This window comes from Herbaspirillum lusitanum (assembly GCF_046025995.1).
Lineage (GTDB): Bacteria > Pseudomonadota > Gammaproteobacteria > Burkholderiales > Burkholderiaceae_D > Herbaspirillum > Herbaspirillum lusitanum_A.
This window is the reverse complement of sequence record NZ_JAQQFM010000007.1, coordinates 230,686-461,371: the sequence shown is the minus strand read 5'-3', so window position 1 is coordinate 461,371 and position 230,686 is coordinate 230,686. Positions and strand designations below refer to the sequence as shown.

Genomic DNA, 230,686 nt, shown 5'->3' with positions numbered 1-230,686 from the left:
GGAGAATCGCCGCCGTTATAAAATCGCGCAATGCCGCAGCCGGACAATTCGTTCCGGCACGGCCCGTGGAGACCGCATGAAAATCCTGATCGTCGAAGATGAGCAAAAGATGTCCGACTACCTGTGCAAGGGCCTGACCGAACAAGGCTGCGCAGTCGATCTGGCGTCCAACGGCATCGACGGCCAGCATCTGGCGATCCAGCACGACTACGATGTGATCGTGCTGGACGTGATGCTGCCGGGTCTCGACGGTTTTTCGGTGCTGCGCTCGCTGCGCACCGTGAAGCAGACGCCGGTGATCATGCTGACCGCGCGCGACAGCGTGGAAGACCGCATCAAGGGCCTGCATGACGGCGCCGACGATTATCTGATCAAACCGTTTTCCTTCCTCGAACTGCTGGCGCGCCTGCAGGCACTGACGCGTCGCGGCCGTGCGCAGGAGCCGGCGCAACTGCGCATCGGCGATCTGCAGATCGATCTGATGAGCCGCAAGGCCTTCCGCAACGGCACCCGCATCGACCTCACCGCCAAGGAATTCGCGCTGCTGGCGGTGATGGCGCGGCGCCAGGGTGAAATCCTGTCCAAGACCGCCATCGCCGAACTGGTGTGGGACATGAATTTCGACAGCAACACCAATGTGGTCGAAGTCGCCATCAAGCGCCTGCGCGCCAAGATCGATGCGCCGTTCGGCCAGAAACTGCTGCACACCATACGCGGCATGGGCTATGTGCTGGAACCGCGTGCGGTCAGCGGCGAGCTGGACGACTGAGATGGACATGCATCCGCCTGCGGGCGCTTCCGGCAATGCCTCTGCGGCAGAAAATCCAAGCGATGCCGCTTCGCCTGCCTCGGCCGCATCGACCGGCAAACCAGGTCTGCTGCAGAGACTGACTGCGCGCCATTCCATCACCGCGCGGCTGGTGTGGATGTCGGCCGCCTCGGCGCTGTTCATCTTCGCGCTGACCGGCGCCGTGCTGTACACCGTGCTCAAGGGCGAATTGCTGCGGCATGAACGCGACGGCCTGCTGACCACCGTCAACGACATCAGCTACATGGTGTCGCGCGCCGGCACCACCGACCGCTGGGGCCGTGTGCAGCTCAAGCTGGATACCCTCTCGCAATCCGATCCGCGCGTCAGCTTCTGGGTCACCAGCGACGATCCACGCTTTCGTTACGGCGACATCAGCCGCCTCAAGGACCTGAGCTACGACGCCGTCAACGTCGGTCTGCAGCATGTGGAAGGCAAGGAGTATCCGCTGCACACCATGACCAAGGTGCTGATGCCGCTGGACGAGCGACCCGAAGTCAAGCTGACGGTCGGCATCGACACCGAACCCTATTTCGAAATGCGCCGCACTTTCCTGATCGCCACCACCAGCCTGTCGCTGCTGGGCATCATGCTGGCGATCCTGTTCAGCTACTGGATCGCGCGGGCCGGGCTGGCGCCGCTGCGCAGGATGTCGCAAGGGGCCAAGACCTTCAGCCCCAAGACGCTCTCCAAACGCATGGAGGTCGATGCGCTGCCGGGAGAGTTGTCGGATCTGGCACAGGCCTTCAACGGCGCGCTGGAGCGCATCGAATACGCCTACACCCAGCTCGAAGCCTTCAACGCCGACGTCGCCCACGAGCTGCGCACGCCGCTGGCCAATCTGATCGGCGAAACGCAGGTGGCCTTGTCGCGCGAACGCAGCGCCGAGGAATTCCAGTATGTGCTGCAATCGAATCTGGAAGAGCTGGATCGCATCCGCTCCATCATCAACGACATGCTGTTCCTGGCGCGTTCCGATCAGGGCGAAGCGGCGACCAGTCTGATCCGCAGCGTGGTGGCAAACGAAGTGCAAAAGACCATCGAGTTCTTCGAGTTCGTACTGGATGACATGCAGATGAGCGTCACCGTCAGCGGCGACACCGGCGCCAGCGTGATGATGGAAACCGCGCTGTTCCGTCGGGCGCTGACCAATCTGCTGCAGAACGCGATTCAGCATTCCGTCAGTGGCGCCAGCATCAACGTCAACATCGCGCTCAGCGAACAGGATGGCAGCGTGCAACTGACCGTGGCCAATCCCGGCGCCCCCATCGACAGCCGCCATCTGCCGCGCCTGTTTGACCGCTTCTATCGCATCGACAGCGCACGTCAGGACATCAACGGCAGCCACGGTCACGGCCTCGGTCTGGCGATTGTGAAGGCGGTGGCGCGCATGCACGGCGGCAAAGCCTTCGCCTACAGCACCGGCGGCATCACCAGCATAGGCTTCACGATTGCGCAGGCCTGAACTGATGCGATCTGCCGCAAAAAACATGGCGGCACCTTGCCGACTGCAACCCGAAAAACAGACCATCCACTACAAAATCAGGGCAAAAATCTACTCAAAACGGGCAGCTGCAGGGCCAAAAGTAAATAAGGTAAATCTTTGTTTTTTTTCGCAAAGATTTTTTTAAAAAGGCCTCTCTGATCCTCGTTTTGCTGCGTCGCGAGTAATGCAATCCTTCCGTCCATGGCATTCGTCACCATGGAGAACACAATGAAAACAAGCGAAGCATCACCAGCGCGGCAGAGCCTGCGCGAGCGCTCTCTCCATCACACGCGACGCAGCCGTTGAAGCGATCAGCGCACCTACCGTATTTACCGCAGTACTCTCTCCAGCGATATCCGACATGAAAAAATTCTCTTTGTATGCAGCCTGCTTTGCTGCGCATTGCGCCCTCATCTCGACCTCCGTCTTTGCCGCCAGTTTCGATTGCAGCCGCGGCGGGTCGGTCGCAGAAAAAATCATCTGCAAGGATGCCGAGCTCTCGGCGCTGGACGATCAACTGAGCAAGACTTACAAGCAGGCCAAAAAGAATTCCGCCGACAAACGTGCCTTTGCGACCGAGTCCGACAAGCTATGGAAATGGCGCGAACAGAATTGCCGCAACCGCGAATGCCTGGTGGATTGGTATCACCAGCGCCAGGCTGCGCTGGAAACCGACATCAGCAACGGCGGCAAGGTGATTGCACCGTCATTGCCTTCGCTGGCCAAGGCCGCCGCCTTGCCTGTCAGCGCGCCGCTGCCCTCGTCCGCCTTATCTTCAGCTGCCACGCCCGCGCCATCGCCAGTCGCCCCAACGATGGCTTTGTCCACACCTGCAGCTGTGACATCGAAACCGACAGCAAAAACTGCGACGTCGTTCGCGGTGTCATCGCTCGGCACTGCGGCAGTCGCAGCCATCAACACGGTGACGGCGAACAGCGACAAGCCGCCATCGATGCTGCAACTGAAACTGAGCTCGGCGCAGATCGCACACATTGCACCGGACGGCGCATCGCCGCGTCCGCATTATCTGAGCGTGGACAAGGGCGAATATTTTTACGCCGATCCTGAACTGGTTGAAAAAGGCGCGACCTCGCCGGTGGTCAGCGTGCGCTATCTGGGCATTGATCACGGCCAGCACATCATCGAAGCCAAGGCGCGCGGCGCGGTCATGCGTTACACCTGCAGCGCCGATTGCGTGCTGATCGGCAAACTGGTGCTGCCGGGCGACATGGAAAGAGATCTGGTGATCGTACCCAACGATCATCGCTCGCTGCCATCCCTGATCGTCAACGATGCGATGAACGGCTTGCTGGCGGAGTCGGTGGCGCGATAGAAAACAAGTGCCCGAAAAATAAAAAGGCGCAGCAAAAATATGCTGCGCCTTTTTACTTGCGGCGCCTCCAGAAATTCCAGAATGGCTGCCGGTAAAAACTTACATCAGCCCGAACAGGCCCACGCCCAGGAAGCCCAGCGCAATTACACCCAGTCCCAACGACATGTACACCAGAAAGCCCACGCTGGTGATGATCGCTGCCGAGGCCAGCACAATCGCCACCTGCAGCATGCCGGCCGCCATTTCCATTTTCTCGTACTTCTCCATGTAAGCCTTGGCTTCGTGCTCGGCCTCCTTGGCCTTGTGCGCCAGTTGTTTCTTGCCCTCGCCGCTCTTTTCATCGTCGTCGTAATGAGCGACGGCATCATCGAGCTTCGCGATGGCGGCGCGCACGCGCTCATCCTTGCTGTCTCCCAGCAAAGTCAGCTGCGTCTTGGCCAGCAGCGCGCTATTGCCGCGTATCGATTTGGCCTGAAAGAAGGCCCACAGATTGGCCGCTTCCTGATGCTTGAGGATGACTTCGGTCTGATACGACTTGCTCAGGGTTTCAGTGATCGCCAGGACTAAAGCGAGAATGGCGATGATCAAAGCAAGTTTTTTATTGCCGGAGGCGTGTGCATGCTCGGCATGTTCCAGGTTTTCTGTTGCTTCAGTCATGATGTGCGTCTTCGATTCCGGAAAGAAAGTTATGGTGATTGGCTGCTGCGCGCGTTAAACGCAGGCGTTTCACAAACGATCCAGAACTCTTTCGGTTGACTCGCATTCGCGCAGATCATGGCGCCGTCATCAATATCGCCGCCTCAAGCCGGACGCGGACCTCAGAAAAATTCCGCATGGCAATGCCCCAGCCAAAAAGCCTGCCGTGCAGGCTCCAAATCAGACTTCGATCTGTTCCCGCGCATACCGCATCGGCGGCAATCCGACATGGCGCGTGAAGGCCACGCTGAAGGTGCTGGCCGAGCTGTAGCCGACGCGCTCCGCGACCTCTGACACACCAGTCTCTTTGCTCCTGAGCATCTTTTTGGCCAGCGCCATGCGCCAGCCCAGCAGATATTCCATCGGCGCCACGCCCACTGCGCGCCGGAAACGTTCGAAGAAGGCTGAGCGCGACAAGGCCGCCTCCTTCGCCAGTTGCGCCACCGTCCACGGCGTGGTCGGACTTTCATGCATGCGGCGTATCGCCAGTGCCAGCCGGGCATCGGCCAGTCCGCGTAAAAGTCCGGGCGAGGCAGTAGTGCCCGCCGTCGAGCGCAAGGCTTCGATCAGCAGCACTTCCAGCAGACGCGCCAGGATCACTTCGCGCGCCGGCCGCCGCTCGCGGCATTCGTCGCCGACCAGTTGCACCAGCGTCGCCAGCCGGCTTTCGCCGCGCACCAGCACCACACGCGGCAACAGCGACACCAGCAAGGACGCGTCCGGCGAACCGAACGCGCAATGTCCGACCAGATACCTGACATCGTAAGGACCGTCCTGAATGCCGAGCCGGTATTCGCCATTCGGCAATCGGGTGGGCAGAAGATCGACATCATCAGCCGCGGTCGGCAACAGACTCGACATGGTGAAGCCCTGCGCCGAAGGCAGCAGCACGAAATCGCCGGGTTGCAAAGTAATGGTATCCAGACCGTCGGCGCTGAGGCGGGTGTTGCCTTCGATGATGGCGCAATAGAAAGGCTGGCCGAATTCGGCGCGGCGCACGTTCCAGCGTCCCGCCCCGCTCACCACCTTGGAGAATGGCGCGCCCGGCTGCAGCAGCCCGACGACTTCGGACAGCGGATCAACTAAATTCGTCATTACCGGACTCCTGCAAACAAATACTGGACTTTGAATTGTATCAAGTCCTGTCAGCACGATCTATCCTGCTTCTACCCCAACCAACCTTCAGGAGCTCTCATGAAAACCGTTCTGATCACCGGCTGCTCGTCCGGCTTTGGCCTCGACACCGCCCGCTACTTTCTGGAACGCGGCTGGAAAGTGATCGCCACCATGCGCACCCCGCGCGAAGATCTGCTGCCACGCTCCGACAATTTGCGCGTGCTGGCGCTGGACGTCACCAGCGCCGACAACATTCGCCAGGTCGTCGAAGCCGCCGGCCCCATCGACGTGCTGGTCAACAATGCCGGCATCGGCGTGCTCGGCGCGCTGGAAGGCATCAGCATGCAGACCGCACGCGAGGTCTTCGAGACGAACACCTTCGGCACCATGGCGCTGACGCAGGCGGTGCTGCCGCAGTTCAGGCAGCGACAGGCGGGCGTGATCATCAACGTCACCTCCAGCGTAACCCTGGTGTCGTTGCCGCTGCTGGCCGTGTATACCGCCAGCAAGGCCGCGGTCAATGCCTTCACCGAATCGCTGGCGCTGGAACTGGCGCAATTCAATATACGCGTCAGTCTGGTCTTGCCGGGTCGCTCGCCGACCACCCGTTTCGGCGAAAACGCGCAATCGCGCATGCAGAGCAGCATCCCGGAAGCGTATGCGCCGCTGGCGCAGAGCATCTTCAGCGAATGGGGCAAGCCGGCCGATGTCACGCTGGCAGAGGACGTGGCCGAGGCGGTGTGGCGCGCAGCCACCGATCCGGCCTCGCCAACACGCATTCCTGCCGGCGCTGATGCAGTGGCAGTGGCGGCGAATCTCTGAGCCTTCAAAAAAGCAAAGGCACGGCTTGCCAACTTATCGGCAAGCCGTGCCATTAGCGATTCCTGAAAGATCGCAGCCCGTACTTCAGCCGCGCGCTCGTTTGCTGCGCGCCGCTTCAAGCAGTTCGAACACCAGCATCCCCAGCAGCATCGCTGCCACAAAGCCCCAGGCCTTGGGTGCGCCGCTCAGCAGATTGACCAGCGCCGGGCCGGGGCAAAATCCCGACAGGCCCCAGCCTATGCCGAAGGCGATGCTGCCCAGCACCAGTCTGAGCGTGATGCCGCTGGCGGTCGGCAGTTGCAGCGGCAACCCCAGCCAGGACGCACGGCGACGGCGCGCGATGAAAAATGCCAACGCGGCGACGGCAATCGCGCCCAGCATGACAAAGACTAGCGACGGATCCCAAGTGCCGGCGAGGTCGAGAAAGGCCAGCACCTTGCCCGGGTTGGCCATGCCCGAGACGATCAGGCCGAGTCCGAATATCAAGCCCGCCAGCAAGGCGGAGAGCAGCAGCAACATGTCAGCCTCCGCCCAGATGACGCAACACAAACACGGTGACGAAACCGGCGGCCATGAAGCAGGCGGTCGCCACCATCGAGCGGCGAGCGCCGCGCGACAAACCACAGACCCCATGCCCGCTGGTGCAGCCGCCGGCATAACGCGTCCCCAGCCCGACCACGAAACCGGCGATCAGCACTGAGGGCCAGCCGGCATCGATGTCGGCATTGGCAGCGAAACCCAGCGCCGTCGCCAGCAAAGGCGCGCAGATCAATCCGCCCAGAAAGGCGATGCGCCAGCCGCCATCGGCACGCGCAGGCCGGTTCAGCCAGCCGGAGATCAGTCCGCCCAAGATGCCGCTGATGCCGGCGATGCGCCCGGCCAGCAAGAGCAGCAAGGCGGCAGACAAACCGATCAGAAGTCCGCCGGCCAGCGACAGCCCCGGCGTGAAATGATGCCAGTCGATCAACATGAAATTCCTTTCCGAGTGCCTGTTATGCTTGCAGGCGAATCTGGCAGGCGCGAAAATTTCGCGCCGCCGAAACCGGCATCATATTGCAAGCACGGGCTGCTGCAACAGCTTTGCCTGCATGCGACGGTATCGATGCGGCCGGACAGAGATCACTACAGATCGGCACCGGAACAAAACCGTCCGCGCCCATTCCAATGCCCATCCGCATCGGGCGCCCGTGCTTCATGCTGCATGATCGTCACCCTCACCATCGACCATAACAAACACAAACAAGATGTCCGCTCCCACTCAGCACGATTTGAATACGCCGCCTGTCGCCGCCCAGGCACACTCTTCTCCGCCGCAACAACAGCGGCCGCTGCGCCGGCTGGCCGCTTCCTTTCTGCGCGACCGCCTGTTGCATATCCTCCTGCTGCTGTGCGTGCTGCTAAGCCTCGGCCAACTGACGCGGCTGCCCGAATATCCGCGCTGGATAGAATGGAACACGATCTGCACGCTGGCCGGCCTGATGCTGCTGACCAAGGGCATAGAACTGAGCGGTTATCTCGACCACATCGGCCGTCAGTTGCTCGCCCGCATGCACAGCGAGCGCATGCTGGCCCTGTTTCTGGTGAGCGCATCGGCGCTGCTGTCGACGGTGCTGACCAACGACATCGCGCTGTTCATCGTGGTGCCGCTGACGCTGGGCCTGCGCAAGACTTCATCGCTGCCGGTCGGCAAGCTGATCATTTTCGAGGCGCTGGCGGTGAATGCCGGCTCGCTGCTGACACCGATCGGCAATCCGCAAAACATTCTGCTGTGGCAACAATCGCATCTGTCCTTTGCCGCCTTTACCTGGCAGATGGCGCCGCTGGCGGCGGCCGGTTTCGCGGTGCTGCTGATCGCGACTTGCTGCGCCTTCCCTGCGCAGCAGATCAAAGTATCCGGACAGGACGACAGCCATGCCTGGAATCTGCGCCAGTTGCTGGCCTGCGCCCTGCTCTATGCGGCGTTTGTGGCGGCGGTCGAAAGCGGTTTCTCGGCCTGGGGCTTGCTGGCGGTGGTGCTGTTCATGCTGCTGTGCTATCGCCATATCCTGCTGGATGTGGACTGGAGCCTGATCGCGGTCTTCATGCTGATGTTCATCGACATTCATCTGCTGACCGAGATCGGCCTGCTGCAGCAATGGCTGCAAGGCATCGTACATTTCTCGCAAGGTGCGGTGTTTCTGACCGGCGTATTGGGCTCGCAGATCATCAGCAATGTACCGGCCACCATCCTGCTGCTGGAATATCTGCCGGCCGGCAAGACCATCGCCTACGCAGTGAATGCCGGCGGCTTCGGTTTCGTGCTGGGCTCGCTGGCCAATCTGATCGCCCTGCGCATGGCCGATGAAAAAGGCATCTGGCTTCGATTCCATTTCTATTCTGTGCCCTTGCTGGCGATCAGCGCCGCGCTGGCCTGGCTGTTGCTGATGCTCTGAGCGCGCCATCGCAGACGCGGCATGCGGGCGCTGTACCGTGTGCAGCGGCAAGGATTTTCGCTTGCACTGATCTGCATCAGCGCAACAGCCGCCGGCCGTCGGTGTCGATAAAAAACTTGCGCGCAGATTTTTCCGACGGCGATGATGACGTTATAATCTGCCGCCATGCGCCGTACACTCCTCATCCTTCTGATCTTGCTCTTGCCCATGCAGCTGTCCTGGGCGGCGGTGGCATCGTATTGTCAGAATGAAAGCAGCCAGGCGTCTTATCACTTCGGGCATCACGAACATCAGGATGCCGCCAAGTCCGTATCAGCTGCGGCTACCCTCGATACCCTCGATAGCGCCGACAACAGCAAGGCGCCGGACAATGCCAAAGCGGATGTCGAATGCGGCCTCTGCCATGTGTCCTGCTACAAGTCCGTCTGTTCCTATCCGCAGCTGAAGGCCCCGGCAGAATTCCAGCCGGCGCTGCATCTGCCGCTTCCGTCCACCTTCTCCTCGCATATCGCCGACGGCCCTGAAAAGCCCAACTGGCAGCTCGCCGCTTAACTCGGCGACGTCCCTCCCTCCGTTTTTACCTGTCGGATACCTCGCCGAATTCTTCCCCCTATTTCTGGAGAATTTGATGCTCAGGTTTTACTTTCCTGTCGGATTGGCGATGCTGCTCGCCGGTCCGGCCCATGCGCAATCTATCGGCGTTCCCGGATCACGAACTCTTGATTCACGCGCGCTTGATTCACGCGTTCCTGATTCACGCACCCACGATCTCGCAGCGCAAAGCAGCGCCGCAGAACAAGCCCTGAGGCCGCTCAGCCTGCCCGATGCGATCAGACTGGCCTTTGAACGCAACAAGACGCTGTCCGCCGCCCGGCTCGAAATAGACGCCGTCGCCGCCACCATCATGCAAGCCGGAGCACGACCCAATCCCGAGCTGTCGGCCTTGATGGAAGACACCCGCAAGTCCACGCGCACCACCACCTACCAGCTCAATCAGCCGATCGAACTGGGCGGCAAGCGCAGCGCGCGCATCGAGGCCGCCCAGCGCGCCCACGATATCGCGGTGCTGGATTTCCTGAACCAGCGTGCGGAACTGCGCGCCGGTATCAGTGCGGCCTACTTCGATACCCTGATCGCGCAAGAGAAACTCAGGCTCACTCAGGATCTGCTCAAGCTGAGCGAACGTTCCAGCAACATCACGGCGCGCCGCGTCAGCGCCGGCAAGATTTCGCCGGTGGAAGAAAGCAAGGCCAGAGTCGCCGATGCCAATGCGAGGCTGGCGCTCCATCAGGCGCGCAGCGATCTCACACTGGCGCAGCGCAAGCTGGCAGCCTACTGGGGCGAGAGCCATCTCGATGCGCGTTTCACGCTGACGGCGGATGCCGCGCAAACGGTGCCGGATCTGCCCGAGCTGGCCGGTTTTACCCGCCGCGTCAGTGATGGCCCGGCCGTCAGACTGGCGCGTCTGGAAGTCGAACGCCGCCGTGCACTGGCTCGCATCGAAAGCAGCAAACGCGTGCCCGATCTGACGCTCAGCCTGGGCAACAAACGCGATGAAGAAGCCGGCCGCAACATGTGGGTGGTCGGGTTCTCGATCCCGATTCCGGTGTTCGACAGCAACCAGGGCAATGAGCTGGAAGCGCTGCGCCGTCTCGACAAGGCGCGTGATGAGCAGGCTGCGACCGAACTGCGCATCCAGGGTGAAGCGGCGCAAAGCTACGAGCGCATGCGCAATGCCGCACAAGAAGTGGATGCCTTGCGTCAGGACATCATCCCCGCCGCCGAAAGCGCCTTCAATGCCGCCAGCAAGGGCTTCGAGCTGGGCAAGTTCAGCTTCCTCGACGTGCTGGACGCGCAGCGCAGCTACTTCCAGGCCAAATCCCAATACTGGCAAGCCCTTTCCAACGTCCATCAGGCTGCGGCCGAACTGGATCGCCTGGCCGGCCCGGACCGCACAGAAAACGAATGAGAAAACATCATGAACAAGAAACTTAAATTGGGTCTTATTGCGGCAACTGTCGCGATTGCAGTGCTGGCAGTCGTATTTCTGCAGCAGGAAAAACACGGAGCTGATGGCGGCCACAATGAAGCCGGCCATAGCGAAGAAAGGGAGCATAAGGAACATAAGGATCACAAGGAAGGCGAAAGCCAGGGCGCCGGGGAAACCCAAGCACACGGCCACAATGAAAAAGAAGCGCACGGCGGGCACGCTGAAAACGCCGCCAAGGGTGCGCATGGCGGCGCGCTGCTGAGCGACGGCGACAATGCCATCGAAGTGCTGCTGGAAGAAGACAAGGACGGCGCCCGACTGAGCGTCTATCCCATGCATGACGGCAAGCCGCTTGCACCGCAAGCCGGCCGGCTGACGGCGACCCTCACGCGGCCATTGCAGGCGCCGCAGCAGGTCGCGTTTGAAGTCGGCAAGGATGCCTATCGCAGCAGCGGTTTTATCGATGAGCCGCATCTGTTCGACATCCGTTTCGAGTTGAGTGCCGATGGCAAGACCAGCACGTTCAGCTTCTCCAGGGAAGAAGGAAAAATCGAACTGAGCGCAGAACAGATCAAGGGCGCCGGCATCGCCATCAAGACCGCTGCTGCGGCCAGCCTCAACAGCAATCTGCAACTGCCGGGCGAAATCCGTCTGAATGAAGACCGCACCGCCCACATCGTGCCGCAGGTGGCCGGCGTGGTGGAGTCGGTGCAGGCCAATCTGGGGCAGATGGTCAAGAAAGGACAACTGCTGGCAGTGATCAACAGCGGCGCGGTTTCCGATCTGCGCAGCGAATATCAGAACGCCCGCAAGCGTCTGGCGCTGGCACAGTCCGGCTATGCACGCGAAAAGAAACTGTGGGAAGAAAAAATCTCGGCCGAACAGGATTATCTGCAGGCAAGTCAGGCCCGGCATGAAGCCGAAATTGCCGTCAGCAATGCGCAGCACAAACTGCGGGCGCTGGGCGCTGGCGGTGCGGGCGGCGCAGCAGACAACGCCGCCAGCCTGAGCCGCTATGAAGTACGGGCGCCGTTTGATGGCCTGGTGGTCGAGAAGCACATGAGCATCGGCGAGCCGGTCAAGGAAGGCGCCAATCTGTTCGTGGTGTCCGACCTCTCCAGCGTGTGGGCGGAAATCGTGGTCACGCCCAAAGACATGAACGCCGTCAAGGTGGGTGAACAGGCGGTGGTCAAAGCCACCGCCTTCGAGTCCGCCGCGCACGGCAAGATCAGCTATGTCGGCGCCTTGCTGGGCGAGCAGACGCGCAGCGCCAAGGCGCACGTGGTCTTGCCCAATCCCGGCAATGTGTGGCGCCCCGGGCTGTTCGTGAATGTGGAAGTGATCACGGATCAGCGCGAAGCGGCGGTCAGCGTCGCGGCGGAAGCGATCCAGACGGTTGATGGCAAGAGCATCGTGTTCGTGGAAATCCCCGGCGGCTTCATGGCGCAGGAGGTGGCGACCGGACGCAGCGACGGCAAGCTGATCGAGATCAGGGATGGCCTCAAGGCCGGCACACGCTACGCCGCCGCCGGCAGCTTTGCGATCAAGGCCGAGCTGGGCAAAGGCAGCGCGGAGCATTCACATTGATTGACAGGCCGCCAGCTCTCATGACTCCCGCCTCTCCGAATCTCATGCAGCGCCGGCAACGGCGCGCAACCACCGAGAAAGATCATCATCATGTTTGAACGCATCATCCGATTCGCCATCGAGCACCGATGGCTGGTCCTGCTCGCGGTGTTTGGCATGGCCGCCTATGGCGTCTACAGCTACCAGAAGCTGCCTATCGACGCCGTGCCCGACATCACCAACGTGCAGGTGCAGATCAACACCGCCGCGCCCGGCTATTCGCCGCTGGAGACCGAACAGCGCATCAGCTATCCGATAGAAACCGTGATGTCCGGCCTGCCCCATCTGGAGCAGACCCGTTCGCTGTCGCGTTACGGCCTGTCGCAGATCACCGTGATTTTCAAGGACGGCACGGACATCTACTTCGCGCGTCAGCTGGTCAATGAACGCCTGCAGGAAGCGCGCAGCAAACTGCCGGCCGGCATCGATCCCGGCATGGGGCCGATTTCAACCGGCCTGGGCGAAATCTATCTGTGGACGGTGGAAGCCGAAGACGGCGCCAGAAAAGCCGATGGCGCCGGATACACGCCGGCCGATCTGCGCGAAATTCAGGACTGGATCATCAAGCCGCAGTTGCGCAACGTGGCGGGCGTCACCGAAATCAATTCCATCGGCGGCTATGCCAAGGAATATCAGGTCGCGCCCTCCCCTGAAAAACTGGCCTCCTACGGCCTGAGTCTGCAAACTGTGGTGACGGCGCTGGAGAAGAACAACGGTAACGTCGGCGCCGGCTATATCGAGCGCAACGGCGAGCAATATCTGATCCGCGCGCCGGGCCAGGTCGGCTCCATCGACGATATCGGCAATGTGATCCTGGCGCAGGTGCAGGGTCAGTCTGTCCGCATCAAGGACGTAGCCGACATCGGCATCGGACGTGAACTGCGCACCGGCGCCGCCACCGAAAACGGCAAGGAAGTGGTGCTCGGCACGGTGTTCATGCTGATCGGCGAAAACAGCCGCACGGTGTCGCAGGCGGTCGATAAAAAGATGCTGGAGATCAACCGCTCGCTGCCGGCCGGGGTCAAGGCGGTCACGGTGTATGACCGCACGGTGCTGGTCGACAAGGCCATCAATACCGTCAAGAAGAATCTGATCGAAGGCGCGATCCTGGTGATCGCCGTGCTGTTCGTGTTCCTCGGCAATATCCGCGCGGCGCTGATCACCGCCACCGTGATCCCGCTGGCGATGCTGTTCACCTTCACCGGCATGGTCAGCAACCACGTCAGCGCCAATCTGCTGAGCCTGGGCGCGCTGGACTTCGGCATCATCATCGACGGCGCCGTGGTGATCGTGGAAAACTGCGTGCGGCGGCTGGCTCATGCGCAGCAGCATCACGGCCGCCCGCTGACGCGCAGCGAGCGCTTCCACGAAGTATTTGCGGCCTCGCGCGAGGCGCGTCGTCCCTTACTGTTCGGGCAACTGATCATCATGATCGTCTACCTGCCGATGTTTGCGCTGACCGGCGTCGAAGGCAAGATGTTCCAGCCGATGGCCTTTACCGTGGTCGCGGCCCTGCTGGGCGCCATGATCCTGTCGATCACCTTCATCCCCGCCGCCATCGCGCTGTTCATCGGCGAGCATGTGGCGGAGAAGGAAAACGCCCTGATGCGCGGCGCCCGGCGCGTGTATGAACCCTTGCTGGGCAAGGTCATGCGCAACCGGGCCATCGTGCTCGGCAGCGCCGGCGCCCTGATCGTACTGTGCACCGTGGCCGGCATGCGCATGGGCAGCGAATTCGTGCCCAGTCTGGATGAGGGCGATCTGGCGATCCAGGCCTTGCGCATTCCCGGCACCAGCCTGACGCAGTCGGTCGCCATGCAGCAGCAGATCGAGCGTCAGCTGAAGCAGACATTCCCGGAGATAGAACGGGTCTTCGCGCGCACCGGCACCGCCGAGGTAGCCTCCGATCCGATGCCGCCGAATATTTCGGACGGCTACATCATGCTCAAGCCCATGGATCAATGGCCGCAACCGCGCAAGACGCAAGCCGAACTGCGCAGCGCGATTCAGGCTGCAGTGTCGAAAATTCCCGGCAACAGCTATGAGTTTTCTCAGCCTATCCAGCTGCGTTTCAATGAGCTGATCTCCGGCGTGCGCAGCGATGTGGCGGTCAAGATCTTCGGCGACGACATGCAGGTGCTCAACGACAGCGCAGCGAATATTGCCGCCGTGCTGGAGAAGATCCCCGGCGCCACCGAGGTAAAAGTCGAGCAGACCACCGGCCTGCCGATGCTGACGGTGAACATCGACCGCGAGAAGGCCTCGCGCTATGGCCTGAACATCGCCGAGGTGCAGGAAACACTCGCCATCGCCATCGGCGGCAAGGAAGCCGGGGCGCTGTTCCAGGGCGACCGCCGCTTCGACATCATCGTGCGTCTGCCGGAACAGACGCGCAATGACATCGCCACCATGCAGCGTCTGCCGATTGCCTTGCCGGCCAATGCTTCGGGCCGCACCAGCTATATTCCGCTGGCGGAAATCGCCGAACTGAACATCGCGCCGGGCCCGAATCAGATCAGCCGCGAGAACGGCAAGCGCCGCATCGTGGTCAGCGCCAATGTGCGTGATCGCGATCTGGGATCGTTTGTGGCCGATGCAGCCCAGCAGATCGAGCAGCAGGTCAGGATTCCCCCCGGTTACTGGACCAGCTGGGGCGGCCAGTTCGAGAATCTGCAATCCGCCGCCAAGCGCCTGCAGATTGTGGTGCCGGTGGCGCTGCTGCTGGTGTTCGTGCTGCTGTTCGCCATGTTCAACAACGTCAAGGACGGCTTGCTGGTGTTTACCGGCATTCCGTTCGCGCTGACCGGCGGTATTCTGGCATTGACGCTGCGCGGCATTCCGATGTCGATCTCGGCGGCGGTCGGCTTCATCGCCTTGTCCGGCGTCGCGGTGCTCAATGGTCTGGTGATGCTGTCCTTCATCCGCAGCCTGCGCGAAGAAGGCCGCAGCCTGAGCGATGCCATTCACGAAGGCGCCATGACGCGCCTGCGGCCGGTGCTGATGACGGCGCTGGTGGCCTCGCTAGGCTTCGTGCCGATGGCGCTGGCGACCGGCACCGGCGCCGAAGTGCAAAGGCCGCTGGCGACGGTGGTGATCGGCGGCATTCTTTCGTCGACCATACTCACGCTGCTGGTCTTGCCGCTGCTGTACCAGATGGCGCATGCGGGCGATGAAGATGAAGCGGAACCAGGTCGAAAGCCGAAGCCGCCGTTCTGGAAATTCTGGGCCAAGCCGGCGACGCGCTGATGCGCAGTCCATCAGTCTGAAATAGCAAAGACAGCAAAGAGGCGCGCCGTGGTTCACGGCCGCGCCTCTTTTGCTTGCCGGCACACAAACAGCGGCAAGATCATTGCGCCACTTGATATGCATCAAAAGCACATGCGCCCGGGGCTGGATTCTGGGGCTTGCAGCTCGTAGCCTGAGGGCATGCAAGTCAACCTGTCTTTCCTCCCAAGGAGCATGCCATGAGCTACAAATCGATCCTGGTCCACGTCGACCAGTCGCGCCATTGCGCGGCCCGTATCCGCATTGCCGCCGAACTGGCCAGACAGCAGGAGGCGCATCTGATCGGCAGCGCCATGACCGGCATCTCGCGCTTCATTCAGAACGAAGGTGCGGCCTTCGTGGCCTCACATATTTCCACCTTCAGAGACCGCGCGCTGAATTCTCTGGAGCAATTCACGGGCATTGCCGAAAGCGTCGGCGTGCTGTCGCACGAGCAGCGTTTCGTCGATGATGAAACCGAAGCCGGCCTGGCGCTGCAGGCGCGCTACAGCGATCTGGTGGTGGTCAGCCAGACCGACCTGGAGGAGATCGACAACAGCTTCATCACCGATCTGCCGGAATACGTGATGCTCAATTCGGCGCGGCCGGTGCTGATCATTCCGGCCTGGGGCGAGTTCCCGCATGTCGGCCGCCGCGTACTGGTGGCCTGGGACGGCAGTCTGGAAGCCACGCGCGCTATCACCTCGGCGCTGCCCATGCTGAAGCACGCCGATAGCGTGACCGTAGCGCTGTTCAACAGCGACAAGCGTTTCGGCACGCACGGCGAACAGCCCGGCGCCGACATCGCCCTGTATCTGGCGCGGCATGGCGTGAAGGTGGAAGTGACGCAGGAAAACACCCGGAGCGACATCGGCAATGCCATCCTGTCGCTGGCGGCGGACAAGAGCAGCGATCTGCTGGTGATGGGCGGCTACGGCCATACGCGCTTCCGCGAAGTACTGCTGGGCGGAGTGACCATGACCATCCTCAAGACCATGACGGTGCCGGTGCTGATGGCGCATTGACGCGGAAGATCCGCGCGTCTGCCTAGCCGCTGCCACGCTCACGCCCGGCACTCGGCGGCATCGTAGTGTCGACAGCAAGACTATTGCTGCGGCCCTCATGCCTTATCGTATCGGCGAAGCAATACCAGAGTCCGACGCCCAGGCAGGCGGCCCCGCCCAATGCCATGAAAGCACTGCCATAGCCATAGCGATGCGCGATCACTCCGGCCATGGCCGGACTCAGTGCGGCGCCGATCCCCTGTATCGTCGAGACGGCGCCCAATCCGGTATTGATCAGACCACTGCCCCTCAGTATCAGGGCCACCAGCCCGGGCAAGGCCACGCCCAGCAAGCCGGCGCCGACACCGTCCAGGATCTGTACCGGTATCAATGCCCACACCGAATTCCAGTAGGCAGCCAGCAAACCTCGCACCGGCAACACCAGCAGTGCCAGCATGACCAGCATCCAGTAGCCGTAGCGCATGGCCCAGCGTCCGGCCACCAAAGCCACCGGGATCATGACCAGTTGCGCGACGATGATGGTCAGCGCAGTGAACAGGCTGGGGTCAGCCAGGCCCTGGGCAACGACGGACTGACCGAGCAAAGGCAGCATGGCGGCATTGCCGAGATGAAAAAGCAGCATCGTGAGCGCCAGCAACTGCAAGGGCCTGGATCCTGCCAACACGGCAAGCGCAGAAGTGTCTGTAGCGCGAACAGCTCCGGGCAATTCCTTGACCTTCCCCGGCTCCAGCCCTCGGGCAACATCATGGTCGATATCCGCCGGATGAATTCTGGCAATGCACACCAGCGATCCGAGCGCCATCAGGGACATCAGAATAAATACCGCAGGCAATCCCCAGTAGTAACCCAGTACGCCTGCCAGTGCCGCCGAGACCAGATTGCCGCCATGATTCCAGGCCTCATTGATCCCCAGCTGATAGGGCAAACGCTGTTGACCGACGATGCCCAGGGTGATGCCGGCAATGGCAGGCCCGATGATGGCGCCCACGATACCGGTGCCGATCTGGGACGCCGCGGTCACCGCAAACGACGACGAAATGAACAGCGCCAGCGTGCCGGCAATCACCAGCACCGAGCCCAAAGCCAGCAGCATCCGCTTGCATCGTGAGGCGTCAATCAATGCGCCCAGCGGGGTGGTCGCCAGCATGCCGGCAATACCGCCTATGGTCATGACATAGCCGATATCGTCGGCCTGCCAGCCTTGCCCCATCAGGAACACACCGAGAAACGGGCCTAAACCGTCCCGGACGTCAGCCAGAAAAAAATTGAGCGCGGGCAGCATCGCGGCCGAACGGCGCGGCGCTGCAGATGCGGCAGATACCTTGGTCTGTTTCATTGAGGGCCTTATCCGATGGGACCTTTGAAGATGAAAAATGCACCCAGACAGATGCACGCAAAACCGAGCAGATGATTGACAGTGAATTGTTCGCCCAGGTAGAAAACCGAGAACACGGAAAAAACCAGCAAGGTGATCACCTCTTGCATGGTCTTCAGCTCTGCAGCGCTGTACATGCTGTGACCAATCCGGTTGGCAGGCACCGCGAAGCAATACTCGGCCAGTGCGATCAGCCAGCTGACCAGAATGACCAGGTACAGAGGTTTGCTTTCAAACTTGAGATGTCCGTACCAGGCAAACGTCATGAAGACGTTCGATATCAGCAGGAAGACGATGGGAATGAGTTTGGGCGACATGATTTTTTGTTTTGATGGCAATGGCGCCGCTATCGACGCAAGCACTTGCTGAAGGACATGGCGAAGATAGCGGCGAGGTGACGACAGGCATGCCCGGCTGAGGGGCATGTTTTTTCAACGTACGGCGTCGTACAAAGGCTGCAATGCCGACAGACTGGTGCCCATGCTGATGGCCTCCAGCGAGGTGCCGTAAGTGTTGCGTGTACCCAGTCCGGACGCCGCAAACGGGGCGCCCTGCTGTACCGACAGGCGCAGACTTTCAGGCGGAAAACGAATGATGCTGCCATTGCTCAGAATCACACCGTTGGCCTCGCCGCGCGGCCCGGTCATGACCGCATCGACGCGCCCCTCCACACTTTGCGGCTGCAGATTCTGCGCCCGCAGATGAGGCGGCAGCGGACGCCCGTTCGCGAGCGAAGGCGGCTGCTCGATCAGCGTCTGAGAGGTCGCAAGATTGATGATGGCGTCGGCCTTGACGACACCGCGCGCTTCGGCCAATCCCAGAACCCGGACGGACTGCCCCGGCTTGACGGCGGCGCTCAGGGCTTCAGCCATATGCGGCGGAAATTTGATGATGGTGCCGTCGACCAGACGCAGACCATCGACTTCGCCATAGGGGTTGATGAGCATGCGCTTGACCTCGCCCTGCGCTACCGGGGTTTGAGCTACCGGGGTTGGCGCCAGCCCCGGTGAAGCCGGAGCGAGCATCGGCGGCGGAGCCGGCGGCAGCGCCGGATTGGGCGCCCCGGGCGCCTGTGCATAAACCTGGAAAGAGATCAGGCCGATGGCGACTGCCAGGGCTGGTGAAATGTGCGATGTAGACATGTTGGCTCCTTGTTGTGAAGGCTTGCCCCCTCATCAACGCAAAGCACGTACCAGGCCTTAAAGTCTTTCAAATCAATTACTTAGGAATTGAAGAGCAGGAAAGTGTCCGGTATGAATACACTCCCGTGTCGCAATAACGGACACCCGCCCGGCGCCGCCATTCGACGCGACGGAAGTGTTCAGGCAAGACCGAACTCATCCAGCTTGCGGTACAACTGCTGCCGCGACAAGCCAAGCCGTCGCGCCGCATCGGCCCGGTTGCCGTCGGCGGCCGCCAGGGCGCGCATGAGCATCTGGCGCTCGATCGAGGCCACAGCCGCAGCCATGCTGCCGTTCCAGTCGATCTCAGAGGACCCGGCTGACGGCGCGGCATTCAGTCCGATATGCTCGGTATCGATGAACTGGCCATGACTGAGAATCGCGGCGCGCTCCATGGCATTGCGCAGTTCGCGCACATTGCCCGGCCAGCGGTGGCTTTGCAGCAACTGCGCGGCAGCCGCCGTCAGACGCTTAGGATTATCGCCGCCGATCAGACGCAAAAAATGTTCGGCCAACTGCAAGACGTCGCTGAAGCGCTCGCGCAAGGGTGGCAGTGCGATGGGCACCACCTGCAGGCGATACCACAGGTCTTCTCTGAAACTGCCTGCCGCGACTGCTGCCGGCAGATCGCGGTGCGTTGCCGCGACAATGCGTACATCGATCTTGATGACTTGATTGCCGCCTACCGGCGTCAGCTCGCGCTCCTGCAGCACGCGCAATATCTTGGCCTGGGTCGGCAGGGCCATGTCGCCGATCTCATCGAGAAACAGGGTGCCGCCTTCCGCCTCGCGAAAGCGTCCGACCCGGTCTGCCAGTGCGCCGCTAAAGGCTCCTCTAACATGACCGAACAGTTCGCTCTCGATCAGATCAGCGGGAACGGCGGCACAGTTGACCGCCACAAACGGCCTGGCGGCGCGCCTGCTGTTGCGATGCAAGGCGCGCGCCACAAGCTCCTTGCCGGTGCCGGTTTCGCCCAGCACCAGCACCGTGGCGTCGCTGCCCGCGATCTGCCCGATGCGCTTGAACACCTGGCGCATCGCTTCGCTGCTGCTGACCAGCTCGTCGGCCGCTGGGCGCGACTGCCCGTCGCTATCCGCGGCGGCCTCTGCAGGCTCGTCTTCGGCGGCGAGGCTTTGCCGCAAGGCCCGCGCGAGCGTATCGACCAGCGCAGCGCGCCCGACCGGCTTGGTCAGATGATCGAACGCGCCCAGCCTCATCGCCTCGATCGTATTGCTGCCGCTGGCATAGGCCGTCAGCATGATGCAAGGCGCGGCTGAAATCGAAGAGGCCCGGCGCAGAAAAGCCAGGCCGTCCTCGCCGGGCAGGCGCAAGTCCACAATGGCGACATCGATCGCCTCGGTGCGCAAGCGATGCAGACCGGCCTCGGTGGTGCCGGCCTCCTGCACCCTGTGGCCCAGATCGCTCAGCATTTCCGCAAGACTGGTGCGAAACGAGACGTCGTCGTCGACGATCAGAATGCCGGCCATGGGAACTCCATTTCAAAACGTGCCCCACGGGGCGTAGTTGCAAGAGTAATTGTTCCTCCATGGGCCTGCACGATCTCTCTGGCCAGCGAAAGCCCGAGACCAGTGCCGCCGGCGCGCCCGGTGATGAAAGGCTCAAACACCGTTGCATGCAACTCGGCAGGGATACCGGAGCCATCGTCGGCCACCCACAGCAGCAGCCTGCCCGACGGCAAGCGCTGCGCCCCCAGTTCGATCCGGCCGCCGGCCTGAACATGAGCCAGCGCATTCAGGATCAGATTGTCAAATACCCGTGCCATCTGTGCCGGATCAAACAAGGGCAGTTGCCGGGTCTGTGCGGAGGTATCGCGATCAATGCTGAGGTCGATCCGGATGTCATTGCTTGCCGCCGCTTCCCGGTGGGTCCGAGCACGCTCCTGCATCCACTCAGTCAACAACAGCGGCTTGCGCTGCAAGCGAAACGGCTGGGTCAGCGCCAACAGGCTGGATACCAGTTCCTCCAGCCGCGAAGTTTGCGTCAACACGGCCTCCAGCGCGCCGGCCACCCGGGTTTCGCGCATTTCAGATGAGGCGGCCAAGGCATTTTCGGCCTTCATGCGCATGGTGCCGAGCGGGTTGCGTATCTCGTGAGCGAGCCCGGCCGACAGACGTCCCAAAGTCGCCAGACGCTCGCTTTGCGCCAGTTGTTGCGTCAACAGATCGGTCTGCCGCCGCCAGCGCGTGAGCATCCATCCCAGCCACGCGCCGGAAACCAGTACAAAGCCCAGCAACAGACTGAGAGCAACGATCAGTCGGCTCATGACGGCCTCGCTGAGGACCGGGACGCGCCGCAGATTCCATGCGATCAACGGCATTGGCGCAGCATCCACCGGGCAGGCCACAAACACGACTGCCTCGCGCAGCCCGGGGCGCACATCCACTATCTGGCTGGCAGCAGCCTGTGCGCGCTGTGCGGTCGATTCAATACGATCCAGCTCCGCGCTCGGCGGATCGCGCTTGACGCCCGTTCCGTCGTAAGTGGGGAATGCATATGCAACAATGCCCTTGCCCGATTGCCAGAATCCGCCCTCCATGCCCGGCTCGTCACGCAGCGCGAGGTCGATCACGGCAGACAGTGCGGAGCGTGGAATCGGCAGATCATCGCTGCCGGCCGGGCCGACGGCAGAACTTGCCCGCTGCGCGCCCGCGCGCAATGCTTCGCAACTGATGGAAGCACGGGCGCGTGCCTGGGCAATTTGCGAACCCGATCCCTGCAGACTCAGTTGCAACATCAGCCACATAAGAACCAGCGCAACGACGGCAATTGAGATCCAGAGAATAAGTAAATCGCGCTTGATAATTTTGGAAGCCGACAAATGCATCCTCGACAAAGGCTGATGAAAGGCGAGTCGATGCTATGTGAGTGGCGGAGCTCCGTCAAGGCGATCTCTGCCCCGACCGGCGACATGGCATGCCGCGCAACTCCTCGGCCAGCTCCGCCGCCATTTCCTGCAAGGCAAGGGATATGGGCGCGCCATTCATTCGGAATGGACTTTTCGGTTCAGGAACGCTTGCAGCCTGGCGAATGAAAAGCAAGCAACGGAGTGATCCCGGGCGGCCGATTGCTTAAAGTGATCGGCTCTCCCTCACGAGGAACCCTGCCATGTCCGCCTTTGATTCTGCTTCCCTGCCCTCGCCCATGCACATTGCCGCACAGCATGTCGCCGGCCATGTCTCATTCGACTTCAATGTACAGCGCGTGGCGCGCTTGCCGTGGACAGACATCGCACAGCAGCTCGATCAGCGCGGCCATGCGTTGTTGCCGGCCCTGCTGAACCGGGAAGAATGTGCTGCACTGGCCGCACTCTATCGTCGCGCAGAGCTGTTCCGTTCGCGCGTGCTGATGGCGCGTCATGGCTTCGGTCGCGGCGAGTACCAATACTTCAGCTATCCGCTGCCGGCGCCGGTGCAGGACTTGCGCGCAAGCTTTTATCCTCATCTGGCGCCGCTCGCCAACCGCTGGCATGCACTGATGAATCTGCCGGCACGCTTCCCGGATAGTCACCCGGAGTTCATCCGGCGCTGCCACGCCGCCGGGCAATTGCGGCCCACGCCCTTGCTGCTGGAATATCGCGCAGACGACTACAACTGCCTGCATCAGGATTTGTACGGCGAACAGGTGTTCCCGCTGCAAATAGCGATCCTGCTGTCGCAGCCGGGCGAGGATTTCGAAGGAGGAGAATTCGTGCTGAGCGAGCAACGACCGCGCATGCAATCGCGCGCCGAAGTGCTGCCGCTGCAGCGCGGCGATGCGGTGATCTTTGCAGTGAGCCAGCGCCCGGTGAACGGCAGTCGCGGTAGCTACCGCGTCAACTTGCGGCATGGGGTAAGCCGTGTACGTTCAGGCCTGCGCCACACACTGGGCGTGATTTTTCATGATGCCTTGTAAGTGCCTGCCGCGCGCCCGGCAGGCAATGCGGGGCATGCGGCAGGCAATTATTCAGGCAGCGTCTTCGGCGAATCAGGACAGGGCCTTTGAATCAAGGCGCATATCGTTCACGAGCTTCATGTCGTGCACCTCGCCCGTGCCGTTCAGTGCATGTTCCAGCTGCAACTGCTCCAGATTGTCGCCGAAGACATTGGCGACGATGCTTTCGATATCCACCACCTGTATCGTCTGCCCCGGATCGGCGGTGCGGATCATGTTGCAGATGTAGTTGGCGCGATTGCTGAAGATCTTCAGCGGCGGATCGATCTGCGCGCTGCCGAACTCCAGCACATCGTGCAGATCGTCGACCAGCAGGCCGAGGGTATGGCGGCCATGCCGCACCACGACGATTTCCTTGGCGGTCTCCGGCTTCGCTGCTTCAGGATGCAGCAGCAGACGCATGTCGATCACCGGCACGAAAGCCGAGGCGCCGCCGCTGCTGTCCTGATAATTCAGCGCGCCGGCAATCACCGGCTTGAGCGTCGAGGCGGTCAGCATCCGTTCGGTCTCCAGCGACTCCACCACGGTTCCGGCGGGCAACGCAAAGATATTGCCGTCAACCGTGACGGTTGCGAACTCTCTGGTCTCACCGGCATGCTGGGCGACCACCACCGGCATCGCCGGAGTCTGCATCGTCTCGCGCCCCTCGGTCTTTTCACCTATCGGCAGGAACACCATGGCGATGATGTCGTTGACGTAGCCATCGCCGTTTTTGTATTCACGATAGCCGAATGAAGTGGTGTGCCCCAGCACCATATATTGCTGATCCTGAATACTGATCGCCGCCGAACCGACGCCGTTGGCGGCGTCCAGCACCTGCGCGTCCGGACGCAATGTGCTGCCGGGCGGGTACGCCGGATGCGTGCTGGAAATGACCTTGCCCGCGCGGTCGGTATATGCAGCAAAGGCCTGGTCCTGCTCCGGCAGGGAGGCCGCCAGCATGTTTTTGAATTCGGGCTCGGCGTCGAACACGACGCCGATGCCGCCGACCACTTGCCCGACGCGTTCCGGATGAAAAATCGCGGCGCAATAGATGTAGGTGGCGCGGTCGCCGTAGAGCCGGCTGGCTTCAAACGGCGAGACGCAATAGTCCTGCGGGTCGCTCAGTTGCAAGGTCTTGCGCAGTAACTGTTCACCGATGCCGATGTCGGACAGGTCGAGGCCGTCGCCATGCGGGTCGGAAGCGGCAATGATGGCGCCGCTGGTATCGAATACCACCAGTCTGGCGTAGACCGTGTACAGCGCATTGATCGACGCCAGAATGTCGCTCATGCGCCGCCGCTCTGATTCGCTGCGGACATTGTTTGCGCAAATGCGGCGCAGATCCGGCGTCAGCGCCCACCAGCGGCAATCATTGGCGCGCTCGTAGAGATTGCGATCCATGATGTCGATCATCAGGCGCGAGATGAATTGCATGTCCTGCAGACTGGACGAGAGCACGGTGGCATACAGATCCTGAATCGACTCCCGGAAAATGCCGTTGGTCTCATCGCCGGTCTGGCTGATCTCGTGCAGGATGGATTTCAGGCGCAGCAAATCGCGGTCTTCGCCGGACGACATGATCTTGCCGTTCCACACCACGCGGCGCAGGGAATGATTGATCGCTTCGGCCATCAGCGTCACATCGTGCAGCGGCGGGCAAAACGACTTGGCATGCACCATCACCCCGGCCAGCATGGCCGCATCGTAGTGCGCCAGCAAATCCTGCCCCTGCTGGCGGAACGCGGTTTCACAGGGAATCATCACATGACCGTACCAGCCGGGACCGCCGTAGCCCTGATAGTCGCGCGCGGCGCTGGTGCGTGCCAGATACTCGCGCCCGGCATAGGCCACCACCTGATACTCGCCCTCCAGCGCCAGCGGCACCTTGCGCCCGGCGGGGATATGTTCCGGGTCGCTGCTGGCGATGACACTGCCGGCGTCGTCCAGCATCAGCATCACGGAACGGTCGCCCGGTTTCAGCAGGCCGCTGAACACATCCTTCATTTCCACCGCAATCGGGAAACACAGGCACAGCACGCCGATGGCGTTGCCGTTGGCGGGATCGACGATCTTGTGCGAATAGATCAGTGCCCGCTCCGGTCCTTCGCGCAAATCCGACAGCGCAAAGGTTTCGACATAGCGATCCGACTTGAGCGTCTGCGCCACCAGCGGATCGTAGGAATGCCGGATGTCGTTGTTCGGATCGAGGTTGGCCAGCACCCGGCCCTCGGTATCAAGGATCAGGATTTCGTCGTAGACCGTATATTTTTCGCGATAGGCGCGCAGGCGCGCGACGATGTCCTCGGTAGCGTCTGAGCTTGCGGTATCGGTGTCGATATTGCGCTGGCGCGCCAGAATGAAGGCGCGGATGGCATCGTCCATCGCCAGAAAACCGACGTCGGCGGTGCGCTCGAACAGATTGCGCACCACGATGTCGATGATGACCTTGGCCTTGAAATCGATTTCCTGCACCGACTTGGCGATGTTTTGCTGAACCAGATTCGCAATCAGGCGCTGCTCCAGATTATTGAAGCCTTCGCGCGTGACCTTCATGGTCGGCAGGATGCTTTTGGCTTCGCTCGGACAGACCATCTTGGCCGTCGATTCGATCAGACGCCAGGCGAAATTAAGTTCGCGGAGCGAGCGCTCGCACAAGGCGACTGCGGGCATGTAGCGCAGGAACTCTGCGGTTTGTAATGTCTTTTGCATAACACCTCACCAAAATTGAGTCATAGGGCATGTATCTGCCGTGTGTCGTTTTTGTGTACGACGATTCGCCTATGTCCCCTGCAAGCGCCATGCGATGCCTGCATTTTTATGAAGCTGCTTTTTTTATGGATGCCGCCGCATTGTAGATGAGAAATGTGAGCGCACTTGACCGTCCATCTCAATTTTTCGAAGAAATATTTGAAATGGAAACCAAGGCTGCCCGAGTGTTAACGAAGATTCAAGATACTGCCGTCCGGCCTCAGCGAATTTGCGAGTGCCTCCAGCAAGGCGCTGACCTTGGGCAGTCCCTGACGACTTTTCAGCCAGACCAGATTCATGGCCGAGCCGTCAGTGGCAAGCTGCGGCAATACCTCGACCAGACTGCCATCGGCCAGTTGCTGCTTGATCAGCCAGGTCGGCAATTGCGCGATGCCGTGCCCGGCTGCGACGGCAATGGCCTGCCCCTCGCCGTCGCCGACCGCGATGCGGCCGGACAAGACCCGCCGCTCCATCTCGCCCGATTGCGCGCCGGCAAAAAACCAGGGATTGACCAGACCGTCGCTGCGGCCATAGACCACGCAGCTGTGATGCGCCAGATCGGACTCGCTCAAAGGCGCGCCGTGCTGGCGCAGGTAGGCCGGCGACGCGCAAAAGATCAAGCGTTCGGCGCCCAGATAGCGATGCCCCAAAGCGGCCGGCCAGACATCCGAACCACCGATGCGCACCAGAATATCGACGCCCTTTTCGACCGGATCAATAAAACTGTCCGAGAACGAGATATGCGGCATCAACAGGCCGTGACCTTCCACAAAGCGAAGAATCACCGGCAGCGCATGCAAGCGCCCGTAAGAGGCCGGCAGATCGATGCGCACCCGGCCGCGCGGCTCGCTGCTTTCCGCGTTCAGCGACAGCTCCGCCTCTTCCAGCTCGGCCAGCACTCCGGTGCAAGTGCGATAGAAACTGAGGCCGGCATCGGTCAGCGACAGGCGGCGCGTAGTGCGCTGGAACAAGCGTGTCTGCAGCCGGCTCTCCAGCCGGGCGATGCCCTTGCTGATCGCGGAGCTGGTCAGATTCATGCGTTCGGCCGCAGCGGTAAAGCTGCCGAGATCGGCGACGCAGACGAATACGTCGATCCCCTTCAAACGCTCGGAGGTAAACATGGCGCTCCCCTACTCATGAATTAAATTCCTTGAATTTCGTAGAATATAGCGAAAATCGCCTTCAATTTCTCCAATAAGATCTCAGGCTGGAATTTTATTGGAGTCAACAAGCTATGCAAGCCTCAACGCTGAAGGCGGACCCGCCTGTACACGAAGCGCGTGCGCGCACCGGTTTGCAGATTTTGATCATGGCGGTTGCCGCCTTTGTCATCGTCACCACCGAATTTCTGATTCTGGGCCTGCTGCCCGCGCTGGCCAGAGACCTCAACATCTCCATCGACATCGCCGGCCAGGTGGTGACGCTGTTCGCCTTTACCGTGATGCTGTTCGGCCCTGTGCTGACGGCCAGACTGGCGCATATCGATCGCAAGAAATTGTTCACGATGATTCTGCTGGTGTTCGTGGCCTCCAATGCGCTGGCGGCGCTGTCGCCGAACATCTGGGTGCTGGCGCTGGCGCGCTTCATTCCGGCGCTGGCGCTGCCGGTGTTCTGGGGCACCGCCAGCGAAACCGCTGCGCAACTGGCCGGTCCGGGCAACGCCGGCAAGGCAGTATCCAAGGTCTACATGGGGATTTCGGCGGCGCTGGTATTCGGCATCCCCTTGGGCACGCTGGCGTCGGATGCCGTCGGCTGGCGCGGCAGTTTCTGGATTCTGGCGCTGCTGTCGCTGCTGATCGCGATCCTGATTCAGGTCTGCATGCCGCAGTTGCCGGCGTCGCCAAAGCGCGAAGCCGGCGCCAGCCAGACCCGCATACTCGGATCGCCGCGTTTCCTGGCGCATATCGTGCTGTCGGTGCTGGCCTTCACCGCGATGTTTACGGCTTACACCTATCTCGCCGAGATGCTGGAACGCCTGGCCGGCATCCCTTCGGCGCAGGTGGGCTGGTGGCTGATGGGTTTCGGTGCGGTCGGCATGCTCGGCAATCATCTCGGCGGCAGTCTGGTGGATCGCAATCCGCTGGGGGCAACCGTTCTGTTTCTGTTGATTCTGGGCGCCGGCATGCTGGCGGCAGTACCGCTGGCCGCGCAGCACGGCTGGCTGGTGCTTGCGCTCGCAGCATGGGGGATTGCCTACACCGCGCTGTTCCCGATTTGCCAGGTGCGCGTGATGCAAGCGGGCGGCAAAGCGCAGGCGCTGGCCGCCAGCATGAATATTTCAGCCGCCAATGCCGGTATCGGCCTGGGTGCCATTCTTGGCGGGCTCGGCATCCGGCACTTTGGTCTGGCTTCGCTGGGCCTGCTGGCGACAGCGATTGCTGCGGCGGCATTGGTGGTGGCTGTACTGATGACGCGCTGGAAAGGAAAGGCGGCTACGGCCGACTAGGCCGGCCAGACTGACGATTGCGCAGCTGAAAAGTCGAGCCGGGAAATCTCCCGGCTCAGTCAGCGCAACAGACTCAGCGAATCTTCAGTTCAACAAAGCGATTGCGCGGTTCGGGCACACCCTTTTTCTGCGGCACGCGCGGCTCGCGTGAGCCCTTGCCGACCACGTCGATGCTGAGCGCATCGACCTTGACCCGCAGCAATTCACGCTCGACCAGTCGGGCGCGCCGCACGGACAGCACTTCATTGTTGGCGTCGCTGCCGATGTTATCCGCATGGCCGACGATGATGAATTCGCCGGCGGGGAATTTCTTGAACTCTTCCAGCGCCTGCTCCAGCTGCTTGCGTGAATCCGGCGTCAGGCGATCCGAGCCCAGTTCGAAAAACAGTTCATAGCTGCGCGGGCGCAGCGGCAGATTATTCATCACCGGTGCGTAACGGGCGTTGACCTGCGCAGCAGTCAGTGTGGAAGCCTGCCCGGCTTTGCCGGCCTGCGTCTCTACCGCAGCGTAAGGCGTCGCCAGCACGGTGTCGCTGCCGGCGGCCTTGATGACGATGCTGCTGGCGGATCCATCGGGTTGCGGCAAGAGCACGAAACGTTCCTTGGGGCCGGCGCAACCGACCAGAGCCAGCAAGGCAAGCGATGCCATCCAGAGCTTATTCATCGGCCACCTCGACAATGAAATCGGTGCCGCGAATGCCGATCGTGGCGGTCGGCGTGTTCACCATCTGGCGATCAGGCGCCTGCTTGCCGATCAATCCCGAGACATAGCGCAGCGTGCCCTTGGCCAGCCTCACGGCCACGTTGCCGTCGCCCGAGCTTTCATTGAAGGCGAAGCCTTCCAGCACGAAACTGCTCTTGGGGCCGAGCGACATCAAGGTGTCGTCGCGCAGCGTGATGCCGGCGGCGGCATCCGCTGCCGTGACCACGCGATCACCCGCAAACAGACGATCGCCGACCTGTGCCGTCAGCTTCTGCTCCTTGCGCTGTACCTGCACGTCGCCGCGCACCACTTTGAGAATACCGGCATGCGAGCGATCGCTCTCGTCCGCCCTGACGGCGGCGGATGCCAATAAAAGACCAACCGCTGCTGCAATCGCAGTCAAACGGCAAATACCCCCTGAAACCAGCCCCCGCTGCATGGCATATCCCTTTGTTTTGAATGTTGGGAATCTTGTAACGACCAGATTGATGATTACGGTAAAAGCATCTGCGGCCCCCTCCGGCATTCTGACTATGCAATCAGTTCTGCCGGCCCGCCAGCAGATTTGCTGCTGCGCCGCAACGCCAATTATATTCAATATTTTTCGATGGACGTGCTTATCTGCTTGCGCATGCCTGATCGACCGCAACTGCGGCAGCTGCGGCAACGCTAAGGCATGAGTTCGCTCAACTGATCGAGCGCCTTCAGGCGCTGCTGGCTGAGCGCGGCAGATGCGGTACCGGGTTTTTGCGCCTCACGCTGGGCTTCCCAGCGCAACATCAATGTCAGCAGGCTTTCAAACTTGGGCAGCTTGAGCGAAGAACGCGATTTGGAATTGGATTTCTGCTGCGGGTCATGGCTACGCAGCATGGAAAGGGAATTGTTCAGGAATTCGGCATCCTGCGATGTCTGATCAGCCGTCGCGAGCGCTTGCACAGCGCTATCGGCCGCCGCCAGCACCATGGCTGTCGACGAAATGCTGACGCTGGATGAGGCAGTGATTTGACTGAGATCTGACGCTGAAAGCTGTGCCGAGGCAGAGGCTGGCGCCTCTTGCCGGATAGACGGCTCAGCAAGTGTTTGCACAGCGGTTGTCGCCTGTTGAATTGACAGCATTCCTGCTCCTCACAGAGTTGATCTCCAACACTGTCATCGGCAGTTATTCCCACAACTTGAGAAATGGCGCGGCAAGCCCGGGGAGTTAAGCGCCGGCAGCGCCGGTTTTGCGCTCAGGATAAGCACTCGCCGTCGCATTCGATGGCCAGCGCATGCCATAAAGAAGCACGGTCAGGCGGCGCAAAAGCCTGACTCCCTGGTCAGATCTTCCGAGCGCAGGCGGTCGATGACGGTTTCGCACCAGCCTATGCCGCGTGTGATGGCCGCTTGAGCGTCAACACATTGACCGGGCAGCGAGGATTTGGGAAATAACAGCCGTCCGTTCCAGAGCAAATGCACGCCATCCACTTCCCAGCCGCCGCCGACCTGCCGCGAATAGGAAAGCTGATACTCATAATCGCCATTGCTGGCCTGGTAGATTCCTTTGTACATCACACCTCCCGATTCCAGATTGCCGGCTGACCGCTCCAGTTGCTGCATAAGCCAGTTCATGGGCGCGACAGGCTGAATTCTTGATGGCGCCAGGCGCCTGCCAGGGCGTACACCAAAAATGCGCCGGAAGCCAGTGCGCCAAAGGCGAAGCCCTTGACTGCGGTGGGCAACCCCAAAGCCAGAATCTCAGAAATCTCCACGCTACACCTCCGGTAAAAGTCATTTGCCGCTCGAATGGACACAGCCTATCTCAGCCATCCTCGCGGCACTATCGGGGAATTTCTGATGTGATCTTTGCCATGAAGCTTGTTTAATGAAGGAAATGAGTGAAGGAAATGAGTGAAAGAAATCAGCAACCGGGGCGAACCGTAATTGACGGCATGCCTGGATGCATGGATGTCAGGATCAATACGGTGAATGCACATTGAAGATTTTGTTGTGTCCTGAAGCTACTTTGCGCTGCGCCGGCAACAGAAATCAGCCAAATAGGGAGATATGCCCTATGAATGGCAAGAGTTGGCAATAGTTATTTTTCTAGTAAAAATAACAACTAATTTGACAGTCGACGAGGACATCACGATATTATGCAAACGCCAACGTGGCAAATTCCAACACCCATCATTGCTGCAACGCCGTAAAATCCGGCAGGAATTGTCTTGCGTGGCAGAAAACAATGTCCTCACCTGACTTTGGACTTCCTTTGCACCTCATTTGCACATTAACCATTTACTGGCTGTAGTACTCCGCGCATGTACATCAGAAACCGAGCCCGCAACTGGTACAAATCAGTCGTATTCAACACCGGTCTGCTGGCGCGGCATCCAAGGCTGGTCGGCCGAACATGCGGTTATACGCTGGGCCTGATCGTCGCCGTGGCCTCCTATCTGACGGTGCTGGATTTTCGGATCGAACAGATCGCCGATGACCAGCAACTGGTCATCAAAAGCATGCAATCGCTGCAGAACGACACCAGCGAGCTGTTGACCGAGCTCAACAAAACGTATTCGTCGGAGTGCAGTCCGGACAACCTCAGCAAGATCCGCAGCCTCACCTTCAGCCATCAATACGCGCGCAATGTCGGCTTGCTGGACTCGCAACATCGCCTGTATTGCAGCACCAGCGTCGGCCTGCTGGCGACGCCCATCACTCTGCACAATGGCCTGGACGGTTCCATCGGCCGCTATTTCCTGCAGACGCCGGTTCAATTTTTCAACGGCACGGTGCACAACGTGTTGCGTGCCACGGTGGTGGAACGCGGACGCTTTCAGGTCATGCTGAGCGACACGCCGGTCAAGGACATGTTCGACCGTTACGCCGACTCGGTTTCAGTGGGCGGCGCGCATCAGCGCAGAGTCGTCTACAAAAGCAAGCACGGCAGCGATCAGGTCGTGCCCGCCGACACCGCGCCTGTCACGTTCAACTGGAGCACCGGCAACATTCTGGTCACCACCACCCTGCCCGGCATCAGTCCGATTTCAGTACAAACAATAGTAAGTGCGGCCAATGTCTGGGAGAACTCGCACTGGGTTTTGCTCGGCATGCTGTGCTTGTCGATGTTGACAGGCCAACTGGTCGCCAATGGCATCACGCGCAAATGCCGGCATGTGCAGTCGATGGATTTCCGGATTCAGCATCTGTGCCAGCCGGCCAATGTGGTGTGCCATTACCAGCCGATGCTGGAGCTGGCGACCGGCCGCGTGGTCGGCTGCGAAGTGCTGGGGCGCCTGCAGGATGGCGACAAGCTGATCTATCCCGATCAATTTATCCCCGCCCTCACCAAGCAAGGCCTGAGCTGCAAATTCGATACGGCGGTCAGCCGTCAGGCCTTGCTGGCCCTGAGTGACGCATCTCTGGGAAGCGCCCAGAACGGCTTCACCGTGGCGCTCAATTTCTTCCCCCAGAATCTCAAGCGCGATAAGCTGCACGCGCATTTGCAGTCTTCGTTGCAGCACGCAAAACACAGGGATCTGCATATAGAGCTGGAAGTCACCGAGTACGATTTCTCACCGGAGATCGTGCCCGAACTGAGCAAACTGAAGGCCGACGGCTACTTCATTTCCATCGATGATTTCGGCACCGGCTATTCGAATCTGGCGATGGTAAAACGCGTGGCGCCGGACTATCTCAAGATCGACAAGTCCTTCGTCTTCGAGATGGAAGACCTGACCATACGCTCCAGTCTGATCCCGGAAATCATTGCGATTGCCAGAGCGGTCGGCAGCAAGGTGATCGCGGAAGGCATCGAGACGGCGGCGCAGGCGGAACAGTTGCGCGCCCTCGGGGTGGAGTACGGCCAGGGCTATTACTTCGCCAGACCGATGCCGCTGGCGGACTTTCTGAGCTTTTTGCACAAGTCCAACGCCGGCTAGAAACCTGCCGGCTCAAATGCAAAGGCCGCCTGATCGTGGATCAAGGCGGCCGCTCACTGCGTCGTTTCTCACATCAGCCAGGCGCAACCGCCAGTTCAGTCGTCGGCCTTGGCCACCAGCGCGCCTTCAATCTTGTGCCGGCTCATGGACGCGGCGACAAAGCCCGAGGCTTTCATCTCTTCCACAAAGTCTGCAAGATAGCCGGCGGCCTGCTCGCCTCTGGATTTGGGCACGCCCATCGCCTGCCGGATCACCATGAAGCGCTGCCCCAGAATGCGCAAACCGCCGGCCGTGGCGGCGTCCTTTTCAAGCTGCTGTTTGACGCCGGCCGCCACGCTCAGGTTCTGATCCAGAAACCCTTGCACCACCGCCGGCGAAGTCGGGATGCGCACGATGGTGGCGCGCTGCAGTTCACGCGTGAGGAACAGATCGTAGGCGCTGCCCTTGCCCACCGCGACCGTGATACCGCTCTGGTCGACCTGCTCGTTGCTGCTGATCGGCGAGTCGGCGCGCACGGCATAGAAACCTTCAATCAGCACATAAGGTCTGGTGAAACTGATCTCTTGCCCGCGTTTGGGATCGACGGCGAAAAAGCCGATGTCGGCCTTGTCCTGCTCCAGATTTTCAACCGAGGCGCCGGCCGATTTGACCGCCACCAGTTGCAGGGGCACACCGAGGCGCTTCGCCAGTTCGGCGGCAAGATCAACCGAGATGCCGACCGGGGCGCCGGTCGCGGCATCCACGGAGGCCAGCACCGGATTGCCGAGATTGATCGAGGCGCGCAAGCTGCCGCCCGGCGCAAATATCGCAGCCATGCCTGTTTGATTGGATTGCGTCATGTGGACTCCGGAGCTTTGGGCCTGTGCGGCCGGGTTATGAGTGAGCAAGGCTAACAGACCTGCTATCAGCCCCATGCGAATTTTGATGACCGGAGATTGCTGCAGATATTGCTTCAAGTGCGAGCTCATTTTTTGTCCCTTTTATGCTGCCCATCGACGTTCCGAATTCAGATTTCCCGGCGTGCCGTCGACCTCACTGCATCGGCGATCTGATGCCGTCCGCCGCGCTCGCCCGCTGCCGGCTGCGGCTGCGCCCTGGCTTGCAGCAGACGCGCCTTGCGCTTGCGGATCCAGATCAGTACGCCGGTCACGCTCAGCATGGCGACCAGCGCACCAAGGATGGAAATCATGATGCGACCTGGCAAGCCGAGGATGCGCCCAGAATGCAGTGGAAACTGCGCCTGCAAGAACAGATCGCCGGCGCTGCCGGTGCCGGGAATGCGGCTGCCGGCCGGCTGGCCGCTGGCGGCGTCGAAATACAGCCAGGCATTGCCGAGTCCGGCGTCGCCATGGTCGTTGCCGGCTTCAAAGAAACCCACGCCGTAGACGCCGAACATCGACGAATAGAAGATACCGCCGGCCGGCGTGCTCCAGCCGAGTTTTTGCGCTTCCTGCAGTCCCAGTTTCACGGCCTGTTCGCGGCTGACGGCAGGCTCTGCCACCTTGTCGGCAGCAACCGGGGTGCGGGTGTCGAAAGCGCTGGGCGTCAGCGTCGAGACGCTTTGAATGATCGGCCGCATCACCTGGCGCTCCAGATTCATGGAAATCGAGGTCACCGCCAGAATCAGCAGCAAGGCCCAGACCCAGACGCCGCCCGAACGGTGCAGATCGAAATTGAGCTTATGGCCGCCGCTGCGCCAGCGAAACGCAAATGACTTGCGCCAGCTGCGCGGATTGGGAAAGGACAAATACAGCGCGATGAAGCAATCCAGCGCCCAGACGATGCCGACGATGCCCATCAGCCAGATACCGGTTTCGATGCCGCCGATGTCGGGCAGATGCATCGTGTAGTGTAGCTTGTATAGAAACGGCAGCAGATTTTCGCGGCTCAGCGAGATCGCGCCCCACATGCGCTTGCCCTGGATTTCACCCGTGACGGGATCGACGGCGATCTGGTTGAAATCCAGCGCATAAGGCTTGCCGCTGGCGGGATCGAGGCGCGGCTCCACCATCATGGCGCTGGTGTGGCCGGGTTCGCTCTCGGTCAGTACGTAAGTCACTCGCAACTTGGGCTGGCTGGTTTCGACCAGATTGGCCAGCGTCAGGCCGTCCATGGGCTTGGCCGTTTGCGGCTGATCTGCGCTGCGGGCCTGGAACAGCTGCGGGTTGAGCCAGGCATCCAGCTCATGATCCCAGGAGATGAAGGCGCCGGTCGTGCCCGAGATGAACAGGAAGACGGCGGCGAACAGGCCGAACCAGCGATGGATGAGGACGAAGATTGCGCGCATGTCAGGCTGGCTTTCCGTTCTTGATTTCTTGTCAGTCAAATGCAAGCGGCGGCACATCCGCACATGAATGCACCGCCTTTGCCTGTGAAGTTTTCCGGCGCAGCAGCTAGGCCGGAAAACCGCATTTTACGCCAGTGTCAGCCGAAGACTCGGATCAAATCGCAGATCAAAAATCGATCTTGGCGCTCAGGCTGAAAGTACGTGGATCACCCGGCTTGATGTAGTTCTCGTACTGATATTGCCAGTAGCGCTTGTCGAACACATTGTCCACCGCCGCCCGGAAGGTCGTATCGTAATTGCCGATGCGGGTGCTGTAGCTGGCGCCCAGATTGACCAGCGTGTAAGCCGGCAGCTTGATGTCATTGGCCGCACGCAGCATGGTGTTGCCGGTGTATTTGGCATCCGCCATCAGCTTGAGGCCATTGACCTGCGGCACCAGATAAGCCAGTTGCGCGGTCGCCATGAAGTTGGGCGCGCCGGCCACGCGATTGCCGTTGTTGGTGGTGCCCTTGCTGTATTTGCTGTCCAGCAGCATCAGGTTGGCGCCGGTCTGCCATTGATTGCCGAGCTTGAGCGTGCCGCCCAGTTCCAGCCCCTGATAAATGGATTCGCCATCCTGCACCAGCGCACCGCTGCCGTTGGTGTATTCGGCTGCGCGTTCAATACGGAACAGCGCGGCCGTCGTGCTCCACAGCGCTTGCTCGCTCTTGACGCCGAATTCGTATTGCTTGCTGGTCAGCGGGTTCAGCATCTGGCCGTAGTTGGAGTTGGTGGTGCCGGGCGTGCCGCCCTGCTCCAGCGACTCAACATAACTGGTATAGACGGTGGTGTTGGGCTCAGGCTTGTACATCAACGCCACGGTTGGCGTGACCACGCCATCCTTCTTGTACTGCGAGGTCTGGGCGCCGGTGGTGCTGAAGCCCTTCTGATCGAAGTTGGTGTAGCGCAGCCCGCCCAGCAGCGACCAGCGCTCGGAGAACTTCAGGGTGTCGCTGGCAAACAGCGCCTGCTGCGTGATGATGCCGTTGTGATACGGGATCAGATCGGTCGAGCTGGTGTAGCTGTTAGTGTTCTGGCTGTAAATGTTGCCGGTGCCGATCTGCTGATAGAAGCTGCTGATCGAATAGTCGTTGACCTGCTTCTGCCATGCGGCGCCGAAGGTCAGCTGATGTTCGATGAAGCCGGTGCGCGCCTTGCCTTCCAGCATCGCCTGCCATTGGTCGAACACATGGCCTTCGCGTGAGTCAGAACGGAAGTCGTTGTAGTCGCCGGCGCTGTTCTGCAGATACAGCGTCCCTTCATTGCGGTTGCGCTTGGAGGTGCTGTGGCTGTAGTTCACATTGGCCTTCCAGTCCTCGTTGAGGCGGTAAGTCAGCCCGGTCGAATACAACTGGAAATTGGTATTGATGTGCTGGCCGCGTCCGATCAGGGTCTGATTGCCGCCGCCGATCACCGAGGGCAACTGGCTGCCGGTCAGCGAAGCGGTATAGACCGAAGTCGGCTGATCGTCAGAATTGCTGTTTTGCCAGATCGACTGGAAATCCCAGGTCAGATCGCGCGTCAGGCGTGCATCCAGCGCCAGCGACACCGAGTCGCGCCTGATCTTGCCATCGTTGAAGGTCTCACCCTGGGCATGCGTGGCATTGAGCCGGTAACCGAACATCTGATCGTTGCCGAAACGGCCACCGAGATCGACGTGCTCGCTCCAGATGTTGTTGGAGGTATAACCCACCGTGACGCTGCGCACCGGCGTATCGGTCGGTTTCTTGGTGACGTAATTGACGAGGCCGCCGGGCGAGCCGAAGCCGTACATGAAGCCGGACGAACCCTTGAGCAGATCGATGCGTTCAAAGTGGTCGTAAGGCAGCGTGATGGCGTAGCTGAGGAAAGGCTTGCCGTCGATGCGGAAAGCATTCTGCCAGTCCAGCGGCAGACCGCGCACGGTCAGATAGGCGGCCCAGGCGCCGTAGCCGCCGCTGTTGTCGCTGACCGAAGCATCCAGCGCAAACACGTCGCCCAGCTTGTTGATCTGGCGCTCGGCCAGATCGTCGGCGCTCACCGAAGTAATGGAAAAAGGCGTATCGAGCAAGGAACGCGTACCGAGCGCACCACTGGCGGAACGGGTATTCAGATGCTGTTTATTGTCTTCAGCGCCGGTGACTGTGACGGTCGGCAGACTGGCAGCGCCGGTAGATTCTGCGCTAGATGCTTCATCCGCAGCGAATGCGATGTGGGGCGCCGCCAGAGAAAGCGCGGTGCCTGCCGTCATGCTTAGCGCCATCTGTAAAAATACCGTGCGCATGGCTTGCGCTATGGGGCGCCGTGGTAGTGCCGGACCGGATACAAACTTCAAAATTCATCCCTTCAATGCAAATATAAATAGTAATAATTCCTATTATTTTATTTTCATTGAGGGTTTGACGGAAGCCTATTTCCCGGTATTTACAATTGACTGCGATTTTCTTGCTGATCGCACAACAAAAAAAAGCGCCCGTGCAAATGGGCGCTTCAGATGAATAGTCCGACAATATTTTTAGCATGCAGCGGTTCAACCGCTCAGCCGGAAAACAGCCCGGCCTGGATTAGCGCGGCCGGATCTGGGGGCAAGCGTCACGCTCCACGCGCGGCAATCTTGGCCAGCAAATCCTGCAACTGATCGATGTCATACGGCTTGGGCAGCGAATGCGCGCTGAAACCGACGTTCTTGGTGATCACTGCGCCGTATCCCGAAGCGAAGATGACCTCCAGCGCCGGATAGCTTGCCAGCGCTTGCTTGGCCAGATCGACACCGGACATGCCGGGCAGATTGACATCGGTGAACAGCACGCCGAAACTTTGCTGCGCCAGTTGCAGCAAGGCATCTTCGGCACTGGAAACGCCACAGGCAAAATGCCCCAGCGTTTCCAGCAATTCGCACACCAGTTGCTGCGAGTCCAAATTGTCTTCCACCACCAGAATGCGCAAGCCCGGGGATGGCACATCGTTGCCTGCCTCAGGCGCTTCCTCATGCGCTTCGCCACCCGAAGAATGCGGCTCGCCGATTCTGTCTTGCGGCGGCGTGTGATTGCTCTGCGCCTCCTGCACCAATTGTTCTTCCTGCGGCGCATCCACCTCCAGCGCCTGCGATATCGATAAGCCTCCGGCTTGCAAGGTCTCCATCCGCTCCACCTTTTCTACGCTATCCATATTATCCAGCGGCACGATCCGCACCGGGTCCAGCTGCCCATTGGCAGCAATACGAACTTGCTCCAGTGTGCCGGTCTTTATTTGCGAAAGCTGTTTCGCGTGCTGCCGGTTGGCCAGCATGTGATGCACGCGGCGCGCAAGCTGATCGAGCCGGTAAGGCTTGCTCAGCAATTCCACGCCGGGGTCGAGACGCCCTTCATGCACGATGGCGTCACGCGGATAACCGGAAGTGAACAAGACTTCTGCTGAAGGCAAGAGCTGCCGTGTCATCCGCGCCAGTTCCGTGGCCGGCACGCTGCCCGGCATCACGACATCGGTAAACAGCATGTCGATATGCGCGCCGCTGCGCACGATCTCAAGCGCACGTTCGCCGTTGTCGGCCTTGAGCACCGTGTAACCGAGTGAAGTCAGCGAATCGATGACGGTCAGTTGCAGATTCGGATCGTCTTCCACCACCAGAATCGTTTCGTCGCCGCCGCGCACTTCCATGTCGCGATCGTCTTCCAGCTCGACTTCCTGCGTCAGCGAGCGCGGAAAATAAATACGTATCGTGGTGCCCTGCTGCGGCTCGCTGTGAATATGAATGTGGCCGCGGCTCTGCTTGACGAAACCGTAGGCCATGCTCAATCCCAGGCCGGTACCCTCGCCTTCGCCCTTGGTCGTGAAGAAAGGCTCGAAAGCGCGCTCACGCACATCGGCACTCATGCCGTGGCCGTTATCCGAAATCGCCAGTTGCACATAGTCGCCGGCCGGCAGATCGGCCTGCGACAAGAAGTGCGGATCGCTCAGTTCGGCGTTGTTGAGTTCCAGCGTGATGCGTCCGCCGTTCGGCATCGCATCGCGCGCATTGATCGCCATGTTGATGATCAGGTTCTCCACCTGATTCGGATCCAGCATGCTGTTCCACAGGCCGGGGCTCACCACGGTGGCGATTTCTATCGTCTCGCCCAGGGCGCGACGCAGCAGCTCATCCATGTTCTGCAGAATGCGCTGCAGATTGATGCTGCGCGGCTGCAAGGGCTGGCGCCGTGCAAACGCCAGCAACTGCGCCGACAGCTTGGCGCCGCGATCCACCGCATTCGCCGCAACCGCGACGCGCTGCCGGCTCTTGTCGGGAATCGCCGGATCGGATTGCACCAGTTGCAGATTGCCGCCGATGATCTGCAGCACGTTGTTGAAATCGTGCGCCACGCCGCCGGTCAATTGGCCGACCGCCTCCATCTTCTGCATCTGGCGCAAGGCGGCCTCGGCCCGGCTACGCTCCAGAATTTCTTCCACCACACGCTGCTCCAGCGTGTCGTTCAGATCGCGCAACGCTTCTTCCGCACGCCGCCGCTCCGAGATATCGGTGGAGACCGCGATCATGGCCTGCGGCCGCCCTTCTTCATCGACGATGCGGCTGATATTGCTGGAGACCCAGAGCGAGCTGCCGTCGGTGCGGATGTAACGTTTTTCCAGCGCGAATGATTTGCCGTCTTCGATGCAGCGATTGAACATCGACATATTGATCGCAACATCATCCGGATGCGTCACATCCATCAGACTCATCTGCAGCAGATGTTCCTGCGAGCGGCCCAGCATGCTGCATAGCGCATCATTGACGCGCAGGTAGCGGCCCTGCAGATCGAGCTCGGAAAAACACACCGAAGCCTGATTGAAAATGGCAGTCAGACGATTCTCGCTCCACAGCAGCGCCTGCATGCCGCGCTTGCGTTCGGTGAGATCGACGAAGGTGCACAGCGCGCCGTCGAGCTTGCCATCGGTCCAGACCGGGTGCACCTGATACGAGACCGGGAAGCTGCTGCCGTCGGCGCGGAAGAAGAACTCGCTGTCGACCTGCACGCTGCGACCTTCGCGCGCGGCGCGCAAGATCGGCGAATCGTCAATGTCGTACACGCTGCCGTCGGGATGTGAATGATGAATCACGTGATGCAAGGAACGCCCCAGCACCTGATCCTCGCCGCTGAAGCCCAGCAGGCGCAGGAAGGCCGCATTGCACAAGGTGGTGACGCCCTGCTGATCGATGGCGTAAAAGCCCTGATCGGTGGAGTCGAGCAACTGGCGCACAAAGGCATTGTTGGCGCGCACGCTGGCCTCCGACGTATGCAAGGCCTGCTCGATGGCCTTGCGTTCCGTCACGTCGAACACCACGCCCACATAGCGGCGCGGCGCGTGCGGATGATCCTGCACTACCTCTCCCTTGCGCGCGACCCAGCGGCGCTGACCGTCGCTGCGGCGATGAATCGCATATTCCACATATTCGAGCGGATTGCTTTTCGCTCCGATTCGCGCCGGGCCGACCAGTTGCTGATGCTCCTCCTCAATCAGCGACACCAGCAGCTTGTCGTCGACCAGCTCGTCTTCACGCAAGCCCCAGATTTCGCGGAAGCGATCCGAGATCACCATTTCACCGGTCGCGGGAAACCACTCGAAAATACCGATGCCGCCGGCGCTGTCCGCAATGCGCAGACGCTCCTCGGCGGCAAAGCGATTGGTGATGTCGACGCCTTCGATGAAGATGCCTTCAATCAGGCCTGCAGCCGAGCGGATCGGCTGCAGCACGAAATCCAGTACATATTCCTGATAGTGGTCGTGTTGCCCCTGGCCATTGCGCACGTAGAATTTCTTTTCGCGGCCGCTGTAGGTCTTCCCGCTGCGATACACCTCGTCCAGCAGTTCGAACACCTGCTGATCCAGCACCTGAGTCATGGCTTCACGCGCCGGGCGGCCAACGACAGCATGAGCGCCGAACAATTGCGTAAAAGAATGATTGACCAGTTCGAAGATATGATCCGGGCCCTTGAGCACCGCCATGAAACTCGGCGCCTGCGCCAGCAGATCGCGCAGGAAGTCGGTTTCCTTGGCAAGGCTGCGATGCGCATGCACCGCCTCATCGCGCTCGGCAATGAGATCGCGATTGAGACGTTTGAGTTGCTGCAGCGTATCCGGAATGCGGCGACCCGCGCGCGGCAGCATGGTCATATCGGTCATGGTGCACAGTACGCCTTGCACCACATCGTCGAGCCACAGCGGCGCATAGGAAAAGTCGAACCAGGCATGCCGCTGACCGCCGTTCTGTTGCAGCGGCACGTATTCGTCGCTACTGGATTGCGCTTCGCCGGCGAAGCAAGCCTGCAGCAGCGGCAACTGGCGTTCGCGCACTTCCGGCCACAGCGCCATGCTGTCCAGACGCGCGCCCAAGGCGGCAGGATGCTTGTTGCCGGCACAGGCGGCGTAGGCGTCGTTGTACAGCATCAGCCGATCGGGACCCCAGATGACCAGCATGGCGACCGGCGAATTGAGCGCGATACCCAATGCCGTACGCAAATTCTGCGGCCACGCGCTCAACTTCCCCAGACTCGTACTCGTCCAGTCAAACGCATTGATCAGCCTGCCGGTCTGACCGCCACCATGCAGCCACGATAATTCAGCCATGTTGTAAAAGTAAGTATTGGATAATGTCGCCCCCGCCTGATCAGATGATCATGTCATCTTCGATATTTTCTTTGCAGCCAATATGGAGGTCGCTCAGCCTCCGGCCGGACACGCCGTCTTGTTTTAGCACTCCCTGCACAACGAAACAGGCGCAGCAGGAAATACGGAACAAAACAGCACCGGCAAGGACTTGCTGATTATACGGGAAGGGTCTCTGCTCTAGGCGCAGCGTATTGAATCGAACACAGCAAAACCAAAATGAAATGCCGCTCGCAGCAAGGCTTTGAGCGGCATTCAGCTTTTCCTACAAGACATTCAGCAAGACTCCGACACTTCCCGCCGTCTGAGAAGGAGGTGATATTGCGAACTGCCGCGCACTTGATGCGCGCACAGTTGCTCAGGAAGAGCGTCAGGTGGAACGCTTGGCGGCAGCCCGTTCCTCGCGCAGCAAACGATTCAATTCCGCCAGTTCATTGACCGTGTCAGGCGTCAGAATCACAGGCTCGTTAGCGCGGTAGGCTCGGCCACCCAATCGGCCGTTCATGCCGATATACGCTTGGGCACAGCGGCGCCGGTATTCGAGCAGATCGTCGTCAACTGCGGGCAGATCGCCTTCAGGATGAATGTCTGTTTCCGATTTCGGCGCATTGCCGTCGCCAAGCGCCGACGTGCTCACTCTTGCAGAAACACCCGCAGCAAGTTCATGCGCGCCGTAGGGGTGAGGATGGCTGTCGGCAACGGCGGATGAAGAAGCAAGCGTTGCTGCCAGCCCGACATCGGCTTCGTGCTGCGCCTGAATGTGCGCACGGTAGGCTGACCAATCGCCTTGCTGAATGGCGATGGACGGTGAAACGGCAGGATCAGACTTGGCCATGACTATCCCCTGTCAAAGTTCGTAAGCAAACAAGCGGCGCTCATCACGCTTTCCTGCGCGCTTTTTCGACAGCATTGCAGCTTTTCTGTGCTCGCGCCGCCACTCTTCCGACATGCGCACCATAGCTTCCAGACTGCGATTGATTTTTTCTTTATGTTTGATCGACAGCATCTTTCACTCCTGATCTGATGAACGCCTTGTGACCGCCGATGACTTTGATTTTAGCCAAGCATGAAGAGAATGTTGAGTGCGTACGGGAGAATTTTTTGTAACAGGCTGAACGCCGACGCTCCAGTTCCTGAGCGCACTATGCCTGACTGCAACTCCTCTGATATTGCTCCGACAAAATCCGTCCGAGCCGTTTCCGTACGTCCGATGTTTTCTTCCTGCAAGCCTCCCTGTTCATCCCGGTCATGTGCTGATAAGGATATTAGGGGCGCGTGAAAAGCTCATGTATCAGACGCTGCCGGATTTATTTGTAGGACAAAAAGGAAGTTCCTGCCGATTTCAATTACATAAAAACAAGAAAGAAAAAAGAACGGAAGAAAATCTGACGGCGGCCGCACGGGCAACAATTTTTTGCCAGGCGAAAACGCCCAAAAGCGGCATGGATACTGATGTTTTTGCACCTGAAGCAACATTTTTGCGGATCGCTCAAATATAATGTCGTTTTACCAAAAACTGAGACGCAATGACAACCGGCCCGGCAGCGATGCGCGCATTCACTCGCGATACTCTCCATGTGTCTGAAGATGGCTTTGATACCGGACTCAACAGCGCCCGCGCAGATCTCGGTGCAGGCGACCGGGTACGGGATGCGTTCGTGCCAGTAGCACCATGCTTCCGCGAAAGGGGCGCAGTTTGAGTAATCCTTACCTGCCAAGCGACCGCAGAAAACGCAGCGTCGATCTCAGCAATTGCGATCAGGAACCGATACATATCCCCGGCTCGATTCAGCCGCACGGCGTGTTGCTGAGCTTCACTTACGACGGCAAACTGGTGGCCCGCAGCGCCAACGCCGAGTCGCTCCTCGGTCCGCTGCCCGCGCCTGGCGAGCCGCTGTCCGAGCAGCATCTGAATCAGGAAACCTGTAATGCCATCGCAGCCGCTCTGGCCGATCAGGATGGCTACGTCGAATCGCGGCTGGTGCAACTGGCCAACGGCGCTTTCGACGTCGTCACTCACAAATCGGAAGGCCTGCTGATTGCCGAGTTCGAGAAACGTCCGCCCGATGCGCTGGCGCTCGATCTGTTTGCGTTGACCGCACAGCAGGCCATCCAGCGTATTCAGCGCCAGCACGGCGTGGAAGACTTGCTGACCATTGCGGTAGATGAAATCGCCCGCCTCACCGGTTTCGACCGCGTGATGGCCTATCGTTTTTTGCATGATGACAGCGGCGAAGTGGTGGCCGAATGCAAACGCGCCGATCTCGAACCCTTCCTCGGACAGCGCTATCCTGCCAGCGATATTCCGGCGCAGGCGCGCCGCCTGTACATCATCAATCCTATCCGCCTGATCGCCGACGTCGGTTATAAGCCGGTGCCGCTGGAGCCGGACCGCAATCCCCTGACCGGCGGCCAGATCGATCTGAGCCACAGCGTATTGCGCAGCGTTTCGCCGGTCCACATCGAATACCTGAGCAACATGGGTATCGGCGCATCGATGAGCATTTCCATCGTGATCGGCGATCGTCTGTGGGGCCTGATCGCCTGCCACCACATGTCGCCGTTGCTGGTGCCGCATGCGGTGCGCATGTCCTGCCAGGTGCTGTCGCAATTCGTCAGCACGCTGGTGGAACGCAATCTCAACAGCGAACACGCGCGGGCGATGACGCATTCCGCGGCGATGCGGCGCGAGATCGCGGCACAGGTCACCGACCGTGAAGATATCGTGCTGGCGCTGGCTGCCGATCCGAACAGCTTCGCCAATCTGATGTTCTGCCACGGCGGCGCCGTGTCGCTCGACCGCAAGACCCAGGTATTCGGCAAAGCCCCCTCGCGCGAAGGCGTGAACGCCTTCATCAACTGGCTCAACGAACACGAAAAAAGCGACATCTTCTACACCAGCGAACTGGGCGCAGATGTGCCCGACATGAAGGCGCATCTGGGCGATGTGTGCGGCGTACTGGCGATTCGCTTCTACAAGGAACAGAACGGCTATGCCTTCTGGTTCCGCAGCGAACAGGTGGAAGACGTGCGCTGGGGCGGCAACCCCGAGAAAAAATATTCAATCGGCCCGCTCGGCCCGCGACTGACGCCGCGCGGCTCGTTCTCGGTGTGGAAAGAAGAAGTACGCGGTAAAAGCGTGCCATGGGAAAAGAGCGCGCTGGAGATCGCTGCTCAGGTACGCCTGGATCTGCAGGAAGTGGCGCTGAGCAATGAGAACATGGTCAAGCGTGCGCGCGAAACCCTGCTCGCCACCCTCGGCCACGATCTGCGCGACCCACTGCAAGCCATCATGATGGCGGCGCGCATGATCGAAGTACGCGATCAGTCTCCTTCCAGTTCCAATCTGAGCAAACGGATTTCATCCTCCAGCAGCCGCATGCATCGCCTGATATCTCAGGTGCTCGACATCAGTCGTCTGCAAAGCGGGCTCGGACTGGATATCCAGGTACGCAAAGCCGATGTGCGCAAGCTCATTACCGACATCGTCAATGAGGTCAAACTGGGTTATCCCGAATCGGAGATTCTGGTTGAGGTGGAAGAACTCGGCGAAATCGAGCTGGATCCGGATCGGCTCAGCCAGGTGATTTCCAATCTGCTGAGCAACACCCGCCATCATGGCGAAATCGGCCAGCCGGCCACCATCATCGCCTTCGTGCGCGATGGTCAGCTGTCTATTGCCGTGTCGAATCTCGGCCCGGAAATTCCAGAGGACATCCGCAGGAATCTGTTCAAGCCTTACAAGAAAGAGTCGCTGGGCAACCAGCGCAATAGCCGCGGTCTGGGCCTGGGTCTGTATATCGTCAACGAAATCGTCAGCGGCCATCGCGGCAGCATCGACGTGCATTGTGAAATGGGCATAGTCACGTTCACGGTCAAGCTGCCGATTTCACCGGCCTGATTCAGTTCACGCAATGTCATAAGCCGACTGCAGCACAAAAAAAACGGGGTGGACATCATGCATGTCCACCCCGTTTTTCATTTACGTCATCCTGCGGTCAAGCTTATGAAGCCAGGCGTGTGCCGGTCCTGCCCGACAGCGAAGCGATCAGAAACAGCAACTCCAGCGGATCGACCGGCTTGGCGATGTGAGCCTGAAAACCTGCCATCAAGGCACGACGCCGGTCTTCAGTACGCGCCAGCGCCGTCAGCGCAGCCGCCGGCGTCATCGGCAAACCGCTGGCCTGACGGCTTTCGAGTTCACGCAGACTGCGCATGAGCTCATAACCATCCTGCCCCGGCAAACCGATATCGCTGACGATCACGTGCGGACGAGTCTGCGCGAAGGCATCCAGCGCCTCATCGGCAGAGCCGACTGCATCGACAGTGGCGCCGCGCTCTTCCAGAATCCGTTGCACCAGATCGCGTGCATCGGGCTCATCTTCCACCAGCAGAATATGCAAGCCGGACAGCTCGGGCTGTTGATCGAGCGGGCTGGAAGTCTGGAATTGCGGGTCGCCGCCGGCGCCGTCATCGCGCTGCACCGCCGCCAGCGGCAGGTTCACGAAGAAGGTGGCGCCCATGCCCGGGCCCTCGCTGGCGGCACGGATGCGGCCGCCATGCAGTTCGACCAATTGGCGCGTAATCGCCAGCCCGAGACCCAGACCGTTCGCGACCCGGCTATTGCTGGAGTCTTCCTGGCGAAAACGTTCGAATACGCTGCCGAGAAAATCTGACTTGATACCTTGCCCGTTGTCGCGCACTTCGAGTTCGATTTCACTCTGCACCTTGCGCAGCGTGACGCGCACCTTGCCCTGCTTGGGCGTGAACTTGATGGCGTTCATCAACAGATTCCACACCACCTGCTGCAGGCGCGAGGAATCGCCCTGAATGATGCCGGCCGACCCGAGAATCGCAGTCAGCCGAATGTCCTTGGCGTCAGCTGCCGATTGCACCGAGGCGATCGCATTGTCGATCACTTCGGCCATGTCGGTGCGCTGCACGTCGAGGCGCAGCTTGCCCGACATGATGCGGCTCATGTCCAGCAGATCTTCCACCATCTGCGCTTGCAGCTTGGCGTTGCGCTCGACCACCTGCAGGCCCTTGAGCAATTTCTCCGGATCGCTGTGGTCGCGCAGCAGATACTGGGTCCAGCCGATGATGGCATTGAGCGGCGTGCGCAGCTCGTGCGACAGGGTCGCAACGAACTCATCCTTCATGCGTGTCATGCGCTCAGCTTCTGACCGGGCCACGCGCTCAGCCGCCAGCAAGGTCTCACGATCTTGCTCGGCGCGTTTGAGGTCGTCGATATCGGTGCAGGTGCCCAGCCATTTCTCAAGTTCGCCTTCGGCATTGAATACCGGTGAACCATTGCAGGTAAACCAGCGGAAGGCGCCGTCATGACGACGCATGCGGAAGTTGACCAGCAAGGGCTGCGGGCTGCGCGATACCGCCGACTGCACCGCCTGATAGGCGGCATCGCAATCATCCGGATGCAACGCCACTTCAATCCAGCGCTGGCCCAGTTGAGCGTCGAGCGGCAGACCGGTGTAATCCAGCCATTGCTTGCTGAGGAAATCGAATTGCCCGTTCGGCAGACAGGACCATACCAGATGCGGAATCGCCTCCGCCACGCTGCGGTAATACTGCTGCTGCTCGATCATGCGCGCCGCTTCGAGCGCCTGTTGCTGCAGCTTCACCTGATTGAGCAAACGCTCGACGGCTTCCGGCAGATAGTCCAGATAGTCGTTGGTCTTGGGCAGCACGTCGGACACGCCGGAGCGCAGCGCCTCGATGATGCGCGGCTCGTCGCTGACGCCGGACACCATGATCGCCGGCATCACGATGCCTTGCGCGCGCATGTCGCGGAAAAAATCCAGACCGGTATCAAGCGCCTGCAGGTTGTAGTCGACAATCAGCAGATCGGGCACATCCTCTTTCACCACGGCATGTGCGGCTTGCGCATTCAAGGCCGTGCTGACCCGGTGCCCGTGCTTTTTGAGAACGCGGCTGGCCAGCGCCAGCAAGCCTTCGTCGTCTTCCAGAATCAGAATGTGAGCACGCGCCCCTTCATCAGTCATATCAGTTGCTGCTCCGGGGGGATGTTGCAGGCAGCTTGACTACCTGGAGGAAGAACCCGAGGCGGCGTACCGCTTCGATGAAATCGTCATATTCGACCGGCTTGGTGATGTACACATTGCAGCCGAATTCGTAGCAACGCTCTATTTCGCGCGGATCATCGGTAGTGGTCAGCATGATCACCGGGATGGCGGCGGTCTTGTCTTCCTTCTTCAGTTGCTGCAGCACTTCGACGCCGCCGATGCGCGGCATGTTCACGTCCAGCAGCACCACCACGTTTTGCATGTCAGGCTTGTCACCGCCTTCGCCGAAAAAATAGTCGATCGCTTCCTGGCCGTCCTTGAGACGCAGAAAACCGTTGGTCAAGCCTGCACGGCGCAGATTTTTCTCCACCAGCACGGCGTGCCCATCGTCGTCTTCAACCAGAATGATGCTGACATCTTGTTGTGTTCCCGGCATTGCTATCCCCTTGCTTGGTATGTCATTGATGTGGTGGCGGTCAGGCCAGTGCTACGCCTTCACGCGCAGGCAACGCCACAAAAAAGGTGGTGCCGACTCCCTCAGTCGACTCTACCCAGATTTTACCCCCATGACGCTCGACCATGCGTTTTACCAGCGCAAGCCCGACGCCCTCGCCCTGCGCAACGCTGCCGTGCAGACGCTGAAATGCGGAAAACATCTTCGGCATGTGGGTGGCAGGAATGCCCAAGCCGTTATCCCTGACGTAGTACACGTTCAAGCCGTCACCCACATCCGGCCTGTCAGTCTCATAGCCCACCTCAATCTGGCCGGGCCTTTTCGGATCAAGATAGTTGACCGCGTTGCCGACCAGATTGCCGAAAATCTGCTCGATTGCGGTCGGGTCGCCATGCACCTCGGGCAGCGCACCGATGTTGATCGTCACGCCTTTTTCGCGAATGGTGCCGCTCATGGCATCCACCACACGCTGCAGAATCGGAGTCAGATCGTTGCGCTGCTGCTGATACTCGACCCGGCCGACACGGCTCAGGCGCAGCATGGCATCAATGATGCCGGCGGCGCGCGTCACTGCGCTCTGAATGAATTTGAGCGAGGTGCCGATATCTTCATTGACCAGCTCGCTGACCTTTTTCTTGTCGGCCGGCGGCAGATCGGTGCGTTCGATTTCAGCGGTCAGCTCGCGCGTGGCATGCGTGATTTCCTTGCTGAAGCCTTGCAGGTTCACCAGCGGCGAACGCAAGTCATGCGACACGCTGTAGATGAACATTTCGTTGTCCTGCGTCTGCTGGCGCAGATGATTGTTCAGTTCGGCCAGCTCCCTGGCGCGCGACTCCAGCTCTTCCCGATACGAGGCGGCAGCCAGATTGGCATCCATGATGCGTTCGCTGCTGCGATGCAAGACGTCGTCCAGCAGCGAAATCTCATCGCTGCCGCCGACACGCGCCGCCAGCGGTTCACCTTCAGCCAGGCGCTGGGCGTTGGCGCTCAGCACCGTCAGACGGCCCCCGATATTGCGACTGAAAATATATACGGCAATGCCGGCCGCCAGAATCGATCCCAGCACCGAAGCAATCAATACCGAATTGAGCCAGTCCTTGGCATCTTCAACATCTTCCGCGCGTTCCACCGCCAGACGTTGCTCGGTCTCCATGAACTTGGCCAGATTGCTGCGGAAATCGTTGAGCCTGTGCGGCCCCTCGGTGTCCTTCAGCTGCATCACCAATTGTTCGCGCTGGCCGTTGGTCAGCATGCGTTTGGCTTCGTCGGCCCAGGCGCGGTAACGCGCCACGGTGCCCTGAATGGCCTTGATGTTGACCAACTGTTCGGGATTGTCCTTGACCAGCATCTGCAGGTTCTGCAGCTTGGCGTTCATATCGTCCCACATGGCCGGCTGGCTGATTGCGGCCGGCTCATTGACGATGATGGAATTGCGGATGCGCGCCGACTCCAGCAGCATCGGTTCGCGCACCTCGCTGGCCTGGATGATGACGGTCTTGGAGTGCATGGCCCAGCGCTCAGCGTCTGCCGATTCGGCCTGGGTCTTGATCAATGCTCCCAGCAGGAGCAATTCAAACAGGCTAGGAATGGCGACGATCAACAGACCTTTGGTGAATAATTTCATGTGCCCCTGTGCATGAATGAAAACGCGTTTTTATCGCTGCCGCATGCCTTGCATACGACGCATTGCCATCGATGCGACCGCAGGCTTGCAAGCTTTGCAGTCATGGTCGTGCCTCGATCCGGCCGGTCGAGCTGAAAGAAACCTCCATGGAATCCTCCCCGTTTGTTGTTCTCGTTATCCTGCATCGTTGCACCGGTGTAGACCAAGCCTTAAATTTCTTTTGAATTACCGGATTGCAGGCACTCAAGCGGAGTTAAATCAAATATTAATTTTTTATTAACAGCCATCTGTCTGAGCGCTTGGTACACGCTTCGCCCGACGCTGACAAAGTGCCATTATAAGCACTTCAGCAAGAGAAGATTTTATCGCCGGTGCTTTTTAAGCTGCTTTTATCGAGCAAACCTGACGGCCGTCAATTTCATCTCGGTCGCATCAGCGATTTTTTGATCCTCACTTGCAAACATTATGGGTTGTGTGTCAATCAGGATTCGTCAATCCAGCGACCAATCATCGCCCTTCAAACGCAAAGCGTGCCGCCCCATCACTAAGGCGGCACGCTTATCGGAACAGCAGATTCTTCAGTCCGGCCCGAGAGCCCAGATTAAACCCGACTCAGGAGCCATTCAGGATGCTGCAGCCATCCCACCGCCGCTACCATCCTCAGAACGGCAACCGCGATAACGGCGGATCAGAGCATTGGTGGAACTGTCGTGACGCAGCGGCAAGCTACTGTCGGCCAGCTGGCTGGCCGTCTGCTTGGCCAGCGCCTTGCCCAGTTCCACGCCCCATTGATCGAAGGAATCCACGTTCCAGATCACGCCCTGCGTGAACACACTGTGCTCGTACAGCGCCACCAGCGCGCCCAGGCTATGCGGCGTCAGGCGGTCGATCAAAATCGTGTTGCTGGGACGATTGCCTTCAAACACCCGGTGCGGCACCAGTTCTTCCGGCGTATTTTCCAGACGCACTTCCGCTGCGCTCTTGCCGAAAGCGAGGGCCTCCGATTGCGCAAACAGATTGGCCATCAAGAGATCGTGCTGGTTGCCGATCTGCTCCAGCGGTTTGCAGAAACCGATGAAATCGCAAGGCACGATCTGCGTGCCCTGATGCAGCAACTGGTAAAAGGAATGCTGGCCGTTGATGCCGTTGTCGCCCCAGTACACCGGCGACGTCTGGTAAGCGACCGTATCGCCATCAACCGTGGTGTGCTTGCCGTTGCTCTCCATGGTCAGTTGCTGCAGATAGGACGGCATGCGTTTCAGATACTGGCTGTAAGGCAGCACCGCCTGCGTGCGGGCGCCGAAGAAATTGGTGTACCAGACGGTCAAGAGACCAAGCAGCGCCGGCAGATTGTTCTCCAGCGGTGTCTTGCGGAAATGCTCGTCCATGGCGTGAAAGCCGGACAGCATTTCTTCAAACTGCGCTGCGCCGATGGCAATCATGGTCGACAGGCCGATGGCGCTGGTCATCGAGTAACGGCCTCCGACCCAGTCCCAGAAGCCGAACATATTGGCCGGGTCGATACCGAATTTCTGCGCCTGTTCGATATTGGTGGTGACGGCTGCAAAATGGCGCGCCACCGCGCCTTCCTCGCCCAGCTGCGCGATTAGCCAATCGCGCGCGGTGCAGGCATTGGTGATGGTTTCCAGCGTGGTGAAAGTCTTGGAACAAACGATGAACAGGGTCTCGTCGGCCGGCAGTTCACGCACGGTTTCGGCGAAGGCGGCGCCGTCCACATCCGACAGAAAATGGAAATGAATCTCGCGCTGGCTGTAATGGCGCAGCGCTTCATAGGCCATCATCGGCCCCAGATCGGAGCCGCCGATGCCGATATTCACGACATGGCGAATCGGCTTGCCGGTGTGACCCAGCCAGGCGCCGGTACGCACCTGTTCGGCGAACTCGCCCATGTGGCGACGCACTTCCTGCACCTGCGGCATGAGGTCTTCACCGTCCACTTCGAGACGACTGTTGGGCGGCATGCGCAGGGCCGTATGCAATACCGAGCGATGCTCGGTGTTATTGATCTTTTCGCCGCTGAACATGGCTTCGATGCGCTGCGGCAAGGCGCATTCGCGCGCCAGTTGCACCAGCAGGATCATCGTTTCGGCATTCACCAGATTCTTGGAATAGTCCAGATACACGCCTGCACCTTCTGCGGTGAAAATCTCGCCGCGCTGGCCATGGCCGGCAAACAGCTGATGCAGATCGAAACGGCGGCCCTGATCGCGAAAGTGCCGTTCCAGTGCCTTCCAGGCTCCTTTGTGAGCCAATGGCAGCTCATGCACATGCGCACTTTTCGGCGATTCGAAGCGGTACAGTTTGAGGTCGCGGGCGGGCAAGGTGGTCATGGGGGATCTACTCCTTCATCCTTAAGATCTTTAGCGGTCCGCAGCACCGTCCATACAATCGGGCTGAATGGCTGAGCGTAGAGAACCGGCAGATAAATTGCGCCTTCCTGGACCTGGCCGCGCATCTTGCGAATGCGCCGTGTTCGTCCGGAAGGATCTGATGTTTTTAGCGGGTTGTCGGCGGCGTCTGCAGCTCGGGCACGCAAACGTGCAGGCTGAAGGCGCAACTCGACCGGCTCATGCTAGCGGGCACGCGCCGGAACGGGGATAGGACTGCTCCGCATTTTCTTGTAGGACATTTTGAATGCAGTGCAGCATAAACATGCATAAGTGACAACAGATACGATTTTTTCAGCAACCGCCGACAGGCGCGGCGATGCGCCTCAATGCAATTCCAGCAACTCCACCGGCAGGCTGCCGAGAATTTCGCCGATGCGGATATGGCAGTGCTGCTCTTCACCTGCGAGATCAAGTTGCCCGAGACTGCCGTTGCCGCTGGTCAGTACGCTGCGCCATTTCAAGTCATCGCCCTGGCCACGCAGAGTCCTGAGTTCGGGCGGCAGCACGATGCAGGTGTCGCCCCAGGTCTCAGAAGACACCAGCGGCAAACAATCGGTGCCCGAGGCATCCAGCGCCAGTAGTCGGCCCGAGAGCCGGGTGCAGATCACCAGGACCGCCTGCCCTTCATGCAACCGTGCAAAGGCGATCACATGGGCGGCGCGTTGCCCCTGGACTTGCAGCGGCAGGTACTCGCCGCGTGCAAACAGGTCTGCATGCCCGCGCCGGTAGGCCAGCACGGCGCGTATCAATTGCAGCTTGCTGGCGCCGGGTTGCCAGTCGCGCAGAGACACCGGACGTTGCGATGCATTGTCGAGACTGCGGGCGCGCAGCGCGAAATCGACCGCACGCCGGTTGTCAGGGTCGACCAGACTGAAATCCCACAGCTCGCCGCCCTGATACAGATCGGGCACGCCCGGCGTGCACATGCGCAGCATGCACTGCGTCAGGCTGTTGATGGCGCCCAGGGGCGCCAGCCGCTCCACGAATTTCTGCAGCTCCAGCAAAAAAGGATGATGATGCGCATCGACGCCGGGGTCGCACAGCAAGGCTTCGGTAAAGCGTTCGCAGGCCTGCTCGTAAGGCAATTGCGGCGCGACCCAGTCGCTGCGGCGCTTGGCCTCGCGCAAGGCCTTGCGCTGCCACTGCACCATGCGCTGCGCGAGTTGCTGCAGCGGCATCAGGTTTTCATTGTCGGCCTTCATGCCTTCCGGCCAGGCGCCGATCAGGCTTTGATACAGCATGCATTCATCAGCGCCGTCGATGGCGCCGTGCTCGCCGGCAGTCGCCTGCACCACCCCGGCATTGAGTTGCCGCCAATGTTGCAGCATGGTGCGCCATTCCTCGGGAATTTCACTCAGCGCCGCCAGCCGCATGCGCGCATCCTCGCCGCGCTTGTGATCGTGGGTGGCGGTGGTCAGCAGCGTGTGCGGAATCTCATGCAGGCGCTGCTGCGCCAGTTGATGAAACTGCTGCACGCTGATGCTCAGTTGAGCCGGATCGGATCCGACTTCATTGCGCGACAGCAGCCGGCCGTAGCGATAAAAGGCAGTATCTTCGACCGACTTGGCGGTCAGCGGCGGCGTCAATTGCTGGAAGCGCGTGATCGCTTGCAATTGCAGTCCGCGCCGCAGCTCATCGCTATGCCCGGACAACATGTCGGCGCCCAGCCAGCCCTCCAGCACATGCAAGCTGGCATGATCGGCCGCGTGCAAGGTGGCGCTGGCGGCGATGCCGGCACAAGCCAGTGTCTCGCGCTCGGCGGCCGGCATGCCCTCCGCCGTCCCGTAGGTGCGATACACCGGAAAATGCACCAGCAATTCGGCCAGCGCGCGGCGGATCGACATCAGCGACATGTCGCGCGTGGCCAGAGTGGCGCGCGCCAGCTGATGCAGCGTCATTACCAGAGTATTGAATTCGGCGGCGAAATTGCGCGCCAGCAAATCGCGCCGCGCGCTGCGCACGATCTGTTCGAAGTCCGACAGATCGCAGCCATCGGCAATGTAGACGCTGCTGCCCACCGCCGCTGGATCGGAAAAATGCGCTGCAGCCGGCTGAGCATTTGCCCTCTCGCCGCCGCGGTTCAATTCTTGAGACAGCGTTGCCGCCGCGCCGTGTCCGCACACGCTGCGCCAGGCTTCGTCCAGCACCGGCTTGCCCTCGGGGTCGTGCAGCAGCGCTGCGACCTGATCCATGAATTCATAGCCGGTGGTGCCGTCCAGTTGCCATTCGGCCGGCATGCTTTCGCCGCGCCCGAGAATCTTTTCAGCAATCAGATAGGGTTCGTGATCCGCGCGCAGGCCTTTGAGTCGCTGACGCAAGCGGCGCGCATAAGCGCCGGGGTCGGCCAGGCCGTCGATGTGATCGATGCGCAAGCCGTCGATCAGGCCATCCGCGTAAAGTCGGAATATCTCGGCATGCAGGGCTTCGAAGACCTCTTCGTTCTCGACCCGCATGCCGACCAGCTCGCTGACCTCGAAAAAACGCCGCCAGTTGATTTCATCCGCGGCATTGCGCCAGCAGCTGAGGCGATAGTGCTGCCGCTCCAGCAAGGCATGCAAGACTTCGGCGCCATGCGGCTGATTGGCCGAAAACGCGCCGAGCGCGGCATCGATATCGGCCATGCCTTCCTCATCCTGCGCCAGTTCGCGCAGCAATTGCCAGCCGCTTGCGGCCTGCTGCTCGGCATTGGCGCCGGCCAGGTCCGACGCCGAGAAGATGTCGATGGCCGGCTGCAGACGCTCGCTGCCGGCGGTGATCAGCAGCTCGGCGTAATCCTGCGGCCGCAGCGGGAAGCGATGCTCGTAATGCGCAAAATAGAACTGGCCATGCTGCTCGTCGAAACACAGATTGATGTCCCCGGCCTGCAAGGCTTGCGCATACGGCTGTCCCAGAAACGGCAGCAAGACCTTGCCTCTGAGCGCCGGATCGGCCGCTTCCCAGTTGATATCGAACCACTCGGCATAGCGGCTGCCCCGGCCCCAGCGCAGCACGTCCTGCCACCACAGATTATGGTGCCCGGTCGCCATGTGATTGGGCACGATATCCACGATCAGCCCCATGCCGCGTTCATGCAGCAAGGCGCATAGCTTGCGCAGCGGCTTCTCGCCGCCCAGCTCAGGATTGATGCCAGTGGCGTCGACCACATCGTAGCCATGCGTGGAGCCTGGCCGGGCCGTGAGAATCGGCGACAGATAGAGATGGCTGATGCCCAGCGTGGCATAGTAATCCACCAGTTCGCAGGCTTGCGTCAGCGTGAAATCGCGATGCAGCTGCAGGCGCGCGGTAGCGCGCGGCAGACTGTCGCGTTGCGGAGCGGAAGTGATGCTCATGAATGCTCCTTGAATTGGTATTCCTGCAGCGCATTGAGACCGCCTTCGGCGGCACCGGCGGTCAACGGTCTACGCCGCTGCCCGCGCAGAGACGCCAGGCGCGCCAGCCGTGGTGTGGCGCCGGGCTGATCGAACAAGTCGCCGACGTCGGCAGGCATGCGCCGGCGCCAGTTGGGATGCGGATCGGTGCGGCCCGGCAGATTGGGTTGTTGCGGCAGACCGAGTACGTCTTCCAGCGGCACCAGCGCCAGCGGCGCCGGCGTCTGCGCCACGAAGGCGATGGCGGCATCGATTGCCGCCTGCGTGTCTTGCGAGCTGTGTTCTTCTTCCTCCGCCTCCGACCAATGCGCGGTATTGTCCGTTACGCCCGCGCCCTCGCCGGTCGCACAGCCGGCTTCGCGCATCTGCGCCCACAGAGCAATGCGCTCCGTCTCGCGCAGCTCCATGGCCTGCTCTTCGCTCATGTCCTGATCCAGCAGATCGAGGCGCGCGCGCCAGGCCAGATCGACGCCGTTCCACCAGCCGGCCACGGTCGGCAAATCGTGCGTGGTGGTCGCGGCAATCGCGCTGTCCGGCCATGCGGCCGGCGCCAGGAAGCCCTGCTCGCCGCGCTGAAACCACAGCACGCGCATGCCCGGCAAGCCGGCATCGGCGAGCACACGGTCGAAACCTGGCGGCACCGTGCCCAGATCCTCGCCGATCACGATGGCGCGATGGCGCCACGATTCCAGCGCAATCAGACGCAGCAAGTCCTGCAGCGGATATTGCACATAGGCGCCCTCGTTGGCGTCTTCGCCTTCGGGAATCAGCCACAGCCGATTCAGCCCCAGCACATGATCGATGCGCAAGCCGCCGGCGTGGCGCAGGCAGGCGCGCAGCATTGCGATATAGGCGCTGAAGCCCTGCCGGCGCATGGCCAGCGGCGAGAAGGCGCCCAGCGCCCAGTTTTGTCCGCGCGCACTGAGGCGATCCGGCGGCGCGCCGACCGACAGACCGCTGACGATTTCTTCCTGATGGCTCCAGGCCTGGCTGCCGCCGTTATCGGCGCCGACCGCCAGATCGCCGATCAGCCCGATCGCCATGCCGGCGTCGCGCGCCTGCTTCTGCGCGGCGGCCAGCCCGCTCGCCGCCTGCCATTGCAGGAACAGATGGAATTCGATTTCACCGGCTTGCTGCCGCGCGAACTCCTGCATCTGCGGCGTATCCGGGCTATTGGCCCACTCGCCCCAGGTGCGCCAGTTGCAGCAATCGATGTCGGCGGCACGCGTGCGCTGATGCGCCAGCATATTGCTGTAGGCCTCGTACAGCGCATGACTGGCCAGCGCCTTGCCGCCTTCCAGTTTGAAGGCGGCATAGTCTGGATGGGACATGCCGTCCACCTTGAACATGGCGAACAGGCGCCGCAAGAGCTGCAAACGGTGCAGCCCGGCCTGACGCCATTCGATCAGAGGCTCCTGCTGCAATTGCAGATGGCGCGCAATCATCTCCGGCCCGCCTTCGCTCAGCACCTGATGCAGCGCCGCCTCGCCCAGCACTGCCGCCGGATCGATGTGCAAGACATTGAAGAACAGCCGGCTGGACGGCGAATACGGACTGCAACGCTGCGGCTCGGCACTGAACATGGCATGCGCCGGCGACATCGCCAGCGCCGCTGCCCCATGCTGCGCCGCCTGCTGCGCCAGCGCGCCGAGCGCGCCGAAATGGCCGATGCCGCCGTCGCCGCTGTCCGATGTGCTGCCGCTGCGCAGGCTGTACAACTGCGCCGCCAGCGCCCAGCCGCGCGCATCGGGATGCGGCTCGGGATGGCTGTCGTTGTACTGCAGCGAAGCACTGGCGTTACGCCCGCTGAGCGCATCGGCGATGCCGTAGCAGCGTGGCGGCGCTACCGCCAGCGTGACTTCGTGGCCGGCCACCAGCAACTGGTGGTAACCGGGTTGCAGGATGGCCGGCAGGGTCGGCGGTTTGGAGACGTCGCCCGAAATCACCAGCTCAAATATCGCACCGCCTTCCAGAATCAGACGACAGGATTGCCCGTGCAAGGCGGAATGCTGCGGCAATTGCAGCGGCCGTCCGGCCACCGCCGTCAACAGCGGCGGCAGATAGCCGGTCGCCTGTTCGCGCTGCAGCGCAGCCAGGCTGGCCTGGCAATCGTCTTCGCTGGCGCAGGGCAATTGCAGCGCGCTCAGAATGGCGCGCAAGGAAACATCGCTGACCACTTGCGGCTGATCGTAGGCATCCACCCAGCGCACGGCAATGCCGGCGGCCTGCGCCAGACAGTGAAGACTACGGCTATCGATGGCGTGCTTGTTCATCCCCGCGCTCCGGAACTGCTTGCGACTGTGCGTTCTTCCAGCAGCGCCAGCAGCGAATGCGGCGGCAGTTGGCCCTGCGCCAATGCTTCCAGCGTGCCGCCGGTATCGAACAGCAGATCGGCGCCGGCCGGTTGCGACAAGGCGCCCAGCGATTCGCTCAGGGTTTCTGCGCCCAGATTGACGGTGATGTTGAGCACCTTGCCATTGTTCAGACGCCAGCGCGCGTTCACCGCCTTGGGGCCGATGGCGCTGGCTTCCAGCGCCTGGGCGCCGCGCAGATGCGGCATGATGTGCAGGCTGCGGATGCGCAGCAGATGGGCCACGCGGCTGAGATAGGACGCCGACTCCGGCGCCGGCCCCGGTTCCGGAATCGAGGCAATGAAGGTGGCGAAACTGTTGGGATCGGGCAGATCCTTGAGCAGCGACTCGTCCGCGAACGCAGGAAACTTGGCAAACTCGCGGCGCCGTCCGTCGCGCACCGCCTGCGCCAGTTTTTCATCGCTGTGGCTGGTGAAGTAATAGAAAGGCTGCGCGGCGCCGAACTCTTCGCCCATGAACAGCATGGGAATCTGCGGCGACAGCAACAGCAAGGCCTGCGCCGCATGCAGCGCCGAAGGATGCGCCAGCGTGGTCAGGCGCTCGCCAAAGGCGCGATTGCCGATCTGATCGTGATTCTGCAAGAACAGCACGAAAGCGGTGGGCGGCAAACTGCCGCTGGGTTCGCCGCGCGGCTCGCCCTCGCGGTAAGGCGAAGGATCGCCCTGATAGATGAAACCGTCGCGCAGACAACGCGCCAGTTTCTCGGCCGGCTGATCGGCATAGTCGCTGTAGTAACCGCCGTCCTCGCCGGTCAGCAGCACATGCAAGACATGGTGGCCGTCGTCGTTCCATTGCGCATCGTACATAGGGGTATCGGCGCCCTCGCCCTCAGCAAGCTTGCCGCCGGCAAAGCCGAGCAGATGTGCAGCGTTGCCGTCATGCTCCAGCACCAGATGCACATGGCGCTGGCCGCCGATGTCCCGGCGCACGATCTGGCCCAGACGCTCCAGCCATTGCTGATCGCAGATGGCTTGCGCGGCATCCAGACGCAGGCCGTCGAAACGGTATTCCTGCAGCCAGTACAAGGCATTCTGGGTAAAGAAGTCGGCCACTTCGGGCCGGTGAAAATCGATGGTCTCGCCCCACAGATTGGCCGTGTCGTTGCGGAAAAACGGCGGCGCATAGCTGCCCAGATAATTGCCGTCGGGACCGAAGTGGTTGTAGACCACGTCGAGGAATACCATCATGCCGAGGCCGTGTGCGGTATCGATCAGCGCCTTCAGTTGTTCCGGCGTGCCGTAGCTGGCATCGGGCGCGAACGGCAGCACGCCGTCATAGCCCCAGTTGTGCGAACCGGGAAACTCCGACACCGGCATCAGTTCGACGGCGGTGATACCCAGCTCGGCCAGTTCCGGCAGACGTTGCTGGATCCCGGCGAATCCGCCCATGGCGCCGGGATGCAGTTCGTACAGCACGGTCTCATGCCAGGGACGACCGGCCCAGTGCGGGTATTGCCATTCGTAGGCGCGCGGATCGACCACGATGCTGGCGTCATGCACGTCGCCGGCCTGCGCGCGCGAAGCCGGATCGGGCACCGTGATTTCGCCATCGATCTGCGACATCAGCACATAACGATACTGGCTGCCGGCCGGGCATTGAATCTCCAGCGAGAACCAGCCTTCGTCCTCGGCTTCGGGCGCCATCGGCACGCGTCCGCGACCTTCGATCTCGACGTCGGCGATCTTGGCTCCGGGCGCCCAGAGCCGGAACAAGGTCTGATCAGGGGCGGTCATTTGTGCGCCAAACGGCAGCAGATAAGAAAAGTGTGCACTCATGCGCGATCTCCCCATTCGTTTCGGGTCATCCATTCATTGGCCGCGACCGGATAGATCGCAGACGGTAATTGCAAGGGACGGTTGGCAAACACCTGCACGCTGTGAGCCGCCACCGTCACCACCGCGCTAAGGGCAGCGGCATGCGGCGCGGCCCCCGAATCCGGCAGGCCGCGCTCGAGCGCACTGTCCAGCAGCAGGAAATAGTCTTCCGGCGCAGTCGCCTTCGACGATGCGGCGGTGTTGGCCGCAGCGGCCTCTGCCCCGGCTTCAGTCCCATCAGCGCCAGCCTCGCCGCCACGCGGAAAACGAAAATCGATCGCTTCATGCCCGGCATTCACGAACAGCAGCACGATGTCGGTCGGATCGTCTTCGCTGAGGCCGGAAGCGCCGGCCGCTTCAGCCATGCGCACCGCCAGCAGCTTGCTGCTTTCCTGCCGCTTGCAGGCCAGCTGCAAGGTAATCGCGCGCGCCACCGGATTACGCCAGTCGGCGTCGGACACCGGGCGCGCCGCCTCGTCGAACCAGCTGACGTCATTGAGGCCCGGCACAATCTCCTTCGCGCCATGCAGAAAGTAGTTGGCGTGCAAGACCTGAAAATCGCGCCGGATGGCATTCAGGCGCGACACGAATTCAGTCAGCGCCACGCCCTCCGGCCTGCGCGCAGCGTCCCAGTCGACCCATGAAATCTCGTTGTCCTGACAATAGGCATTGTTGTTGCCCTGCTGGCTACGGTGAAACTCATCGCCGGCCAGCAGCATCGGCGTGCCCTGCGCCAGCAGCAGCGAGGTCAGCATGGCGCGTTGCACGCGGGCGCGTACCTCAAGAATCGCGGGATCGTCGCTGTCGCCCTCTGCGCCCCAGTTGGCGCTGAAGTTTTCGTTATGACCGTCCTTGCCCTCTTCGCCGTTGGCTTCGTTGTGCTTGCAGGAATAACTGACCAGATCGCGCAGCGTGAAGCCGTCGTGCGAGGCGATGAAATTCACGCTGGCCCAGGGCTTGCGGCGGCGATGCTCGAACAGCTCGGCCGAACCCATCATGCGCTGCGCGAAGCCGCCGCGCAGGCCTTCTTCGCCGCTCCAGAAACGGCGCATGTCGTCGCGATAGCGGTCATTCCATTCGGCGAAGCGCGGCGGATGATTGCCCAGCTGATAGCCGCCGGGGCCGACGTCCCAGGGCTCGGAAATCAATTTGAGGCGCGACAGCACCGGGTCTTGCAGCAAGGCGTCGAAGAAGCCGGAATTGGGATCGAAACCGCCGGCTTCGCGCCCCAGCGTCGACCCGAGATCGAAACGGAAGCCGTCGATGTGAAACGACTGCGCCCAGTAGCGCAGCGAATCCATCACCATCTGCAGCACGCGCGGATGCGACATATTAAGCGTGTTGCCGCAGCCGGTGTCGTTGATATGGAAGCGCTCCTGCTCCGGCAAAAGCCGGTAGTAGCTGGCGTTGTCCAGCCCGCGAAAACTCAGGGTCGGCCCCAGCTCGCTGCCGCAACAAGTGTGGTTGTAGACCACGTCCAGAATCACTTCGATGCCGGCGCTGTGCAGCCGCCGCACTGCGATGCGCAGTTCGTTGAGATCGCCGTTGGACATGTAGGAAGGCTCGGGCGCGAAGAACGACAGCGTGCTGTAGCCCCAGTAGTTGCGCAGGCCGCGCTCGACCAGGAAGCTGTCTTGCAGAAAGGCGTGCACCGGCATCAGCTCCAGCGTGGTGACGCCGAGTTTGAGCAGATGTTCGATGAAGGTGGGATCGGCCAGCGCGGCGAAGGTGCCGCGTTCATTGGCGTTGAGGTCTTTGCGCAGCATGGAGATGCCGCGCACATGGGCTTCGTAGATCACGGTCTTGGACCACGGCACCTGCGGCGAGCGGTCATGCTCCCACACGAAAGCGTCTTCGTTGACCATCGCCTTGGGCATGGCGGCGGCGCTGTCGCGGCGGTCGAAACTGAGATCGGCGCGCGGCGAATGCAGGCGATAGCCGTACAAGGCATCGGTCCAGCGCACCTGTCCCACCAGCCGCCGCGCATAAGGATCGAGCAGCAGCTTGTGCGGATTGAAGCGATGCCCCTTGAGCGGCTCATACGGGCCGTAGGCGCGAAAACCATACACCAGACCCGGGGCCGCCCCCGGCAGATAGCCGTGCCATACCTCATCGGTGCATTCCGGCAAGAGCAGCCGTTTCAGCTCGCGCCTGCCGGAGGGATCGAACAGACACAGCTCAATTTTGCCGGCGTGCGCAGAAAACACCGCGAAGTTGACGCCCAGACCGTCGGACGAGGAGCCGAGCGGGTACGGCAGACCGGGCAGCAGGCGGTCCGGCAGATGCAGCGCCATGCCTAGGCCTCCTGCCGCAGGATCAGCGTGGACAGCGGCGGCAGCGTCAGCTCCAGCGAGGCGCGCTGACCGTGCCAGGCACGCGCCTGCGCCTGCACTGCACCGCGATTGCCCATGTTGCTGCCGCCATACACGGCGGCGTCGCTGTTGAGAATTTCCTTCCACACCCCGGGCGTGCCATCGGCTGCCGGCGGCACACCGATGCGATATCCGTGACGCGGCACCGGCGTCATGTTGACGATGGCCAGCAGCGGCGCCGCGCCCGGCTCGCCAAAACGGAAATAAGCAAACACGCTGTTGACGCTGTCATTGCCGACCGCCCAGGCAAAGCCGTCGGCGCTGCAATCCTTCTGATGCATCGCGCCTTCCCTGCGGTAGACGCGATTGAGGTCTCGCACCAGCGTCTGCAACTGGCGATGACGGCCTTGCCCCACCCCCACGGCATGTTCGTGCTCCAGCAGCTCCCATTGCGGCGACTGATCGTGATCGAATTCCTTGTATTGGCCGAATTCGCTGCCCATGAACAGCAGTTTCTTGCCGGGATGAGTCCACATGAAGCCGTAGTAAGCACGCAGATTGGCGAACTTGCGCCAGTCGTCACCGGGCATTTTTTCCAGCATGGTGCCCTTGCCATGTACCACTTCGTCGTGCGAGATCGGCAGGATGAATCTCTCGGAAAACGCGTAAATCAGGCCGAAGGTCAGATCGTGATGATGCGAGCGGCGGAACAAGGGATCGTATTCCATGTAGCGCAGGCTGTCGTTCATCCAGCCCATGTTCCACTTGTAGGTAAACCCCAGGCCATGATGCTGCTGCTGATCGCCCGCGCCGGCGGTGACGCCGGGCCAGGACGTCGACTCCTCGGCGATCATCAGCACGCCCGGGCAGCGCTCGGCGACGACCGAATTGAGCTCGCGCAGGAAGGCCACCGCCTCCAGATTCTCGCGTCCGCCGTGCACATTCGGTACCCATTCGCCGGATTTGCGGCTGTAGTCGCGATACAGCATGGAGGCCACCGCATCGACCCGCAGACCGTCGATGTGGAAACGCTCCAGCCACTCCAGCGCGCTGGCGATCAGAAAGCCGCGCACTTCATTGCGGCCGAGATTGAAGATCAGCGTATTCCAGTCCTGATGAAAGCCTTCGCGCGGATCGGCATGTTCGTACAGCGAGGTACCGTCGAACTGCGCCAGGCCATGGGCGTCGCTCGGAAAGTGCGCCGGCACCCAGTCCAGCAACACGCCCAGACCGGCCTGATGGCAGCGATCCACGAAGGCGGCAAAACCGGCCGGTTCGCCGAAACGCGCACTCGGCGCGAACAGTCCTATCGGCTGATACCCCCAGGAGCCGCCGAAGGGGTGCTCCATCACCGGCATCAGTTCCAGATGGGTGAAGCCCATTTCGCAGGCGTACGGAATCAGCGTATCGGCCAGCTCATGCCAGCTCAGATTGCGATTGCCCTGCTCGGGGATGCGACGCCATGACCCGGGATGGACTTCGTAGATGGAGATCGGCGCCCGGGTGTCCTGGCGCAAGGGGCGCTGCGCCATCCACTCGCCGTCGTGCCACTGGAAGTCGGCAGGATCGGCCACCACCGAGGCGGTAGCCGGCGGCAGTTCGGTGGCGCGCGCCACCGGGTCGGCCTTGAGCGGCAACAGCGTGCCGTCGGGCCCGACAATTTCGTATTTGTAGATGGCGCCGGCCGACAGCCGCGGAATGAACAGCTCCCACACGCCTGCAGCATGACGTAGCCGCATGATGTGGCGCCGCCCGTCCCACTGATTGAAGTGCCCTACCACCGAGACGCGGCGCGCATTCGGCGCCCACACCGCGAAGCTGGTGCCGGGTACGCCGTCCACCGTCATGGCGCGTGCGCCCAGACAACTGGCCAGTTCGCGATGCCGGCCTTCGGCCAACAGATGCAGATCCAGCTCACCCAGCAGCAGACCGAAGGCGTAAGGATCTTCGGTTTCCTGCACGCTGATGCTGCCGTCAGCCTGCGGCCACGAAATCAGCAAGCGATAAGGCACCTCAAAGCGGCTGCGGTCGCCCTTGCTAACGTCTTCCACGCGTCCGCAAAACAGGCCGCTGGCTTCGTGCGCAGCGGTCTGCAATTGCGTCAGCTGACCGAGCGAAGCGCCGCTGCTGCGACAGATGACTTCCACTGCGACGGCGCCGGGCTGGAAACTGCGGATGAAAATGGAGTGGGAGGCCGAACCCGGGCCGAAGCCCACCGCGGAAACGGCAATGCCCTGCTCGCCGCGTTCGTGGCTTTCATAACGCGGGCCGAGCAAGGCGAAAGCTTCAGTGAGCTGGCCCTGCAGCAAGGATTTGAAGAGTTGGGTGTGATGGGCATCGTCCGCGGCGATGGCTGCCGCAGCAGCATGGCCGGCGGATGTGCCGTGTGGTTGCGGTGTCGGGGGTTGCCGCGACTCCCGATACTCCAATACGGACATGCAAACTCCTTTGTATTGTTCTTATTGATGGGTTGAGGCGGCACTAGCTGCCAGCCGGATACTTGCGGCTGTCAATAAAGCTGAAATCTTCGCTCGCGACAAAATGCCCTGCAGTTCAATACCGGGAGACGGCCCTGAGGCCGCTCACCCTGTTCAACATCCAGTGTCTGGACTCAATGCGAAAGCGCAGCGCCATCCGGCACCGGCGCAAACAAATCGAGCTGACCGCGAGCTTCGCGCTGGCTCAGAGTCGCAACATCGGCTGAGCCCAGCAGCACGGACGGCGATACATCGCAGTCATCGTGGTCGGCGTCATCGTCAGAATCCTCGAAGTCGCCCTGATCGCCGAATTCGCACACGTGGCGTGAGCTGCTGCTGCGCAGCCATTCGCCGTATTCATTGGCGTTGTATTTTCTTGTCAACATGGCATGGATGCTTTCTCTGCTTACCGGACTGATGTTCCCTGATCGTGCAATGGCATCTCTTGGCAAAACTATCGTCTCCTTGATTACTTCAACAACCGGCCGGCGTGTGACTGACACGCGACACTACCGGACCGGTACTTTCGTCAGGCCGCCGCTGCGACGGCCACTTTCTGCTCAGACTCCGGTTGGCGTGCGGCAAACAGATGGCGCACTGTGTTTTCGGCGACCTGCATGTAAGCGTCCATATAAGAACGGGTCGGGCCGCTCCAATCGCAATCGATGTTCATGGCATTGCGCTGCATGGCCTGCCAGCAAGCGCTGCTGCCATAGATGGTGAAGGCGCGCGCCACGGCATCCTGCATGTCTTGCGCGCTTTCGCCGTCGAACAGCACGCCGGTGGCGGCGGTCGGAAGGCCTTGCGGCAGTTGATCGGCCGGGCCGGCGTCGTTGATGGTGTCGACCAGACCGCCGACACGCGAACCGATAGGAATCGTGCCGTAACGCATGGCGTAGATCGGGGTCAGCCCGAAGGGTTCGAAGCGTGTTCCGTGCAACAGCATGTCGGAACCGGCGTGCAGTGCATGTGCGCGGCGTTCGTCGTAACCGATATGAACGCCCATGCGACCGCTGTAGCGTTCGGCCAGTTGCAGGAAACCCTCTTCATACTGGCGATCGCCGCAACCCAGGACCACGACCTGCAGGCGCTGATGACGCTCAAGAATGGCCGGCAGTGCTTCGATGACAACATCGGCCATCTTCTGATGCGAGATGCGGCTGCCGATACCCAGCACCGGCGCGAACGGGTCAGCCGGCAACAGACCGAACAAAGTCTGCAGATCGCGCTTGCAGACATTCTTGCCCTTCATATTGTCGGAATCGAAATGTGCCGCGATCAATTGATCTGCACGCGGATTCCACAGCGCGTCGTCGATTGCATTCGGGATGGCGCGCAGATCCGCCTTGCGGAAATTGAGCACGCCTTCCATGCCGTAGCCGAAACGCGAAGTCAGGATTTCCTGTGCGTAATTCTTGCTGACGGTGGAAACGCAATCGGCGAAGCGGATGCCGGCCTTGAGGAAACTGATCTTGCCCCAGTATTCGACGCCGTCTTCGGTCAGCATGTGCGGCGGAATACCGATCTGCTCGGCCACGCTCATATCGTAATTACCCTGGAACGCCAGGTTGTGGATGGTCAGCATGCTGCCGACATGATCCAGGCCGCGCAGCTTGAGCAGCAAGGGAATCAGCGCCGCGTGCCAGTCATTGGCGTGCACTACGTGCGGCACTTCCAGCCCGGTCTGGCCGGCGCAGATGGCGACTGCGGCATGCGACAGGTCGGCAAAACACACCGCGTTGTCGTCAAACTCCACGCCGCTCTGGTCGACGTAAGGATTGGCGTCGCGGCGGCGGAAGCGTGCGGTGTCGAGCAGAATCGCCGGCACGTCGGTGCCGGGAATCGTGCCGCGCAGCAGGCGCCCGGGACCACCCGGCAGCACCGCGTCAAATTGAACAGGCTGCACTTCACCCAGATTCTTCATCGCTTCGGGATACCCCGGAATCAGCACGCTGGCATCGACGCCGGCGTTGCGCAGCGAAATGGCGAGCGCAGTGATGACGTCGGCCAGGCCCCCGGTTTTGACGAGCGGCACGGCCTCTGAACTGACTAACAGAACTCGAGCTTGCAAGATATTTCCCCTCAGATAGATACGGATCGGATTCGTAAAAGCACGACGGGCACCACAGGCACCACAGGATTTGTTGGCTTGCCGAACCGTTCGCCACCAATGTCGAGCTCAGTGGCAACTGCATTCGGATCACCCGGTTCCGCACCACGCTGTAGACAGTCTTGAACCTGTCTTGCCCGGAAACCTTGACGCCCGCTTTTTGAATTGCGATGAAGTATTATTTTTTGCGCCGATGTTTGACGTTATAAAACTCGGCGCGCCGCGCCACTATCAGCGAGATGCGCAACGTTGCGTAGGATGAATCCTACTGTTGCTGCAATGCGATTTTTGGCGCTCGCACAAGCTCATCTGTGGACGCGGATATTGAGAGACCGCAGCGATATTTTTTGTGCAAGAAATGCGGTAGCCCGGCCATAAATCATGTCGTGCTCGACTGTGAAGACCCTTACCGATACGGCACTTCCGGCCGATCATGATCTCGCGCCCTGATGCTCTTCAACTTATTTTTTACACATTGATTGAGTCGGCCTATGGGAAAGCAATGCAAATAATCAAAACGCATGAACATTGAAAATTATTTAGCATCGATCTTTCCAGCTGCATAAAAAACGCGCGACACAGTGGTCGCGCGTTGATCCGTCGAAACTCAGCAGCAGAAATATACGCACAATTTCCGCCTGGTCCTTGCCTCAAAAGCAGGTGCAGGCGGATCAGTCCTCGATGCGGAAACCGACCTTGAGCCCGACTTGGAAATGGCCGATCTTGCCGTCTTCCACATGGCCTCGACATTCGGTCACCTCGAACCAATCGACGTGCTTGACGGTTTTGGCGACGTCGGCAATCGCGTTGCGAATGGCGTCATCGCTGCCTGTCGGCGAACTGCCGACCACTTCGATGACCTTGTAGGTATTGGCATTGCTTTGCTTGTCCTTGCTCACGGGCAGCTCCTTTTCTTGTAGGGAATGATGAAACAGATGGCACATCAGATTCATGAACTTCATGAAAGATGGCGCTGCATGCCATTGCCCGCATGAACAAATCACCTGCCGGAATTCGCGATTTGCAATTTGCTTGCCGGGCGGCTGATGCATGCCGATAGCTCACATCATCCTAATGAATCCCGGCGGGCACTGGTATCGGCCTTGCTCCCATACGCCTGTAAGAATGCGCGCGGCTCGCATCTGCCGGGCGCGCTTATCACCTTATTTTCATATTGCAGCGCACGCGATGCTCGCAAATTGCTGCACAGCTCAGCCACGAAAGGCATCCTGTCTCGCCCCGTTTTACTTCATGGATTCCTACAAAGAGAAGCGGAGAACGCTTATACAGCGCACCAAGCTCAGGCAGTAGACTTTTGTCGAACGCCGCAGTCCGCCAGTCCGCATTGGACGCAATGATTTCTGCATCGCCCTTCCAGCACCTTCCGCAATCCAGACAGGAGTTCATCATGGCTAACAAATCAGCACCGGCAAGCAAGACCCAGTTGCAGTCTCCGAAAGCACAGGCGGTCGCCGCCAGCGTAGGCGTCTCGGAACCGGAAAACGAGCTGTTCAATGAAGATGCAGCGGCCGCCCGCCATTTGACGGCGATACGCATTCGCGGCCAGATCGCCGATTTCGACGGCGAACAGCCCGCGGCCTGAGTCCATAAGAAGACGCTTGCCACCCAGAATTTAAAGCAGGAGAAGTCGCAGGAGACAAACCGCGCGGGCTTGAATGCTTTACCCAAGTATCCATCACCGCCGCGGTTTCATATCAAGATGACAATGACCGACAGGTCTTTGTCGCCAACCGGTCAGAACAGGCTTCCTTGCCTGGGCTGGCCGGTTTTATTTTGGAGGTCTTTTTTCTTTGCTTTGCGCTTCGCCACGGGCGCATCCGGGATAGCGGGGTCAGCCTGCGCGCGTTCGTTTTCCAGTTGCAGCCAATGCACGATCACCTCCACCACATATGCTTGCTGCTGCGCGCTCAATAGCACGCCCGGCGTCAAGCCATGCCATTTGCCCAGGCATGTGCGGCAACAGGTAGCGGTCGCATGCTGCGCCACAAAGACCGGATGACCGCGCCACGGCGTCTGCTTGCCGTCATTGACCGGATGCGCCGGCGCCAGCCGCTGCGCGATGAATTCGCCGGCATGCTGCGCCATCTGCGGCAAACCTTGCTTGCGCAGATACTGCAGATCGGCGCCGACCAAATGGAATTGACTGCGGAAGGATGAACGCGAGAGCTGTTCGAACACGGCGGCGATGCGGACACTGTCGGCATCGGACCTGGCATTCATTTCTGCTTCGCCTTGCTTGCTCATCATTTCACCCTTGCCGACCGCGTCAGGCAGCATTGTCTCCGCACAAGTCCGACCACTTGGCGCCGCCGATCCGGATTGGCGCGATCGCCCCGACCTCCCCGATGCTGAGAGCTGGATTGGCAGACCGGCAAGCGCTTGGGAAAAGTGAAAAAACGGTGCAGAACTGAAATAATGCGCCGAGCCCCCAACTAAAAGTTAAACTCGAGCCAGGCCCCAGCTTTTCACCCTTTGTGCATGCAAGTCCACATTATTGACATGAATTGCATTGTGGCTGGACACAGCGGCTTAATCCGATTGCAATTTATTCAATGCTTCGGTGGCATCGGGATAGCCCAGCTGCTGCGCCTTTTTGTAGTAGCGCAGGGCTTCGGCTTTGTCGCCGTCTTCGCAGACCACACGCAGCTCACCGTATCGAAAGCTGAATTTCATCACGGCGAAAAACGCCCGGGCATCATGAATCGGCTTCTCAAGACACAGCACCGTAATACGCCAGGGATCTTGCCGCGACGGCAAATAAGTAAAAAAGATAAATCATGAAAGCTTCCAGAAGGGTATGCAGCCCGTTCATGCGATAGACTGCCGCCCACGGACGTTGCACAAAAAATCCCGCGCCAGAGCTCTTGCTCAAAAACAGATGGCCCGATCCCATCGGGCATAACAGAGACAATTCGGAGAGCACCCCGATATAACTCAGAGACAAATCATGACATCTCAAACCTCATCCCCCTCGAAGTTCGCCACGGTCTTGCGTGTCACCAGCGGCAACTTCATGGAAATGTTCGACTTTTTCCTGTTCGGCTTCTACGCCACGCATATTTCCAAGACCTTTTTCCCCAGCGGCAATGAATTTGCGTCGCTGATGCTGACCTTCATGACCTTCGGCGCCGGTTTCCTGATGCGCCCGCTGGGCGCGATCATCCTCGGCGCGTACGTCGACCGCGTCGGCCGTCGCCAGGGCCTGATCGTGACGCTGGCGCTGATGGCGCTGGGTACAGTGCTGATCGCCTTCGTTCCGGGCTACGCCACCATCGGTCTGCTGGCGCCCGCGCTGGTGCTGATCGGCCGTCTGTTGCAAGGCTTTTCGGCCGGCGTAGAGTTGGGCGGCGTGTCGGTCTACCTGTCTGAAATGGCCACGCCCGGCAACAAGGGCTTCTATGTGAGCTGGCAATCTGCCAGCCAGCAAGTGGCGATCATCGTCGCCGCTGCCATCGGCTACGCGCTGAACGTGACTTTGTCGCCGGCCGACGTGTCGGACTGGGGCTGGCGCATTCCTTTCTTCATCGGCTGCATGATCGTGCCGGTGCTGTTCGTGATCCGCCGTTCGCTGCAGGAAACCGAAGAATTCCTGCGCCGCAAGCATCGTCCGAGCACCGGCGAAATCTTCCGCTCCATGATCGAAAACTGGAAGCTGGTGATCGCCGGCATGATGCTGGTGTCGATGACTACCGTGTCGTTCTATCTGATCACGGTCTACACGCCGACCTTCGGCAAGAGCGTACTCAAGCTTTCCACCGAAGACAGCCTGATCGTGACTTTCTGCGTCGGTCTCTCCAACTTCATCTGGCTGCCTATCATGGGGGCGCTGTCGGACCGCGTCGGCCGCCGTCCGCTGCTGATCGTGTTCACCGTGCTGACCATTCTGAGCGCCTACCCGGCCATGAACTGGCTGGTGCATGACGCGACTTTCAGCAAGATGCTGATCGTCGAACTGTGGCTGTCCTTCCTCTACGCCAGCTACAACGGCGCGATGGTGGTGGCGCTGACCGAGGTGATGCCGGTCGATGTCCGCACTGCCGGCTTCTCACTGGCCTATAGCCTGGCTACCGCACTGTTCGGCGGCTTCACACCGGCCATCGCCACCGGCCTGATCGCCTACACCGGCGACAAGGCCGCGCCCGGCATCTGGATGAGCCTGGCGGCCATCTGCGGTCTGCTGGCCACGCTGGTGTTGTACCGCAACAAGGCTTCCAGCCGGACGGTGCCGGCCTGATCTGAAGCGCTTCGGAACTTGTCACTCGCTCAAGAAAGGCTGCCTCGCGCAGCCTTTTTTCACATTCTCTGCAGATTTTTTTCACTTTCCCGGCGGCATGAGCGCCAGCCGGCACACGCTTGCGGCTTTCAGCTGGCCGGATAATTTCCGGTATTTTTCTTTTAAAAACAGCTTCTTAGCCTTACAGCCGAAAAAAATTGACCGCAAGAAGACGGACTCGCTTTGGTCCGCTGTAAAAATTTTCTTCCAACTCTTATAGAAGACTTGAAGCATTTCGTCTCGCTTAGGAGTAAACTAAGCCCTGTTTTTTGCCACCGCATCAGAGGAAAAGACGAATAAAACGCTGCGTCAGGTCAAGCCTGCTTTCATAGAGACAACAAGTTTTTCCAAGGGACCGAGGGGTTCCGGCGCGCAGCAAAGGTAAAGGCATACCGAATGCATCAGCCACAAGCAGACGATGCATTCAGCAGCACCATCAACTCTCCAACTGCAAGGACATCATCGTGACTACTGGTAAATCGACCATCATCTATACGCTGACTGATGAGGCACCGCTTCTGGCGACTTATTCGTTGCTGCCTATCATCAGAACGTTCACTGCCCAGGCGGGTGTCGACGTCGTCGAGAGCGACATTTCGGTGGCGACGCGGATTCTGGCCGAATTTCCGGACAGCCTGACCGATGAGCAGAAAGTGCCGGACAATCTGGCCGCACTGGGCCAGCTGACTCAGGATCCAAGCGCCAACATCATCAAGCTGCCGAACATCAGCGCCTCCGTGCCGCAGCTGCAAGCCGCGATCCGCGAACTGCAATCGCGCGGCTACAAGATCCCCGACCTGCCGGAAGATCCGAAGACCGACGAAGAAAAAGCCATCCTGAAGAGCTACTCCAAAGTGCTCGGCAGCGCGGTCAACCCGGTGCTGCGCGAAGGCAACTCCGACCGCCGCGCGCCGGCCTCGATCAAGCGTTTCGCCCGCAAGCATCCGCACAGCATGGGCGAATGGAGCATGGCTTCGCGCTCCCACGTGGCGCACATGACGCACGGCGACTTCTACCATGGCGAAAAATCCATGACGCTGGAAGCTGCACGCGACGTCAAGATGGAACTGATCGGCAAGAGCGGCAAGACCACCGTGCTGAAGTCCAAGGTGTCCCTGAAGGCCGGCGAGATCATCGACAGCATGTTCATGAGCAAGAAGGCGCTGTGCGAGTTCTACGAAACCCAGTTTGAAGATGCGCGCAAGACCGGCGTCATGCTGTCGCTGCACGTCAAGGCGACCATGATGAAGGTGTCGCACCCTATCGTGTTCGGCCACGCCGTCAAGATTTTCTACAAGGAAGCCTTCGCCAAGCACGGCGCGCTGTTTGAAGAACTGGGCGTGAACGTCAACAACGGTCTGGTCAATCTGTACGAAAAGATCGACACCCTGCCTTCGACCAAGAAGGAAGAAATCATCCGTGACCTGCACGCCTGTCACGAACACCGTCCGGCGCTGGCCATGGTCGATTCGGCCAAGGGCATTTCCAACCTGCACGCACCGAACGACGTGATCGTCGATGCATCGATGCCGGCCATGATCCGTATCGGCGGCAAGATGTGGGACGCCAACGGCAAGCCGCAAGACACCAAGGCGGTGATCCCTGAAAGCACCTTCGCCCGCATCTATCAGGAAGTCATCAACTTCTGCAAGACCAACGGCAACTTCGATCCGACCACCATGGGTACCGTGCCCAACGTCGGCCTGATGGCGCAAAAGGCGGAAGAATACGGTTCGCACGACAAGACTTTCGAAATCACTGAAGACGGCGTTGCCAACATCGTCGATCTGGCCACCGGCGAAGTGCTGCTGACCCAGAACGTCGAGCAAGGCGACATCTGGCGCATGTGCCAGGTCAAGGACGCGCCGATCCGCGACTGGGTCAAGCTGGCCGTGACCCGCGCCCGCAACTCCGGCATGCCGGCCGTGTTCTGGCTGGATCCGTACCGCCCGCACGAAGCCGAACTGATCAAGAAGGTCGAGACTTACCTGAAGGATCACGACACCAAGGGTCTGGACATCCAGATCATGTCGCAAGTGCGCGCCATGCGTTACACGCTGGAACGCGTGATCCGTGGTCTGGACACCATCTCGGTGACCGGCAACATCCTGCGCGACTATCTGACCGACCTGTTCCCTATCATGGAACTGGGCACCAGCGCCAAGATGCTGTCCATCGTTCCGCTGATGGCGGGCGGCGGCATGTATGAAACGGGCGCCGGCGGCTCGGCTCCCAAGCACGTCAAGCAACTGGTGGAAGAAAACCACCTGCGCTGGGACTCGCTGGGTGAATTCCTGGCACTGGCCGTGTCGCTGGAAGACATGGGCATCAAGACCGGCAACAACAAGGCCAAGGTGCTGGCAAAGACTCTGGACGACGCCACCGGCAAGCTGCTGGACAACAACAAGTCGCCTTCGCCCAAGACCGGCGAGCTGGACAATCGCGGCAGCCATTTCTACCTGGCCATGTACTGGGCACAGGAACTGGCCGCGCAGAAGGACGACGCCGAACTGGCCGCCAAGTTTGCCCCCCTGGCAAAGCACCTGACCGAGAACGAGCAGAAGATCGCGGACGAACTCAAGTCGGTGCAGGGCAATGCAGTGGACATCGGCGGCTATTTCCTGGCCGATCCGGTCAAGGTCTCGGCAGTGATGCGCCCAAGCGCCACACTGAACAAGGCTTTGGAACTGGTAAAGGGCTGATTTGCGCCTGTGAAAGACAGGCCACAAGCAAGTACCTAAGCAAATAAGCAAGTACGCAAAAGGGTCGCTCCGGCGGCCCTTTTGCTTTGCTGCGGCGAAATGCAGTGGCAGCACAGCAAGACTCTTCATCCCTGATACTTATTAAGTATCAGAAATACCAAATTCAGATATTTTACATAGCGAAATCACACTTCTATAATCGCGCCACGCACCACAACAAAACCGTGGCGAAACCGGCAGGCAACGGCCTTTCGCATGCGACGGAGACGCTCGCGCTGCATCCGGCACGTTTTCTGCCGCATCCTGAATGTGTCGGCCTTGTTTCTCCATCGCCGTGCCGCGCATTTGCTGCGATTTGCTCCCACTCACCCACAAGGCGCCGGCAACGGCGGATTCAGGACATGGCTGTATCAGCACACCAGCGGCGCGAAACCAGCGCGCCCTCGCCTCAGGCCGAATCCGGCTTTTGCTATCTGCCGGCGCGTCCCGATACCCGGCGCCGCCAGCCTGTGCGCGGCAGGGATATTGCATCCTTCGTACCCGGCATTGCCGCCCTGATTTTCACTCTCATCGCCTTGATGCTGCCCATGCTCCATGCGCGCGCGGCTGACGCTGCTACGCCGGCCACCGTCGGCCAGCGCCAGGTCATCAGCATCGGCGCGGATGCGCCCTATTCCTTTATCACCTTCGCCATCGCCGATCTGCAGAAACCGCAGACCGGCATAACGCGCGCGGTGGTGATTCTGCATGGCGTCAAACGCAATGCCATCGATTACTTCGGCCTCGGCCAGCATCTGCTGCAACTGGCGCAGCTGCCGCCGTCCGCCACATTGCTGCTGGCCCCCAATTTTCTGACGCCGCAAGATGCCAATCTGGTTGCCGACATGCCTCTCTGGCGCCGCGATGACTGGATGCAGGGTCAGGCCTCCGATCAGGGCCGTGCCGGTATTACCTCCTTCCGGGCGCTGGACGATCTGGTGCATTACCTGGCCGATCGCCGGCGCTTTCCTGCACTCAAGGAAATCGTGCTGATCGGCCACTCGGCGGGCGCGCAGCTGATGCAACGCCACGCGGTGATGAACGATCTGGATGCCAGCCTGCAGCAAGCCGGCGTCACGCTGCGCTATATCATTTCCAGCCCCTCGTCTTACGTCTATTTCGAGGCCAGCCGGCCCAGCGGCGAGAGCTTCATCGCGCAGGCCAGCGCGACCTGTCCGGCCTATAACGACTATCGCTACGGCATAGCCAATCCGCCGGCTTATCTGGCCGATCAGCATCTGAGCGGCCAGCAGCTGTTTCAACGCTATGCGGCGCGCCACATCACTTACCTGGTCGGTGCGCGCGACGACAATCCAAGGCACCGTTTCCTCGACAGATCCTGCGGCGCAGCCATGCAAGGCGCGACACGGGTCGAGCGTCAACAGAACTTCATGCGCTACGAGCGCTTCCTGTCGGCCAAGTGGAATATCCCTGTGGATCATCCCGAGTTCGAAGTGCCGGGCGCCACCCACGACGCCAATCGCGTCTATGGTTCGGAAGCGATCGCGCGCAAACTGTTTCCGCAATAAGCAGCGCAGGCCGGCGCTGCCCGCGGCGCCGGCTTTTTCCTTGCAATTGCCATGCTGTTGACTGTCGGCACAGACCGACAGCATTCAATCATCTCAAATCCATCCATGGAGGAAGACAATGAAATCCACATCCACCAGTCCCTTGCAATCCACATTGCAGCCGTTCAGTTCAATCCGGCGTCTCAGCCGAATGGCATTGATACCGTTATGGATGCTGACCACCAGTAGCGCCACTGCGGCCGACAAGGCTTCGCCGGCAGATCACGACAACTTCTATTTCCTCGGCGAAATGAACAAGGCCTCTACCGTGATGACCATAGAAAACAGGATCGTGCCGCCGGAGCTGGGCAAGAAGATCGTTTCGGCGGTCGATCAGGTCATCAAGAACGGTGATCAGCCGGGCGCAAAACGTCCTGCCGACTATCTGCAATATGAGCCGCTGATCCTGGCCATCGCCGGGCCGGACGGTTCGCGCATGCACTCCGGCCGCAGCCGACAGGACATCCTGTCGACCACGCGCCGCCTGATGCAGCGCGAGCGCGTGTTGAATCTGATGGAGCAGATGAACAAGTCGAAGGCGGTCTTCCTCAATCTGGCGGCCGACAATCTGGACACCATCGTGCCGGCCTACACCAACGGCGTGCAGGCGCAGCCGACCACCTATGCCCACTATCTGCTGGCCTTCGCCGCCGTGTTCGGGCGCGACGCCACGCGCTTCAAGGAGGCCTATGCACGGCTGAATCTGAACCCGCTGGGTGCCGCGGCGCTCGGCACCTCCAGCTTCGATGTCGACCGCAATCGTCTGGCCGAGCTGCTGGGCTTCGACGGCCCGGTGGAAAACTCCTATGACGCCGCACAACTCGGCGCGCTGGATACCGGCGTCGAGCTGGTCGGTATCTGCAGCAATGCCGCGCTGACCATCGGCTTGCTGATGCAGGACATTCACACCCAATACCACACGCCCTATCCCTGGATCATGATCCGCGAAGGCAAGCTGACCGGCACCAGCAGCATCATGCCGCAGAAGCGCAATCCTTACGGCATCAACGTGCTGCGCCTGCAGGCCAGTGAAGTGGTGGGCAGCGCCATGACGTTTCAGGTGGAGGCGCACAATGTCTCGCCGGGCATGCCCGACTACAAGCGCGATCAGGTCGAGAAGACACTGGACCTGACGGCCAATTCCTTCACCAAGCTGGCCGATCTGATGAGCAATCTGGTGATCGACAAGAACCGCGCGCTGCAGGAGGTCGATGCCGACTATTCCACCACCACCGAGCTGGCCGACGTGCTGCAGCGCGACTCCGACGTGCCGTTCCGCGTGGGCCATCACTTCGCCTCGGATCTGGTGACCTATGGCCGCATCAACAAGATGAAGCCGGCCGACATTCCCTTCGAGGAAGTGCAAAAGATTTATGGCGAAGCGCTCAAGGCCTTTGACTTTGATCATGCCCAATTTCCGCTGTCGCAGGCGCAGTTCCGCAAGACGCTGACGGCGCAGAACATGATCGACTCCAGCAAGGGCCTGGGCGGCCCGCAGCGCGCCGAAGTCGAGCGCATGCTGACGGCAGAACGCGCGCGACTGGCGCAGGATGAGCAATGGCTGAAGGGACAGCGCCGAAAACTGGCGGATGCTTCCGCCAATCTGGACAAGACTTTTTACAAGCTGGGGCAATAAGCTTCAGCCGGGAGTCAAGCGCGATTCCTGCCCTGAAAGTCGCCGGCCCGATGCAATCGGACTGGCGAAGCAGGAACAATGGCGGCACAATGCCGCCATTGTCTTGTCTGCACTTTGCCGCTGAAACTCGGAGCGGCTGCAGATCCGGCGCAGATCCGGCCCCCTCAGTCCAGACCGCTCATGACCACAGAAATCTTCTCGCTGGAAAAATTCGAATACCTCTGCTACTCGCGCCAGCAAGAGCCCGCCGCGCGCCAGCTGGTGCAACTGCTGCTCCTGATCGATCGCAATTACGGCAAGCTGGACGGCCATTTCTCGCTGTCGGTGTCGCCGGCCGTGCCGCCCGCCGCGCTCGAACAGCATGTGCTGACGCGCGTGACCAGCGCGATTTCGGCGCTGTTTTCCGATCCCGGCTTTCACATCAGCCCGGACGGTTTCGGCCAGTTGATCAACTTCCAGCGCTGGCTGTCGTCACTGTTCGGCGCCAGCCATTTCATTCATTGTGATCACATCCTGCGCTCGCTCAATCTGCTGGGCCACGACGCCGGCGAATTTCAGCTCAAACCGCTGGATCTGGTCAAATTCTGCGTGTTGTATTCGCCGGAGTCCGAACTGCCGCTGGACGTGGAGTTGCTCTGGCAACAGAACAAGCAACTGGCGGCGGCGCTGTTCATGGCGCTGCTGTCGCCGCGCTTTCTCGGCACACCGGCGGCGCACTCCAAGCGCGAAGCCCTGCTCGGCTGGCTGCCCGAGCGGCTGGAAGAAATCGACAGCATCGACGCGCTGCCGGTAGCCATCGTGCACGACGTCTACATGCATTGCAGCTATGCCGATCTGCCGCAGCGCCACCGCATCAAGACCGCCATCTGCCGTCTGATCGAAAAGAAACTGACCGCGGCAGGAATCGACGGCTTGCCGGAGGTCGTATCAACGCCTCTCGCGTCTTCATCGGAGCAGGCAAGCAAGCCGGTGATGCTGGTGCTGCTGGAATGGTTTTCGGGTGGCCATTCGATTTACCGCACGCATTCCAAGAGCATGGAAGCGGCGCGTCGGCATTTCCGGCTGGTGGCGGTCGGTTACGCCCCCAACGTTGATGAACTGGGCCGCGCGGTGTTCGACGAATTCATCGAACTGGCTACGCCCGGCGACATGCTGGCCTGCCTGCGTCAGGTACAGGAGATCGCGGCGCAGCAGCGGCCGCAGGTGTTTTACATGCCCAGCGTCGGCATGTTCCCGATCACCATGTTTGCCGCCAACCTGCGCCTGGCGCCGCTTCAGGTCGCCGCGCTCGGCCATCCGGCCACCACCGGCTCGCGCCATATCGATTACATCAGCGTGGAAGAAGATTTTGTCGGCGACCCGGCCTGCTTCAGCGAAAAGCTGCTGACGCTGCCGGCCGACGGCCAGCCTTATCGCCCGTCGGCAATCCCGTTCAAGCTGCCGATACTGGTGCGCGCCGACCGGTCCTACGTCAACGTCGCCATCGCCGCCACCACCATGAAACTCAATCCGCGCTTCCTGATGGCCTGCCAGAAGATCGCCGAACTGGCGGCACAGGCCGGCGAAGGGGGCCGCCAGGCAAAGCAGATCCGTTTCCATTTCCTGATCGGTCAGGCGCAGGGCCTGCTGTTCCCGCAATTGCAGCGCCTGATCCTGCGCTACGTGCCGGGCGCCAGCGTCTATCCGCATCAGCCGTATCAGGAATATTTGTCGGTCTTCAATCAGTGCGACATGTTCCTCAGCCCGCTGCCCTTCGGCAACACTAACGGCATCATCGACGCCTTCACGGTCGGCCTGCCGGGCGTCTGCAAGACCGGGCCGGAAGTGTTCGAGCACATCGACGAAGGCCTGTTCCGCCGTGTCGGCCTGCCCGACTGGACCATCGCCGCGACGCTGGACGACTACATCCTCGCCGCCGTGCGCATGGCCACCGACTTCAGCGCGCGCGATGCCTTGTACCGCCACCTGCAACAGCCGGCGCATCTGCAAAAGCTGTTCAATGGCCGGCCGGAATCATTGGGGGATGCGTTGATGGGGCTGTTGAGCGAATTCGGAAATCAGGCACCTGCTGCGGCCGGATGATCAGCGGGCTTGCAAAGTAGAAGACGCAGAAAAAACCGAGGACGCGGAAGATGCGCTGCTTGCCACCTCCTTGATTGCGACGACGCACTCCGAGGCCAGTGGAATCATCTCGCGCAGCGTCAGGCCGTGTGGCGCCGATGGCGCGCTCACTGCACAGATCGACACGATGTAAGCGCCTGCCAGCGGGATCTGCCAGAACTGTAAAGCCGGCTTCGATGCCGCTGTTTCATCCGCGTCGAAATTACACTCCGCACTCCGGCTCATGGCCGGATCAACGATAAAGCCTATCGTCTGCGCATCCGGAAAATCGAAGGCACACAGACTCAGCGGCCGGGACAAACCGCAGCCGCACGCCTTCAGAAAAGCCTCTTTCAAGGTCCAACAGCAATAGAAGCGCCGTCGCCGTTCGGCCTCGGGCAAATTCGCCAAAGCAGTACGCTCCGAAGCGGCGAAGAAGGCGGCAGCGATGTCGTCGACGGCGAAATCATTCCGGGCCAATTCGATATCTACCCCAACTTGGCCGCCCTGCATCACGCCCATCAGGATCATGCCCTCGGTATGCGCGAGATTGAAGGACAGCGCGCGCGCCGCCGGATAGCGCTCAAACAGAGCGTCCGTAATCTGCGGCTTGCCACAGGCATTGAAACTGAAGCGCCACATGGCCGGCGCCAGCGGCAGGTAGCGCGACAGCACCGTACGCTGCAAGGCGCGCGTCAGCAAGTAGCGGCGTTGCAGCGCGGCACCGCGCAACTGCTGCATGCGTTCAAGTTCGCCCGGCGTGAGCAACTGCCGGTATTGCGCCAACAAACTGCCGTCAACTGCGGCTTCCGGGCAATACCAGAGGTCGATAGAAGGAGGGACGGACGGCGTCAGGCTTATGGCGAGGCGTTCAGATCGTGCGCGGCGGTGGCGCAATTTCAGCGCGCATCCAGCGTGGCACCGCCATCTACGCGCAGGTCGTGCATGGTGATGTGACGCGCACGATCCGAAGCCAGAAAGCAGATGCTCTGTGCGATGTCGTCAGCGCTGGCGATACGGCCAAGTGGAATTCCCAGCCTATATTGATCGAGCCGGCCGCGTATCACTGCGCCGGCATCGTCCGGCGCAGACCATAGCTGGCGCTGCATCTCCGTATCGGTCGAACCCGGCGACACGCTGTTGCAGCGGATACCGTAAGGCGCCAGTTCCAGTGCCAGACAACGTGTAAATTGCATGCTGGCGGCCTTGGAGGCGGCATAGGCCGCCATCCCCATGCGCGGCGTGGCGGCGGCATTGGAGCCAACCGTCACGATCACACCGCAGCGGCGCGGCAGCATGCGCTGAGCCACCGCCCTGGACAGGCGAAATACGCCGCCGGTATTGACCGCCATGCTCTGCTCCCAGTCCTCATCGCTGATTGTGGTCACCTCGCCCATACGCAGAATACCGGCCACATTGATCAGAATGTCGATCGCACCCAGCTCACGCTCGACGCGTCCGACTGCAGCATTTACCTCATTGCTAAGGCTGACATCTGCGGTCAGCGCGAGCGGCCGCACAGAGCCATCCGGTGCAGCGGCAGCAAACTCATCAAGCAATAGCTGCAATTTGTCCGACTGACGATCCAGCAAAGCCAGGCCGGCGCCGCCGAGGTACATGGCGCGCGCAACCGCCGCACCTATGCCTTGCGCCGCGCCGCTGATCAGTACGACTTTTCCCCTGAACTCCGCCTTATCTATCGTGGCCATCATTTCAGTCTTCTCCATTTTTTCTTCATGCATCCTCAGGATTGATTCAGCCCGTCTAGTGAGCCTCATGTGCCGTTCGGCGGTATGCCGGCTCAACCGGCACCGCTCTTCATTTCGTCCATGATGCGGTGACGCTCGGCGTGATAGCTCTCTTCGCTGTGCGCATCCTTCCAATAGGGAACCGCATACATCATGGCGCGCGACACGCGACGTTCGCGCAGCAGGAAATTGCGGATCGCGATGACCTGCGCATTTTCCCCCGCCAGGGTGATTGAAGCCCTGCCGCGCGGCCAGGCGATCTTGCACACGGAGTCAGTCAGCAAGGTGCTGGCGCCAGGGCGAACGTCGCCGCGCACCAGCCAATGCGCATCCATTTCGTCAGGCAGCGACAGGCTGCGAATCTCTTCCATATCCGGCACTTCGATCAGCACATGACCGCAAGCTGACGCCGGCAAAGCCCGCAGCACAGCACAAATCAAAGGCAGACTGCTCATATCGCCAGCCAACAGATACCAGTCGGCGTCCGGCTGGTACAAGGACGGGCCGCCAGGCCCGGCAACGCCGATGGCGGAACCGATGCCGGCGTGCAAGGCCCAGCGCGAAGCCGGTCCATCGTCGCCATGCAAGACAAAATCGACATCCAACTCCGCCGCACCGGCATCGTAGCGGCTCACGGTATAGGTACGTGAAATTGGCCGGAGTTCATCAGACGGCCAGATCGGGCCGCTCGGCCCCAGGATCGGCAACAGCGGGACGGTCTGCCCCTCGCGCGGCAGCAGCAATTTGATGTGAGCGCCGTCGCTATTCTCTGGAAAACCGGCCAGCGCGGCTCCGCCCAAGGTGATGCGACGCATGCCGGGGCTCAGATTTTCAATCCGTTGAACGAACAGCAGGCGCGGCGGACTACGGGTGGCGGTAGAAGCTGTGGAAGATGTGCTCATGAGGAAGATGCTTGCATGCGGTCATTACGATCCTGGTACTCAACACTTTCGAGGCCGAGGCCGTTCGCCAGTCCGCTAATGTGCGCAGCCAGCAGGCGTCCGATATGCGCCAGCGGCTGCGTCTGGCTCATGCCGGAGTGGCTGCTGTCGATGTCGATGCAACGGATCCGGCCGGCGGTGTATTTTTGCCACTCCTGCCAATCCGGCAAGTGGTCTTTTCTGCGGGCCGCACGGAAGAACAGCAGGTCTCCCTCAAACGAACCGTGCTCAAGTTCGCGATACAGCGCCATGGAATGCAGTGACATGGCAATCAATTGCCGGATCTTTTCTTCATCGAAGGCCGCCAATGCGCTGCCGGGATGGCGTAGCCGCGCCAGGATTTCGCCATCGGTCAGAGGCTGTCCATCGGGGCCTGCCTCGGTTTCGCCGATCACGTCGAGCAAGGCGACCAGTGCATCGCGCTCCTGAGCCGGCGGCTTGCCTGCCCAGATGTCGCTCGGGTAGGAGTCCATCATCGCCAGCAAGGCGACCTGCTCGCCGGCCTGCTGCAAACTTGTGGCGATGGCTTGGGCAATTCCTCCGCCTGACGACCATCCCAGCAAAAAGTAGGGCCCACACGGCTGGCGACTGCGTATCAGCGCGGTGTAATCGACCACCATTGCAGCTGCCGAATCAGGTTGCGATCCGCTCAGACCGCGCGCCTGCAGGCCGTACAGCGGCGTGTCCGGCAATTGCCGGCTCAGGCCCCAGTAGCACCACGACAATCCCTCTGCCGGGTGCACGCAGAACAACGGCAAGTTTTCTTCTGCGCCGGGCTGCAGGCACAACAAAGGCGCAAACGGATCGGCGACGGCAGGCGCCTGATGCCCGATGCTGCATTCCAGCGACTGCGCCAGCGCCGCAATGCTGGTGTGGCGGAACAGCGCCGACACCTGCACATCGCGCCGCAGCAACTGGCTCAGGCGTGTCGCCGCCTGGATCGCCTGCAGAGATTTGCCTCCCAGCAGGAAGAAGTCGCTTGCGGGCGATAGCTCGGCGATACCGAGCACTTCGCACCAGACCTTCATGATGGAGCCTTCCAGCGGCGTCACCGCAGTCAGTGTCGCCAATGATCTTTGCGCCGTGTCATCACCCATCGCTTCACGTAAAGCGGCACGATGAATTTTGCCGTTGGCGTTGCGCGGCAGTTGTCCGAGCACCGCAAATACACCGGGTACCGCCGGGGCGGGCAAACGCGCCATCAGCCAGCTGCGCAAGGCAGCAAATTCGGTTTCCCCAGTCCCGGCAGCAAACCGCTCATGGCAAGTATCCAGCGCGAGAAAGGCGTGCAGCCGCTTGTCGCCGTGCGCATTGGTGACACCAAGCACAGCGGCCTCGCGGATACCGGGATATGTCAACAATGCGGTTTCCACCTCGGCCGGCTCGATCCGATGCCCGCTGATTTTGAACTCGTCGTCCAGTCGTCCCAGATAGCGCAGCAAACCATCATCGCCCAGTAGCACTCGGTCGCCGGTGCGATAGGCCTTCACTTCGTCCGGAAAATCAGGCAGGAGCACGAATCGCGCCGCAGTGACTGCCGCGCGATTCAGATAGCCCTGCGCCAAGGTCGGCCCCATCAGGCATAACTCGCCCGGCTCGCCGTGGGCAAGCAGACGCAACTTGTCATCCACCACCGCGATGCTTAGCCCGGCCAGCGGCTGGCCTATCGGAACGGCCTGGCTTGCGGTGGCCATGTCTGCCGGACCGCTGCTCTCCTTACGAGCGCCTTCAGCGCTCGCTTCCTCGGTCTGCCGGTATTCGTCCGCAAAACGTCCTGCCAGGCGCGCTGTAGTACAAATCACAGTTGCCTCGGTCGGTCCATAGGTATTCAGCAAAACCGAAGTCGCCGGTGCCGCAGCACGCCAGCGCGCTATGCGCTCGGCCAGTGCGGCTTCGCCACCGATGATGGTCAACCGCACACTGCGTGGCAGGCGCGCCAGCCCATTGCCGATTGCATAGGCGAATTCATGCCAGAAAGCAGTTGGGAGATCGAGCACCGAAATCCTCTGCGCAGCACAAGCATCGGCGAAGATGCTCATCGATTCCAGCATCGCCGTAGTGCGTAGGACCAGCGTCGCGCCGTTGCACAGCGCCAGGAAAATCTCTTCCACGCTGGCATCGAAATGCAGGGGGGCGAATTGCAGGATACGGTCAGCAGCGACCACACGGTATCGCCGGCTCGCCGCAGCGACAAAGTGCGACAGCGCGGCATGCCCGACCATGACGCCGTTGGGTGCGCCGGTGGAGCCGGAAGTGTAGATCACGTAAGCCAGAGGATCGACTGCCCGGAACTCCGACCGATGCGCGTCTTGCAAGCCACGATCAGGGCAAGCTGCCCCAGTTGGCGCGGATGCCGTGGCCCTTGGTGCGCAGCTTGCTGAATCTCGCGCCGTCTTTTGCTCCGGTCCTGGCTGCACATCATCAGAATCGATGCAGAACACCGGTGCCAGTCCATCCAGCGGCGACGCAAGAGACGACAGACTGAGCACCAGCGCGGGTTGTGCATCGTGCAACAAGCCTTGCAGACGCAAGACCGGCCCTTCAGGATCGAGCGGCAGATAGGCGGCACCTGTACTCAACACTGCCAGTACGGCAAGCACTGCGCTACTCGAACGCGGCAGCAGGATGGCGACCAGGCTCCCCGGCCCGATATTGCGGGCTTGAAGTTGCAACGCCAGACGATCGACCGCGTCGATCATCTGAGCGTAACTGAGCGTCTGCTGCCCCTCTTGCTCCAGCGCAGTTTGCCTGGGATTGAGTAAAACCTGACGGCGAATTGCCGCCAGCACCGGCTCGGGCGGCTGTGCCAAAGTTTCGCCTTTGAGCAGCGCTGGCGCACGGTCGCGTGTTGCCGTCCTGGCGGCGAAAAAATGAGCCAGCGCAGCTGCCGGCCGTGCCGATACTGCGGCCAGTAAGGCCGCGAAGGAGTCGTGATACATCGTCAGCACCTGCGGGCCATATGCAGCTGGATTGGCTTCGATATCGAAACGCAGATTGCTGCCGGACTCCATGCTTGGCGCGAAGCTGAACGAAATGTCCTCCACCGGACCTGACGCTACAGCATGATTGCGCGCCTGCAGATTACCAAATTGCAGGGGCCGGTCGAAGGGCATGATGTTGACTACCGGGCCGAACAGGCGGCGCATGTTGCCGCTCACACCAAGATCTTGCTTCAAGTCTTCATAGCGGTAACGCTGATGCGGCCGCACGGCGCGCAATTCGTTCGCCACTACGCGCGCCAGATCGGCCACACTTTGCTGCCCCGATACGGCCAGCCGCAATGGCACGATGTTCATCGCCATGCAAGGCAAACCCATGGCCGGCAAACCCAGGCGATTCATGACCGGCAAACCCAGGCTGATGTCGTTTGCACCGGTTTCGCCATGCAGCCAGATCGCCACGGCGGCAATCAGAAAGGCGTTCCAGTCGACGCCTACCTCGCAGGCGGTCTGCTTGAGTTGCGCAAAGTCGGCGGCAGGCAGGCCACCTCTCAGTTTTTCCACCTGATGCGACGCCAACGCAGGCGGCGCCAGCATCGGCGGCAGTGCCATGCCCTGCAGGCGATCAAGCCAGAACCTGCGGGTTGCGGCGTATTCTGCTGAGTGCCGATATTGCAGATCGGCTGCGACCAGTTGCGCCAGGCTGACGTTCCAGCCAAGCGCAAGCGGATCGCGTTGACATTCGGCACCCAACGGCTGCATGGCCTCGTACAGCGCAGCCACACGCCGGCTTAACAGCGCATAGCCGAAACCGTCCAATGCGATGTGATGCACGCGCAAATACCAGGCGCTCCGGTTCGGCCCGAGATTTATCAGCGCGGTGCCGAACAAGGTTCCGGCCTCCAGATCCGCAGTCTGCGCCAGATCGAGCTGCATCCAGCTATGCAATGCTGCCCAAGGGTCGGGTCTGGTCGAGAAATCGAGATATTCGATCCGCACGCTGCCGGCACCGTCCGCCACGGAGCGCGTCTGAATCAACTGTCCGTCCTTCAGCCGGTAGCGCATGTGCAGGGTTTCGCATTGCATCAGTACCTGCTGCAAGGCAGCGGCAAATACCTCCGTCTTGAGTTCTCCGCTCAACTCCAGCAACTCCGCAGTCCAATACGCCGGACTGGTGCGATCCAACTGCTGGCCCAGCCAGATGCCGTATTGTGCGGCACTGAGCGGCAGTTCCAAGATTTCCGGACTGTTGTTCATGACAGTCCTCAATTGGTTCGCATGGACGACAGCAGACGCCACCAATGTTCCAGCGTCGGCTGCTCTGCCAGTTCGGCAAAACCCAAAGTGCGGCCGGCGCGATGCCATTGTTCGATCAGACTCATCAGGCGGATCGAATCGAGACCAGCGTCCAACAGATTCTCGTCGGCGTGCAGATCACTCGCAGGGATCTGCAGCAAAGCCGCGACCTGAGATCGCAGAGCCTGCAAGTCATGCGGAATACTGCTGCGGCTACTGCAAACCGCCGATAAAGTATTCGACATGCCCTTACTCAAGGAGGCGATCACTGCGGCGCTGTCGGCCACGATGCCGCAGCGTCCGGCGACATAATCTAGCGCTTGCTTGTGCTGCGCCTCGGAGAAATCGGCTATTGCATCGCCGACCATGAAAGGCTGAATGTCGTTCATGAAGGCATCGGCCACTGTCAGCATGCAGCCAATATGGGCGTAGACGCCGCAGACGATCAGTTGATCCCGGCCCAAGCTGCGCATACGCTGCAGCAGATCACTTTTCTGGAAAGCGCTGTAGCGCCATTTCTCGAGCACCACATGCCCGCTCTTCGGCTGCAACTCCTCGACCAACATCGCAGCTTGCGGGGCCGCAGTCACGCCCGGCCCCCACCATTGCTGTAACAAGCCGCGCTGCTCGGCGTTCTGTTGCGCCGGCTGCGCGGTGTAGAACACCGGTACGCCCAAGGCGTCGCAGGTTGCGCGCAACTGCCGGATATGGGCAATCAGACTAGTCACCGGCTCCGCTGCGGGATCGAAAAAATCGAGGAAATATTGCTGCATGTCGTGAATCAGCAGTACGGCGCGTTGCTTGTCCGCACGCCAGTCCACCCGGTTTTCTGGCATGGAACCCGCCTGCGGCATGGGATAGCTGGCGATTCTGGGAATAGTCATGAAAGCTCCTGTCGAAATGCTGGAAGGTTTTGAAGGCGAGCTGCAGGAATCGCCAAGTCGCGCAGTCGGAGAGTCGGGCCGGCGCGGTGGAATTTGCGATGCCGGCAATGAAAGATCTGCGGCGGCTGGCGCTCCGAAATCTGACGAAATCTGTGATCAAGGCAAAGAACCGGCCCTCCGCTTCTTCGCAAATAGCGGCGAAGCGGATGGCCTCACAGCGCCTTGATGAGTTTGCGCATCAGACGGCGCCAGCCAATATCTGAGCGATCCGTTGGCGCAAGGCACGCTTGTCGATCTTGCCTACGCCGGTTTTTGGCAGGCAGTCGACCATTTCTATGCGATCCGGAATTTTGTAGCCCGCAATACTGCGCTCGCGCAGAAAGCGCCGCAGATCGCTGGCGGCAGGCAACTGATGATGGCTGCCGGTCGATTCGCGCAAGATCACGAAGGCGCAGGCGCGCTCGCCCAGATAGGGATCGGGCATCGCCACCAACGCGGCATCCCGCACCTGCGGATGAGCCAGGAGATGTTCCTCGATCTCGGCGGCAGCGATCTTTTCGCCGCCACGATTGATCTGGTCCTTGCTGCGACCTTCGACAATCAGATAACCGCCTTCCTGCATCCGTACCAGGTCACCCGTGCGGTAGAAACCGTCCGGGGTGAAGGCGTATTGATTGTGTTGTGCGGCCTGATAGTAGCCGCGGATGGTGTACGGCCCGCGCGTCAGCAGATGGCCGACCTGACCTGGCGCCACCTCGCAATCGGCATCGTCGACGATGCGAATTTCATCGTCGGGCGAAATGGGTCGTCCCTGCGTCGCTTGCACGATATCCTCCGGATCATCCAGCCGCGTATAGCTGACCAGACCTTCCGCCATGCCGAACACCTGCTGCAAGCGGCAACCGAGCACCGGCGTGATGCGGCACGCTACCTCTGCGCTCAGTCTGGCGCCACCAACCTGCAGCAATTGCAGGCTGGACAAATCTTGCCTCCGACCGTCGGCGGCATCCAGCCAGATGCTTGCCAGCGGCGGGACCAGTGCGGTAATCGTCACCAGTTCGCGTGCGATCAGTGGAAATGCCACCTCCGGTGTCGGTCTGCCTGCCATGACCACACAACCGCCGGCCCAAAAAATACCCAGGCTACCTGGTGAACTGAGCGTGAAATTGTGCCCGACCGGCAGCACGCAAAGATAAACGCTGGACGCGCTCAAGCCGCAAATCCCGGCGCTGGCGCGCACGCTGTAAAGATAGTCGTCATGGGTGCGCGGGATCAGCTTGGGCAGGCCGGTACTGCCGCCGGACAATTGCAGAAACGCGACCTCATGGGCTTGCGGGCTGGCGAGGGACAGCGGTTCCGCCGATACCTCAGTTACACCCGACTGCTCGCCGCACAAGGCGTCCAGCGAAGTGAACTCCTGCGCCTCGCCCACCACGATCACTTGACGCAGTCCGGGCGACTCTGCGCAGACCTCGCGCGCCAGGGTGCGGTAATCGAAACCATTGTCCTGATCGCTGATGATATAAGCGCATGCCTGACTCATGCGGCAGAAATGCACGATCTCGGAGCGCCGGTGCGTCGCCAGTGCAAACACCGGCAAGGCGCCCAGGCGGAACAATGCGAAACAGACGACGAAAAATTCAGCGATGTTGGGCAGTTGCACGACCACCCGCTCACGCGGCTTGAGACCTCGCGCCATTAGGGCCGCTGCCAGCCGATCAACCTTGAAATCCAGATCTGCGTATGTCCAGCGGCGCTCGCCACAGATCAGACACAGTCGCTCCGGCGACTGCTGTGCGCGTTGCCTCAAAGACTCGCCCAAGGTCTGGCCGGTCCAGTAGCCGAGCGCACGATAGCGTTCAGCGAACTCTGGCGGCCAAGGCGTGCAGCCCGCAAGCAAACCGGTATTCATGTGGCCTCCGGCAGCGGTTCCAGGCCCATGGCATTCAACATGGTGCGCAGCTTTGCACTGGTTTCCGCCAGTTCGCTCTCAGGTGAGGAGCCGTGAACAATACCGGCGCCGGCGTACAAGGTAGCGCTGCCCACCGCCAGTTCGGCGCAGCGAATGGTGACGGCCCATTCCCCATCGCCGTTGGCGTCACACCAGCCGACCAGACCGGCAAAAAGATCGCGTTCAAAACCTTCGCAATCGTGGATGAAGTCATAGGCCACGTTTTGCGGAAAGCCGCAGACGGCGGGAGTCGGATGCAAGGCCTGCGCCAGCGTCAGCGAGCTGGTAGAGGCCTCCTTCAGTACACCCATGATTTCTGTCCCGAGGTGCCACATTGTCGGCGTGGCCAGCAGCGTCGGCTCGGCCGGCACATGCATCTGAGTGCAAAACGGGATCAGCGCGGTCGTCACCGCATTGACCACCAAGGAGTGCTCGTAGCGGTCTTTGGCCGACAGCAGCAAGGCGCGTGCACGGCGGCCGTCTTCTGCAGGGTCAGGGCTGCGCGCAATCGAGCCGGCCAGCGGATGCGATGCGATCTGCCTGCCGCGCTTGGACAACAGCAGTTCCGGACTGGCGCCGATCAGGTATCGGGCACCCGCCGGCGACTCGGCCAGACGGATTGAAAAGCTGTAAGCGGAGGGATTGCGGCCTGCCAGGCGACGCAGCAGATCGGCCGCTGCGATTTGCGTTTTGACTTTCAGGGAGCGTGCCAGCACGACCTTCTCCAGCCGGCCTTCGCGGATCGCATGCAAGGCGGCCGCGACATTGGCGCAATACACTTCCGGCGTCGGCTGCTCCCGATACGCATAGGGGTGAGCGGGCTCTTCGATGCTGCATGCGGTACGCGCGACGTCCGCGGGGGCGGCGGTGGCGGCCGTGTCCGGGCACTCGGCTTCGTTGATCCTGCTGATGGAGTCGGGCAATAGCACCTGCGCCGGACCATCCGAGGAAAACGGCAGCGCGGCCAGTACAGGCCATTCCTGCAATTCCCGATGTTCTTTGGCGACCATGCGCAACAAGGTGGACACCGGCATTTCACTGGTTTTTCCGGTGGCGAGCATAGTGCCCCGCGACGAGCAGAACAGACTCTGTCCCTCCTCATATCTACTCAGCAACTCCAAGCGTCGCAGTTGAGCAAGACCTGATGCTCGCGCATGATCGTTCATGGTCAAAATCCTTGTAAGTGGGATGGGGCAAAGCCTGCAACAACATGCGGCCGATGCCGTGAGTGAGGCATTGCGAATATTGCCTGTTGACAATGTTGTCGGATAGTAAACACAATGACAATGATTCGCAATTACATTTTTGAATTAGCTCCGACTACCACTCCTTTTTCTCCATGCCTTTCTCCCTTTCCGCTGCAAAGCCACGCCTGCTCATTCCGCTCATCGCGTCCGTTCAATTCACCTACATCCTGGACTTTCTTTTGTTGCTACCGCTCGGCCCGGATGTCTCCACAGCCTTACAATTCCCGCCGGCGCAGTTGGCCTGGCTGACCACCGCGTATACCGCCTCCTCCGTGCTTGCCGGACTGTTCTCGATCCGCTATCTGGATCGCATTAATCGCAAGACCGGGCTGCTGATCTGCTTTGCCGCACTTTCCCTGTTCACTTTTCTGGCAGGCATGGCGACCGGCTTGGGCAGTCTGTTACTGGCGCGCGCGCTCACCGGAATCTTCGGCGGACTGTCGGTTGCGCTGGCCATGGCGCTGGTGATCGATGCGACGCCGCCGGAGCGGCGCGGCGCCGCCATCGGCAAGGTCATGATCGGGATTTCGCTGGCATTGATTGCCGGCGTACCGGCCGCGCTGGAGCTTTCGCGCGCCGGCGGCTGGCAACTGCCGTTTTACTGCCTGGGGGCATTGGGCGTACTGATCTGCCTGCTGGCGGCATGGCTGCTGCCGCTAGAACATGAAGTGACAGCCAGGCAGACAAGCACGACCTCCTTGCCAATGCTGCTGAAACAGCCTGCCGTCCGAATCGCCTGCCTGATCCAGGCAGGTAATCAGTTTTCCAGCTTTCTGATCATCCCGATCTATTCTTCCTTCTTTGTGCTCAACCTCAGCTACCCGCGTGCCGAACTCGGCATGCTTTACCTCATCGGCGGACTGAGTGCGCTCATGACCATGCAGGTGCTGGGCCGTCTGTCAGACTACATCGGCCCGCTGAAGACGGCCGCACTGGCAACGGCGGTCGTCTGGCTGGGCTTGACGCCCTTGCTGGACTTTTCCCTGTTCGCGCCCATGCTGGCATTTGTGCTTTTCATGTCGGGGAGCGCCGGCCGCAATGTCAGCGTCGCCGCCGCATGCAGCAAGATTCCGGCGCCGGAGCAAAGGGCCGGCTTCATGGCCTTGCTCAATATCGTGCAGGATCTGGGAATCGTGCTGGCGTCGCTGATCTCGGCAGCCATGCTGAGCGTTGCCCTGGAACCGGTGTCGCCGCAAGCTCAAGCGCTGCCTCTGAGCGGAGTACCTGCTCTGGCACTGCTGGCGCTGTTGGCCGCGTGCGTGCCCCTGGCGGGTCTTGCCTGGCTGCAGCGCCATCAAAACCAGGATCTGAATCGGCACTGAGCTTGCAGCGGCTAGCTCCCAGGCACCGCCCCCTCACCCCATCGCATCAAGCGCATTAAAACGAAAAAAGCCGCCGGCATCGATCACACGATGCAGGCGGCTTTGTCTTTTGTTACGGCTACGAGGCAATCCAGCCGCGAAACACCGGCGGGATCGTCCCCCTGTCAACTTCCCTTGCGCGTCTTGAACTCCGGCACAAACAGGTCCGACCAGACCTTGGGTTTGGTCTTGATGGTGCCGGCCTTGTCCATGAACAGCACGTATTGCATCACGCCATCCGGCGTGGTCGAGAACTGGGTGTCGGGGTCAGCCAGCATCTTTTCCACTTCTTCCTGAGACAGTTTCATCTTGGAAACTCGCAGGAAAGTCTCGGCCGCGCCCTTCCGATTCTTGGCGATGTAGGCGTTGGCTTCTTCCTGCGCCGCCATGAAGGCCTGGGTCAGTTTGGGATTCTTGTCGGTGAACTGCTTGAGCGCAAACACCACATCCAGCGTGATGTTGCCCAGCACCTCGGAAGAATTCAGCACGCGCGTGATCTTCGGATCTTTCACTTCCTGATACGAAAACGGCGGCGAAGTGAAGTGGGCAGTGATCTCGGTTTTGCCGGATAACAGCGAACCGACCGCCTCCGGATGGCTGAGGCTGACCGTCATCGGATCCAGCTTGGCATAGTTCTCCACACCGAAGGTCTTGGCCACCGCCATCTGCAGCAGCACTGCCGACAGCGAGGTCTTGATGCCCGGAATGGCGATCTTGTCCTTGGAGCTGAAGTCCTTCAGCGACTTGATGTTGGGATTATTGGTGTTGAGCCACAGCGGCGAAGTGCTCAGCGCGCCGAGACCGATCACTTCCGAGCGCGGAATGCCGTGTGCCTTCGACCACAGCGTGATGAAGCCAGGCGCGCCGGTGCCGGCGATGTCCAGATTGCCGGCCAGCATGGCGTCATTGATCACGTTGCCCCCGTCCAGCAGCACCCAGTTGGTCTTGACCTCGCCCAGTCCCATGGCCTTGGCATGCTTTTCGATCAGGCCCTGATCGCGGATCACCATCAGCGGCAGATATAGCAGGCCGTAACCGTGCGACAGGCGCACCGCCGGCGCTTCGGCGCGCGCCAGGCCGGGCGCGCCGGCCAGCATGGACAGGCCCAGCATGGCCGTCAGCATGGCCTTAGGAATCAGTCGGGAAAATTGTCTGCGTTGCATCTTGTCTCCTTCAGTCACTTGTCATTTATATGGGCAAATCTTTTCTGGCCATGGCTTGCGGTCGCCTCAATGCTGCATGCCCCAGCGATGGATGGTGCGCTTTTCGATCTTGGCGAAGATCATGTTTTCCACGAACAGCCCGATCAGGATCACGAAGAACAGGCCTGAAAACACGTTCGCGGTTTCCAGCTGATTTCGGTTTTCAAAGATGTACCAGCCCAGACCGCCGGCGCCGGACGATACACCAAACACCAGCTCGGCTGCGATCAGCGTACGCCAGGCGAAGGCCCAGCCGACCTTGAGGCCGGTCAGAATGCTCGGGAACGCCGCCGGGATCAGAATCGACCGCACCAGCGAAAAGCGCTTCAGGCCATAGTTCTGGCCGACCATGCGCAGCGTATTGGACACCGCGCGGAAGCCGCCGTGGGTATTGAGCGCCACCGCCCACAGCACCGAATGCACCAGCACGAAAATGATGCTGCCGGTGCCCAGGCCGAACCAGATCAGCGCCAGCGGCAGCAAGGCAATCGCCGGCAGCGGGTTGAACATGGAGGTCAGGGTTTCCAGCAAGTCATTGCCGATGCGCGAGCTGATCGCCACCGTGGTCAGCAAGCCGGCCAGCAGGATGCCGATGCCATAGCCGATCAGCAAGGTTTCCAGCGATACCGCCGCGCGCTGCAGCAAGACGCCGCTGCCGATGCCGCTCATGAAAGCATGCAGAGTCTCGGTAAAGCTGGGAAACAGCAGCGCGTTGTTCAGCCAGCGGCCGTAGATTTCCCAGATGACGGCCAGCACCAACAGGATGGCGGTCTTGCGGATCCAGCTGATGCGGTAAATGGATTCGAAGGCCGACAGCGGCCGCTGCACTTCGGTGGCCGCCGTGCGGCTAGGCTCCAGCACGATTTCCGGACGGACGAAGGGCGTGATCTTGCTCATGATGTTATCTCCTTGATTATTTTTTCCTGGCCTGCGGCCCGGGAAGCTGCGCTCAGTGCGCGAACAGCATGTCGTTGATCCGGGTTTCGAGCTGCGCCTGGCTGGCGGTGCCCATCTCTTCCGGCGGAATGCTGTTGAGTTCGGCCCGCACCTGACCCGGATGCGGTGACAGCAGCAGAATGCGGGTGCCGATGCGGATCGCTTCCTCGATCGAGTGGGTCACGAACAGCACCGTAAAGTGCGTGTCGTCCCACAGCCGCAGCAGCTCATCCTGCATCTTGCGGCGGGTCAGCGCATCCAGCGCGGCGAAGGGCTCATCCATCAGCAGCACGTCCGGCTCCATGGCCATGCCGCGCGCAATTGACACGCGCTGCTTCATGCCGCCCGACAAGGTGTGCGGATAGCTGTCGATGAACGTGGCCAGGCCGACCTTTTCGATGTAATAGGCCGCGCGTTCTGCCGCTTGCTTGCCTTGCAGACGGCCGCTGGCGTGCAGCGCGAACTCGACGTTCTGGCGCACGGTTTTCCAGGGCAGCAGCTGATCGAACTCCTGAAACACCATCATGCGATCCGGCCCCGGCTGGGTGACTTCGCGGTTTTTCAGGCGAATCTTGCCGGCGGTCGGTTGCAGATAGCCGCCGATGGCCTTGAGCAGCGTCGACTTGCCGCAGCCGGAGGGGCCCAGCAAGACATAGCGATCCGAGGGGTAGACATTGAAGCTGACCTGCTGCGTGGCCGTGACCAGAAAATCGCTGGTCTTGTACTGCAGCGTGACGTTATCGATTTCGAGCAGAGGTTTGGTCGGGTCGACGCTGCCGTTCGTGTTTGCAACGGACGCGGCGGAAGACTGCAGCACAGCGGCTGGATCATTTTTCACGGCTATCTCCTGATTTACTTTTTGAAATTCTGTGTGGGATGCTAATCTCGCAAGCTGTAACCAAGCTGACTAAATGCTGAGAACTTCGGGTTCATAATCCGCCTGGACGGCTCCGCCCCGCCCCATCTGCACAACCTGAAATGAAGCCGGGGCGCCGTCAGGCAGCTGCGCCGGAGCCGTAAATACAAAACAGGCCAAAGCAGGCCGACCTGCCCAGGCTGCATCAAGACAGCCGGCACACAGAAATAAAAGACAGGAAGTGGAGACCGCGCATGCGCATCTTATTGGTTGAAGACACCGCCGACGTGGCCGAAGCCATCGTCGCCCACCTCACGCGCATCGGCCACACGGTGGAATGGCAGAGCAACGGCCACGAAGCCGCCAGAATGGTTGCCGATCCCTACGATCTGCTGATTCTGGACGTGATGCTGCCGCAGCAGGACGGCTTTTCGCTGCTGCGCCGGCTGCGTGAAAAAGGTCTGAATACCCCGGTGCTGATGCTGACCGCCTGCGCCGAAATCGAAGAACGGGTACGCGCGCTGGACCTCGGCGCCGATGACTATCTGATCAAGCCCTTCGATTTCCGTGAACTGGAGGCGCGCATCCGCGTGCTGCTGCGGCGCAGCGGCGGCGACTCCACCAATCTGCTGAGCTGCGCCAACCTGAGCATAGACCGCAAGAGCCGTACCGTGCTGCTGGACGGCATGCCGCTCGATCTGACGCGGCGCGAAGTGACGCTGCTGGAAATCATCGCCGCCCGCCCCGGCCGCATCTTCGGCAAGGATGAATTGATGGACAGGCTGTTCAGCGTCGACGACACGCCCAACGCCAATACCGTGGAACAGTACGTCGCCCGTCTGCGCAAGAAGCTGAGCGGCGCCGCGGTTGAAATTCGCACCCTGCGCGGTCTCGGCTATCAACTGGTGCTGCTGGCGCCGGCCCATGGCTGAACCGCAGATCGCCGTACAAATGAAATCCATGGAAAACCCCGCCGGCCCCGGCATCATCATCGCCGGCCGCTCGCTGTATACGCGGCTGGTCACCCGCATCGGCCTGGTGCTGACGCTGAGCGCCGCGGTGCTGCTGATCGCCATCTGGATCTCTACCCAGCTGGCGGCCAAGGAGGCTTATGACCGCATTCTGGCCGGCAGCGCATTGCAGATTGCGGAAAACACCTGGTATCAGAACGGCGCGGTGAACGTGGATGTGCCGCTGGCAGCGTTTTCGATGCTGACAGCGGGCGATCAGGTCATGTATGTGGTGCTCGATCCGGATGGCCGCACGGTGGCCGGCGATGCCGACTTCAAGCCCGAAATCCCCTGGGACAAGCTGGCCGAAGGCCCGCTGCTGCAGGATGGCGCCTATCTCGACCTGCCGGTGCGCATGGCGATCATCGGCCGCCGCATGCCGGTCGCCGGGCCGCATCCCTGGGCGGTGATTGTGCTGGCGCAGACCAACAACGGCCGCATGTCCTTCGCCAAAAGTCTGGGCACCAAGGCGCTGGCGGTGATTCTGGTGATGAGCGTGCTGACCATCATTGCCGCCATGTTCACGCTGTATCAGGCGCTCGCGCCGCTCAAGCGCATCGAGGCGGCGATCCGCGAGCGCGATCTGAACGATCTGTCGCCGCTGTCGGTCACGGTGCCGGCCGAGACTCACGCGCTGGTCAGCGCCATCAATGCCTTCATGCAAAGACTGGCGGTGCACCGCGCGCTGATGCGGCGCGTGATCGGCGACGCCGCCCATCAGTTGCGTACCCCGGTCACTGCGCTGGTGTCGCAGATGGAACTGCTGTCTGCCCAGCATGACGAGGACGGCCGCCAGCGCCATCTGGAGCGCCTGCGTGAACGCACGCGCAACCTGGGTGCGCTGGTCAATCAGCTGATCAATCACGCCATGGTGCAGCACCGCAGCGATTCGGTGATGCTGGAAAAGATCGATCTGGCGCACTTGCTGCGCAGCGAAATGCTCGATGTGCTGTCACATTTGTCCGATCAGACCCGCCAGCCCGAGTTTGAAGTCCAGGCGCCCGAACAGCCCTGTCTGATCATGGGCGACGCCATCAGCCTGCGCGAAGCGATCAAAAATGTACTCGGCAACGCGCTGCAATACGGCGCCAGCAGCTTTTTACTGGTGCGGCTGGAGCAAGAGCCGGCACAGGGCAAACTGACGCTGAGCTTCATCGATGACGGCCCCGGCATCCCGGAGGGCGAATGGACGCGCATCCGCAAGCCCTTCACGCCGCGCGGCGCCGGTCGCATGGGCGCCAGCCTCGGCTTGTCGATCGTCGAAGAAGTGATGCGCGCACATGGCGGCAGCCTCAGCTTCAGTTTCAACGCCGATGGGCATTTCGTGGTGACGCTGACCTTACCGATGCTGAAAGCCTGAAGGCCGCCGGCTTTGAATCGGCAAAAAGCCCGTCGCATCAGATGTAAAATGTATCGAAAAAACAAGTTCGATACTTTCATTCACTGATTCAGCCTTTTCCATGGAACTCCGTCACCTGCGCTATTTCCTCGCCGTCGCCGAGGAACAGCACTTCACCCGCGCCGCCGAGCGCCTGAACATGCAACAGCCACCACTGAGCCATCAGATCCGGCTGCTGGAAAAGGAACTGGGCTTCGAGCTCTTCAAGCGGCATCCCAAGGGCGCCGATCTGACCGCCGGCGGTCGCATCTTTCTGGAAGAAGCCAAGACCATTCTGCACAGCGTGGAGCTGGCATCGCAGCGGGCCGCGCGTGCCGCGCGCGGTTTCGAGGGCACCATTTCCATCGGCTTCACCAGCTCTGCCGCGGCGCATCCGCTGATCCCGGCCATCATCCGCGCCTACCGCGAGGCTTACCCCGACGTGCATCTGGCGCTCAACGAAGGCAACGCGGCCGAACTGACCGAGGATCTGCTGCACGGCAAGATTGATATCGGCTTCCTGCGTTTGCCGGTCAGCCAGCCGCAAGGCATCAGCTTTCATCAATTGCTGGAAGAGGAAATGCTGCTGGTGCTGCCGGTCGGGCATTGCTTGCTGACGCCGGCCGAATCGACAACAGAGGTGGGAAACACCGAAGTCATGCCGTGCATCTCGCTCAAATCACTGGCGGATGAAGAATTCATTCTGGTACGCCGGCATGGGGCGCCGGGCATGTACTCGAATCTGATCGCCGCTTGCGAAAATGCCGGCTTCACGCCGCGCATCGCGCTGGAGGTCGAACGCATGCTGACCAATATCAGCCTGGTGGCGGCTGGCGCGGGGATTTCGGTGGTGCCGGCCTCGATGAAGAACTTCCATCGCGACAGCGTGGCGTATTGCCGGATCGACGACGCACAGCCGGCCCTGGTGGCGCCGATCAATCTTGTTTGCCGCTCGGAGACAAGCGGGCCGACCGAGCAAAATTTCTTGAAACTGGCGCGAGAATTTACTTTAAGTATTCCATAAAAACACATTAAAAACAAAAGCTTGCAGCGACATTCTTATAATTTACTTCCACTCCAGGATTGCATTTTTACGATCCAGCCAATGCACCTTGACGCTGCCCGGCGCTACCTTGCGACCGGCGCAGGCGCTGGCCGCCACGGCGAACGGCGTGTCATAGAAACGACCGTTATTGGATGAGCGCAAGGCCGTCTGCGGCGCATTTTTGGCCAGCCAGTCGGCGGCATTGGTGCGCAAAAAGATCATGCAGGCACTGCCGCTGGTTTCCGCCACCTGGCAGGTGCAGGTATTGGCAGAGGTGGTCACCATGGGCCGATCCGGATCCTGCCGCTGCCCGATGCCGGGCGTCGGCACCGGCACCGGCACCGGCACAGGCACCGGATAGCCGCCCTGATGGCGCTCATAAGTCTGTGCCGAGGCATCGCCGGTGGACAGCGCCAGCAAAGCCATCAAACCCGGCAGCAGCATCTTCAGACCTGTACTGAATGGCAAACGGCCATGCGTCAAACCCGCCCGATGGCCTGGACGGATAGGCGCGCCTTGCGATGAGAACTGCTGCCTTGCTGGGCTCTGCATGATGACTCCGAACCTGAAGCGGCTTCTCAGCCAATGTCAAAAATACTCATAACTCACATCAATTAAACGATCCAAGCATTTGAATTATTTGGATATTTTCAATCGCCACAATGTTGTAGTTTCAGCGCTGCGGGCGGCGTGCAAAGGATCGTCCGGATCGGCCGCCTTGCCGTGACGCGGCTTGATATCGTGGCGCCCTGCTACCTGCAAACCGGCTTGGGCGATCGCTTCCTGCAGCATGCCGCGCGGGCGCAAGCCCAGATGCTCGGCAAAATCGGACATCACCAGCCAGCCTTCGCCTTGCGGTGTCAGATGCTCGGCCAGGCCGTTGAGGAAGCCCAATAGCATGCGGCTGTCGGGATCGTAAATCGCGTGTTCGATCGGCGAACTCGGGCGCACCGGCAGCCACGGCGGATTGCAGACGATCAACGGCGCCTTGCCCGGCGGGAACAGGTCGCCTTCCAGCAATTCGACCTTGTTCAGCAGCTTCATGCGCTGCAGATTGTCGCGCGCGCAAGCCAGCGCACGCGGGTCCTGATCGACGGCCACCACGCGCTTGACGCCGCGCTGCAACAGCAAGGCAGACAGCACGCCGGTGCCGACCCCGATATCGAAAGCCAGCTCGGTCGATGGCAACGGCGCCTGCGCCACCAGATCGATGTACTCGCCGCGTACCGGCGAATAGACGCCGTAATACGGATGGATGCGTTCGTTCAGGGCCGCGATTTCGACGCCCTTCTTGCGCCACTCATGCGCGCCGACCAGGCCCAGCAGCTCGCGCATGGAAATCGCGAAAGGCTGCGCGCCCATCTGTTCGCCATAGGCTTCGCTGCAAGCCGCTGCCACGTCGGGTGCGCGGCGCATCGTCATCTGGAAGCCGGCTTCCAGCGGCAGCATCAGCATGCCGAGGATGCGTGCGCGTTGCGCCTGCAGATGGCGATGCTTGTGAAACGCCAGCGCCGGGCCGGTTTCGGCAGGTGTCGCAGCCGCAGCGGCGCCGGCTGCAGCGGCAGTGGCTGCGCGCTTTTCATCCTTGGCGCGGTGCTTGGCTTTTTTGACATCATTGCGCTCGCGCGCCTGGTCGATGCGGCGGCCCATGGCCTGCAGCAATTGACGCGCATTCTGGTAATCGCCTTGCCACAGCAGGCCGGTGCCTTCGCAGGCCAGTTTGTAGGCGACATCGGCCGGAATCTGGTCGTCGACGGCCATCACGCGCTTGGGCGCAGCGTTGCCGGCTTCGGAATGCCAGCGCAAGGAATGCATCTGCCCGCCTGCCTCCCACTGAATGATGGAGTCGGAGGCTGCGCTTGGAGATTGGGTCATGAGGTAATTTGGCTTTGCATGTGAACATCCGGGCGTCGGACGACGCCGGAACAGCCCGCAGTGTAACAAACCACGCTCTTGCCTGGGCGCGGCATCGCTGCGGCGCCGCCCTGTTCCCCCTCTTTTTGCATGCAATCCGGGGTGGCGGCAAAGGCAAATCGTTGAATGCAGGAATTCCTGCCCCGGCTTGAGGTCACTCAATATGCATTCGAAAGAAATGCGGAATAATTTTGTTTTCCGCGTGAACCGCCAAGCCTCATTGCCATGCAGCAATACAACAATGAAACGACGGTTCGCCGACTCACCCCAGCAAGGAGGCACTATGTCAGACAACACCAGCGACACTCAACACTTCAATCATCAACGCCTGTTGCAGATCCTTGCATCCTTCGAGGAAGAGCTGAAGAAACTGCCGGCCGACGCCCCCGAAGCGCGCCAGCTGCATCAGGACATCGCGCGCCTGAAAGAACACCTGACAGCGGCGCAACCGCACCCCGGCAGCCTGCGCGACTCATTTCAGTCGCTGCGCAATGCCGCAGACACGGTCGAAGGTGCGATCCTGCGCGACAGCCCCTATCTGACCGAAATGGGCCGCATCGTCGGGCTGCTCTGAAGTTCGGGCCGCACCAAGCCGGCAGCGGCGACCTGCTGCAGCAGGCATAAAAGTAAAAAAGCCGGGATCACTCCCGGCTTTTTCATGCCCGCTGCGCTTAAGCGATATCGGCGCAATCAATGCTGGGGCAAGGGAATCCACTCGCTCTCGCCGGGGATATCCGGGAACACCGATTTATCCTGAGCATCCCAGGCCAGCTTGGCCGCCTCGATCTTTTCGCATGAAGTGGCGACAAAATTCCACCAGACGAAGCGCGGGCCGTCCAGCGGCTCACCGCCCAGCAGCATGAATACGCTGTCGCCCACAACCTCCACCGTCAAGGCCACGCCCGGCTCCAGTATCGCCAGCGTACCGGCTTCAATCTGCTGGCCGCCCAGCGTCAGCCCGCCTTTGACCACATACACGGCGCGCTCGCTGTAGTCGGCAGGCAAAGTCAGGCGGCTGCCGGCCGGCGCGGTCGCGGCCACGTACAGCGTCGGGCTGGAAGTCTGCACCGGCGAACTGACGCCGAAGGCCGAGCCGGTCAGCACATGCAGGCGGATGCCGTCGACCTGCACGGTCGGCATGGCTTCGGCGGGATAGTGATGGAACAGCGGCGCACTCTCTTCCTGCGCGGCCGGCAAACCAACCCACATCTGCAGACCATGCACCGGCACGCTCTGCTCGCGGATATCTTCAGGCACGCGTTCGGAATGCACGATGCCGCGTCCGGAAGCCATCCAGTTCACCGCGCCCGGCGTGATGCGCTGGACCACGCCCAGACTGTCGCGATGCATCATGGCGCCGGAAAACAGATAGGTCACGGTAGCCAGTCCGATGTGGGGATGCGGACGAACGTCGCCTTCGGTGGTGCCGGCGTCGAATTCCACCGGTCCCATGTGATCGAAAAACACAAAGGGGCCGACGGTGCGGGCATTGGCGGCCGGCAGCAGGCGGCGCACCGGGAAACCGACGTCGCGCGTCAGACCGGTAATCAAGTGGCGGATATTGCTCATGTCATTCTCCTGGCTGACCGGCTCGCGGCCGGCATGTATTTTGGGCAGATCCGCTTGCGTGCCGGATCTCCTTGCGATCTTGCCTATCCAGATAGCTGTGCGTACTCAAAAACGGCCGGCACGAAAATCGTCAATCGCCTGCTCGACCTGTTCGCGGCTATTCATCACGAACGGGCCCCACTGAGCGATCGGCTCATTGAGCGGCTTGCCGGCGATCAGCAGAAAGCGGCTGGCTTCCTGCGCCTGCAGATGCACCCCTGCTGCCTCCCTGGTGTTGCTCAGAATCGCCATACGCCCGGCCGCCGCCACGCGTTCGCTGCCCGCCGCCCCAATACCCAGCTTGCCTTCATACACATACAGCAAGGCATTGTGCGACGCCGGAATCGGCAGATCGAAGCTGACGCCCGCCTCCACATGCAAGTCCAGATACAGCGGCTCGGTCTTGTCGCGCTTGATGGCGCCGGTCACGCCAAAGGCTTCGCCCGCCAGTACCCGCGCCTTGAGACCCGGCTGCGGCTCGGTTTCCGGGATGCCGGCCGATGGAATATCGCTGTAGTTCGGCGCGATCATCTTGTCGTCGCCGGCCAGATTCACCCACAGCTGGAAGCCGCTCATCAGACCGTTTTCCTGTTCCGGCAATTCCGAGTGCACCAGACCGCGTCCGGCGGTCATCCATTGCATGCCGCCCGGCTCCAGCAAGCCTTCATTGCCGGCATTGTCGTGGTGACGCATGCGCCCGGCCAGCATATAGGTGACGGTTTCAAAGCCGCGATGCGGATGATCGGGAAACCCGGCCAGATAATCGCTGGGCTCATCAGAGTGGAAATGATCCAGCATCAGGAAAGGGTCGAGCCGGCGCTGCAGATCGTGGGTCAGCACGCGGGTCAGGCTGACGCCTGCGCCATCCTGAGTCGGGATGCCGTCGACCAGACGTTCGAGTTGGCGGGTGAATGTGGTGCTCATGGTGCGCTCCTTGCTGCGCCCGGCTTCTTCGTCGGGCTGGTGTATTCGCCTTGTGGGCGGATGACTGGGTTTGCTTGCTGTTTGCTTGTCATTGCCGCGATCCAGCTTGCGCCGACTCGCAGTTGCGGGTCGGCGCAAGGCAGGATAGTGCTTCAGTTCTGCTTAACGCTGCTCTGGCATCGCTTCCGGATCAATCGATGAAACCAGCAGCAGGCCGCCGATGATGGAAATGTTCTTCAGAAAATGCGTCAGCTGAGCCTGCGCCATAGCGCCTTCCATGTTCCAGAAATGGTGCGCCGACAAGGTCGCGCCAACGGTGAACAGCGCGATCAGCAGCGACACCGGACGCACGCCGCGGCCGAACATCAGCAGCAGACCGCCGCCGACTTCCACCAGTATGGTGACGATCGCCACCAGCGTCGGCACCGGCAAGCCTAGGCTGCCGAAATAGCCGACCGTGCCGGCAAAGCCGATGATCTTGAAGATGCCCGAAATGACGAACAAGGAAGCCAGCAGAATGCGGCCGATACGATATGCAAATGGCGAAATGATCATGATCTACCCCTGAGTGATTTGAATGTTGGTGAGCTGCCGGTCCTGCATCTGCCGCTGCTTGCTTTCCGCGGCTGTGTTGCGCCAGACAGTGAGGACAGAATAGAGCAGCGTGCGCCAGGAAAAAACTGTCTATCTTTTCATCATCACTATCTAATTATTAGATATAGTTGCTTTTTGCTTATTTTGCGGTTTGCGCGCCCTGCACCGCCCCCCCCCATTCTTCCCATGAACATAGAACGCCTTTCCCTCGATCAACTGCGGGTCTTCGTGCAAGTCGCCGACAGCGGCAGTTTTCTGGCGGCGGCGCGTAATCTGGCGCGCGCCCAGTCGGCCATCAGCTATGCGGTGGCCACGCTGGAAAGCCAGCTCGACGTGCAATTGTTTGACCGCAGCGGCTATCGGCCGCAGCTGACCGATGCCGGCATCGCGCTGCTGCAGGATGCGCGGCAGGTGCTCGATCAGGTCGATTCGCTGCAGAATCGCGCCAGCTCGTACTCCAAAGGTCAGGAACTGGAAGTGGCGCTGGCGGTGGACGTGTTTTTCCCTACCGATTGTCTGGTGGATCTGCTGCGGCGCTTTCGCGACGCCTTTCCGGCGGTGACCGTCAGGCTGGATATCGAAGCGCTGGGCGGCGTGGCGGAACGCGTGATCGACGGGCGCGCCATGCTGGGCATACTCGGCACGCTGCCGACCACGCCGCCCAATCTGCTGCGCGTGACGCTACCCAGCGTCAGGATGGTGGCGGTGGTGGCGCCGGGCCATGCGCTGGCCGGCATCCGCGGCCGCATTCCCGAGAAGTTGCTGCTGCAACAGACTCAGCTGGTGCTGAGCGACCGCAGCGAACTGACCACGCGCCAGGATTTTTCGGTGCACTCGCGCCTGACCTGGCGCATGAGCGATGTCGGTACCAAGCATGCGCTGCTGCGCGCCGGCATGGGATGGGGTTACATGCCGCAGCACGTGGTGCGCGACGATCTCGCCGCCGGCCGGCTGGTGCGCGTCAGCACACCGCAGCATCCGCCGCAGGGCATGGACCTGCCGATACAGTGCGTCTACAAACCGGACCACCGTGCCGGCCCGGCCTTGTCATGGTGGCTGGATGCGCTGGCGGGTTTGACTACGCTGGACCGCCTGTCGCAGCAGGACGCCGCAAACTGAAGGCATGCAGCATGCAGCTTGCCGCCAACCGGGCGCTTGCCCTCAATGCGCCGAAAAGCGCTCCCGATACTGCACCGGGCTGACACCCAGTTGCCGTAAAAAGACGCGGCGCAGATTCTGTTCCTCGCCATAACCGGCCTCGCTGGCAATACTCTTGAGCGGCAGCTCGGTTTCTTCCAGCGCGCGGCAAGCCGCTTCCAGCCGCATTGCCTCCACTGTTTTACCCGGCGTGCGCCCCAGCTCGGCGGCATAAACGCGGGCAAAGGTGCGCGGCGTCATGTTGACGCGCTGCGCCAGATTCTCGACCCGCAGGTCGGCGCGCAGATTGGCGGCAATCCAGGCATGCAGCTCGGCGAAGCGGGCATTTTCAGCCGACTGCGACACCAGCGGCACGCTGAATTGCGATTGCCCGCCCGGACGTTTGATGAACATCACCAGTTGCCGCGCCGTCGCAATCGCCAGCTTGTGGCCGTAATCCTGTTCAATCAGCGCCAGCGCCAGATCGATGCCGGCGGTGACGCCGGCCGAGGTCCAGATGCGCTGCTGCTGAATGAAGATCGGCTCGGGATCCACCTTGATCGCGGGATACTGGCGCTGCAGACGCAGCGCCCAGCTCCAGTGCGTGGTCACGCGCAAGCCGTCCAGCACGCCGGCCTCGGCCAGCAAGAAGGCGCCGGTGCAAACCGAGCAGACGCGGCGTGCCTGTGCGGCATTGCCGCGTATCCAGGCGACCAGTCCCGGTTCGGCATAAAAGCTCGGGCCGACCGAACCGCCGGCGGCAAGGATGGTGTCGCCGGCCTGCACGGTAACGCTGGCCAGGGCTTCAGTCAGCACGCTGAGTCCGGCATTGGTCGTGATCTGGCCGCCATTGACCGACAGCACGCGGATGTCATAGCGGCGCACGCCGGGGTCAGCGGCGCGGCCCTCCGCGCCATCGTCAGCGTCGCTCAGACGACCGGCAGTGGCAAAGGCCTGCAGCGGCCCGCTGAGGTCGATCAGGTTCATGCCCTCATAAGCCAGCAACAAGATACGCAGCGCAGAGTTGGAAGTGGATGGGTTCATTTCGGGCAAAGCTCGTCAAAAAGTATGGCGGTGCTCACGCGGCGCTGGTGGAAGCCTGCTGCGCGGCGCGCTCGGCGCGCATCCATTGCAGGCTCAGCAACACGCACATCAACAGCAGCGGCAACACCGCCAGATTCAGTGCGGCCCAGCCGAAGTGCTGCAGCAGCGGGCCGGCGCCCAGCGTGGCGACTGCGGTGGCAGCATAGCGCAGAAATTCGGAAAAACCCTGGGTCTTGGCCATTTCGGCCGGTGTGTACGATTGCGCCAGCAGGCTGGTGCCGCCGACGAACATGAAATTCCAGCCTACGCCCAGACACAGCAAGGCCAGATAAAACGCGATCAGCCCGCTGGAGAACGAGGCAATGGCGACGCAGGCCAGATTCAAGACTGCACCCAGCAACAGCACCCGGCCGAGACCGATGCGAGTGATCAGCGCGCCGGCAAAGAAGGATGGCGCATACATGCCGACCAGATGCCATTGAATGATGGCGGCGCCGTCGTCAATACTGTGATGATGGCCGACGGCGGCCAGCGGCGCCGCCGTCATGATCAGCATCATCGCCATCGAGCCGACCACATTGTTGGCCAATGCAGCGCGAAAAACAGGCTGACGCGCAATCACCGCGAGCGCCCTCTGCGGCGCATCGACATCCTGCTGAGCGCCTGCCGGACTGGCTGCCGGCGCTGCCGCGCCATCGCGATAGAACAGCAGCAAGACCGCCATCGATAGCAAGCCGAGCAATGCCACCATCAGATACGCGCCGGCAAACAGCACCTGCGGAAACAGGTTCTTGCTCCAGGCGGCCAGCGCCGGGCCGGCAATCGCAGCGATCACGCCGCCGGTCAGCACAGTGGAAATCGCCTTGCTCTTGAGCGCGGGAGCAACCGCATCGGCCGCCGCCAGCCGGTAATACTGGGCAAAGGCCTGAAACACGCCGACGCCGGCCGTGCCGATACAGAACACCCAGAAATCCGCATGAAACACCGCCCACACCGACACCGCGCCGCCCAGCGCGCACGACAAGGCGCCCAGCGCAAAACTGCGGCGACGGCCGAGCCGCTGGATCAGGAACGCCGCGAACCAGGTCACCAGCGCGCCGGCCACGGTGATCATCGCGAACGGCAAAGTCGCCAGCGATTTGTCCGGCGCCAGTTGATAGCCGGTGAGCGCAGTCAGCGTCAGATCGATGGAAATGGCGCAGGTGAAAAGCCCCTGGCAGATAGCCAGCACTCTGGCATTGCGCCGGCCGGAATGATCCTGTTGCATATCGGCCGCTTCAGGACCCGGGTAGAAATCCCTATTGGCATGCTGGCGGTGTATCGTCACAATGTCCTCGCAGTTGTGAAGGCGGCATGCTTGCGGATGCCGCCTGCGGATTGCATTCAAGGACGGAATTGTCGAATCCGTGCAAAATGACGTCAATGTCACAAAACAGTCAATTACTGCCACGAGGAAGTCTATGCAGATGCTTATGAATGCCAACGAAGCTGCACTGGTGATCGTCGACCCGCAAGCGAGACTGATGCCGGCGATCCACGACGGCGCGGAAATTCTGGCGCAGATGGGACGCATTGCGACCATTGCCGGCCTGCTCGGCGTGCCGGTGATCGGCACCGAACAGATGCCTGACAAGCTGGGCCCCAATCATCCCGACATCAAACGCCTGTGCGACAAGACCATCGCCAAGAGCCATTTCGACGCCTGCGCCGACGGCTTGCTGCCGGCGTTGCCGACGCCGGTGCGGCAAATCGTGATCGCCGGTTGTGAAACCCACATTTGTCTGCTGCAGACCGCCCTGTCGCTGTTGAGCCGCGGTTATCAGGTCTGGCCGCTGCTCGATGCCTGCGGCTCGCGCAAGACCATGGATCGCGACGCCGCCTTCACCCGCATGACCCAGGCCGGCGCCCGCCCGGTGACGGTGGAAATGGTGGCCTACGAATGGCTGCGCGACAGCCGCCATGCGCTGTTTCGCGAAGTCTTGAAGCTGATCAAGTAAGCTGCCGGTCGGTTCTGCGGCCGGAGGAGCCATTCCCGGCGCGACGGGAATCCGGCTCAATCGATATTCCGACACAAAAAACACAGCGCTATCAGGCAAGGACACAACACCAGATCCACCGGCAGCGATCCGATGGTGTAATGTTCAACGTAACTGAAATGCACAAAAATCACGTGAGTCAATTGAAAATTTCTCGCCATGATTTAAATGAATCAGTGGTGCATCAAGCAAAGCAAATGGATCATCTGTGGTAAAAGGGACAAGTCAGACATCACTTGCAGCCTGCGCCGGGAACGCTGTTCACGCTTCGCTTCGGCGCTAATTCGCGGAGCTTCAGCGGCCTGCTCGTGAATTTGATGCCAGCCCGACTGTCGTATTATTCAAGAGGTCTGTCCCAATACAGACCCTCATTTATTAGCAAAAAGGAAACGACGGTTTATGTCCATGCCCAACTTATCCGCTTTGCAAGTTGCACCCACTGCGCCTGGTGACGCCGTCAACCTGCAAGCGCTGCGCGCCAGTTGCTCCGCTTGCAGCATGCACCAGCTGTGCCTGCCCATGGGCCTGGACCAGGGCGATATGCAAAGGCTGGAACAAGTCATCAGCCGCCGTCGCCGCATCAAACGCGATGAGGTCCTGTATCGGCCCAACGACAAGTTCGACATGCTGTACGCGATCCGTCTCGGTCATTTCAAGACCTTCCAGCAGAACCCCAACGGCGGCCAGCAGATCACCGGCTTTCAGATGGCCGGCGAACTGCTCGGCATGGACGCCATCGGCGCCGGCGTGCATCTGTGCCAGGCGGTCGCGCTGGAAGACAGCGAAGTCTGCGAAATCCCGTTCGCCAGCCTGGAAGAACTGTTCCGCGATGTGCCGGTACTGCTGCGTCAGTTCCATCGCATGATGAGTCTGGAAATTTCGCGCGAACAGCGCGTCATGCTGACGCTGGGCAGCATGACTGCGCAACAGAAGATGGCGGCCTTTCTGGTCAACCTGTCGAGCCGCTACGTCAGCCGCGGCTATTCGTCCACGCGTTTTCAGCTGCGCATGACGCGCGAAGAAATCGGCAACTATCTGGGTCTCGCGGTGGAAAGCGTGAGCCGTCTGTTTTCTTCATTCAAGAAAAGCGGCGTGGTGGATGTCAATCATCGTGAACTTGAGTTGCTGGACCTGCCGGCGCTACGCGCCATCGCGCTGGGCACCGATCCTTGCGCCTGAGTCCGTCCTATTGATCTGAATCTGAATTTATCTGAATTTGCGAGGCTGATGCGTTTGAATGAGTTTGCATGAATCTGACTGAAAGACCGTCCCCTCTCCCGTTCCTGCGCGCACGCTTTGCGCGCGATCACTATCTCGGCCTGCCGCTGACCACCGGCGTGCTGGCCGTCATCGCCAGCCTTTCCTTGTTCTCACTGATCGCCTATGCCGTCATGTCGGCCGGCGATCTGATTGCGCTGGATCAGCGCATCGCCGACTGGTTTCATCTGCACGCCAGCGAATCCCGGACGCTGACGCTGGCGGTCAAGGCCTTCACCCACTGGCACGGCACCATCGGCATCCTCACCATGAGCGCCCTGCTGGCGCTGTACATGTGGCGCACCCGCGACTGGAACTGGCTGCTGGCGCTGTGGCTGACGGTGCCGGGCGGGATGCTGCTCAACTTCGGGCTGAAGCATGTTTTTCAGCGCCTGCGGCCCAGCTTCGAGCAGCCGATTCTGGTCTTGCACAGCTACAGTTTTCCCAGCGGACACAGTATCGGCGCGGCCTTGTTTTATGCGCTGCTGGCAGCCTGGCTGATCAATCAGCCGGCGCTGACAACGCGCCTGAGGCGGGCAATCAGCCGCTCGCCGGCGTCCGCCGCGCCCATGCCGGGCGCGCTGATCGTCACCCTGGCCGCAGCCATGACGCTGCTGGTCGGTCTCAGCCGCATGTATCTCGGCGCGCATTTTTTCAGCGATGTGCTGGCCGCCCTTTTGCTCGGGCTGGGCTGGTTCGCGCTGTGCGTGACCGCCGTTTTCACTACCCGGCGGCACTATTCCGAACGAGTACGCTCCAACTGATTTCCAGCCGGCAGCAAGCAGCTGAACAATAACTCCAGCGGCCATGACGACAAATCAAGAACACTCTCTCAACAGCACAGAACAAGACGCAGCACCGCAAGCCACGCCGGTGATCGGCGCCGCGCGCCGCACCCTGGTGGCAGTCATCAATGCCAGGGCCGGTGGCGGCCACGCGCAGGAACTGGCGCAGCACATCACGGCAGAATTCGACAAATACGGCGTCAGCGCGCAGGTGACCCTCGCGGCCAGCGGTGAGCAGATGATAGAAACTGCGCGCCAGGCGGTGCACGACAAGGTCAGCATCGTCGCGGTGGGCGGCGGCGACGGCAGCGTCAACGCGGTGGCCTCGGTCCTGGTCGCCGCCAAGGATTGCCGCAGCGCGCTGGGCGTGCTGCCGCTGGGCACGCTCAATCATTTCGCCAAGGATCTGAATATTCCCCTGGCGCTGGATGAGGCCATCCGCAACATCGCCGAAGGCCGTCGCATCAGCGTCGACACCGGCGAGGTCAACGGCGTGCCCTTCATCAACAATTCCAGCCTCGGCCTGTATCCGGACATCGTGCGCGACCGCGAACGACAACAAAGCCGGCTCGGACGCGGCAAGTGGCTGGCCTTTTGCTGGGCCGCCATGGGCGCGCTGCGGCGCTATCCGTTCTTGCTGGTGCGGCTGCGCATCGGCGGCAAGGATCACTGGCGGCGCACGCCTTTCGTCTTCATCGGCAACAATGAATATCTGATGCAGGGCCTGGACATCGGCAAGCGCAGCAGCATGACCCAGGGTTTGCTCAGCATCTACGTCTGCCATCGCACGGGCCGCCTCGGGCTGCTGCGGCTGGCGCTCAATGCGCTGTTCGGGCGTCTGCATCAGGCCCACGATTTCGATGCACTGACCGCCACCAATATCCTGATCGAAACGCGCAAGTCGCGTATGCGCGTGGCCACCGATGGCGAAGTCACGGTGATGCAGACGCCGCTGCAATATAAGATTCGTCCCGCCTCGCTGAAAGTGATCGTGCCGGAATCGACCGCTGCATCAGAGGAGATCTGAGCAATGCGTACACTGGTTCATTTATCCGATCTGCATTTCGGCCGCACCGATCCGGCCATCCTGGAACCCATCGTGGCGCAGGTGCACGCCATCGCGCCGGATCTGGTGGTGGTTTCCGGCGATCTCACGCAACGTGCGCGCGCCACGCAGTTCGTTGAGGCGCGCGCCTTTCTCGACGCGCTGCCGCAACCGCAGATCGTGGTGCCGGGCAATCACGACGTGCCGCTGTTCAACGTCGCTGCACGCCTGTTCCAGCCCTTGAAAAAATATCGCAGGCATATTCAGCAGGATCTGCAACCGGTCTACATCGACGATGAAATCGCCGTGATCGGCATCAACACAGCCCGCTCGCTGACCATCAAGGATGGCCGCGTCAATGACCAGCAGATCGAACGTGCGCGGCGTCAGATGGCCATGCTCGATGACCATATCGTCAAGGTCATCGTGACTCACCATCCCTTCGACCTGCCGGCCGGGCCTCAGCATCACGATCTGGTCGGCCATTCGATTCCCGCCATGCGCGCCTTCGCACTGTGCGGCGCCGACCTGCTGCTGGCCGGCCACGTGCACACCAGCTCGGCCGTGAGCAGCTCGGCGCATTACGACATTCCCGGTTACTCGGCGCTGGTGGTGCAAGCCGGGACCGCGACCTCGACCCGCAGCCGCGGCGAGACCAACTCCTTCAATGTGATTTATATCGAGGCCGAACGGATCGCGGTGGAACGCATGGGATGGCAGCCGGATCAGGGGAAATTCGTGCGCACCGGCCTGCAATGTTTCAGGCAGACCGGCAACGAATGGACGCTGGAAGAAGCGCCGCCGGCGCTGGCCGACGGCGACATGCAGAATCCGGCCTAGCACTGCGCCGGATTACCTGGCTGCGGCAACGATCACAGTCAGGCCTGCCGCCGGCACGCAAGCAGAACAACTCAGGCAAAGCGGCGGTGATAGAACCTGGTATCCACCACCATCACCGGAAACGCTGCCGGCAAAGTCTCACGAGCGATTTCAGTGAAAGAATTCTTTTCATAGAAACGATGCGCCGCCAGGAATTTGGCGGTGGTGCCGAGAAACACATCGCGCACGCCGCGCTGCGCGCACCATGCAAACAAGGTGTCCAGCAGCTTCGCCGCCACGCCGTGCGCACTGCCGCGATGGGTGGCGGCCACAAACATCTTGCGCAGCGCCACCTGCTCATTGCCGATATCCAGCAAGGCAATCGTGCCGACCACCTTGCCCTGATCCAGCGCCACCCAGAAATTGCCATTGTCCTTCTGATAGAAGCCTGAAATGTCCTTCAGATCGGGCTGGCCTTCGAGCGTGATGGGGATGTCAAATTCACCTTGCTGAATCGGCAAAATGACGGCGACCACGCCCTCGGCGTGCTGCGCGGAAAAAGGAAGAATTTCTATCATCTGTCTGTGCGGATTGGTTGAAGACGAAGGTCGGAAATGGGAAATGAAGATTTAAAAATGTTCTGCTCGGCGCATCCTACTTCAGCTCATCGCCCGGCATCAGTTCATGGCAACGCAGATTCGGCTTGAAACCGATTTTCGGATAGTAGTCGCCGGCAGAAGGCGCGGCCAGCAGCCGCAGGCGGCAGTAAGGCCCGAGCTTGCTGCGCGTGAGCCGGATCAATTCCTTGCCGATACCCATGCGCTGGCAGGCTTCGTCCACCGCCAGCTCCGACATGAAGCAGGCATAGGTGAAATCGGTCACCGACCGCGCTACGCCGACCAGCAGATCGCCGTCCCACGCGGTGACGATCAGATTGGCATGCGTGACCATCGCCTCCATGCAGGCAAGATCGTCCAGCGGACGGCGCGGCCCCAGCGCGGTGCGCTTGAGCACATCGATAAATTGCTGGGCGCTGATGGGCGCATTGATCTTGTATTCGATGCTCATGGCTGCGTTTTTACCGGTTGCGGAAAACTCAGAATCATAACTGAGAATGAAAAATCGGGGCACACAGACGGCGCGAAATCCGCTCGCCAATGTCATAGACAGCGAGCTGCAAACGAAGCCCGGTCAACGCAAAAAAAATGCCGCCCGGTTACTCACCGAACGGCATCGTTGACGAACACGGTCGTTTACTTGTTCTTCCACTCCGGCGTCCGCTTCTGCAAGAACGCTTGCACGCCCTCTTTCTGGTCTTCGGTATCGAACAAGTCCATGAACAGTTCGCGCTCAATCGGCAGCACCGAGGCCAGCGGATTGAGGCGTGCGCCCTGGATCAGCTTCTTGCTGGCGGCGACGCTGGACGGACTTTGCTTTTCCGCCTGCAAGGCCAGCTCCAGCGCACGCGCTTTGGCCTGCCCCTTGCCCACCACCTCTTCCACCAGACCGATGCGCAAGGCGGTCTCGGCATTGACGCGTTCGCCGCACAGGATCATGCGCTTGGCCCAGCCTTCGCCCACCAGCCAGGGCAGATTCTGCGTGCCGCCGGCGCAGGGCAGCAAGCCGACCGCCGCTTCCGGCAAGGCCATCTGCGCCTGTTCTTCGGCAATGCGGATGTCGCAGGCCAGCGCGCATTCCAGACCGCCGCCCATGGCGTAGCCGTTGATGGCGGCAATCGACACGCCGCGAAATCCGCTCAGGGTTTCGAAGGCTTCGCCGAAACGGCGCGCCATTTCCTGCGCCACCGCCTTGTCGCCATCGGCAAACAGTTTCAGATCGGCGCCGGCCGAAAAGAACTTCTCGCCTTCGCCGGTGATCACCAGCGTGTAAATGTTGCGGTCGGCATTGAGGTCCTGCACCAGCCGCGTCAGATCGGCCAGCGCATCGCGCGTCCAGGTATTGGCAGGCGGATTGGCCAGCGTCAGCACCGCCGTGTGATTGTTCTTTTCAAGCTTCAGATTGGTGTAGTTGCTCATCAGCGGATGTCCTCGTTGCTGTCGTTGCTCAGGAGATGGCGCGCAATGATCACGCGCATGATTTCGTTGGTGCCTTCCAGAATCTGATGCACGCGCACATCGCGGAAATAGCGTTCCAGCGGATATTCACGGATGTAGCCGTAGCCGCCGTGTATCTGCAGCGCTTCATTGCAGACGCGGAAGCCGAGATCGGTCGCCAGCCGTTTGGTCATGGCGCAATAAGTGGTGGCGTTGGGTGATTTGGCATCCAGTTTGAAAGCCGCCAGCCGCACCATCTGGCGCGCCGCGACCAGCTCGGTCTGCATGTCGGCCAGCTTGAATTGCAGCGCCTGAAAATCCGCCAGCGGCTTGTTGAACTGCTTGCGCTCCTTCATGTAGGCATGCGCCGCGTCCAGCGCCGCCTGCGCCGCTCCGACCGAACAGGTGGCGATATTGATGCGGCCGCCGTCCAGCCCTTTCATCGCGAACTTGAAACCCTCGCCCTCGTTGCCGAGCAGATGATCGGCCGGCACCCTGACGTTGTCGAAACTGATGGTGCGCGTCGGCTGGCTGTTCCAGCCCATCTTGCTTTCTTTCTTGCCGTAAGCGATGCCCGCCGCATTGCCCGGCACCACGAAGGCCGACACGCCCCTGGCGCCTTCGCCGCCGGTGCGCGCCATCACCACCAGCACGTCCGTGGCGCCGGCGCCGGAGATGAATGCCTTCGAGCCATTGAGCACATAGTGGCCGTCGACCAGTTTGGCGGAAGTCTTGAGCGACGCCGCATCCGACCCCGAACCCGGCTCGGTCAGGCAATACGATCCTATCTTCTGGCCGCTGGCCAGCTTGTTGCACCAGACGTCCTTGATGGACGGCGTGCCCCAGGAGGCGATCATCCAGCTCACCATGTTGTGAATGGTCAGATAAGCGGCGGTCGATGGACAGGCGCGCGCCAGTTCTTCAAACACGATGGTGGCGTCGAGCCGGCTCAGACCGAGGCCGCCGGCCTCTTCCGGCGTATAGAGTCCGCAAAAACCGAGTTCGCCGGCCTTGGCGATCACATCCAGCGGGAAATGCGCTTCCTCATCCCATTTGGCGGCGTGCGGCGCCATCTCGCCCTGCGCAAAGTCGCGTGCGCTTTGCTGAAAGGCCAGTTGATCTTCGTTCAGTTCAAAGTCCATGTCTTGTCTCCTGTGCGGTGTAGTTGTTATGAGCTTAGGGCAGGAAGCCGTGCAGCTTGCAGCTTGCGGGCTTGCGCCGTGGCGCCTAGATTAATGGAAATCATGAGAAAGGGTTGTCGCCGGCGCGACATTGCGGCGCCGGCGCACATCAGTCGTCTCAGGCCGCCACGTCATGCGCCGCCAGATTGACCTTCTGAACCAGGTTGCCCGGCTGCCGATAGCGCTCCAGCAAGGCGGCTTGCTTGATGCGCATCTGGGCCAGCGCCTTGTCCTTGACGTGGCCGTAGCCGCGCAACTGTTCCGGCAATTGCGCGATCTCGATGGCCAGCGCCAGTTTTTCTGCGCTGATGCCGGCCTCCAGATCATTCAGCAGCAGGCTCACGGTCTCGCGATATTCGGCAATCAGGCGGCGTTCGGTCTTGCGCTCTTCGGTGTAGCCGAAGACGTCGAATCTGCCGCCGCGCAGGCCTTTGAACTTTGCCAGCAGTCTGAACGCCGGCATCATCCAGGCGCCGTATTTCGTCTTGATGAGATGGCCTTGCGCATCCTTCTTCGCCAACATCGGCGGCGCCAGATTGAAGCTGAGCGCAAAGTCGCCTTCGAACTGTTGCTTCAGTTGCTCCATGAAGCGGCCATCGGTGTACAGCCGCGCCACTTCGTATTCGTCCTTGTAGGCCATCAGCTTGGACAGATTGCGCGCCACCGCCATGCTCAGCTTGTCGCCCTGATTCAATCCGGCCTCCTTGGCGCGCACCTGCTCCACGAAGCTCGTGAAGGATGCGGCGTAGGCCGCGTCCTGATAGTCGCTCAGGAAAGCCACGCGGCGCTTGATCAGCTTGTCCAGCGTTTCCGGCATACGGATCACCACCGGCTGCGCCGGCACCGCAATCTTTTCCACCTTGGCCAGATCGACTGCGGCGCGGCGGCCCCACAGAAAACTGGTCTTGTTGGATTCGACGGCGACGCCGTTCATTTCAATCGCGCGCAGCAAGGCCGCTTCGCTCAGCGGCAGTTCGCCGCGTTGCCAGGCATAGCCCAGCATGAACAGATTGGTGGCGATCGAATCACCCATCAGCGCAGTCGCCAGACGCGTGGCGTCGATGAAATCGGCCTGCTGATCGACCGACTCCTGAATCAGCGCCTTGACATCTTCAAACGGAAACTGCCAGTCGGGGTTCTTGGCAAACTGGCCCGGCGGCTGCTGATGCACGTTGACCACGGCGCGCGTACGGCCCGGACGCATCTTGGAAATGGCGTCATGCGAACCGGCGGTCAGCATGTCGCAACCGAGGATCAGATCGGCTTCGCCGGTGGCGATGCGTTGCGCGCGTATCGCTTGCGGCGTGCGCGCGATGCGCACATGCGAGGTGACCGAGCCGTTCTTCTGCGACATGCCGGTCATGTCCAGCACCGACGCGCCCTTGCCTTCCAGATGCGCGGCCATGCCCATCAAGGCGCCAATGGTGATGACGCCGGTACCGCCTATGCCGTTGATCAGGATGTTGAATGGCGTGTCGCAAGACGGAATCAGCGGCTGCGGCAGCACGCCGAAATCATCGACCGCATCCTTCTTCATCACGCCGGCTTTGGATTTCTTGAGCTTGCCGCCGGTGACGGTGACAAAGCTGGGGCAGAAGCCCTTGACGCAGGAATAATCCTTGTTGCACGAGGACTGATCGATGGCGCGCTTGCGGCCGAACTCGGTTTCCAGCGGCAGAATCGAGGTGCAGTTGGATTGCACCCCGCAATCGCCGCAGCCTTCACACACCGCCTCATTGATGAACAGGCGCTGATCGGGGTCGGGGAATTCGCCTTTTTTGCGACGACGGCGTTTCTCGGCGGCGCAGGTCTGGTCGTAAATGATGACCGAGACGCCGGCCAGTTCGCGCAACTCGCGCTGCACCGCGTCCATGTCCTTGCGGTCGTGCACGGTAACGCTGGCCGGCAGGTTCGAACGGTCGCTGTAGCGGCTGATGTCTTCGCTCACCAGCGCGATGCGCTGGACGCCTTCGGCCGCCATCTGCTGCGCGATCATCGGCACCGAGGTGGTGCCGTCGACCGGCTGACCGCCGGTCATGGCCACCGCGTCGTTGTACAGAATCTTGTAGGTGATGTTGACCTTGGCCGCCACCGTCGCACGGATCGCCAGATAACCGGAGTGAAAATAGGTGCCGTCGCCCAGATTGGCAAACACGTGCGGCACTTCCGAAAACGGCGCCTGGCCGATCCAGGGCGCGCCCTCGCCGCCCATGTGCGTGGTCAGCTTGTTGAACTCGGGATAGATGGCGGTGGCCATCACATGGCAACCGATGCCGGCCAGCGCAAAGCTGCCTTCCGGCACTTTGGTCGACGTATTGTGCGGACAGCCGGAGCAGTAGTACGCCGGACGCGGCGGTGTATTGACCGCCTTGTTGAGCACCGCGTCCTTGGCGTCGAGAAAAGCCAGCCGCGCCTTGATCAGGTCGCTGGTGTGAAAACGCGCAATGCGCGCCGCGATCACACGTGCGATCTGCGCCACCGAAAAATCGGCCTTGGACGTCAGCAGCCATTCGCCGCGCGGCGCGACCCACTCGCCTTTTTCGTCGAACTTGCCGATCACGCGCGGACGTACGTCGTCGCGCCAGTTGTAGAGCTGTTCCTTGAGCTGGTATTCGACCATCTGGCGTTTTTCTTCCACCACCAGAATCTCGTCGAGGCCCTGCGCGAATTCGCGCACGCCTTCCGGCTCCAGCGGCCACGGCATCGACACCTTGAAGAGGCGCAGGCCGATGTCGGCAGCGAAGGCTTCATCGATGCCCAGCTCGCTGAGCGCCTCCAGCACATCGAGGTAGGACTTGCCGGAGGCGATGATGCCCAGCCGCGCCTTCGGGCTGTCGATCATCACGCGATTGAGTTTGTTGGCGCGCGCGTAGGCCAGCGCGGCGTAGATCTTGTAATCCTGCATCAGCGCTTCTTGCTTGCGCGCCTGCAGCCCCAGCGTGTCGGTGGACAGACGGGCGTTCAGCCCGCCTTCGGGCATCACGAAATCGGCCGGATATTTGATATCGATGCGGAAAGGATCGGCATCCACCGAGGCACTCGACTCGACGGTATCGGCCAGCGCCTTGAAGCCGACGGTGCAGCCCGAGAAGCGCGACATGGCCCAGCCGTGCAGGCCGAGATCAAGGTATTCCTGCACATTGCAGGGATACAGCATGGGAATCATCGAGGCCGAAAAGATGTGGTCGGACTGATGCGGCAGCGTCGATGAATAGGCGCCGTGATCGTCGCCCGCCACCAGCAGCACGCCGCCTTTGGCCGAGGTGCCGGCGTGATTCATGTGCTTCAAGACGTCGCCGCAGCGATCCACGCCCGGCCCCTTGCCGTACCACATGGCGAACACGCCATCGTATTTGGCGGGGCCGATCAGATCGACCTGCTGCGTGCCCCACACGGCGGTGGCGGCCATGTCTTCGTTGGTGCCCGGCTGGAACTTGATGCGATGCGCATCGAGATGCTTCTGCGCCTTCCACAGGGCTTCGTCCAGACCGCCCAGCGGCGAGCCGCGGTAGCCGGAAATGAAACCTGCTGTGTCGAGTCCGGCAGCCTGATCGCGAATCTGCTGCAGCATGGGCAGACGCACCAGCGCCTGAATGCCGGACAGAAATATGGAACCGGATGTAGCGGTGTATTTATCATCCAGACTGACCGCAGCCAGTTGGATTGATTGAACTGTATCGGCGGTGTGCACGCCGCCGGATACGGAAGAAGATTCCGGGTTGACCGGATAGTGAGCGCTCACCTGGGTCGCAGTCTGCTGGGATGCCGGTGCATTGTCTACGGTATGCGCCGTCAATCCAGCAGCCTCAGCTGCCGAACGGGTTTCCATTGCTTGTCTCCAAAATTTTGATTTGAATAGCATCCGTCATTACTGCACCGGGTACGGCGCATCACTGCCAGACACTTCGACCGTGGTAGCGGTCAACACAACAATCTCGTTCATCGATAACTGCTGTGACTGAAGTCTAAGGGCGTATCGACCGGGGATGGAAATACCGATTGGGGATAGGGGTATAAGTTATAAATATACCCCTGCCGCATTACGCCCCCAAGCGTGAGTGCCGTGCGGCAATCAATGGTAGGATCGCTGCCGACATCCGCCTCAATGAAGCAGCGCCGCACCTCTCCCTGCGGCCACAAAAACCTGGAGCATCACTGAATGCAGTATGCGTCGCCCCTTGCCCTGGGCCTGATCTCTGCGGCCGTCTTTGCGGTTCATCTCGCCGGCATCGCCGCCGCCGCGCATGCCTTGATGCACACCCGCACATCTCAAGGCACCGTCGCCTGGGTATTCGGCCTGATTCTGCTGCCCTATTTCACATTGCTTCCCTATTTGTTTCTGGGCCGCAAACATTTCTACGGCTACGTCGAGCTGCGCCACGCCAGAGCCGGACACCGGCGCCAACATGCGCAAACGCCTGCCATCGAGGCGCAAAGATTTACGGCGCTCAGCAACATGCTGGGCAATGAGTTCCACGGCGGTCACCGGCTCAGTTTGCTGATCGATGGCGAAGCAGCCTTCGCCGCGATGCTGGCGGCCGTTGCTTCGGCCGAACACTATGTGCTGGTGCAGTTTTTCATCATCCATGACGATCACATCGGTGGTCGCCTGCAAGCCGCGCTGCTGGCTTGTGCCGCACGCGGCGTGCACGTTTGCGTGCTGTACGACGGCGTCGGCAGTCACGGTTTGCCGCAAAGCTATATCGACCGTCTGCGCGCAGGCGGCGTCCGGATTCATCCCTTCACCACGCGGCGCTGGCGTAACCGTTTGCAGGTCAACTTTCGCAATCACCGCAAAATCGTGGTGGTCGATGGCTGGCGCGGCTTTGTCGGCGGCCTGAATGTCGGCGATGAATATCTCGGCAGCAAACCGCCGCTGTCGCCCTGGCGCGACACGCACATGGAACTGCAAGGCCCGGCCGTCGGCGACCTGCAACTGGCCTTCGATGAAAACTGGCAATGGCTGCGCGGGGAAGAGCTGACGTTGCTGCCGCCGCGCGCGGTCGATGGCACAGCAACATGCCTGATCGCCGCCACCGGCCCGGCCGACGCCCAGGAGAGCTGCTCGCTGTTCTTCGTTACCCTGATTCATGCGGCGCGCCGGCGCCTGTGGCTCGCCACGCCTTATCTGGTGCCGGATTCGGCCGTCTTTGCCGCCTTGCAACTGGCAGTGTTTCGCGGTGTCGATGTCCGCATCTTGCTGCCATCGCGTCCGGACCATCGTACTGTCTTCATGGCGACCACGCTCTGGGCCCATGAAGCGGTGCGTGCCGGCCTGCGCGTATTTCGCTACCAGCCGGGCTTTACCCACCAAAAGGTCGCGCTAATCGATGACGACGTCAGCGTGGTCGGCAGCATGAATCTGGACAACCGCTCACTGCGGCTCAACTTCGAAGTCGCGGCGCTCAATATTGACCGGAACTTCGCTCAGGAAGTGCAGCAGATGCTGGAAAAGGATTTTGCCAAGGCGCTGGAAATCGATAAAAACGACTACCAGCAGTTGGCCTATCCGCACAAAGTCGCGCTCCATGTTGCCAGGCTGTTCGCACCGGTGCTATGAGCACTGTCTGCCAGGCCGGCTCGCTAGCGCATCCTACTTTCAGTCTGCCGGGCTATTCGCCCTTCTTTCTTAGTGAGCCATGCAGAAAATTCGAGTTATGCTTGCGCCAGCTTTCTCCTCATCAATTAAGACGCAATAAAAATTGCAACAGAGCAATTAAATAAATATCTCGATTCAATTTCCATCTCTGAGCCATGAACCATCCGATACAAAAGCAAATGGAGCCCGACAGCGCCGTCTATAAAACCTTGCTGGAATCGACCAAAGCGATTCCCTGGAGAATCGACTGGAGCACCATGAAGTTCACCTATGTCGGCCCGCAAATCGAGAAGCTGCTGGGCTGGACGCAGGAGAGCTGGGCCACGGTCGAGGACTGGGCTACCCGCATTCATGCCGACGACCGCGAAGCCGTGGTCAACTTCTGCGTTTCACAATCCAAATCGGGTATCGATCACGAAGCCGACTATCGCGCGTTGACGCGCGACGGCGAACATGTCTGGATTCGCGATGTGGTGCACGTAGTACGCAAGCCGGATGGCGAAGTCGATTCGCTGATCGGTTTCATGTTCGACATCACCGAACGCAAGAAGACCGAGGCGCGCGTGGCCGAACTGCAGAAGGAACTGGAAGCCTTGTCGTATCGCGACGGCCTGACCAATGTCGCCAACCGCCGCATGTTCGACTCGGCGCTGGAAGTCGAATGGGGCAATGCACTGAAGAACCGCACCGCCTTGTCGGTGATCATGCTCGACATCGACTATTTCAAGCAGTACAACGATCAGTACGGCCACATCCGCGGCGACGCCTGCCTCAAGAAAGTCGCCACTGTGCTCAGCAGCGCAGCGACCCGCACCCGCGATTTCTTTGCGCGCTACGGCGGAGAAGAATTTGTATTGATCCTGCCGGAGACCGATGCCGCTGCGGCGCTCAAGGTCGCGCAACGTTGCCGCAAGCTGGTGCTGGAAGCGCAGATTCCGCACGAAAAATCTCAGGTGGAAAAAGTGGTCACCATCAGCGTCGGCGTCAGCACCACCATTCCGTCGCAGAACGAAGACCCGATCAGCTTCATCGAGTCGGTGGATAAATGCCTGTACGTGGCCAAGCAACGCGGTCGCAACTGCATCGCCAGCGACGCCTGAGCTGACAGGCAATGGTCTGACCATTCAGAACATCTGTGCACGGGTTGAGCTGTGAATGCAACATTCCCTGCAGAAAAGGCAGAAAAACGGGCGCCTTGACAGGCTCTTGTAAGCCAGCGAATGGGGACTGATTTACACTGCCGTATCGGGCTGGCGATCTGAATTGATGGCGCAATTTCGAGCCGGCTTGTGGTCGATTTTTAATGCATTGCGCTTTGTTGCGATTTGGACAGCCGTCAGTTAGCATCGCCCGCATGGAAACCGGGCATTGTTGTAAATCGGTATGAAATGCGGCGGACACCGCATCCGATCACAAGGATGCTACGTAGAAGATGAACAGTCGTGCATGACAAAGCAACAACTAAGCAGATAAGTAGCAGATAAGCAATCGATACGCATCATGCAGCACGGGGCCATACGCTGCAAAAAGAACAAGGCAAGATCGCAGGACAGCGTTGCAGAGCCGAGAACAAGGGCATGCAGGCTGAGGGGAGCAGGCGTCAGCCGGCAAGAAACAAGCACAATAGCGACACGCATGCGTGCGCACAGGGAAGCAATCAGGGGGCGGTATCTTCAGTCATCTCATCAATCGGTTCTTTTCCGGCCCGTTTTTCAACTCGCGCCCGGGCTTGCCTGCTGTTGCGAGCACGCCGGCTATGTTGCGTCATCGCGGTCAGTGCCGCCTGAAACTGAAGCACAAGCTGACCATCAGCATGGCAACGGCGGCACTGGCGCTGTTGTCCGCCGCCGCACACGCTGCGCCCACCACGTCGAACGGTCCGGATTGCTCGCGCCCGTTCACGCTGGCCTTGCATGATCACGGCCTGCTCTACTCTGCCGAAACAGATACCGGCATCGACAAGGATTTTGCCAACGAACTGGCGCGCCGCAGCGGTTGCAAGATCGTCATCAGCCTGATGTCGCGCGCCCGTATCTGGCAGTTGATTGAATCCGGTTCGCTGGATTTCAGCCTGTCGGGAATCGCCAATGCCGAACGCCGCCGCTTTGCCTCTTTCGCCTGGTACATCAGCAACAAATATTATTTGCTGGTGCGCAAGGACAGCGGCATCCGCCAGCTTTCCGATTTTGAGAACACCGAAAAATTCCAGCTCGGCGTGATCCGCAGCTTCCGTTACAGCGACTCGGCCAACAAGCTGGTCGACAAGCTGACTGCCGCCAACCGCGTCAGCCAGGCAGGCAGCCTGGGGCCGCTGTATCAGGCGCTGATGCTCAATCGCATCCAGGGCATGATCATGGAGCCCTTCGACTATCCGGTCGTGGAAGAAAAGCACATCCGCGATGCCACCACCATCATCGAATTCAACGACCCGGCGGTGCCGCACGGTCTGATCATGTCGAAGAAAGCCGTGTCGCCGGCGGAACAGGAAAAATGGCGCGCGCTGGTCAATGACATGCGCGCCGACGGCACCGTGTTGCGTATCTTCGAAAAGTATTTCAACCCGACCCTCTCGGCAGCGATGGTCCACTTTCAGGCTGAGCCGTGAGCTGGGCGCGCCAGATTCTGCTGCCGCTGCTAATCCTGGTCGCCGGACTCGGCATCACCTGGACGACCTGGGACCACGAACGGCATGCCTCCAGCAAAGAGTTGCATGCGCAATTCGACTTTTCGCTGCGTGAAGCCGTCAGTCGCATGGAGCAGCGCGTGGCCAGCTATGAACAGATGCTGCATGGCGTGCAGGGACTTTTTTCCGCTACCGGCGAACTCGACCGTGCCGGATTCCGTGAATACATCCGGGCCTTGAATCTGGATGCCAACTTCGCCGGAATTCAGGCCATCGGCGCCGAAGAATGGCTGGTCGGCGACCGCGATCTTGAAAATCACGTCGCACGCCTGCGCCGCAGCGGCTTCCCCGATTATGAAATTCGCCCGGCCGGAGTACGCGACGGTTATGCCCCGATCACCCTGCGCGAACCCTATATCGGACGCAACAGCAGCATCCCCTTCGGCTACGACCACTGGTCGGAACCGGTGCGCCGCGCCGCCATGGAAAAGGCACGCGACTCCGGCATGGCCGCCATTTCCGGCAAGGTCAAGCTTGATTTCGACGATCTGACCGAGATCAAGCCCAGCTTCATCATGTATCTGGCGATCTATGCGCACGGCAAGCCGCAATCCACCATTGAAGAGCGGCGCGCCAATCTGGTCGGCTGGGTGCACGCCTCGTTCCGCATGAATGAAGTGATGGCCAGCCTGTACGGCGAACAGACCCCGGGCCTGGCGGTCAACATCTATGATGGCGTCGATCCTCGTCCCGAAGCGCTGATGTATCACTCCACGGCAACCGTCGTGACGCCGCATCCGGAGCGCCTGTTCGCCACCGAATATCTGGTGGTGGCCGGCCACAACTGGCTGCTGCAGTTGCATGCGCTGAAAGACTTCAATACCCGTTACGGCCGCAATGCAGAATGGCTGATCGCGATCACCGGTTTCGGCCTGAGCGTGATGCTGGCGCTGCTGACCTGGCTAATGATGTCGAGCCGGGTGCGCGCGGTGCGCACCGCCGCCAAGATGACGCGCGAACTGCGTGAAAGCGAGGCGCAGTTTCGCGCCATCGCCGACTGCACCGTGAACATGGAAATCTGGTGGGGCCTGGACAACAAGCCACGCTGGATCAACCACGCCGTCACCAACTACACCGGCTACACGGTGGATGAATGCCTGGCCATGCCTGACATGTACCAGACGCTGGTACATCCCGACGATCTTGCGCGCGTGCGCGCAACACTGCAGAGCGGCTTGCAGGGCGAACGCGGCGAAGATCTGGAATTCCGCTGCATGCGCAAGAACGGCACGCAGTTCTGGCTGTCGCTGTCGTGGGGCCCGATCACCGACGCCACCGGCGCCTTCAACGGCTATCGCACCAGCGCGGTGGATGTCAGCGAACGCAAGGAAGTCGAAGACGAAATGCGTATCGCCGCAGTCGCCTTCGAATCGCTGGAAGGCATGATCATCACCGATGCCGACAGCAACATGCTGCGCGTCAACAATGCCTTCACCTCGATCACCGGATATACCGGCGAAGAAGCGATCGGCAAAAATCCGAACCTGCTGAAATCCGGCCGCCACGGCCCTGAGTTCTATCAGGAAATCTGGGCCAGCGTCACGGCCACCGGCGGCTGGCAGGGCGAAATCTGGAACCGCCGCAAGAACGGCGAAATCTATCCGGAATGGCTGACCATTGCCACTGTAAAAAACACCGCCGGCTGCGTCACGCATTACGTCGGCACCCACCACGACATCACCGACCGCAAGATTGCGGAGGAACGCATCCGCGAGCTGGCCTTCTTCGATGCGCTGACCCAGTTGCCTAACCGCACCCTGCTGCTGGATAGGCTGAAGCAGGCGATTTCGGTCAGCGCGCGCAACAAGACCTCCAGCGCCCTGCTGTTCATCGATCTCGACCACTTCAAGACGCTCAACGATACGCTCGGCCACGACAAGGGCGATATGCTGCTCAAGCAAGTGTCGCAGCGGCTGGCGACCAGCGTGCGCGTCAACGACACGGTGGCGCGCGTGGGCGGCGACGAATTCGTGGTGGTATTGGAAAACCTCGACAGCAAGCCGGAAGAAGCCGCCACCCAGACCCGCGCCATCGGCCAGAAAATCCTGTCCTCGCTGGGCATGGTGTACCAGCTCGGCGATATCGAATACCGCACCACCGCCAGCATCGGCGCCACCATTTTCAAGGGGCGCCAGGCCTCGATCGACGATCTGCTGAAGCAGGCCGATCTGGCCATGTACAAGTCCAAGGAAACCGGCCGCAATGCGCTGCGCTTCTTCGACCCGGCGATGCAGACCGTGGTGCTGGAACGCGCCACCATGGAAGCCGGTTTGCGCAAGGCCATCGAATGCGGCCAGTTGCTGCTGCACTATCAGGCCCAGGTGGTCGAAGGCAAGCGCGTCACCGGCGCCGAAGTGCTGGTGCGCTGGATGCATCCGGAGCGCGGCATGGTGCCGCCAGGCGACTTCATCCCGCTGGCCGAAGAAACCGGCCTGATCCTGCCGCTGGGCAACTGGGTGCTGGAAACCGCCTGCGCCAAACTGGCTGAATGGTCGCGCAATCCGGAGACCGAGTATCTGACCATCGCCGTCAACGTCAGCGCCCAGCAATTCCGCGAGCTCGATTTCGTCGAAACCGTGCTGCGCATCATCGGCAAGACCGGCGCCAATCCGGCCCGCCTGAAACTGGAACTGACCGAAAGCCTGCTGGTCGACAACGTCGAAGACATCATCCAGAAGATGTATGCGCTCAAGGCCAGCGGCGTGGAATTCTCGCTGGACGATTTCGGCATCGGCTACTCCTCTTTGTCCTATCTCAAGCGGCTGCCGCTGAACCAGCTTAAAATCGACCAGTCTTTCGTGCGCGATGTGCTGGTCGATCCCAACGACGCCTCCATCGCCAAGACCATCGTGGCCCTGGCGCAAAGCCTCGGACTGGGAGTCATCGCCGAGGGCGTCGAAACCGACGCACAACGCAGTTTCCTGGCCGATGCCGGCTGTCATGCGTATCAGGGCTATTTCTTCTGCCGTCCCGTGACTGTGGACAGCTTTGAAAAATTTGTGCGGGAATTCGCTCCTGAAGCGATCCCGCTGGAGATATTGTCGTGACCGATCTTTCCTCTTTCGCCATCACCGGCAAATGGCCTGCGCGCCACCCCGACCGCATTCAGCTGTATTCGCTGCCCACGCCCAACGGTGTCAAGGTTTCGATCATGCTGGAAGAAACCGGCCTGCCCTACGAGCCGCATCTGGTCAGCTTTGAAACCAATGATCAGATGTCGCCCGAGTTCCTGTCGCTCAATCCGAACAACAAGATCCCGGCCATCCTCGACCCCGATGGTCCCGACGGCAAGCCGCTGCCGCTGTTCGAGTCGGGCGCGATTCTGCAGTACCTCGCCGACAAGACCGGCAAATTCATCTCCAGGGATGCCGGCGAACGCTATCAGACCATACAGTGGCTGATGTTCCAGATGGGCGGCGTCGGCCCGATGTTCGGCCAGCTCGGCTTCTTTCACAAATTCGCCGGCAAGGAATACGAAGACAAGCGCCCGCGCGATCGCTACGTCGCCGAATCGCGCCGCCTGCTGGGCGTGGTCGACCAGCGTCTGCAGGATCGCGAATGGCTGATGGGCGACTACAGCATCGCCGACATCGCGCTGTTCCCGTGGATCCGCAATCTGAACGGTTTCTACGAGGCCGGCGACCTGGTCGGCTTCAGCGATTTCCGCAATGTCGCCCGCACGCTGGCCGCCTTCGTGGCGCGACCCGCGGTGATCAAGGGACTGACGATTCCGCAACGCGGCTGAAGCCTGGTGAAGCGAGCAGATCAGATGTAAAAAAAGTCGGGCTGTTGCACCCGGCTTTTTTCATTGCATTCCAGACTTCTTCAGTCGGGCACAAACGCCCCTCCCATCGCCGCCGACAAGGCATTGAGCATATTGGGCCGTTCATTCTGCTGATGGCTGAGCAAGATGATTTCGCGCGCATAGGCCTCGCCTTTGACCGGCGTCATGCTGCAGTCCTGCGCCAGCCGCTCCAGCCCCGGCCAGTCCGGCACCAGACTGATGCCGACGCCGTCGCCCACCAGCATGGTGATGGCTTCCAGCGCATCCAGATCGAACAGCACCTGCGGCGTCACGCCCTGATCATCCAGATAGCGTTGCGCGTGGCGTCCGCCCCAGGAAGCCGGATCGTAACGGATGTAAGGCTGGCTCGCCAGCAAGGCCGGCAACTTCGCAGCGCTGATGCGCAGCTTCTTCTTGCTCAACAGCAGCAACCCTTCCCTGCGTAAAGTCACGGCGCGCATCAGCCGGGGCAATTCGAAAGGCGGCGCGACGAGGATGGCGGCGTCCAGTTCGCCGGCCTGTACCGCCTGGTACAAGGCGCGCGAGGTGCCAGGCACAATGGCGGGAAGAATCCCCGGCGCCTGCTGCGCCAATGTCCGCAACGCTGCGGGCAGCATGCCGGTCAACGCCGTGGAAATGGCGCCGATGCGCAAGCTGCCTTTGAGCCCGGCCGGATCGGCGTCGCTGGCCAGCAACTCCACCTCGCGCACGATGCGCCGCGCACGCGGCAGCAGGCCGAGGCAGGCATCGCTGGCGCGGGCGGCATGGCCGGCGCGCGACAGCAGCTCAAAGCCGAGCTGGCGCTCCAGCGCCTGGATACGCTGGCTGATGGCGGCCGCAGTCAGCCCTTCGGCACGCGCGGCGTCGGCAATCGAACCATGGTCGACCACCGCAATCAGACTTTGCAGATAGCGCACATCCATAAGCAATTCTTTCGAACAAAACAAGAATTACATGCTATCCCTTTTGTTTGAAAAGCGCTACGCTCTCAGCTGTGATGGGATATCCGCCATGTCCTTTTCCATATCGCACACGCCAGACTCATCCTCAATAAAAACGGCGGTCATCATTCTTAGCTCAGGAGCGCTCATGCAGTCGATTTTCCATCTCGCCTATCACGTCACCGATCTGGACCAGGCGCGCAAATTCTACGGTGATATTCTCGGCTGCAAGGAAGGCCGCAGCACGGATACCTGGGTCGACTTCGACTTCTTCGGCCATCAGATTTCGCTGCATCTGGGCCCGGTCTTCGCCGTCACCAACACCGGCAAGGTCGGCCATCACATGGTGCCGATGCCGCACCTCGGCGTGATCCTGCAAATGGCCGACTGGCAGGCGCTGGCCGATCGCCTGAGCGCACTCAACATCGAGTTCGTGCTCAAGCCCAACATCCGCTTCGCCGGCGAACCCGGCGAACAGGCCACCATGTTCTTCCTCGACCTGTGCGGCAACCCGATTGAAGTCAAGGGCTTCAACGACCTGGCGCAGGTCTACGCGACATGAACAATGTGAGCCCCCAGGCGCCCATCCCCTTCATCGCCAGATGCGACGCCGCCCAGTGCGAGCTTTGGCTGACTGCGCTGCGGCTGGCCATGCCCGATGAAAACATCGTCGCCTTCGCCACGCTGGACGCCGACGCCCGCGCCGCCTGCAAACTGGCCATCGTCGCCAATCCCGATCCGGCCGAAGTCGCGCAATTGCCGCAGCTGGAATGGGTGCACAGCGTCTGGGCCGGGGTCGAAAAGATGGTGGCCGAACTGGGCGACAGCGGTTTGCAGATCGTGCGTCTGGTCGATCCGCAACTGGCAGCCACCATGGCTGAAGCAGTGCTGGCCTGGAGTCTCTACCTGCATCGCGACATGCCGGCTTACGCCCGCTTGCAACAGACCGGCCAATGGCAGCAGCTCGATTACGTGCGCCCCCAGAACAGAACCGTCAGCCTGCTGGGGCTGGGTGCGCTGGGCGATGCCGCCGCCCGGCAATTGCTGAACGCGGGCTTCAAGGTCTGCGGCTGGAGCCGGCAATTGAAGAATATCCCCGGCGTCGCGACCTTTGCCGGCGACGAGGGCCTGCAGGCCATGCTGCAGCAGACCGATATTCTGGTCTGCCTGCTGCCGCTGACCGCACAGACCCGTCATCTGCTGAACGCCGAACGGCTGAGCTGGCTGTCGCAGGACGCCACGCTGATCAACTTCGCGCGCGGCCCCATCATTGACGACGAGGCCTTGCGCGCAGCGCTCGATCAGGGCCGGCTCAAGCACGCAGTGCTCGATGTATTCGCTACCGAGCCGCTGCCCTCCGACGCCTGGCAATGGCCGCACCCCGCGGTCACGGTCTTGCCGCATATTTCCGCGCCCACCGATCGTGAAACGGCGTCGGCGATTGTGGCGGGCAACATCCGCGCCTATCGGGCCGACGGCAGCATTCCGCCGACCGTGGATCTGAGCCGGGGCTATTGAAGCAAGCTTCCGCGACCGCAAGTGTTACGGTGGAGAAAGCAGGAAGTGTATATGTCTCTTTCAGGACGGCGAGATTAGGCTGTATGTTTTCGTCTTCCTGACATTGACGCTTATGATTACCATCCTCGGCAAGGCCGGCTCCATCAACGTGCGCAAAGTGCTATGGACTTGCGCAGAACTCGCACTGCCGTTTGAACGGGAAGACTGGGGCAGCGGCTTCCGCCCGACTGAGGATCCGGAATTCCTCGCACTCAATCCCAACGCCCTGGTGCCGGTGATTCGCGACGGCGATTTCGTGCTGTGGGAATCGAACACCATCATCCGCTATCTCGCCAATCGCTATGGCGACGCTGCGTTTTATCCCCTCGATCCGCAGGCCCGCGCCGGCGTCGATCAGTGGCTGGACTGGCAGGCCACCAACCTCAACAATTCCTGGAGCTATGCCTTCATGGCGCTGGCGCGCCACAGCCCTGCCCATACCGATGCGCAGCAGATTGCGGCATCGGTTGCCAACTGGGAGAAACACATGCGGATTCTGGAACAGCGCCTGCAACAGGCCGGGTCTTATGTCTGCGGCGCGCAATTCACGCTGGCCGATATCGCCATCGGGCTATCGGTGCAACGCTGGTTTGCGACGCCGCTGGCACATCCGGATCTGCCGGCGCTGAACGCTTATTACGCGCGCCTGAGCGAGCGTGAAGGCTTCATGCTTTTTGGGCGCAATGGAATGCCGTGAAGGGAAATGAAAAATGCCGTTCGGCGACCACGCGAACGGCATTTTCGATATACCTCGCTCCGGAGGTTGAGGCTGCAAATCCGATTTGCAAGCATGCTGCGCGCAGGCGCATTCTGGCTAGCCGGCTTTTGCTGCCGCCTTTTTTGCTGCCGCCTTGGATGTGGCAGTTTTGCCGACGCGCTTCGCCGTCGACGTCAACTTGACCGCAGGTTCAGCCGCACCGGCTTCAGGCATCTTGATCACGGCCTTCAGAAACAAGGACAGCACCGCTTCCGCCGTTTTATCATCGATCCGCACCGGATCACAGCGATGCGCGAAGCATACGCCTTCGCACAAGGCCATCAGGCCGACTGCAATTTCATGCGGCGGCGCGGCGGGCGCCGAGTTGGTGAGACTTGAAAACATCACGACGAATTCGGCGATCTGCTCGTGCCGCTCTTTCAGAAAGACACTCAACTGCGCGCGAAATTTCTCATCGCGCACGGCCACGATCTTGGCCTCCATCCACATCTGGCTGCACATGTCATCGCGATACAAGGTGCTGTAATAGGCCGCGATCTTGTTCTGCAAGGCGAGCGGATCAAGCACCGGTTCCTGCAGCATGCGGTGGAACTCCAGATCCATTTCTGCGCTTTCACGCCGCAGCAACTCAAAGAACAGCTCGGTCTTGTCGTCGAAATTGGAATAGAACGCACCGCGTGTGTAGCCGGCGGCAGCGGCGATATCTTCGACGCTGGCGAGCGTGAATCCCTTTTGAATAAAGACTTCATGCGAGGCCTCCAGCAGGCGCTCGCGGGTCTGTTCGCGGCTTTGCTCGCGACTGAGTCGTTGACGTGTCATGCCCGGATTCTAGCATCTGTGAATTCAAATACAAGCTTGCATCTGAATTCAATGACGTATTAGAATGCACAAAATTTACAATTCAGCGGCCAGCCATTCAGTCGCGTCAGCCCGTGATTTCAAAAAGGCGGGCCATGCGCGAAGGCGATCTGTCCGGACGTCACATTCCCAGAAAGGAACGTCGTGAAGTTTCCCTACCACCGCCGTATCAGCGCCCTGCTGCCCGCCACTCATCCCGACACGCCCACCGACAACATGACAATTTCACAAGACCGGCGCCGCCCGACAATACTGCCCCTGAGCTTGGCGCTGGCCGGCATCCTCGCATTGTCGGCCTGCAAGAAAGCCGAACCGGTGGCCGATGCGCCGCGCGAAGTGGTGGTCTTGCCGGCGCAAGCCGACAGCGGCGCGCAATTGCTGCGCTTGCCGGCCGAGATTCAGTCGCGCTTCGTGACGCCGATGTCCTTCCGCATTGCCGGCCAGGTGGCCGAGCGTCGCGTGCATCTGGGCGACAAGGTACGCAAGGGCGACGTGGTGGCGCGCCTCGATCCGGCCGACGCCAATCAGAATGCCGCCAGCGCCGAAGCCGAACTGGCCTCGGCGCGCCAGCATCTGGACGCGGCTGAAAAACAATTGAAACGCGACACACTGCAAGCCGCCGACAAGCTGATCAGCGCACTGCAACTGGAGCAGACGCAGGACGCCTACGCCGCGGCACAGGCGCAAGCCAAGGCAGCAGCGGCACGCGCAGCAGTTGCCGGCAATCAGCGCAATTACACGCGACTGGTGGCCGAGCACGACGGCGTGATCAGCGCCGAGCAGGCCAACACCGGCGAAGTGCTGGCAGCCGGCCAGCCGGTGTATTCGCTGGCATGGTCGGGCGCCACCGACATCACCACCGAAGTGTCGGAAAGCCAGGTCGCAAAAATTCGCGTCGGCGCCCCCGCCACCGTCAATCTGGCGGCGCTGCCGGGCCGCACGCTCAATGGCCGGGTGCGCGAAGTCAGCCCTGCGGCCGATCCGCAGAGCCGCACCTTCCGCGTCAAGGTCACGCTGGAATCCAGGGACGCGCAGGATCCGGCCTTGCGCCTGGGCATGAGCGGCGAGGTGTCGATCGACGTTGCCGCCATCGCGGCCACGCCTGCCAGCGCTGAGCAAAGCAAGCAGCAAAGCATCGTGATCCCGGCCACCGCCTTGTTCCATCAGGGCAATCGCCCTGCGGTATGGATCGTCAAGCCGGCCGACAGCCATCTTGAGTTGCGTCCGGTGAGCGTCGGCGCCTACGGCGAACGCAGCGTCACGCTGAGCGCCGGCGTCAATCCCGGCGAAAAGATCGTGGTGCAAGGCGTACACACGCTGACCGCCAATGAAAAGGTCAAGCCGATTGCGCCGCTGCATGCCGAGGACTTCGCACTATGAGCGCACCCGGCCGTTTCAATCTCTCTTCCTGGACGCTGCAGCATCAGGCGCTGGTGACTTTCATCCTGGCGCTGGTGACGCTGCTCGGCATCGGCTCCTATACCCGCCTGTCGCAATCTGAAGATCCACCCTTCACCTTCAAGGTCATGGTGATCCAGACCGACTGGCCGGGCGCCACCGCGCGTCAGGTGCAGGAGCAGATCACCGACCGCATCGCACGCAAGTTGCAGGAGACGCCGGACGTCGACTTCCTGCGCAGCTATTCGCGCCCGGGCCAGTCGCAATTATTCTTCACCATCAAGGACACCGCGCCCGCCAGCCAGGTGCCCAAGACCTGGTATCAGGTGCGCAAGAAGGTCGGCGACATTGCCGCCACCTTGCCGAGCGGGGTCAAAGGGCCCTACTTCAACGATGAATTCGGCGACGTCTACACCAACATCTATTCGCTGGAAGGCGACGGTTTCTCGCCGGCGCAACTGCGCGACTACGCCGACCAGTTGCGCGGCGAACTGCTGCGCGTACCGGGCGTAGGCAAGATCGATTACTTCGGCGACCGCAACCAGCACATTTACATCGACATCTCGAACGCGCAGATGACGCGGCTGGGCATCAACCCGCAGCAACTGGGCGACCTGATCGGTGCACAGAATGCGATTGCGCCGGGCGGCCTGATCACCACCTCGAACGACCGCATCTATGTGCGGCCGACCGGGCAGTTCGACGACCTCAAATCGATTTCGGACAAGATCATCCGCGTCAACAATCGCAACTTCCGTCTGGGCGACATCGCCACCGTCACGCGCGGCTACGACGAGCCGCAGGAACAGCAGATGCGCGCCAACGGCAAGCCGGTGCTGGGCATAGGCGTCACCATGCAGCCCGGCGGCGATGTTATCCGTCTGGGCAAGGCATTGGATGAACGCACTGCCGCGCTGAGCGCACGCCTGCCGGCCGGCCTCAAACTGACGGCGGTATCCAGCATGCCGCACGCGGTGGAAAAATCGGTGGACGACTTCCTCGAAGCCGTGGCCGAAGCGGTCGCCATCGTGCTGGTGGTGAGCCTGTTGTCGCTCGGCATCCGCACCGGCATGGTGGTGGTGATTTCCATCCCCATCGTGCTGGCCGTCACCGCGCTGTTCATGTACATGTTCGACATCGGCCTGCACAAGGTTTCGCTGGGCACGCTGGTGCTGGCGCTGGGGCTGCTGGTCGATGACGCCATCATTGCGGTCGAGATGATGGCCGTCAAACTGGAGCAAGGCTGGGACCGCCGCCGCGCCGCCGCCTTCGCCTATACCAGCACCGCGTTTCCGATGCTGACCGGCACGCTGGTCACAGTGTCCGGCTTCCTGCCGATTGCCTTGGCCAAGTCGGGCACCGGTGAATACACGCGCTCGATTTTCGAGGTCTCCGCCATTGCCCTGTTGCTGTCCTGGCTGGCGGCGGTAGTGCTGATTCCGCTGCTGGGCTATCACATGCTGAAGGAAAAACCGCAGCAGCAAGCGGGCGCACATGAAGGCGACGAGCTGGGTAAAGCCGCTCCTCAAGATGAGCACGACCACACCGAAGACCACGATCATGCCATCTATCAGACCAAAACCTACACGCGTCTGCGCAAGATGGTGGCCTGGTGCGTGCTGTATCGCGGGCGCGTGGTGATTGCGACCGCGCTGCTGTTCGTGGGTTCGCTGGCGGCCTTCGGACTGGTGCCGCAACAGTTCTTCCCGAGTTCGGACCGCCCGGAACTGCTGATCGATCTGCGCCTGCCGGAACGCGCTTCCTTTGAAGCCACGCAACGTGAGGCCTTGCGCATGGAAGCCGTGCTCAAGGACAGACCTGAGATCGACCACGTCATCAACTTCGTCGGCACCGGCGCGCCGCGTTTCTATCTGCCGCTGGATCAGCAACTGCCGAGCGCCAACTTCGCGCAGTTCGTGGTCACCGCCAAGTCGGTGGAAGACCGCGAGAAGCTGGCCAAGGCGCTCGAAGCGCCGCTGCGTGAACAGTTCAGCGGCCTGCGTACCCGCCTGACGCGACTGGAGAACGGCCCGCCGGTCGGCTTCCCGGTGCAGTTCCGGGTCAGCGGCGAGAAGATTCCTGAAGTGCGCGCCATCGCCGAAAAGGTCGCCGCCGAAATCCGCAAGGAATCACGCGCCACCAATGTGCAGTTCGACTGGGATGAGCCGGCACAACGTTCGGTGACCTTTGAAATCGACCAGAAACGCGCCGCCGAAATGGGTGTCAGCACCCAGCAGATCGCCAACTTCATGGCGATGAATCTGTCCGGCTACACCGTCACCCAATATCGTGAACGCGACAAGCTGATCAGCGTCGATCTGCGTGCGCCGCGCGCCGAACGCGTCGATCCTTCGCGCCTCGGCACGCTGGCCATGCCGACCGCCAATGGCGTGGTGCCGCTGAGCACGCTGGGCCACATCCGCAACGAACTGGAATACGGCGTCATCTGGGAGCGCGATCGTCAGCCGACCCTCACCGTGCTGGCCGACGTCCGCGCCGGCGTACAAGGTATCGACGTCAGCAATACGCTGGACGAGAAACTGGCCGCCTTGCGCAAGGAGCTGCCGGTCGGCTATCGCATCGACGTCGGCGGCCCGGTCGAGGAAAACGCCAAGGCGCAATCGTCCATCTCGGCGCAGATGCCGCTGATGGTGATCGCCGTGCTGGTGCTGCTGATGGTGCAATTGCAGAGCTTCGGCCGCGTCATGATGGTGGTGATGACTGCGCCGCTGGGCATGATAGGCGTGGTCGGCGCCCTGCTGCTGTTCCACCAGCCCTTCGGCTTCGTCGCCATGCTGGGCACGATTGCGATGCTCGGCATCATCATGCGCAACTCGGTGATTCTGGTGGATCAGATCGAACAGGACATCGCTGCCGGACGCGGCCGTTTCGACGCCATCGTCGGCGCCACGGTACGCCGTTTCCGTCCGATCACGCTGACCGCCGCCGCTGCCGTGCTGGCCCTGATCCCGCTGTTGCGCAGCAACTTCTTCGGCCCCATGGCCACTGCGCTGATGGGCGGCATCACCATCGCCACCGTGCTGACCCTGTTCTATCTGCCGGCGTTGTACGCGCTGTGCTACAAGGTCAAGCCGGACGAGACCGGCCAGCCTCAGCCCCATCCTGAAATTGCATCCGAAGGGAGCCGCTAATGCGCGCCGCTGATTTCTCCACCCCGCGCCGCGCCATCGTTCTGGCGGCGATGGTCTTATCCGGCTGCACGCTGGGCCCGACCGGCGCCGCCCCCGACATGCCGCAACCGGCGCACTACGGCGTCGAAGCCACCCCGACGACTAGCGGCCCGGCCGATGCCCGCCAGACATTCGCGCTGGGCGAACGCGCCGTGCCGACATGGTGGGAAGCCTACCGCTCCCCCGAATTGTCGGCCTGGGTCGAAGAAGCGCTGCAAAAGAATTATTCGCTGTCGCAAGCGCTGCACAGCCTGGACAGCGCGCGTGAACAACTGCGCGCACAGGTCGGCGCCTCGATGTTCCCCAGCATCGACGCGGTCGGCCAGTCCACCCGCCAGCGCGCGCTGGGCTTGCCGACCATGGGGCCGCAGACCAATCTCTATAACGTGTTCGTCGGCGAGATCAGCGCCAGCTATACCTTCGATCTGTTCGGGGTGGAACGCTACGCCAACTCGGCGCTGGCAGCCCAGGTCGATGCCCAGTCCTATCAGCTCGATGCAGCACGTCGCGCGCTGGCCGCCAATCTGGTGATTACCGCGGTCAATGGCGCCGCTCTGCGCGCCCAGGTGCAAGCCACTGAACGCCTGATCGCCCTGGCCGATGCCGACACTGCGGAAATCCAGCGGCGCAGCGAACTCGGCTCGGCCGCACGCGGCGATCTACTCAATGCACAGACCAGCGCCGAGTCGCTGCGCGCCAGCCTGCCCGGCCTGCGCACGCAATGGCAGGCCGCACGCCATGCGCTGGCAGTGCTGATGGGCCGCACCCCGGATGCCGCACCGCCCGATCTCGATCTGGCGCAGTTGAGCCTGCCGGAGCGGGTGCCGGTGGCGATTCCGTCCGAACTGCTGAAACAGCGCCCCGACGTGCTGGCGGCCGATGCCGCGCTCAAGGTCGCAGCGGCCGAAGAAGCGCTGGCCACCGCCGAGATGTTCCCCAGCCTGTCGATCACCGGCTCCTTCGGCCAGGCCGGCTTCACCTGGCCCAAGGCCACCGGCGCCGCCGGCGCGATCTGGAGCCTGGGCGCCTCGGTCAGCCAGCCGCTGTTCCGTGGCGGCGCCCTGCAAGCCAAACGCCGCGCGGCGCAGGATGCCTATCTGGCCTCGCAGGACAATTACCGCCAGACCGTGCTGAATGCCTTTCAGAACGTGGCCGACAGTCTGAGTGCGCTGACGCATGATGCGGATACGCTGACGGCGGCAGCCGAAGCGCGTCGCCATAGCGAACAATTCTGGCGCGATGCCGAGCGGCGTGCGCAACTGGGGGCGATTCCGCCCAACGCCACACGCGCCGGCGAGAAACAGTTTCAGAATGCGCGGCTGACCGAAATTCGCGCTATCGCTGCCCGGCTGGCAGATACCGCGACCTTGTTCCAGGCCATGGGGATTGCGCCGGATCAGGTCACGGCAGCAAATAAGCAAGAGGAGTTGAACAAGAAGAATTGATCAATTGATCGCGAGAAGAATGCTGATCCGCCATGCCCGGCGGAGTCATGCCGGCGACCCCAAAATTGGGGCCTGAAACGAACAATGCCGTTCAGTATTATCTGAACGGCATTTTTTTATGTGCGCTTGCTTTTGCATGCTGACTACCTGGGCGCTGCAATCAGGCTCATTTTGCAAAAGTCATCGGGGCGGATGTCCGCGCCCGCGTCAGGCTCAGTAAGTCAGTGTGACAGTCACGGTGTCGGTGTAAGTACCTGCCAGCGGAGTCTGGGCCGAAGCGATACGACCGTAGACCGTCAGATTCTGCAGCAGGCCGCTGCCGGTACCGGCCTGGGTATCGGTGCCGATGGTCGAACCCCAGTTATTGGTGCGGCCCGAATCGCGATACAGCGCGTAGTTCAGTGTGCCGCCGCCGCTGCCAGTCATCTTGCGTGCTGCGGTGGTAGCGCCGGTGCCTGCACCTGCATCCAGGCCGACGTTGTAAGTGGTGCCGTTGGTGCACAGTACGGCGATGTTGCCGGTCTGATCGACTTGCGTCGAGCTGTAGGCGCCGAAGGCGATGGTGGAGCCCACCACGGTGCAGGAGGCCAGCACCGAGGCGCTGATGATCAAGGAGCCGGTTGCAGTCGCGGCGAAAGTCGGAGCACTGGTGGCCAGCAGCAGAGCAGCGGCGGAAGCACAAACGAAGCGATTTTTCTTGGCAAAAAACATTTTATTCTCCCGATTTTCCCGACTCCCCGATCTCGCCCCTTGCGAGAACTTGTTTGCAGCGGGTATGGACACACTTTAATTTTTGACAGCACTTTGGTGAATCAGGGCCTTCCCTAGTCCACTGCTGAACTTCATCAGGAAAAACCTGAGATGTTGTGTTGCCACACTTTGCTGCAATGCCGGTCAGTTAAGCGAGTGCTTGAACAGATACGCCCGAGCCGTTAGCGCTGAGTAGGAGCGCAAGTCCGTATCGAGGCCGGCCGACGACTTTCACCGCTCTTGTCTGCCCTTCGATCCGCTGCCTTGCTGTTACTCAGGGCGAACGCTATTTAACGTTCACAAAAAAATGCCGTTCAGTTCTTGACTGAACGGCATCCCTCCTTGGCTGTTCTTTTTTCTTCGGGCCAGACGTGAATTGCGCCTGTTCGATACGATTTCCATACTGATTGTTTTGCTGCCGGCCTCAGCAAGAACGCGCGTGGGAAGTATCGTGCCGACTTTCAGGGCGCTTACCCGTCTCTTTGAGTCCACACCGGGCGAGCCGATGCGAAGCTCAGCAATGCCGCCATCAACCCGGCGCTGTTGCAAAAAATGCCACGACAGTTGAATTTCAGGAATTCCCCGATATTGCCAAGCCGACCACTCCATTAATCTTCAGTCATGGTCGCAGTTCAACGCAAAGTCTTCGGGAGTTCAACATGATCCACTCGCAAACATTCGCAGTCGCAGTCGCATCGGCATCCAGCGGCAAGGTCGAATTGCACGCCAACCACGCATTGCGCCTGGCTGCCGAGGATGGCTCGCTGATCGCCGAAGAATGGACAACCCTGCGGGCCAGCCCGAAGAAGATCATCGAATGGCTGGAGAGCTCGCGCTTTTGCCAGGCCGGCTGCAAGCTTGAAGCGACGGCCTTCCATCCTGATGCCGGCCGCCTGGCCAGCCTGGATCGCTGTAAAAACGAATCACGGCCGCCGCTTTCCATCCCGAAATTCTGGGAAATCGGCCCGGCCGTCTTTTCCTTCGAAGGCGGCACCCAGATCCCTTATTGGCTGGCAATGAACGACGCCTCCTACGTGCCTCTGATGGTGCCGATGGCGCAACTGGCGCAGTTTGCGGAACGTCTGGCCTGAACGCTGAGGCTGGCGGACTTATTGAAGATGATGAAGACATGCAAATTCAGATTTGCATGAGGCCTGCGAAGGAAACGTGCATCCGATCTCTCGGTTCACACGTATAAAACGCAGATGGTGGGGTGTGCGATGCGGATCGCACTTTGCTTGATGGTGGGGGTTACTGTGAAATTACTGGACATATTGATGAACTACGGCGCTGACATGATCATCTGGTATGCCTGCTATGTGCTGGCTGCAAGCAGTATATTTGGCGCGTTTCTGTGGAAAACGGTGTATCGCAAGCCGCAGAAAGAAAGCTCATTTCGCGCCAATACCTGAACCTGAGGCGCGCTGAAGCAGCGGCAGCCATCCGTGTCCGTGCCTTGCGCTTTGGCACGGGGCGACCCGGCTGCCGCCGGATCTAGGCTCAGGATCAGCCCAAAGCTGGTTTCGGCCCCAGATCCGTCAGCGGCGGCAAGGCCGCCCGATCGGCATCGGCCCATTGCGGCACCTGCTCAGGCGGCACGGCCTTGGAAAATACATAGCCTTGCACCCGGCGAAAGCCGAGGCGGCGCACCATGGCCAGCTCTTCTTTGGTCTCTACGCCCTCTATCGTCAGCGACAGCGAAAGCTCTTGCGTGATCTGCCGCATGTGCCGTAGCAAGGTCTGGCGACTCCAGTCCGTCAGCAGGTCGCGCATGAACAGGCGGTCGCACTTGATGCCGCGTACCGGCAGATCGCCCAGCACCGCCAGCGATGAATATCCCGAACCGAAATCATCCATCACCACCACAATCCCGGCCCCGCTGAGTCGCGCCAGCGCCGTCAGCATGCCCGTGCCGTTGGAGATGACGGCGTGCTCGGTCAACTCTAGCTGCAGCGACGCCGACTTCAATTGCCGCGATGCCAGCTGCGCCGTCAGCCATGCAGAAAAATCGTCCTCCATAATGGTGCTGGGCGCCACGTTGACCGATATCCGGATATCCTGCGTACCGCCCTGCGCCCAGTTTTTCAGGGCGTTCATCGCATTCTCCAGAATCAGCCGATCAACTTCGCAGGTACGGTTCTGCAACTCGCACACCAGCATGAAATTTTCGGGATTGAGTGCGCCCAGCAAGGGATGGCGGATGCGCAGCAAGGCCTCGAAGTGACATTGCCTTTGCTTGTCGAGATTGACGATGGGCTGAAAATGCAGAACCAGTTGTTCCGGCTTCATCAGTTCCGAAAGATGATCGGCAATCAGCGCCAGCGACGCATCCGGAGTTGACAGCGAGGTACCGGACGCCACGCGTATCATCGACAGCCCCCGCCGCAGTTGCATTTGCCGGCTTTGATCGACCCTGATTTTCTGCATATATTCGTAAGACACCATCAGCGCAAAAATCACCACCACGCTGGTGCGCACGACGAGGTTGTCGGGCTGCCGCAAGCGGTCGGGCAAGGGCAATTCCAGCACATTGGAGAGCAGCCAGTGGGCCATCAGAATGGCCGCGCCGCACAACAGCTTTTCTATCCATGGTTGCGCCACATAGCTTGCGCGCAAGGCGCGCAGCTTGGAACTTCGGTGGCGCCAGCCCATGAAGCCGGCAATGCAGGTCATGCTGACAATGGCGCCCAGCGCCGCCAGCGGATTGATGGCCGGCCAGTGTTCGCCGTCGATATAACTCATCGAGATGATCAGATGCGCCACCAGAATGCCCAGCGCCAGCGCCATCGAATAAAAGACAATACGGCCACGATTCAGGCCGATGCAGATGGCGGGCACGGTCATGCGCGCGCTGGCGATCACCACCATCAAGGCCAGAATGCCGTGATGTAGTTTGAGATCGAAATCGGCGCGTTGCGACGACATGGAAAAATCGACCACCAGCAGCGCCCAGATCATGCAGCCGACCGAGATCGCGGCCATCGATGCGCTGACGCGGCGGCTGTGGGGATCAAAGGAAAAGGAAGTATGTTCAGCAACGCGATCGAAAACATGCACGATGGGGATCGCAAAGCACATGTACAGCAAGCCGGACATCAGCCCGGGAAACGATGCGCTCCAGGCCGAAGTAAGTCCGAAGGTTTCAAAGACCATGTCATCCGCTAAATAGAAACCGGCACTGAGCCGGCAATGAGCCATCCATGAAACATCGGTGAATGTGCCAAATGGTCGCCGTTCATGCGAAGCGCCGCCTTGTCTCCTTCAATATCCGACGTGAAAGAAGCCGCTGTTTTCGGCTGCTGCGGGTGCTGATGGTGATCTGTTGATCTGTATTTTTTATAGGACATCCGCGGATGCGGAAAGCGACGGCAGGCAGTCGCCATCTTTCGTTGCCAATTCGTCAAGCACGGCGATCTTGCTCTGGTCGGCGCACAAAATCCGAAGGCTCGTACGTTACCTGATTCATCCCAGGATCGCAAAAATAAATTGCCCGATAGCAAAATTTCAACACAATTTGACGAGGCTGTTTTTGCCCGCGAGGCGCCGATGAAGAGATGGATCTGAGGACGGCCACAGTGTCCGGGTTTGAGTGAAAACGCGGCGATGGCCATCTGCATGAGAGGCAGCGCAGCCCTCGCGCAGGCGGGCCGCCCGGCGAAGGCTATCGAACAGGATCAAGCCGGTTTCAGCTCATCCTTGAACATGCTTTTGATGCCGCGTATCGCCTGACGGATGCGCGATTCATTTTCGATCAGCGCGAAGCGCACGTACTCGTCGCCGTAGTCGCCGAAGCCTATGCCGGGCGAAACACAGACCCTGGCTTTTTCCAGCAGCAAGCGCGCAAATTCGAGCGAGCCGAGATGCCGGTAGCTCTCGGGAATGCGGGCCCAGATATACATCGAGGCCTTGGGTATGTCGACCATCCAGCCGGCTTCGTGCAAGCCTTTGACGAGCACATTGCGGCGCTTTTCATAGTTGGCGCAGATCTCGCTCACACAGGACTGATCGCCTTCCAGCGCCGCAATCGCCGCCACCTGCACCGGCGTGAAACTGCCGTAATCGTGATAGCTCTTGATGCGCGCCAGCGCCGCCACCAGTTTGGCGTTGCCGACCATGAAGCCGATCCGCCAGCCGGCCATGTTGTAGCTCTTGGAGAGCGTGAAAAACTCGACCGCGACGTCGCGCGCGCCGGGCACCTGCATGATCGAAGGCGCTTTCCAGCCGTCGTAGACGATGTCCGCATAGGCCAGATCGTGCACCACCAGAATGCCGTGCTCTTTCGCCAGCGCCACTACCCTTTCGAAAAATTCCAGCTCCACGCATTGCGCGGTCGGATTGGAGGGAAAACCCAGCACCATCATCTTCGGCTTGGGATAGCTTTCGCGGATCGCACGTTCCAGCTCGGCGAAGAAATCGACGCCGGGACTCATGCGCACCGAGCGGATGTCGGCGCCGGCGATCACGGCGCCGTAGATATGAATCGGATAGCTGGGATTGGGCACCAGCACGGTGTCGCCCTTGTCCAGCGTGGCCAGCATCAGATGCGCCAGCCCTTCCTTGGAACCGATGGTGACGATGGCTTCGCTGTCGGGATCGAAATCGACTTCATAGCGACTCTTGTACCAGTGCGCGATCGCGCGCCGCAGGCGCGGAATGCCCTTGGAAGAAGAATAGCCGTGGGTATCGGGCCGCTGCACCACTTCCACCAGTTTCTGCACGATATGCGGCGGGGTCGGTCCATCCGGGTTACCCATGGACATGTCGATGATGTCTTCGCCGCGTCGGCGTGCCGCCATCTTCAGTTCGGCCGTGATGTTGAATACATAAGGCGGCAGACGGTCGATGCGGGAAAAATGAAAAGGAATCTTGCTGATGCCGGCGGCCTTGGTCTTGCCGCTGCCGGAAGCGATGGCTGCTGTCGTATCGGATAACTCTGAACTGACAGGCGTGCGCGACTGCTCGCGCGAATCTGCGGATTGCGTCATGTTGGACTTTCACGTAAGCGCCCGGAACCGTCCGAGCGACGTTGGAACCGATGTTCCGCGGACGATTCTATTGGCTATCTGCGGCGGCGGCAAGTGACTTTCTGCGGCGAAAGAAAATGCACGAAGATTTTTTGCGGATCACGATGGCACGCCAATCACGCCGATTGCTGCGCGATTGAAATGTGAACAGGCGCCGCGCCGGCATCATATTGGACGTGCTTGTTTGAGTTTGTTTTCGCATGCCTGTTGCACACCGCGCACGGCTTTACATCATGCAGGTCCGCGATCGCTGCGCATGCGCAGCCAGCCGGTGCATAATGGCGTGGCCCTGATATCGGGGCACCAAACTTTTTCCGATCGACCGCTTCATTCAGTCATACCATGCGATCTTTTTCAGCTCTGCACGCTTCACGTTCCGCCGCCATGTTCTCTTTGCTGTGCCTGAGCGCCCTCGTCTCGCTGGCGCCCACTGTTGCACAGGCACGCACCCAGATCCCGAATGCCACACCGGCGCTGAGCTCGCCTCAGAACAAGGTGCAGACGCCTGCTTCGGAAGCGATTTCGGCGCCTATCGCCGGCCCGCTGACGGGACCGGCGCCGATCCAAGCCAGACCGCTCATCACCGACCTCACGCTGAAGACATTGCGCGTCGGCAATCTCAGCCGCAGTTATTTTTCGGAACGCAGCAACCACGAGCAGCCGCTGCCGCTGATCATCGCCTTTCACGGTCTGGGTTCGACCGGCTCGGTGATGTCCAAATACACACGCCTGACCGAAATCGCTGAGAGTGCCGGCTTCATGGTGGTCTATCCCATCGGCACCGGACTGAACATCGATGCACGCAGCTGGAACTCCGGCGCCTGTTGCGGCTATGCGCGCATTCACAACATCGACGATGTCGGCTTCATTCGCGCGCTGGTGAAAAAACTGGTGGATGACGGCCAGGCCGACGCCAGCCGCATTTATGCGGTGGGATTCGGCAACGGCGGCATGATGGCGTATCGCATGACCGTCGAAGCGCCGGAGCTGATCAAGGCGGTTGCCGTCGTCTCGGCGACGCTGGATGTGGATCCCAAACTGGTGACGCAAGCGCGGCCGGTGCTGCACATTCACGGCACCGAAGATCCCTATCTGCCCTTCCTTGGCGGCGTACCGGACAAGCCCATGGGCAGCTCGTCCAGCAAGCCGCTGCTATCGGTGCCGAGCCAGATGCAATTGTGGGTCAAGGCCAACGGCGCCAATCCGCAAGCAAACGTCCTGAATATTCCGGACAATGCCAATGACGGCACCTCGGTCGTGCAATTCAGCTATCGCACCGCCACCGATCCGGAGGCGGTGGTGCTGTATCAGGTCAAGGGCGGCGGCATGGCCTGGCCGGGCGGCGCGCCCAGCGCCGATATCGGCGGCAAGGTCACGGCCAATCTCGATGCCAGCCACGTCATCGTCGATTTTCTCGGCAAGCACTGAAGGGGCATCGCAAAGCGCTTCTCTTCTCTGAAGACGCCGGCAGACTTCACTCGTACTTGCGGGCGTCCTCAATCACCTTGCCGTCATTGGGCAGACTGCCGGGCGCCACGAACAACACTTCGCCGCGCAGCTTGGTGACATCGCGCAGGCTCTCGACGATGACGCTCGCCTGCAATTGCGGATTGTCCGGGTCGGCAATTTCGCAATGCAGGGTCATGACGTCGCTCGCCATTTCACCGCTCACCACCAGCCGCGCGCGCAACACGTCGCCATGTCGTCGCAGCACGTCAGCCACCTGCGAAGGATGCACGAACATGCCGCGTACCTTGGTGGTCTGATCGGCGCGTCCCATCCAGCCTTTAATACGCGTGTTGGTGCGGCCGCAGGGCGAGATGCCGGGGATCACCGCCGACAGATCGCCGGTACCGAAACGAATCAGCGGATAGTCCGGATTGAAAGAGGTCACCACCACCTCGCCGACCTCGCCTTCCGCCACCGGATCGCCGGTGCCGGGCCGCACGATTTCCAGTATCAGTTCCTCATCCAGAATCATGCCGGGAGTTACCTGGCCCTCATGCAGCGTTTCGTAGGCGATATTGCCGATGTCGGCGGAGGCATACAACTGCAAGACCTGCGGCACGCCATGTGCGTGGAACCAGCTGCGCAAGGACGGCGGCAGCGCTTCTGCGCTGACCAGTGCGCGTTGCAGGCTGCTGATGTCGGCTTTCATCTCGCCCGCTTTTTCAATGATCAGCTTGAGGAAAGATGGCGTGCCGACATAGGCATCCGGCCTGAGCGCGGTGATGGCGTTGACCTGCAATTCGGTCTGGCCGATACCGGCCGGAATCACCGCGCAGCCCAGTTTTTCCGCGGCGCCTTCGACCATGAAAGCGGCCGGCGTGAAGTGATACGCAAAACAATTCTGCACGATGTGACCGGCCTGCAGACCGAGCGCCGCCATCGGGCTGGCGAAGCGCCACCAATCCTGGCGATGCCCTTCGGGATCGAAGATCGGTCCCGGCGAAACGAACAGCCGGCGCAGTTGCCGCACCGGCGTAGTGTTCAAGCCGCCAAAAGGCGCTTCGCGCATCTGCAATTCCTTGAGGTCCGATTTGCGTGTGACCGGCAAAGCCCGCAAGGCGTCCAGATTATCGATGGCTTGCGCATCGACGCCCTGCAGAATGCGCGCCCAGCCAGAGGCAGTCTGTGCACGCGCGACCAGCTGCGGCAGCTGCGCCAGCAATTGCCGGCGGCGCTGCTGCGGATCGCGCCGTTCCAGAGAGGCCAGAGTATCGATGATGTCGGACATGGTGAACCTGTACTTGAAATCGGATTGAGCAGATTGCCCGTAAGACGGCAGGTGGATTTTCAGGCGAGCCAGCGCTTGCGACGGCGGTAGAACTTCATGTCGCGGAAGTTCTTGCGGCCGCCCGAAGACACGCCCAGATAGAATTCCTTGACGTCTTCGTTGTCGGCCAGATCCTTTGCCGCCCCCTCCATCACCACCCTGCCGTTTTCAAGGATGTAGCCGAAATCAGCATAGCGCAGCGCCACCATGGTGTTTTGTTCGGCCAGCAGGAAGGAGACCTTTTCCTTGCCGTTGAGGTCTTTGACGATCTCGAAAATCTCTTCCACGATCTGCGGTGCCAGGCCCATTGATGGCTCGTCGAGCAAAATCATCGACGGCTTGGCCATCATGGCGCGGCCGATCGCGGTCATCTGCTGCTCACCGCCCGAGGTGTAGCCGGACTGCGATTTGCGCCTGACTTTCAGACGCGGGAAATAGTCGTAGATCTTTTCCAGCTCCTGCTTGACCTCGCCGTTGCTGATGTTGCGCGTATACGCGCCGGTCAGCAGATTCTCTTCCACCGTCAGATGGCCGAAACAGTGCCGCCCTTCCATCACCTGAATCACGCCGCGCCTGACCAGATCGTTGGGTGTCATGCAATCGACCCGCTCGCCGCGAAACTCGATGCTGCCCTTGGTGACATCGCCGCGTTCGGCCTTCAGCAGATTCGAAATCGCTTTCAGCGTGGTGCTCTTGCCGGCGCCGTTGGCGCCGAGCAGCGCCACGATGCTGCCGTCCGGCACATCCAGCGACACGCCCTTGAGGACCAGAATCACATGGTCGTAGATCACTTCGATATTGTTGATGCTCAGTGCTGTACTCATCTTTGCTCCGAACCTTGTGGAAGCTAAAAAAGCGCCGGCAGCCGCAGGGAGACGGACTTGGCCGCCGGCGCAAGTGCCTACTTCATGCAGGCAGGAGTAATGCCTTTTTCCTTTGCATATTTCGCAGCAGAGGCCTTGAACAGCGGGTGAATCAGATTCTTGTTGCCTTCGATCCAGTCCGACACCAGCACCCATTTCATGCCGTCCCATTGCTGGATCCTGACCTTGCCCGAACCTTCATGGTTGTCGCAGGAGGTCTTGATCTCGGGCAGGAGGCCGGTTGCACCCAGTTGCTGCAGACGGGCATTGCTGATGTTCAGATTCTCCAGCCCCCAGCGTACTTCTTCGCCGCTCATCACCTTCTTGCCGTACTTGCCTTGCGCGGTGCGCACCGCCTCCACGGTAGCAATCGCCGCCGAGACGCCGCGGTTATAGAGGATGGAACCTACCTTGTTCTTGTCCTGCATGTTGCCCTTGCCGGCGCCGTAGACCACCTTCTCGATATCGGCAATCAGCGGCACGTTCTTGCCGGCCACGTTCCAGGTCGCGCTCATGTAGCCCTTGGCCGCATCACCGGCCGGAATGGTGTCTTCTTCCGAACCGGCCCACCATGAACCGATGATCTTGTCGCGCGCATAGCCGACCTTTTGCGCCGCCTTCAACGCGGTCTGATTCATCACGCCCCAGCCCCAGAAGATCACGTAATCGGGATTCTCCTGACGAATGCGCAGCCATTGCGCACCCTGCTCGTTACCCGGGTGCGCCACCGGAATTTCCACCAGCTTGAACTTGCCGATGCTGGACTCCGCCTGCAGCGCCACGATCGGCTCCTTGCCGTAAGCCGAGTCGTGATACAGGAACACGATCTTCTTGCCGGCCAGCGAACCGCCGTTCTTGTTGGCCAGGAATTTGACGATGGCCGAGACCTGCATCTGGTAAGTCGTCACCAGCGGGAAGGCATAAGGAAACACCGAACCGTCCACCGCGTCGGTGCGGCCGTAGCCCATCATCAGCAGCGGCACTTTGTCTTCCGCGCTCTTGTCGATCAGCGCGTAGGAAATGCCGGTCGCCATGGAGTTGATCGCAGTGCCCTTGGTCACCGGGTTCTTGTTTTTCATGCGCTCATAGCACTCCACGCCTTTGGCGTTGTTGTACTCGGTCTCGCATTCTTCCCAGGAAATCTTGACGCCGTTGATGCCGCCGTCCTTCAGATTCACGTAGTTCAGATAATCGACATAGCCGCCGTAGTAAGACTGCCCGTTGGTGCCGTAAGGACCGACGCGGTAACTGGGAATGGCGATGAACTGGTCGCTTGCCTGCGCCGAGGCCGACATCGGTATTGCCGTCGCCAGCAAAGCTGCGGCGGTCGCCGTTGCCAGCATCCATTGCTTCATGCTTTTCATGATCTTGTCTCCTGTAAGTTTTTTTGTGCGCAGCTTGAGCATGCGCATCCTTTTGCAACACCGGCAGACCTGCAAACTTCGTCCCATTCTCAGCAGATTTTTCCATCCGATACGTCAATGCGGGAACGGCCACAGACGCAATTTCTCCTTGGCGATCTGCCAGAGGCGCGCCAGCCCGTGCGGCTCCACGATCAGGAAGAAAATGATCAGCGCGCCAAACAGCATCAGCTGAATATGCGACACCGTGGCATTGGTGAACGGCAGATGCAGCAAGGCAGCCAGCGGCGGCAAGACATTGTCCAGAAAGATCGGCAACAGCAGAATGAAGGCTGAACCGAGGAAAGAGCCGAGGATGCTGCCGACGCCGCCGATGATGATCATGAACAGAATGCGAAAGGACAAATCCAGCGAAAAGCCGTCCGGCTCGACCGATCCGAGATAACAGAAAGCGTACAAGGCGCCGGCTACGCCGCAATAAAAGGAACTCACCGCAAACGCCGCCAGCTTGGTGCGCATGAGCGGAATGCCGATCACTTCGGCGGCCACGTCCATGTCTCGCACCGCCATCCAGGCGCGACCGGTGCTTGATCGCACCAGGTTCTTGGCGATCAGCGCCAGCACACAGACGATGCCCAGCACGAACAGATATTTCCTGACCGGCGTATTGATGGCGATGCCGAAGAAATCGAACTTCGGCGTGCTGATCACGCCCGAAGAACTGTTATTGGAAAACCAGGAAAACTTGGTCAGCGCCCACACCACAAAGAACTGCGCCGCCAGCGTCGCCACCGCCAGATAAAAACCTTTGATGCGCAAGGAAGGCAGGCCGAACAGCACGCCCACCAGGGCGGCACAGCCGCCGGCCAGAATCAGCGTCAGCAGAATCGGAATGCCTTCAACGCGTAACTGGAAGTTATAGGCGGCATAAGCGCCGACCGCCATGAAGGCCGCCGAGCCGAGCGACAACTGGCCGGCGTAACCGGTCAGCACATTCAGCCCGAGCGCCGCCAGTGCCAGCACCAGAAACGGAATCAGGATGGCCGAGAACCAGTATTCGCTGCCGATCAGAGGCACGCCGATGAAGGCCAGCGCCAGCAGCAGCGACACGGCGATGCGGTCCTGCCGGATCGGGAAGATCTGGCTGTCGGCGATGTAGCTTGTTTTGAATTGTCCTGCTTCACGGTACAACATGGGGTTCTCCTGGACTGGTTACCAACATCTCACTGCCAAGCGGTTCGGGCTGAATAGCCGCCAAAGCGGCGTGTCGAAGTCAGCGCATATGCTTTTTTTCGCTCGTCGAAATTGCCCTTCGATACGGCCGCTGGCCTGCTCAGGGCGAACGGCATCATCTCGCGTTCGTCAATGCCGTCACACCCTGTCGATATGCCGTTCACCGAACAAGCCCTCCGGCCGCACCAGCAGAAACAGCAGCGCGAACACATACGGGAACCAGCCTTCGATGCCGCCGAAGTTGCCGCCGAAGGCATCTTGCAACACCGGTGGAATATAAATTTCGGCCAGCTTTTCCGATGCGCCTATGATCAGACCGCCGACAATCGCGCCGGGAATCGAGGTGAAACCGCCCAGAATCAAGACCGGCAAAGCCTTGAGCGCAGTCATGGTCAGCGCGAACTGCACGCCATTGCGCGAACCCCACAGCAAGCCCGCGATCAGGGCGACGAAGCCGGCCACGCCCCACACCACGGCCCAGATGTGCTGCAGCGGAATCCCCAGCGACAAGGCGGCCTGATGATCGTCGGCCACGGCGCGCAGGGCGCGTCCGACCTTGGTTTTCTGGAAGAACAAGGCCAGCACCGCCACCAGCGCCACCACCATGCCGGAGGCGAACAGATCGAATTTGGAGATGCCGATGCCGATGGCATCCATCACCGGCATGATGGGTTCGTCGACGATGCCGAGATTGATGGCGCGCACTTCACTGCCGAACAGCAAGGGACCCAGCCCTTCGAGGAAGAATGTCAGGCCGATGGTGGCCATGAACAAGGTGATCGGCGGCTGATTGACCAGCTTGCGCAAGACGAAGCGCTCGGTGCCCAGACCCACCAGAATCATGACCAGGAAGGCGCCGATCACTGCAGCCCACATCGGCAAGCCTTTATCCATCAGGCCGACCACCGACAGTGCAGCGAAATACACCATCGCTCCCTGGGCGAAATTGAATACGCCGGAGGCCTTGTAGATCAGCACGAAGCCCAGCGCCACCAGCGAATACATGAGGCCGGACAGCAGCCCGCTCAGCGTGACTTCAAAGAAGAATTGCATGTGTCGTCTCCAGTGTTCCGCGCAAGGATTCTGCGCGGACTGCTTGCATTGTCTTTTTATATTGTTGGTTTCGTCTTGCGGCGCGACCGGCGGCCAAACTCAATGCGAGGTGCCGAGATAGGCCTTGATCACTTCCGGATTGTTCATCACTTCATCCGGCGTGCCGTCGCCTATCTTCTTGCCGTAATCCAGCACGACCACGCGATCCGAGATATCCATCACCACCCCCATGTCATGTTCGATGAGCACGATGGTGGTACCGAACTCGTCGTTGACGTCGAGAATGAAGCGGCACATGTCCTGTTTTTCTTCCACGTTCATGCCGGCCATGGGTTCATCCAGCAGCAGCATGCTGGGCTCCGCGGCCAGGGCGCGCGCCAGCTCGACGCGCTTCTGCAAGCCGTAGGGCAAGCGGCCGACCGGGGTCTTGCGGATGTGCTGGATTTCAAGGAAGTCGATCACCTCCTCCACCTTGCGCCGGTGTTCGACTTCTTCATTGCGCGCGCGGCCCCACCACAAGGCATTAGCCAGCAGTCCGGATTTCATCTTGGTGTTGCGCCCGGTCATGATGTTGTCGAGCACGGTCATGCCTTTGAACAAGGCGATGTTCTGAAAGGTGCGCGCAATACCCTGGCGCGCAATTTGCGCCGGATGCATGGCGGCACGCTGTTTCCCTCGAAAGACGATACTGCCTTTTTGCGGATGGTAGACGCCGTTGATGACGTTGATCATCGAACTCTTGCCGGCGCCGTTGGGGCCGATGATGGCGCGTATCTCATGCTCGCGTACATTGAAGGAGATATCGGTGAGCGCCTTGACGCCGCCGAAGGACAAAGAAATATTCTGCAGGTCCAGAATCACGCCGCCGATGTTGCGCCCGTTCTGGATGCCGGCGTCAGCGCCCGCTTGCGTTGCTGCCGGCGCTGCGCCGCCGTTTTGTCCCGCGAACAGAGGCGTCACGCCGGCGGGCAGAATTTCAGCAGTCATGTGTCTTCTCATGGTGGTATTCATGCGGCCCGGTCGAGGTTGGCAAACACTTTGGCTTGGTCGATTTTGAGATCGGCGGAGATCATGCCCTGCCGTCCGTCTTCAAACTTGACCTGCGTTTCGATGTACTGATTGTGCTTGTCGCTGTAGAGCGCATCGATCAGCACGGCGTATTTTTCGGCGATGAAGCCGCGCCTGACTTTGCGGGTGCGCGTCAGTTCATCGTCGTCGGGATCGAGCTCCTTGTGCAGGATCAGGAAACGATGGATCTGCGAATCCGCCAGCAGCGGGTCTTGCGCCAGATCGGCATTGACCTTTTCCACGCAATCGCGCACCAGTTCGTACACGGCCGGATGCGCCGCCAGATCGGTGTAGCCGCTGTAAGGCAGATGCCGGCGCTCGGCCCAGTTGCCGACCGCATCCATCTCGATATTGATGAAGGCGGTACATTGCTCGCGCTGATTGCCGAAGGTGACGGCCTCCTTGATGAAGGGGAAGAACTTCAGCTTGTTTTCGATGTACTTGGGCGCGAACATGGCGCCGCCGGCCATCTTGCCGACATCCTTGGCGCGGTCGATGATTTTCAGATGGCCGTCGCTGTCGAAGAAGCCGGCGTCGCCGGTATGGAAGTAGCCTTGCTCGTCAATCGCCTCGGCGGTGGCGTCGGGCCGGCGAAAGTATTCTTTCATCAGCCCCGGCGAACGCACCAGCACTTCGCCGCTGTCGGCGATGTGCACTTCAACGCCCTTCATGGGACGGCCGACAGTGTCGAGTTTGACGTCGCCCGAAGGCTGCATGCAGACGGTCACGCAGGTTTCGGTCATGCCGTACAACTGCTTGAGATTGATGCCGAGCGAACGATAGAAGTCGAACAGATCCGGACCGATCGCTTCGCCGCCGGTATAAGCCACGCGCAAGCGCGACATGCCCAGCACATTTTTCAGAGGGCCGTACACCAGCAGATGACCGATTGCATATTGCAGGCGGTCCAGCAGCGAGACATCGGGCTTGCCGTCAAGGATGCGCATGCCGACGCGACGCGCCACCTTCATGCAGCCATGAAACAGTTGGCGTTTGATCCAGCCGGCATCTTCGATGCGGATCATCACTTGCGTCAGGATGTTTTCGTAGATGCGCGGCGGCGCGAAATAATAGCTGGGCCCGATCTCGCGCAGATCGCTCATCACGGTGTTGGGCGACTCAGGACAATTCAGGCAAAAGCCGGCCACATGGGTCTGCGCGAACGAATATAAAAAGTCGCCGACCCAGGCCAGCGGCAAATAGCACAGTACATCGTCGCGTTCGTCCAGTTGGTCGAATTCGACCAGCGTGCGCGCGGTCGTAATCATGGCCGCGTGCGAATGGCATACGCCTTTCGGTTTGCCGGTAGTGCCGGAGGTGTAGAGAATGATCGCGGTATCCTGCGCCTGCCCGGCCCGCACTTCATTCATGAAAAAATCCGGATGCGCCTGATCGTAGCCGCGCCCGAGTTCCTGCACGCGGGCGAAGGACAGCAGTTCGGACTGATGGTAGTTGCGCATGCCGCGCTCGTCGTCAAAGATGACGTGAGCGATGGCCGGCAGGCTTTCCTTGATCTCCAGGACTTTATCGACCTGCTCCTGGTCTTCGACCACGACGAAATCGATGCTGGCGTCGTCCAGCACGTAGGCCATGTCGGCCGCCGGCGCGTCCTGATACAAGGGCACCGGACGTCCGCCCAGACATTGCGCGGCCGACATCGCCCAATACAGACGCGGGCAATTGTTACCGATGATCGCCAGATTCATGCCGCGCCTGAAGCCCAGCGCAGCCAGTCCGCAAGCGAAGGCGCGCACTTCCACCGCCACCTGCGACCATGTCGTGGTTTGCCAGATGCCGAGATCCTTCTCGCGGAAGGCCGGACGCTCCGGACGCGTTTGTGCATGCTGCAGCAACAGAGCAGGAAAAGTAAATGCGGCAGATGCAGTATCTGCGGTATCCGCGCTCTCTGTTACTGGACGTTGTGTTGTCTCCACCATCGTCCCACCTTTATTGTTAAGGCCTTTCGGTGTCGGGTCAGTCTGAGCCGGGATACTTACGTCTGTCTTACTTGGTATCCACTTAACCCGCAGTCAAATCCAGAAGTGAAATTTGCGATCAAACTGCGCTGCCTCTGCTGCCCGTACGAACTTTCTTTTGTGCGATGATAGTAGTGCGAGTTGATTCAGGGGGTTGTCATCTCGCAGACAATTGCCAAACTTTCGATATTGCGACGCATCATAATGACCACGGAGATTTCGATTGCCGACATGCTCGGCAAAACCATCTGGGCGCAGGCGCTGACGACTGAACAGTTGGCCCGCGTCGAAGCAGAAGTATTCATCCGCAAGATTTCCGCCGGCGCTTTCGTGTGCCGCAAAGGCGATGCCGTCACACACTGGATCGGTGTGCACGAAGGTCTGCTGAAGATGAGCAGCGTGTCGCCCGAAGGCAAGACCGTCTCCTTCGCCGGCATGGCCAGCGGCGGCTGGCTCGGAGAAGGTTCGCTGCTGAAAGATGAACCGCGCAAGTACGATGTGATTGCGCTGCGCGACAGCGAATTGCTGTACATGCCCAAGCCCACTTATCTGTGGCTGCTCGACACCAGCATTCCCTTCAACCGCTTTCTGGTGACGCAACTCAACGAGCGTCTGGCGCTGTTTATTTCGCTGGTGGAATATGACCGCATGCTGGAACCCGATGCACGGGTAGCACGTTGCCTGGCGGCCTTGTTCAATCCGTATCTGAATCCGGGAATCGGTCTGAATCTGCAGATTTCGCAGGAGGAAATCGGCAACCTGTCCGGCACCTCGCGTCAGCGTGCCAATCAGGCTTTGCAGGTGCTGGAAAAAGCCGGTTTGCTGAAGGTGGATTACGGCAGCATCAAGATCCTCGATCTGGATGGGCTGAGATCATTTCACGGCTGATTTTTGCTGCTGGAATTGGAACCCGTGACTACCGGTTCCCGAGCGCTGCAGATGCCTGCGAGAGAGACTAAATCGAACAATGAGACCCGGGGCTGCACGCACGCATCCGACCGATAAAAAAACAAGCCGCCGAAGCAGCCTGTTTTTTTATGGGATCGAAACGTTTTCACTGGTTCCCCGCGCCGGCTTGTTGCGGTTGAGCCAGTAGGCGCCGGTATCTGCCACGGTGCCGATGAACTCCTTGGGATCTGAAGATTTCACCAGATAACCGTTGGCGCCGAGGTGATAGCTCTGATCAATGTCTTTCGGGTCTTCTGACGACGAGAACATCACCACCGGAATGTGCGAGGTCGCCGCATTCGACTTGATGATCTTCAGAAAGTCGTGACCGCTCATCATCGGCAAGTTGAGATCCAGCAGAATCAGGTAAGGATGCAGTTCCTTGCGTTCGGCAAAGCCGCTCGACGAGAAAATGAAATCCGATGCCAGTTCGGCGTCGCTGAACCAGGTCATGCTGCGGCCTGGTTGCTTGCTGCCCAAGGCCAGCTTGGTCAGTTCTGCGACTTCCGGGCTGTCATCCACCAGGATGATGTCGTATTGCTCGATATTCATATGAAGATCGCTTTCTTCGGGAATTATTACTTTTGAACGATCGATCTTTTAACCAGAACTCAAACTTCACTGCTGTTTTGCAATTCAGTGCGTAGGATCACAACCGCACTTAAATCAACTGCACATCCGTTCAAGAATCAGCGATTGTCAGCGACAACGTTCATCTCCGGCGAATCTCTTGCAACCCAGTACTGACGCCGCTTCCGTTACTGTGATTTGATTATTGCACACGCAAAATTAAAAAAAATCAGATTATTCCTTAGACTACAAAATATCCTGCCAACTGCTGCCGCACAGAAATAAACGGCGACTTTTTTGTTGTTCTTTCACCAATATAGCGTGAAGCACTCATTTGTCCGGCGTTGTCAGGCCGGTGCGGATGGCGTAACGCACCAATCCGGGTACGTCACGTATGCTTAATCGCTCCATCAATTGCGCTCTGTGCGTCTCGATCGTCTTGGCGCTGACATTGAGCTGATAGGCGATTTCCTTGGTGTTGTTGCCCTCTGCAATCAGTTGCAGAATCTCGCGCTGCCGCGGCGTCAACACCTCCACCGGCGTGCCGTCCTGCGCCACGCGTTTCATGTAAGTGTCCAGCGCCTCGCGCGAGATGTGCGAATCCAGATACTGGCGGCCGTGCGTGACTTCGTACAGCGCCTTTTCCAGCTCGGTGGCGGCCGAATCCTTGAACAGATATCCGTTGGCGCCGGCATTCAACGCCTGCATCACATATTCTTCGCTGCCGTACATCGACAACATCAGGAATTTGGTGGTCGGATAATCCGCGCGCAGGCGACGCAGCGCCTCCAGCCCGTTCATGCTTTTCATGGCGATGTCCAGCAGCACCAGGTCCGGTTTGTGTTCGGCAATCAGCGTGATCACTTCGTGCCCATCCGAGGCCTCTCCCACCACTTGCACCCCGGGCATGGACATCAGCAAGGCCTTGATGCCGCTGCGCACCAGCGCATGGTCATCGGCAAGCAATATTTTCGTCAGCATTATCTGGCTCTCCTCACGATCGGCGTGACCGGCAATCTGAGCACGATTTCCGTGCCCTCGCCCAGCGCCGATGAAATGTCCATGGTGCCACCCACCAGCACCGCCCGTTCTTCCATGTTCAACAACCCGAAACTGGTGCCCGAAATGGCATTGCTGCGCGCCGCTTCAAGATCGAAGCCCTTGCCGTCGTCTCGAATGCTGAGATGCAATTCTTCGCCGCGCTTTTCGACCTTGACCCAGATGTTGGCGCAATGCGCATGACGCAGAATATTGGTGACTGCTTCCTGCACGATCCGAAAACAAGTGTTCTCTACATCCGGATGCTGCTGACCGTCGAAGCCGCCCGACTCGAACCAGCCATTTACCCCGGCCAGGGTTGACTTCTGCTCCACATAGGAGCGGATCGCCGCCACCAGCCCCAGATTGTCGAGCTGCGGCGGACGCAGATCGAGCGACAGGCTGCGCACCTGCGCCAGCACCGCGGTCACGATGTCGATCCCGTTCTGCAGCGAGGGGCCTTCCAGCGACCCGGTTTTCTTGATGGTTTCCAGATTGATTTTGAGCGCAGTCAGCGATTGGCCGACATCGTCGTGCAGACCGCGCGCCAGATGCTGGCGTTCGCGTTCCTGCACCTCGATCACACGGCTGGACAAAATCTGCTGACGCTGAATCGCCAGCTCCAGATCCTGTTGTGTGCGTACCCGCTCGCTGACGTCGATGCCCAGGCCGGCCACCAGTTCGCCCTTGCCTTCGCCGCGGATGGGAAAGCGCACCACGTCCAGAACCTTGGCAGTGTGCTCAGCATCGAACAAGGTTTCCTGCGTGTGAATTTCGCGATTGCTCTGCAGCACCTTGCGATCCATCTCCTGAGAGTTTTGCGCCGCGCCGCTGGACATCAGATCGAAATCGGTAAGCCCATCCATGTCGCCGGGCGTCATGCCGTAGAAGGCCGATTGCGCCGGATTGACGTAGACGTAGCGCAGCTCGGCATCCTTGATCCAGGTCGGCATCGGCGCGGCATTCATGAAGGCATAGAAACGCGCTTGCAACTCGCGTAGCGCCACCGAACTGGCACGCTGCTTGCGGCGCGACAAGGCATCGCGTAATTCGCGGTCGACCGCAATCGGCAAGCGCGCGATGGCGCTCTTGAGAAAATAATCCTGTGCGCCGGCCTTCATGACCTCGACCGCAGTCTGCTCGCCGATGATGCCGGAGACGATGATGAATGGCGTCTGATCCGAATTCTGCTTGACCATTTTCAAGGCATCGACACCGCTGAACTGCGGCATTGAATAATCGGAGATGACGATGTCCCAGCGCGCCTCGGCCAGCGCGGCAGCTAGCTCCGGTTCGCCGTCGACGCGTTTCCAGGTCGGCTCGAAGCCCCCGCGCTTGAGCTCTCTGACCATCAGCACGACATCTTCTTCCATGTCTTCAACAAACAATACGCGAAGTGGAATACTCATAAGCCCTTGGTCTCACAGAAAGAATGCCATTGAATTCCGCATGTTTGCGGCAGAGTCAGCGCAACACCGCGCTGGGAGCAACCCCTTTCTTTGGCAATGAAAAATAAAAACTTGCTCCTTCATTCGGTTTGCTGTCGGCCCATACCCGGCCGGCATGCCGGATCACGATACGTTGTACCAGCGCCAGCCCGACGCCGGTGCCGGCGTAGTCTTCCTGGCGATGCAGACGCTGGAAAGTGCCGAACAGCTTGTGTGCATAACGCATGTCGAATCCGACGCCGTTGTCGTGCACGCAATAGACGATTTCCTCTGCATTGGCGCTGGCCCAGATGCGCACCTGAGGATGCTCGTTCTTGCCGCTGAACTTGACGGCATTGCTGATCAGGTTTTCCCAGACTTGCGCCAGCAAACCGCGATTGGCGGGGGCGTCGTCCAGGCCGTTGATCACGAATTCGACCTTGGGATTTTCTGCCTGCAAACCGGAAATGACCTGCCGCACCAGATCCATCATCGGGAAGCGCTCCAGCATCAGTTCGCCGGTATTCGACTTGGCCAGCTTGAGCAGATCGTTGATCAGTTCATCCATCTTGCGCACGTTCTTGCGGATCACCTGCAACTGCTCGCGGCCTTTATCGTCCAGCTTTTCGGCGTAATCCTCTTCCAAAATCATGGCGTAGCCCGAAATCGCACGCAGCGGCGCGCGCAGATCGTGCGAGACCGAATAGGAGAAGCTTTCAAGCTCCTTGTTGACGCTGTGCAAATGCTGCGCCTGACGCTTCAGGTCGGCGTTGAGGATTTCAATTTCACGCTCCGCCATCTTGCGTGCGGAAATGTCGTACATCACGGTGCGGCTGGTCAGGCGCTGGGTCTCCGGATTAAGGATGGCGGTAGCATTGACCAGCGCAGAAAACTCGGAACCGTCGGCGCGCTTGTAATCAAGATCGATGCCGTTGATGGTGCGATTACGCAGGAACTGCGGCAACAACTCCTTCTGATAGCGGCGCGCGCACTGCGAGGTCATCAGGTCCGCGTGCGTCATCTTGCCGACCACTTGCTCCCGCGTATAGCCGAACCAGTTCAGTTCGGTATCGTTGATTCTGACAATCTTGCGATCCGACTCATCCACCGAGTGGTAGCCGCAAGGCGCATTGTTGTAGAGGTCTTCGATTTCCGCCGCGTAGGCTTGCGCCTTTTGCTGAACCGCCATGTGATTGCGCATTTCACGCTTGAGGCGCATGTAGACCGCGATCAGAATCAGAATACTCAGCAGGTTGCCAAACACCACGGTAAAAATGGTCAATGATGCGCTGTTGGCCGTCTCGGTGGAGCGCATCGCCAGCAAGGCATTTTCGCTGCCCTTCATGTCTGCGAACTGAGCGCGGATGGCATCGCTCAATTGCTTGCCGGCCTGCAAGGCGCTGGGCAGATTGGCTTCCTGCGGCGAGGTCAGCGTATGCCGCGCCAGAAGTACGCGCTGCTTCAGAAGTTCTTCCAGTTCGGCCAGATCGGACAACTGTGCCGGATTGTCCTTCAGCAATTGGCGCAGGTCTCTCACCAGTGACGTCAGTTGGCGGTTGCCGGATTCAAAACTGCCGCGATAGTCATCGCTGCCCGTCAAAGCGTAGCCACGCGCGCTGCTGACCACATCTCGCAGCGTCGAATGCGTTTCTTCCAGTACGTTCAATACTGTATGGGTGTGCTGAACCCAGATCGCGCGCTCCTGGAATACGCGAACACTCTGATAGGAAAAACCAGCCACGCAAATGGACAGCAAAATTGCCAGAAAAAAGAAAATCCCTGAGCTCGCCGTCGATAGTTTTGTTCTAGTTAGTATTGGCATCGTGTTTCCATGTCGCAGCGGCTTCTTACATCAAAAGATGCGGCAGAAAAGCCCTGCGACAGCTTGTCAATTAACAGCTTGTCAACCCGTAACCCTGGCCTATTGGGAGCGATCTTCAGCAGCCCCTCGCTACGCAAGTCGTCAGAAATGCATTCAATACAAGTAGTACCCTCACGTCGTTACAGGACGACCTCAGACGCTTACTCGCCCATTCAACATCCAGACCGACATCTGTCACGCGCTTGCTCGCGATGGCTCATACATCAGCCATCGCGGCCGGCTGCTATCGAACCCGGCCTCTTTTGCGGGTGAAACTCGCAGGCACGGGATCGGCCTTGAAACCTGTTCTTTTACCAATGTGCTATTTGATCAATGTGCCCTGATTTGCGTCGCCGGTGATTCAGCAATTCAAATATTTCTGTATTTTTTTATTTATCGGCGCATCCGGTTCGATAGTCGTTCCGTATAAGTACTTAGCAAATGTGTTTTTGTTCAATCTTTTGCAATCGGGGATTTCCGGCTGCCACTAAATGTTTTCATTTGCTTATCAAATGAGAGCTTCGTGACAACTTCGTCGCATATTTCCCCACATCAACCACTTTTTTTAGGACGAACTATCAAGCCGCCCTGCGTTTTATTCTATAATAGACACACCCATAGAACCATTTCTAGGCGGCATTCTAATAACATGAAAACACTAGCGAAACTCATGCTATTCCCGGCTTTGGCCGTAGCGTTTCAAAGCTCGCCAGCTATCGCCGCCTCTTCGACCGGAAATCTTGCCATTTCGGCCATAGTCACTGCTCAGTGCGTCATCCAGAGTGCAGCCTTGCCGTTCGGGACTTATAACTCTGCAGCTGTTCAGCAGTCAGCCCAAATCGGTGTGACCTGTTCCAACGGCACCAGTTATACGGTAAGCCTGGATGCAGGCGCCGGTACCGGCGCCAATACCACCACCCGCAAACTGGCAACATCCGACAACAGCTCAACACTGAACTACGCGCTGTATCAGGATCCTGCCCGCAGCAAGAGCTGGGGCAACTCTTCCGGCTCCGACACCTTGACCAGCACCGGCAACGGCACTCTGCAAAGCCTGCCAGTCTATGGCTACATTCCAGCCGGACAGACATCCAAGCCCGGCGCTTATGCTGATGTCGTCTCCATCACGCTGGCATATTAAGCATAACGCCTAGAATAATTTCTGTGGCGCAGCCTGCATATGCAGCTGCGCCATTTTTACGTCTGGCGCAGCTGCTTTTTCCAACATCTTTTCAGCTAAAGAGAGCGTCAGAATGCGCCTTCGCGCGTTCGTCAACGTTCCGTATTTCGGAATTTGAGCGTAACTTTTTATTAAATAAAAAAATTAACTAAGAATTAAATTGTGGCTTAAGCGCAACTAATTTCATGACTGAAATGCATTTTTAGCTTTAATCTTCGATTTCGACGAGCTTGCAATGGTGTCAAATAGAATCATTCCGCTGCGACAGGAGAAATCATCATCAACTGCTTTTTTGCTTATTGACCGCGCTTTCCATCGCTGCTGCATTTTCCGGCGCAGCGCAGGCATCCAATTTCGAGATCTCGCCGGTGGTGCTCGAACTGTCTTCCGCGCGCACGGCCGGCGTTGTGAAGCTCATCAACAACGATACGCACGAGGTTTCGCTGCAGATTCGCGCTTACGACTGGACCCAGGTCGACAGTCAGGACAAGCTCGACCCGACCCAGAATCTGATCATCAGCCCGCCGGTATTCACGCTTGCGCCCGGTGCTTCGCAAACCATCCGGGTGGTCTCCAAACAAGCTGCCGGCTCTCAGGAAATTGCATATCGCCTGCTGATTGATGAAATTCCTTCAGCTGCGGCCGGCGCCGCCATCAACTTCAAGTTCCGGATTTCAATGCCTGTATTCATCGCCCCGACCGGCCAGTCGAGCACCAAACTGGACTGGAAGCTGAATGCAGGCAAACCGCCGAAGCTGGTGATCGAGAACAGCGGCAACCGTCGCGGTCGCTTGCTGAATCTTTCACTCACGCTGCCCAGCGGCAAAAAAGTCACGCTTCCTACCGGTGGCAATCCTTACACCCTGGCCGGGCTCACACGACAATACATCATAGAAACCGACTCGCCCCTGGGAGCAGGCAGCAAGGTGCGCATGACTGGGACCAGCGATTCCGGACCGATTGACACTGAGCTCACCGTGGCGCCTTGAACCGCCTGCCCCACTGGATCAGCCTCCTGCTGCTGGCGCTGTTTTGCGTCTATGCCCGCGCCGCCGAACCCGGCGACGAAACGCTGTTACTGGAAGTGTCGCTGAACGGCCGCCCGACCGAGTTGGTCGGCCAGTTCACACGCCGCCAGAAGGCCCTGTATTCGACAGCGGCCGAGTTGCGCAGCCTGGGTCTGAAAGTCCCCGGCGCCGATACCGAGCTGTTGCCTATTGCAGACATCGCCAGTGCGATCAAGCTGGACGAAGCCTCTGCCAAAATCAATCTGGATATTCCGATGCGTTTTTTGAACACCACCGAAATCCAAAACGCAGGCAGATCGGCCAGCGATGTGCCGCTGGCGCCGGGTGGGCGCGGCGTGGTGCTCAACTATGACTTGCTGGCCAATTCCAGCCGCGGCATCAATTCCATGGGCGGCCTGTTCGATACCAGAGCCTTCTTCGGCAGCAATGTCATCAGCTCGACCGGGGTCAGCTATTTCGGCAACGGCGGCGGCACCTCGGCGCGCCTGGAGACGACTTACACTTATTCCGACCCCGATAAACTGACGCGTTATCGTCTGGGTGACGTGATCAACGGCAGTCTGTCGTGGACCCGCTCGGTCAGAATGGGGGGCTTCCAATACGCCTCAGACTTCAATCTCAGGCCAGACCTGGTGCGCTTTCCGACGCCGGCCTTTGGCGGCGATGCCGTGGTGCCGTCAACCGTGGACCTGTTCGTCAATGGCGTGCGCCAGCTGTCGCAACCGGTGCCGCCGGGCCCCTTCGAAATCCGCCAGGCGCCGATTGCCACCGGCGCCGGCCAGATTGCGGTGGCCGTGACGGATGAACTGGGCCGCCAGACTTTCCGCACGATCTCTTTCTATGCCACCGACCGCTTGCTGAAGGAAGGTCTTTCGTCCTATTCGGCAGAAGGCGGATGGGTGCGCCGCAACTACGGCCTGCGTAGCAACAACTACGGTGAGTTTGCCTTGTCCGGCACCGCACGCCACGGCTTCTCCCCGCAACTGACGCTGGAAACGCATGCCGAAGCCATGAAGAGCCTCAAGCTGCTCGGCACCGGCGCGGTCTACAACCTCGGCAACCGCGCCGTAGTCTCGGCCGCCGCCTCGGCCAGCAGTTCCGATGCCGGTTCCGGCCAGCAGATCGCAGTGGCAGCCGAACGCAATGCCAATCCGATCAGCATGTCGCTCACGCGCACGCAATCCACCCCCAATTATCAGGACATAGGTGCGGTCTCCGGCTCCCCGGTTTCACGCTCGTCGACCATTGCCACGCTGGGCGCAAGTCTGGGCAGCTTCGGCTCGCTCAGCCTGGCCTATGCCATGAGCAAGAGCCCGATCTTGCTGTCCGACGTCGGCAACGTCGGCCTGGCGGACAGCGAGACGGTGACCGTGTCGTATTTCAAATCGGTAGGTACACGCTCCAACCTGTTCATCACCGGCTACCGCGATTTCCGCAATCAGAGTTACGGCGCCACGATCGGCATCATCATGCCGCTGGGTACCCGCGACGCGGTCGGCGCGAGCGTCAGCAACAATAACGGCACCAAGACGGTGTCGCTGCAAGCAAGCCGTCCTGCCATTTCGATTGGCGACGTCGGCTGGCAAGTACAGAGCAACGAAGGCACCTATCATCAGCGCATCGGCCAGGTCGATTACAAGAGCCGCTACGGACGCGTGAACGCCGGCGCTTCACAGGTTGACGGCGTCACCAGCGAACGGGTGGGTGCACGCGGCGCGGTGACCTTCATGGAGGGAGACTGGTTCGCTTCCGACTGGATCGATGACAGCTTTGCGGTGGTCAATGCCAGTGGCGTCAAGAACGTCGGCATCTATACAGAAAATCGCTATGCCGGCAGAACCGACGACAATGGCAAGCTGCTGCTGACCGATCTGCGCGCCTATGACATCAACAAGATCTCGGTAGACGTACTCGATCTGCCGCTGACGCTGCAACTGGATCAGAATGAGCAATACGTGAAGCCGCGGGACCGCTCCGGGCTGGTGGTGAAATTCAATGCCAAGCTGGCTTCCGATGTGTCCATCGTGCTCAAGGATGCCGACGGCAACTTCATTCCGCTGGGCTCCTCGGTGCGTGTCCGCGAGAGTGGCTTGCAGGCGCCGGTAGGCTATGATGGCGCCAGCTATCTGCAGGAACTGGGGCCGGTCAATACGCTGGATGTCTTGCTGCCATCCGGCGCCCAATGCCACGCTACGCTGACGCCGGTGCCCAACACTGATCGCGGCATGGTGACTGAAACTGTGATATGCCGATGAATGGGGCCACTATGAAAATCGTCTTCAGATCATGCTTGCTGATGTGGCTCGCGCTGTTCACCCTGAACGCCGGGGCTCAGAGCATTTGCAGCGTGTCCAGCACGGGCGTCAACTTCGGTACTTACGATCCGAAATCAAGCGCCAATGTCGATGTCACCGGGACAGTCACCGTTACCTGCCAGGCCACCGTCTCTTTGGGCATTCTCTACACCGTCAAACTGAGTGCAGGTTCAAGCGGCGCATTTTCTCAACGAAAGATGCTCAACGGTGCAGCCACTCTTAATTATCAGGTCTATACGAACAGCGCGCGCACGACTGTATGGGGCGACGGCAGCTCAAGCACAACTTACCCGACTGATGGCTATCTGCTGCAAGTGCTCACCCCGGTCACCAATACCTACACTGCCTATGGCCGCCTGACGGGCAGCCAGAATGTCATTGCAGGCAGCTACATAGATACCCTCACGGTGCTGGTCACGTATTGAATTCTGACCGAGCCTGCGGCTGAATTGAAGCGTGCAGCTGCAGACTCAGACTCACTGGCGGGACGGCCCCAATACTCAGCGCAAGTCGAAGGCGGGCCAGCCTCCGTCGTTTTATCCTTTCGCTTCAGGTAATTTCGCCACATCAGGATTTTCCTGATGAAATTGCAGCAAGCCTAGGGAAGCCCCTGATTCAACAAAGTGCTGACAAAAATTAAAGTGTCTCCATACCCGCCGCAAACAAGTTCTCGCACAGGGCGAGATCCGGGAGTCGGTGGTGAGTCTGAAATCTCAGGGAGAATAAAATGTTTTTTGCCAAGAAAAATCGCTTCGTTTGTGCTTCCGCCGCCGCTCTGCTGCTGGCAACCAGCGCTCCGACTTTCGCCGCGACTGCAACCGGCTCCCTGGTTATTACTGCGTCGGTTCTGGCCTCCTGCACCGTGGTGGGCTCCACCATCGCCTTCGGCGCCTACAGCTCGACGCAAGTCGATCAGACCGGCAACATCGCCGTACTGTGCACCAACGGCACTACTTACAACGTCGGCCTGGACGCAGGTGCAGGCACCGGCGCCAGCACTACCGTGCGCAAGATGACAGGCAGCGGCGGCGGCACACTGAACTATGCGCTGTATCGCGATTCGGGCCGCACCAATAACTGGGGTTCAACCATCGGCACCGATACCCAGGCCGGCACCGGCAGCGGCCTGCTGCAGAATCTGACGGTCTACGGCCGTATCGCTTCGGCCCAGACTCCACTGGCAGGTACTTACACCGATACCGTGACGGTCACACTGACTTACTGATCATTGAATAAACGCCGGCACGGCCGGCACACCGCTTATATCGGGGCTATACCCGGAGGGGGAAAACGGCGTACTTCTTTGTTGAAGTGCGCCGTTTGTTTTTTTGAGCGGCCACACGCCGCGCAGACGGCTTGCTGGCTTGCGCTACTCCACGTTTGATCTGCTTTTAATGTGATTTTGCTGTGCAAATTTAATCACAGACGAAAAAAAGCCCACCTGGTTTTCGCTAAGTAGGCATTTTTAATTTGGCGGAGTGGACGAGGCGCTCCTACACAGGCGCAGGCCGCCGAAACCCTTGCAAGCGTTGCGCTTCGAGACCCGCCGCAAGCCGCGCTGGCGGCATGCTCCGCCCCACCTCTGAAATGTTTTGCTGCGCAAAATTCAAATGTAAACGTAAAAACGCCTGCTTAGCTTTCACTAAACAGGCGTTTTTAACTTGGCGGAGCGGACGGGGCTCGAACCCGCGACCCCCGGCGTGACAGGCCGGTATTCTAACCAACTGAACTACCACTCCTAAAACTGTGCCGCATGTTTGAGTTTATTGGTGGGTGCTGAGAGGCTCGAACTCCCGACCCGCGCCTTGTAAGGGCGCTGCTCTACCAACTGAGCTAAGCACCCGCACTTAACCCAAACAGATCGCCATCAAAGTTACCCCTGCGACGAAAGACGGCTATTCTATAACAACTTTATTCGTCTTGCCAAGACTAAATTTCAATTCACCACACTTACGTTCGTCAGCTTGATGCAAGCCTATGCTTGGCAGCAAGTACACGCTGATGTTAAACACAATGACAGAGGCTGAGCGCGCGGACTTGACGACCTTTCAAGCTGTTCTGCCATGAGCTTAGACATAATAAAAAAGCGCCCTTGTTCAGGGCGCTTTTCACTACTGCATTTTGCGGCAATATCGCCGCCAAGCTTGCAACATCAATGCTTGACGACAGGATCGACGACTTCCTCTTTTGCAGCAACAGTACTGTTGACGATGGCCTCATCTTCGGCCAAGGCAACCGGCCGGGTTTCCAGTGCGATTTCCAAGACCTTGTCGATCCAGCGCACTGGCACGATTTCCAGCTTGTTCTTGACGTTGTCAGGAATCTCAGCGAGATCCTTGACGTTCTGCTCCGGAATCAGCACGGTCTTGATGCCGCCGCGATGCGCCGCCAGCAGTTTCTCCTTCAGACCGCCGATCGGCAACACCTCACCACGCAAGGTGATTTCACCAGTCATCGCCACGTCGGCACGCACTGGAATGCCAGTGAAGACCGATACCAGCGCGGTGGTCATCGCGATACCAGCCGATGGGCCATCCTTGGGCGTCGCACCTTCCGGTACGTGAATGTGAATGTCGCTCTTCTCGAACACTTCGTTCTTGATGCCCAGCTTGCGGGCACGGCTGCGAACCACGGTGCGCGCCGCTTCGATCGACTCCTTCATCACGTCGCCCAGTGTACCGGTGCGAATCACGCCGCCCTTGCCTGGCATCGTGACGGCTTCGATGGTCAGCAGATCGCCGCCCACCTCAGTCCACGCCAGACCAACCACCTGGCCGATCTGATTTTCTTTTTCAGCGATGCCGAAGTCGAAGCGACGCACGCCCAGGAATTTATCCAGGTTGCGTGAAGTAATTGCGACCTTCTTTTCCTGCTTCTTGAGCAGCAGCATCTTCACTACCTTGCGGCAGATCTTCGACACTTCGCGTTCCAGCGAACGAACGCCGGCTTCTCGGGTGTAGTAGCGAATGATGTCGCGCAGAGCCGATTCAGCCACGCTGATTTCGCCATCCTTCAGACCATTGTTCTTGATCTGTTTCGGCAGCAGGTAACGCTGGGCGATGCTGGTCTTTTCGTCTTCGGTGTAACCCGACAGACGAATCACTTCCATACGATCGAGCAGCGCCGGAGGGATGTTGAACGAGTTCGACGTTGCCACGAACATCACATCCGACAAATCGAAATCGACTTCGATATAGTGATCGGAGAAGGTGTGATTCTGTTCAGGATCCAGCACTTCCAGCAGCGCCGACGAAGGGTCGCCACGGAAATCCATGCCCAGCTTGTCGATTTCATCCAGCAGGAACAGCGGATTACGTACGCCGACCTTGCTCAAGCTTTGCAGGATCTTGCCCGGCATTGAGCCGATGTAAGTACGACGGTGACCACGAATCTCAGCCTCATCGCGCACGCCGCCCAGCGCCATGCGCACGAACTTGCGGTTCGTTGCACGAGCGATCGACTGGCCCAGCGAAGTCTTACCGACGCCCGGAGGACCAACGAAGCACAGAATCGGCGCCTTCAGCTTGTCGACGCGTTGTTGCACGGCGAGGTATTCCAGGATGCGTTCCTTGACCTTGTCCAGGCCATAGTGATCGCCCTCGAGCACTTTTTCCGCGTTCGGCAGATCGTTGTTGACCTTGGATTTTTTCTTCCATGGCAAACCGACCAGCGTATCAATGTAATTGCGCACCACGGTCGCTTCGGCAGACATTGGCGACATCAGCTTGAGTTTCTTCAACTCGCTCTGTGCCTTTTCCAAAGCTTCCTTCGGCATCTTGGCAGCCAGAATCTTCTTTTCGAGCTCTTCAAGATCGGCACCATCTTCACCTTCGCCGAGTTCCTTCTGGATCGCCTTGACCTGTTCGTTCAGGTAATACTCGCGCTGTGACTTTTCCATCTGGCGCTTGACGCGGCCACGGATGCGCTTTTCAACCTGCAGAATGTCCAGTTCGCCTTCCAGCTGACCGAGCAGATGCTCGTAACGCTTGGGCACATTGAAGATTTCCAGGATGACCTGCTTCTGCTCAAGCTTCAGTGGCAGATGCGCGGCAATGGTATCGGCCAGACGACCCGCGTCATCGATGCCGGCCAGCGAGGTCAGGATTTCAGGTGGGATCTTCTTGTTCAGTTTTACATACTGGTCGAACTGCTGAACAATGGTACGGCGCATGGCTTCGACTTCAGCCTCATCGCCGTTTTCAGATTCAACCGGTGTCAGATCGGCAACAAAATGGGTATCCAGTTCGCTGATGTGATGAATGCGTGCACGCTGCGCGCCTTCGACCAGCACCTTGACGGTGCCATCGGGCAATTTCAGCATTTGCAGAATGTTGGCGACGCATCCGATTTCGTAGATGTCGTCCGCCGAAGGCTCATCTTTGGCTGCAGCCTTCTGGGCGGCAAGCATGATGCTCTTGCCCTGCTCCATCGCAGCTTCAAGGGCCTTGATCGATTTAGGACGGCCAACGAAGAGCGGGATCACCATATGCGGGAAGACCACAACATCCCGTAACGGCAGCAATGGCAATTGCGTTTGTTCTGTGAGTATAGAAGTCGTCATGGCGAGCCTTATCAAAAAATACTGTTAATGATGTTGGCGCGAGCTGCCAAATCACAAGGTCCGCGCTGCACAAAAAACCGGAACTTGCTAGGACAGCAACAAAACAAAAAAGCCACACACGAAGTCGCCCTCGGGTGGCTTTTCGATGGAAGCCAGAGTGATTTCCGTCGGCTCATTCTACCGCCTTTGGCGATGCCGAACTTTGATGCGGCTCTTTACTACTCTTTTACTGCCGACCGATGCTTAAACCTCAAGCACCGGATACTTTCGGCTGATCGTGATAGATCATCAAGGGCTTGGCGCCATTGGTGATCGTGTTTTCGTCGACCACAACCTTGGCCACATTCTGCTGGCTCGGCAGTTCATACATCACATCCAGCAGGGCATGTTCCAAGATAGAACGCAAACCACGCGCACCGGTCTTGCGGGCCAAAGCTTTCTTGGCAATCGCTTGCAATGCGGCAGGACGAATCTCCAGCTCTACGCCTTCCATCTGCAGGAGTTTGGCGTATTGCTTGATCAGCGCATTCTTCGGTTCGACCAGAATTTCGATCAGCGCCGTTTCATCCAATTCGTTCAGTGTGGCGATCACGGGCAGACGGCCGACCAGTTCAGGAATCAGACCGAACTTGACCAGATCTTCCGGCTCTGCGCTCAACAACACCTGACTTGCAGTCTTCTCGGACTGGCTCTTGACGCTGGCGGAGAAACCGATGCCGCTCTTTTCAGAACGCTCGGAAATGATCTTGGCCAGACCGTCAAATGCACCACCGCAGATAAACATGATGTTGGTCGTGTCGATCTGCACGAAATCCTGATTCGGATGTTTGCGACCGCCCTGTGGCGGCACCGATGCCATGGTGCCCTCAACCAGTTTCAGCAACGCTTGCTGCACGCCTTCGCCGGACACGTCGCGTGTAATCGACGGGTTATCCGACTTGCGGGAAATCTTGTCTATCTCGTCGATGTAGACGATGCCCTTCTGGGCTTTTTCGACTTCGTAATTGCAATTCTGCAGCAGCTTCTGAATGATGTTTTCGACATCCTCACCCACATAACCGGCTTCGGTCAGCGTGGTGGCATCGGCAATCACGAACGGCACATTGAGCATGCGCGCCAGAGTCTGAGCCAGCAAGGTCTTGCCCGAGCCGGTAGGACCGACCAGCAAGATGTTGCTCTTGGCCAGCTCGATATCGTCCTTCTTGCCGAGATGCTTCAGGCGCTTGTAGTGGTTGTACACCGCCACCGACAAGATGCGTTTGGCTGTGGATTGGCCGATCACGTACTGGTCCAGCAACTCGCAGATTTCCTGCGGCGTCGGCAGACTCGATTTACTACCTGGAACGGCTTCCACGCTCGCGGCCTCATCCCGGATGATGTCATTGCAGAGGTCGATGCACTCGTCGCAGACGAACACCGAAGGGCCTGCTATCAGCTTCTTGACTTCATGCTGGCTTTTGCCGCAGAAAGAGCAATAAAGCAACTTTTCGCCACTGGAGGATTTTTTGTCGGACATAGAGCTACAGATGAAAAAAGTACAGCTTGATCATACCTGCGAATTCGAGATTCGTCACGGCTTAGACATATGGCCGAGGCAATCCGAATTCAACCGCTTTTCGATATGACATTTATAGGCTATCTGGCGCGCCGCATATCCGCCAAACAGACGTGAAAAAATCCGCTTCACCAAAAGAAAATGCCCGAACGCAATGACGCTCGGGCATTCGCTCATGGTTTCAAACCAGGAATCACGCGCGCTGAGTCAGAACCTTATCAATCAGACCATATTCAGCAGCAGCATCCGCGGACATGAAATTGTCGCGATCGGTATCCTTGCTGATCTGTTCGATCGAGCGGCCGGTTTTCTCGGCCAGAATACCGTTCAGACGTTCACGCAGATACAGAATTTCACGCGCCTGGATTTCGATGTCCGAAGCCTGCCCTTGGGCACCGCCCAGAGGCTGGTGAATCATGATGCGCGAGTTCGGCAACGAAAAACGCTTGCCCTTGGCGCCGGCTGCCAGCAGGAATGCGCCCATCGATGCAGCCAGACCTGTGCACAGTGTTGACACATCAGGCTTGATGAACTGCATGGTATCGAAAATCGCCATACCGGCCGACACCGAACCACCCGGCGAATTGATGTACAGCGAAATTTCCTTGTCAGGATTTTCGCTCTCCAGGAACAGCAGCTGGGCAACGATCACATTGGCCGTTGCGTCATTGACCGGGCCTACGAGAAAAATCACGCGTTCTTTCAACAGACGCGAATAGATATCGTAGGCGCGTTCGCCGCGGCCGCTCTGTTCGATCACCATCGGCACCATGCCGAGCATTTGCGTATCCAGTGCGGACTCCTTAATCAGACCTGTCATGTGCCTTCCTTTTGCGTAAAAGTGTTTTGATACTACGCGAGAAAAGCAGATTACGCTTGTGGCTGATTGCCCATCAGTGCGTCAAACTCAACCGGCTTTTCCGATACTTTGGCCTTACCCAGTACGTAGTTGACGACGTTTTCTTCCAAAACAAGAGCTTCGACTTCAGCCAGACGGCGACGGTCGCTGAAGTAATACTTCAGAACCTGTTGCGGATCTTCGTAGCTTTGCGCGAAGTCTTCGATCTGCGCCTTGACTTGTTCTTCAGTCGCTTCCAGCTTGTTGGTCTTGACCACTTCAGCCAGTATCAGACCCAGGCGCACGCGGCGCTCGGCTTGCGCTGTGAACAGCTCCTTCGGCAGTTGCATAGTCTTTGGATCCATGCCGCGCTGTGCCATGTCCTGCACTGCCATTTCCGACAGACGTTCCACGTCTTGCTCAACCAGCGCCTTAGGCACGTCCAGTTCGCTGACCTTGATCAGGGCATCCATCACGCTGTCCTTGGTCTTGGCCTTGGTGCGTGCACTGACTTCGCGTTCCAGATTGCGCTTGATGTCTTCGCGCATTTTGGTCAGATCGCCGTCGTCGATACCCAGCGACTTTGCAAATTCAGCGTCGACTTCAGGCATGTGCGCCCATTCCAGCTTTTGCAGAGTGATAGTGAATTCTGCCGTCTTGCCGGCCACATCCTTACCGTGATAGTCGGCAGGGAAAGCCAACGGGAAAGTCTTGGACTCGCCGACCTTCAGACCCAGAGTAGCTGTTTCGAATTCCGGCAGCATGCGGCCTTCGCCCAGCACGAACGGGAAGGCATCAGCCTTGCCGCCCTGGAACTCAACGCCGTCGATCTTGCCGACGAAATCGACAGTGGCGCGGTCGCCGTTTTGTGCAACTGGCTCACCGCCGTCGCCGTGCGCGCCTTGCTCGCCCTTGACGTGATAGTGCACGCGCTGCTTGCGCAGGATGTCGATGGTCTTGTCGATTTCGACGTCGGACACCGCCGACGATGTCTTTTCGACTTCAGCACCGGACAGATCGCCGACAGCAACCTCTGGGTAGACTTCAAAAGTGGCGTCGAATGCCAACGCGCCTTCGGTCGACTCTTCGCTGGTCTTTGGTTCGATCTTCGGGAAACCGGCGACGCGCAGGTTGTTTTCGACAGCAGCGTCGTTGAATGCGCGACCGACCTTGTCGTTCAGCACTTCTGTTTCGACCTGATAACCGTATTGTGCGGCAACCATCTTCATCGGCACTTTACCCGGACGGAAGCCAGGCGCCTTTGCAGTACGGGCGCGCACTTTCAGGCGCTTTTCCACTTCAGCCTGAACATCGGCCAGCGGGAAAGTCAGGGTCATACGACGTTCAAGTTTGCTCAAGGTTTCGACTGCAGTTGCCATTTAAATCGTCCAAATAATTAAAAATCTGTTTTTCAGCCAGGCTCTTCAAAAGAACGCAAATCTGCCGCCCGGCTGCGCGAAAGTCCGTTATTTTATACGGAAAACTGTCTGATGTTCCAAAATGCGCGGTCCGATGCGCCATTTAGGGGCTCAAGGCCGGCTTTATCAGCTAGCTCAAGGCCATTTTCATTACTATTTTGCTTGTGAGCATCGATAGCGCTACCCTGCCGCCGCCACCACAGCTGCGTGGCATACGACAAATCCGGGCGCACTTGCCTCCCGCCGCCACGCACACATTCACCTTGCATTTATTTCATCGGAATAGGCGTCGACGCCGCAATCGGCACGGCGGTTACGGCATTCATGGGACTGCCATCAATCAGCTTGTCGGAATACGTCAGATAGACCAGCGTATTGCGCTTCACATCCACCACCCGCACCACGTGGAGACGCTTGAACAGAATCGACATGCGCTCGGTAAATACGTCTTCCTGCTCCGGCAATTTGCCGTTGAATTGCACTGTCGCCGCAACCTGGCGGCAGGCAATCGAGGCCTCGGCCTTGTCCTCCGCCAGCCCCACGGTACCCTTCACGCCGCCGGTGCGGGCACGTGATACGTAGCAAGTCACGCCGGAGACTTTCGGGTCGTCATAAGCATCGATCACGACCCGATCGTTCCTGCCCATCCAGCGGAAGGCGGTGCTGACCTCGGCCAATTGGTCGGCAGAGGCAGGAAAACTCAGCGCGGCGCTTGTCAACAAGGCGGCGCCCAAAATCATAGGTTTGAGTTGCATGAGCATTCCAAAGTGAATGAAGCAATTGAAAATCCGGATGAATTCTGCGGTTCGACGAACAGCCGAATCATCGCCAGTTTGCGAGACAGGCTTCGACACAAGGAGCAATCCAATTTCAGCAGACCCGACATGAGGGCGCGCGCTCAAAGCACAAGCACAAGACCTGATCAAGCCAAGATATTGAATCACTCGTCAACAGGCGCGAAACGTGGCACCTGTTTGCCATCCACCTCGACCATCTCGTGAAATACGTCTTTCGCACGCACCCACAATGTGCCGTTGGCAGCGCGATACACCACCATCGGCGACAGATCCGATTCCAGCGTCGCCTCGCCGACGAATTCGTAAATACCGCCTTTATAGTGTCTGTAGCGCATGGGCTGCTCCGCCTTGAACTGGAAATGGATTCCGAATGAGAACGGCAAACGCAAACACCCCGCTTGGCGCAAAGCGCTGCAGGGTGAGAACGTGACCGAGGGAAATGATCCGGGGAAATCCGGACCAACCGACTGGTGCGAGGAGGGAGAAACGTCTTATCAATTAAATCAGATACTTAAGAACGTTGCGGGGAATTTTAGGGGGCGTATGTCTGATGGATCCACGCCAAGACTTGTTCACCAGCGCCGGACAAAACATAGTCGCCATCATTATCACGAAGTAATTTTAAATTTACTAACTTGGCAATCGCGGTTTTGATTTGCAATTCATCTTCTGGAAGACTGCTCATCAAAGCGCCATTTCCGAGGCGCAAATTCTTAGCAATAATTTCAAGGACACGCAGCTCTACATGATATATGCCACGCTTTCTAATTGTTTCCAAAGAGAAAGAATCTATTGCACCTAGTATTTCCACCTCACTCAGATCAATCCAATTCTTGAGCCGCTCGCGCTGCTCAGGAATTTTGACCAGCTCCCTCTTCCCCGCTTCCAGTGCAAGGTATTGAGTTTGAAGTTCAGAATATTTTGCTCGCTCGCTTTCCAATAAGTCCACATATTCCTGCTCTCGCTCAGTTGCTGTAGTTTTTAGTTCGGCAATTCGGGTTAACAATGACACTCTTTCTGCAACCAAACGCTCTGCGCGTGCCTGATCGATCGGAGTAATTTTGTCAGCCAACATGAGCTGATGTCGCGTTAGGTGCTGCTGACGGCGGTAGTAAGTTAGTACTCGCCTAAAAATCGGCGGGCCACATAGCACGTACAAAGCCGCAAGAACCATAGGTTCAATTAAGCAAAACAACACCGAATTCCATAAATCAGGATAGAGCCGAGTATCTATCCACTCAATTTTCTTTCGGTAAGACTCATCAGATACCAGAGCCAAAATCAAGCGCCAATTGACGGTCACCCAACTAAATATAAAAGCAGCAAAAAAAGGATTAATTGCTCTATTTTTGAACCAGTCCACGACAGACGACATTACTTCTTTAATCGAATCCATTGACTTCCCCATAGTCGTTTTTACATTTTTTAATTGGGAAAGATTGTACTTTATCGGATCATCTAACTTTGATGAGCATTTAAACTAGCGCTTCATTTACGTGCATAGCCTTTTGCTATTAGTCTCGCAGTTCGACACCCTTTAGCACCATCTGAGCACCTTTGACACCCTCTTTTTGCACGTCAAACAATTCGAGCACCACGTCGCCATTTGTACGCTGCAAACGCGCAGCTTTGATTTGGCGCGGCCTATCGGCTTCATCCACATAACCGGTGCTGAGATCACCGATGTTCTGAGGCTCGTCACCAAACAGCTCCCGCATCACTTCGACGCCGCTCTTCCGCATCTGATAGACGATCACTTCCATGGTCACTTCGCGCGCGGCAGCGCGGCCCAATCGCTGGTGTAGTGCGGCGTGACGCTTTCAAATTTGGCGGCCCAGCGTTGCGGCCCGGCCGCCGATCCAAGGCGCAAGGTGTCGCGGCCGTATTTCTTATTGATGGCATCCAGTGCTGTCATCAATGGAGCCGAGCTCATGCGCGAGACCCCACTATCGAACAGCGTGGCCTGGCTGGCCTTGCCTTCATTCAAATCCATCAACATGACGCCGGCCTTTTTGTATTTGAATTCCGGCCGGTAGATCTTCTTCAGGCCCCACAGCGCCGCGATGGTCAGCACACGTAAATCATCGGACGGCTCGGGCGGCGGCACGATGCGCCCGTTGTTGTACTGCTCTTCATCGACCTTGAAGCGGTCGGTTCCCGTATTGATTGAGCCGCACGCCCTTGGGTACGACCAACGCTCTACGCACCGGAGTTCTCACGCCGCCTGCAATCTGAAAGCCCAGATACTTAAGCTGATCCTGCTTCACAAAGACTTTCGCGTACAGTTTCTGCTTTGTCGCTGGCTCAATCCCGAATGCCTTCATTGTGAAAGGCGTTGGTCTATCCAGTTGATTTGGCAATGCCGATGTCAGTTTTCCCTGAGCATCCTTAGCCGTTGCAGTCAATCCTTTTGCTGCGGCGAAAGGGATTTGCTTTGCAGATGCTTTCAAGCTCTTAGCCTGCTCCCCTATGTTGTGACTGACCGATGCGAATAGCATTTAAGACTCCAACTTTGTTCCGTCGCATTAGCAACGTAAGGTCTAGCCATAGCGCAGCGAACTAGGTTCAAGAAAGCGGCATTCTTGATGCCACTGCTACAATATTTTTTTAAACCAAAAACACTGCCAAGGGGAATAGCACAATGACTCGACCTGCTACAGACGAAGCCAAGACAGATAACGATCCAGCTCGTACTGATAACGTAATGACAGGTGCATGGATCGCATTAGCATTTGTCGCGGTGTGCTCCGTGATTATCCTAATATTTTTTGTCTATCAGAAGGCAAGAATGGGCCCGTATCAAATGGATCATCTTGGCCAGACAGGAGATTTTATTGGTGGACTGCTGAATCCCGTAATTGGAGGCGCTACTGTATTCCTTGTTTTTCTAACTCTTCGCCTGCAGAAAGCCGAACTGAATGCAGCAAAATTAGAACTAGCAGCATCACGGGCAACTATGGATGCTCAAAACAAAGCTATCGAAATGCAGCGATTCGAACAAACGTTCTTCTCTTGGTTAAATACCTATTCGCAGATCTTCAGCGATCTCGCCTTCAAAAATCCTCACGGCTTTAGTGTCGTAGGGCGTGAAGCATTAGATAAGCATATGTCCTACTCTTTAGGCGACTTCGAAACGCAGAAAGAATACTCCAACCTATCTAACGATTTTGAATTAAAAAGGGTTAAGAAAATTTCCCAAAAAAACATCGTATTGATGGATACGTATCTAACAAATTCTTGGGATGAATTCAGACTTCAACTTAGCTCGTTTGTTGAGCCACTGACCAAAACATTCTTAAGCCTGTTGGCATGGATTGACGCGCAAAAATTTCTAAATGATGCGGACAAAGTTCAATATGCGGAAATCATAAAAAGCCAACTCTCTCAGAGCGAAATTAAGCTGCTTATAAACTTCACCATTTGGAATCAAAGTGACGCCTTCACAAGGCTTACACTCAAATACAAGATGTTTGAGGCTTTCTATATTAATTCGGACGAGTTCAGATCTCGCTACATCATTGAAGTCGGATACGCTTACCGCTGCCAGAAAGCCCTTCCGCATATCTAATAGAAAAGCCCCGATGAATTTCTTCATCGGGGCTTTGAACGTGACTGCGTCGAGTGTGGGCAAAATATACGGTAGCTGTAACACTACCGTCAAGCGACTCGACCACGGCAACGTCACGATGGCGCAAATGCCTTGGCGCATGCGCAGCACCTTCGGTCCGGTCGAGGACCTGCTAGTCGCACTGGAGACCACCGGCGACATCAATGCGGACAAAGACGGCCCCGTGTATCGCGCACCCAGCAGTCACGCGTGGTTCGACATGGCTGGCGCAATCGTTGGCTTCGCGGAGTTTTACGACGCGCACGCTCGCATCAGCGGCCGAGAGATGCCAACCTTTTGATACTTTCTGTATTGATGCCATTTACGTCTTTGTGCTGGATATAGAACTGACGGGGCCACGGAGCTCTTCCCACGCATTAGTAAATTTTGTCCAACCGCCCGCTCTGGCAAACTCATCCGAAAATTGTTGAAAATCGAACAGATCTTCGGGGAAGCGCTGCTTGAAAAGACGCTCAGTTTTTCCTGCTACATTCTCAAGAAGTTTGGCAGTCCTCTCAAAGCCTTCAGGCATTTTGCCAGGATCGACTTGAGTGAACGGCACTTCATTTAGGTGCGTGAGTTTTATCATGATGTGATACAGACGCTCTCGCAGCGGTGGGTGGGTGCCCCCTTCGCTTAAACCTGGCAGCTGACCAAAGTGTCTAATTCCCCAAAACAGACTCGCAAAAACAATTTGTCTAATTATTGAATCAGGATAGAGCCAAGCCAGGTGACCTTGAGTCAAACGATACAAAAGCCCTACAGCAAACAGATCAGAATCAATTTCAACAGCTTGCTGATGCTCCTGAGAACCTGAAAACTGCCTAAGTACCTCACCATGGGCTCGGATACCGTGAAAGTATTCATGGCCCACAGTCCAGGCGAATACTGCGCAATGCTGATAATCAGGCATGAGGGGATCGCCCGCCTGGCATTCAATTACCTCAGAAAAAGGCACTGGTGGTATAGCCAAGCAAAAATCAATGAATCCTTGCGAGATCTCGATTTGATTAAAAATCGCCTCAGCAAAGAAACTATTTACAAGCTTGATTTTCACTATCGGGGCCTCGACAGGAAACCCAATATGCGCTTGAATCAAATTGGTCAATTGCTCAGCGTAGTGAAAGAGCGCACCAATCCGATCCTTCCTCTCCCCCGCCTCCAACAAATCGAAATATTCTTGCGCATGAAGCGCTGGCGGCATCGGGTCAAATAAATTCACGGATTTCCTCCGAGCACAAAATTGGGCACCTGAATATTCCATTCCCCGCGCGGGGGGAGACGGGGAAAATTCGGGGAGAGGCTTGAATTATAATGCGGTTTTGCGGGGTAATATGCGGAGGGAGAAAAACTGGAAAACCACCCGAAAAGGCGCTACCCGAGTGGGTTAGCGGTCTTTTGCGGTCTAATGCGAAAATACGCAAAAGAGTATCGTGGTGCGAGGAGGGGGACTCGAACCCCCACACCATTGCTGGCGTCAGGACCTAAACCTGGTGCGTCTACCAATTTCGCCATCCTCGCCGAACGGTGCAGGCATCGTGACTTCGAAGCGCCCGAGATCCATGGGATTCAGGCCGGCCGCCGATGCAGGTAGCATTTAAAGCGCGCTATTGTACTGCAAGCCGCAAAGCATGTCTGCGTTTTTCATACCGAGGTAAATGCGGATGAAAATTGCGATAAAAGGCATGGATCGAAGGCGTCGGGCCAAATTCCTTTTAGTTCGGCATGCCACTGCAAAAATCGCCTGCGCAGATTTTTCATTTACTATTCGGGCATCAAAAAAGTCGGCTGCGCGAATGAAATGACACGGCAACGCGTCTGAACGCGCCGATCTGTTTTACTCCCTCACCCGCCTCAATTACCCGTCCATGGCCGTAGATCATTACGAAAATTTCCCCGTTGCTTCGCTGCTGATGCCGGCGCCTTTGCGCCCTGCCGTCAAGGCAATCTACGCTTTTGCGCGCAGTGCCGACGACATCGCGGATGAAGGCGACGCCTTGCCTGAAGAACGCCTCAATGCGTTGGCAGCTTATGAACAGCAACTGGATTTACTGGAACAAGGACTGCCAACGGCGAACGCCATGTTCCGGCGCCTGGGGGAAGTGATCAGGAAATACCAGTTGCCGCTGCAACCGTTTCGCGATTTGCTGTCGGCGTTTGCGCAGGATGTCGTCACCACGCGCTACGGCGATTATGCAGGCCTGCTGGATTACTGCCGACGCTCGGCCAATCCGGTCGGCACGCTCATGCTGCACCTGTATCAGGCTGCCGACGAAGTCAATCTGCGCGACTCGGACGCCATCTGCAGCGCGCTGCAATTGATCAACTTCTGGCAAGACGTCGCCATCGACTGGCAAAAGTCACGCATCTATATTCCTCTTGAAGATTTGCAGCGTTTCGGCGTCGGCGAGCAGGATATCGCCGACGGCAATACTGACACGCGCTGGCATCAGCTGATGCAATTCGAGATCGAACGCGCTCGTGCGCTGATCTTGTCCGGCGCGCCGCTGGCTTTGCGTCTGCCGGGACGAATCGGCTGGGAGTTGAGATTGGTGGTGCAAGGCGGCCTGCAGATTTTGAAGCGACTGGAGCAGGTAAACGGCGATGTCTTCCAGCGGCGTCCGAAACTGCGCGGGCCGGATTGGCTGGCGGTCGGCTATGAAGCGCTGATCATGAAGAAGTCACTCCGCCGATAATCGAAAACAAAGCTTCAGGCATCAAAGCAAACGACCTCTTCACCCATCAGGCAAAGAGGCCGCCAGAGTCCTGCGCGCCAACTGAAATCAGACCAGCAGCGCCGAGGTCAGTGAACGAATCTGCTCTTGAGAATCTTCCAGCAGACTGAGCAGCGACTGGTCGCCGATGTATTCGTCGACGATGGTTTCGCCACCCGGCCCCACCTCCAGCGGACTGCGCTGGAACGGCGACGGCACCGGCGACAATTCCTTGGCCAGCAACAGCACGTCGCCCAGCGTTTCAGGCGGCAGCACGCGCACGCCATGCCACAGCGATTCAATCGCCTGCACCACCGGGCCCGGCACGCCGAGTTTCTTCAACACGGCGCGGCCGATGATCTTTTCACCGTATTCCGCCCAGTCTTCCGATCCGCCGCCGCTCAGCAAGCCGGGGAACTCATCGGTGCGCGACAGCAGATAGAAGCCGCCGACTTCATGCACGATGCCGGCGAACATGGCCGTTTCCGGATCGCCGTTGGTCAGCTTGGCGGTCAACACCTGCGCCAGCGCCGCGACGTGGGCCGAGTGTTCCCACAGCTGCGCGGCCTTGATGCGCATTTCGGGATTGGAAATGGTGCGCCCCAGCTGGCGCACGATGACCGAAGTGGTAATCGTATTGAGCGTGCGGAAACCCAGACGCATCACGGCCGTGCGGACGTTGTCGATTTCGCCGCCGGAGCGATTGTAAGCAGCGGAATTGGCGATGGCGACGGTGCGCGCCGACACCAGCGGCTCGGCCATCACCAGCTTGGCTGCTGCTTCCAGATGGCAATCAGGATCGGTCAGCGCCTGTTGCAGCTTGATCGATGCATTGATATTGGCAGGAAAAACCAGCTCCCCGCGGCCGGCTTGTGCTGCGATATTGCGAAACGTTTCCAGTCTGTCCATTGCCATCTCCAGTCTCCGTGCTTTCTCAAATCCTGCATTCCTGACTTGCAACCCGGATTGCGCTGCAAGTACTCTTTTCTTTTGTCTTGCTGCCTCGCCGGCTGTTTGCCGCCATGATCGCCTGATGGCCCGCTTTCTTGCTGCGGAGCATCGGGCCTGCGACCCACCAGAATATTGCCCCAAGCAAACACTATCCACTTCACTGCGATACTGTCTGGCAGACACTCTTCTTTATCGGCAAGTTTTCGTGCGACTTTTGCATTTTTCTTTCTTATTTTGATGCCGCAACCAAAGGCGCCCAAGATCCGCCAGCCGATTCATGCAGCTTAAAGGACAACGTCAGCCCGAGCAACCGGATTGCATACTGCGCCATGCAGATTGCCCAGAACCCGGCAGTCGGCTAGCATAGCGCCTTTGCAGGTTTTGCCCTTGGTCGCCGGAATGCTTCCGGCGTGGCGGAACGGCCAACCCGGCGCGACGCACCTCGCTTTCCCGCCCTTTTCCGCCCTTATTGCATCACTTCATGTCTCCAGACGAATACTGCCAGCAGAAAGCGGCCCAGAGCGGCTCCAGCTTTTATTACAGTTTCCTGTTCCTGCCGCCGGAGCGTCGCCGCGCCATTACCGCGCTATATGCCTTTTGCCGCGAAGTGGATGACACCGTCGACGAAATCGAGGACGCCGGCATCGCCCGCACCAAGCTGATGTGGTGGCGCAAGGAAATCGCCGCCATGCTGGCCGGCAAGCCGAGCCACCCTGTCACGCTGGCGCTGCAGCCGCATGTCGCCACCTACAATCTGCGCGGCGAACACCTGCAGGCCATCATCGACGGCATGGAAATGGATCTGGATCAGAGCCGCTATCTCGACTTTCCCGGCCTGCAGCGCTATTGCTGGCATGTGGCGGGCGTGGTCGGCATTCTGTCGGCCAGCATCTTCGGCCACACGCAGGGCGGCACCCTGCTCTACGCCGAAAAACTGGGGCTGGCGTTTCAGCTCACCAACATCATTCGCGACGTCGGCGAAGACGGCCGCAAGGGTCGCATCTATCTGCCGGTCAATGAATTGCAGCAATTCAACGTCACCGCCGCCGACATCCTCAACGCGCGTCACAGCGAGCGCTTCGAGCAGTTGATGAAGTTTCAGGTGGAGCGCGCACAAAAACTGTACGACGAAGCCTTCGCACTGCTGCCCAGGGAAGACCGACGCGCACAGCGTCCGGGCCTGATGATGGCGGCGATTTATCGCACCCTGCTCACTGAAATCGAGCGCGACGGCTATCACGTGCTGAACCAGCGCATCGCGCTCACGCCCATCCGCAAATTGTGGCTGGCGTGGAAGACCTATATCCGCGGCTGAGCGCCGCCGGATTTCGCCCGCCCCCGCCCCAACACACATGGATGCCACTCCTCATTACGCCGTCATCGGCGGCGGCTGGGCCGGTTGCGCCGCAGCCGTTACCCTGGCCGCAGCCGGCCGGCGCGTCAGCCTGTTTGAAGCTGGCCGCACGCTGGGCGGTCGCGCGCGGCGGATCGAAGTCGATGGACGGTCACTGGATAATGGCCAGCACATCCTGCTGGGCGCCTATCGCGCTACGCTCAAGCTGCTGAAACAAATCGGCGTCAACGCCGACGAGGCCATGCTGCGGCTACCGCTGCAGATGCGTTATCCGGAAATCGAGACGCAAGACGGCATGGATTTTCTGGCGCCGCGTTTGCCGGCGCCCTTGCATCTGCTGCTGGCGCTGCTGCGCGCCAAGGGTCTGACGCGCGAAGACAAGCTGGCCTTGGCGCGTTTTTCCAGCGCCGCGCGCTGGATGGGCTGGACGCTGAACGACGATTGCAGCGTGCTCGAATTGCTGGAGCGCTTCGATCAGACCGAGCGCCTGACGCGCCTGATGTGGGCGCCGCTCTGCGTGGCCGCGCTCAACACGCCGCCAGAACGCGCCTCGGCGCAAGTCTTTCTGAATGTATTGCGCGATAGCCTGGGCGCGCGCCGCGCCGCCTCCGACATGCTGCTGCCGCGCACCGACCTGACGCGTTTGCTGCCTCAACCTGCGGCTGATTTCGTCGGTGCGCGCGGCGGCAAGCTTTATCTGGGCCAGAGCGTGGCGGCGATTTCCCCCGGCAGCACCAGGCAAGGCGATGCCGCTGCGCGCTGGCGACTGGCCTTGAAAAATCCGGCACATGAACTTGATACCGATCTGGAATTCGACGCTGTCATCCTTGCAACCGGCCCTGAAACAGCAGCCGATCTGCTAGGTGAGATTGCTTTCGACGATGCAAACCACGAGGCCGCAATCGGCCGCCAAATCGACGCCATCCGCGCGCTGCAATACGAACCCATCACCACCTGCTATCTGCAATACGACGCGGACACACGCATGGCCGCCCCCTTCTACGCCTTGCTGGACGATCCGGCGCAGGCGGCCTGGGGTCAGTTCGTGTTTGATCGCGGCCAATTGAGCGGCAATCCGGCCGATGCCGGCCTGCTCGCAGTGGTGGTCAGCGCCGCCGGCAACGCAATTGCCGACGGCCATGCGGCGCTGGCGCAAGGCATCGCCGCGCAACTCGCACGCAGTCTGCAGCAGCCCGCCTTGAATTCGCCGCAATGGAGTCGCGTGATATCCGAAAAGCGCGCCACCTTTTCTTGCACGCCAGGTCTGCAACGCCCTGACAATGAAGATCTGCCGCCCGGCTTGCGGCTGGCCGGCGACTATCTGGCCGGCGATTATCCGGCCACGCTGGAAGGCGCAGTGCTGAGCGGAATTGCCAGTGCACAGTCGCTGCTGAAGCAAATCACCTAGACCGGCATCTGCGACGCCCAATAGACGCCAGTTGCCCTGCCGCCTAAAATTTTCATGGTTCGGCAAAAATGGATTCATCCCACGGCGGCCTGCTTTGGTCTAGCATACGCTCCGAACCAATTGTGCCGGTAGCTGCTACCGCATTTCATTTTTCGGAGAAACCAATATGCCCGTCATGACCTGTGTGGAAGATTTTCGCCTTCTGGCAAAGAAACGGGTGCCCAAAGCGTTTTATGACTACGCCGACAGCGGCTCTTACACCGAGAGCACCTACCGCGCCAACACCGACGATCTGGCTGCGCTGAAGCTGCGCCAGCGCGTCGCCATCAATGTCGATGAGCGCAGCACCCGCACCACCATGATCGGCCACGACGTCAGCATGCCGGTGGCGATTGCGCCGACCGGGCTGACCGGCATGCAATGGGCCAACGGCGAAATGCTGGGCGCCATCGCCGCTGAAAAATTCGGCATCCCCTTCACGCTGTCGACCATGAGCATCTGCTCCATCGAAGACGTCGCCAGCGTGACCACCAAGCCATTCTGGTTCCAGCTCTATGTGATGCGCGACCGCGGCTTCGTCAAATCGATGATCGATCGCGCCAAGGCCGCCAAATGCTCGGCACTGGTGCTGACGCTGGACCTGCAGATTCTCGGCCAGCGCCACAAGGATCTGAAGAACGGCATGTCGGTGCCGCCCAAGCTGACGCTGGACACCGTCCTGGATCTGGCCAGCAAGCCTGGCTGGGCCCTGCGCGCGCTGACCGGACGCAAGACTTTCGGCAATCTGGCCGGCCACATCACTGGCGGCGGCAGCGGCATCCAGACTCTGAGCCAATGGACTGCCAGCCAGTTCGACCCGACCCTGAACTGGGACGACGTGGCCTGGATCAAGGAACAATGGGGCGGCAAGCTGATCCTGAAGGGCATTCTGGACGTGGAAGACGCCAAACTGGCAGCCCAGACCGGCGCCGATGCGCTGGTAGTCAGCAACCATGGCGGCCGTCAGCTGGATGGCGCGATGTCGTCGATTGAAGCCTTGCCGGCGATTGCCGAAGCGGTCGGCGATCAGATCGAAGTCTGGTTCGACGGCGGCATCCGCAGCGGCCAGGACATCCTCAAGGCCACCGCGCTGGGCGCCAAGGGCACCATGATAGGCCGTGCATTCCTTTACAGCCTGGGCGCCATGGGCGAAGCTGGCGTCACGAAAATGCTGCAGATCCTGCAAAAGGAACTGGACGTCAGCATGGCGCTGACCGGCACCAAAGACATCAAGCAGGTCGGGCGCCAGATTCTGGTGCCGCAAGCAGGCAAATAAGCAGCGTTCGCCTGAGCTACCGGCTCAAGCCATAAAAAAATCCCGGCTGCTCAGGCAGACCGGGATTTTTTATGTGTGCAGGCATCAGCGGCACTGCAAATCTGCGGATCAAGGATCAGGATTTGGGTGCAGCCTTCAACACCTCGATCACCTCATCCTGCCCGTAACGCCCGGCAAGATCGAGCGCGGTCAGGCCGTCGGCATTCTTCAGCGACAGATCGGCGCCGCCGTCGCGCAGCGCTTCAACCGCCGCCACGCGCCCGCGCATCGCAGCCAGCATGACCGGCGTCATCTTTTCATCCGGCGATTCGGCGTCGACATAGGCCGAGGCCTCCAACAGCATTTTCACGATCTGCGCATTGCCGTTGATGGCGGCGTAATGCAGCGGCGCCCAGCCGGGGCGGTTGACCTCAACCTCACGCGCCAGCAGCAGCTTGACCACCGGCGTGTTGCCATAGAACGCCGCCAGCATCAGCGGCGTGTCGCCATTGGTGGCCTGCGCCTCCAGATTGACGTCCGGCGCGTTGACCAGCAGATCGAAGGCCTGCATCGAGTCTTCACGAATCGACAGCATCAGACCGGTGTAACCGCGCTTGGGCTCGATCAGATTCGGCCCCATGCCACGCTGCATCAATTGCTTGAGGAAATAGACGTTATCCATGCGGATCGCCTGAAAATATTCTTCATAGGCACCGGCGCGCGCCGCACCGGGCAACAGCAGCGAGGTGTACAGCAAGGCGCGGCCGATATGACGCCAGCGCGAGCGTAATTTCTTGAACAAGGAACTCATTGAGGGATTCCGAACAGCTTGAAAAAGTTGGCACTGGTCTGCTGCGCCACCTCGGCGACCGGGATGCCGCGCAGGTCGGCGATGAATTCCGCCACATGGCGCACATAGCCCGGCTCATTGGTTCTGCCGCGAAACGGCACCGGCGCCAGATAAGGCGAATCGGTTTCGATCAGCATGCGCTCCAGCGGAATGGTGCGCGCTACCTGCTGCAAATCTTTGGCTGACTTGAAGGTGACGATGCCGGACAGCGAAATGTAGAAGCCCAGCGCAATCGCTGCATCCGCCACGTCCTGCGACTCGGTAAAACAATGCATCACGCCGGCGGCACCGCCTGCTTCCGGGCTGGCGCCCTCTTCCTTGAGGATGCGGATAGTGTCTTCCGAGGCCGAACGGGTATGAATGATCAGCGGCTTGCCGGTCGCGCGGGAGGCCCGGATATGCACGCGAAAACGTTCGCGCTGCCACTCCAGATCGCCTTCCAGGCGGTAATAGTCGAGCCCGGTCTCGCCGATGGCGACAATGCGCGGATGCGCCGCCAGGCTGACCAGTTGCTCGACGTCCGGCTCCGGCGTGTCTTCGTAGTCGGGATGCACGCCGACCGAGGCGTAGATGTTGGGATACTGTTCCGCCAGCGCCAGCACCTGCGGAAAATCCGGCAGATTGACGGAGACGCACAGCGCGTGGCTGACCTTGTTTTCCTCCATCTTGCCGAAGATTTCGGGCAAGCGGGCTGCGAGGTCGGGGAAATTGATATGGCAATGGGAATCGATGTACATGGGGCGTTATTGTAAGGCCATGTCCGGCTTGTGGACACTGCGAAGGCTGGTTTGCTCTATCAGGACAAAAACTGGCGCTGCTGGGATTCGCTGTGGCGCTCACGGTTCCCGGGTGGAGGAAGATCAGGCGCAGTCGAAAGACCAATAGCTGGCGCAGGAATTTGCGCAGATCGAATCAAAATCCGACACGAAAAATCAATTCACATAGAATTCAATAATATAAATAAGTAATTGATATTCATCATTAAATTAAATATTATCTATTCAAATACTATTCATTTTTAATTCAAATCAAGAGCCATTCACAAGCTCGACAGGAATCACCATGGATCTGCGCCTGCAACAACGCCTGCTGGCCGGCCCTGCTACTGCGCAGGAACTGGGCCAATTGCTGGGTATCAGCCAGCCCAGCGTGTCGCGCTTGCTGCGCCAATATCGTGCTGAGCTGGCGGTTATCGGCGCTGCGCGCTCCACACGCTACGCACTGCGCAAGCCCCTCCGCGATCTGCCGGCCGACATGCCGGTGCAACGCATCGACCGCAGCGGTCGCGCCAGCCTGATCGGCGTGCTCAACAGCGTGCACGGCGGTCTGCTATATGAAGATGTGGAGCAACGCAGCACCGAACTGTATGACGGCCTGCCCTGGTTTCTGGCCGACATGCGCCCCCAGGGGTTTCTGGGGCGCGGTTTTTCCCGGCGCTACCCGGAGCTCGGTCTGCCCACGCGCATTACCGACTGGACCGATGAACACGTGCTGTATGCGCTGGCGCGTCGCAGCGAAGACGAAGTCGGCAATCTGCTGGTCGGCGAAGAGTCCTTTGCACGCTGGCATGCGGCGCCGCCCTTGTCGACAGTCATCGCCGATCAGCGCGCGCAGACTTATCCGCAGTTGGCGGAGCGAGCACTGGTGCAGGAACTGGCCGGCTCGTCAGCCGGCGGCGAACATCCCAAGTTCGCCGCGCTGATCGTACCCGCCGGCAGCGATACCGCCCCGTCTCCTGACGACGGCATGCATGTGCTGGTGAAGTTTTCAGAACCGCTGGACACCGGCAGCGGCGAGCGTTGGGGCGACCTGCTGCGCGCCGAGCATCTGGCGCTGGATTGCTTGCGCGAGGCCGGTCTGCCGGCGGCACACTCACGCCTGATCGCGGCCGGCAACCGGGTCTTTCTGGAGGTGGAGCGCTTCGACCGCATCGGCGCACGCGGCCGCGCCGGGCTGATGTCGCTGGGCACGGTGGACGATCAGTTCGTCGGTCGCCGGCGCCGCTGGCATGACACGGCGCTGGAATTGCAACGGCAAGCACTGCTCTCCGACCAGGATGTAGATCGCATAGGCTGGCTGGAGGCATTCGGCGCCTGCATCGCCAATAGCGACATGCACTTCGGTAATCTGTCCTTGCTGTATGAGGGGCGGATGCCGCTGCGTCTGGCGCCGGCTTACGACATGCTGCCGATGGCGTATGCACCGCAACGCGGCGAAGTCAGAACGCCTGACTTCCGCCCCGCCAGTCCTCCGCTGCGCGCCTTGGAGGAAGCACGTGCAGCGCTGCAGGCGGCACGCATTTTCTGGCAGAGACTGGAACAGGACGAGAACATCAGCGCCGCGTTTCGCAGCATCGCTGCCGTCAATGAGAAGCAGCTGGGGCTGCAGCGCTGGTGAAGCGTCTTGCAGGGCGGGGGAATTACTTCGCTACCGGCCGCTTCAGCAACTTGCGCTGCAAGGTACGGCGGTGCATGTTCAAGGCGCGCGCGGTGGAAGAAATATTGCCCTGATGCTCGGCCAGCACGCGCTGGATGTGCTCCCATTCCAGGCGCTCCACCGACAGCGGCACTGCGGCGGCAACATCTTGCGGCTCGCTGGCCTTGGTCGCTGCGCCATGCTCCAGCGCCGACAGGATCGAATCGATGTTGGCCGGCTTGGCCAGATAATTATCGGCGCCGGCCTTGATTGCCTGCACCGTGGTGGCGATGCTGGCGTAACCGGTCAATACCAGCAAACGTGCGCGCGGCAAGGCCTGGCGCAGCGGCGTTATCCATTGCAAGCCCGAATCGTGCTCCAATTGCAGATCGATGGTCGCATAGTCGAAATGATCGCGACGCGCAGCCGCCATGGCCTCTTCGCCGTTGCGTGCGACGGTGGCACGGAAACCGCGCCGCGTCAGCGAACGTGCCAGCGTGTCGGCAAAGACCTCGTTATCGTCCAGAATCAAAAAGCTTGCATTCATCTCGGGCTCACTTTGCTTTTGTGCATCCATCTCGACCATTGCTTGTCCTTGCGTTTATTGCTGTTGCAGTCAAGTCTGAGTCGTTTCCAATGTCGGCTCATTCAGATGGCCGGCCTTTGCACCTGCGCCGGTCAGCGCCGCCAACGGGATCAAGACCTGCGCACGGGTGCCGCGCTGTGGGCTTGAATCCAGCAGTAATTTTCCGCCGAATTGCGCCACGCTGGAAAACGCCAGCATCAGGCCTATGCCCTTGCCGCCCGACTTGCCTTGCACCGGCCCCTGTCCCAACTGCGCCAAGAGATCGGCGGCGACACCATCACCTTCATCGCTCACCTGCATCCTTAGAATGGCGCCGTCCACCTTCAGCCGCCTGTGCGTCTCGCTGCGTTTATCGATATCAATATCCAGGCTTAGCCTGAGTGCGCCACTGCCGCGCCGCTGCAGCGCCTGTGCGGCATTGTCAAGCAAGGTCACCAGTATCTGCGCCAGCTCCTGATCATGCTCAAGAACCAGATCCGCGCCCGGGCCGCGGCTGAGCACCACACCCAGGTCGACATCGATCTGCACGGAGGGATGACGCAAACGCCAGCCATCGGCAAATTGCCGGAACCAGATCCGCGCCGTCAGACCGCTGCTATCGGACTTGTTCGCGCCCATGCCATCCAGAGCGCGTTTGCAGATGGCGATCTGCTCTTCGATCAGGCGCAGATCTTCCGCGTAAGCCGCCAGCGCCGGATTGTTGCGCGCATCGCGCCTTAATTCGCCGGCAATGACGGCCACCGTCGCCAGCGGTGTGTTCAATTCATGCGCGGCACTGGCAGCCTGGGTGCCGAGCGCGACGATGCGCTGGTTCTGCAGATGCTGTTCACGTGCCTGCGCCAGTCGCTGATCGCGATCGCGCAGCGTGGCGGCGATGCGTGTCACAAACCAGGTGATCAGCAAGGCCGAAACGGCGAAATTGACCCACATGCCGACCAGGTGATAAGCCATGGCTTGCATTTCGTCGTGGATATGCAAAGGCTCGTACACGTAGACCAGCGCCGAATATGCCAGCAAGGCGCAGACTGTGAGCGCCGAGGCGTAGCGCCATGAAAGACTGGCTGCGGCCACCGCCAACGCCGGCAGATAAAACGAAACGAAGGGATTGGTGGCGCCCCCGGAAAAATACAGCAAGGCCGACAGCAGGCCGAGGTCGATCAGCAACTGCGCAAAGAGCTCGGGCTCGCGTACCGGCATGCTCAACTGCGCGCGCCACCAGGTCGCGCCGTTGACCAGCACTTGCAACAGCACGATGCCGGCCAGGGTTGGCAGCGGCAAATCGATATGCATCCAGATGCGCGCGCCGGAGATCACCAGCAATTGCCCCAGCACGGCGGCGCAGCGCATCCAGAACAAGCGCAGCAATAAATGATGTTGCGACGAGGGACGCAATGACTTGGAGACGGCTTGAGGAGGCGACGATGACATCGCGCGATTATAGCCTTCAGGCATGCAGGCCGACGCCGAGGATGATCAGCGCACGCGCACAGACATCAGCCGTTCAAGACGCGCCGGCCTTGCGGGAAGCCGCTCCCGCGCGCGGCCGGAACACATGCCGGACGATGACTGCAATCGGCGCGGCGATTGCCGGCCACGCCAGCCACTGCCAGATGCCGGTTCCCAGCAAGGCAGCCAGCAAGCCAAAGGCGGTCAGCATGCCCAGCAGGACAGGCATGCCCCATAGCCGGCTCAATTCCTTGTCAGTGCTCATCTTTCTTCCTCTGTTTATTTCGACCCATGCTCATCGCATGGTCTCGCCGCTGAAAACTCAGCGGCACGCTGTCGGACATCTTCAAAAATCGCGCAAGACCGCGACAAATAGGCAAAGTAAATCCTATTGGCAAGTCGTTAATGGCGGGCAATTTCATCTGATTATTTGCGTTTTTACGACAGATACAAAGCCTTAACGAGATGATATTGCGAAACAAGTAAATAGGAACGCTAACAATAATTATTCTCAAATATAATTTGCGATCCCGGCAGTCCCGCACGTCACGCGCAGGCAGTGTCACTTGTATTTACCCATTAGAAATCATCTAGCGTAACGCCCGCAACATCGTAAATCAGAAAGCCATTCATGCAACTTCGCCTTACTCCAATCGCAGCAGCCCTGACCGTCGCCTTCCTCGCACTCCCCGCAGCAGCACAGACCACCAGCACATCCGCCGACACCGAAAAGAAAGAACAAGCCCTGCCGACCGTGACCGTCAATGCATCGGCCGATGCGTCGGCTGACGGCTTGCCGGCGCCGTACTCGGGTGGACAGGTGGCGCGTGGCGGGCGAGTAGGTTTCATGGGCAACAAGGATTATCTCGACACACCGTTCAACACCACCAGCTATACGCAAGAACTGATCAAGGATCAGCAAGCGCGCAGCGTGGCTGACGTCTTGCAGAACGATCCTTCGGTGCGTATTTCGCGTGGCTTCGGCAATTTTCAGGAGCTGTACGTCATCCGCGGATTTGCGCTGAATTCGGACGATCTGGCCTACAACGGCCTGTACGGTCTGCTGCCGCGCCAATACGTTGCGACCGAACTGCTTGAGCGGGTCGAAGTCCTGCGCGGCGCCAGTGCTTTTCTGAATGGCATGACGCCGGGGAGCACCGGGATTGGCGGCACAATTAATCTGCTGCCCAAGCGCGCGACCAGCGAACCTATTTCACAAGCGACTGTAGGTTGGGAAACCGGCGGTCAAGGCTACTACGCCGCAGATATCGGTCGCCGTTTCGGCCCCGATGAGCGCTTCGGCATCCGGGTAAATGCTGCCCGTCGCGAAGGTGGGACAGCCGTTGATAACGAGAATCGCGACCTCGGCCTGATGTCGGTTGGACTCGACTATCGTGGCAACAACTTCAGACTGTCAGCCGACGTAGGCTATCAGGAGCAAAAACTGAATCAGGCACGGCCCAGTTTCACCGTCGGCACATTGATTCCTGCAGTGCCTGACAACTCCACCAATACGGCTCAGCCCTGGTCCTACTCCAATGAGCGCGATTTCTTTGGCACGGCCCGCGCTGAAGTAGATCTTTCCCAAGACGTAACCGCCTGGCTGGCCTATGGCAGCCGCATGGGCATAGAAAACAACAGCCTGTCGCCAACTACCGTGCTGGCTGCCGATGGCACCGCAAGCAGCTACCGCGCCGACAACACTCGTGTTGACTTCATCAGGACCGGCGAAGCTGGCATCCGAGGGAAATTTTCAATAGCAGGCATCAAGCACGAGCTAAGCGCGACCGCATCCATCTTCACTTTGGATAAGAAAAACTCCTTTGCATGGAGCACCGTTGGCGCATTGCGCACCAATATTTACAACCCGATCACACTCGTACAGCCCGCTACCGTCACGGCAATAACCAGTGGTGGCGACATGGCAAATCCACGTACAACTGAATACGAGGAATTGACCAGCTTTGCTGTGGCCGACACCATGTCTTTCATGGACGACAAACTACAAGTGACATTAGGTGCACGCCATCAAAACGTGAAGGACGTTACCTATGCCTATTACACTTCAAGGCAAAACGCTTATTACAACGAAAGTGCAGTCACCCCTATGGCGGGCTTGCTCTACAAACTGAGCAAGAGCCTTTCGGTTTATGGGAACTATGTAGAAGGTCTGCAAAAAGGCCCATCAGCACCCGCCACCGCCTCCAATGCCGGCCAGATCTTTGCTCCTTACAAGTCCAAGCAAAAAGAAGTTGGCATGAAGTATGACGGGGGCAAGATCGGCGGCAGCCTGGCCCTCTTCTCGATCAATCAGCCCAACTCCGTCACGGTTAATAACGTGTTCAGTCTGGACGGCGAGCAACGCAATCGTGGCGCAGAACTGTCGGTCTTCGGCACTCCGGCTCGTGGCATCAAGCTACTAGGCGGAATCACTTTGCTCGAAGCAAAGCAAATAACGGGCGGCGCCAACAACGGAAAATACGCCATCGGTGTACCAAAGACTCAAGCCAACCTCGGTGCTGAGTGGGATGTGCCGGGTGTGCAAGGTTTAAGCCTCAATGCGCGTGCGGTATACACTGCACCTCAATATGCAAATGCGACCAACACTCTTGAGGTTTCTTCGTGGACCCGCTATGACGCAGGCGTACGCTACATGACGAGTATCGGTTCGCAACTGGTTACTATCCGCGGTCGCGTAGACAACCTGTTCAACAAGAACTATTGGGCATCTGCTACCAGCAGCTACTTGGTGATGGGCAATCCCCGCACCTTCACCATTTCCGCAGCAGTCGACTTCTAAAGTCGTCACACCACAAAAAAAGGGAAGCCAGGCGGCTTCCCTTTTTCACATTCTGCAGCGGCTACTCAAGCCACGCGCTTCCCTAGAATTACCAGATCACGCTCCACGCCATCCAGCGTTGCGACACGCGGCATGTCGGCCCAGCGTTCGAAGGCGAAGGCTTCAAACAGTTTCAGGCTGGGTTCGTTATGGCCGAAAACGAAGCCCAGCAAGGTGTGCACCTTGATGGCCGGCGCGTGCGCGATGGCTTGCTCCAGGAAGTAACGTCCCAGGCCTTTGCCGCGTGCGTTTTCGTGCAGATAGATCGACAGTTCTGCGGTGCCGGCATAGGCCGGGCGGCCGTAGAAATTGGAGAAGGATAGCCAGCCGAGGATTTCAGCGTCGCGCTCGGCGACCCACAATGGACGTCGATCCGGCTGATGTTCGTCGAACCAGGCCTGACGCGATTCGACCGGAACCGCCTCGGTATCCGCCGTGACCTGGCGCGATGGAATGGTGCTGTTGTAGATGTCGACGATAGCGGCCAGGTCTTCCTGACGGGCCGCACGGTGCGTGTAGATTTGCTGTTGGCTCATGAAAAATAATCGATAGTTTCAAACAATCCGGCACCCTGTATCTGAACAGACGCGCCGGCGTCATGCCTTGCGCTTGCCGCCACACTCTGGACCGGGCCGCGCATTCTAGCTGCCCGCCGTCTCAGGCAAACAGGCTGCTGTAATCCAGAAGCATTTCCTCGATAAACAAACGAGCGGAAAGTGGATGATCTGCGATGGCGCGACGGTCGTTCATGGTCTTCATGGCCGCCGAAATCCTGAGCACATCGACGCGCGCAGCCAGATTGCCTAACTCTTTCTTGTAGCGCGGGTAATAGCGAATCTGCCCCGCCGATTTCAGCGCGAACAAGTCGTAGAGCCAGCGCTGCATCCAGCCGACCAGATCGGCCACCGGAATCTTCTGCAGACGCTCCGCCGTCTTGAGCGCGCCATCGATGCCCGGCTGCGCCAGATGGCGCAGCAGTTCATCCAGCACTTCGCGGCTGTCGCCCTGTGCCGCTTCCAGTGCGGCCAGCGGTGCGCCGCCCTGCTCGGCCAGCCAGGCGTCGGCGTCCTTCACGCCCTGCTGCTGCAGCCAGGCCAGTCCGGCTTCATGCGAGGGCATGGGCAAGGCGAACTTGCGACAGCGCGAAAGAATGGTCGGCAGCAGCCGATCCAAACGATTCGACAGCAGCAGGAACATGGTGCCCGGCGGCGGTTCCTCCAGGGTCTTGAGCAAGGCATTGGCCGAGGCCGTGTTGAGCGCTTCGGCCGGATACAGCATCACCACGCGCAAGCCTGAACGGTGGGTCGAGACATTCATGAAATCGGCCAGGGCGCGAATCTGGTCGATCTTGATTTCCTTGGAGGGCGCGCGCGTGCTCTTGGCGCCCTTCTTTTCTTCGCCGGACTCGTCCTCGACGGCATCATCGCCGTCCAGAATCTCGGGGCGCACGCGACGATAGTCGGGATGGTTGTATTGCGAAAACCAGTTGCACGAGGGGCAGGCGCCGCAGGCATGCTGTTCGGCAGTCGGCTGCTCGCACAGCAGCGACTGCGCGAAGGCTTCGACGAAGGCGGTCTTGCCGGTGCCTTCGGCGCCATAAAACAGCAAGGCATGCGGCAAACGCTCGCGCAACTGCTGCAGTTGCTGCCAGCTGTCGTTCTGCCAGGGGAAAAGTGTTGAACTCATGAATCCGTTCGGAAAGTGTTCTGGAAATATATTCAGTGGGCGGCGATTCGGTCTGGCGCTGCGGCAAACCAGCCAGCAACGCGCACGGCATCAAGGCTACAAAGCTACAAAACCGCCAGCAAATCCTTCAGTTCCAACTGAATCTCGGCAATGCTGCGCGTCGAGTCGATCACGCGAAAACGCTCCGGAAATTCAGCCGCACGGCGCAGATACTCGGCCCGTGTGTCGGCAAAGAAATCGGCCTTCTCGCGCTCGAACTTGTCCGGCGTGCGCTCAGCGTCCAGACGCGCGCGCGCGACTTCCAGCGGTACGTCGAACAGCAGCGTCAGATCCGGTTGCATATGCGGGTGCACCCATTGCTCCAGCCGATTCAGTTTGTCCAGAGACAGATGCCGGCCGCCGCCCTGATAGGCGAAGCTGGCATCGGTAAAGCGATCGGAGATCACCCAGTCGCCGCGCGCCAAAGCCGGCTCGATCACTTGTGCCAGATGTTCGCGCCGCGAGGCGAACATCAGCATGGCTTCGGTTTCCAGATGCATTTTCTGGTGCAGCAACAGATTGCGCAGCGCCTCGCCCAACTCGGTGCCGCCCGGCTCACGCGTGGTGACAATGCTGCGACCGGCCGCCCGCAACTGCTCGGCGACAAAGGGGATGTGGGTCGACTTGCCGGCGCCGTCTATGCCTTCGAATGTGATGAATTTGCCTGATGCCATGAATGAAGTCGCCGAATTCTGTGATCGTGTGAAGATGCGATGTTGTTGTCGATTTGCTGATGACGCTCAGCGCTGATAGCGATTCACGGCCTGATTGTGCTCGGACAGATTACTGGAAAAATGGCTAGTGCCATCGCCACGCGCCACGAAGTATAAGGCCTCGGTCTTGTCCGGGTTCATGGCCGCCGCCAGCGAGGCAGCCCCGGGCAGCGAAATCGGCGTCGGCGGCATGCCCTTGCGGGTGTAGGTGTTGTAGGGCGTGTCGGTCAGCAGATCGCTCTTGCGGATATTGCCCTGATAGCGCTCGCCCATGCCGTAAATCACGGTGGGGTCGGTCTGCAGCAACATGCCGACCTTCAAGCGATTGGTGAACACGCCTGCCACCATGCCGCGCTCGGATTTTCTGCCGGTTTCCTTCTCCACGATCGAGGCCATGGTCAATGCATCGTAAGGCGTATGGTAAGGCAGCGACAGATTGCGTTGACTCCAGGCCTCGTTGAGGCGTTTGTTCATCAGCGCGAAAGCCTGTTTGTAGATCTGCAGATCGCTCGATCCCTTCGCGAACAGATAGGTGTCGGGAAAGAACAGGCCTTCCGGCTGCTTGTATTGATCGGTGACCCTGGCCAGCAATTGTTCGTCGCTCCAGGTGATGGTGTCGTGCTTCAGGCCGGGATGCTCGGCAATCGCCTTGCGCATCTGTTTGAAGGTCCAGCCTTCGATCACGGTCAGCGACTCCTGCGCGAATTCGCCGCGCACCAGTTGCTCCAGCAAACGCATGGGCGTGGCGCCCGGCTTGAGCTCATAACTACCCGCCTTGATCTTGGCGCCCTTGCCGCTCAGTCTTGCCAACAAGGCAAATAAATCGGGATTGATCGGCACGCCGGCATCGGCGATCTGCTGGGCCGAGCCATTCACCCCGCTGCCCGGGTTGATGGTGAAATCCACCGCTTTGGCATCTGCGGGAAGAATGGGCTGGCGCGCCCAGTAAGCGGAGCCGACCGCCACCAGGGCGGCCAGCAGAATAAACAGCGTAAATAACTTCTTCATACCAAATACGAAATCCCTGTGCGTCAGACGCGTTTTGTGCGACATCACTATAATCGAGGCATCAATGATAATCGCTGATGCCGAGCTTGGCCTAATTTATGCCGCCGGCTTGAGATTTTCAGCCTGAAAACGGGCCTGAACCAAGTCTTCACGACTTTTGACAGTACAAGGATTTATGACTGAACCCACCGTATCGACATCCGCCTGGATCGAGTTTCTGAAACAGCAAGGTGCGCAATTCGCCGCCGCCGACCCGCTGGAGCTGCAAGATTTTGGCGCGCTTGCTCCCAAGGCCGAAGAACAGGAAAGCTTCTTCGCGCCGCTGACCGACCTCGGTCTGATCGGCGCGGCCGGCGATGACGCCGCCAGCTTCCTGCACAGCCAGTTGACCAATGACGTCACGCATCTGAACACTGAAGAAGCGCGTCTGGCCGGTTATTGCTCGCCCAAAGGCCGTCTGCTGGCGACTTTTCTGATGTGGCGCGATGCCCAACAGGTCTTCCTGCAATTACCGCGCGCGCTGCAGCCGGCCATTCAAAAGCGCCTGCAAATGTTTGTGATGCGCGCCAAGGCCAAACTCAGTGACCAGAGTGACAATTACGCTGTCATCGGTCTGGCCGGCCCGGCTGCGCTGAATGCGCTGGCCGAGTGGTTTCCGGTATTGCCGGCAAGTCCATACAGCCGTATCGAAAACACCAACGGCACGCTGATCCGCGTCGCCGATGCACAGAACGGCGCGCGTTTTCAATGGATCGCCACGCCGGAAACCCTGATCGGCGCCTGGCCCAAACTGGCGCAGCATCTGGCCGCTGTCAGCCCGCAAGCATGGCGCCTGAGCGAAATTCGTGCAGGCGTGCCGCAAATCACGACAGCCACGCAAGAGCAGTTCGTGCCACAAATGATCAACTACGAGCTGATCGGCGGCGTCAACTTCAAGAAGGGTTGCTACCCCGGCCAGGAAATCGTCGCGCGCAGCCAGTATCTGGGCAAACTCAAGCGTCGCACCATGCTGGCCTCGCTCGATAATAGCGAGGTCGACGTGCGCGCCGGCGGCGAAATTTTTTCCAGTGCCGATCCCGATCAGCCTTGCGGCATGGTGGTCAATGCCGGCGCCTCCGGCGGCGGCCGTGCGCTGGCGCTGGTCGAAATCAAGGTGGCTGCACCGGAAAGCGGCAGCATTCACTTTGGCTCGGCCGGCGGCCCGCAGTTGCAGTTCCATGATCTGCCTTATGTGCTGGCCGATCCGCAATAAATGACGCTAATTACACAGCCGGCAAAAGCCGGCGCGCAGGAGACCATGGATTTGTATATCTACTACAAGGTAGCAGGCACGCGAATTGCTGCGTTGCAGGACAAGGTGGAAAACATGCAGGCCGTGCTGCGCGCGCGCCATGGCATACAAACCGCCCTCAAGCGCCGTCCTGAAGAAGTGGATGGCATGCAGACCTGGATGGAAGTGTATATGGCGGCACCGCAAGGGTTCGAAGCTGAATTGGTCGAAGCGAGTCAGGCTGCCGGCCTGCCCGCATTGATTGATGGACAACGCCATGTCGAACGTTTTATGGATGTAGCTTCATGTGCCTGATTATCTTCGCGTGGAAAGTGATTCCCGGCATGCCGCTGATCGTGGCCGCCAATCGCGACGAGTTCTATGCTCGCCCGGCAGCCAATGCAGGCTGGTGGAACGACTATCCGAAGATCTTTGCCGGACGTGACTTGCAAGGTGGCGGCACCTGGCTGGGCGTGACCCGCGACGGCCGTTTCGCCGCCCTCACCAATGTGCGCTCGCCTTCGGACCGGCGCATGGACGCGCCGACGCGCGGCAGCCTGGTCGCCGATTATCTGGCGGGCGACATGAGCCCGGCCGATTACATCGCCGCCATCGCGCCGCACAGCGACCGTTTCAACGGCTTCAACCTGCTGGTCGGCAATCGCGAAACCCTGCTGTGGTACTCCAACCGTGGCGGCGATGATGCCCGCAACGGCAAACCGCTGGACTACGGTGTCTACGGCCTCTCCAATGCGCTGCTGGACACACCGTGGCCCAAGGTCACGCGCGCCAAGGCGCAGTTTGCCAGCCTGCTGTGCCAGGGCGCACCTGAAGAAACATTTTTCGAGATGCTGAACGACACCACGCGCGCCAACGATTGCCGCCTGCCGGAGACCGGCGTCGGCCTCGAAAAGGAACGCATGCTGTCACCGATTTTCATCAGCTCGCCCGATTACGGCACGCGCTGCTCCACCGTGTTGCGCATACCCATCAGCGGCGAACCGGTCTTGAGCGAGCATGTGGTCGATCCGACAGCGGTGCAGTACGATGCGGCACCCATGACCGACGCCAAGTGCAAATTGCCCTGCAAGCCCAAGGTGCAAGGCTGAATCAGATTTAATCTGAGCAATTAATCACGAAAATGCGAACCGAGAGAAGAAGAAATACGAATTGGTGATATCTGATATTTGAAAGATAAATTGGCGGCATTTGATGCAGAGCAGTAAAGTTGCACCTGTCTCCTCCAATTTCCTCTAAAAGAATTGGATTCAAGCCCGCGCCGCAAGGCTGCGGGCTTTTTTTTGCCCAAAATTTGGCGAGCCTGAATCGGCTTATCTTTGGCCGTCGCCGGCCATGCTCTCTGTGCTCCAGATCCGCTTCAGCACAGCAGCAAGAGGCTTCGGTGCCGCTGGACAGTTCGCTCCTGCCCTGTTGCACCAAGATGCCCCCTCTGGCAAAAGCGTGGGCCAATGCCGGATGTCCTGAAACCACTGCAGCCTGTTCAGTTCAATGCTGTATCGCAATATCCTAATGCCTGCTCAGACGCCGGCACTCGCACCGCCAGGAAAATAAGCACAATCCACAATGCGAGGTCGCCGGATCAGCAAACGCATGCAAGCCTTAATTGCTTCTGCACGCAAACAAGTCCGGATATCGCGGCACAAAAAAAGCGGCCCTGAGGGCCGCTTTCCATTTACATGCCGGCCTGCCAACATCAGCGTCGGCAGGCAAGGGCATCAGCGATGTATCTTGCTTTCGGTACGGTCGAGCACTTGCTCCGGCTGATCCGCTTCTTCTATCGTTTCATTATTGAGTTTTGCGTGCAGACGCTTCTCGTCCAGCTCATTGCTCCATTTGGCAACCACGATGGTGGCCACGCCGTTGCCGATGGTGTTGGTCAGCGCGCGCGCTTCGGACATGAAACGGTCGATGCCCAGAATCAGCGCCAGACCGGCGACCGGCACGTGCCCCACCGCCGACAGCGTGGCCGCCAGCACGATGAAGCCGCTGCCGGTGATGCCCGCAGCGCCCTTGGAGGTCAGCAGCAGCACCGCCAGCAAGGTCAGCTCCTGCGTCAGACTCATGGGGGTGTTGGTGGCCTGGGCGATGAACACCGCAGCCATGGTCAGGTAGATCGCCGTGCCATCCAGGTTGAAGGAATAACCGGTAGGGATGACCAGGCCGACCACGGTCTTCTTGGCGCCCAGGTTTTCCATTTTGGCCAGCATGCGCGGCAACACCGATTCCGACGAGGACGTACCCAGCACGATCAGCAGCTCTTCCTTGATGTACTTGATGAACTTCCAGATGCTGAAGCCGTGGAAGCGAGCGATCAAGCCCAGCACCACGAAGATGAACAACAGGCAGGTCAGGTAGAACGTGCCCATCAGCTTGCCCAGCGACAGCAGCGAGCCGACGCCGTATTTACCGATAGTGAACGCCATCGCGCCGAATGCACCGATAGGCGCCACCTTCATGATGGTGCCCACGACCGAGAACAGCACGTGCGAGATCTTTTCGATGAAGTCGAACACCAGCGTGCCGCGGCCGCCGAACTTGTGCAGCGCGAAGCCGAACAGCACCGAGATCAACAGCACCTGCAAGACGTCGCCCTTGGCGAACGCATCGAACATGCTGGTCGGGATCACATTCATCAGGAACTCTGTCGTGCTGCCCAGTTTGCCCGGTGTGGTGTAGGAGGCGATGCTCTTGGTGTCCAGCGTCGAAGCATCGATGTTCATGCCCACGCCCGGCTGCAGGACGTTGACCAGCACCAGGCCGACCACCAGCGCCAGCGTACTGACCACTTCAAAGTACAGCAGCGCCAGACCGCCGGTCTTGCCGACTTTCTTCATGTCTTCCATGCCGGCGATACCGGTCACCACGGTGCAAAAGATCACCGGCGCGATGATCATCTTGATCAGTTTCACGAAACCATCGCCCAGCGGCTTCATGGCCTCCCCGGTCGACGGATAGAAATGGCCCAGCGATACGCCGATGACGATAGCCACCAGCACCTGAAAATAAAGCGATTTGTACAAAGGCTGCTTTGCCATTTGTTTCTCCATAGACATCAATTTTTTTGCTTGCCTTGGCGGTCATGCGCTGTCAGGCGCCTACCGGCAAACTCCTTGCCGCCGTCGGCTGTGTGTCCGTATCGGTCGGTCTGCCGGAAATACTCCCCCTCCCGGCGCGGGCGCAAGTATGAATCAGAGTGCAGCGCCTTGGTATTGTGGGAAACCACAGCTGCCTGCCACAGCCTCGAACTGTGCACTGCAGCAAAAAACTGCAATTTCCTGCCCTGCCGGCACGCCGCAATTGCAGTAGTTTCGCTATAGTTACGTAAAGCAATAACTTAATGATTCAGGGAAGGATCGAATAGTGCATAACAAATTGCCGGTCACGGTCAGACTGGGCATTCTGGTCGCTGTATTGTGCGCGCTGGTTGCCATGGTGGCCATCCTCGGCATGCGCGGCATGGCCTCCAGCAACGATCGCCTGAAAAGTGTCTATGAGGATCGCACGGTCAGCCTGATCCTCATTTCCAAGGTGCGCGATGCGGTCTATCGCAATCGCGACATCATGGGGCGGGTACTGATGCAAGCCAATCTGCCGACGGAGCAACAACCGGACGATCCGCCAAATCAGGCGCGCCGGCAAAATCCCCTGCTCGGCCAGCTTACCGACATCGATTCCACCCTGCGTCACAACTGGCTGGCCTTTCTGGCGAGCCCGCTGACAGATGAAGAAAAAGCGCTGGCGCATGATTTCTCCGCCAGTCTGGCCGAGTATGAAACGCGCCGCGCAGCGGTGATCAGTGCGCTGAAAGAAGAACACGTGGCCGAAGCCAATGCCCTGTGGCCGCAAACCACGCCCTTGCTGGTGACGCTGTCCAGCCAGTTGGCCGGCCTCGGGCTGTCGCAGGAGCGCGGCACCAAGGCCAGTTATGACGACGCCGTGGCGCAATATCAGCAGGCCTATCATCGCAATCTGCAACTCACCATCGCCGGTCTGGGGCTGGGCATCGCCCTGGCGGTCTGGATCATCGCCGGCCTGCGGCGCGAACTTGGCGGCGAACCGCGCTACGCCGCGCACATCGTGCGGCAGATCGCCGACGGCAATCTGGATGTCGACGTCAAGCTGCGCCGCAACGACCAGTCCAGCCTGCTGTTCGCCATGCACGGCATGCGCCGCCGGCTGGCCGACATCACGCAGCAGTTGTCGATCAGCGCACACTACATGAGCGGCGCCTCGCTGCAGCTGAGCTCTACCGCGCAAGCGTTGGCGCAAGCTTCCAGCGAACAGGCCGCCGCCGTGGAAGAAGCCAATGTCGCCATCGTCAGCATGAGCCACACGATTCAGCAGACCAATGAACATGCACGTCGCACCGACGCGATTGCGCTGGACGCGGCCGACGATGCCGGCCAGAGCGGCTCGGCGATGGAATCCACGGTCGCCGCAATGCGCGGCATCGCGCGCCAGATCACGGTGATCGACGACATCGCCTACCAGACCAATCTGCTGGCGCTGAATGCGGCGATCGAGGCTGCGCGCGCCGGCGATCAGGGACGCGGCTTTGCCGTCGTGGCCGCAGAAGTCAGAAAGCTGGCGGAACGGGCGCAGAGCAGCGCCCATGAAATCAGCATCATCGCCGACGAGAGCGTGACGCTGGCGGAAGAAACCAATACGCTGCTGATGAGCCGCACCGTGCACAAGATCCGCGAAGCCTCGCTGCAGATCAATCAGATCACGCAGGCCTCCACCATGCAGGCCGAGGGTGTACAGGAAATCGGTGCGGCCATGACGCAACTGAATCTGACCACCCAGCGCAATGCCGCTGCATCGGAAGAACTGGCGACGACCGCCGATCTGGTCGCGTCTCAGGCCGAAGAACTGAAAGCGCAACTGAGGTTCTTCCGGATCGGCCCTGAGGATGCGCTGGGCATGAACGGTGAAAGGAAATTCGTGCTGCGCGCCTGAACCAGGCCCGGCCGCAGGCCGCAGCAAGGCTGAGCTTAATCGCCGCAGCAAAAGAAAAAGGCAGAAGATCACTTCTGCCTTTTTTCTGTTTACCTGCCTGTACCCAGTCCAGCCGGTTTCAACCCAGTCGCGCTCGCATCGTCACATGCGCAATGCCCGCTTCCATGAACTCCTCGCCTTCGCGCGCAAAGCCATGCGCCAGATAGAACTTCTCGGCATGGCTCTGTGCATTGAGCACCACTTCGCGGTCGCCGCGCGCGCGCGCCGCCTGCATCAGGGCTTGCAACACCGCACCGCCGACGCCCTTGCCGCGTCCCGGTTTGCGCACCGCCATGCGGCCGATATGGCCGTCCGGCAGCAGACGCCCGGTGGCCAGCGGCGCACCGTCTTCGGCATAGGCCACGGCGTGAACGCAGACGGCATCCATCTCATCCAGCTCAATCTCGGCCGGTACCTTTTGCTCATCCACAAAGACTTCGAAACGAATCGGTTGCGCATGAGCACGCAGCACTTCCCATTGATCGACGACAATTTTCATAGTCCGCTTTTTACCTTTCTTTTATCTCGCTTTTGAGCTGGGACTGCACGCTCATGCCAGCGCATATCCGTACCGGCAAGTCACTCATGATTGAGTTTCTTGGCCAGATCGATGCGCTTGATCAGTTTGAACGTGCCGGTCGCCTTGGCCACCAGCTTGTCCTTGTTCCACAGCTCGGCTTCGCAGAAGCACAAGGTGGTGGAGCGATGGTAGGTACGGCCCTTGGCGACGATGGTTTCGCCCGCCTTGCCGGCCGGCTGCAAAAAGCTGGTGCTCATGTCCACGGTGGCCGAGGATTTGGCGTCCGGCACCCCGGCGCGTGCCGACAGGCCCATCGCCACATCCAGCAGCGTCATGGAAATGCCGCCCTGCGCCACTTGCCAGCTGTTCATGAATTCAGGCTTCAGCAACAGCGACATGACGGCCTGGCTGTCGCCGTAGCTCACGACGTCTACGCCCAGTTCATGCAGATAGGGATTGCCTTCGGCGAATACTTCGGTCAGTGGAATGCTCATCGTTGAGTGGTCTGGAAACCTGCGGGTGAATCTGCGGTGGAAACATGCTGCCCGCCGCCCGGCGCAGTAAAGAAACCGGGGAAACCCGGAAACCGGATGGCGGGCGCGGACGGCTGGCGAATCGGGTAGTAGAAATCAGAGCGCCGGGCGGATTTGACGTGCGCTCGGCGCGCACAGATGAATCTGCTCAGATTTCGTAATCCATGCACTGGCGGCCTTCGCGCACGGCGCCGATGAAAGGCTTGATCGCCACGTGGGTGGGATGCTCCTGATAGGCGTCGAGCGCGGCGCGGTTTTCAAACTCGGAATACAGCACCACGTCGTAAGTCGCTTCCAGGCCGGGCTGCGCCAGCACCGCTTCGAACTTGAGGATGCCCGGCACCACATTGGCACAGCTGTCCAGCAACTCTTTCATCTTGCGGGCGTTGCTAGCCTTGTCGCCGCCTTCGGCCTGTTCTTTCAACTTCCACATCACGATATGCTTCAGCACGGTCTGCTCCGGTTTGAATGGAAAGCCGTAATGATAAGCGAAAGGCGCTGAAAAGTTTGCAGGCAAACCGGTGCCGGCCCGCTCACAGTTCCTTCAGCACCTGCGGAAACGGCGCCCCGCTCTCGCGCAGATTGACTTCGTAAAAGCTCAGGAATTCACCGACAGGCATGGCCTTGGCATACAGCCAGCCTTGCCCGAAGTGCACGCCCTTGTCCTTCAGATACTGCGCCTGCGCCTCGCTCTCTATGCCCTCGGCCACGATCAGCAGATTCAGCGAGCGCGCCATGTCGATGATGTGCGGCGTCACGCTGCTGGTGGCGGAATCGGTGCCGATGGTGTCGACGAAAGACTTGTCGATCTTCAAGGCGTCCAGCGGCAACTGCTGCAGATAGGACAGGCTGGAATAACCGGTGCCGAAATCGTCGATGGCGATGGCATGCCCCATTTCACGGGCGGTGCCGATGGTGGCGCGCGCCGTGTCGACGTCCATGAAGCCGCGCTCGGTGGCCTCCAGCCAGATCTGGCCGGGCTCAATGCCGGTGCCGGCCAGCATGCGGTGCAAGGCCTTCAATGCGCGGCCGTTCTGCATGTCCTGCGCACTGAGATTGACCGCGATATGTAGATCGCGATCGGCCACCAGCATGTCGCGCAGCTCGCGGATCACGATGCGGAATACCTGCTCGGTAATCTGCGAAATCATCTTGTGTTCTTCGGCAATCGCGATGAACAGATCGGGTCTGACCATGCGCCCGTCCGGCCGGCGCCAGCGTATCAGCGCTTCGGCGCCGATGCAGCGCCCGGTTTGCAGCTCCAGAATCGGCTGGTAATGCACCGAGAATTCCTTGCGTTCAATGGCGATGCCCAGCTCGCCCACCATCGACAAGCGGCGCCGCGAAAACCACACCACCAGACCGACGATGATCAGCGCCAGCAACAAGCCCATCGGCAGCAGCAGCATTTGCTCGCGCCGCAATTTTTCCACGATCTTGCTGCGCGGCTCGGTCACCACCACGCTGAAATCCTGACCGCGCGCCATCACCGACAACACTTCGCGATCCATCGCCGGCTGCACTCCGCTCAGCACTTTTTGCACTACCTCAGGCGAGGGCCCATGACGGCTGCTGATCAGTTTTCCGTTGGCGGTCAGCACCGCAATCTGCATCGAAGAATCGAGTTCGATATCGACAAAGCGCACCGGGTCGCTCAGCACATTGTGGCTGCGATAAAAGATGTCGATCATCCGCGTATTCGGACTGGCCATCGGAAAGGTATTAAGCCTCAGCTCCACGCCGTTGCCGAGCACCATATCGGGTGCAGGCAACTCGATGCGCTCCTGAATACGGCCCCAGGATGAGCACTTCAGCGCCAGGTTCCGGAAGTAGCCGATTTCGTCCACCTCGCGCGTGCTGATGGTGGCCGCGCGCATCTGCTGAATGTGTTCCTGGGAACAGGGCTTGACCGCGAGCGTCTGAAAATAACGCAAGGTGTCTTCGATCTGCGCCAGCACCTCCTGCGCATGCTGCAAGCCGGAATGCGCCGTGGCTTCGAGATCGCGCTGCTCCTGCGCCACGGTGCGCGTCCACGCGATATAAAAGGCCAGGCCCAGCGGCAAGATGGCGCCTATCAGGGCCAGCAGTATCGCCGTGCAAATCACTTGCCTGCGGTTCATATCAGCTCCAGAACATTTCCAAAAGGAAATTATTTCATTCGGCCAGGTCTGTGCATAGCCAGAACAAGAATGGAATCAGACAGTTCATTGCCTTAAACACAATATCGCGCGCCGCAAGCAAAACGTTCAGACGCAGAATATAGCCCGCCTGCACTGCAGCGACCAGGCGCAAAATGCAGACAGCGGCCAGTTGAAGAAATCAAGAGCCGAAAGGCGGGCAGGCTTTCAACGCCTGATACAGCGGCGCGCAGGCATCGGCCAGACGTTCCAGGCTGTGTTCCCGCAATTGCATCAGATCGACGCTCTGCGCCTGATCCAGCCCGGCCCAGCGCAGCAGAGCCTGCACCGCCTGCGGCGTATCGAACATGCCGTGCAGATAAGAACCCAGCACCTGACCATCGGCCGAAATCAGGCCGTCGCTATGCAATCCCGGCCCGGCATCGGACGCCTCCAGCAAAAATGCCGCCGAGCCCGAACCTGCCGCCACCGCATCGAAAGCCGGCCCGCTCGATACGCCCATGTGGATTTCATAGCCGCTGACCGGCACCGCCTGGCCTTGGTCGTCCAATGCAAAACGGCCGCACACCTGGCGCAGCGCCTTGTCACGCGTGAGTTCGGTGTGCATGTCCAGCAAGCCCAGTCCGGCGGTTTCGCCCGCCGCACCTTCCACCCCATGCGGATCGGCGATGGTCTGGCCCAGCATCTGAAAGCCGCCGCAAATGCCGATCAGCTTGCCGCCGTAGCGCAGATGGCGGCGAATCGCTGCCGGCCAGCCCTGCGCCTGCATCCACGCCAGATCGCCGCGCGTATTCTTGCTGCCGGGCAGAATGATCAGGTCGGCGGCGGGAATCGGCTGCCCCGGCCCGATGAATCTGAGATCGACCTGCGGATGCGCTCGCAGCGCATCGAAGTCGGTATGGTTGCTGATGCGCGGCGGCGTCGGCACCACGATGCGGAAGCTGCCGCTATCGCTCTGGCCGGACTGGATTGCATCTTCCGCATCCAGATGCATTCCGTGCAGATAGGGCAGCACCGCCAGCACCGGTTTGCCGGTACGCTGTTCCAGCCAGTCCAGCCCCGGTTGCAGCAGGCTGAGGTCGCCGCGAAAACGATTGATGACGAAGCCGATCACGCGCCTGCGCTCGCTCTCGGACAGGCAATCCAGCGTGCCGGTCAGATGCGCGAAGACGCCGCCGCGATCGATGTCGGCCACCAGAATCACCGGGCAATCAACGGCCTCGGCGAAGCCCATGTTGGCGATGTCGCGTGCGCGCAGATTGATCTCCGCCGGACTGCCGGCACCCTCCACCATCACGCAGCGATACTGCGCGCGCAGACGCTGGTAAGACTCCAGCACCGCCTGCATGGCCTGCGTCTTGTAGCGATGGTAGTCGCGCGCATTCATGTCGGCGCGCACCTTGCCGTGCACGATGACTTGCGCACCGGTGTCGCTGGACGGTTTCAGCAGCACCGGATTCATGTCGGTATGCGGCGCGATACCGGCCGCCAGAGCCTGCAGCGCCTGCGCGCGGCCGATCTCGCCGCCGTCGCTGGTCACCGCGCTGTTGAGCGCCATGTTCTGCGGCTTGAACGGCGCCACGCTGATGCCGTCGCGCTTGAGCAAGCGACACAAGGCAGCCACCAGCGTGCTCTTGCCGGCATCCGAGGTGGTGCCCTGCACCATCAGCGTATGAAATGGAAATTCCGGAGAAAACTCGTCCGGCAAATCGTCCGGGGAAGGGATTGCGCTCATGCCGGGCACCTTGCGAAGGCCTGCGCCAGCGCCTGCTCCAGCTTATGCCAGCCGGCTTCATCCGCGGGTAGCCCCAGCCGGATGCCGCCGGCGCCGCGCGTGAACAGGCGCACCCACACGCCCTGCTCTGCCATCGCCGCATGAAACTGCGCCGCCTGCGGCTGCAGCCACCATTGATACAGCGCGCTGCCGCTGCTATGCGCGCCGTGTTGACTCAGCATGGCTTGCAGACGTTCGCCGTCCTCCAGCAAACGGGCCCGCGTGCGCTGCTGCCAGTCCAGGTCGCGCAAGGCGCTCAACCCGATCTGCTGCGCCGGCCCGCTGACCGACCACGGCCCCAGCCATTCGGCCAGCTTGTCGAGGAGCTCTTCGTGCGCAGCGATAAAGCCCAGACGCACGCCGGCCAGACCGAAAAACTTGCCGACCGAGCGCAGCACGATCAGGCCGGCTTGCGCAGTATGCGCAGCCACGCTTTGCTGCGGCGTGGTGTCGCCGAAGGCTTCGTCCACCACCAGCCAGCCGCGGCTGCCATCGGCGGCCGTACGCGCCTGCAAGCGCTGCGCCCATTGCAGCAATTGCTGCGGCGCTACGCGGGCACCGGTCGGGTTGTTGGGATTGCAGACCACCAACACATCGCAGTCGTCCAGTTGTGCATCCAGCTCGGCATAGGCCACTTCACGCATGTCGTGCCCGGCCTGCGCCCAGCGATGCGCGTGCTCGGCATACGCCGGCGCCGCCACGATCACGCGCGAGGATCGACCGCCATTGGCCTGCAGACGCAATTGCGGCAAGGCCTGGATCGCAGCCTGCGTACCGGCCACGGCCAGCATGCGCGGTGCGCCGTAATAGGCGCAGGCCGCGGCCTCAAGTTCGGCGCTGTGCTCCGGCAAGCGATGCCAGGCATCGCCGGCCAGCAGCGGCGCCGGATACGGCTGCGGATTGATGCCGGTGGAAAGGTCCAGCCATTGTGCGCGCGGCCGGCCATACGCTGCGACCGCGTCATTCAGATTGCCGCCGTGTTCAAGCATGTAACAACTCCAGAATCGTAGCGATGAGCACCACCGCGGTCAGCCACAAGGCCGCGGTTTTGGCGACCAGCTTCCAGGCGCGCACGATGTCGCGCGCGGTAGCTTCGGCGCCGCTGCCCAAGGGCGGCCGATGCTCCACTTCGCCGTCGTATATCGCCGCGCCGCCCAGTTGCAGCTCCAGCGCGCCGGCCCCGGCCGACATCACCGGGCCGGCATTCGGGCTGCTCCAGGCCGGCGCCTGCGTACGCCAGCACTGGCGCGCCAGACGCCAGTTGCCGAGCAAGGCATAAGAAAACGCCGTCAGCCGCGCCGGCACCCAGTTCAGGACATCGTCGATGCGTGCGGCGGGACGACCGAACAGCAAAAAGCGCGGCGTGCGATAACCCCACATCGCATCCAGCGTGTTGGACAGGCGAAACAGCAAGGCGCCCGGGCCGCCCGCCATCAGAAACCAGAACAGTGTGCCGAACACCGCATCGTTACCGTTCTCCAGCATCGATTCGACCCCGGCCTTGGCCAGATCGGATGGCTCGGCGTTTTCGGTATCGCGGCTGACGATGTAGGAAGTCAGCGTGCGCGCCCGCGCCAGATCGCCGGCCAGCAAGGCGCGCGCAATCGGCAGGCAATGGTCGCGCAGACTGCGCAGACCGATACAGAAATACAGCAGCAGCGCATGCAACAGCAACGCCAGCGTCCACGGCAATTGCGCCAGCAGCCAGGCCGTCGCCAATGTCAGCGGCAATACCGCCAGCGCCCATGCCAGCAGGCCGCGCAACAGATCCTTGGCCCCCGCTTGCGCAGACTCCGGGTGCAGGTTGAGGCGTGCCTCCAGCCAGTTCGCCAGACGCCCGAAGCCGACCAGCGGATGCCAGCGTCGCGTTTCACCTAGCATCAGATCGAGCACCAGCCCCAGCGCCATCAGCGCAGCCAGCAGCGGCAGGCTCAGCTGACTCAGCACGGTGCGCCTTTCAGCGTCAGCGGCAGGCCGGCGGCCACCCATTGCACGCGCTCGGACCTCGCGGCCACCGCCTGATTCAGACGCCCGGCCTCATCCACGAACCAGCGCGAAATCGCGCCCTGCGGCACGATGCCCATGCCGACTTCATTCGACACCATGATCACCTCGCCGCGCGCCTGCGCCAGCGCGTCGAGAAAATCCGCACGTTGCTCGGCAAATGCGGCCGGCGGATCGACGCGGCCGATCTCCGGATACTCGCGCTCAATACCGTCGGCGAACAGCAGATTGGACAGCCACACGGTGAGGCAATCGATCAGCACCACCTTGTCTGCGCGGGTATGTTCACGCAACGCCGCGCCCAGATTCATCTTCTCTTCCAGCGTGCTCCAGTGCGCGCCATGCTGCGCACGCTGTTCGCGATGCAGGCGAATCCGCGCCGCCATTTCGGCGTCGCCTGCAGCGGCCGTGGCGATGTAGATCACCGGCTTGCCGGCGGCCTGCGCCAGCGCCTCGGCATGCGCGCTCTTGCCCGAGCGCGCGCCGCCGAAAACCAGCGTGCGCTGCGGCCGATCAGGATTGGCAATGTTCTGCGTCATGTTTCACCCAACTGATTCTTGTCCGCAGCCGGCTCGAAGGCTGCGCCCCAGCGATCCTGATACAGCAGATCAGACAAGGCCTGGCGCCGGGCCCAGGCCTGCTGTTCCAGCATCGGTTTTTCATAGAAGGCGGCCACATGGCCGAGGCAGATCACCGCCACCGGCTGCGCGCCGTCGGGCATATCGAGCAAAGTCGCCAGCGCACACGGGTCAAACAACGAAACCCAACCCATGCCCAGACCTTCGGCGCGCGCCGCCAGCCACATGTTCTGCAGCGCACAGGCCAGCGAAGCCAGATCCATCTGCGGCAGGGTGCGACGGCCGAACACATGTTCTTCGCGTCTATCCATCAGCGCCGCCACCAGCAGCTCGCCGCACTCGCGCACGCCTTCCACTTTCAAGCGCATGAATTCGTCTTCGCGCTGCTGCAAGGCCTGCGCCGTCAGCACGCGCTCCTGCTCGACCAGCGCGTGGATGCGCGTGCGCAATCCAGGATCGGCAATGCGGATGAAACGCCAGGGCTGCATGAAGCCGACGCTGGGCGCCAGATGCGCGGCCGCCAGCAGACGCTGCAACAACTCCGGCGCCACCGCGTCGGGCAGGAAATGGCGCATGTCGCGGCGCTCGGCGATGCTGCGATAGACGGCGTCGATTTCGGGCTGGCTGTAGCGATGCACGGCTTGCTTCATGATGGGAGGACGCCTCCGAACAGTTGCGCAGCGGTCCGTGGGGCCGATGCAAAATAGGCGTGCAGATAGCTTGCGCAGAGGCCGCGCAGGCGATACACCGCCTCGCCGGCCGAGGTATCGAACAGGCGCTGACCGGTGGCTGCCGGCGTCAGCGCGATGCTGCTGCGCGAGTAATGAAAAGTGTGACAGCGCAGTGCTTCTTGCCCGGCTTCGGGCAGACTGAAAGATTGATAACCGAGGCCTTGCAAACGCGTCTGCATCTCGGCCGTGCCGGGCAGCAGGCCGCACATTTCAGCCGTCTGGCCGTGCTTGTCGGTCAGCGAATTCAGCAAATAAAGCATGCCGCCGCATTCGGCGTAAATATGTTTTCCCGCTTCGAAATGCGCGCGCAGCGCAGCCTGCATCGCGCGATTGTCCTGCAGCGCCTGCAAATGCAATTCGGGATAGCCGCCCGGCAGATACACGGCATCGGCGTCCGGCACGGCGGCATCGCTCAGCGGCGAGAAAAAACGCAAGTGCGCGCCTTGTGCCTGCAACCAGTCCAGATTGGCCTGATAAATGAAGGAGAATGCGGCGTCGCGCGCGATGGCGATACTGCGGCCGGCCAGCAATCGGCCGGCGTCGGCTGGTGGGGGCATCGCATCAAAAGACAGAACTTCGGGCAATTGCGCCAGCGGTGTTTCCTGCAGTTGCGCGGCCAGCGCCGACAGGCGCAGATCCAGATCCGCCACTTCGGCGGCCGGCACCAGACCCAGATGCCGCTCAGGCAAGCTGAATTGCGCCTGACGCGGAATGCAGGCCAGCAAGGGCATGTGCGCGCTATCCATGCCCTGTTGCAGCATCTGCGCGTGACGCTCACTCCCTACGCCATTGGCCAGCACACCGGCAAAACTTAAACCGGGACGCGCACGATAACTCGCCAGGCCGTGCGCCAATGCCCCCATGCTTTGCGCCACGCCCGCCGCATTGATCACCAGCAGCACCGGCATCCCCAGCAAGGCCGCCAGATCGGCGCTGCAAGGCGCGCCGTCGTACAGGCCCATGACGCCCTCGATCAGGATCAGATCGGCCTCTTGCGCCGCCTGTTGCACCAGCGCGCGGCAATGTGCGGCGCCAGCCAGCCACAGATCGAGCTGATACACGGGATGGCCGCTGGCACGCTCCAGCACAGTCGGATCGAGAAAATCGGGGCCGGTCTTGAATACCCGCACGCGGCGTCCCTGCTCGCGATGCAGACGCGCAATGGCGGCAGTCACCGTGGTCTTGCCATGCCCGGAACCCGGCGCGCTGATGAACAGCGCCGGGCAGCGCCGGGCGCCGGACGGTTCTGCAGAAGATGCTGCAAGCGATGGCAAGGCCGGCGAGGACATCAGAACTCCACGCCCTTCTGCGCCTTCACGCCCTGCTCCTTGTAAGGATGCTTGAGCGGACGCATCTCGCTGACCAGATCGGCCTGCTCGATCAGCGCCTCCGGCGCATGTCGGCCGGTGATGACGATGTGCAGCATCTCGCGGCGGCCGGCGAAGGTTTTCAGTACCTCGTCCAGATCCAGATACTGGTATTTGAGAACGATGTTGAGCTCATCCAGTATCACCATGTCGTAGGACGGATCGGCGATCATGCGCCTGGCTTCTTCCCAGCCGCGCGCGGCGGTGCGCATGTCGGCGTCGCGATCCTGGGTATCCCAGGTGTAGCCTGCACCGACCACGTGAAAATCGCAGTTGGCATGGCCGCCGAGAATGTCGCGCTCGGCGCTGTGCAGCGCGCCCTTGATGAACTGCACCACGCCCAGCTTCATGCCATGCCCGAGGATGCGCAGGCCCATGCCGAAAGCGGCGCTGGATTTGCCCTTGCCGGTGCCGGTGTTGACGATCAGCAGGCCCTTCTCTTTTTGCGCGGCGGCCTTCTTCTTTTCAAAGCCTTCCTTGTGACGCTGGGTCATGCGCTTGTGCGATTCCGGATCGGTCTTCATCTGCATTCCTTGTGATGTTTCTGCCTGGGTATGTCGTTCATTGCTGCTCATTGCGCCTTACTGCCACTCCGTGCCGGTCATCTCGCTCAGCAAAGCCGCCACCTTGTTGCGGCTGGGGTGGTAGCCGATGAACACCAGCTCGGAAGCCGTGCCGCTCTGAGCGTCCTGATGCTCTTCCACGCTGTCCAGATTCACGCGCGCGCGCACGCCCTGCACCAGCAGCCGCCGCGCGCCTGCGCAGCGTACGAAACCCTTGGTGCGCAAGATGGGTTCGGCGCGCGCCGCTTCGGTCAATGCCAGCCGCAGGCGATCTTCGGTTTGTGGTGCGCGGCTGCGCAGCGTGAACGACAACCAGCCCGGATCCTGCTCATGAAAATGCTTGTGCGTACTCAGGCCATGGCTGTGCGCAGCCAGGCCGGAATGGCTGTGTCCGTTGAACAGGCGCTGATCGGCCAGGACGGAAGCTTGCGGCCCCGGCATGCGCGGCAACGGCGTGTAGCTGTGCTGATGCGTACCCTGCGAGGCCTGATGCAGACGCAGGCCCAGCGCCAGCCGGATATCCAGCTGCGCCTCGTAAGCCAGCTCCAGAAAGCGCACATTCGGGGCGCACTCGCGTACCCGCGTTTCGGCTTGCAGCAACTGATCTTCTTGCAGTGCATCGATCTTGTTCAGCACCACCACGTCGGCAAATTCCAGCTGCTGCGCAAACATGGCGGCCACGGCCTGACCGGCGGTGGGCGGCGCATCGGCCCCCAATACGTCGACATCACCGAAGTCGCCGGCCAGCATCAGCGGCGTATCGACCACCGCCAGCGTGGCGTCGAGAATGAAATGAGGCGCCAGCACATCGCTTTGCAAGGCTTCCATCACCGCCGTCGGCAAGGCCAGCCCCGAGGTCTCGATCAGCACGTGATCGATCTGCGCGCGGCGCGCGGCAATCGCCAGCATGGCCGGCACGAAATGCTCGTCGTCGCCGTAAGCGATCAGCCCGTAAGGGAAATCCTGAATCTGCACCACCGTCTTTGCCCGGGCGCCATCCGGCGTCGCCCGCAACAGGTCGCCGTCGATCGCCACCTCGCCGAACTCATTGATCAGCAAGGCCAGCCGGCGCGCCTGCCGCTTCTGCACCAGACCGCGCAACAAGGTGGTCTTGCCGGCGCCGAGAAAGCCGGTCACCACCGTCACCGGGATCGGCGGCCGCGCGTACAGCTTGTCATCGGGGGTGTTGATACTCATCGCCCTGTCCTCAGCGTGCCAGCCATGCTTCGATGCAGTGCTGGGCCTGCCCGAAGTCCTGCGCCAGATGCGGATAGTCCAGCGGCGGGCGCTGCACCGTCAGCAGCGCAATACCCAGCGCGCGCGCGGCATCGGCCTTGGCGCGATAGCCGCCGGCGGCGCCGGAATCCTTGGTGACCACGCAATCGATCTGCCAGTCCTGCCACAAGGCCTGATTGAAGGCTTGCGAAAACGGCCCCTGCATGGCGCAGATGCGATCACGGGGCACGCCCAGATCGAGCGCGCGCTGGATGAACTCAGGCTCGGCCGTGACGCGCACGAACCATTCGCAGTGTTCCGCGCCCGGCGCACGCAGGAAGCCGGCCAGATCCTTGGAGCCGGTCGCCAGAAAGATGCGGCGGCCGCGCGCCATGGCCTGGGTGGCGGCATCCTCCATCGAGGCGCACAGCACTTGCCCGGGATCGGCGACAGCAGAGGATGGCAATTCGCTGGCGCGTTCATAGCGCAGATAGGGAATGCCCAGTTCCTGCGACAGCGCCATCAGTTGCTGCGACATCTGGGTCGCAAACGGATGGGTCGCATCCAGCAGCACGCGCGCCCCGCTGCGCGCCAGCGCCTGCCGCCGCGCTTCCACGCCCTGACGCCCGGCCCAGACGGTAACGCCCGGACAATCCTGCTGCGCCAGCTCACCGCCGTATTCGGTGGCAGCGGACACCACCACCGGAATGGCCGGCAATTGCGCGGCAAGCTGGGCCGCCAGTGCATTACCGTCGCTGGTGCCGGAAAACACCCAGACCGCGCCGGCCGGCAAATCATCGACGGACCCGGCCAGTCTGGCGTCGTTGCCGGCCTTGCCGGCATTGACCGTAAGCTGCGACGCAGCCTCCGGCGAGCGCCAGTCGTTATAACCGCGCGGCGTGAAAATGAAGCCGCGCTTTCTTTGCGTGAAGCGATTGCCGATGACGATGCTGGTCAGCATGTCGAACTGCAGGCCCGGCAATTCGTCGAGCCGGTGTATCGAGACATTCTGGCCCGGCCGATAGGCATTGCGCACCACGCCGCACAGCGTATGCGGGGCCTTGTGCTCCAGCATCAAACTGAGGATGCGGTACACGCCCTCTTGCCGGCCGGCGCTTTGCACGTTGTACAGCACCGCCGCCAGATCGGCCTGCGCGATGTGGCTGGCGCGCTGTTCTATCCACTCCCAGGGGCACAGCAGATTGGACAGGCTGAGCGTGGCGAAATCATGCGACAGCGGCGAACCCAGCAGCGAGGCGCAGGCATTGGCCGAGGTCACTCCGGGGATGACATTGACCTGGTAGGTATCGTCTTCCGCCATCTCGTCGAAGGCCAGGGCCGCCATCGCATAGATGCCGATGTCGCCGCTGGAGATCAGCGCCACACGCTTGCCGGCGCGCGCCTGCGCAATCGCCAGCAAGGCGCGTTCGCGTTCCTGCGTCAGCGGCGGCGTGTGAATTTCCTTGCCTTCGATATGCGGCGCGATCCAGCGCAGATACAACTCGTAGGCCACGATCACTTCACTGTCGCGCAGCGCCTCGACCGCGCGCGGCACGATCAGATCGTCGAAGCCGGGGCCGACCGAGACCAGATTCAACACGCCGGTCCTTATATGCGTGGTGGTTTGTGGTGCGCCATGCTGGCTGATTTCATTCATGCTTCATCATTTCTTGGTCAATACTGCTTTTGTCATTCGTCGTCGCTTGCTCACGATGAGCCGGGCGCTGCCGATCAGTCCTCAGATGCATCCCACTCCGCGCGGTCTTCGACGATTGCCACGGTCACGCCATCCAGCGCGGTCTTCTGCAGCAGCAGACGGCCACGCGGACTGGCGATCAGCGCGCAGGGCTCGCACACGCCATCGACACCGACGTTCTTGCGCACCCACTCCGAGGGCTGCGTGACCCAGCCGCGCGCGGCCACGTTGGCGCTGGCAATCACCCGCAAGGGCAAATCATGCGCACTGCAAAATGCCAGCAGACCGGCTTCGTCGGCCTTGAGATCGATGGTCGCGACCTCGCGCACCTGCTGCAGTCCCTGCATGCCGCCCAGCTGCAGCGCATGGTGCACGGCCTCGCTCACCTGCTGCGCACTGACGCCGCGCCGGCAGCCAATGCCCAGCGTCAGCGGCTTCAGCGCTTCCGTCGCAGTGGTCACCACCGGCTGCGCGCCGGTGATGTTGGCGATGCGATAGGCCAGCAGATTGGCGCCGCCTTCGTGCCCGGCCAGCAGCGAGATGGCGAAGCGTCCTGCCTCGTCCAGCACCACCAGCGCCGGATCGCTGCGCTTGTCCTGCGGCAGGCCGTCCAGAAAACGCACCGCGATGCCGCTGGCGGCGATCATGATCCATTGCCGGTGGCGGCGATACACGAGGGCAAACTGCTCGCGCTGCGACGGCACTGCTTGCGCCGTGTCGGCTTGCGCTTGCTGATCGCCCGTCTGCAGCCATGGCCGGTAGATGACGCCGCCCAGTGCCGTCTGCAAGCGCAGGCCCAGCGCTTCGCTGTCGGCGCGCACCAGCCAGATGCCGGGAGCGTCGCCTGCGGGCGATGGCAGGATCACGCTCATGACTGTGCAGCGCCCTTGTCGGCACCATCTGCTTCAGCCAACTCAACCTCTTCAGCCAACTCAGCGCCGCCCTTGTTCTTCTTCACCACGCGGAACAGGTGGGTGAAGTCCTTGGAGTACAGGCTGGATTCGGCCAATTGCTCCTTGTCCAGCGCCGCACCGACCAGCATCATGGTGGTCAGATTCCATTCTCCGCGCTTGTTCTCGTCCAGCACCTTGTCCAGCGTGCCCTGATAGATGCGCTGCTCCGGCCAGCTGGCGCGATACACCAGCGTCACCGGTGTCTGCGGCGGGTAATGCAGCAGCAGATCGTTGACGATCTTTTTCAGATGCGGGCCCGACAAAAAGATGCACATGGTGGAGCGATGCTGCGCCAGCTCGGCGATGGCTTCCGACTCCGGCACCGCCGAAGCGCGGCCCGAGACGCGCGTCAGAATCACCGTCTGCGACACTTCCGGCTTGGTCAGCTCGGCCGCCACCGCCGCCGCCGCCGCCGTGAACGAAGACACGCCGGGCACCACTTCATAGGCGATGCCCAGCGCATCCAGGCGACGCATCTGCTCGGCGGTGGCGCCGTAAATCGCCGGATCGCCCGAGTGCAGTCGCACCACGTCGATACCGGCCGCCTGCGCGCGCTGATAGCAGGCTTGCTGCTGCTCCAGATCAAGCTGGGCGGTGTCGATCAGCTCGGCGCCGGGCTTGCAATGTTCCAGCATGGCGGTCGGCACCAGCGAGCCGGCATACAGCACCATGTCGACCTGGCCCAGCAGGCGCGCACCGCGCAAGGTGATCAGATCAGGAGCGCCGGGACCGGCGCCGACAAAATAAACCTTCATGGCTGATGCCTCTTTTCAATTGCGTTCTTGCGGATCAGCAGCGTCGCCAGATAGCCGCTGGCCTGCTCCGCATCCAGTTGTGCCAGTCCCGACTGCAGCACCTCGCCGGGCAAGCCGATGCGGCGTGCAAAAGCACAGTGGGCGGCGATGCCCATCTCGTTCAGCAAGGCCAGCACCCAGGACAGACGCTCGCCGACCTTCATCAGCACCACGATGTCATGCGTCTCGATCTCGCGCCGCAGTTCCGTCGCTTCATCCGGGCACGGCAGAATCAGGGTGCGCTCCTTGCCGACGCCCAGCGGCCAGTGCAAGGCCGCCGCTGCTGCCGCGTAGCTGGTGATGCCGGGGAAGGTCTTGCACACGCAGGCCGGCAACAGATCGCGCACTGCCGCCAGCACATAGCCGTAGGTCGAGTAGGTCAGCGTGTCGCCGATGGTGAGATAGGCCAGCGCTTTGCCGGCCTGCAACTCTGCCGCCAGTTCCTGCGCCAGTCCGGCGTAGTGGCTGCGCAGCACGTCGCGATCCGGATCCATGTTGAACTCGATTTCGCGCAGACGGCTGCAGTCGAAGTCTATGCCTTCCAGACATTGCAAGGCCACCGACTGCGCGGCGCCCCGCGCACGCGGCAGGTAAATCACATCGGCCGCGCGCAAGGCGGCCAGCGCCGCCAACGGCAGATAGGCCGCCGGCCCGGGGCCGACGCCGATGCCGGTGAGCGTGCCCAGGCCCGGCTTGGCAGTGGTTTCAATTACGGTCATTCAACATCCTCTTCATTCGTCCCGGCAGCATCTTCAGCTGCTGCCGCTGCATTCAGTTTCATTGCCGCCGCGCTCTCGGCGCCCAGCAAAGCGCCATCCAGATCGAACAGCCTCACTTCGACCCTGTCCACATTCGGCAGGCGTTGCTGCGCCAGCGCGGCGATGCGCTGCTCGATCTCCAGCCACAGCGCGCGCGAGCGTTCGGCGCTCTCGGCGCGCACCTGATCGATGATCGCTTCGACCGTGTTGGCGGCACGCATGGCATCCAGCGTCGCCGCATCGAACAGCGCCTGACCTGCCGCATCGCGCAGCGCTGCCGCCACCTCGGCGACGCCGCCCATGGCCATATTGCTCTTGCCGGAATGCGTGTCCCAGCTGCCGTCCAGCACCTTGGCCAGCTTGCCGGGATGCCCCGCCAGCCACAGCACCGGCAGCCGACGCGCCTGCTCCTGCAGCGCCTGCTGCGTGAAGTCCAGCGCATCGCCCAGAAAATTGGCGATCTGCACGCTGCGCTTGTCCGGCAGGCCAAGCACCGAGGACACGAAAGTACGTCCGATCTTGCCCGGCAGATAAGCCACACCCTCCTGCACCTCCCTGCAATCGGCCAGCGCCACGCGGATATACACTTCTATCGACGCAATCCAGGATGCCATCGACATCGGTTCGACGATGCCCGAGGTGCCGAGTATCGAAATGCCGCCGACGATGCCCAGACGCGGATTGAACGTCTTCTTCGCGATGATTTCGCCGTCGCGGCAACCCACTGCGATATCGAAGCCCTGCTCCAGCCACGCCATCTGAGCAGCCCCATCGGCGTCTTTTTGCAAGGGCAGCAGTTCCAGCAAGACTTCGCTCACCGCCTGCCGCATCATCTTGCGCGGCACCGGGTTGATCGCCGGTTCGCCCACGGCCACCCGCAAGCCCGGTAAGGTCGCGATGCCGACGCCTTGCGCTGCGATAAAGCGCAATTGTCCGCTGTCATTGCGCCGCAGCTCTGCGAAGATGGTGGCGCCGTGCGTGTTGTCCGGATCGTCGCCGCCGTCCTTCAATACCTCGGCGCGCACCATACCATCGCCGACTGCTTCGACACCCTGAATCGGCACCAGCAAAAAATGCAGCCCGTCAGGCAGGCTGACCTCGGTCTGTTCCACCCACATGCCGCCCAACAGCAAATACAAGGCCGCGCGCACCGCCGCCGTGGCGCAACTGCCAGTACTACGGCCACGTCGCAGACCGTTGGGCGCCAGCACGTTCAGGTCGTACTCGGCGCGCTGCAAGTCGCTGCCGGCGGCGCTGTTCACTGAGCAACTCCGGACGGCAAACCACCCATGTTTTGTTCGGCGGCCGACTCGATCTCATCGGCGATGCCGTTGACGGCGTCGATCATCAAGGCATTCACCACGCTGGCGGCCCAGGGCGAACCGCCGCGCGTGCCGGCATTGGTGATGCGCGGCACCTGCAGGCAACGTTTCAGATCATCCTTGCTTTCGCGCGTGCCGACGAAACCGACCGGCAGGCCGATCACCAGTTGCGGCCGCCAGCCGTGTTCGCGTATCAGTCGCGTGGCTTCGGTGATCGCAGTCGGCGCATCACCGATGGCCAGCACCATGTCGTTGCCGAACTTCTGCCAGGCGCGCCGGATGCCCGCGGCCGAACGCGTGATCTGCTGGGTCTGCGACATCAGATGCGATTCTGGATCGTGCACGCCGCACCAGGTTTCGATGCCGAGCTGCTCCAGCAGCGCGCGCTTGAGCCCGGTCTGCACCATGGTGACGTCGGTCACCACCCGCTTGCAGCGCAGCAGCGCACGCATGCCGGACGCCACCGCGCCGCCGGAAAAATAGATTTCATCGGCCACGGCAAAATCGCCGCTGGTATGCACCAGGCGCTGCAGGATAGTCAGATGCGCCGGCGGAAACGGCGCCCAGTCGCGACCGGCAGCGATGATCTCGAAGCTTTCCTTCTCGATAGGATGCGGCACGTAGCGGCCGCTGTCAGGAGTGGGTGCTGCAACCGCCTGAACTGCTGCCGCACCAGCGTTCTCCTTGGCCAGCAGATTGCGCACCTGCAAATGATGTGCGCGCTGCGGCTCGCCTACTTGCTGCTCGAAGCCGACGATCTGCACCCGGTATTTGCACAGGCTGCAATTCATCGCGGCGCGCCCTTCAAAGGCTTCGCGCGCGCGCTCCAGCATGACGTCGGCGACATGCGCGTGCACGCCGAGATAGCCGGCCGATAAAACTTCCACGCCCTGATGTTCTTCGCGCAGACGCTGTTGCAATTCCTCGGCCGCGGCATAGATGCGCTTGACCAGCACGCCGTCGAACAGGAAGAACGGCAGCACGATCAGCCGCGCATAACCTTGCTGCGCGGCCGCGCGCAAGCCGTCGGACACCAGCGGCCGGGCGGTGCCGGAATAGCAGACCTGCACGCCGCCGAAACCCATGCCTTCTTCCAGCATGCGCGCCAGTTTGGAAATTTCGCTGTTGGCGTCGGGGTCGGTGGTGCCGCGCCCCACCAGCACCAGACAGGTTTCGTCGCGGCGCACCAGCACCGCCGATTGCGCCTCGGCTTCCACCACGCGCTGCTGCGCCAGTTGCAGCAACAGCGGATGCAGATCCATGGGCGCGCCGAAATGGAAATCGACAGCGGGATAAGTCTTCGCCAGCGCCAGCAATTCGGCCGGCATGTCGTTCTTGGCATGACGCGCGCCCAGCAGGACGCCGGGCACCACCACGATGCGCCGTGCGCCTTGCGCCACTTCGGCGGCTGCGGCCTCAGCGATGGTCGGTGCCGCAAATTCCAGGTAACCGTGACTCACCGGGCGAGCGCCGGCACGTGCACGCACCAGTTGCACCAGCGCCTCGAATTCGCGCAAGGCATCCGGATCACGGCTGCCGTGGCCGGCAATCACGATGCTGTAGCTGTCCGGCTGGCTGGCGATGCCGCTCAGGCTGACCGCCGTAGCGCCTGCGGCTGGCGAATTTAACCCGGCTGCCATGCGCCCTCCTTGTGCGTTGGCTCGATCTGGCTGGCCATCGGTGCGCGGGTACGGATCAGCATGATGCTCATGTCGCTGAACTCCTGGTCGGCGCAATCTGCCAGCGTGCCATGCCATTCAGCTTCGCTGCGGGTCAGGTTTTCCCACACTTCGGTCGGATGATCGGGCGCGACGCCTTGCTGCAGCAGATACGCGGCGATGTGGCGCGGCATGAAAGAACGCGCGGCATCCCAGGGACAAGGAATCACGATGGCGTTGCGGCCGTCGTTGAGCACGTGTACCAGATGGCGCTTGAACGGTTCCAGATCGCCGCGACGATGGAAGGTGATGAAGGTGGTTTCGTCGAAACAGACCTTGGCGCGCGAGGCCAGAATCTGCGCCGAGGAAATGCCCGGCAAGGTTTCCACCGCATGGCCGCAGGCGCGCTCGACGCGCTCCAGATACTGGAAGCCGCTGAAGTGAATATCGCCCATGAACACCACTACACAGCGCTTGCCGGCATGGTGTGCGGCGGCCACGATATCGAGTTTTTCGACCTGATCGCGATAGCCCATCAGCACGACCTCGGCGCTTTCCGGGATCAGGCTCTGCACCACGTCCACCACGGCATTGAAGCCGGCCACGACGTCGGCGTTGCGGATCAGTTCGGCCCCGCGCATGGTCAGGTAAGCGACATCGCCTGGTCCGGCGCCGATGCATATGATCATTTTATTTCCTTGAATTCTGTTGATGGTTTGAACGGCAGGAGCGCTGCGCTTATTTGCCCAGCTGGCTGCGCACCGTCAGCGCCAGCGACTCTGCGCTCAGTTGTTCCAGTGTCAGGTATTGCGCGCCCATGGCCTCCGCCAGTTGCGCCGCGCGCCCCAGCCGCAGATAACCGGCTTCGGTATCCAGCACCAGCGCCGGCACGCCCTGCGCACCGATGCGTTGCGCCAGCGCCTGCGTCTGCCGCCAGGGATCGGCATCGCTGCCGCCCAGTTCGCCACAGGCGACGTTGGCCTTGCCGTCGCTCAGCAATACCAGCAAAGGCGGCGCGTCGTTGGCGGCGGCCTGCTGCAAGGTCTCCAGCGCCAGCGCCAAAGCATGCGGCAAGGGCGTGCGACCGCCGGTCGGCAGCTCGCGCAGGCCCTGCTCGGCCAGATCGACGCTGCGCGTAGGCGCCAGCAGCAACTCGGCGCGTTCGCCCCGGAAGGCAATCACGGCCACCTGATCGCGCCTCTGATAAACGTCGGTCAGCAAGGCCAGCACCGCGCCCTTGACCGCCTCCATACGACGCTGCGCCGCCATCGAGCCGGAGGCGTCGACCACGAACAGGATCAGATTGGCGCTCTTGCCGGCCCGCACCTGACGATGCAGATCAGTGCGCGCCACTTCGATATGGCCGCTCTCATTGAGGTCGCCGTTGAGCGCGCTGCGCACCACGGCGCTGCGCAGCGTGGCGCCCACGGCCAGCCGATCCGGATTGCTGTCCGGCACGGCGCGCACCATGCTGCCGCGCGCGACGTCGTGCACGCTGCTGCGACGACCGGCATGCGCCGTCTGTGCGGCGATGCTCTGCTGCGCGCTGTCGACGCTGATCTTGCGCACCGTGCCTGGCGCGACGGCGGCGAACACCTGAGTTCCTGCTGCGGCGTCGGAGTCATCCTGTTGCACTGCGGGCTGCTGCTCTCCTGAGCCTTCGCCGGTGTCCTGTTCCTGCTGATTTTGCTGATTTTGTGTGGGCGGTTGCGGCGGCGGCGCTTCGCCTTGCTCTTGCTGATTCTGCTGAGTCTGCTGCTCCTGCATCAGCTCATCCAGCTTGTCCTGATCCAGCCCCGGTTGCTCGAAGGGCTTGCGGCGGCGGCGATGCGGCAGCACCAGTTGGGCGGCATCGCGGATGTCGTCCGGCGTCACCTGATCGCGGCCGGCCAGCGCCGCGAAGGCGCGCGCGGTCTTGTGCATCACGATGTCGGCACGCAGACTGGCGACTTCGAATTCGCAGCACAGATGGCTGATCAGATCCAGCATGGCGTCGCTCAGCACCACCTGCGGCAGACGCTGCTGGGCGTCGGCAATACGCTGCTGCAGGGCTTGCTGTTCAAGCTGCCAGTACTGCGCATACGCCGGCGGATCGGCCTCGAAGGCGATGCGGCGGCGCACGACTTCAGCCCGCACTTTCTTGTCCTGCGGCGCGGTGACTTCCACCATCAGGCCGAAACGGTCCAGCAGTTGCGGACGCAGATCGCCCTCTTCCAGATTCATGGTGCCGATCAGCGTGAAGCGCGCCGGATGGGTCACCGACAGGCCTTCGCGCTGCACCGAGTTGACGCCCATGGCGGCCACGTCCAGCAGCACATCGACCAGATGATCGGCCAGCAGATTGACTTCATCGATATACAGAATGCCGCGATGCGCAGACGCCAGCAGCCCAGGCTGAAATGCGCGCTGCGCGCCCTGCAAGGCGCGTTGCAGATCGAGCGTGCCGAGTACGCGGTCTTCGGTGGCACCCAGCGGCAGCGTGACGAAAGGCACGGCAGCCGGATGCGCTGCCGGCTGTTGCGGATGGCAGATTTCGCAGGCGGCAGCCGGCTTGCCCGGCAGGCAGTTGAAGGCGCAGCCCGGCACCCGTGCAATGGCCGGCAATACCTGCGCCAGCCCGCGTGCGGCGGTGCTTTTGGCGGTGCCCTTGTCGCCCCGTATCAGCACGCCGCCGATGCCGGGATCGACCGCACACAGCAGCAGCGCCGACTTCAGCAGCGGCTGGCCGACGATGGCCGAAAACGGAAACACCGGCGTGGCGTCGGCCGCAGCAAGAGACGCCGCAACAGACGCCGCAAGAGACGCCGCAAGAGAGTCAGCCTGAGCTTGGGCTAAGGGATTCAGTGAATTCATCATGCGCCGCGCGGGGTTTCGCCGCGCGCCTCCAGCAGGGTTTCGCTGTGCAGATACAGTTCGCGCAGGCGCTCCAGCGTCTGCGCATCGGGTTGCGCCCACATGCCGCGATGCGCGGCTTCCAGCAAGCGCTCGGCGATCGCATTCTGGGCCCAGGGGTTGGCCTGCTCCAGAAACTCGCGCATGCCGGCATCGAAGGCGTACACCTCGGCCAGTTGCTGATACATCCAGTCGTCCATCACCTGTGCGGTGGCGTCGTAGCCGAACAGATAATCGACGGTGGCGGTCAGCTCCAGACCGCCCTTGTAGCCGTGGCGCTGAATCCCGGCCAGCCATTTCGGATTGACCACGCGCGAGCGGAACACGCGCAGCGTCTCCTGCTTCAGATCGCGCACCTGGGCGCGGGAAGGGTCGTGGCTGTCGCCGAAATAATGGCGCGGCTGCTGCCCGCTCAAGGCGCGGATGGTGGCGATCATGCCGCCGTGATATTGCAGATAGTCGTCGCTGTCGAAGATGTCGTGTTCGCGATTGTCCTGATTGTGCAAGGCCACCTGCACGCCCGCCAGGCGCGTGCGGAATGCCTCGCGCTGGTCGCTGCCCTGCGCCTTGCGGCCATAGGCATAGCCGCCCCAGTTGACGTAGGCCTCGGCAAAATCGGTCTGATCCTGCCAGTTCTTTTCCTGAATCAGCGGCAGGATGCCGGCGCCGTAGCTGCCCGGCTTGGCGCCGAACACACGATAACCGGCGCGCTCTTCGGCCTCGCCTTGCGCAGTCCCTGCCGCCAGCCATTGCGCCAGATCGGCCTGATAGTGCTTGCGCACGAAATTGTCTTGCGGCGCTTCATCGAGCGCGATCACGGCTTGCACGGCGTCGTCGATGAGCTCGATCAGCTGCGGGAAGGCGTCGCGGAAAAATCCGCTGATGCGCGTGGTGACGTCGATGCGCGGTCTTTGCAGTTCGCTCATCGGCACCACCTCGATACCTGCCACTTGCCGGCTGCCTTCGCGCCACACCGGACGCACGCCCAGCAGCGACAGAATCTGCGCAACGTCGTCGCCGTGGGTGCGCATGGCGCTGGTGCCCCAGATGCTGATGGCGACACTTTCCGGGTAAGCGCCGGTTTCGCGCAAATGGCGTTGCAGCACCTCGCGCGCCAGTTGCTGACCGACGCGCCAGGCCGATTGCGAAGGCACCGCGCGCGGATCGACCGAATAGAAATTGCGGCCGGTCGGCAGAATGTGCGCCATGCCCCGCGTCGGCGAGCCGCTCGGGCCGGCCGGCACATAGCCCCCGCTCAGGCCATGCAGCAGATTGCCGATCTCGTCGCTGGCGCGGCGCAGATTCGGCTCCAGCTGCACGCAGACGAATTCGAGGATGCGCAGCAGCGGTTTGAAATCGGGCGTCTTCGCCACGACGGGTGCCGCCGGCGCGGTGGATGGTGCAGAGACAGCCGAGATTGCCGGCGCTGCCGAACGGCGTGCCAGACCTGCAACTGCGGCAGTCGCCGCCGGCTTGCCGCCGAACAGCGAGGCCGGTGCGCGGCGCACGGTCGGTTGCAGACGGGCGCTTTGTTCCGCCGGCGCCTGCTGCAAGCCGGTGAAGGCATGCGCCACGATTTCTTCCAGCGTCGCCACCGAGAAACCATGCTCCTGCACCGCGCGCATCAGCGTCAGACCGAGTTCATCGATGGCTTCCAGCGCATCGGAACGGGTGACGATGGTTTTGCCGCTCACGCGCTGCAAGGCATCGTCGATGTTCAGACGCCGGCCCTTGTCGTCCAGCAGCATGGCGATGCGCAGGCCGAACAGGCGCGCGATCTCTTCCTGCAGACCGGGCAGATCCTGATTCGGCAAGCGCGTCAGCGCCGCCAGCATGTCGGGCATCTGGGTTTCATCCGGCGTGCGGCCGAGGATGTGCAGGCCGTCGCGAATCTGCGCCGCGCCGAGTTCGCACAGATAGCCGTCGAGGTCTTCAATCAGGTGCGCCACCGCCGAGCCGTCCATCTCGCTCAGGCCATGCGGCAGTTCGCCTTCGTGCGCATGATCGTGGTCGTGATGATCGTGGCCGTGGTCGTGACCATGCCCATGATCATGGTGAGCGTGGCCGTGATGGTCATGAGCGTGATGCGCGTGTCCATGCTCATGTTCATGGCCGTGCTCGTGACCATGTTCGTGATCGTGCGTGTGACTCACCAGGCTCAGTTGCAAATCGCTATCCAGATTGGTCTGGCGCACCAGTTCCCAGATCTGTTGCTGCAGCAGCGGCAGCTTGGACGGATCGAGAATCTCGACCTGGTAATACTCATCCACCAGTTGCGTCAGCTGGGCCAAGGCACCATAAGTATCGGCAGTCGTCATCGGCGGGGTCAGGTGATCGACCACCACCGCGTGACCACGCCGCTTGGCCTGCGCGCCCTCGCCCGGATCATTGATGATGAAGGGATAGAACAGCGGCATGTCGGCCAGCAGCGCATCCGGGAAACAATCCTGCGACAGACCGACGCCCTTGCCCGGCAGCCATTCCAGCGTGCCGTGTTTGCCGACGTGGACGATGGCGTCGGCGCCCCAGTCGTCGGCCAGCCAGCGGTACAGCGCATAGTAATGATGGGTGGGAGGCAGATCGGGCTGATGATAGATGGCGTCGGGGTCCATGCCGTAGCCGCGCGGCGGTTGCAGCGCGACGAAGGCATTGCCCAGATTCAGCCCGGCCAGCACCAGATGCTGGTCGTGCACATAGGCCTCGCCCGGGGCCTCCCCCCATTGACGGCGCATCTTGTCCTGCAGCGTGGGCGGCAGATCGGCGAACCATTCTGCATAGCGCGCGGCCGGCACGCGAGCAGCGGCGTTGTTCAGTTGCTCGCTGCTGAGGTAGATGTCGTCATAGGAGCAACGGTCGATCAGTTCATGAATCAGTGCGCTGCCGCTGTCGGGCGTCTCGCCGATCACGTAGCCGGCGCGCTGCAGCGCCTGCAATAACAGCAGCAGCGAAGCCGGTGCATCGAGGCCGACTGCATTGCCGATCTGCGAGGCCTTGCTGTTGGAATTGGTGAAGATGAAGGCGATGCGTTTTTTCTCGTTCGGCACCTGGCGCAGTCGCGCCTGCCGCCAGGCCAGGCCGGCAATGCGCCGCACCCGGTCGGGCAAGCTGCGGTATTCGACCGCGCCGCCGGCCGACGGCAGTTTGAACGACAGCGGCACGCCGATGATGCGGCCGTCGAATTCCGGCAGCACCACGTTCATCGCGGCATCGAGCGGGTTCATGCCGCGCGAGGATTCGCGCCATTGCGCTTCGGTCATGCCGCTGGTCATGGCCTGCAACACCGGCACGTCCAGCTGCTCCAGCACCGACACCGACCAGCCGGCCGGCGTGATGCCGCCGGCGGTGATTTCGCCCATGGCAAACGAGGTGGTGTTGATCAGCACATCGACGTGCGGTCTGAATTGCCCGGCGGCGTCCGCCGCGCCGAAGTATTGCAGGGCCGGCGGCAAGGCCTTTTTGGCCTGACTGCCGGTGCCGGACTCCTCGCCGCTTCCCTTGCGCAGGGAAGAAGTGAACACCGGCAGCACGTCCATGCCGCGTTGCTCCAGCGCAGAGATCAGGGCGTCGATGAAATGCGTATTGCCGCTCATCCAGTGCGCGCGATAGAACACGATGCCGGCCGCCGGTCGCCCGGGGCGGCGCAGTTGCAGCCACTCGGCGACGCCGTCGCCCTGCTCCAGATCGGGATGGTAGACGCCATGCTCGGGCAAGGCTTGCGGCGCATCGAAAGTAAAACCGCTGAACAGCAGATGGTCCGACAGATAACGCATCAGCTGCGCCAGATTGACGCTGCCGCCGGCATGAAAATAGGCCAGCGCCTGCTGCTGAATTTCCGGACGCACGGTGGACACCGCCGCCAGTTCGGCATCGGGTTCGCCGGCGCCGCTCAGCACGATCAGATGCCGCCCTTCATGGCGCGCCACGCGCAGCAGCTCGGCGAAACCGGGTACGCTGCCGAGTCGCCCCAGCACCCGCACCACGATGACGTCCGCCGCCTGCAGACTGCCGCGCAGCAGCGCTTGCAGGCCACCTGGCGCCGCCGCATCGGCTTCATCCTGCTGTTCCTTTTCGGCTGCAGCCTGCTGCAGACTTTGCAGATCGAAACCGGCAATGCGCGGAAAGTCTTCAGGCAGCAGATTGACCGCGTGCTGCAGCATCGCCAGATCGGACGGCGCGTGACTCAGCAAGGCCATGCGCGGCAAAGCACGCGCAGACGCGACGCCCGCGCCGGATTCGGCGACCGGCAATTGATCAGACATCAGGAGCATCCTCGGTAAGCACGTCGCCGGAACCAAGGCGGTGAAAAATCAGGTCGGTGACTTCGCGTCCGTGTTCGAGATGCTCGACCACGACGCGTTCGATGGCAGCGGCGTCTTCACAGCGATACCAGACGCCTTCGGGATAGACCACCACCACCGGCGCCTGCGCCTTGCAGGCCACCATGCAGTGCGTGCGGGTGCGCTTGACGCGCAATTCGGGACGCGCATCGATCTGTTCGCCCAGCACGGCAAACATGGCCTCGGCCAGCACGCCGTCCTCGGTGCAGCGCGGGCCGGTGCACATCAGCACATGCCGATTGTGTGTTCTCATCGATGGTCCTTCAGCGCGCCGGCGCCGGCTGAACACAGACCGGCAAACAGCGCGCGCCTGAGATGTTCAGGCAAATTTTTTGTAAAAGAAACCGGTCAGGCCGCCCAGCACCAGCCAGAAAAACGCATTGGCGATGGCGGTGGCGTGGATGAAGGCCTGCGCCAGTTCGGCCGGTGCCGCGCCGCCGTGCATCTCGGGCTGCGGCGCGCCGATCAGGTGCGGCACCACCAGCAACACGGCGCCGGCCAGCTTCCACCACCAGGCGCGGGCATACACGATCAGGCCGAGGCCGCCGGCGGTCAGACCGGCGGTCATCACCCACCACAGCTGGCGCGCATGCAAAGGCGCCGCCATGGTGCCGGGCACTTCGGGCGGCAAGCCCAGCGAAGGCGCAACGAAGAACACCAGATAACCGGCCACGCCCCACAGCAAACCGCTGCGCCAGCCGACCTGACGGCCGCTGACGGCAATCGCCGCCACCAGCATCAGGGCAAAACCGACTGCCATGCTGACGTTGGCCAGCACGGTGTAACCGGTGCGCTCGACGCCGTTGGCCGGCTCCCATTCGTCGCCGCCGTGCTCATGCTCATGTTCGGCCACTGCAGCGCTAGTGGATGCAGCGGGCATTTCCGCCGAGGGCGCAGTGGTTGCAGCTGTTGCCGACTCAGGCGCCGCAGCATGCTCGTGGCTGTGCTCATGCTGCTCGGCCGCCTGCTCGTAGACTTCAGCTTGCAAAATGATCTTGCTGACTTGCAATTGCTGTACGCCGGTCAGGGCCACGCCCGAAAGCACGCCGGCAATGACTACCGCCGACGCCATGCGCCGGAATACTGTCCAGTTCATTGAAAAATCCCCGCGTCAGTGGCAGGGAAAGCCGGCCGAATGGCGGCCATCGTGCGCAGCATTGTGCAGCTCGACCTTGGAGGCGAAACCGGCGCCATAGATCAGCGCGGCGCCCAGGGCGAATGCCAGCAGCGAAGGCGCAATGCGGTCGCGCCAGACGCTGGCGGCCGGGATAGTCGTGGAAGAAGCAATCTTGTCGCTTACGCCGGAGCCGGATACGGACGCCATCGTGTGTTCCTTTGGAAAGAAGTCTGAAACAGATGCATGCAACGCGGCGGCCAGGCAGCTGATTGGCTGAACCTGAGCTGCGCGCAGCCGTAGAAGATCAGGACGCGCGCGAGGAAATCAATTCGGGATTGCTGAAGCAGTCCATCCGATCGCCCTCCGCGATGCAAACTTAAGAGTCGCCTTGAGGCCGGTCTCCGGGCTGGCAAGTTGACAGACTTTCAATGAAGCCAGTCCGGATTCGCGCCTTCCCATGTCTGCACACAGTGGCGTACTGCAAATCCTGCACTTGCTTACCGTTGCGGGGGCAGCGCCGGCATTGAGTCGCAGACCAATCGTACGGCTTTCGCTCATCGACTTATCGCGCTCGCACCGGTTTCCCGTTTAAATCCGACGCCCGATCGCGCGCCGGATACCTGAGGCAATGCTATGCCGCGCAGTATAGGGGCGCGAGCCGAAACTTGCAAGGAAGCACAGCCGGAACGAAAAAGAAGATTATCAGTACAGATGCGGCTTTGCGGCCGATTTCAGGAAAACTGCAAAGAAAGGATGGGCCTAGATTTGCGCGTTGACGAGGCGGAATACGCTCACCTCTGAAGAGTGGTGCCGAAGAGCGGTGCGTTGAACGACGAAGAGCGTGCGCGATGAAAAACCCACTTGCATGCGAGCAATAAAAATGAAAGTTCCGGCATTCAGTCGCCCTGGGTATGATCCACCGGGTCGCTGGCCGGAAAGGTCTGCGCCAGCGCATCGTCCATCTTTTTATCAGCGACGCGCTCCTGCCGCTGCTCTTCCTGATGCGCCCTATCCACTTTTTCTTCCTGAGCCCGCTCGACCGAGGCGCGCTGCACCGCCAGCTCCTTGGCGTCGGCATCCACGATCTCCTTGCCGATTTCGTTGTCGGAAGACACTTGCTTCACATAAGGCGCGCGTGCGCTCTTGCTGCGGGCAGCACGCTTGCCCGGCGCGTTATCGGAGGTAGCGTCAGCCTCGGGTGGAGACTCGGAAGAATCCGCCTCTGAACCACCGAGCTGCTCAGCGGACATTGCCGGGCCGGCCTCGCCCGACAAGAGGTCGGGATCGTTCTGCACAGGCAATTGATCGCCTTCGATCGCATCAGCGCCAGCTGATTCCGACAGGCCAATGACTGCGGAATTTGCTTCAGGGTCCGAATAAATATAAGGCATGACTACCTCCTGTTGCACCGAGCATTGCCCGCATTGCCCGTAGAGGCGAAAGCGCGGCGCAGTTGTGGAACATCTGCCATCTGCCATCTTGCCCTGCCGCCAGCACTCTCGCAAATCAGTGGGCATGCATGCGTATGGGCTTGTCTGAAGGACGCGGATTGAGAGGCGGATCCTCGATCGGAATCGGATCGTCGTCCGGCAACTCAGGTGGCGGCATATGCGGGTCGGGCGCAGGCGGCGTTTCTTGCGGGGTGTGCAAGGAATAGATCAAAGTGTGCCCTCCATGAAAAGTGAAATCCAGTGCTTGCCTGATGCGGCAAACTCAGCGCCTGAGTCAGTTCAGCCGGCTCACTTCCGGATGCTGATGCGGAATGGGTTCTTGCGGCGGAGTCGGATCAAGCGGCGGCACTTCCAGTGGCGGCACGTCCTGCGGTTTATGCATCTGGTACATGTGAACTCTCCTGGTATGACGCCCAGCGGCGCCGAATTCTGCGGCATGTCTTATCTCAATGTTCACTGCAGTCGCCAAAACCAACCTCAGCGCTCAGGCTCTTTACGCTCGCCGCGCTCTTGTTCTGCATCGGACGAAGGCAGCAAGCCGTCATCGATGCTGGACCAGGGATCTTCGCTGCCATCCGGCTCGACCACCAGAAATTCGCCGGTCTCGATGACCGGCAGCTTCTTTTTTTCTGCGGCTTGGATTTCTCGCTGAACTTGCATTTCCAATTCTTCTCCCGTGATGTGCCTGATATCGGTTCTGTCATCGGCGTCATGCAACTCGCCTGCTGCGTCGCGGTGCTGCGGCGGTCGCAACAAAGCCGCCACCGGCGCCGAATTCGATGGTGCCTGCGATGAGGTCTGATTGCTCATGTGAATTCTCCGTGGTTGCGGCAACCCAACCCCGGTTGGGCCGGCGCTGCCTGTGCCTGATTGTCCGCATGTATCTCGCGCCTTGATGCCTGCTTCATCG

192 protein-coding genes, 3 tRNA genes and 1 riboswitch (2 of these 196 running past the window's edge) are annotated in these 230,686 nt (G+C 60.5%); of the genes, 67 read left to right on the top strand and 128 right to left on the bottom strand.

Annotated elements, in window-relative coordinates:
• The 4 genes from PQR62_RS17900 to PQR62_RS17885 form a co-directional block, all read left to right on the top strand.
• Positions 1–21: the final stretch of an efflux RND transporter permease subunit gene (locus PQR62_RS17900; RefSeq protein ID WP_408159346.1), read on the top strand. It extends 3,171 nt beyond the left edge of the window; the window shows 21 of its 3,192 coding nt (coding positions 3,172–3,192); its start codon lies off the left edge, out of view; the stop codon is at positions 19–21.
• Between the two features lie 55 nt (positions 22–76).
• Positions 77–769, top strand: coding sequence for a heavy metal response regulator transcription factor (locus tag PQR62_RS17895; protein WP_408159345.1), 693 nt, complete (start codon positions 77–79; stop codon positions 767–769).
• A gap of 7 nt (positions 770–776) precedes the next feature.
• On the top strand, positions 777–2,273 hold the full coding sequence (locus PQR62_RS17890) for a heavy metal sensor histidine kinase (RefSeq protein ID WP_408159344.1): 1,497 nt from the start codon (positions 777–779) through the stop codon (positions 2,271–2,273).
• Positions 2,274–2,655: 382 nt separating this feature from the next.
• A complete protein-coding gene (locus PQR62_RS17885) occupies positions 2,656–3,627 on the top strand; it encodes a lysozyme inhibitor LprI family protein (protein WP_408159342.1) in 972 nt (323 codons plus the stop codon).
• 99 nt (positions 3,628–3,726) lie between these two features.
• Here the strand turns inward: PQR62_RS17885 and PQR62_RS17880 are convergent, their stop codons facing one another.
• Positions 3,727–4,284, bottom strand: a complete 558-nt coding sequence (locus PQR62_RS17880; protein WP_408159341.1) for a DUF4337 domain-containing protein — start codon at positions 4,282–4,284, stop codon at positions 3,727–3,729.
• Positions 4,285–4,503: 219 nt separating this feature from the next.
• Entirely contained in the window at positions 4,504–5,418 is a 915-nt protein-coding gene (locus tag PQR62_RS17875) for an AraC family transcriptional regulator (RefSeq protein WP_408159339.1), read from the bottom strand.
• A gap of 99 nt (positions 5,419–5,517) precedes the next feature.
• On the opposite strand from PQR62_RS17875, the gene PQR62_RS17870 reads away from it, so the two are divergent.
• Entirely contained in the window at positions 5,518–6,261 is a 744-nt protein-coding gene (locus PQR62_RS17870; RefSeq protein ID WP_408159338.1) for an SDR family oxidoreductase, read from the top strand.
• A gap of 84 nt (positions 6,262–6,345) precedes the next feature.
• On the opposite strand, the gene PQR62_RS17865 is transcribed toward PQR62_RS17870, so the two are convergent.
• Together PQR62_RS17865 and PQR62_RS17860 are read right to left on the bottom strand one after the other, a co-directional pair.
• The gene (locus PQR62_RS17865; RefSeq protein WP_408159383.1) at positions 6,346–6,777 is read right to left on the bottom strand and encodes a DUF6691 family protein; all 432 of its coding nucleotides are present in this window, start codon (positions 6,775–6,777) and stop codon (positions 6,346–6,348) included.
• A 4-nt stretch (positions 6,778–6,781) separates the two neighbouring features.
• Complete coding sequence (locus PQR62_RS17860; RefSeq protein WP_408159337.1) at positions 6,782–7,231, bottom strand: YeeE/YedE family protein; 450 nt, start codon at positions 7,229–7,231, stop codon at positions 6,782–6,784.
• 274 nt (positions 7,232–7,505) lie between these two features.
• Between PQR62_RS17860 and PQR62_RS17855 the strand changes: the two genes are divergently transcribed.
• From PQR62_RS17855 to PQR62_RS17830, 6 genes are all read left to right on the top strand, one after another.
• On the top strand, positions 7,506–8,693 hold the full coding sequence (locus tag PQR62_RS17855; RefSeq protein ID WP_408159336.1) for an SLC13 family permease: 1,188 nt from the start codon (positions 7,506–7,508) through the stop codon (positions 8,691–8,693).
• A 207-nt stretch (positions 8,694–8,900) separates the two neighbouring features.
• Positions 8,901–9,245 carry a cobalt transporter gene (locus PQR62_RS17850; protein WP_408159335.1) on the top strand — a complete coding sequence of 115 codons (345 nt, stop codon included), beginning with the start codon at positions 8,901–8,903 and terminating at the stop codon, positions 9,243–9,245.
• A gap of 76 nt (positions 9,246–9,321) precedes the next feature.
• Positions 9,322–10,662, top strand: coding sequence for a TolC family protein (locus tag PQR62_RS17845; RefSeq protein WP_408159334.1), 1,341 nt, complete (start codon positions 9,322–9,324; stop codon positions 10,660–10,662).
• Between the two features lie 9 nt (positions 10,663–10,671).
• Positions 10,672–12,270, top strand: a complete 1,599-nt coding sequence (locus PQR62_RS17840) for an efflux RND transporter periplasmic adaptor subunit (protein WP_408159333.1) — start codon at positions 10,672–10,674, stop codon at positions 12,268–12,270.
• A gap of 90 nt (positions 12,271–12,360) precedes the next feature.
• Entirely contained in the window at positions 12,361–15,555 is a 3,195-nt protein-coding gene (locus PQR62_RS17835) for a CusA/CzcA family heavy metal efflux RND transporter (RefSeq protein WP_408159332.1), read from the top strand.
• 218 nt (positions 15,556–15,773) lie between these two features.
• Positions 15,774–16,598, top strand: a complete 825-nt coding sequence (locus PQR62_RS17830; RefSeq protein WP_408159331.1) for a universal stress protein — start codon at positions 15,774–15,776, stop codon at positions 16,596–16,598.
• Positions 16,599–16,620: 22 nt separating this feature from the next.
• Here the strand turns inward: PQR62_RS17830 and PQR62_RS17825 are convergent, their stop codons facing one another.
• The 5 genes from PQR62_RS17825 to PQR62_RS17805 form a co-directional block, all read right to left on the bottom strand.
• On the bottom strand, positions 16,621–17,934 hold the full coding sequence (locus PQR62_RS17825; RefSeq protein WP_408159330.1) for an MFS transporter: 1,314 nt from the start codon (positions 17,932–17,934) through the stop codon (positions 16,621–16,623).
• An 8-nt stretch (positions 17,935–17,942) separates the two neighbouring features.
• Positions 17,943–18,290 (bottom strand): DMT family protein, encoded by a 348-nt coding sequence (locus PQR62_RS17820; RefSeq protein WP_408159382.1) that lies wholly within the window; start codon positions 18,288–18,290, stop codon positions 17,943–17,945.
• A 114-nt stretch (positions 18,291–18,404) separates the two neighbouring features.
• The gene (locus PQR62_RS17815; protein ID WP_408159329.1) at positions 18,405–19,115 is read right to left on the bottom strand and encodes a hypothetical protein; all 711 of its coding nucleotides are present in this window, start codon (positions 19,113–19,115) and stop codon (positions 18,405–18,407) included.
• A gap of 179 nt (positions 19,116–19,294) precedes the next feature.
• On the bottom strand, positions 19,295–20,641 hold the full coding sequence (locus PQR62_RS17810) for a sigma-54-dependent transcriptional regulator (RefSeq protein WP_408159328.1): 1,347 nt from the start codon (positions 20,639–20,641) through the stop codon (positions 19,295–19,297).
• Positions 20,626–21,999, bottom strand: a complete 1,374-nt coding sequence (locus PQR62_RS17805; RefSeq protein WP_408159327.1) for a sensor histidine kinase — start codon at positions 21,997–21,999, stop codon at positions 20,626–20,628. Before PQR62_RS17805 ends, PQR62_RS17810 begins: the two co-directional genes overlap by 16 nt.
• Before the next feature lie 317 nt (positions 22,000–22,316).
• Here PQR62_RS17805 and PQR62_RS17800 point away from each other — a divergent pair, with 317 nt between their 5' ends.
• Positions 22,317–23,066 (top strand): 2OG-Fe(II) oxygenase, encoded by a 750-nt coding sequence (locus PQR62_RS17800; protein ID WP_408159381.1) that lies wholly within the window; start codon positions 22,317–22,319, stop codon positions 23,064–23,066.
• Positions 23,067–23,138: 72 nt separating this feature from the next.
• On the opposite strand, the gene PQR62_RS17795 is transcribed toward PQR62_RS17800, so the two are convergent.
• Positions 23,139–25,796 (bottom strand): chemotaxis protein CheW, encoded by a 2,658-nt coding sequence (locus PQR62_RS17795; protein ID WP_408159326.1) that lies wholly within the window; start codon positions 25,794–25,796, stop codon positions 23,139–23,141.
• A 227-nt stretch (positions 25,797–26,023) separates the two neighbouring features.
• Positions 26,024–26,956: a LysR family transcriptional regulator gene (locus tag PQR62_RS17790; protein ID WP_408159325.1), complete on the bottom strand. Its 933-nt coding sequence runs from the start codon at positions 26,954–26,956 to the stop codon at positions 26,024–26,026.
• A 113-nt stretch (positions 26,957–27,069) separates the two neighbouring features.
• On the opposite strand from PQR62_RS17790, the gene PQR62_RS17785 reads away from it, so the two are divergent.
• The gene (locus PQR62_RS17785) at positions 27,070–28,281 is read left to right on the top strand and encodes an MFS transporter (RefSeq protein WP_408159324.1); all 1,212 of its coding nucleotides are present in this window, start codon (positions 27,070–27,072) and stop codon (positions 28,279–28,281) included.
• Between the two features lie 73 nt (positions 28,282–28,354).
• Here the strand turns inward: PQR62_RS17785 and PQR62_RS17780 are convergent, their stop codons facing one another.
• From PQR62_RS17780 to PQR62_RS17760, 5 genes are all read right to left on the bottom strand, one after another.
• On the bottom strand, positions 28,355–28,945 hold the full coding sequence (locus PQR62_RS17780; protein WP_408159323.1) for an OmpA family protein: 591 nt from the start codon (positions 28,943–28,945) through the stop codon (positions 28,355–28,357).
• Positions 28,938–29,354: a FecR family protein gene (locus PQR62_RS17775; RefSeq protein ID WP_408159322.1), complete on the bottom strand. Its 417-nt coding sequence runs from the start codon at positions 29,352–29,354 to the stop codon at positions 28,938–28,940. Before PQR62_RS17775 ends, PQR62_RS17780 begins: the two co-directional genes overlap by 8 nt.
• 299 nt (positions 29,355–29,653) lie before the next feature.
• The gene (locus PQR62_RS17770; RefSeq protein ID WP_408159321.1) at positions 29,654–29,854 is read right to left on the bottom strand and encodes a hypothetical protein; all 201 of its coding nucleotides are present in this window, start codon (positions 29,852–29,854) and stop codon (positions 29,654–29,656) included.
• 417 nt (positions 29,855–30,271) lie between these two features.
• The gene (locus tag PQR62_RS17765) at positions 30,272–30,592 is read right to left on the bottom strand and encodes a hypothetical protein (protein ID WP_408159320.1); all 321 of its coding nucleotides are present in this window, start codon (positions 30,590–30,592) and stop codon (positions 30,272–30,274) included.
• Positions 30,589–30,732 (bottom strand): hypothetical protein, encoded by a 144-nt coding sequence (locus tag PQR62_RS17760; protein ID WP_408159319.1) that lies wholly within the window; start codon positions 30,730–30,732, stop codon positions 30,589–30,591. The genes PQR62_RS17765 and PQR62_RS17760 overlap by 4 nt, the downstream gene beginning before the upstream one ends.
• Positions 30,733–31,281: 549 nt before the next feature.
• On the opposite strand from PQR62_RS17760, the gene PQR62_RS17755 reads away from it, so the two are divergent.
• Positions 31,282–32,901, top strand: coding sequence for an EAL domain-containing protein (locus tag PQR62_RS17755; protein ID WP_408159318.1), 1,620 nt, complete (start codon positions 31,282–31,284; stop codon positions 32,899–32,901).
• Between the two features lie 95 nt (positions 32,902–32,996).
• Here the strand turns inward: PQR62_RS17755 and PQR62_RS17750 are convergent, their stop codons facing one another.
• From PQR62_RS17750 to PQR62_RS17740, 3 genes are all read right to left on the bottom strand, one after another.
• Positions 32,997–33,740: an ABC transporter substrate-binding protein gene (locus tag PQR62_RS17750; RefSeq protein WP_408159317.1), complete on the bottom strand. Its 744-nt coding sequence runs from the start codon at positions 33,738–33,740 to the stop codon at positions 32,997–32,999.
• Between the two features lie 167 nt (positions 33,741–33,907).
• Positions 33,908–35,188: a PepSY-associated TM helix domain-containing protein gene (locus PQR62_RS17745; protein ID WP_408159316.1), complete on the bottom strand. Its 1,281-nt coding sequence runs from the start codon at positions 35,186–35,188 to the stop codon at positions 33,908–33,910.
• Between the two features lie 166 nt (positions 35,189–35,354).
• A complete protein-coding gene (locus tag PQR62_RS17740; protein WP_408159315.1) occupies positions 35,355–37,457 on the bottom strand; it encodes a TonB-dependent siderophore receptor in 2,103 nt (700 codons plus the stop codon).
• Between PQR62_RS17740 and PQR62_RS17735 the strand changes: the two genes are divergently transcribed.
• Positions 37,456–37,704, top strand: a complete 249-nt coding sequence (locus tag PQR62_RS17735; protein WP_408159314.1) for a hypothetical protein — start codon at positions 37,456–37,458, stop codon at positions 37,702–37,704. The two genes, PQR62_RS17740 and PQR62_RS17735, sit on opposite strands and share 2 nt — an antisense overlap.
• A 94-nt stretch (positions 37,705–37,798) precedes the next feature.
• Here PQR62_RS17735 and PQR62_RS17730 read toward each other — a convergent pair whose 3' ends face one another.
• The 3 genes from PQR62_RS17730 to PQR62_RS17720 form a co-directional block, all read right to left on the bottom strand.
• Positions 37,799–41,701, bottom strand: coding sequence for a hybrid sensor histidine kinase/response regulator (locus tag PQR62_RS17730; protein ID WP_459251861.1), 3,903 nt, complete (start codon positions 41,699–41,701; stop codon positions 37,799–37,801).
• A 517-nt stretch (positions 41,702–42,218) separates the two neighbouring features.
• Complete coding sequence (locus PQR62_RS17725; RefSeq protein ID WP_408159312.1) at positions 42,219–42,683, bottom strand: hypothetical protein; 465 nt, start codon at positions 42,681–42,683, stop codon at positions 42,219–42,221.
• Between the two features lie 12 nt (positions 42,684–42,695).
• Entirely contained in the window at positions 42,696–42,854 is a 159-nt protein-coding gene (locus tag PQR62_RS17720; protein WP_408159311.1) for a hypothetical protein, read from the bottom strand.
• A gap of 280 nt (positions 42,855–43,134) precedes the next feature.
• On the opposite strand from PQR62_RS17720, the gene PQR62_RS17715 reads away from it, so the two are divergent.
• Entirely contained in the window at positions 43,135–43,347 is a 213-nt protein-coding gene (locus PQR62_RS17715; protein WP_408159310.1) for a hypothetical protein, read from the top strand.
• A gap of 197 nt (positions 43,348–43,544) precedes the next feature.
• A complete protein-coding gene (locus PQR62_RS17710) occupies positions 43,545–45,749 on the top strand; it encodes an ATP-binding protein (RefSeq protein WP_408159308.1) in 2,205 nt (734 codons plus the stop codon).
• A gap of 103 nt (positions 45,750–45,852) precedes the next feature.
• Here PQR62_RS17710 and PQR62_RS17705 read toward each other — a convergent pair whose 3' ends face one another.
• The 12 genes from PQR62_RS17705 to PQR62_RS17650 all read right to left on the bottom strand — a co-directional run bounded on the left by PQR62_RS17705 (position 45,853) and on the right by PQR62_RS17650 (position 67,730).
• Positions 45,853–47,868 (bottom strand): hybrid sensor histidine kinase/response regulator, encoded by a 2,016-nt coding sequence (locus tag PQR62_RS17705; RefSeq protein WP_408159307.1) that lies wholly within the window; start codon positions 47,866–47,868, stop codon positions 45,853–45,855.
• Between the two features lies 1 nt (position 47,869).
• The gene (locus PQR62_RS17700; protein WP_408159306.1) at positions 47,870–48,325 is read right to left on the bottom strand and encodes a response regulator; all 456 of its coding nucleotides are present in this window, start codon (positions 48,323–48,325) and stop codon (positions 47,870–47,872) included.
• Positions 48,326–48,365: 40 nt separating this feature from the next.
• The gene (locus PQR62_RS17695) at positions 48,366–49,967 is read right to left on the bottom strand and encodes a sensor histidine kinase (RefSeq protein WP_408159305.1); all 1,602 of its coding nucleotides are present in this window, start codon (positions 49,965–49,967) and stop codon (positions 48,366–48,368) included.
• Between the two features lie 623 nt (positions 49,968–50,590).
• Complete coding sequence (gene pgi / locus PQR62_RS17690; RefSeq protein ID WP_408159304.1) at positions 50,591–52,318, bottom strand: glucose-6-phosphate isomerase; 1,728 nt, start codon at positions 52,316–52,318, stop codon at positions 50,591–50,593.
• 383 nt (positions 52,319–52,701) lie between these two features.
• Complete coding sequence (locus PQR62_RS17685) at positions 52,702–55,707, bottom strand: malto-oligosyltrehalose synthase (protein ID WP_408159303.1); 3,006 nt, start codon at positions 55,705–55,707, stop codon at positions 52,702–52,704.
• The gene (malQ, locus tag PQR62_RS17680; protein WP_408159302.1) at positions 55,704–58,019 is read right to left on the bottom strand and encodes a 4-alpha-glucanotransferase; all 2,316 of its coding nucleotides are present in this window, start codon (positions 58,017–58,019) and stop codon (positions 55,704–55,706) included. Before malQ ends, PQR62_RS17685 begins: the two co-directional genes overlap by 4 nt.
• A complete protein-coding gene (gene treZ, locus PQR62_RS17675) occupies positions 58,016–59,893 on the bottom strand; it encodes a malto-oligosyltrehalose trehalohydrolase (RefSeq protein ID WP_408159301.1) in 1,878 nt (625 codons plus the stop codon). The genes malQ and treZ overlap by 4 nt, the downstream gene beginning before the upstream one ends.
• Entirely contained in the window at positions 59,890–62,226 is a 2,337-nt protein-coding gene (gene glgX, locus PQR62_RS17670; protein WP_408159300.1) for a glycogen debranching protein GlgX, read from the bottom strand. Before glgX ends, treZ begins: the two co-directional genes overlap by 4 nt.
• A gap of 2 nt (positions 62,227–62,228) precedes the next feature.
• Entirely contained in the window at positions 62,229–64,682 is a 2,454-nt protein-coding gene (gene glgB / locus PQR62_RS17665) for a 1,4-alpha-glucan branching protein GlgB (protein ID WP_408159299.1), read from the bottom strand.
• A gap of 173 nt (positions 64,683–64,855) precedes the next feature.
• A complete protein-coding gene (locus PQR62_RS17660; protein ID WP_408159298.1) occupies positions 64,856–65,107 on the bottom strand; it encodes a hypothetical protein in 252 nt (83 codons plus the stop codon).
• A 143-nt stretch (positions 65,108–65,250) separates the two neighbouring features.
• Positions 65,251–66,792 (bottom strand): glycogen synthase GlgA, encoded by a 1,542-nt coding sequence (gene glgA, locus PQR62_RS17655; RefSeq protein WP_408159297.1) that lies wholly within the window; start codon positions 66,790–66,792, stop codon positions 65,251–65,253.
• A 710-nt stretch (positions 66,793–67,502) separates the two neighbouring features.
• Positions 67,503–67,730, bottom strand: a complete 228-nt coding sequence (locus PQR62_RS17650) for a dodecin (protein WP_408159296.1) — start codon at positions 67,728–67,730, stop codon at positions 67,503–67,505.
• Positions 67,731–68,239: 509 nt separating this feature from the next.
• Between PQR62_RS17650 and PQR62_RS17645 the strand changes: the two genes are divergently transcribed.
• Complete coding sequence (locus PQR62_RS17645) at positions 68,240–68,434, top strand: hypothetical protein (RefSeq protein WP_408159295.1); 195 nt, start codon at positions 68,240–68,242, stop codon at positions 68,432–68,434.
• 152 nt (positions 68,435–68,586) lie between these two features.
• Here PQR62_RS17645 and PQR62_RS17640 read toward each other — a convergent pair whose 3' ends face one another.
• Positions 68,587–69,129 carry a DUF4186 domain-containing protein gene (locus PQR62_RS17640; protein WP_408159294.1) on the bottom strand — a complete coding sequence of 181 codons (543 nt, stop codon included), beginning with the start codon at positions 69,127–69,129 and terminating at the stop codon, positions 68,587–68,589.
• A gap of 252 nt (positions 69,130–69,381) precedes the next feature.
• Complete coding sequence (locus PQR62_RS17635; protein ID WP_408159293.1) at positions 69,382–69,525, bottom strand: hypothetical protein; 144 nt, start codon at positions 69,523–69,525, stop codon at positions 69,382–69,384.
• Positions 69,526–69,799: 274 nt separating this feature from the next.
• Between PQR62_RS17635 and PQR62_RS17630 the strand changes: the two genes are divergently transcribed.
• Positions 69,800–71,086 carry an MFS transporter gene (locus tag PQR62_RS17630; protein WP_408159292.1) on the top strand — a complete coding sequence of 429 codons (1,287 nt, stop codon included), beginning with the start codon at positions 69,800–69,802 and terminating at the stop codon, positions 71,084–71,086.
• A gap of 81 nt (positions 71,087–71,167) precedes the next feature.
• Here the strand turns inward: PQR62_RS17630 and PQR62_RS17625 are convergent, their stop codons facing one another.
• The gene (locus tag PQR62_RS17625; protein ID WP_408159291.1) at positions 71,168–71,359 is read right to left on the bottom strand and encodes a hypothetical protein; all 192 of its coding nucleotides are present in this window, start codon (positions 71,357–71,359) and stop codon (positions 71,168–71,170) included.
• A 230-nt stretch (positions 71,360–71,589) separates the two neighbouring features.
• Between PQR62_RS17625 and PQR62_RS17620 the strand changes: the two genes are divergently transcribed.
• From PQR62_RS17620 to PQR62_RS17605, 4 genes are all read left to right on the top strand, one after another.
• Complete coding sequence (locus PQR62_RS17620; RefSeq protein ID WP_408159290.1) at positions 71,590–73,827, top strand: NADP-dependent isocitrate dehydrogenase; 2,238 nt, start codon at positions 71,590–71,592, stop codon at positions 73,825–73,827.
• A gap of 401 nt (positions 73,828–74,228) precedes the next feature.
• On the top strand, positions 74,229–75,395 hold the full coding sequence (locus PQR62_RS17615; protein WP_408159289.1) for a hypothetical protein: 1,167 nt from the start codon (positions 74,229–74,231) through the stop codon (positions 75,393–75,395).
• A 118-nt stretch (positions 75,396–75,513) separates the two neighbouring features.
• The gene (locus PQR62_RS17610) at positions 75,514–77,070 is read left to right on the top strand and encodes an argininosuccinate lyase (RefSeq protein ID WP_408159288.1); all 1,557 of its coding nucleotides are present in this window, start codon (positions 75,514–75,516) and stop codon (positions 77,068–77,070) included.
• A gap of 180 nt (positions 77,071–77,250) precedes the next feature.
• Complete coding sequence (locus PQR62_RS17605) at positions 77,251–79,152, top strand: peptide transporter (RefSeq protein WP_408159287.1); 1,902 nt, start codon at positions 77,251–77,253, stop codon at positions 79,150–79,152.
• Here PQR62_RS17605 and PQR62_RS17600 read toward each other — a convergent pair whose 3' ends face one another.
• From PQR62_RS17600 to PQR62_RS17580, 5 genes are all read right to left on the bottom strand, one after another.
• On the bottom strand, positions 79,153–80,067 hold the full coding sequence (locus PQR62_RS17600) for a 4'-phosphopantetheinyl transferase superfamily protein (protein ID WP_408159286.1): 915 nt from the start codon (positions 80,065–80,067) through the stop codon (positions 79,153–79,155).
• Positions 80,068–80,069: 2 nt separating this feature from the next.
• Entirely contained in the window at positions 80,070–80,897 is an 828-nt protein-coding gene (locus PQR62_RS17595; protein WP_408159285.1) for a 2,3-dihydro-2,3-dihydroxybenzoate dehydrogenase, read from the bottom strand.
• A gap of 74 nt (positions 80,898–80,971) precedes the next feature.
• Positions 80,972–81,820 (bottom strand): siderophore-interacting protein, encoded by an 849-nt coding sequence (locus PQR62_RS17590; RefSeq protein WP_408159284.1) that lies wholly within the window; start codon positions 81,818–81,820, stop codon positions 80,972–80,974.
• Entirely contained in the window at positions 81,817–86,055 is a 4,239-nt protein-coding gene (locus PQR62_RS17585; protein ID WP_408159283.1) for a non-ribosomal peptide synthetase, read from the bottom strand. Before PQR62_RS17585 ends, PQR62_RS17590 begins: the two co-directional genes overlap by 4 nt.
• 8 nt (positions 86,056–86,063) lie before the next feature.
• Entirely contained in the window at positions 86,064–86,978 is a 915-nt protein-coding gene (locus PQR62_RS17580; protein ID WP_408159282.1) for an isochorismatase, read from the bottom strand.
• On the opposite strand from PQR62_RS17580, the gene PQR62_RS17575 reads away from it, so the two are divergent.
• The gene (locus PQR62_RS17575; RefSeq protein ID WP_408159281.1) at positions 86,977–87,204 is read left to right on the top strand and encodes a hypothetical protein; all 228 of its coding nucleotides are present in this window, start codon (positions 86,977–86,979) and stop codon (positions 87,202–87,204) included. The genes PQR62_RS17580 and PQR62_RS17575 overlap by 2 nt on opposite strands.
• 12 nt (positions 87,205–87,216) lie before the next feature.
• On the opposite strand, the gene PQR62_RS17570 is transcribed toward PQR62_RS17575, so the two are convergent.
• Positions 87,217–88,890: a (2,3-dihydroxybenzoyl)adenylate synthase gene (locus PQR62_RS17570; protein WP_408159280.1), complete on the bottom strand. Its 1,674-nt coding sequence runs from the start codon at positions 88,888–88,890 to the stop codon at positions 87,217–87,219.
• Positions 88,887–89,990, bottom strand: a complete 1,104-nt coding sequence (locus tag PQR62_RS17565; RefSeq protein ID WP_408159279.1) for an isochorismate synthase — start codon at positions 89,988–89,990, stop codon at positions 88,887–88,889. The genes PQR62_RS17570 and PQR62_RS17565 overlap by 4 nt, the downstream gene beginning before the upstream one ends.
• A 278-nt stretch (positions 89,991–90,268) precedes the next feature.
• Between PQR62_RS17565 and PQR62_RS17560 the strand changes: the two genes are divergently transcribed.
• On the top strand, positions 90,269–91,498 hold the full coding sequence (locus PQR62_RS17560) for an MFS transporter (RefSeq protein WP_408159278.1): 1,230 nt from the start codon (positions 90,269–90,271) through the stop codon (positions 91,496–91,498).
• Between the two features lie 164 nt (positions 91,499–91,662).
• On the opposite strand, the gene PQR62_RS17555 is transcribed toward PQR62_RS17560, so the two are convergent.
• The 3 genes from PQR62_RS17555 to PQR62_RS17545 form a co-directional block, all read right to left on the bottom strand.
• A complete protein-coding gene (locus tag PQR62_RS17555) occupies positions 91,663–92,700 on the bottom strand; it encodes an ABC transporter substrate-binding protein (RefSeq protein ID WP_408159277.1) in 1,038 nt (345 codons plus the stop codon).
• 66 nt (positions 92,701–92,766) lie between these two features.
• A complete protein-coding gene (locus PQR62_RS17550) occupies positions 92,767–93,636 on the bottom strand; it encodes an ABC transporter permease (RefSeq protein ID WP_408159276.1) in 870 nt (289 codons plus the stop codon).
• A gap of 52 nt (positions 93,637–93,688) precedes the next feature.
• Positions 93,689–94,489: an ABC transporter ATP-binding protein gene (locus PQR62_RS17545; RefSeq protein WP_408159380.1), complete on the bottom strand. Its 801-nt coding sequence runs from the start codon at positions 94,487–94,489 to the stop codon at positions 93,689–93,691.
• A gap of 296 nt (positions 94,490–94,785) precedes the next feature.
• Here PQR62_RS17545 and PQR62_RS17540 point away from each other — a divergent pair, with 296 nt between their 5' ends.
• The 3 genes from PQR62_RS17540 (at position 94,786) to PQR62_RS17530 (ending at position 97,943) form a co-directional block, all read left to right on the top strand.
• On the top strand, positions 94,786–95,463 hold the full coding sequence (locus PQR62_RS17540; RefSeq protein WP_408159275.1) for a response regulator transcription factor: 678 nt from the start codon (positions 94,786–94,788) through the stop codon (positions 95,461–95,463).
• 28 nt (positions 95,464–95,491) lie between these two features.
• Positions 95,492–96,901 (top strand): sensor histidine kinase, encoded by a 1,410-nt coding sequence (locus PQR62_RS17535; protein ID WP_408159274.1) that lies wholly within the window; start codon positions 95,492–95,494, stop codon positions 96,899–96,901.
• 100 nt (positions 96,902–97,001) lie between these two features.
• Complete coding sequence (locus PQR62_RS17530; RefSeq protein ID WP_408159273.1) at positions 97,002–97,943, top strand: LysR substrate-binding domain-containing protein; 942 nt, start codon at positions 97,002–97,004, stop codon at positions 97,941–97,943.
• Positions 97,944–97,985: 42 nt separating this feature from the next.
• On the opposite strand, the gene PQR62_RS17525 is transcribed toward PQR62_RS17530, so the two are convergent.
• Both PQR62_RS17525 and PQR62_RS17520 read right to left on the bottom strand, forming a co-directional pair.
• A complete protein-coding gene (locus PQR62_RS17525) occupies positions 97,986–98,516 on the bottom strand; it encodes a hypothetical protein (RefSeq protein ID WP_408159272.1) in 531 nt (176 codons plus the stop codon).
• A gap of 84 nt (positions 98,517–98,600) precedes the next feature.
• Positions 98,601–99,839, bottom strand: a complete 1,239-nt coding sequence (locus PQR62_RS17520; RefSeq protein ID WP_408159271.1) for a methyltransferase — start codon at positions 99,837–99,839, stop codon at positions 98,601–98,603.
• A 322-nt stretch (positions 99,840–100,161) separates the two neighbouring features.
• Between PQR62_RS17520 and PQR62_RS17515 the strand changes: the two genes are divergently transcribed.
• On the top strand, positions 100,162–100,452 hold the full coding sequence (locus PQR62_RS17515; RefSeq protein ID WP_408159270.1) for a hypothetical protein: 291 nt from the start codon (positions 100,162–100,164) through the stop codon (positions 100,450–100,452).
• A gap of 116 nt (positions 100,453–100,568) precedes the next feature.
• On the opposite strand, the gene PQR62_RS17510 is transcribed toward PQR62_RS17515, so the two are convergent.
• The 3 genes from PQR62_RS17510 to PQR62_RS17500 form a co-directional block, all read right to left on the bottom strand.
• Complete coding sequence (locus tag PQR62_RS17510) at positions 100,569–101,447, bottom strand: pirin family protein (RefSeq protein ID WP_408159269.1); 879 nt, start codon at positions 101,445–101,447, stop codon at positions 100,569–100,571.
• Between the two features lie 105 nt (positions 101,448–101,552).
• The gene (locus PQR62_RS17505; RefSeq protein WP_408159268.1) at positions 101,553–102,410 is read right to left on the bottom strand and encodes a pirin family protein; all 858 of its coding nucleotides are present in this window, start codon (positions 102,408–102,410) and stop codon (positions 101,553–101,555) included.
• Positions 102,411–102,572: 162 nt separating this feature from the next.
• Positions 102,573–102,965 (bottom strand): DoxX family protein, encoded by a 393-nt coding sequence (locus PQR62_RS17500; RefSeq protein ID WP_408159267.1) that lies wholly within the window; start codon positions 102,963–102,965, stop codon positions 102,573–102,575.
• Between the two features lie 225 nt (positions 102,966–103,190).
• Here PQR62_RS17500 and PQR62_RS17495 point away from each other — a divergent pair, with 225 nt between their 5' ends.
• A complete protein-coding gene (locus PQR62_RS17495; protein ID WP_408159265.1) occupies positions 103,191–104,123 on the top strand; it encodes a LysR family transcriptional regulator in 933 nt (310 codons plus the stop codon).
• 42 nt (positions 104,124–104,165) lie between these two features.
• On the opposite strand, the gene PQR62_RS17490 is transcribed toward PQR62_RS17495, so the two are convergent.
• Both PQR62_RS17490 and PQR62_RS17485 read right to left on the bottom strand, forming a co-directional pair.
• A complete protein-coding gene (locus PQR62_RS17490; protein ID WP_408159379.1) occupies positions 104,166–105,158 on the bottom strand; it encodes a GlxA family transcriptional regulator in 993 nt (330 codons plus the stop codon).
• A 61-nt stretch (positions 105,159–105,219) separates the two neighbouring features.
• Positions 105,220–106,452: an MFS transporter gene (locus PQR62_RS17485; protein ID WP_408159264.1), complete on the bottom strand. Its 1,233-nt coding sequence runs from the start codon at positions 106,450–106,452 to the stop codon at positions 105,220–105,222.
• Positions 106,453–106,651: 199 nt separating this feature from the next.
• On the opposite strand from PQR62_RS17485, the gene PQR62_RS17480 reads away from it, so the two are divergent.
• The 5 genes from PQR62_RS17480 to PQR62_RS17460 all read left to right on the top strand — a co-directional run bounded on the left by PQR62_RS17480 (position 106,652) and on the right by PQR62_RS17460 (position 111,148).
• On the top strand, positions 106,652–107,182 hold the full coding sequence (locus tag PQR62_RS17480; protein ID WP_408159378.1) for an isochorismatase family protein: 531 nt from the start codon (positions 106,652–106,654) through the stop codon (positions 107,180–107,182).
• 444 nt (positions 107,183–107,626) lie between these two features.
• Positions 107,627–108,400 (top strand): fumarate/nitrate reduction transcriptional regulator Fnr, encoded by a 774-nt coding sequence (gene fnr / locus PQR62_RS17475; protein WP_408159377.1) that lies wholly within the window; start codon positions 107,627–107,629, stop codon positions 108,398–108,400.
• A 68-nt stretch (positions 108,401–108,468) separates the two neighbouring features.
• Positions 108,469–109,242, top strand: a complete 774-nt coding sequence (locus PQR62_RS17470; RefSeq protein WP_408159262.1) for a phosphatase PAP2 family protein — start codon at positions 108,469–108,471, stop codon at positions 109,240–109,242.
• A 43-nt stretch (positions 109,243–109,285) separates the two neighbouring features.
• Positions 109,286–110,290: a diacylglycerol/lipid kinase family protein gene (locus PQR62_RS17465; RefSeq protein WP_408159261.1), complete on the top strand. Its 1,005-nt coding sequence runs from the start codon at positions 109,286–109,288 to the stop codon at positions 110,288–110,290.
• Between the two features lie 3 nt (positions 110,291–110,293).
• Positions 110,294–111,148 (top strand): metallophosphoesterase family protein, encoded by an 855-nt coding sequence (locus PQR62_RS17460; protein ID WP_408159260.1) that lies wholly within the window; start codon positions 110,294–110,296, stop codon positions 111,146–111,148.
• A 71-nt stretch (positions 111,149–111,219) separates the two neighbouring features.
• Here PQR62_RS17460 and PQR62_RS17455 read toward each other — a convergent pair whose 3' ends face one another.
• The 5 genes from PQR62_RS17455 to PQR62_RS17435 form a co-directional block, all read right to left on the bottom strand.
• Positions 111,220–111,705, bottom strand: a complete 486-nt coding sequence (locus PQR62_RS17455) for a GNAT family N-acetyltransferase (RefSeq protein WP_408159259.1) — start codon at positions 111,703–111,705, stop codon at positions 111,220–111,222.
• A 76-nt stretch (positions 111,706–111,781) separates the two neighbouring features.
• Positions 111,782–112,195 carry a GNAT family N-acetyltransferase gene (locus PQR62_RS17450; protein ID WP_408159258.1) on the bottom strand — a complete coding sequence of 138 codons (414 nt, stop codon included), beginning with the start codon at positions 112,193–112,195 and terminating at the stop codon, positions 111,782–111,784.
• Positions 112,196–112,380: 185 nt separating this feature from the next.
• Positions 112,381–113,163 (bottom strand): enoyl-CoA hydratase, encoded by a 783-nt coding sequence (locus tag PQR62_RS17445; RefSeq protein WP_408159257.1) that lies wholly within the window; start codon positions 113,161–113,163, stop codon positions 112,381–112,383.
• Entirely contained in the window at positions 113,163–114,323 is a 1,161-nt protein-coding gene (locus tag PQR62_RS17440) for an acyl-CoA dehydrogenase family protein (RefSeq protein ID WP_408159256.1), read from the bottom strand. The genes PQR62_RS17445 and PQR62_RS17440 overlap by 1 nt, the downstream gene beginning before the upstream one ends.
• A gap of 157 nt (positions 114,324–114,480) precedes the next feature.
• Positions 114,481–118,191, bottom strand: coding sequence for an indolepyruvate ferredoxin oxidoreductase family protein (locus PQR62_RS17435; RefSeq protein ID WP_408159255.1), 3,711 nt, complete (start codon positions 118,189–118,191; stop codon positions 114,481–114,483).
• A gap of 330 nt (positions 118,192–118,521) precedes the next feature.
• Between PQR62_RS17435 and cls the strand changes: the two genes are divergently transcribed.
• The 5 genes from cls (at position 118,522) to PQR62_RS17410 (ending at position 126,389) form a co-directional block, all read left to right on the top strand.
• Entirely contained in the window at positions 118,522–119,922 is a 1,401-nt protein-coding gene (gene cls / locus PQR62_RS17430; protein ID WP_408159254.1) for a cardiolipin synthase, read from the top strand.
• A 194-nt stretch (positions 119,923–120,116) separates the two neighbouring features.
• Positions 120,117–121,061 carry a sensor domain-containing diguanylate cyclase gene (locus PQR62_RS17425; RefSeq protein ID WP_408159253.1) on the top strand — a complete coding sequence of 315 codons (945 nt, stop codon included), beginning with the start codon at positions 120,117–120,119 and terminating at the stop codon, positions 121,059–121,061.
• Between the two features lie 713 nt (positions 121,062–121,774).
• Positions 121,775–122,566 (top strand): substrate-binding periplasmic protein, encoded by a 792-nt coding sequence (locus PQR62_RS17420; protein ID WP_408159376.1) that lies wholly within the window; start codon positions 121,775–121,777, stop codon positions 122,564–122,566.
• On the top strand, positions 122,563–125,691 hold the full coding sequence (locus PQR62_RS17415) for a bifunctional diguanylate cyclase/phosphodiesterase (protein WP_408159252.1): 3,129 nt from the start codon (positions 122,563–122,565) through the stop codon (positions 125,689–125,691). The genes PQR62_RS17420 and PQR62_RS17415 overlap by 4 nt, the downstream gene beginning before the upstream one ends.
• A complete protein-coding gene (locus tag PQR62_RS17410; RefSeq protein WP_408159251.1) occupies positions 125,688–126,389 on the top strand; it encodes a glutathione S-transferase N-terminal domain-containing protein in 702 nt (233 codons plus the stop codon). Before PQR62_RS17415 ends, PQR62_RS17410 begins: the two co-directional genes overlap by 4 nt.
• An 80-nt stretch (positions 126,390–126,469) precedes the next feature.
• Here PQR62_RS17410 and PQR62_RS17405 read toward each other — a convergent pair whose 3' ends face one another.
• Positions 126,470–127,351 carry a LysR substrate-binding domain-containing protein gene (locus PQR62_RS17405; RefSeq protein WP_408159250.1) on the bottom strand — a complete coding sequence of 294 codons (882 nt, stop codon included), beginning with the start codon at positions 127,349–127,351 and terminating at the stop codon, positions 126,470–126,472.
• Positions 127,352–127,517: 166 nt separating this feature from the next.
• On the opposite strand from PQR62_RS17405, the gene PQR62_RS17400 reads away from it, so the two are divergent.
• The 3 genes from PQR62_RS17400 to PQR62_RS17390 all read left to right on the top strand — a co-directional run bounded on the left by PQR62_RS17400 (position 127,518) and on the right by PQR62_RS17390 (position 129,623).
• The gene (locus tag PQR62_RS17400) at positions 127,518–127,931 is read left to right on the top strand and encodes a VOC family protein (protein WP_408159249.1); all 414 of its coding nucleotides are present in this window, start codon (positions 127,518–127,520) and stop codon (positions 127,929–127,931) included.
• Positions 127,928–128,887, top strand: a complete 960-nt coding sequence (locus PQR62_RS17395) for a 2-hydroxyacid dehydrogenase (protein ID WP_408159248.1) — start codon at positions 127,928–127,930, stop codon at positions 128,885–128,887. Before PQR62_RS17400 ends, PQR62_RS17395 begins: the two co-directional genes overlap by 4 nt.
• 112 nt (positions 128,888–128,999) lie before the next feature.
• A complete protein-coding gene (locus PQR62_RS17390; RefSeq protein ID WP_408159247.1) occupies positions 129,000–129,623 on the top strand; it encodes a glutathione S-transferase family protein in 624 nt (207 codons plus the stop codon).
• 117 nt (positions 129,624–129,740) lie between these two features.
• On the opposite strand, the gene PQR62_RS17385 is transcribed toward PQR62_RS17390, so the two are convergent.
• Positions 129,741–130,463, bottom strand: coding sequence for a TetR/AcrR family transcriptional regulator (locus tag PQR62_RS17385; protein WP_408159246.1), 723 nt, complete (start codon positions 130,461–130,463; stop codon positions 129,741–129,743).
• 255 nt (positions 130,464–130,718) lie between these two features.
• On the opposite strand from PQR62_RS17385, the gene PQR62_RS17380 reads away from it, so the two are divergent.
• Genes PQR62_RS17380 through PQR62_RS17370 form a run of 3 tightly spaced genes read left to right on the top strand, consistent with a single transcriptional unit; the run spans position 130,719 to position 136,536 of the window.
• Positions 130,719–131,882 carry an efflux RND transporter periplasmic adaptor subunit gene (locus PQR62_RS17380; protein ID WP_408159375.1) on the top strand — a complete coding sequence of 388 codons (1,164 nt, stop codon included), beginning with the start codon at positions 130,719–130,721 and terminating at the stop codon, positions 131,880–131,882.
• Positions 131,879–135,052 carry an efflux RND transporter permease subunit gene (locus PQR62_RS17375; RefSeq protein WP_408159245.1) on the top strand — a complete coding sequence of 1,058 codons (3,174 nt, stop codon included), beginning with the start codon at positions 131,879–131,881 and terminating at the stop codon, positions 135,050–135,052. The genes PQR62_RS17380 and PQR62_RS17375 overlap by 4 nt, the downstream gene beginning before the upstream one ends.
• Positions 135,052–136,536, top strand: coding sequence for an efflux transporter outer membrane subunit (locus PQR62_RS17370; RefSeq protein WP_408159244.1), 1,485 nt, complete (start codon positions 135,052–135,054; stop codon positions 136,534–136,536). Before PQR62_RS17375 ends, PQR62_RS17370 begins: the two co-directional genes overlap by 1 nt.
• A 213-nt stretch (positions 136,537–136,749) precedes the next feature.
• On the opposite strand, the gene PQR62_RS17365 is transcribed toward PQR62_RS17370, so the two are convergent.
• Entirely contained in the window at positions 136,750–137,247 is a 498-nt protein-coding gene (locus PQR62_RS17365; RefSeq protein ID WP_408158379.1) for a Csu type fimbrial protein, read from the bottom strand.
• Positions 137,248–137,583: 336 nt separating this feature from the next.
• A complete protein-coding gene (locus PQR62_RS17360) occupies positions 137,584–137,895 on the bottom strand; it encodes a hypothetical protein (RefSeq protein ID WP_408159243.1) in 312 nt (103 codons plus the stop codon).
• A gap of 50 nt (positions 137,896–137,945) precedes the next feature.
• On the opposite strand from PQR62_RS17360, the gene PQR62_RS17355 reads away from it, so the two are divergent.
• Positions 137,946–138,377, top strand: coding sequence for a hypothetical protein (locus PQR62_RS17355; RefSeq protein WP_408159242.1), 432 nt, complete (start codon positions 137,946–137,948; stop codon positions 138,375–138,377).
• Between the two features lie 186 nt (positions 138,378–138,563).
• Complete coding sequence (locus tag PQR62_RS17350) at positions 138,564–138,698, top strand: hypothetical protein (protein ID WP_408159241.1); 135 nt, start codon at positions 138,564–138,566, stop codon at positions 138,696–138,698.
• Positions 138,699–138,792: 94 nt separating this feature from the next.
• On the opposite strand, the gene PQR62_RS17345 is transcribed toward PQR62_RS17350, so the two are convergent.
• Genes PQR62_RS17345 through alaC form a run of 3 tightly spaced genes read right to left on the bottom strand, consistent with a single transcriptional unit; the run spans position 138,793 to position 142,271 of the window.
• A complete protein-coding gene (locus PQR62_RS17345; protein WP_408159240.1) occupies positions 138,793–140,439 on the bottom strand; it encodes an EAL domain-containing protein in 1,647 nt (548 codons plus the stop codon).
• Between the two features lie 8 nt (positions 140,440–140,447).
• Positions 140,448–140,903: a hypothetical protein gene (locus PQR62_RS17340; protein ID WP_408159239.1), complete on the bottom strand. Its 456-nt coding sequence runs from the start codon at positions 140,901–140,903 to the stop codon at positions 140,448–140,450.
• A 57-nt stretch (positions 140,904–140,960) separates the two neighbouring features.
• A complete protein-coding gene (gene alaC / locus PQR62_RS17335; protein WP_408159238.1) occupies positions 140,961–142,271 on the bottom strand; it encodes an alanine transaminase in 1,311 nt (436 codons plus the stop codon).
• Between the two features lie 381 nt (positions 142,272–142,652).
• Here alaC and PQR62_RS17330 point away from each other — a divergent pair, with 381 nt between their 5' ends.
• Positions 142,653–143,738 carry a CE1 family esterase gene (locus PQR62_RS17330; protein ID WP_408159237.1) on the top strand — a complete coding sequence of 362 codons (1,086 nt, stop codon included), beginning with the start codon at positions 142,653–142,655 and terminating at the stop codon, positions 143,736–143,738.
• 46 nt (positions 143,739–143,784) lie between these two features.
• Here the strand turns inward: PQR62_RS17330 and PQR62_RS17325 are convergent, their stop codons facing one another.
• The 7 genes from PQR62_RS17325 to PQR62_RS17295 all read right to left on the bottom strand — a co-directional run bounded on the left by PQR62_RS17325 (position 143,785) and on the right by PQR62_RS17295 (position 152,601).
• Positions 143,785–145,047 (bottom strand): phenylacetate--CoA ligase family protein, encoded by a 1,263-nt coding sequence (locus tag PQR62_RS17325; RefSeq protein ID WP_408159236.1) that lies wholly within the window; start codon positions 145,045–145,047, stop codon positions 143,785–143,787.
• Positions 145,048–145,106: 59 nt separating this feature from the next.
• Positions 145,107–145,910 (bottom strand): ABC transporter ATP-binding protein, encoded by an 804-nt coding sequence (locus PQR62_RS17320; RefSeq protein ID WP_408159235.1) that lies wholly within the window; start codon positions 145,908–145,910, stop codon positions 145,107–145,109.
• A 77-nt stretch (positions 145,911–145,987) separates the two neighbouring features.
• On the bottom strand, positions 145,988–147,313 hold the full coding sequence (locus PQR62_RS17315; RefSeq protein WP_408159234.1) for an ABC transporter substrate-binding protein: 1,326 nt from the start codon (positions 147,311–147,313) through the stop codon (positions 145,988–145,990).
• 114 nt (positions 147,314–147,427) lie between these two features.
• Positions 147,428–148,504, bottom strand: coding sequence for a branched-chain amino acid ABC transporter permease (locus PQR62_RS17310; RefSeq protein ID WP_408159233.1), 1,077 nt, complete (start codon positions 148,502–148,504; stop codon positions 147,428–147,430).
• Positions 148,505–148,681: 177 nt separating this feature from the next.
• Complete coding sequence (locus PQR62_RS17305) at positions 148,682–149,596, bottom strand: branched-chain amino acid ABC transporter permease (RefSeq protein ID WP_408159232.1); 915 nt, start codon at positions 149,594–149,596, stop codon at positions 148,682–148,684.
• A 99-nt stretch (positions 149,597–149,695) separates the two neighbouring features.
• Positions 149,696–150,583: an ABC transporter ATP-binding protein gene (locus tag PQR62_RS17300; RefSeq protein ID WP_408159231.1), complete on the bottom strand. Its 888-nt coding sequence runs from the start codon at positions 150,581–150,583 to the stop codon at positions 149,696–149,698.
• Positions 150,584–150,603: 20 nt separating this feature from the next.
• Positions 150,604–152,601: an AMP-dependent synthetase/ligase gene (locus PQR62_RS17295; RefSeq protein ID WP_408159230.1), complete on the bottom strand. Its 1,998-nt coding sequence runs from the start codon at positions 152,599–152,601 to the stop codon at positions 150,604–150,606.
• A gap of 270 nt (positions 152,602–152,871) precedes the next feature.
• On the opposite strand from PQR62_RS17295, the gene PQR62_RS17290 reads away from it, so the two are divergent.
• Positions 152,872–153,528, top strand: coding sequence for a Crp/Fnr family transcriptional regulator (locus PQR62_RS17290; protein WP_408159374.1), 657 nt, complete (start codon positions 152,872–152,874; stop codon positions 153,526–153,528).
• A gap of 147 nt (positions 153,529–153,675) precedes the next feature.
• Here PQR62_RS17290 and PQR62_RS17285 read toward each other — a convergent pair whose 3' ends face one another.
• From PQR62_RS17285 to PQR62_RS17270, 4 genes are all read right to left on the bottom strand, one after another.
• Positions 153,676–154,140 (bottom strand): response regulator, encoded by a 465-nt coding sequence (locus PQR62_RS17285; protein ID WP_408159229.1) that lies wholly within the window; start codon positions 154,138–154,140, stop codon positions 153,676–153,678.
• A 348-nt stretch (positions 154,141–154,488) separates the two neighbouring features.
• Positions 154,489–155,139 (bottom strand): response regulator, encoded by a 651-nt coding sequence (locus tag PQR62_RS17280; protein ID WP_408159228.1) that lies wholly within the window; start codon positions 155,137–155,139, stop codon positions 154,489–154,491.
• The gene (locus PQR62_RS17275) at positions 155,139–156,605 is read right to left on the bottom strand and encodes a hybrid sensor histidine kinase/response regulator (RefSeq protein WP_408159227.1); all 1,467 of its coding nucleotides are present in this window, start codon (positions 156,603–156,605) and stop codon (positions 155,139–155,141) included. The genes PQR62_RS17280 and PQR62_RS17275 overlap by 1 nt, the downstream gene beginning before the upstream one ends.
• A 55-nt stretch (positions 156,606–156,660) precedes the next feature.
• Positions 156,661–158,364 (bottom strand): sensor histidine kinase, encoded by a 1,704-nt coding sequence (locus PQR62_RS17270; protein WP_408159226.1) that lies wholly within the window; start codon positions 158,362–158,364, stop codon positions 156,661–156,663.
• 769 nt (positions 158,365–159,133) lie between these two features.
• On the opposite strand from PQR62_RS17270, the gene PQR62_RS17265 reads away from it, so the two are divergent.
• The 5 genes from PQR62_RS17265 to PQR62_RS17245 all read left to right on the top strand — a co-directional run bounded on the left by PQR62_RS17265 (position 159,134) and on the right by PQR62_RS17245 (position 164,232).
• Positions 159,134–159,625: a Csu type fimbrial protein gene (locus PQR62_RS17265; RefSeq protein ID WP_408159225.1), complete on the top strand. Its 492-nt coding sequence runs from the start codon at positions 159,134–159,136 to the stop codon at positions 159,623–159,625.
• Positions 159,626–159,963: 338 nt separating this feature from the next.
• On the top strand, positions 159,964–160,653 hold the full coding sequence (locus PQR62_RS17260; protein ID WP_408159224.1) for a fimbrial biogenesis chaperone: 690 nt from the start codon (positions 159,964–159,966) through the stop codon (positions 160,651–160,653).
• On the top strand, positions 160,650–162,947 hold the full coding sequence (locus tag PQR62_RS17255) for a fimbria/pilus outer membrane usher protein (protein ID WP_408159223.1): 2,298 nt from the start codon (positions 160,650–160,652) through the stop codon (positions 162,945–162,947). The genes PQR62_RS17260 and PQR62_RS17255 overlap by 4 nt, the downstream gene beginning before the upstream one ends.
• Before the next feature lie 41 nt (positions 162,948–162,988).
• Positions 162,989–163,432: a Csu type fimbrial protein gene (locus PQR62_RS17250; RefSeq protein WP_459251864.1), complete on the top strand. Its 444-nt coding sequence runs from the start codon at positions 162,989–162,991 to the stop codon at positions 163,430–163,432.
• Between the two features lie 302 nt (positions 163,433–163,734).
• Positions 163,735–164,232: a Csu type fimbrial protein gene (locus PQR62_RS17245; RefSeq protein ID WP_408159221.1), complete on the top strand. Its 498-nt coding sequence runs from the start codon at positions 163,735–163,737 to the stop codon at positions 164,230–164,232.
• Positions 164,233–164,669: 437 nt separating this feature from the next.
• Here PQR62_RS17245 and PQR62_RS17240 read toward each other — a convergent pair.
• The 12 genes from PQR62_RS17240 to PQR62_RS17185 form a co-directional block, all read right to left on the bottom strand.
• Positions 164,670–164,746, bottom strand: a tRNA-Asp gene (locus tag PQR62_RS17240).
• A 28-nt stretch (positions 164,747–164,774) separates the two neighbouring features.
• Positions 164,775–164,850, bottom strand: a tRNA-Val gene (locus PQR62_RS17235).
• Positions 164,851–165,159: 309 nt separating this feature from the next.
• A complete protein-coding gene (gene lon, locus PQR62_RS17230; protein ID WP_408159220.1) occupies positions 165,160–167,568 on the bottom strand; it encodes an endopeptidase La in 2,409 nt (802 codons plus the stop codon).
• Positions 167,569–167,818: 250 nt separating this feature from the next.
• On the bottom strand, positions 167,819–169,084 hold the full coding sequence (clpX, locus tag PQR62_RS17225) for an ATP-dependent Clp protease ATP-binding subunit ClpX (RefSeq protein WP_408159219.1): 1,266 nt from the start codon (positions 169,082–169,084) through the stop codon (positions 167,819–167,821).
• A 232-nt stretch (positions 169,085–169,316) separates the two neighbouring features.
• Positions 169,317–169,943: an ATP-dependent Clp endopeptidase proteolytic subunit ClpP gene (gene clpP / locus PQR62_RS17220; RefSeq protein ID WP_408159218.1), complete on the bottom strand. Its 627-nt coding sequence runs from the start codon at positions 169,941–169,943 to the stop codon at positions 169,317–169,319.
• A gap of 50 nt (positions 169,944–169,993) precedes the next feature.
• The gene (tig, locus tag PQR62_RS17215; protein ID WP_408159217.1) at positions 169,994–171,340 is read right to left on the bottom strand and encodes a trigger factor; all 1,347 of its coding nucleotides are present in this window, start codon (positions 171,338–171,340) and stop codon (positions 169,994–169,996) included.
• Positions 171,341–171,648: 308 nt separating this feature from the next.
• Complete coding sequence (locus PQR62_RS17210) at positions 171,649–172,134, bottom strand: CreA family protein (RefSeq protein ID WP_408159216.1); 486 nt, start codon at positions 172,132–172,134, stop codon at positions 171,649–171,651.
• 185 nt (positions 172,135–172,319) lie between these two features.
• Positions 172,320–172,511 (bottom strand): DUF1653 domain-containing protein, encoded by a 192-nt coding sequence (locus tag PQR62_RS17205; protein WP_408159215.1) that lies wholly within the window; start codon positions 172,509–172,511, stop codon positions 172,320–172,322.
• Positions 172,512–172,708: 197 nt separating this feature from the next.
• Positions 172,709–173,572, bottom strand: coding sequence for a hypothetical protein (locus PQR62_RS17200; RefSeq protein WP_408159214.1), 864 nt, complete (start codon positions 173,570–173,572; stop codon positions 172,709–172,711).
• A gap of 118 nt (positions 173,573–173,690) precedes the next feature.
• Complete coding sequence (locus PQR62_RS17195) at positions 173,691–173,939, bottom strand: hypothetical protein (RefSeq protein WP_408159213.1); 249 nt, start codon at positions 173,937–173,939, stop codon at positions 173,691–173,693.
• A gap of 2 nt (positions 173,940–173,941) precedes the next feature.
• On the bottom strand, positions 173,942–174,283 hold the full coding sequence (locus PQR62_RS17190) for a DUF4113 domain-containing protein (protein ID WP_408159212.1): 342 nt from the start codon (positions 174,281–174,283) through the stop codon (positions 173,942–173,944).
• Positions 174,284–174,308: 25 nt separating this feature from the next.
• Complete coding sequence (locus PQR62_RS17185) at positions 174,309–174,674, bottom strand: hypothetical protein (protein ID WP_408159211.1); 366 nt, start codon at positions 174,672–174,674, stop codon at positions 174,309–174,311.
• Positions 174,675–174,817: 143 nt separating this feature from the next.
• On the opposite strand from PQR62_RS17185, the gene PQR62_RS17180 reads away from it, so the two are divergent.
• The gene (locus tag PQR62_RS17180; protein ID WP_408159210.1) at positions 174,818–175,744 is read left to right on the top strand and encodes a putative phage abortive infection protein; all 927 of its coding nucleotides are present in this window, start codon (positions 174,818–174,820) and stop codon (positions 175,742–175,744) included.
• Between the two features lie 13 nt (positions 175,745–175,757).
• A complete protein-coding gene (locus PQR62_RS17175; protein WP_408159209.1) occupies positions 175,758–176,084 on the top strand; it encodes a hypothetical protein in 327 nt (108 codons plus the stop codon).
• Between the two features lie 21 nt (positions 176,085–176,105).
• Here the strand turns inward: PQR62_RS17175 and PQR62_RS17170 are convergent, their stop codons facing one another.
• A complete protein-coding gene (locus PQR62_RS17170) occupies positions 176,106–177,005 on the bottom strand; it encodes a hypothetical protein (protein ID WP_408159208.1) in 900 nt (299 codons plus the stop codon).
• A gap of 212 nt (positions 177,006–177,217) precedes the next feature.
• Positions 177,218–177,304: transfer RNA gene (locus PQR62_RS17165), tRNA-Leu, on the bottom strand.
• A 347-nt stretch (positions 177,305–177,651) separates the two neighbouring features.
• On the opposite strand from PQR62_RS17165, the gene hpnC reads away from it, so the two are divergent.
• The gene (gene hpnC, locus PQR62_RS17160) at positions 177,652–178,479 is read left to right on the top strand and encodes a squalene synthase HpnC (protein ID WP_408159207.1); all 828 of its coding nucleotides are present in this window, start codon (positions 177,652–177,654) and stop codon (positions 178,477–178,479) included.
• Positions 178,480–178,566: 87 nt separating this feature from the next.
• Here the strand turns inward: hpnC and PQR62_RS17155 are convergent, their stop codons facing one another.
• Positions 178,567–179,406: an HDOD domain-containing protein gene (locus PQR62_RS17155; RefSeq protein WP_408159206.1), complete on the bottom strand. Its 840-nt coding sequence runs from the start codon at positions 179,404–179,406 to the stop codon at positions 178,567–178,569.
• Between the two features lie 523 nt (positions 179,407–179,929).
• On the opposite strand from PQR62_RS17155, the gene hpnD reads away from it, so the two are divergent.
• The 3 genes from hpnD (at position 179,930) to PQR62_RS17140 (ending at position 183,525) form a co-directional block, all read left to right on the top strand.
• Complete coding sequence (gene hpnD, locus PQR62_RS17150; protein ID WP_408159205.1) at positions 179,930–180,763, top strand: presqualene diphosphate synthase HpnD; 834 nt, start codon at positions 179,930–179,932, stop codon at positions 180,761–180,763.
• A 37-nt stretch (positions 180,764–180,800) separates the two neighbouring features.
• Positions 180,801–182,210, top strand: a complete 1,410-nt coding sequence (hpnE, locus tag PQR62_RS17145) for a hydroxysqualene dehydroxylase HpnE (protein ID WP_408159204.1) — start codon at positions 180,801–180,803, stop codon at positions 182,208–182,210.
• 166 nt (positions 182,211–182,376) lie between these two features.
• Positions 182,377–183,525 carry an alpha-hydroxy acid oxidase gene (locus PQR62_RS17140; protein ID WP_408159203.1) on the top strand — a complete coding sequence of 383 codons (1,149 nt, stop codon included), beginning with the start codon at positions 182,377–182,379 and terminating at the stop codon, positions 183,523–183,525.
• 115 nt (positions 183,526–183,640) lie between these two features.
• On the opposite strand, the gene PQR62_RS17135 is transcribed toward PQR62_RS17140, so the two are convergent.
• Both PQR62_RS17135 and PQR62_RS17130 read right to left on the bottom strand, forming a co-directional pair.
• A complete protein-coding gene (locus PQR62_RS17135; protein WP_408159202.1) occupies positions 183,641–184,315 on the bottom strand; it encodes an ankyrin repeat domain-containing protein in 675 nt (224 codons plus the stop codon).
• Positions 184,312–185,091, bottom strand: a complete 780-nt coding sequence (locus tag PQR62_RS17130; protein WP_408159201.1) for a TatD family hydrolase — start codon at positions 185,089–185,091, stop codon at positions 184,312–184,314. The genes PQR62_RS17135 and PQR62_RS17130 overlap by 4 nt, the downstream gene beginning before the upstream one ends.
• Positions 185,092–185,416: 325 nt before the next feature.
• On the opposite strand from PQR62_RS17130, the gene yjjJ reads away from it, so the two are divergent.
• Entirely contained in the window at positions 185,417–186,751 is a 1,335-nt protein-coding gene (yjjJ, locus tag PQR62_RS17125; RefSeq protein ID WP_408159200.1) for a type II toxin-antitoxin system HipA family toxin YjjJ, read from the top strand.
• A gap of 22 nt (positions 186,752–186,773) precedes the next feature.
• On the opposite strand, the gene PQR62_RS17120 is transcribed toward yjjJ, so the two are convergent.
• From PQR62_RS17120 to PQR62_RS17110, 3 genes are all read right to left on the bottom strand, one after another.
• On the bottom strand, positions 186,774–187,316 hold the full coding sequence (locus tag PQR62_RS17120) for a response regulator transcription factor (protein ID WP_408159199.1): 543 nt from the start codon (positions 187,314–187,316) through the stop codon (positions 186,774–186,776).
• Positions 187,317–187,385: 69 nt separating this feature from the next.
• Positions 187,386–188,807, bottom strand: a complete 1,422-nt coding sequence (locus PQR62_RS17115) for an ATP-binding protein (RefSeq protein WP_408159198.1) — start codon at positions 188,805–188,807, stop codon at positions 187,386–187,388.
• Positions 188,808–188,856: 49 nt separating this feature from the next.
• Positions 188,857–189,066, bottom strand: coding sequence for a hypothetical protein (locus PQR62_RS17110; RefSeq protein ID WP_408159197.1), 210 nt, complete (start codon positions 189,064–189,066; stop codon positions 188,857–188,859).
• 366 nt (positions 189,067–189,432) lie between these two features.
• Here PQR62_RS17110 and PQR62_RS17105 point away from each other — a divergent pair, with 366 nt between their 5' ends.
• Positions 189,433–191,601 (top strand): TonB-dependent receptor, encoded by a 2,169-nt coding sequence (locus tag PQR62_RS17105; protein WP_408159196.1) that lies wholly within the window; start codon positions 189,433–189,435, stop codon positions 191,599–191,601.
• A 65-nt stretch (positions 191,602–191,666) separates the two neighbouring features.
• On the opposite strand, the gene PQR62_RS17100 is transcribed toward PQR62_RS17105, so the two are convergent.
• From PQR62_RS17100 to mltG, 4 genes are all read right to left on the bottom strand, one after another.
• Complete coding sequence (locus tag PQR62_RS17100) at positions 191,667–192,176, bottom strand: GNAT family N-acetyltransferase (protein WP_408159195.1); 510 nt, start codon at positions 192,174–192,176, stop codon at positions 191,667–191,669.
• A gap of 121 nt (positions 192,177–192,297) precedes the next feature.
• The gene (locus PQR62_RS17095; protein ID WP_408159194.1) at positions 192,298–193,326 is read right to left on the bottom strand and encodes a DNA polymerase III subunit delta'; all 1,029 of its coding nucleotides are present in this window, start codon (positions 193,324–193,326) and stop codon (positions 192,298–192,300) included.
• A 104-nt stretch (positions 193,327–193,430) separates the two neighbouring features.
• Entirely contained in the window at positions 193,431–194,039 is a 609-nt protein-coding gene (gene tmk / locus PQR62_RS17090) for a dTMP kinase (protein WP_408159193.1), read from the bottom strand.
• Between the two features lie 66 nt (positions 194,040–194,105).
• Entirely contained in the window at positions 194,106–195,086 is a 981-nt protein-coding gene (mltG, locus tag PQR62_RS17085; protein WP_408159192.1) for an endolytic transglycosylase MltG, read from the bottom strand.
• A gap of 175 nt (positions 195,087–195,261) precedes the next feature.
• On the opposite strand from mltG, the gene ygfZ reads away from it, so the two are divergent.
• The 3 genes from ygfZ to PQR62_RS17070 are packed head-to-tail and all read left to right on the top strand — an operon-like array spanning position 195,262 to position 197,465.
• A complete protein-coding gene (gene ygfZ / locus PQR62_RS17080) occupies positions 195,262–196,338 on the top strand; it encodes a CAF17-like 4Fe-4S cluster assembly/insertion protein YgfZ (RefSeq protein ID WP_408159191.1) in 1,077 nt (358 codons plus the stop codon).
• A gap of 45 nt (positions 196,339–196,383) precedes the next feature.
• Entirely contained in the window at positions 196,384–196,671 is a 288-nt protein-coding gene (locus PQR62_RS17075; RefSeq protein WP_408159190.1) for a DUF4936 family protein, read from the top strand.
• On the top strand, positions 196,662–197,465 hold the full coding sequence (locus PQR62_RS17070) for an NRDE family protein (RefSeq protein WP_408159189.1): 804 nt from the start codon (positions 196,662–196,664) through the stop codon (positions 197,463–197,465). The genes PQR62_RS17075 and PQR62_RS17070 overlap by 10 nt, the downstream gene beginning before the upstream one ends.
• Before the next feature lie 627 nt (positions 197,466–198,092).
• Here PQR62_RS17070 and PQR62_RS17065 read toward each other — a convergent pair.
• Complete coding sequence (locus PQR62_RS17065; RefSeq protein ID WP_408159188.1) at positions 198,093–199,412, bottom strand: dicarboxylate/amino acid:cation symporter; 1,320 nt, start codon at positions 199,410–199,412, stop codon at positions 198,093–198,095.
• 325 nt (positions 199,413–199,737) lie between these two features.
• On the opposite strand from PQR62_RS17065, the gene PQR62_RS17060 reads away from it, so the two are divergent.
• Positions 199,738–201,336 (top strand): methyl-accepting chemotaxis protein, encoded by a 1,599-nt coding sequence (locus tag PQR62_RS17060; RefSeq protein WP_408159187.1) that lies wholly within the window; start codon positions 199,738–199,740, stop codon positions 201,334–201,336.
• A 118-nt stretch (positions 201,337–201,454) separates the two neighbouring features.
• On the opposite strand, the gene PQR62_RS17055 is transcribed toward PQR62_RS17060, so the two are convergent.
• The 26 genes from PQR62_RS17055 to PQR62_RS16930 all read right to left on the bottom strand — a co-directional run.
• The gene (locus PQR62_RS17055; protein WP_408159186.1) at positions 201,455–201,874 is read right to left on the bottom strand and encodes a GNAT family N-acetyltransferase; all 420 of its coding nucleotides are present in this window, start codon (positions 201,872–201,874) and stop codon (positions 201,455–201,457) included.
• 80 nt (positions 201,875–201,954) lie between these two features.
• Positions 201,955–202,389 (bottom strand): PaaI family thioesterase, encoded by a 435-nt coding sequence (locus tag PQR62_RS17050; RefSeq protein WP_408159185.1) that lies wholly within the window; start codon positions 202,387–202,389, stop codon positions 201,955–201,957.
• A gap of 187 nt (positions 202,390–202,576) precedes the next feature.
• Complete coding sequence (locus tag PQR62_RS17045; protein ID WP_408159184.1) at positions 202,577–202,879, bottom strand: Dabb family protein; 303 nt, start codon at positions 202,877–202,879, stop codon at positions 202,577–202,579.
• 82 nt (positions 202,880–202,961) lie between these two features.
• Entirely contained in the window at positions 202,962–204,548 is a 1,587-nt protein-coding gene (locus PQR62_RS17040; RefSeq protein ID WP_408159183.1) for an EAL domain-containing protein, read from the bottom strand.
• Positions 204,549–204,747: 199 nt separating this feature from the next.
• Positions 204,748–206,232 (bottom strand): cobyric acid synthase, encoded by a 1,485-nt coding sequence (locus PQR62_RS17035; protein ID WP_408159373.1) that lies wholly within the window; start codon positions 206,230–206,232, stop codon positions 204,748–204,750.
• 65 nt (positions 206,233–206,297) lie between these two features.
• Positions 206,298–207,329 carry a threonine-phosphate decarboxylase CobD gene (cobD, locus tag PQR62_RS17030; protein WP_408159182.1) on the bottom strand — a complete coding sequence of 344 codons (1,032 nt, stop codon included), beginning with the start codon at positions 207,327–207,329 and terminating at the stop codon, positions 206,298–206,300.
• Positions 207,322–208,287, bottom strand: coding sequence for an adenosylcobinamide-phosphate synthase CbiB (cbiB, locus tag PQR62_RS17025; RefSeq protein ID WP_408159181.1), 966 nt, complete (start codon positions 208,285–208,287; stop codon positions 207,322–207,324). Before cbiB ends, cobD begins: the two co-directional genes overlap by 8 nt.
• Entirely contained in the window at positions 208,281–208,883 is a 603-nt protein-coding gene (gene cobU / locus PQR62_RS17020) for a bifunctional adenosylcobinamide kinase/adenosylcobinamide-phosphate guanylyltransferase (RefSeq protein ID WP_408159180.1), read from the bottom strand. The genes cbiB and cobU overlap by 7 nt, the downstream gene beginning before the upstream one ends.
• Complete coding sequence (gene bluB, locus PQR62_RS17015) at positions 208,880–209,572, bottom strand: 5,6-dimethylbenzimidazole synthase (protein ID WP_408159179.1); 693 nt, start codon at positions 209,570–209,572, stop codon at positions 208,880–208,882. Before bluB ends, cobU begins: the two co-directional genes overlap by 4 nt.
• Complete coding sequence (locus tag PQR62_RS17010; protein ID WP_408159178.1) at positions 209,569–210,942, bottom strand: cobyrinic acid a,c-diamide synthase CobB; 1,374 nt, start codon at positions 210,940–210,942, stop codon at positions 209,569–209,571. The genes bluB and PQR62_RS17010 overlap by 4 nt, the downstream gene beginning before the upstream one ends.
• Positions 210,942–211,544: a cob(I)yrinic acid a,c-diamide adenosyltransferase gene (cobO, locus tag PQR62_RS17005; protein WP_408159177.1), complete on the bottom strand. Its 603-nt coding sequence runs from the start codon at positions 211,542–211,544 to the stop codon at positions 210,942–210,944. Before cobO ends, PQR62_RS17010 begins: the two co-directional genes overlap by 1 nt.
• 57 nt (positions 211,545–211,601) lie before the next feature.
• Positions 211,602–212,780 (bottom strand): CobW family GTP-binding protein, encoded by a 1,179-nt coding sequence (locus PQR62_RS17000; protein WP_408159176.1) that lies wholly within the window; start codon positions 212,778–212,780, stop codon positions 211,602–211,604.
• Positions 212,781–212,790: 10 nt separating this feature from the next.
• Complete coding sequence (gene cobJ, locus PQR62_RS16995; RefSeq protein ID WP_408159175.1) at positions 212,791–214,455, bottom strand: precorrin-3B C(17)-methyltransferase; 1,665 nt, start codon at positions 214,453–214,455, stop codon at positions 212,791–212,793.
• 74 nt (positions 214,456–214,529) lie between these two features.
• Complete coding sequence (locus PQR62_RS16990) at positions 214,530–215,366, bottom strand: cobalamin biosynthesis protein (RefSeq protein ID WP_408159174.1); 837 nt, start codon at positions 215,364–215,366, stop codon at positions 214,530–214,532.
• Entirely contained in the window at positions 215,363–216,202 is an 840-nt protein-coding gene (gene cobM / locus PQR62_RS16985; RefSeq protein WP_408159173.1) for a precorrin-4 C(11)-methyltransferase, read from the bottom strand. Before cobM ends, PQR62_RS16990 begins: the two co-directional genes overlap by 4 nt.
• Positions 216,199–216,960, bottom strand: coding sequence for a precorrin-2 C(20)-methyltransferase (gene cobI / locus PQR62_RS16980; protein WP_408159172.1), 762 nt, complete (start codon positions 216,958–216,960; stop codon positions 216,199–216,201). The genes cobM and cobI overlap by 4 nt, the downstream gene beginning before the upstream one ends.
• Positions 216,957–218,261 carry a cobalt-precorrin-5B (C(1))-methyltransferase CbiD gene (cbiD, locus tag PQR62_RS16975; protein WP_408159171.1) on the bottom strand — a complete coding sequence of 435 codons (1,305 nt, stop codon included), beginning with the start codon at positions 218,259–218,261 and terminating at the stop codon, positions 216,957–216,959. Before cbiD ends, cobI begins: the two co-directional genes overlap by 4 nt.
• A complete protein-coding gene (locus PQR62_RS16970; RefSeq protein WP_408159170.1) occupies positions 218,258–219,961 on the bottom strand; it encodes a precorrin-8X methylmutase in 1,704 nt (567 codons plus the stop codon). Before PQR62_RS16970 ends, cbiD begins: the two co-directional genes overlap by 4 nt.
• Positions 219,946–220,668, bottom strand: a complete 723-nt coding sequence (locus tag PQR62_RS16965; protein WP_408159169.1) for a cobalt-precorrin-7 (C(5))-methyltransferase — start codon at positions 220,666–220,668, stop codon at positions 219,946–219,948. Before PQR62_RS16965 ends, PQR62_RS16970 begins: the two co-directional genes overlap by 16 nt.
• Before the next feature lie 49 nt (positions 220,669–220,717).
• The gene (locus PQR62_RS16960; RefSeq protein ID WP_408159168.1) at positions 220,718–222,835 is read right to left on the bottom strand and encodes a putative cobaltochelatase; all 2,118 of its coding nucleotides are present in this window, start codon (positions 222,833–222,835) and stop codon (positions 220,718–220,720) included.
• Positions 222,832–227,130 (bottom strand): cobaltochelatase subunit CobN, encoded by a 4,299-nt coding sequence (locus PQR62_RS16955; protein WP_408159167.1) that lies wholly within the window; start codon positions 227,128–227,130, stop codon positions 222,832–222,834. The genes PQR62_RS16960 and PQR62_RS16955 overlap by 4 nt, the downstream gene beginning before the upstream one ends.
• Positions 227,123–227,461, bottom strand: a complete 339-nt coding sequence (locus PQR62_RS16950) for a (2Fe-2S) ferredoxin domain-containing protein (RefSeq protein WP_408159166.1) — start codon at positions 227,459–227,461, stop codon at positions 227,123–227,125. The genes PQR62_RS16955 and PQR62_RS16950 overlap by 8 nt, the downstream gene beginning before the upstream one ends.
• Before the next feature lie 66 nt (positions 227,462–227,527).
• Positions 227,528–228,304, bottom strand: coding sequence for a CbtA family protein (locus tag PQR62_RS16945; RefSeq protein WP_408159165.1), 777 nt, complete (start codon positions 228,302–228,304; stop codon positions 227,528–227,530).
• Positions 228,305–228,319: 15 nt separating this feature from the next.
• Positions 228,320–228,532: a CbtB domain-containing protein gene (locus PQR62_RS16940; RefSeq protein WP_408159164.1), complete on the bottom strand. Its 213-nt coding sequence runs from the start codon at positions 228,530–228,532 to the stop codon at positions 228,320–228,322.
• Positions 228,533–228,700: 168 nt separating this feature from the next.
• A riboswitch (cobalamin riboswitch) is annotated at positions 228,701–228,964 on the bottom strand.
• A 257-nt stretch (positions 228,965–229,221) separates the two neighbouring features.
• Positions 229,222–229,716, bottom strand: coding sequence for a hypothetical protein (locus PQR62_RS16935; protein ID WP_408159163.1), 495 nt, complete (start codon positions 229,714–229,716; stop codon positions 229,222–229,224).
• Positions 229,717–230,253: 537 nt separating this feature from the next.
• Positions 230,254–230,686: the 3' portion of a hypothetical protein gene (locus PQR62_RS16930; protein ID WP_408159161.1), read on the bottom strand. 89 nt of this gene lie beyond the right edge of the window; 433 of the gene's 522 nt are visible here — the last part of the coding sequence; its start codon lies off the right edge, out of view; the stop codon is at positions 230,254–230,256.

Bases quoted from the DNA above. Each gene is read 5' to 3' on its own strand.
- PQR62_RS17895 (WP_408159345.1), top strand. From the start codon at position 77: ATGAAAATCCTGATCGTCGAAGATGAGCAAAAGATGTCCGACTACCTG.
- PQR62_RS17890 (WP_408159344.1), top strand. From the start codon at position 777: ATGCATCCGCCTGCGGGCGCTTCCGGCAATGCCTCTGCGGCAGAAAAT.
- PQR62_RS17885 (WP_408159342.1), top strand. From the start codon at position 2,656: ATGAAAAAATTCTCTTTGTATGCAGCCTGCTTTGCTGCGCATTGCGCC.
- PQR62_RS17880 (WP_408159341.1), bottom strand. From the start codon at position 4,284: ATGACTGAAGCAACAGAAAACCTGGAACATGCCGAGCATGCACACGCC.
- PQR62_RS17875 (WP_408159339.1), bottom strand. From the start codon at position 5,418: ATGACGAATTTAGTTGATCCGCTGTCCGAAGTCGTCGGGCTGCTGCAG.
- PQR62_RS17870 (WP_408159338.1), top strand. From the start codon at position 5,518: ATGAAAACCGTTCTGATCACCGGCTGCTCGTCCGGCTTTGGCCTCGAC.
- PQR62_RS17860 (WP_408159337.1), bottom strand. From the start codon at position 7,231: ATGTTGATCGACTGGCATCATTTCACGCCGGGGCTGTCGCTGGCCGGC.
- PQR62_RS17855 (WP_408159336.1), top strand. From the start codon at position 7,506: ATGTCCGCTCCCACTCAGCACGATTTGAATACGCCGCCTGTCGCCGCC.
- PQR62_RS17850 (WP_408159335.1), top strand. From the start codon at position 8,901: ATGCAGCTGTCCTGGGCGGCGGTGGCATCGTATTGTCAGAATGAAAGC.
- PQR62_RS17845 (WP_408159334.1), top strand. From the start codon at position 9,322: ATGCTCAGGTTTTACTTTCCTGTCGGATTGGCGATGCTGCTCGCCGGT.
- PQR62_RS17840 (WP_408159333.1), top strand. From the start codon at position 10,672: ATGAACAAGAAACTTAAATTGGGTCTTATTGCGGCAACTGTCGCGATT.
- PQR62_RS17835 (WP_408159332.1), top strand. From the start codon at position 12,361: ATGTTTGAACGCATCATCCGATTCGCCATCGAGCACCGATGGCTGGTC.
- PQR62_RS17830 (WP_408159331.1), top strand. From the start codon at position 15,774: ATGAGCTACAAATCGATCCTGGTCCACGTCGACCAGTCGCGCCATTGC.
- PQR62_RS17825 (WP_408159330.1), bottom strand. From the start codon at position 17,934: ATGAAACAGACCAAGGTATCTGCCGCATCTGCAGCGCCGCGCCGTTCG.
- PQR62_RS17820 (WP_408159382.1), bottom strand. From the start codon at position 18,290: ATGTCGCCCAAACTCATTCCCATCGTCTTCCTGCTGATATCGAACGTC.
- PQR62_RS17815 (WP_408159329.1), bottom strand. From the start codon at position 19,115: ATGTCTACATCGCACATTTCACCAGCCCTGGCAGTCGCCATCGGCCTG.
- PQR62_RS17810 (WP_408159328.1), bottom strand. From the start codon at position 20,641: ATGGCCGGCATTCTGATCGTCGACGACGACGTCTCGTTTCGCACCAGT.
- PQR62_RS17805 (WP_408159327.1), bottom strand. From the start codon at position 21,999: ATGCATTTGTCGGCTTCCAAAATTATCAAGCGCGATTTACTTATTCTC.
- PQR62_RS17800 (WP_408159381.1), top strand. From the start codon at position 22,317: ATGCACATTGCCGCACAGCATGTCGCCGGCCATGTCTCATTCGACTTC.
- PQR62_RS17795 (WP_408159326.1), bottom strand. From the start codon at position 25,796: ATGCAAAAGACATTACAAACCGCAGAGTTCCTGCGCTACATGCCCGCA.
- PQR62_RS17790 (WP_408159325.1), bottom strand. From the start codon at position 26,956: ATGTTTACCTCCGAGCGTTTGAAGGGGATCGACGTATTCGTCTGCGTC.
- PQR62_RS17785 (WP_408159324.1), top strand. From the start codon at position 27,070: ATGCAAGCCTCAACGCTGAAGGCGGACCCGCCTGTACACGAAGCGCGT.
- PQR62_RS17780 (WP_408159323.1), bottom strand. From the start codon at position 28,945: ATGAATAAGCTCTGGATGGCATCGCTTGCCTTGCTGGCTCTGGTCGGT.
- PQR62_RS17770 (WP_408159321.1), bottom strand. From the start codon at position 29,854: ATGCTGCGTAGCCATGACCCGCAGCAGAAATCCAATTCCAAATCGCGT.
- PQR62_RS17765 (WP_408159320.1), bottom strand. From the start codon at position 30,592: ATGAACTGGCTTATGCAGCAACTGGAGCGGTCAGCCGGCAATCTGGAA.
- PQR62_RS17755 (WP_408159318.1), top strand. From the start codon at position 31,282: ATGTACATCAGAAACCGAGCCCGCAACTGGTACAAATCAGTCGTATTC.
- PQR62_RS17750 (WP_408159317.1), bottom strand. From the start codon at position 33,740: ATGACGCAATCCAATCAAACAGGCATGGCTGCGATATTTGCGCCGGGC.
- PQR62_RS17745 (WP_408159316.1), bottom strand. From the start codon at position 35,188: ATGCGCGCAATCTTCGTCCTCATCCATCGCTGGTTCGGCCTGTTCGCC.
- PQR62_RS17735 (WP_408159314.1), top strand. From the start codon at position 37,456: ATGCTTAGCGCCATCTGTAAAAATACCGTGCGCATGGCTTGCGCTATG.
- PQR62_RS17740 (WP_408159315.1), bottom strand. From the start codon at position 37,457: ATGACGGCAGGCACCGCGCTTTCTCTGGCGGCGCCCCACATCGCATTC.
- PQR62_RS17725 (WP_408159312.1), bottom strand. From the start codon at position 42,683: ATGGCCAAGTCTGATCCTGCCGTTTCACCGTCCATCGCCATTCAGCAA.
- PQR62_RS17720 (WP_408159311.1), bottom strand. From the start codon at position 42,854: ATGCTGTCGATCAAACATAAAGAAAAAATCAATCGCAGTCTGGAAGCT.
- PQR62_RS17715 (WP_408159310.1), top strand. From the start codon at position 43,135: ATGTATCAGACGCTGCCGGATTTATTTGTAGGACAAAAAGGAAGTTCC.
- PQR62_RS17705 (WP_408159307.1), bottom strand. From the start codon at position 47,868: ATGACTGATGAAGGGGCGCGTGCTCACATTCTGATTCTGGAAGACGAC.
- PQR62_RS17700 (WP_408159306.1), bottom strand. From the start codon at position 48,325: ATGCCGGGAACACAACAAGATGTCAGCATCATTCTGGTTGAAGACGAC.
- PQR62_RS17695 (WP_408159305.1), bottom strand. From the start codon at position 49,967: ATGAAATTATTCACCAAAGGTCTGTTGATCGTCGCCATTCCTAGCCTG.
- pgi (WP_408159304.1), bottom strand. From the start codon at position 52,318: ATGACCACCTTGCCCGCCCGCGACCTCAAACTGTACCGCTTCGAATCG.
- PQR62_RS17685 (WP_408159303.1), bottom strand. From the start codon at position 55,707: ATGAGCATCACTTCCGCTCCGCAACGCGACAGTCTGCCGCGCGCTACC.
- malQ (WP_408159302.1), bottom strand. From the start codon at position 58,019: ATGAACAAGCACGCCATCGATAGCCGTAGTCTTCACTGTCTGGCGCAG.
- treZ (WP_408159301.1), bottom strand. From the start codon at position 59,893: ATGAGTGCACACTTTTCTTATCTGCTGCCGTTTGGCGCACAAATGACC.
- glgX (WP_408159300.1), bottom strand. From the start codon at position 62,226: ATGGCGCTGCATCTGCCGGACCGCCTGCTGCCCGGTCTGCCGTACCCG.
- glgB (WP_408159299.1), bottom strand. From the start codon at position 64,682: ATGTCCGTATTGGAGTATCGGGAGTCGCGGCAACCCCCGACACCGCAA.
- PQR62_RS17660 (WP_408159298.1), bottom strand. From the start codon at position 65,107: ATGTTGACAAGAAAATACAACGCCAATGAATACGGCGAATGGCTGCGC.
- PQR62_RS17645 (WP_408159295.1), top strand. From the start codon at position 68,240: ATGGCTAACAAATCAGCACCGGCAAGCAAGACCCAGTTGCAGTCTCCG.
- PQR62_RS17640 (WP_408159294.1), bottom strand. From the start codon at position 69,129: ATGCTGCCTGACGCGGTCGGCAAGGGTGAAATGATGAGCAAGCAAGGC.
- PQR62_RS17635 (WP_408159293.1), bottom strand. From the start codon at position 69,525: ATGAAATTCAGCTTTCGATACGGTGAGCTGCGTGTGGTCTGCGAAGAC.
- PQR62_RS17630 (WP_408159292.1), top strand. From the start codon at position 69,800: ATGACATCTCAAACCTCATCCCCCTCGAAGTTCGCCACGGTCTTGCGT.
- PQR62_RS17625 (WP_408159291.1), bottom strand. From the start codon at position 71,359: ATGCTTCAAGTCTTCTATAAGAGTTGGAAGAAAATTTTTACAGCGGAC.
- PQR62_RS17615 (WP_408159289.1), top strand. From the start codon at position 74,229: ATGGCTGTATCAGCACACCAGCGGCGCGAAACCAGCGCGCCCTCGCCT.
- PQR62_RS17610 (WP_408159288.1), top strand. From the start codon at position 75,514: ATGAAATCCACATCCACCAGTCCCTTGCAATCCACATTGCAGCCGTTC.
- PQR62_RS17605 (WP_408159287.1), top strand. From the start codon at position 77,251: ATGACCACAGAAATCTTCTCGCTGGAAAAATTCGAATACCTCTGCTAC.
- PQR62_RS17595 (WP_408159285.1), bottom strand. From the start codon at position 80,897: ATGGAGAAGACTGAAATGATGGCCACGATAGATAAGGCGGAGTTCAGG.
- PQR62_RS17590 (WP_408159284.1), bottom strand. From the start codon at position 81,820: ATGAGCACATCTTCCACAGCTTCTACCGCCACCCGTAGTCCGCCGCGC.
- PQR62_RS17585 (WP_408159283.1), bottom strand. From the start codon at position 86,055: ATGAACAACAGTCCGGAAATCTTGGAACTGCCGCTCAGTGCCGCACAA.
- PQR62_RS17575 (WP_408159281.1), top strand. From the start codon at position 86,977: ATGAAAGCTCCTGTCGAAATGCTGGAAGGTTTTGAAGGCGAGCTGCAG.
- PQR62_RS17580 (WP_408159282.1), bottom strand. From the start codon at position 86,978: ATGACTATTCCCAGAATCGCCAGCTATCCCATGCCGCAGGCGGGTTCC.
- PQR62_RS17570 (WP_408159280.1), bottom strand. From the start codon at position 88,890: ATGAATACCGGTTTGCTTGCGGGCTGCACGCCTTGGCCGCCAGAGTTC.
- PQR62_RS17565 (WP_408159279.1), bottom strand. From the start codon at position 89,990: ATGCTCGCCACCGGAAAAACCAGTGAAATGCCGGTGTCCACCTTGTTG.
- PQR62_RS17560 (WP_408159278.1), top strand. From the start codon at position 90,269: ATGCCTTTCTCCCTTTCCGCTGCAAAGCCACGCCTGCTCATTCCGCTC.
- PQR62_RS17555 (WP_408159277.1), bottom strand. From the start codon at position 92,700: ATGCAACGCAGACAATTTTCCCGACTGATTCCTAAGGCCATGCTGACG.
- PQR62_RS17550 (WP_408159276.1), bottom strand. From the start codon at position 93,636: ATGAGCAAGATCACGCCCTTCGTCCGTCCGGAAATCGTGCTGGAGCCT.
- PQR62_RS17540 (WP_408159275.1), top strand. From the start codon at position 94,786: ATGCGCATCTTATTGGTTGAAGACACCGCCGACGTGGCCGAAGCCATC.
- PQR62_RS17535 (WP_408159274.1), top strand. From the start codon at position 95,492: ATGGAAAACCCCGCCGGCCCCGGCATCATCATCGCCGGCCGCTCGCTG.
- PQR62_RS17530 (WP_408159273.1), top strand. From the start codon at position 97,002: ATGGAACTCCGTCACCTGCGCTATTTCCTCGCCGTCGCCGAGGAACAG.
- PQR62_RS17525 (WP_408159272.1), bottom strand. From the start codon at position 98,516: ATGCAGAGCCCAGCAAGGCAGCAGTTCTCATCGCAAGGCGCGCCTATC.
- PQR62_RS17520 (WP_408159271.1), bottom strand. From the start codon at position 99,839: ATGACCCAATCTCCAAGCGCAGCCTCCGACTCCATCATTCAGTGGGAG.
- PQR62_RS17515 (WP_408159270.1), top strand. From the start codon at position 100,162: ATGTCAGACAACACCAGCGACACTCAACACTTCAATCATCAACGCCTG.
- PQR62_RS17510 (WP_408159269.1), bottom strand. From the start codon at position 101,447: ATGAGCAATATCCGCCACTTGATTACCGGTCTGACGCGCGACGTCGGT.
- PQR62_RS17505 (WP_408159268.1), bottom strand. From the start codon at position 102,410: ATGAGCACCACATTCACCCGCCAACTCGAACGTCTGGTCGACGGCATC.
- PQR62_RS17500 (WP_408159267.1), bottom strand. From the start codon at position 102,965: ATGATCATTTCGCCATTTGCATATCGTATCGGCCGCATTCTGCTGGCT.
- PQR62_RS17495 (WP_408159265.1), top strand. From the start codon at position 103,191: ATGAACATAGAACGCCTTTCCCTCGATCAACTGCGGGTCTTCGTGCAA.
- PQR62_RS17485 (WP_408159264.1), bottom strand. From the start codon at position 106,452: ATGCAACAGGATCATTCCGGCCGGCGCAATGCCAGAGTGCTGGCTATC.
- PQR62_RS17480 (WP_408159378.1), top strand. From the start codon at position 106,652: ATGCTTATGAATGCCAACGAAGCTGCACTGGTGATCGTCGACCCGCAA.
- fnr (WP_408159377.1), top strand. From the start codon at position 107,627: ATGCCCAACTTATCCGCTTTGCAAGTTGCACCCACTGCGCCTGGTGAC.
- PQR62_RS17470 (WP_408159262.1), top strand. From the start codon at position 108,469: ATGAATCTGACTGAAAGACCGTCCCCTCTCCCGTTCCTGCGCGCACGC.
- PQR62_RS17465 (WP_408159261.1), top strand. From the start codon at position 109,286: ATGACGACAAATCAAGAACACTCTCTCAACAGCACAGAACAAGACGCA.
- PQR62_RS17460 (WP_408159260.1), top strand. From the start codon at position 110,294: ATGCGTACACTGGTTCATTTATCCGATCTGCATTTCGGCCGCACCGAT.
- PQR62_RS17455 (WP_408159259.1), bottom strand. From the start codon at position 111,705: ATGATAGAAATTCTTCCTTTTTCCGCGCAGCACGCCGAGGGCGTGGTC.
- PQR62_RS17450 (WP_408159258.1), bottom strand. From the start codon at position 112,195: ATGAGCATCGAATACAAGATCAATGCGCCCATCAGCGCCCAGCAATTT.
- PQR62_RS17445 (WP_408159257.1), bottom strand. From the start codon at position 113,163: ATGAGCAACTACACCAATCTGAAGCTTGAAAAGAACAATCACACGGCG.
- PQR62_RS17440 (WP_408159256.1), bottom strand. From the start codon at position 114,323: ATGGACTTTGAACTGAACGAAGATCAACTGGCCTTTCAGCAAAGCGCA.
- PQR62_RS17435 (WP_408159255.1), bottom strand. From the start codon at position 118,191: ATGGAAACCCGTTCGGCAGCTGAGGCTGCTGGATTGACGGCGCATACC.
- cls (WP_408159254.1), top strand. From the start codon at position 118,522: ATGCAGTATGCGTCGCCCCTTGCCCTGGGCCTGATCTCTGCGGCCGTC.
- PQR62_RS17425 (WP_408159253.1), top strand. From the start codon at position 120,117: ATGAACCATCCGATACAAAAGCAAATGGAGCCCGACAGCGCCGTCTAT.
- PQR62_RS17420 (WP_408159376.1), top strand. From the start codon at position 121,775: ATGGCAACGGCGGCACTGGCGCTGTTGTCCGCCGCCGCACACGCTGCG.
- PQR62_RS17405 (WP_408159250.1), bottom strand. From the start codon at position 127,351: ATGGATGTGCGCTATCTGCAAAGTCTGATTGCGGTGGTCGACCATGGT.
- PQR62_RS17400 (WP_408159249.1), top strand. From the start codon at position 127,518: ATGCAGTCGATTTTCCATCTCGCCTATCACGTCACCGATCTGGACCAG.
- PQR62_RS17395 (WP_408159248.1), top strand. From the start codon at position 127,928: ATGAACAATGTGAGCCCCCAGGCGCCCATCCCCTTCATCGCCAGATGC.
- PQR62_RS17390 (WP_408159247.1), top strand. From the start codon at position 129,000: ATGATTACCATCCTCGGCAAGGCCGGCTCCATCAACGTGCGCAAAGTG.
- PQR62_RS17385 (WP_408159246.1), bottom strand. From the start codon at position 130,463: ATGACACGTCAACGACTCAGTCGCGAGCAAAGCCGCGAACAGACCCGC.
- PQR62_RS17380 (WP_408159375.1), top strand. From the start codon at position 130,719: ATGACAATTTCACAAGACCGGCGCCGCCCGACAATACTGCCCCTGAGC.
- PQR62_RS17375 (WP_408159245.1), top strand. From the start codon at position 131,879: ATGAGCGCACCCGGCCGTTTCAATCTCTCTTCCTGGACGCTGCAGCAT.
- PQR62_RS17370 (WP_408159244.1), top strand. From the start codon at position 135,052: ATGCGCGCCGCTGATTTCTCCACCCCGCGCCGCGCCATCGTTCTGGCG.
- PQR62_RS17365 (WP_408158379.1), bottom strand. From the start codon at position 137,247: ATGTTTTTTGCCAAGAAAAATCGCTTCGTTTGTGCTTCCGCCGCTGCT.
- PQR62_RS17360 (WP_408159243.1), bottom strand. From the start codon at position 137,895: ATGGAGTGGTCGGCTTGGCAATATCGGGGAATTCCTGAAATTCAACTG.
- PQR62_RS17355 (WP_408159242.1), top strand. From the start codon at position 137,946: ATGATCCACTCGCAAACATTCGCAGTCGCAGTCGCATCGGCATCCAGC.
- PQR62_RS17350 (WP_408159241.1), top strand. From the start codon at position 138,564: ATGAACTACGGCGCTGACATGATCATCTGGTATGCCTGCTATGTGCTG.
- PQR62_RS17345 (WP_408159240.1), bottom strand. From the start codon at position 140,439: ATGGTCTTTGAAACCTTCGGACTTACTTCGGCCTGGAGCGCATCGTTT.
- PQR62_RS17340 (WP_408159239.1), bottom strand. From the start codon at position 140,903: ATGCAGATGGCCATCGCCGCGTTTTCACTCAAACCCGGACACTGTGGC.
- alaC (WP_408159238.1), bottom strand. From the start codon at position 142,271: ATGACGCAATCCGCAGATTCGCGCGAGCAGTCGCGCACGCCTGTCAGT.
- PQR62_RS17330 (WP_408159237.1), top strand. From the start codon at position 142,653: ATGCGATCTTTTTCAGCTCTGCACGCTTCACGTTCCGCCGCCATGTTC.
- PQR62_RS17325 (WP_408159236.1), bottom strand. From the start codon at position 145,047: ATGTCCGACATCATCGATACTCTGGCCTCTCTGGAACGGCGCGATCCG.
- PQR62_RS17320 (WP_408159235.1), bottom strand. From the start codon at position 145,910: ATGAGTACAGCACTGAGCATCAACAATATCGAAGTGATCTACGACCAT.
- PQR62_RS17315 (WP_408159234.1), bottom strand. From the start codon at position 147,313: ATGAAAAGCATGAAGCAATGGATGCTGGCAACGGCGACCGCCGCAGCT.
- PQR62_RS17310 (WP_408159233.1), bottom strand. From the start codon at position 148,504: ATGTTGTACCGTGAAGCAGGACAATTCAAAACAAGCTACATCGCCGAC.
- PQR62_RS17305 (WP_408159232.1), bottom strand. From the start codon at position 149,596: ATGCAATTCTTCTTTGAAGTCACGCTGAGCGGGCTGCTGTCCGGCCTC.
- PQR62_RS17300 (WP_408159231.1), bottom strand. From the start codon at position 150,583: ATGACTGCTGAAATTCTGCCCGCCGGCGTGACGCCTCTGTTCGCGGGA.
- PQR62_RS17295 (WP_408159230.1), bottom strand. From the start codon at position 152,601: ATGGTGGAGACAACACAACGTCCAGTAACAGAGAGCGCGGATACCGCA.
- PQR62_RS17290 (WP_408159374.1), top strand. From the start codon at position 152,872: ATGCTCGGCAAAACCATCTGGGCGCAGGCGCTGACGACTGAACAGTTG.
- PQR62_RS17285 (WP_408159229.1), bottom strand. From the start codon at position 154,140: ATGAATATCGAGCAATACGACATCATCCTGGTGGATGACAGCCCGGAA.
- PQR62_RS17280 (WP_408159228.1), bottom strand. From the start codon at position 155,139: ATGCTGACGAAAATATTGCTTGCCGATGACCATGCGCTGGTGCGCAGC.
- PQR62_RS17275 (WP_408159227.1), bottom strand. From the start codon at position 156,605: ATGAGTATTCCACTTCGCGTATTGTTTGTTGAAGACATGGAAGAAGAT.
- PQR62_RS17265 (WP_408159225.1), top strand. From the start codon at position 159,134: ATGAAAACACTAGCGAAACTCATGCTATTCCCGGCTTTGGCCGTAGCG.
- PQR62_RS17250 (WP_459251864.1), top strand. From the start codon at position 162,989: ATGTGGCTCGCGCTGTTCACCCTGAACGCCGGGGCTCAGAGCATTTGC.
- PQR62_RS17245 (WP_408159221.1), top strand. From the start codon at position 163,735: ATGTTTTTTGCCAAGAAAAATCGCTTCGTTTGTGCTTCCGCCGCCGCT.
- lon (WP_408159220.1), bottom strand. From the start codon at position 167,568: ATGACGACTTCTATACTCACAGAACAAACGCAATTGCCATTGCTGCCG.
- clpX (WP_408159219.1), bottom strand. From the start codon at position 169,084: ATGTCCGACAAAAAATCCTCCAGTGGCGAAAAGTTGCTTTATTGCTCT.
- clpP (WP_408159218.1), bottom strand. From the start codon at position 169,943: ATGACAGGTCTGATTAAGGAGTCCGCACTGGATACGCAAATGCTCGGC.
- tig (WP_408159217.1), bottom strand. From the start codon at position 171,340: ATGGCAACTGCAGTCGAAACCTTGAGCAAACTTGAACGTCGTATGACC.
- PQR62_RS17210 (WP_408159216.1), bottom strand. From the start codon at position 172,134: ATGCAACTCAAACCTATGATTTTGGGCGCCGCCTTGTTGACAAGCGCC.
- PQR62_RS17205 (WP_408159215.1), bottom strand. From the start codon at position 172,511: ATGCGCTACAGACACTATAAAGGCGGTATTTACGAATTCGTCGGCGAG.
- PQR62_RS17200 (WP_408159214.1), bottom strand. From the start codon at position 173,572: ATGGATTCGATTAAAGAAGTAATGTCGTCTGTCGTGGACTGGTTCAAA.
- PQR62_RS17195 (WP_408159213.1), bottom strand. From the start codon at position 173,939: ATGGAAGTGATCGTCTATCAGATGCGGAAGAGCGGCGTCGAAGTGATG.
- PQR62_RS17185 (WP_408159211.1), bottom strand. From the start codon at position 174,674: ATGCTATTCGCATCGGTCAGTCACAACATAGGGGAGCAGGCTAAGAGC.
- PQR62_RS17180 (WP_408159210.1), top strand. From the start codon at position 174,818: ATGACTCGACCTGCTACAGACGAAGCCAAGACAGATAACGATCCAGCT.
- PQR62_RS17175 (WP_408159209.1), top strand. From the start codon at position 175,758: ATGAATTTCTTCATCGGGGCTTTGAACGTGACTGCGTCGAGTGTGGGC.
- hpnC (WP_408159207.1), top strand. From the start codon at position 177,652: ATGGCCGTAGATCATTACGAAAATTTCCCCGTTGCTTCGCTGCTGATG.
- PQR62_RS17155 (WP_408159206.1), bottom strand. From the start codon at position 179,406: ATGGACAGACTGGAAACGTTTCGCAATATCGCAGCACAAGCCGGCCGC.
- hpnD (WP_408159205.1), top strand. From the start codon at position 179,930: ATGTCTCCAGACGAATACTGCCAGCAGAAAGCGGCCCAGAGCGGCTCC.
- hpnE (WP_408159204.1), top strand. From the start codon at position 180,801: ATGGATGCCACTCCTCATTACGCCGTCATCGGCGGCGGCTGGGCCGGT.
- PQR62_RS17140 (WP_408159203.1), top strand. From the start codon at position 182,377: ATGCCCGTCATGACCTGTGTGGAAGATTTTCGCCTTCTGGCAAAGAAA.
- PQR62_RS17135 (WP_408159202.1), bottom strand. From the start codon at position 184,315: ATGAGTTCCTTGTTCAAGAAATTACGCTCGCGCTGGCGTCATATCGGC.
- PQR62_RS17130 (WP_408159201.1), bottom strand. From the start codon at position 185,091: ATGTACATCGATTCCCATTGCCATATCAATTTCCCCGACCTCGCAGCC.
- yjjJ (WP_408159200.1), top strand. From the start codon at position 185,417: ATGGATCTGCGCCTGCAACAACGCCTGCTGGCCGGCCCTGCTACTGCG.
- PQR62_RS17120 (WP_408159199.1), bottom strand. From the start codon at position 187,316: ATGAATGCAAGCTTTTTGATTCTGGACGATAACGAGGTCTTTGCCGAC.
- PQR62_RS17115 (WP_408159198.1), bottom strand. From the start codon at position 188,807: ATGCCTGAAGGCTATAATCGCGCGATGTCATCGTCGCCTCCTCAAGCC.
- PQR62_RS17110 (WP_408159197.1), bottom strand. From the start codon at position 189,066: ATGAGCACTGACAAGGAATTGAGCCGGCTATGGGGCATGCCTGTCCTG.
- PQR62_RS17105 (WP_408159196.1), top strand. From the start codon at position 189,433: ATGCAACTTCGCCTTACTCCAATCGCAGCAGCCCTGACCGTCGCCTTC.
- PQR62_RS17100 (WP_408159195.1), bottom strand. From the start codon at position 192,176: ATGAGCCAACAGCAAATCTACACGCACCGTGCGGCCCGTCAGGAAGAC.
- PQR62_RS17095 (WP_408159194.1), bottom strand. From the start codon at position 193,326: ATGAGTTCAACACTTTTCCCCTGGCAGAACGACAGCTGGCAGCAACTG.
- tmk (WP_408159193.1), bottom strand. From the start codon at position 194,039: ATGGCATCAGGCAAATTCATCACATTCGAAGGCATAGACGGCGCCGGC.
- mltG (WP_408159192.1), bottom strand. From the start codon at position 195,086: ATGAAGAAGTTATTTACGCTGTTTATTCTGCTGGCCGCCCTGGTGGCG.
- ygfZ (WP_408159191.1), top strand. From the start codon at position 195,262: ATGACTGAACCCACCGTATCGACATCCGCCTGGATCGAGTTTCTGAAA.
- PQR62_RS17075 (WP_408159190.1), top strand. From the start codon at position 196,384: ATGGATTTGTATATCTACTACAAGGTAGCAGGCACGCGAATTGCTGCG.
- PQR62_RS17070 (WP_408159189.1), top strand. From the start codon at position 196,662: ATGTGCCTGATTATCTTCGCGTGGAAAGTGATTCCCGGCATGCCGCTG.
- PQR62_RS17065 (WP_408159188.1), bottom strand. From the start codon at position 199,412: ATGGCAAAGCAGCCTTTGTACAAATCGCTTTATTTTCAGGTGCTGGTG.
- PQR62_RS17055 (WP_408159186.1), bottom strand. From the start codon at position 201,874: ATGAAAATTGTCGTCGATCAATGGGAAGTGCTGCGTGCTCATGCGCAA.
- PQR62_RS17050 (WP_408159185.1), bottom strand. From the start codon at position 202,389: ATGAGCATTCCACTGACCGAAGTATTCGCCGAAGGCAATCCCTATCTG.
- PQR62_RS17040 (WP_408159183.1), bottom strand. From the start codon at position 204,548: ATGAACCGCAGGCAAGTGATTTGCACGGCGATACTGCTGGCCCTGATA.
- PQR62_RS17035 (WP_408159373.1), bottom strand. From the start codon at position 206,232: ATGGTGCAGGGCACCACCTCGGATGCCGGCAAGAGCACGCTGGTGGCT.
- cobD (WP_408159182.1), bottom strand. From the start codon at position 207,329: ATGCTTGAACACGGCGGCAATCTGAATGACGCGGTCGCAGCGTATGGC.
- cobU (WP_408159180.1), bottom strand. From the start codon at position 208,883: ATGACGCAGAACATTGCCAATCCTGATCGGCCGCAGCGCACGCTGGTT.
- bluB (WP_408159179.1), bottom strand. From the start codon at position 209,572: ATGAAGCAAGCCGTGCATCGCTACAGCCAGCCCGAAATCGACGCCGTC.
- PQR62_RS17010 (WP_408159178.1), bottom strand. From the start codon at position 210,942: ATGTCCTCGCCGGCCTTGCCATCGCTTGCAGCATCTTCTGCAGAACCG.
- cobO (WP_408159177.1), bottom strand. From the start codon at position 211,544: ATGAAGACCGATCCGGAATCGCACAAGCGCATGACCCAGCGTCACAAG.
- PQR62_RS17000 (WP_408159176.1), bottom strand. From the start codon at position 212,780: ATGAGTATCAACACCCCCGATGACAAGCTGTACGCGCGGCCGCCGATC.
- cobJ (WP_408159175.1), bottom strand. From the start codon at position 214,455: ATGAATGAAATCAGCCAGCATGGCGCACCACAAACCACCACGCATATA.
- PQR62_RS16990 (WP_408159174.1), bottom strand. From the start codon at position 215,366: ATGAGCGTGATCCTGCCATCGCCCGCAGGCGACGCTCCCGGCATCTGG.
- cobM (WP_408159173.1), bottom strand. From the start codon at position 216,202: ATGAAGGTTTATTTTGTCGGCGCCGGTCCCGGCGCTCCTGATCTGATC.
- cobI (WP_408159172.1), bottom strand. From the start codon at position 216,960: ATGACCGTAATTGAAACCACTGCCAAGCCGGGCCTGGGCACGCTCACC.
- PQR62_RS16970 (WP_408159170.1), bottom strand. From the start codon at position 219,961: ATGGCAGCCGGGTTAAATTCGCCAGCCGCAGGCGCTACGGCGGTCAGC.
- PQR62_RS16965 (WP_408159169.1), bottom strand. From the start codon at position 220,668: ATGATCATATGCATCGGCGCCGGACCAGGCGATGTCGCTTACCTGACC.
- PQR62_RS16960 (WP_408159168.1), bottom strand. From the start codon at position 222,835: ATGATGAATTCACTGAATCCCTTAGCCCAAGCTCAGGCTGACTCTCTT.
- PQR62_RS16955 (WP_408159167.1), bottom strand. From the start codon at position 227,130: ATGTCTGATCAATTGCCGGTCGCCGAATCCGGCGCGGGCGTCGCGTCT.
- PQR62_RS16950 (WP_408159166.1), bottom strand. From the start codon at position 227,461: ATGAGAACACACAATCGGCATGTGCTGATGTGCACCGGCCCGCGCTGC.
- PQR62_RS16945 (WP_408159165.1), bottom strand. From the start codon at position 228,304: ATGAACTGGACAGTATTCCGGCGCATGGCGTCGGCGGTAGTCATTGCC.
- PQR62_RS16940 (WP_408159164.1), bottom strand. From the start codon at position 228,532: ATGGCGTCCGTATCCGGCTCCGGCGTAAGCGACAAGATTGCTTCTTCC.
- PQR62_RS16935 (WP_408159163.1), bottom strand. From the start codon at position 229,716: ATGCCTTATATTTATTCGGACCCTGAAGCAAATTCCGCAGTCATTGGC.